The sequence below is a fragment of the Bradyrhizobium sp. 186 genome, assembly GCF_023101685.1.
Taxonomy (GTDB): Bacteria; Pseudomonadota; Alphaproteobacteria; order Rhizobiales; family Xanthobacteraceae; genus Bradyrhizobium.
In genome coordinates this window covers 5,749,510-5,975,263 of the sequence record NZ_CP082164.1, presented here as the reverse complement: position 1 = coordinate 5,975,263, position 225,754 = coordinate 5,749,510, and the positions used below count along the sequence as shown (strand labels likewise).

Sequence of the window (225,754 nt, the reverse complement as noted above, 5' to 3'; positions counted from 1 at the left end):
CGCGCGGCTGCTGCTCGAAGGCATCGACGAAGACGGCGTCGAATTCCGCCCCAATTACGACGGTCAGTCGAAAGAGCCCATCGTTCTGCCTGGCGGCTTCCCGAACCTGCTTGCCAACGGCGCGCAAGGCATTGCGGTCGGTATGGCGACTTCGATTCCGCCGCACAATGCGGCCGAGCTCTGCGACGCCGCGCTGCACCTGATCGAGAAGCCCGACGCCAAATCGAAATCGCTGCTGAAATGGGTCAAGGGGCCGGATTTCCCGACCGGCGGCATCATCGTCGATTCCAAGCAGGCGATCGCGGAGGCCTACACCACCGGCCGCGGATCCTTCCGCGTGCGCGCCAGGTGGGAGCAGGAGGAGGGCGCCCGCAACACCTGGGTGGTCGTGATCACCGAGATTCCATTTCTGGTGCAGAAGTCGCGTCTGGTCGAAAAGATCGCCGAGCTCCTGGATCAGAAGAAGCTGCCGCTGGTCGGCGATGTCAGGGATGAGTCCGCCGAAGACGTTCGTCTCGTGATCGAGCCGAAGTCGAAGAATGTCGATCCCGCCTTGATGATGGAATCGCTGTTCCGGCTGACCGAGCTGGAAAACAAGATCCCGCTGAACCTCAACGTGCTGATGAAAGGCCGCATCCCCAGGGTGGTCGGTCTTGCCGAAGCCCTGCGCGAATGGCTCGACCATCTGCGCGACGTGCTGATCCGCCGGACCAACTATCGCAAGGTCCAGATCGAGAACCGGCTGGAAGTTCTCGGCGGCCTTCTGATCGCCTATCTGAACCTCGACGAGGTGATCAGGATCATCCGCACCGCGGACGAGCCGAAGCCGGCGCTGATCAAGGCGTTCAAGCTGACCGAGGTGCAGGCCGAAGCCATCCTCAACATGCGGCTGCGCTCGTTGCGCAAGCTCGAGGAAATGGAGATCCGCACCGAGGACAAGAATCTCCGCAACGAGCTCAAGGGCGTCAACGCGCTCCTCGCTTCGGAGCCCGAGCAGTGGAAGAAGGTCGGCGAGCAGGTCGGCAAGGTCCGCGACATGTTCGGGCCGAAGACGCCGCTCGGCAAGCGCCGCACCACCTTTGCCGATGCGCCCGAGCACGATCTCGCGGCGATCGAGGAAGCCTTTGTCGAACGCGAGCCGGTCACCGTCGTCGTCTCCGACAAGGGCTGGATCCGCACCATGAAGGGACATGTCGAGGACCTCTCAGGCCTTACCTTCAAGCAGGACGACAAGCTCGGCCTCGCCTTCTTCGCCGAGACGACGTCGAAGCTGCTGCTGTTCGCCACCAACGGCAAGTTTTATTCGCTCGACGTCGCCAAGCTTCCGGGAGGGCGCGGTCACGGCGAGCCGATCCGCCTGTTCATCGACATGGAGCAGGAGGCAGCGCCGGTTGCGCTGTTCGTCAACAAGGGTGGACGAAAATTCCTGGTCGCGAGTCACGAGGGCCAGGGCTTCGTCGTCAACGAGGACGATTGCGTCGGCACCACCAAGAAGGGTAAGCAGGTTCTCAACGTCGACATGCCGAACGAGGCGCACGCGATCACGGAAGTGCTCGGCGACACGGTCGCGGTGATCGGCGAGAACCGCAAGATGCTGGTTTTCCCGCTCGACCAGGTGCCGGAGATGGCGCGCGGCCGCGGCGTGCGCCTGCAGAAATACAAGGAAGGCGGCCTGTCCGACATCGCGGTGTTCGACGCCAAGCCTGGCCTCACCTGGAAGGACTCTGCCGGCCGCGAATTCTCAGCGACCATGAAGGAGCTAGCCGAGTGGCAAGGCACTCGCGCCGACGCCGGCCGCCTGCCGCCCAAGGGATTTCCGAAGTCGAACAAGTTCGGGCGGGTGATCGGGTAGCTCAACTTTCAAACGGGAGGTGCGTCTTGCTGATTCGCAAATCGCGCACCTCCTAGCGTTTGATTACCTTTGTGCCGTTAATTGTAGCATTTCCCGCGGTCTGCTGTTGCCGTTTGAACACGCCGCAAGGCTTTCGCGATGGTTCGCTCAACGAGAGATAGCGAATCACGAATCACCGTGATTCCATTTGTGCTAGGATATTTTGGGAATTTCGTTGGGGACTGGGAATGGGGCTGGGATCGAACACGGTGTTGCGTACGCCGCGCTGCCTGCTTCTTTGTAGCGTCTCAATCATCGCATTGTCCGGTTCGGCGCTCGCGGCGGACTTGCCCGTGGTCAAGGCGCCGCCGGCGCTCTCCGCGTCCTGGGCGGGCTTCTATCTCGGTGTCCACGGCGGCTATGGCTGGGAGCGCGACGAGTTCTCACAATCGGAAGCGTTCGCGCTGGCGACGCCGCAATCGATCAACGGCATCCGCGGGAAAGGCGCCGTCTACGGCGCACAGGCCGGCTACAATTGGCAGTTCGGTCGCGCCGTCACCGGGCTCGAGTTCGATTTCTCGGCGACCGACATCAAGGGCAGCAACGCGGTCAGCCAACTCCTCGGCGGGACCGACGCGACGACCATCACCCTCAGCGAGAAGGTGCAATATCTCGGCAGCGTTCGCGGTCGCCTCGGCTGGCTGCCGGCCGATAACGTGCTGTTGTACGGGACCGCGGGCCTCGCCTGGGAGCGGCTCGACTCCACATCGCAGACACTGCAGACCTCGACGGCGCCGGTCAGTGCGACGCTGTCGTCCAGCCGCACGCCGACCGACAAGTTCGGCTGGGTCGCCGGCGCCGGCGTCGAGGCGATGCTGGGCAGCCCGAACTGGATCGGCCGCATCGAATATCTGCATTACGATTTCGGCCAGACCGCCGACTCCTCCGCGATCACCGCTGCGATCGGCCAGGTGAACTCGACGTCGGGGGCGCAGACCATCGACGTGGTTCGCGCCGGCGTGTCTTACAAGTTTGGCGAGCGGGCGCGTCTCGCGCCGGTGCCTTACGCCAAGGCGCCGGTGATGGCATCGGCGCGCAACGGCTGGGCCGGCTTCTACGCCGGTGCCCATGGCGGCTATGGCTGGGGCGATGATCCCGCGACCTTGCCGCTGCCGCTGCTCGACTTTGCACCGGACGGCGCGTTGACCGGCGCAAAGTCGCAAGGCTGGGTCGCGGGCGGCCAGTTCGGCCACAACTGGCAATATGATCGTGTGGTCGCCGGCCTCGAGGCCGACCTCAGCGCAGCCGACATCAAGGGCAGCACCTCGACGGCATCGATCGCGTTTCCTGGCTTCGCCTCGACGCTGAAGTTCGACGAGAAGGTGAAATATCTCGGTACCGTGCGCGGCCGTCTCGGCTGGACGCCGGTCGACACCATACTGCTGTATGGTACTGCCGGCCTCGCCTGGGAACGGCTGGAGATCACCCAGGTGCGGCAGGACACCACCGCGACGGGCATCACTACCACGCGGACGGACACACCGAGCGACCGCTTCGGCTGGGTTGCAGGTGCGGGGGGTGAGATGATGCTCGGCAGCAGCAACTGGATCGGGCGGCTGGAATATCTGCACTACGATTTCGGCCGCGTCCGTTCCGATTCAAGCCTGGTCGCCGTCTCGCCGCCGTTCACGAATTTTGCCGCGGCGACCTCGATCGGCCACCAGACCGTCGACCTCGTGCGCGCCGGCGTGTCCTACAAGTTCGGGCCGGACGCCGCCTTGCCCGTGTCTGCGCTAGCCTATGCCAAGGCCGGCCCCGCGCCATCACTGCAAAACTGGTCCGGTTTCTATCTTGGTGCCCATGGCGGCTATGGCTGGAAGCAGAACGATTTTTCGAACGGCTCGCTGCTTGGCGGGGTCACCATCGGCGATATCAGGTCGAAAGGCTGGCTCAGCGGCGGCCAGGCCGGCTACAACTGGCAGTATGCGAGCGTCGTTGCGGGTGTCGAGATCGACGGCAGCGCGACCGGCATCAAGGGCTCGACGCCAACCGTGCTCGCGGGCACCGTCAGCGACACGCTGTCGGACAACGTCAAATACATGGGCACGGTCCGCGGGCGTCTCGGCTGGACGCCATCAAGCGGCTGGCTGCTCTATGCGACCGGCGGTCTCGCGTTCGAGCGCGCGCACCGCATCGATGCCTCGGCCAACTCGGCCCCCAGCCCGGTCACGGCTGCCGTGATCGAGACGGCGCGCAATCATTTCGGGGTGGCCGCCGGCGCCGGTGTCGAGGCCTTCCTCGGCAATTCGAACTGGATCGGCCGCATCGAGTATCTGCACTACGATTTCGGCACGGTGGAAGCGACCACCAACATCGCCACCACCGAGCCCGGCGGCACGCCCGCTACCGATCGCGGCGGTCGGCAGACGATCGATACCGTTCGCGCCGGCCTGTCCTACAAATTCACGCCATAGAGCTCCGCTCAGATCACCAGTCGCAAGGTCACTGCCGCGACCGCAAATTGTCGTCACTGGCGATTTCTGTCTTGTGTTGCCATCTGACGCTGCGCCGTCGGGTCAAACCGGATCATAGCTCCGCCCGCATCGCGGAAACGCGCGGCAGGTAGTCGCCACGGCATGAGCGATTCCGTCGCGTGCGGCACGAACGTTGCTTTTAAGAATCGCCCGAGAAAACCCGTGTTTTCCGTGCACCGTTCTGATTTTTCCAAATCGCAAACGAACTCCCCAAATCGCAAAAAGGCACCAATGTCCAAACTGAAGGCATTCATTCCGGCGCTGTTCGGGCTCGCGCTGGTTGCCGCTCCGGCGCTCACGCCGGCGCATGCGGCAGGCAACCTCGTCGCGGTGCTTGAGGCGGAAATCGTCACGCTCGATCCGCATTTTTCCACGGCCTATATTTCGCGCACGTTTGGCTACATGGTGTTCGACACCCTGTTCGCGAAGGATGCCAAGGGCGACGTCAAGCCGCAGATGGTGCAGGACTGGAAAGTGTCGCCGGACGGGCTGACCTACAGTTTCACGCTGCGTGACGGCTTGAAGTGGCATGACGGCCAGCCGGTCACGGCAGCCGATTGCGTGGCGTCGCTGAGGCGCTGGGGCACCCGCAGCGCGCTCGGCCGTCGCATCTTCGCCGTTACGGCATCGCTCGAGCCGACCGACGCCAAGACTTTCGTGCTGACGCTGAAGGAGCCGTCCGGCCTCGTCATCGACGCCCTCGGAAATCCCGTCAGCCCGGTCGCCTTCATGATGCCCGAGCGCATTGCCAGGACGCCCGGCGACCAGCGCATCACCGAGATCGTCGGCTCCGGCCCGTTCGTCTACAACAAGGCCGATCACCGCACCGGCGACCGCATGATCCTAAAGAAATTCGCCGACTATTTGCCTCGCCCCGAACCCGCTGACTTCCTCGCCGGCGGCAAACGCGTCAACATCGACACGCTCGAAATCCGCGTCATCCCCGATGGCTCTACCGCCGCCTCGGCCCTGCAGAGCGGCGAAGTCGACTTCATGCAGTACGCACCGTTCGATCTCTTGCCGATGCTCGAGAAGAACCCTCGCGTGAAACTGGTCAATTTCACCGGCGGCAACATGTTCGCCGGCGCCTATCGCCTCAACGCCGCGTCGAAGCCGTTCGACGATCCGGCGATCCGGCGCGTGCTGTGGAAGCTGGTCGATCAGCACGAAGTGTTGGATGCGCTCGGCCTCGGCGCCAAATACGCAACGCCGTGTGCGACATACTTCACATGCGGCACCACCTATGACAGCAAGGCCGGCACCGAAGCTGCGGCGAGCCCGTCGGTCGAAGCGGCGCGTGCCGCCCTGAAGGCGACGAAATATGCGGGCGAACCGGTCGTCGTCATGCAGGCCAACGATCTCGAAGCCCCGCGCGTCTCGGCGCAGGTATTGGCCGAGCGGATGAAGCTTGTAGGGTTCAACGTCGATCTCCAGGTGATGGACTGGGCCACCGTGCTGGCGCGCCGCGCCAAGAAAGAGGGTTGGAGCGTGTATGGCGTTCACGCCGGCGGCTTCGATCTGGGCTCGCCGCTGACCAACGTCATGGTGGCATTCAATTGCGTCGACTTCACCGGCTGGCAGTGCGACCCGCGCATCACGCCGTTGATGGAAGCCTTCGCCAAAGCGCCTGCCGAAGAGGATCGCAAGAAGATCGCCGCGGAGATCCAGACCGTGATGTACGATCAGGCGCCGGCGATTCCGTGGGGCCAATTCGCCCAGCCGGCTGCCTATCGCGCCAATTGGCGTAATCTGATTCCGTCCGCCATCCCGGTTTTCTGGAACGTTGAGAAGTAACGCGATGTACGATGTCATTGTTGTCGGCGGCGGCTCTGCCGGCGCCGCTGTTGCGGCAAGGCTTTCCGAGGATCCCGCGAGGCGCGTCCTGCTGCTCGAAGCGGGGCTCGACTGGCGCGCCGACGAGGCGCCCTGGGAGGTGACGACGCCGAATCCCATACCGATCATCCACAAGCGCGAGTTCCAGGAAAAATGGCAGTGGCCCGATCTCCTGACGCGCCGCGTGGTGGGGCAGGAGCCGCGGTTCTACTGGCGCGGCAAGGGGCTCGGCGGCAGCTCGATGATGAACGGTCAGATCGCCATCCGCGGCGTGGCCGATGCGTTCGATGAATGGGCGGCCAATGGCTGCACCGGCTGGTCGGCCAAAGACGTGATGCCGTTGTTCTCGGTGATCGAGGATGATCTGGAATTCGGCGAGGTCGAAGGTCATGGACGCGGCGGCCCGTTGCCGGTTTATCGCGCGCCGCCCGAAAAATGGGGCCCGATCGATCGGGCCTTGCGCAATGCGGCGCTGGCCAGCGGCTATCCGTGGTGTGCCGACGTCAACGGTCCGGACGGCGAGGGGGTGGCCTGTTACCCGATCAACAGCCGCGACAGCCATCGCATCACGACCAATGAGGGTTATCTGGAGCCTGCACGCGGTCGCGCCAATCTGGAGATTCGCGGCAAGGTGTTGGTCGATCGCGTGGTGATCAAAGACGGCCGGGCGACCGGCGTCCGCGTTCATGTCGAGGGTCAGGGCACGAGCGAGATCAGCGCGCGCCAGATCGTGCTTTGCGCCGGCGCCATTCACAGCCCGGCGATCCTGCTGCGTTCGGGCATCGGACCGGCCGACGAGTTGAAGGCGATGGGCATTGCGGTCGAACAGGACCTGCCGGTCGGCCGGCACTTCTTCGACCACCCGCTGTTTCGCGCAACGATCGAGCTCCGCAAGGATCTCCGGCCCACCGATCCGGACACCCGCCACACCAATTGCTGCGTGACCTATTCCTCCGGCCTCGCTGGCGGCGGCAAGCGCGACATGATCCTGATCGCCTTCAACCACCGCGGCATCGGTGTACCCGGGGCCATCGGCGCCGGGCTGTTCAACGCCTATTCGCGCGGTTCGCTCAAGCTCGCCTCGATCGATCCCGGGGTCGATCCGATCGTCGAGGAGAACATGCTGGCCGATCCTCGCGACATGCAGCGCATGATCGATGCGGTGAAACGCCTGGCCGTGATCACCTCCCAGCCGGCGCTGGCCGGCATCGCCGACTGGATACGGCTGACCGACACCGATCTGACGCTGCCGCAAGCTGCGGCGCTGCCGGATCATGAGCTCGATGCGTTGCTGCGCCGTGAAACCGGAGATATCCAGCATGCCGCCGGCAGTTGCCGCATGACCGGCTTCAAGAATGCCGATGGCGTGGTCAATCCCGACGGCACGGTGAAGGGCATCGCGGGCTTACGCGTTGCCGACGCCTCGATCATGCCGTCGGACTGCCGGGCCAACACCCACTTCACGACCGTTGTGATCGGCGAGGCGATCGCGCGGATGATGATGCGCTAGCCGTCGCTTCGATTCACATTTCAAACAGCAGGCGAGAGTTCACATTCTCGCGGCGCATCTCGCCCGAGTTTTGCTCCATCGTATCACCCTTGTTGAAACAAGGGCGCAGGGAAGGCCGGGCGCCGGCTGGCACCCGCGATCCGTGCGCCACAGAAATGCACACGGGGTGGACCACAGGTTTCACCGGATCGCCCGGCCCTCCCTGCGCGGTGGTTTTAACGGTGTCCTTCGTGCTCTCCCCGGGGAGCGATGCACTATTGCCCCCGTCGGCTCGCGGATGACTGATGCGCGCGCCCGGTTGGGCCACCCACATCACCGCAAGACTTGACGCACAGGCTCCGGGCGTCAGGACCACACGACTTCTTCGTCCGCGTACGTCTTCGCAGGGACTTCGGGAGCTGGCGTGTGCTCGCGCCCGAAGCCATGCGAAGACGCTGTCAGCGCCGTGTCGTCGGCGCGAAGGCAATTGCTCACGGCCAAAGCCGCCCTGCAATGCCATGCGCGCCCGACGCCGTCGCGTCCATCGCACCCCAGCCCGCGGTTCGTGACGATCGCGATCCGCCCCTTGTCTCGGGCCAGGGTGCTCCGCTTGTACGATAAATCCGAATTTCGGTAAAGTGGAATATTTTTAGGAGTGGAGCTTGACAAGCGATGTGGCCGGGGCGGTCGCGGCTGTTTTGCCCGACGGGCAGTGGTCGACGGGGCGCTAGGCAACAACGCTCCCCCGAGCACACAGCCAGATGGATACAGACATCGGGCGAGCACTGAGCGAGTTGCTGTGCGCGAGTAAGGGCTGTTAGTATCGCGCCCATGCCGTTCGCTATTACACTTCGCTTAGACCCCATCAGCGCTGTTCCTATCGAGGCGATCTGGCGCAAGCTTGCGGTCGACGGAATCGATACCGATCGCTACCAACTTGGGTACGCCCCGCATATTACCCTTGCGATCTATCCGGACGAAACACCATTCAATAGGCTGCGCACCGCGCTTGAAGACACATCCCGAAATTGGCAAGCCCTCCCGATTGGCTTGAGCGGATTAGGTGCCTTTCCGGGTGACGGCACCGTTCTATGGGCCGTGCCGGTCGTGACGTTCGAGTTGCTTGCCCGGCATCAGGCCATACAAACTGCACTGCCCGATCTTAAGGTCGATGCGCATTATCGACCGGGAGCTTGGGTGCCCCACGTGACATTGTCGGGAGCTTTGCCTGATCCGGGGCCCGCTCTCATGGCTCTCCTATCAAGCTGGGAGCCAATCACAGGCTTTCTCGACCGGGTGGAATTGGTGCGTTTCCGTCCCGTCGAAGTGCTGTACAGCTCGGCGTGCGGTCTAAGCGTTTCATAACTCAAGATCTGGCTTCTTGGCCAAGGCTGCCACGCCAGCTTCAACGTCGCCTTCCGGTAGCAAGCCGGATGCGACGAACCTATGAGTAAGAGTCCTAAATCACCCCCGCCATCCGCAGCGCCACGCCGGCGGCGCAGCTGCCGGCGAGCACCGTGAGCATGCCGAGCTTGAAGCGGAAGATCGCGGTTGCGGCTGCGATCGACAGCAGCAGCGCCGGGACGTCGACGCTTGTCAGCACCGGCCTGTCAAAGGCGAGCAGGAAGCTGTGCACCGGCGCCGTCTCGCGGAACAGCGTGTGCAGCGCGAACCAGATCGAGAGGTTGAGGATCACGCCGACGACGGCGGCCGTGATCGCGCTGAGCGCGCCGCCAAGGCCGGTGTTGCCGCGCAGGCGTTCGATATAGGGCGCACCGACGAAGATCCAAAGGAAGCATGGCGTAAAGGTGACCCAGGTCGCCAGCAATCCGCCGAGCGTTGCCGCGAGCATCGGCGACAGCCCGCTTGGATCGCGGAAAGCCGCCATGAAGCCAACGAACTGGAGCACCATGATCAGCGGACCCGGCGTCGTCTCGGCCATGCCGAGGCCGTCGAGCATCTCGTGCGGCTTGAGCCAGTGATAGTGCTCGACCGCCTGCTGGGCGACGTAAGCCAGCACCGCATAGGCGCCGCCGAAGGTGACCAGCGCCATTTTTGAGAAGAACAGCGCGATCTGGCTGAACACGTTGGCCTCACCGAACGCAGCAAGAAGCGCGATCACCGGCACCAGCCAGAGCGCAAGCCATAGCGCGCCGACACGGATCGCACGCGCGGTGTCGGGACGGACGTGGTCGGGCACGGCTTCGCCGAGCATGCTGTCGACCACGGCGCTACTGCCGCCATTGCCGTGACCGGCGGGGGCAAATTCCGGACGACCGCTCCTTGCGCCGACATAGCCGATGATGCCGGCGGCGATGATGATGATCGGGAAGGGGACGGCGAAGAAGAAGATCGCGGCGAAGGCGATCGCGGCGATCGCGATCATGATGCGATTCTTCAGCGCGCGCTTGCCGACGCGCACCACGGCCTCGACGACGATGGCGAGCACGGCGGCCTTCAGCCCGAAGAACAGCGCCTCGACGAAGCTGACATTGCCGAAGGCGGCGTAGATGTAGCTCAGGCCCATGATGGCGATGATGCCGGGCAGGATGAAGAGCCCGCCGGCCATCAGCCCGCCGGCGGTACGGTGCATCAGCCAGCCGACATAGGTGGCGAGCTGCTGCGCCTCCGGGCCCGGCAATAGCATGCAGTAGTTCAGCGCATGCAGGAAACGGCCTTCGGAGATCCAGTTCTTCTCCTCGACCAGGATGCGGTGCATGACCGCGATCTGGCCGGCGGGCCCGCCAAAACTCAGGCAGGCGACGCGGAGCCAGACGCGGAAGGCTTCACTGAGGCTGATGCCGTGACCGGCATCAGCTCCTGCTGCGGTAGTACGGGTATCCATCACGCCTTCACCTTGTTGGTCGGCCAGTTGTGGGTCTCGGTGGTGGCGTCGCGGCACCAGCGGTAGAAGGCGTCGTAGAGATGCATGCCGGCCTCGAGCTGTTCGAGATCGTCGTCATACATGCGCGACAGCCCGAGCGAGGCCGCGAGCAGGCCGGGCGCCTCCGGCGCGAGGTCGGGCCTCGCAGTGTCGGCGCCGCGCACCAGCGTTGCGAGCCGAAGCAGGGACGGCGTGGCAATCCCGAGCTCCTCAACCATCACGTCGAAGGTGCAGAGCTCGCCGCGGTGGCTCCAGAACACATTTTCGATGTCGAAAGGCGCTGCGTTGAAGCGTTCGCCGACGGCGACCACTTCGGACGGCGCGACGAACAGGAACACCGCATTGGGATCGACGAAACGGCGGATCAGCCAGGGGCAGGCGATGCGGTCGACCTTGGGCCGCGCCCGCGTCACCCAGACGGTACGGCCCTTGGCGTCGCGCGGCGGCAGCTTGCGGGTGTCGAGCAGCGGCAGCTTTGCCGCTTTCCAGCCCTCGAAACCGCCCTCCAGGGTCTCGGCCTGCACGCCGAGCTGGCGGAGCCAGGCCGCGGTGCCCTGCGCGAGCTTTTCGCCGCGCAGGCAGGAAACGATCGCGGAACGGCCGGCGAATTCGCCGCCCCAGTCCGGAACGTTGCTGTGGCTGAGCTTGATCGAGCCGGGGATCAGTCGCGGGTCGGCGGCAAAATCCTCGTCCGTACGCACGTCGATCAGGGCAGGGGCGTTCGCCGTGCCGATCAGCCGTGCCAGTTTGTCAGATGATATCGTCGTGTAGGAAGACATGATGCGCCCTCGTAATAACAAACGGGACGCGATACTTGGGCATGTCGCCTCGTGGGGAGATCGCTCAAATCCCCATGAACGTCATTACAGCGAAACCGCGCCGACCTGTCAATCGGTTCATTCCCTCGATTTTGCCCGGACGTCCCGCAGGTCTATATTGCGGGTCAACGGACCAGACCTTCCGGAGAATTTCTGATGCATTCCCATTCCGTCGAACAATGGACCCATGACCACGCCTTCCTGGGCGAAAAGCACGACGAGAACGAGCGGCGCACCTGGCTGGTCGTCGTCCTGACCCTGGTCATGATGGTCGGTGAGATCGTCGCAGGCTCGCTGTTCGGCTCGATGGCGCTGCTCGCCGACGGCTGGCACATGGGGACGCATGCGGCAGCACTCGGCATCGCTGTGTTCGCCTACCGTTTCGCGCGCCGGCACCTGGGGAACGCGCATTTCACCTTCGGCACCGGCAAGTTCGGCGATCTCGCCGCCTTCTCCAGCGCGATAATTTTGGGATTGATCGCAGTCGGGATCGCCTATGAGAGCGTGCTGCGGCTGATCACGCCAGTGCCGATCGTCTATGGCGAGGCGATCGCGGTGGCGGCTCTCGGCCTATGCGTCAATCTCGCCAGCGCGTGGCTGTTGCGCGACAACCATGATCATCATCACGGCCATGATCACGGGCACAGCCATGCGCATCATGACCACGACGATCATGCCCATGATCACCACCATCACGACAACAATCTCCGCGCGGCCTACGTCCACGTCATGGCAGATGCCGCGACCTCGGTGCTGGCGATCGCGGCGCTCGCCGTCGCGATGTATTCGGGGTGGGCCTGGGCCGATCCCGCCGTCGGGCTGATCGGCAGCGCGGTGATCGCGAGCTGGGCATTCGGCCTGATCAGGAGCTCGGGCGCCGTGCTGCTCGACGTGCGTGCCGACGAGAAGCTGGAGCGGGTGATCCGCGCCCGCATCGAGGTGGGCGACGACCGCGTCACCGATCTGCATCTCTGGCAGGTCGGCCCCGGCCATTGCGCCGTGCTGGTCTCGGTGGTGTCGGACCAGCCGCAGCAGCCGGCGATCTACAAGCGGCGGCTGGCCGGCTTGGAGGGCTTAAGCCACGTCACGGTCGAGGTCGAAACGTGTCCGCATTGACGTAATCCGAGAGAGCGGAATTCTGTAGCGCGGCCGGGGTTGATCCTCGGTCGCAGCTTGCCCAAACGCTGCAAGGAGGGACCAAGAATGATGTCCAGGACCAAGCTCGCTCTCGCCGTCGTCACGCTCGCTCTGTCCAGCCATGCGGCGGTGGCGCAAGCGGACAAGACCGGCGTTGAAAAGCTCTACGTCCTGAATTGCGGGGAGGGCACCGCCGGCGACATCTCGCGCTGGACGCCCGGCCTGAACGAGGGCAAGACGATGGACTTCGTCGACACCTGCTACCTCATCAAGCACGCCAAGGGCTGGTTCCTGTGGGACACCGGGATCGCCGATGCGGTTGCCGCGATGCCGAACGGGCTTGCGCCCCCTGATCCCAAGGCCGTGACCTGGCGCCGGCCGAAGACGCTGCAGGCCCAGCTCGAGCAGCTCGGCGTCAAGCCGGATGACGTCAAGGCGATGGGGGTCTCGCACACGCACCCGGACCACACCGGCAATGTCGAATTATTCCCACAGGCCGTCCTCTATGTGCAGAAGGCCGAGTATGACTGGCCCGGCGCCAACAACGAGCCGCGCTTCAAGCCCTCGCATCCCGTCGAGCTGCTGTCGGGCGACAAGGACGTGTTCGGCGACGGCAGCATGATCCTCCTGTCGACGCCGGGTCACACGCCGGGACATCAATCGCTGCTGGTGAAACTGCCGAAGACCGGCGCGGTGGTGCTGTCCGGCGATGCCGTCCACTTCAGGGATAATTGGGACAACCGCCGTGTGCCCAGCATGAACACAAACAAAGAGCAAAGCGCGGCCTCGATGCAGAAGATCGCCGACACGCTCGGCAAGGAGAAGGCGCAGCTCTGGATCAACCACGACAAAGCCCAGCGCGACAGCCAGAAGATGTCGCCGGAGTTTTACGACTGACCAGTCGCGACGATCCTGCTGCCGCAACGCTGACAGCAGGGGCCCTGTGCGATTCTGCTCGGTGCGCGCTGGCCGCAGCGTTCCGACTGGCCGGCCGTGGCGCTGCTCGGAATCTGCCTTTTCGGCCTGTTCTTCATCGGAGAGCCGATCACGCCAAATCTCCTGATCGGGCTGGTTGCGGTGTTCGCAGGAATCTGGATTGCGACCGGCGAAACGAAGACGACGTCAGACTAGCTGCGCGGCGCCGTGATCGGCGGCGGTCCGCCCTCCGGGGTCTTCTTCGGCTTCAGCGTGCCGGCATAGAACGAGAGCAGCCAGACAAGGATGATGGCGAGAAGATAGACGCCCCAGGCCTGCGGCGGCGTGGTCGCCCAGCGCAGGAGGCCTTTCAATGTGCGGGGCGGGCCGGTGTCGTCACTCATGGTCCGCTTGTGCGCGAAAGCGATGGCGCGGTCAATCCGGCCGCCGCTCCGCGCGGATCAGGAACAGCGCCGCCAACGCCGAGAGGCTGAGTGCGGATGAGACGATCAACACCTTGGCTCCCATCACGTCGATGAGCAGGCCGAAGGCCAGCGGCGCCACCGCCTGCGCCATCCGCGCCGGCGCGCCGATGACGCCGAGGCGGTAGCCGAAATCCTTCGGGCCGAAGATCGACAGCGGCAGCGTGCCGCGCGCAATGGTCAGGATGCCGTTGCCCGAGCCGTGGAACAGCGCAAACGCGCTGGCCGCGGCGCCGCCGAAGATCGCTACGACCACTGCGCCGATCGGGTGGGTGAGGCAGGCAAGCCGGGTCGACCACAGCGGATGAAAACGGCTGAGGAAGCCCGCTTCGAGAATCCGCGCGGCGACCTGCGCCGGGCCGATCAGCGCGCCGGCCGCGATCGCCTCGACCGGCGTCGCGCCCGTTGTCTCCAGGATGCGCGGGAAATGCGCGGCCATCGCTCCGGTGACGGTCCAGACCGCGGCGAAGACGAAGGCGAGCAGGATCATGGTGCGGTCGAGCGGCACGTACGGCTTCTCGGCGGTGGCCGCGGCCTGCCTGGCGCCCTTGATCGCCGGAAGCATGAAGAAGTTGAGGGGCAGGCCGATCAGGATGTTGGCAGCAGCCCACGCGAAGCAGGTGTCCCGCCAGCCGATATGCGACAGGCCCCAGGCGGTGAGCGGCCAGCCGACGGTCGAGGCAAAGCCCGCCATCAGCGTGATGCCCGTGATCGAGCCGCGCGCCTCGGTGCCGTAGATGCGGCCGAGTGCGGCGAAGGCGGCATCGTAGAGTCCCATCGCCATGCCGATGCCAAGCACGAGCCAGGCCACCGCCATGACCATCACCGACTGTGAGAGGCCGAGCAGCACGAGGCCGGCGGCGATCGTCAGGTTGGAAGCTGACAGCACCTGGCGTCCACCGACGAGATCGATCTGCCGCCCGATGCGCGGGCCGAGCATCGCCGAGATCACGAGCGAGGCGGAGAACGCGCCAAAGATCCAGTTGGAGGAGACGCCTAGGTCCCGCGCCATGGGATCGGCGAGCAGCGCCGGCAAATAGTAGCTGGAGGCCCAGGCGAGCGTCTGCGTGGTGCCGAGTGCCAGGACGGTCGGAAGCTGTCGTCGGCTCATCTTGGCGCGATTCTGGTCTCGGTCGGCGGGGGTGTCATCAGCCGCATTTGCAGTCCGCAGCGGAAGCGCGTCAACAGCGTCCGCGACATATTTGACCTGTTGCGGGCGGGAGCCTTGATGGCGCACGGCCCGCGCCCCGCCTTTCGCTCGTCACGAATGCACGCCATAATGGCGTATGCAATTGACCTCGCGCCTCGCGCTGATGAACTGGCTGACCGGCCAGGGGCTGACGGGCCTTCCCGAAAACGAACTGCTGCGAGGGTTCTGCGAGCGCTGCCGGGCCGAGGGACTGGAACTCTCGCGCGGGCTCGTTGTCATCGACACGCTGCATCCGATCTATGAGGGGCGCGGCTTCCGCTGGAGCGATCGGCAGAGCAACGAGAGCGACGTGTTCGAGTACGGTTCGACCGCCGAGGGCGATGCGGCGAAAAGCTGGCGCCGCTCGGTGTTCTTCCACATGCTCGAGCACGGCGACGACGAGATGGTGATCGATCTTGCCGATGCGCCGTCACTGGATTTCTCGCAGATCGGCGAACTCGCCGAGAAGGGCCACCGCCACTACCTCGCTTTCGTGCATCGCTTCGGCGAGAACGGCGCGCTCGGCTTGATGGACTGCCTCTATTCCTGCTGGACCACGCGCCGCCCCGAAGGTTTTGGCGAAGCCGAGCTCGCCGCGATGCGCGACCTCGTGCCGGTGCTGGGGCTCGCGATCAAGTCGGCGCAGCAAGTCGACATCGCCCGCACGCTCGGCCGCGTCTATCTCGGCCGCGATGCCTCCGAGCAGGTGCTGCGCGGACGCATCTCGCGCGGTGTCACCGAGCGCATCAACACCGTGCTGTGGTATTCGGATCTGCGCGGCTCGACCGGGATCAGCGAGAGCATCGGCCCCGACGAGATTATCCCGTTCCTGAACGATTATGCACAAGCCGTGATCGATGCGATCCACGACGCCGGCGGCGACGTGTTGAAGCTGATCGGCGACGGTGTGCTCGCGATGTTCTGGGGCGAGGATATGGCGGATGCGCGGCGCGCCGCGCTTCGCGCTGAGCATCTTTCTCGCAAGAACGTCGCGGCGTTGAATGCGCGCCGGGAGGCCGATGGACGTCCAACCACATCGGCCTATATCGGCCTGCATGTCGGCGAGGTCTTTTACGGCAATATCGGCAGCGCGGACCGGCTGGACTTCACCGTGGTCGGCCCGACCGTGAACGAGGTTAGCCGTATTGCCTCGATGAGCCGCTCGGTCGATCGCGAGCTGCTGGCATCAGCCGAGTTCTACAAAGGGCTCGATGCCGCCGGCCGCCGCTACCTCGTCTCGACCGGCCGCTACGCGCTGCGCGGCATCGGCCGCGCGCAGGATCTCTACACGCTCGATCCGGAAGTCGACAGCAACGAACCGGTGATGGGAAGCTACGAGCGGTATTTGGCGGGGTAGCCTCGCTGCTCCCCCAATGTCGTCCTGGCGAAAACCAGGACGACAGTCTTCGGTCCTCGCAGTGACGGCGCTCTAGCACCGCACCGCCGCACCATCGTCCACCATCTCCGGCTGCCGATGCAGTGCCACCGCGGGCGAGAGCAGGATCACCAGCGCCTGCACGGCGAAGACCGCTGCCGCGAGATAGAGGCACGCTTCCGCGCTGTAAAATCCTCCGACGATCGCCCCCAGCGCTGAGCCGAGCGGGCGGGCGCCGTAGCTCATGATGTTGATGGCGGAGACGCGGCCGAGCAGGCGCGGCGGCGTCACCGATTGGCGCAAGGTCGTGGTCGAGATCACCCAGAGGATTGGTCCGACACCGAGCAGGAAGAAGCTGAGGCCCGCGAGCCAGGGCGAGGGCACCAGGACGGTCAGCGCCATCACGACCGAGGCCACGAAGCCCGTGACCGGACCAAGCCCCACAACGGTGCCGAAGGCGATGCGGCGCATCACGCGCGTGGCGAACAATGCGCCGATCACCATGCCGACGCCGTACATCGTAAGCACGGTGCCTACCCCAGCGGCCGTCAGGCCGAGATGGCGCACGGCATAGGGTACGAACACCGCAATCTGGAGGAACCAGCCAGTGTTGAAGATGAACTGGGTGATGAACACCGGCCGCAGCAGCGGGTGATGGAACACGAAGGCCGCGCCCTCGCGGATGTCCTGGAACGGATGGCGCCGCGGCGAAGGCGTGCGCGCGGGCTCGTAGATGCCTGAGAGCAGCACCACGGCAATCGCGGAGAGGGCCGCGGCAAAGCCGAAGGCGAGGCTCGCGCCCCACCAGCCGACCAGCGCGCCGCCGAGCGCAGGGCCGCTGGCGAAGGCGATGGTGCGCGCGAGCTCGATCCGGGTATTGGCGGCCGGCAACAGGTCCGAACTCACCAGCGAGGGCACCAGCGCCGGCGCGGCCACGCTGTAGACCACGGTGCCGCACACCGCGGCAAAGCCGAGCAGTGCCAGCAGTGGCAGGTTGAGCGCGCCGAGCGCGAGAAGCAGTACGATGGCCACCAGCGCCGCGGCCCGCAGCGCTTCGGCGCCCGCCATCAGTGAGCGCCGCGAGATGCGGTCGGCGAGCAGGCCGGCCGGGATGGCGAACAGCACGAACGGCAGGGTGAGCGCGGTCTGCAACAGGCCGGTCTGGCCTTCCGCGACCCCCAGCGTCAGCACGGCGACGATGGGGGCTGCGGCCAGTGCGATCTGCTCGGCCGATTGCGCCGCGAGGTTGGACCAGGCGAGGCGGTTGAACGTGTCGGGAAGGCGGGGCGTCGTTGACATGGCTCATATCCTGCAAAGTCGAATTCGCGCCAGTATCCGCCCTCCAGCCCGGCCAAACCCACCCGCTTCCCGACAGCATTGGGCGTAATGGGAACCGATCCGGCTAGATGCAGTTGCAAATGAGTTGCAATAAGGTCCGACTTCGGTATTCTGGTCTCATGGATGCCCGATCACCCGACTTGACCCGTGACGCCGCCGGTTGGCGCGCCGATGCGCCCACCACCAAGAGCCTCGCCGAGGTGAATGGCACGGTGGCCGTTCCTGCCGCCGGCCAATGGTGGCGGCGCCTGCTCGCCTTTGTCGGTCCGGGCTACCTCGTCTCGGTCGGCTACATGGACCCCGGCAACTGGGCGACCGACCTCGCCGGCGGATCGAAGTTCGGCTACACGCTCCTCTCGGTCATCCTGCTCTCGAACCTGATGGCGATCCTGCTGCAATCGCTGGCAGCACGGCTCGGCATCGTCACCGACCGCGACCTCGCGCAGGCCTGCCGCGCGACCTATTCGCCGGCCGTGAACTTCATGCTGTGGCTCGCCTGCGAGGCGGCGATCATCGCCTGCGATCTCGCCGAGGTCATCGGTACCGCGATTGCACTCAAACTCCTGTTCGGTATTCCCCTGATTGGCGGCGCACTGATTGCCGCGCTGGATGCCTTCCTGCTTCTCGTCCTGATGAACCGCGGTTTCCGTTTCCTGGAAGCTTTCGTCATCGCGCTGCTGGTCGTGATTGCGGCTTGCTTCACAATCCAGATTGCCGCGGCAGCGCCGCCGGTTGCCGCGATGTTGAGGGGCTTCGTGCCGTCGACCGAGATCTTCACCAACCCCGAGATGCTCTACATCGCGATCGGCATCATCGGCGCGACCGTGATGCCGCATAATCTCTATCTGCACTCGTCGATCGTGCAGACGCGCGCCTATGAGCGCAGCGACACGGGCCGGCGCGATGCGATCAAATGGGCGACGACGGACTCGACCATCGCGCTGATGCTGGCGCTGTTCATCAACGCCGCGATCCTCGTGGTGGCGGCCGCAACCTTCCACAAGAGCGGCCATTCCGATGTCGCCGAGATCGGCCAGGCGTTCGAATTGCTCTCGCCGCTGCTCGGCCTCAGCATCGCCTCGACCCTGTTCGCGGTGGCGCTGCTCGCCTCGGGACTCAATTCGACCGTGACGGCGACGCTCGCCGGCCAGATCGTGATGGAGGGCTTTCTCGATCTGCGCCTGCCGAGCTGGGCGCGCCGCCTGCTCACGCGCGGCATCGCCATCATTCCGGTGATCATCGTCACTGCGATCTACGGGGAACGCGGCACTGCCGATCTGCTGGTGTTCAGCCAGGTCGTGCTGTCGATGCAATTGCCCTTCGCGGTCATCCCGCTGGTCCGCTTCGTCTCCGACCGCCGCAAGATGGGCCAGTTCGCGATCCCCGCGTGGGTCGCCGCGATCGCGTGGATCGTCGCAGGCGTCATCGTGATTTTGAACGTGAAGCTGCTGGTGGATACGCTGTTCGGGTGAATGGCGAATGGAGTGTGTTCTATTCGCTACTCGCAACTCGCCATTCGCAACGTCAATCCTGCGGCTCTGACGCCGCATCCCCGTGCGCGTCGATGCGCAGCCAGCCTGAGGGCGCCAGCCGCTGCTGCGGCAGGAAGCGGGCCTTGTAGTCCATCTTCTTCGAGCCTTCGATCCAGTAGCCGAGATAGACGTAAGGCAGGCCCTGGCGACGGGCGCGGGCGATGTGGTCGAGGATCATGAAGGTGCCCATCGAGCGGCTGACCTGGCCCGGCTCGAAGAAGGAATAGACCATTGACAGGCCGTCGCTGAGCACGTCGGTGAGCGCGACCGCGATCAGCTCCTCGCCGCGGCCGGTGATGCCGCTGTCGGGGCCGCGTTTGCGGTACTCGATGATGCGGGTCTCGACATGGCTGTCTTCGACCATCATGGCGTAGTCGAGCACGGTCATGTCGGCCATGCCGCCATGGCGGTGGCGGGAATCGAGATAGGCGCGGAACACCGAATATTGCTCGGAGGTCGGCACCGCGCTGCGCTGCTCACCGATGATGTCGGCGTTGCGGGCGATCACCTTGCGGAAGTTGCGGGAGGGGCGGAACTCGTTGGCGATCACCCGGACCGAGACGCAGGCGCGGCACTGGTCGCAGGCCGGCCGGTAGGCGATCGACTGGCTGCGGCGGAAACCGCCATGGGTCAGGAGGTCGTTGAGGTCGCCTGCACGCTCACCCACAAGGTGCGTAAACACCTTGCGCTCATGCCGGCCCGGCAGATAGGGGCACGGCGACGGCGCCGTGAGGTAAAACTGTGGGGTGTCGCGCGAGTGCTGGGTCAAGGGACGACGTGGGCCTCCGAAGTGGGTCTCAGCATCGCGCTACGAAAGCCCCCGGTCAATCGGTCTGCTCGGCGAGTCGGATCGGTGTCAATCAGATCAGTCAGCTTAGTCGGTCCTGGTTGATAGGTTCTTGATCAGTAGTTCCTGGCGGCCTGAGGCACGGGAGCGCGAACGGAATTGTTGATGACGACCGTTCCAAGCACAAAATCATGCAACAGGCGCCGCCGGCCGTTGAACAGGCCGACCAGCACCACGAACGGCGACAGGAACGAGAACGTCACCCAGAACAGCACGGCATGCATGGCGCCGAGCACGAAATAGCCGGGTGCGCCGTACCAGGTCCGCAATTCCAGGTCCATCACCCGCATCCCCAGCGTCGCCGAGTGGGGCCCACCGATGCAGGCGCCGTAATAGACGATGGCCCAGACCACGGACGCGGGCCAGGCCAGCCAGAAGAGCGCCCAGCCGATGCCGAGCGTGACCACACCGAACACGGCGATGAAGAGGTAGCCGAGGATCACCGGCACCGAGATCACGACCATGTCGATCAGGAAGGCGAACACGCGCCGCGTCGCGACGCCGCGGAACAGTTCCGGGTGCAGATAGGGATCGTAGGCGTTCGGCGGCACCCCGCCGTCATTGCGCCAGGAGCCAGCTTGGGGACCTGAATTGCCCGAGTCCGAATACGACATGGTCCGTTCTCCCAGCGGAAGCTCCGTGGCAGGACATGGGAACAGGCCGTCCGCGTGCCAAGGGCGCCGGGATCAACAAGCCGAAATATTCCGGCGATTCCGCGGCGGTGGCTGGGGAGTGGGTGCCATACCCCTCGGGGTCGTCCCGGCCTTCACCGTGACGACCCGGGGAGGCCAGTGCGTGCCTTACCCCTGCGTCCTGATCTTCTCCGCCGCCTTCGGCGCGAAGTAGCTGAGCACACCGTCGGCGCCGGCGCGCTTGAAGGCCAAAAGGCTCTCCATCATCGCGCGGTCGCCGTCGAGCCAGCCATTGCCCGCGGCTGCCGCGATCATCGCGTATTCGCCGGAGACCTGGTAGGCGAAGGTCGGCATCGCAAAGGTGTCCTTCACCCGCCGCACCACGTCGAGATAGGGCATGCCCGGCTTGACCATCACCATGTCGGCGCCCTCGGCGATGTCGAGCTCGACCTCGCGCAATGCCTCGTCGGTGTTGGCGCTATCCATCTGGTAGGTGCGCTTGTCGCCGGTCAGTGTCTTGGCCGAGCCGATGGCATCGCGGAACGGGCCATAGAAGGCGGAAGCGTATTTCGCCGCATAGGCCATGATCTGCACGTCGAGCAGCCCTGCGCGATCCAGCCCCTCGCGGATCGCGGCGACGCGGCCGTCCATCATGTCGGATGGCGCGATGATGTCGCAGCCGGCTTCGGCCTGCACCAGCGCCTGGCGCACCAGCACGGCGACCGTCTCGTCGTTCAGGATCTTGCCGTCGGTGATCAGCCCGTCATGGCCGTGGCTGGTGAAGGGGTCGAGCGCGACGTCGCAGAGGATGCCGAGATCCGGAAACTCCTTCTTGATCGCGCGCACCGCCTGGCAGACCAGATTGTTCGGGTTTGTCGCTTCCGAGCCCTCCTCGTCGCGCAAGGACGGATCGGTGTAGGGAAACAGCGCGATGCAGGGAATGGTGAGCTTCATCGCGCGCTCGGCCTCGCGCACGGCCTGGTCGACGCTGAGGCGGTCGACGCCCGGCATCGAGGCAATCTGTTCGCGCTTGCTGTTGCCGTCGATCAGGAATAGCGGCCAGATCAGATCGTCGGTGGTGAGCACGTTCTCGCGCACCATGCGCCGGGCCCATTCGGCCTTGCGGTTGCGGCGCGGCCGGACGGTCAGATCGAGGGCAGGGGAGCCTGCCGCGCCGGGGCGAGCCACCTCGCGCAGTTCGATCGGACGTCCGTATTTGATCGCCATTACACTTCCTCCGGCTGGAATTATTCTTATACCAGCTCGCATTGTTCCCGTCACCGCGGCTTGACCTGTCGCAAGGGATGGCAGGCGATTGATTTTGCGGGGCGAAGCAGCCAGAAGGGGGGATGTCCGAGATCTCCACCCGCGATGCGGCCCGCGACAGCGCCAATGCCAGGGACGCCGCCAGAGACAATGCCAGAGACAACGCAATGTCGGTGGCGGCGATCTCGTCGGAGCGCCCGGAGTCCGACGACAACGTCTGGACGCGCCGTCTCGTGCTGTTTTTGCGCTTGATGGCGCTGCTCTCGATCCTGAAGGGCCTTTATCACTGGGCGCAGGTCACGGGCTTCGTCGGCGGCGAGGACGAGGCGTTCGAGAACCAGTCGATGGCTTGGCAGGCCTCGACTATCTACTTCGCCGTGATCGAGCTTGTCGCCGCCGTCGGCCTGTGGCTCGCAACGCCTTGGGGCGCGGTGGTGTGGCTGACCACCGTGGTGTCGATGGCCGTGATCGAATTGATGTTCCCGGGAATCTACGGCGGCAGCCTGGTCGTCGTCGGCGTGGAAGCCTTCATGCTCGCGGCCTATCTCGCGCTCGCCTGGATGGCCGCCCGCGAGCGACCGCCGTAGGCGACGCTTTCGACACACAAATCCTCTCGTGCCCCGGACGCAGCGCAGCGCGCCGCACTTGCGGCGTGATGCGTTGCAGAACCGGGACGCGGGACGTTTCACCTGCGCTTGGTTGACCGCTGGTTGCCTAAAATTTGCGGTAACTTTTCATTGACTCCGTGCATTCCGCCACAGCTGTTACGCGCGCGTTTCGAAACGGGGCGGCCCTGTGCTGGAATGCGACAGAGGCGGCGGACGGAGGGTGAACAGGACCTTGCAACGGTCAACAGACGGTTGCGAAAAGCCCTTGCAGCACAGGTTTAATCAGCAATTCACTGTCTTAAATTCATGATCTCTTTATTCTCTTATTTAAGCTGATCTTCAAACGGTTCCCCTTAAGTTGCACCTATCAGACGGGACACAAGTTTCGTCGAATGAGTGTCGATAAAAACGACAACAGGGGAAGTGTCATGATGAAAGCCGTCGCAACTGCGGCAGATACCGCAGAGCGCGTCTCCGGCCAGCAGGGTTCGGTGCAGACGCTCTATCTGGAAGCTTTGACTCTGGTGGAGCGGCTGCATCGCCGTCTCCTCGACGTCATCAAAGACGAGTTCGATCGTCGTGGCCGTGCCGACATCAACTCGGTGCAGGCGCTCTTGCTCTACAACATCGGCGACAAGGAGCTGACCGCGGGCGAGCTGCGCACGCGCGGCTACTATCTCGGCTCCAACGTCTCCTACAATCTGAAGAAGCTCGTCGAGCTCGGCTTTCTTGATCATCAGCGCTCGCGCGTGGATCGCCGCTCGGTGCGCATTCGCCTGACGCCGCAAGGCCAGGAGGTTCGCCGCATCGTCGACTCTCTCTACCAGAAGCACGTCAAGACGGTGGAGCAGGTCGGCGGCATCTCGGGCGAGGAGTTCTCCACGCTCAACAAGTCGCTGCACCGCCTCGAGCGGTTCTGGACCGACCAGATCCTGTATCGTCTCTGAGTTCTTTTTCGACGGGACAAGGCCAAGCCGGCCCACAACAAGACCGGCAAGCCTCTCCGAACGTGCCTAACTTCCCCAAGCGCGCCGGCCCGGCTCTGCCCGGACCGGTGCGTTTGTCGTTTCGCGGCTGCGAAAAAATCGCCAACCGTACGGAACGAGTTCCCGGCTCGGCGCTTATCCCTTCCGGATCGGAGGCTGACGATGCTGGTCGAGCGTGGCTTGGGGGCGATGAACGTGGAACTCGTGAGCGAGGCCTATGCCATCGCCGCGAACTACCTTCGCCGCTCCGGCGCGATCCCCGACACTCTCGTCACCGACGAGCGCCTGCTCGAGATCGTGATTAAATTGCTCCAGCACGGCGAGTTCAACAAGATCAGGCTGGCCAACAAGGCCATCGTCAGGTTCGAGGCACAGTCCGAGGCTAAAGCGGTTGCCTGATCACGACTCCCAAAATCGGCAAGAACCAGAGGGTGACATGGAAGCTGCCATCGACCGCATCATGCAGACCTATGACCTGCTCGCCAACCGCAGCTCCGCGGCGAGCGCGGAGGCACGGGCCAAGGTGACCAACTACCTCAATACGTTGATGGAAGCCGGGGAGAAGGACACCCACAGGTTGACGGTCTGCGGCCTGACCTATTTACGCCAGCTCGACGGCAGCGTGGACCCGGTGAAGGCGGGGTATACCGGGCTGTAAGGAGTCCATCGTCACAGTTAGCCGCCCATGGATTTAAGGTCCAAAGCGGACCTTTCTTGGACAATGGCTACCGGCGGATCGACAGGATCGCCGGTCGTCCGAATCCTCCAGCCCACCACATCTTGCATAAATATCAGGCCCGACCCGCAAATGCTTGGCCGGGGGCGGGCGATGTGGTAGATCGCGCTCGCCGCTTCCGATCGCCACACTAGTCCGCCCGTAGCCGCCAAAAGGCTGCGGCGGTGGAGATATTCGCAAGATGACGTCCGCCAAAACCGCCTCCGCGCCCGATTCGTTTTTCACCGCCGCGCTCGACCAGGCCGACCCGGAAATCGCAGCCGCGATCAAGGGCGAACTCGGCCGGCAGCGCCATGAGGTCGAGCTGATCGCCTCCGAGAACATCGTCAGCCGTGCCGTGCTGGAAGCGCAGGGTTCGGTGATGACCAATAAATATGCGGAAGGCTATCCGGGCGCGCGCTACTACGGCGGTTGCGAGTGGGTCGACGTTGCCGAGAACCTCGCGATCGATCGCGCCAAGAAGCTGTTCGGCGCGCAGTTTGCCAACGTGCAGCCGAACTCGGGCAGCCAGATGAACCAGGCGGTATTCCTGGCGCTGCTCCAGCCCGGCGACACCTTCATGGGCCTCGACCTTTCGGCCGGCGGCCATCTCACCCACGGCTCCCCCGTCAACATGAGCGGCAAGTGGTTCAAGGCTGCGCACTACACCGTGCGCCGTGAGGACCAGATCATCGACATGGACGCGGTGGCCAAGCAGGCCGAGCAGGTCAAGCCGAAGCTGATCATCGCCGGCGGCTCGGCCTATTCGCGGGCCTGGGACTTCAAGCGTTTCCGCGAGATCGCGGATAGCGTCGGTGCTTATCTGTTGGTGGACATGGCGCATTTCGCGGGCCTCGTCGCCGGCGGCGTGCATGCCTCGCCCGTGCCGTATGCGCACGTCACGACCACGACGACCCACAAGTCGCTGCGCGGTCCGCGCGGCGGCCTGATGCTGTGGAATGACGAGACGCTGACAAAGAAGCTCAACTCGGCGATCTTCCCCGGTCTCCAGGGCGGGCCGCTGATGCATGTGATCGCGGCCAAGGCAGTCGCCTTCGGCGAGGCGCTGCGTCCGGATTTCAAGATCTACGCCAAGAATGTCGTTGAGAACGCCAAGGCGCTGGCCGAGACGCTGAAGAGCCACGGGTTCGATATCGTCTCCGGCGGCACCGACAACCATTTGATGCTGGTCGATCTCCGGCCGAAGGGCCTGAAGGGCAACGTGTCGGAGAAGGCGCTGGTCCGCGCGGCCATCACCTGTAACAAGAACGGCATTCCCTTCGACCCCGAAACCCCCTTCGTTACCTCGGGCCTGCGGCTGGGCACGCCGGCAGCGACCACGCGCGGCTTCGGCGTCGCTGAATTCCAGCAAGTCGGCGGCATGATCGCCGAGGTTTTGAACGCGATCGCACAATCCTCCGACGGCAAGGCGCCGCTGGTCGAGGCCGCGATCAAGGAACGGGTCAAGGCGCTCACCGATCGGTTTCCGATCTACCAGTAAGGTCAAGGCAAACGGATGCGCTGCCCGAACTGCAACAGTCTCGATACGCAGGTAAAGGACTCGCGTCCGACCGAGGACTCTTCCGTGATCCGCAGGCGGCGCGTGTGCGTCGCCTGCAATTTCCGCTTTACGACCTTTGAGCGCGTGCAGTTGCGCGAGCTCACCGTGATCAAGCGCAACGGCCGGCGCGTGCCGTTCGACCGCGACAAGCTGATGCGCTCGGTGCAGGTCTCGCTGCGCAAACGGCAGGTCGAGCCGGAGCGGGTCGAGAAGATGGTCTCCACCATCGTGCGCGAGCTGGAGACCGGCGGCGAGGCCGAAATCTCCTCCGAGGTGATCGGCGAGACCGTGATGGAGCATCTGCGCACGCTCGACGACGTTGCCTATGTGCGCTTCGCCTCGGTCTACCGAAATTTCCGCGAGGCCAAGGATTTCGCCGACGTGCTCGGCGAGCTCTCGGGTGAGGAGGAAGCGCGGCTCGCGGCGATCCGCAAATGATCTTCCGCATCCTGGAAGATCAGTTTGCGCAGAAGGCCCGCGAGTCCAAGGACGCCGATCGCCGTTTCATGCAGCTTGCGCTGGCACTCGGCCGCCGCGGGCAGGGGCGCACCTGGCCCAATCCGGCCGTCGGTGCCGTCATCGTCAAGGACGGGGTGATCGTCGGCCGCGGCTGGACGCAAGCAGGTGGTCGCCCGCATGCAGAGCCTGAGGCGCTGCGGCGGGCCGGCGAGGCGGCGCGCGGCGCCACGCTCTACGTCACGCTGGAGCCGTGCTCGCATTTCGGCAAGTCGCCGCCTTGCGCGAATGCGGTGATCGCAGCCGGCATCACGCGGGTAGTGACGGCGATCGAGGATCCCAATCCGGAAGTCGCGGGCCAGGGCCATGCGAGGTTGCGCGCCGCCGGCATCACGGTGGATGTGGGCCTGTGCGCGTCGGACGCCGCTTTTGACCACGCCGGGCATTTCCGCCGTGTCCGCGACAAGCGCCCGCACGTGATCCTGAAGCTCGCGGTCTCGCCCGACGGCAAGATCGGCGCCGCCGCCGGCAAGCCGGTTGCGATTACCGGTGAAGCCGCGCGCGATCGCGTGCATCTGTTGCGCGCGCAGAGCGATGCCATCCTGGTCGGCATCGGCACGGTGCTGGCGGACGATCCGCAGCTCACCTGCCGCCTGCCGGGTATGGCGGCGCGCTCGCCGGTGCGTGTGGTGCTCGACCGGAGCCTTCGCATTCCGGCATCGAGCCAGCTCGTGCATTTTGCGCGCGAGACGCCGCTCTGGGTGGTGGGTTCTGAGCTCGCCGAAGCCGCGGCCGCAACGCGGCTTGGCGCTGCCGGCGCGCAGGTCATCCGCGTACCGCAGGGGAGCGCATCCAGACTCGATCTTCCGGCCGTGCTGCATGCGCTGGGCGAGAAGGGTATCACCCGGCTGATGGTCGAGGGTGGCAGCCGCGTTGCGGCATCATTCGTGGCCGCCGACTTGGTTGACGAGATATGGCTGTTCCGTGGAGCGAAAGAGGTGGGCAGTGACGGCGTGGATGCGCTCGATGCATTGCCCCTGTCGAAAATCACGCAGTCGCAGGCCTTCCGCGTTCATGCTAGCGAGACATTCAACCACGATACTCTCACCATCTACGAGCGCGCCTAACATGTTCACCGGCATTGTCACCGATATTGGCGAGATCGTCAGCCTGACGCCGACGGCGCAGGGGCAGCTGCATCGTCTGCGCATTGCCTGCCGCTACGATCGCGCGACCATCGCCGATGGCGCTTCCATTGCCTGCAACGGCGTCTGCCTGACCGTCGTGGCCTCCGGTGTCGAAGCCGGTAAATCCTGGTTCGACGTCGATGCTGCGGCCGAGACGCTGGCGCTGACCACCGCAAGACATTGGAAGGTCGACACCAGGCTCAACCTCGAGCGCGCGCTGAAGATCGGCGACGAACTCGGCGGCCATATCGTCGCCGGCCATGCCGACGGGATCGCGACCATCGTCAGCCGCGAGGATCTGCCGGACATGGCGCGGTTCGAGTTCAGCACGACGCAGGAGCTGGCGCGGTTCATCGCCACCAAGGGCTCGATCACGCTCGACGGTGTGTCGCTGACCGTCAATACGGTTGCGGACGCGACCTTTTCGGTGCTGATCATCCCGCATACTCTGAACGTGACCATGCTGAGCGGCTGGAAGGTTGGCGGCGAGGTCAATATCGAGGTCGATCTGATGGCCCGCTACGCGGCGCGGCTGACGGAAATGAAGTGACGGCGCAGCCGTCATTCCGGGGCGTACCCGGAATCTCGAGATTCCGGGTCTGGCGCTTGCGCGCCATCCCGGAATGACAATCTCTTTGAACTTGGCTTACCGGCTCGCGGCGACTACATACCGCGCCTACCCTGTGAAACGGATTGAACGATGGCAGACGCGCGGCGCGCACCCCTGAAGGACCAGACCGACATTGCCGGCGCGCGCGCGCTGATTGTCGAGGCGCGGTTCTATGACGACCTCCAGGACGCGCTGCTGGATGGGGCGGTGGCCGAGCTGAAGGCGGCCGGCCTGACGCACGACGTCATCACGGTTCCCGGCGCGCTTGAGATTCCGGCGGCGGTGGCTATCGCGGTCGATGCCGCGGCGGCCAACGGCAAGCCCTATGACGCCGCGATTGCGCTCGGCTGCGTGATCCGCGGCGACACCATCCATTTCGAGATCGTCTCGCAGGAATCCTCCCGCGCGCTGATGGACCTTGCGGTATCGCGCAAGCTGCCGCTCGGCAACGGCATCCTCACCGTCAACACCGAGGCGCAGGCCTGGGCGCGGGCTCGTGCCAGCGAACTCAACAAGGGCGGCGATGCCGCGCGCGCCGCGATTGCGATGCTGCGCATCAAGCACCGACTGGCGCGGGCTTGATCATGGTCGATCACAGCAAAAAGCCGCCCGCTGGCACAGAGAAGAAAGCGAACCGGCGCGGTGCCGCGCGGCTCGCCGCCGTGCAGGCGCTCTACCAGATGGACATCGCCGGTGCCGGCATCAACGACATTTTTGCAGAGTTTGAGAGCCATTGGCTCGGCAATGAGGTCGAGGGCGACACGTATCTGCCGGCGGAAGCCGCGTTCTTCCGCGACGTCGTTTCGGGCGTCGTGCGCGACCAGAAGAAGCTCGATCCCCTGATCGACGAGGCGCTGTCGAAGGGCTGGCCGTTGAAACGCATCGAAGCGATTTTGCGCGCGGTGCTGCGGGCCGGAGCCTACGAGCTGGAGCACCGCAAGGACGTGCCGGGCCGCGTCGTCGTGTCCGAATACGTCGACGTCGCCAACGCCTTCGTCGACCGTGAGGAGACCGGCATGGTGAATGCGGTGCTCGACCAGATCGGCCGCCAGTTTCGCGGTGACGAGTTCGGGCGGGGGTAGGTTCCGCGAGGGCGGTGAAGTGATGCGATGCGGCTGCCCCATATTCGCCTGTCATGCCCCGCCACCGGGTCTCGCCTTCGGCGAGCCCGATGACAGGCTCCGGCGGGGCATCCAGTACGCCGCAGCCTATCGATCTGACTCGACCGTCTCTGGAATACTGGATCGCCCGGTCAAGCCGGACGATGACAGCGGAGTTTGGGGTTAAGCGATGTCAAACCCTCACAATCCCTCCGGCGAAGATTCCCTCATCGCGCGCTATTTCATGCCGCTGGCGACCGATCCCGGCGCGTTGGGGCTGGTCGACGACGCCGCCATCCTGCAATCGCTCGGCGAGGACATCGTCGTCACCACCGACGCCGTGGTCGAGGGCGTGCATTATCTTGCCGGTGATCCGCCCGACACCATTGCGCGCAAGGCGCTGCGGGTGAACCTGTCCGATCTCGCCGCCAAGGGCGCTGTGCCTGCCGGCTTCGTGCTGACGCTGGCGCTGCGCAGCAGGGAGGATGCCTGGCTCAGGCCGTTCGCGGATGCGCTGGGCGAGGACGCGAAAACCTTCGCCTGTCCGCTGCTCGGTGGCGACACGGTATCGACGCCGGGGCCGCAGATGGTCTCGATCACCGCCTTCGGTCGCGTACCGCAAGGGCGGATGGTCGGCCGCACCGGCGCGAAGCCGGGCGATCGTATCCTGGTGACGGGGACGATCGGTGACGCGGCCCTCGGTCTCGACGTGCTCACGGGCGGCGCGGTAGCGGCCGCGCTCGCACAGGATCGCGCTGCGCAGGACTACCTGATCGATCGCTATCGCGTGCCGCGGCCGCGCAATGCGTTGGCGCAGGCCGTGCGTGACTATGCAACGGCTGCGATGGATGTTTCCGACGGGCTCGCCGGGGATCTGACAAAGCTCTGTGCGGCATCAGGCGTCTCAGCCGCCATCGACGTGGCGAGCGTGCCGCTCTCGGCGGCCGCCGCCGGCCTCGTTGTGCGCGACGCCGTTTGCGTTGAGACATTGCTGGCCGGGGGCGACGACTATGAGGTGCTTTGCACCGTGCCGGCGGCGCAAAGCGATGCGCTGATTGCCGCGGGGCGGGCGGCGGGTATCGGCGTTACGGCGATCGGCATGATCGTCGAGGGCCGTGAGCGGCCGCGCTTCCTGGATGGGCAGGGCAGGGAACTGGCCTTGAAGCGGCTCTCGTACAGCCACTTCTAAAAATTCTTCAAAACCGGCGCTCGCGTCCTAAATACCTGCCGAGATCGGCTTTTTCGGCTGCTTACGGCGTTGCACCCGCATTCTGATTTTGGCAAGCTTGTGACCGAACAGGGCCGCCCCTTCGGGCAAGGGGCGGCCCTGTTCAACATAAAGGCGCCGCACCGCACGACGGAAAACAAAGGCGCCGGGGGTACGTTCATCAAGGATCTGAGGCAAAAAATCACATGACAGCATTATGGTTGATAGTGCTCTGCGGAGTGCTTTCCGTCGTCTACGCGATCTGGGCAACGTCTTCGGTTTTGAGTGCGGACGCGGGGTCGCCGCGCATGCAGGAGATCGCGGAGGCAGTGCGCGAGGGCGCACAGGCCTACCTGCGGCGTCAGTACACCACGATCGGCCTGGTCGGCATCGTCATCTTCGTGCTGCTTGCCTATTTGCTCGGTCTCTACGTCGCGATCGGTTTCGCCATCGGCGCCATCCTGTCGGGGGCGGCTGGCTTCATCGGCATGAACGTCTCGGTCCGCGCCAATGTGCGCACCGCCCAGGCCGCGACGACGTCGCTCGCCGGCGGCCTCGAGCTCGCCTTCAAGGCGGGCGCGATCACCGGCATGCTGGTGGCGGGTCTCGCGCTGCTCGGCGTGACCCTCTACTTCGGCTTCCTGGTCTATTCGCTGAAGCTCGCGCCTGACAGCCGCACCGTCGTCGACGCCATGGTGGCGCTCGGCTTCGGTGCCTCGCTGATCTCGATCTTCGCGCGTCTCGGCGGCGGCATCTTCACCAAAGGTGCGGACGTCGGCGGCGACCTCGTCGGCAAGGTCGAGGCCGGTATTCCCGAGGACGATCCGCGCAATCCGGCGACCATCGCCGACAACGTCGGTGACAACGTCGGCGACTGCGCCGGCATGGCGGCTGACTTGTTCGAGACCTATGCGGTGACTGCGGTCGCCACCATGGTGCTCGCCGCGATCTTCTTCGCCAAGACACCGATCCTCATGAACATGATGACGCTGCCGCTCGCGATTGGCGGTATCTGCATCATCACCTCGATCATCGGCACCTTCTTCGTCAAGCTCGGGCCGAGCCAGTCGATCATGGGCGCGCTCTACAAGGGTCTGATCGCGACCGGCGTTCTGTCGCTCGTCGGCATCGCCGGCGTGATCTACTCCCTGATCGGCTTCGGCAAGCTCGACGGCGTCGACTTTACCGGCATGGCGCTGTTCGAGTGCGGAATCGTCGGCCTCGCCGTCACCGCGCTGATCATCTGGATCACCGAATACTACACCGGCACTGACTATCGTCCGGTGAAGTCGATCGCCCAGGCCTCGGTGACCGGTCACGGCACCAACGTGATCCAGGGCCTCGCCGTCTCGATGGAGGCGACCGCGCTGCCCGCGCTCGTCATCATCGCCGGCATCCTGGTCACCTACAGCCTCGCCGGTCTGTTCGGGATCGCGATCGCAACCGCGACAATGCTGGCTCTGGCCGGCATGGTCGTCGCGCTCGACGCGTTCGGCCCGGTGACCGACAACGCCGGCGGCATCGCCGAGATGGCGGGCCTGCCGAAGGAGGTGCGCAAGTCGACCGACGCGCTCGACGCGGTCGGCAACACCACCAAGGCGGTCACCAAGGGCTACGCGATCGGCTCCGCCGGTCTCGGTGCACTGGTGCTGTTTGCTGCCTACAATCAGGACCTCAAGTTCTTCGTTGCGGACTCCGCGAACCATCCCTATTTCGCCGGCGTCAATCCGGACTTCTCGCTCAATAATCCCTACGTCGTCGTGGGCTTGCTGTTCGGTGGTCTGCTGCCGTATCTGTTCGGCGCGATGGGTATGACGGCTGTGGGCCGTGCAGCGAGTGCGATCGTCGAGGAGGTGCGGCGTCAGTTCCGCGAGAAGCCTGGCATCATGCAGGGCACCGACAAGCCCGACTACGGCAAGGCGGTCGACCTGCTGACCAAGGCGGCGATCAAGGAGATGATCATCCCCTCGCTGCTGCCGGTGCTATCACCGATCGTCGTCTACTTCCTGATCTACGCCATCGCGGGCGGCGGCGTGGCCGGCAAGTCGGCGGCGTTCTCCGCCGTGGGCGCGATGCTGCTCGGCGTGATCGTGACGGGCCTGTTCGTCGCGATCTCCATGACCTCGGGCGGCGGAGCCTGGGACAACGCCAAGAAGTACATCGAGGACGGCCATTTCGGCGGCAAGGGCTCTGACGCCCACAAGGCCGCGGTGACCGGCGACACCGTCGGCGATCCCTACAAGGACACGGCCGGTCCCGCGGTGAACCCGATGATCAAGATCACCAACATCGTGGCCTTGCTGCTGCTGGCGATCCTGGCGCACTGAAGCACGACATCGCGTGGAACGAAGACCCCCGCGGCGCAGGCCGCGGGGGTCTTGCTTTGAGAGCAACCAGGCGCTGTGTTGACGCGTCGTCCGGATCCGGAACGAGCCAGGTTAGCAAGAGCCGCCTGTCGAGGCCGCGAGGGCAAGCCTCGCGCGGAGCGGTGCACATTGCCTGGCATCAACAATTCCGCAAGAAAAGAAGAAAAAGCGTCCGAAATGCCGGGAAAGGCGCAGGTTTGGGTTGCGGAGACGCACAGACCCTCCGTTCAGGAGCGAAGACTCGGAGCTTTGCGGATACTGAATGCGCTATATTTAAGGTTGCTTAACCGGCTGCATTCTAGAATTTCGCGAGGTTTTTGGCTGCATTTTCGCGAATTTCCGTAGCACACGCGTCTGGGTTCCTCCTCATCTCGTGTGCGGCGCGAAGCGCTCTCAACATGTTCAGGGTGCGCGTTGCCTGCCGACTGAAAAAGGAGGTTCCGTTGCGTGCGCTCCCCATGAACGAGATTGAGCGCGCACTGATGGCGCATCCGGACGTGGCGGATGCTGTCCTCAGTGCCGAGCAGAGTCACGACGGCCGCCAGTTCAGGATCGCTTTCGCCGCAATTGACCCCAATCGTCTCAGCGCCGGCAAGTCGAGGTGCCATCAGGCCGAGACAGATCGGAGGGTTACGCAATGGCGGCGGGCGTTCGATCAAGTGTATCGCGATGCCGCTGACAGCTTTGTGCCATCGTTCGTCGGTTGGACCAGCAACTTCACGAACAAACCCATTCCGGAACCCGAAATGGTCGAGTGGCTGGATTGTACGATTCAGCGTATTCGTGCACTCGGTGCAAGGCGGATATTGGAAGTCGGGTGTGGCGTCGGACTGCTCGTCGAACAGCTCGCACCGGCGTGTGAAGTGTATTGTGGGACGGACCTCTCGCCGGTGGCCGTTCGCCGGTTGCGCGCGTTTGCGCAGTCGAAGCCTGAGCTACGGCATGTCGAATTTCTCGAGCGGGAAGCTACGGATTTCAGAGGCTTGTCACCACAATCGTTCGACGCAGTGGTTCTCAACTCGGTCGTGCAATATTTCCCCGGGATCGAATATTTGCACATGGTCTTGGAACAAGCCGCCAATCTGGTGGCTCCTGGAGGCCACATCTTCATCGGTGACGTTCGTAACCTCGAGCTCTTGCGGGTTTTCCACCGTGAAGTTCAATCCGCAAGAGTGCCATCGGGAGTCACGGAGGCGTGGCTCGAGCGAAAGATTTCCTTGTCGATCGCCCAAGAGCGCGAGCTAGTCATCGATCCCTGCTATTTTCAGAGCGTCTCCGAATCCATCGCACGGATATCTGGCGCGGAAATCCTGCTCAAGCGCGGATCGAGCTACGAACTGACCCGGTATCGGTATGACGTTGTGCTGCGTGTCGACCGTGAAGCTGCTTCAGCTTGCAGGGACAGCAGCAGCCTCGCGCTGCGAACGGAAAACCGGACAAATGAGGGCAGGCCGTTGGCGACGGACCCGATGGCCGCCGCGTTCCTTCAGCATCTCAGCATGGAGCTCGGGAACGTGTTGCGGGCTCGGTTTTCAGAGGCGCAATTGCCCGAGGTCGTGATTGCGCTCAACCAGCGAGATTTTGCCGAAATTGTGCAGGCGTCGCCGATCGCGCCGGGCGATCCCGGCAACGCTGAAGCAATCGAGGCACAGGTATGACTGCCTATAATCTGGGGCTGCATTTCGAAGAGGTCGTGGCGTCCTCGCCGGGCGCTGTCGCGCTGTTCTGCGAAGGCGATAGCTGCACTTTTTCGGACCTCAACAGGTCAGCAAACCGGTTGGCTCGATGGTTGATGTCGCAGGGTGTGAACAAAGGCGCTGTGGTGTGCCTTGAACTGCCGAAGATTGCCGAAGCCTACGCTCTCGCCATGGCCTGCATCAAAATCGGAGCGCCTTATGCATTCCTCGATCCCGCGGCCCCGGCGGAACGTGCACGGCTGATGTTGGAGCGATGCCGGCCCGCGCTGATCGTGAGCGTGCGCGAGGGATCTGGCACGCGGACATTGATCAGCGATGCAGGCGCCCGAGCGGCCTTGCATCATGCCGTTTCGAACCTTGACGACGACAATCTGCCGCAAACATCCCTGATTACCGGGGCCGATCCCGCCTATGTCATGTTCACATCCGGGTCGACGGGCGAGCCGAAGGGCGTGGTCATACCCCATCAAGGGGTGATTCACTTGATCGAGTGGGCGAAGAGCGATCTTGGAATTGGGCCCGGAGACCGGTTGACGAATGTCAATCCGATCTATTTCGATAATTCGGTCTTTGACATTTATGCCGGATTGCTGAACGGAGCGGCGATTGTCGCGCTGGACGCGCTGAAGGGGCGGCCACCTGCGGAACTGGTATCGGAGATCGCGAGGCATCAGTGCACGTTCTTCTTCGCCGTGCCGACGCTCTTCATGTTCCTCGACTCCATCCATCTTCTGAGCCCCGAGTGGCTGCCGACCGTCAGCAGGTTCATGTTCGGCGGTGAGGGATTTCCGCTGGCCCGGCTTCGTAGGTTCTATGACGCGTTTGCTGGCAAGGCGAAGCTGATCAATTGCTACGGCCCGACCGAGACAAGCTGCATTTGCAGCGGTTTCGAGATCGTCGAATCCGTTTTTGACACCACCGACGGGTTGGCTCCCTTGGGGCGGCTTAATCCCAATTTTAGCTACCGGATTCTGGACAAAGACCTGAATCCGGTCGCCGCGGGCACTGCCGGTGAATTGTGGCTGGGAGGCCCGGGAGTGGGGCTTGGTTACATAAATAATCCGCAAGAGACGACCCGCCGTTTCTGTCAGGACCCGCTGATCGACGGCTATCGATCGATACTCTATCGGAGCGGTGATCTCGTGGAAGCCGAACCTGAAACGGGCGTGCTCCGTTTTCGCGGCCGCGCGGACAATCAGGTCAAACTTCGGGGTTATCGGGTCGAGCTGGAGGAGATCGACCACGCCCTGGCGGCGTGCAAGGGAATCACGCGTGCCCTCGCTGTGGTGCTTCACGATGCCAATGGCGCAAGTCGGCTCCTCGCTGCGTATTCGGGTGCAAGAACGGCGGAAAACGATTTGCGCCAGCACTGCGCTGCGCGCCTTCCCGCTTACATGGTGCCCAGCCGATACGTTTGGCTGGAGGACATTCCCGTCAACGCCAATGGCAAGGCGGACCGGCGCTCGGTCGCGTCACTGCTTGGTGAAGCTTTCGCAAGGGCCTCGTAGATGCCAGAGCCAGCAGCGTTCGCGCGCATTTTCCGATGAGCGTTGAAAGCCAGCCCTATGGCTACGCGGCCGCGGGTTTTCTCGTGAAGCCGTCGTGGCGGCTGATCCCTCAGATCGATCGGGACCCGAGACTTGTGGCGGGCGCCCAGGGAATCCGCGGCCGGCTGCTGCTTTGCTGCACGGTCGGGCTGCTCGCCGTGCTGCTCTGGCAGATAGGAATCGACTTTTCGGCGGCGGGTCTCGCGATGGCGTGCGCCTACGCTGGGCGGCACCGGCGCGTCCTAATCTTGCTGGCAACCTTGCTGTTGCTTTGCCGCAGCGGCTTCCTGATCGACAGCGCGTTTCTCGACCGATTGGCCGTTCACGAAGGCGTCGCGGACCGTATCCATCAACCGCTGCTGGCGGCGGGCATGTTGGTGGTGGTGTTTGCGCTGTTCTCGGGCCTGCTGGCGATGCAAGGTTCAGCGTGCATCGTGCTCCGCCGCCCAACGCTCAGCGTGTTGCTCGTATTCCTCGCGCTTGTTTTGATGACGCAAGCAACGCTCATGGCCGGCGTGCCACGCGTTCTGCTTTGGTCGTTCCTGATGACATCCCAGCCCTACCTATGGTTCCTTGCTTACGGTCTTGCCGATGCCGGCAAGGAGCAATCTCCGGTGTGGCAGCGTCTGAGCGTTTTTCATCCCTTCTGGGGATCGTCGCTGACGCCGTTCGGGAAGGGGCTGTCTTATCTCCGCCGCTTCGAGGCCAAGACACTCGAGGAGCTCGCGGTCACGCAACTCAAGGGCGTCAAGCTTGCGGCTTGGACGTTAGTGCTGGCTATCGTCAAGATTTGTCTCGGCGAACTCGTCCACGGTCAGTTGCGGCTGCCAATGTTCGACGACAACTTGCTGCAGTATCTCGCAGGTCATCCCTTGCCGCGTTTCGTCGGGTGGGCCAGCCTCGTCAGCTTCTTTGTGCAAGACCTGCTCAGCATGACGGTGTTCGGCGGCATCATCGTAGCAACGGCGCGGCTCGCCGGTTTTCGCCTGCTGCGCAACACCTACCGGCCTCTGGAGTCAACGACACTCGCCGAATTCTGGAATCGCTATTACTTCTATTACAAGGAACTGCTCGTCGACCATTTCTTTTACCCGACCTTTGTTCGCTGTTTCCGCGGCCATCGCCGGTTTCGAATGTTCTTCGCGACCTTTGCAGCAGCCTGTGCCGGCAACCTGCTATTTCATTTCATTCGCGACATTCATTTCGTCGGCGAAATGGGCCTTTGGAGGGCCGTGATCGGTCAACAATCGCATGCGTTTTATACACTGGTGCTGGCCATCAGCGTGGGGCTCTCGCAGATGCGTCGCGCACGACGGCCGGCGTCGCGAGGACGGCTGCGTAGCCGCTTGCTGCCCTGCCTGTGGGTTTCGAGCTTCTTTTGTCTGATTCACGTCTTCGACGCGCCGTTGGACCGCGAGCATTCGCTCTGGCAACGCGCCGAATTCCTGTTTTATCTCCTGGGAGTAACGACATGACCACGAAAGCTTGCTCTGAAACTAGATCGCAAATGCGGCGCTACATTGTGCAACGGCTCCTCATGAAGGGCGATAGCGCGCCGCTTACCGACGACGATCTGCTGTTTACCAGTGGACGTCTCGATTCACTCGACGCAGTAGAGCTCATAATGAGCATCGAGACCGACCATGGGATCAATTTTTCCGAGATCGGTTTCGACTTGACGCGCCTGGACTCGATTTCGGCCATCGCCGGTTTGGTGGAGCAGCCGTCGACCGAGCCTGCGTAGAAACCGACGTGAGGCGATTCCGCTAGTGGCGCCAATTCCGTTCGCAACGATGTTGGCACTCGTGCACCCCGCAAGCGCGGCGCAGCCTTGCACGCTGCACCGCGTCCGGGACACGAGAGCTACTGCACATCCATCTGAAGACCTTCCTTCTGGATGATGCCGGCGAACTTCTTCGTCTCGGCGTCCACGAAGTCGGAGAACTGCTGCGGCGTGCCGTAGTCGGCGCGGGCGCCCATGGCGACGATGTTCTTCTTGATGTCGTCGCGTTCGAGCATCGCCTTCACTTGGAGATTGAGCGCCTCGATCACGGGGGCGGGCGCGCCTTTGGGCAGGAATACCGCGAACCACGACGAGACGTCGAAATTGGCAAGCTCCGGCGCGCTCTCGCGCATGGTCGGCAGGTTCGGCGCGAGATCGCTACGCTCCGGCGTGGTGACGCAGAGGCCGGTGAGGGTGCCGTTCTGCACCTGCGGCAGGCTCGGATAGAGGTTGTCGAACAGGATCTGGATGTCGCCGGCGAGTGCGGCCTGGAGCGCGGGGCCTGCGCCGCGGAACGGAATGTGCGTCATCTTCAGCCCGGTGAGCTGGAGAAACCAGGCGCCGGTGAGGTGAGGGCTCTGGCCGACGCCGGAGGAGGCGTAGCTGAGCTTGTCCGGATTGGCCTTGAGGAAGGCGATCAGCTCGGGAATCGACTTGATGCCGGTCTTCGGATGCGCCGAGACGATGTTCGGGATCCGGATCATGTTGGAGACCGGCTGGAGCTGGTCCGGCTTGTAGGTGAGGTTCTTGAAGATGCTGTAGGCGATCGCGTTCGGACCGGGATTGCCGACCAGGATGGTGTGGCCGTCCGGCTTCGAGCGCACCACCTCCGCCGTTCCGATCGTGCCGCCGCCGCCGGAGCGGTTTTCCACGACAGCCGACTGGCCCCAGGCGGTTTGCAGATGCGCGGCCAGCAGCCGGCCCATCACGTCGGTCGAGCCGCCGGCCGCGGCCGGCACGACGAGGCGCACGTTTTCAGTGGGCTTCCAGTCAGCAAGGCTTGTGCGCGGCAGAATGGCCGCCGCCGAAAGGCCGGCAGCGCCGGTGAGCACGCGACGGCGGGACAACAAAGTTCTGGGCACGAATCCACTCCCTGCTTCTTGCTTTGCCGGGAGCGTAGGGAAGGCGGCATGCAACGGCAAGTCGCACGAGGCGGCACGACGCCGCAGGCTAAATCCTCAGTTAAAGCTGATCAGCTTGAAGATCGGCGCGAGGTAGCTCATCTCCTGGCCCGACGTCGGCGTGGTGCGGCTGATGAAGTCGAAAATCTTGCCGTCCTGGAGCCCGTAATTCGCAAGCCGGCGCACGCGCCGGTTCTTGTCGAAATAGACCGCGATCACGCGCTGGTCGACCAGTTTCTGATTCATGAAGGCGACCATGCGCTCCGAGCGCTGGGAGATGTAGTAGAACACTTCGCCGTCGAGGGTCGCGACCGTGGAGGGCGTGCCCATCACGATCAGCACCTGGTCCTGGCTCGCGCCAATCGGAATCTGCTCGAGCGCGCCGGGCGGCAGGATGTAGCCCTTTTGGAATTGCTCGCCGGTGCAGCCCACAAGCGCCACGCCGACCAGGGCCGCGGCCGCAGCGATGCGCAACGCGCGCCAGCGTGAATGAAGGCCGCGCCGCTTGTCCGCGCGCAGGCTGGTCTGGTTCGTTATCGTCATCGCGGAACTGATTCCGTCCCCTTGCGTCGGGCGAGGCGCTGAAGTACCGGGCGGAGGATCTGAATGCAGCTCACGCGCGCCCGCTTGCGGAAACCACAATGCTTTGGCCGTTCAATCACTTCAGGAAACCCCGGCTAGCCCCGAGCGGCACCATTCAGGCCATCTATGGCATGATCGTGACGCAGGCGCGAGAACCCATATTTTACCGGGACTTGGGCGTGCCTGATACGGTTAACGGGCGTTTCGACCTGTTGCTGTTGCACCTGTGGCTGTTGCTGCGGCGCCTGCGGACCGTGCAGGGCGGCGGCGTGGAGCTGTCCCAGGCGCTGTTCGACCGCTTCTGCGAGGACATGGACGACAATCTGCGCGAGATGGGCATCGGCGACCAGACCGTGCCGAAGCGGATGCGGGCCTTCGGCGAGGCCTTTTATGGCCGGGCGAAGGCCTATGACGAGGCGATGGCGGGTGGCGGCGAGGCGCTGGCATCGGCCATTTACAAGAATATCTTGAATGGAGCCGGAATGGATCATGCGCGGCGGCTCGCGGCTTACGCCGAGGCCACGGAAGCCGATCTCGGCCGGACCGACGAGGCGGCTCTGCTGGGCGCGTCCTTCAAGTTTCCCTCAGCGCTCAAGGAGGATGTCACGCCATGAGCCGACCGAATGCCGAATCCAAGCCCGATCCATGGCGCGTCCCCGTCACCGTCGCGCACATCCCCGACACCGGCCTGCACCGCGAGCTCGAGGCTTCCGCCGCCGAGCGGCAGGCGATGGCCGAACTCGCTGGCGTGCGCGAAATCCTGTCCGCCCAGGCCGCCGTCGATGTCACGCCGACGAGCGGGGGCCGCATCCACGTCACGGGCCACGCCCGCGCCCGGATCGGCCAGACCTGCGTGGTGACGCTCGATCCGATCGAGAACGAAATCGAGGAGGAGATCGACCTGATGTTCGCGCCAGAGGCCGAGGCGCGGCGGCTGGCCGACCTGATCGAGGAAGGGCGGGACGACAAGGACGTCGTCGATCCGCCGGAGGCGATCGTTGCCGGCATCATTGACCTCGGCCGGCTCGCCACCGATGCGCTGTTCCTGGCGATCGATCCCTATCCGCGCAAGTCCGGCGTCGTGTTCGAGGCGGAGGTCAGCGTTGCCGATCCCGAGGATCATCCGTTCGCGGCGCTGAAAGCGCTCCAGGACAAGAAGAAAGGCAAATAGCCGGCTGTTCCGGGCGGGTCGTTCTCCGGCCGGACGTGAGGCGTTTGCCTGGATGGTTTGAAACACTGTCTTATCTCTATGATTTATATGTCTTTCATGCCAATTCCGGCATCTCGGGCCGGATCGTCCTGAATGCAAAAGGCTGGGGGCAAGAGGTTGTTTCGGGATGACAAAACGCTATTGTCGCGCCCCGGTTCGGGTGCGGCGTCGCGCTTGGCCGGTCGCCATGTCCATGGCGAACCCATTTCGCGGCCCCGCTAGTTGACGACCGCGCCACACCAGGTTTCCAGGACTTTTATGCCAAGCAAGGTTCGCATTGCGCTTGACGCCATGGGAGGCGATGTCGGCGCCGCCGTGGTCATTCCAGGCGCCGCCATCTCGCTCAGCAGGCATCGCGAGACCGAGTTCCTGCTGGTCGGGGACCGCGCCAGGATCGAGCCCGAGCTCGACCGGCACCCCGAGCTCAAGGCCGCCTCCCGGATCATCCACACCGACGTCGCGGTCAGCATGGAGGATAAGCCGAGCCAGGCGCTGCGGCGCGGCCGCAAGACCTCCTCGATGTGGCTGGCCATCGACGCCGTCAAGAAGGGCGAGGCGGATGTCGCGATCTCCGCCGGCAACACTGGCGCGCTGATGGCGATGGCGCGCTTCAATTTGCGCATGCTGCCGGGCATCGATCGTCCGGCGCTCGCGGCGATCTGGCCGACCATGCGCGGCGATTCCGTCGTGCTCGACCTCGGCGCCACCATCGGCGGCGATGCCCGCCATCTGGTGGCGCTTGCAGTAATGGGTAGCGCGATGGCGAGCGTGCTGTTCAGCAAGAAGCGGCCCACGGTCGGCCTGCTCAATATCGGGGTCGAGGAGATCAAGGGCCACGAGGAGATCCGCGAGGCCGGGGAAATCCTGCGCGCGATGAACCTGCCGCAGCTTGACTATATCGGCTTCGTCGAGGGCGACGGCATCAGCAAGGGGCTGGCCGATGTGATCGTCACCGAAGGTTTCAGCGGCAACATCGCGCTCAAGGCGACCGAGGGAGCCGCGCGGCAGATCGCGGGATTGCTCCGCGACGAGATGCGGCGGAGCTGGATGACCAAGCTCGGCTATCTCTTCGCGCGCAGTGCCTTCCAGACGCTGCGCGACAAGATGGACCCCAACAAGGCCAATGGCGGCGTGTTCCTTGGGTTGAACGGGGTCGTGGTCAAGAGCCATGGCGGAACCAACGCCGAAGGCTTTGCCTATGCGATCGATGTTGGCTATGAGATGGCCAAGTTCGATCTTCTGAACAAGATCAATCAGATGCTCAACCGCGATGGGGGTGCGCTCAATTCAGTGCCGACCGCGCCGGAGGATGTTTCGTGACTCAAATTCGTTCGGTCGTGCTGGGCTGCGGCGCCTATCTGCCGGAGCAGGTGGTGACCAATGCCCAATTGGCGGCGCGTATCGACACGTCCGACGAGTGGATCGTGCAACGCACCGGCATTCGCGAGCGGCATGTCGCGGCCGAGGGCGAATTCACCTCGCACCTGGCGCTCAAGGCGGCGCAGGCTGCGCTCGCTGACGCCGGCGTGGACGCGCAGTCGATCGAGCTGATCGTGCTCGCGACCTCGACGCCGGACAACACGTTTCCGGCGAGCGCGGTTGCCGTGCAGCATGCGCTCGGCATCCACCACGGCGCGGCGTTCGATCTCCAGGCGGTGTGCTCGGGCTTCGTGTTCGCGCTCGCCACCGCCGACAATTTCCTGCGCACCGGCACCTACAAGCGCGCGCTGGTGATCGGCGCGGAGACCTTCTCGCGCATCCTCGACTGGAACGATCGCGGCACCTGCGTGCTGTTCGGCGACGGCGCCGGCGCGGTCGTGCTGGAGGCGCAGGAGCAGCCGGGCAACGCCGCGACCGATCGCGGCGTGGTGACCACGCATCTGCGCTCGGACGGCCGGCACAAGGCAAAACTGTTCGTCGACGGTGGACCGTCCTCGACCCAGACGGTTGGTCATCTGCGCATGGAGGGCCGCGAGGTCTTCAAGCACGCGGTCGGCATGATCACCGACGTGATCGTGGACGCCTTCGAGGCGACCGGGCTCAATGCCGAAAATATCGACTGGTTCGTGCCACACCAGGCCAATAAGCGAATCATCGATGCCTCCGCGCACAAGCTCCATATCGCACCGCAGAAGGTGGTGCTGACGGTCGATCGCCACGGCAACACCTCGGCCGCCTCGATCCCGCTGGCGCTGTCGGTGGCGCGCAAGGACGGCCGCATCAAGCGCGGCGACCTGGTTCTGCTGGAAGCGATGGGCGGCGGCTTCACCTGGGGCTCCGCGCTGGTGCGCTGGTAAGCCACACTCGATAAAATTTTGCCCGAATCAGCGTGGATTATCGATGCGTCTGCATTGATGAGCGCTGTTGACCGTCGTATCGTAACCTCATAATTTCAGACAACAATTGTTCGCCGTGATGTGGGGCAGGGCGATGACCGATACAAGTAAAACCGTAACGCGTGTTGATCTCTGCGAGGCCGTCTACCAGAAGGTGGGCTTGTCGCGCACGGAATCGTCGGCATTCGTGGAACTCGTGCTGAAGGAGATCACCGATTGCCTCGAACGGGGCGAGACGGTGAAACTCTCCTCGTTCGGCTCCTTTATGGTCCGCAAGAAGGGTCAGCGCATCGGCCGCAATCCGAAGACCGGCACCGAGGTGCCGATCTCGCCGCGCCGGGTGATGGTGTTCAAGCCGTCGGCCATCCTGAAGCAGCGGATCAACGCCCAGCACCGCACCAATGGCGACGGCAGCAAGGTTCAACCGGAGGCGTAACCGCTCTCCAAAAGGATCAGGCATTTGGACAAGGCGCCGGATGCGTTCCGCACCATCAGCGAAGTAGCGCAGGAACTCGACATTCCGCAACACGTGCTGCGGTTCTGGGAGACCCGATTCTCCCAGATCAAGCCGATGAAGCGCAGCGGCGGCCGCCGCTACTACCGCCCCGACGACGTCGATCTGCTCAAGGGCATCCGCCGTCTCCTCTACGGGGAGGGCTACACCATCCGCGGCGTGCAGCGGATCCTGAAAGAACACGGCATCAAGTCGGTCCAGGGCCTCGCCGACGGCTCGGCCGCGGTCTCGTTCGGGGCGATCGAGGACGCCATCGGCCAGAGCCTGATGGAGCCCGGGGGCGAGGCGCCCACCCGCGGCGTGGTCGACACCGACGATGACGACTACCAGGGCGAGGAGGCGGAAGGCATCGACTTCCGCTTCGCCGAGACCGACGACGAGGAAATCCTCACCACCTTCCGCAAGGGCGGCACGGCGCCGCCGGCCGGCCCCAGCGCCCTCGACCGGGAACGGCTGGGACGGGCGCTTGGCGACCTCGTCGCCTGCCGGGAAATGCTGGACCTGGCGCTGAAGGACGGCTGAGGGCGAGTTTTATCGCGTTGCGGTCAGTTCCGGAGTGCCTTGAGGGCAAACACCAAAATCGTGCGGCTCGCCTTGCGCAACGCGGCGATCCTAGCTAATGGAACGACGTTCGGAGCGTGGCGCAGCCCGGTTAGCGCACTAGTCTGGGAGACTAGGGGTCGGAGGTTCAAATCCTCTCGCTCCGACCAAAAATCCTAAATAAATCAGTTGCTTACGACAGCCTCAATAATAGCCTTGCCCGGGAAAATCTCCCGGGGCAAGGCTGGGGCAAGGAATAGATTTCGCAAGACGGAGGAATATGAGTCGCAAGGGGCACTACAACGGTGGGGGAACACTCGTTGGGCGACAGAATACTTCGTGGTTTGGCTCAACAAGCAGCAAGCCGGTCAAACCGCGGATACGGCGGCCAGGACTTGCAGCGGTGCAGTTCGCGGAATTTGAAAAACAGGGCATCGCCCCGAGCGAATGGGCGAAAGAACAAGCAAGTCAAATCGTGAAAAAGCGGCGTCGCAAAAAAACGAAATAAAAGGCGATTTTCGGACCTTCCTCTACCCCTACGGGAGAAAAGGTTAGACTGATCCGGTCGATCTGTGCGACCCGTCATTCGGTGAGCTGGCCGCTATTCAGCAGTCGAAGCTGAAGCGGGAAAGCAGTCCGAAACTTGAAATGCATCTTGGGGCAGGAACGATATGAATCCGGTCGAAATCGAAGAAGCGATTTCGGCTCTCGCTGAGCAGCCATTCGTCCCCACCGAGTTTCCTTTCGCTTTCCTTCAAGCTTTTGGGAATAAGGATACAACGATCAAGCGGCTGCGCTCGGGCGCTTCTAATCCGAACTTCCCCTTGAGTAGCGACGTAAGCATTTGAGCTGGCGTGTAATTCCAGCGGGCGTGACGGCGCGTCTGCCTACATTATGGGGCGATAGGAATGCCGAGCCGATTGAAGACGTCTTGTTGTAGTGGGGTTGGACTTGTGAGCATAGCGGCCGGGGCGTCCTGACCGATGCGAACGATGTTGCGTGTGAGCGTGGCGAGATCCTGCAACAGCGTTCGAAAGCTGTGCACGGGCCGGCCATCGTGGGTGTGCTTGCGATTAGCCTTGGTTCTGGCCGCGGCCGAGACTCTGGCCTTGGCGACGGGCGAGACGCGCGCGGCGTCGGCGGCCTCGCGGTCGTGATCGTCGAACAGGATCGGGGCCAGCGCGCGGCGCATGTGCCAGACGATGTAATAAGCGAGCATGCAGAGGAAGACGTGGGCGCGCACGCGGCCAGCGAGGCGATGGTGGATCGGGCGCACCTCCAGTTCGACGGTCTTGATGGTGCGGAAGGCGCGTTCGACCTGGGCCAGGCTCTTGTAGGCACGCACCGTGGCGGCGGTGTCGAGGTTCTCGGCCGGCACGTTGGTCCGTAGCACATAGAAGCCGTCGAGCGACGCTTCGTTGGCGATGGCATCCTCGATCCGACTGAAGTCGAACGAAGTGTCGGTGATGGCGAGGTGGAAGTGCTTGGCCATCTTACGCTTGCCCAGCACGGCGCCGACCTTCAGACCGATCTCATCCTCGCCGCGCAAGGGGTTGCGCTGACGCTGCACGGCGGCCTTGACGCGGGCGAGATCCTTCTCGGTCGCCGCCAGCAACTCGCCGCGCTTGCGCCGACGCTCGTCGGCCAGATCCGGGTTGCGGCACACGATCAGGCGCTCGCCGGGGAAGTCGGGGGACGTGATCTCGGCCATATCGCGATCGTCGAACAGCGACAATTGCAGCGGGCCGCCGTCCTCGGCGAGCTTGCGGATCGCCGGCGCCCGCAGAGCGGTGATCCAATCGAGCCCGGCCGGCATCAGATCGGCTTCGATACGGGCGCTGGTGATCATGCCGCGATCGCCGACCAGTACCACACGCGACAGCTTGAAGCGGGCCTTCAGTTTGTCGACTTGCGCGGCCAGCGTGCTCGGGTCGGCGGTGTTACCTTCGAACACCTCCACCGCCACCGGGCAGCCGTCGGCGGCGCACAGCAAGCCGAACACGATCTGCAGCTTGTCGGAACGACCGTCGCGGCTGTAACCATGCCGCGCCAATTCGCAATGTCGCCCCTCCAGATAGCTGGAGGTGAGATCGTAGAGCACCAGCGAGCCGTCATGCAGATGGCGCTTGGCGAGCGTCGCCTCGATCCCCGGTTGGGCCGTGCCGAGCAGGTCGAGCGCTTCGTAAAGCTCGTCCTCGTCGACGGCGCTGAGATCGAGCAGTTCGCCCAGCGAATGCGCCGCCGTCGCCTCGCTGAGCTGGCGCGCCGTGGCCAGCTTGGCGGCCGGTTCGATCACCCGTGCCACGATCAAGGCCAAAGCCAGCCTGGCCAACCGTCTGGGCTTGTCCGGGACAAGGCGATGCAGTCCGAGCTGGCGCGCCATGCCGAGCACCGCGGCCACGTGGCCGTGCGGCAGCGAGCGCTCGATCCGCAGTTGCTCGGCCGGCGAGACCAGCTCCTCGCCTTTCAGGACGCGGCGCAGCGCATCGATCTTCTCATCCGGCCAATGCGACAGGTTGGCCAGCGTGCGCGACTTGATCTTGTCGCCCTCGCGATAGCTCTCGCGCAACAGGATCGCGGGCGGTGAGTTGCGGTTGGGAATGCGGGCGACGAACATGCCGGAATCGAATCACGGAAACCTGCCATTCGCAAGCCAAAAATCATCATTTACATGCCTACAAAATCAGCCCGATCCAAACTTCTCAAATCCTCTCAACGCTCTAACAAAAATCCCGAGGGGAAGTTCGGTCTAATAAGTCCGATTTGGGCGGCGTGCTGCAAACGAACAATATCCACATCGCCGTGTGTCCGCCGGGCGAGGTTACCAAGATTCTTGCCGCGCTGAAGGCCAGCCCGGCGACGGCCAGGGCGAAGGCGCGATACATCCTCGCGACCGATGGGGCGGACTTCGAGGCAGAGGACCTGGAATCGGACGATTCGCCAATTGCTTGTGCCTATCGGGACTTCCCTGATCACTTTGGTTTCTTCCTGCCGCTCGCCGGAATCACCACCGTCCAACAGGTCCGCGACAGCTCCTTCGACATCCGGGCCACCAGCCGCTTGAACCGCCTCTATGTCGAACTTCTGAAGGACAATCCCGAATGGGGCACGGCCGAGCGCCGCCCTGACATGAATCATTTTATGGCGCGGTTGATCTTCTGCTTCTTCGCCGAGGACACCGACATCTTCAACGGCAACGGCCTCTTCACGGCAACGATCGAGCAAATGAGCGCACGGGACTCGTCCAACACCCATGAGGTGATCGGCGCGCTGTTCCGGGCCATGAACACCAAGATCGGGGATCGCGCCGCCGCGAACCTGCCTCGTTGGGCCAATGTTTTTCCTTACGTGAACGGCGGGCTCTTTTCCGGCAGCCTGGACGTGCCGCGGTTCAGCCGGATCGCGCGCTCCTATCTCCTTCATATCGGTAATCTCGACTGGACGAAGATCAATCCGGACATCTTCGGCTCGATGATTCAGGCTGTCGCCGAGGATGAGGAGCGTGGCGCGCTTGGGATGCATTACACTAGTACGCCGAACATCTTGAAAGTTCTAAACCCGCTATTCCTCAACGAGCTGCGGGCGCGGCTTGAGGAAGCGGGCGACAACGCCCGCATGTTGCTTAACCTGCGCAAACGCTTGGCGAAGATACGAGTCTTCGACCCAGCCTGCGGCTCCGGGAACTTCCTTGTCATCGCTTATAAGGAAATGAGAGCCATCGAGGCGGAGATTAACAAGCGGCGCGGCGAAGCCGACCGCCGCACTGAAATCCCGCTCACGAATTTCCGGGGCATCGAGTTGCGCGACTTCCCGGCTGAGATCGCGCGCCTGGCCCTCATCATCGCGGAATTTCAGTGCGACGTGCTCTATCGCGGTCAGAAGGAAGCGTTGGCCGAGTTTCTGCCGCTCGACGCTCAGAACTGGATTACCTGTGGCAATGCGCTGCGGTTGGATTGGCTGAGCATCTGCCCGCCAACCGGGACGGGTGTCAGGCACCACGCGGAAGATCTACTTCACACGCCGCTCGATCAGGCGCAGATCGACTTCGACAACGAAGGAGGTGAGACGTACATCTGCGGGAATCCACCCTACAAGGGTGGAACCGAACAGAACATTCTCCAAAAAGGCGATATGCAATCTGTTTTCGCCGCGACTTTTCCAGCCTGGAAGTCCTTTGATTATATTCTTGGATTCTTCCAAAAGGCTCGGTGGTTTTTGAATTTCTGTGAAGCTTCGGCTGCTTTCGTTACAACGAACTCTATTTGCCAAGGAGAACAGGTCTACCGTTTTTGGCCACAGTGCATATCCGAAGGCGTCCGCATTTCTTTCGCAGTCACTTCGTTTAAGTGGTCGAATCTGGCAAGCAAGAATGCTGGAGTGTCGGTCTGTATTGTGGGCTTGGCAAGAAACCCTAAGAGTCTGTCCGGGATCATGCTGTTTTTTGGCAGAGCTTTCGCAGCATGAGGCGGATTGAGGCGAGGCGCAAGAACGCCAATGCCTTTCGGTTGAGGCACTCCCAATCCTTGGCCAAACGGCGGCAGCGGTTGAGCCAGGCGATGGTGCGTTCGACGATCCATCGCTTGGGCAAGATCGCAAAACTCTTTGCTGTATCGGAGCGCTTGACGATCTCGACGTCGATTTGCCGGAGGATTTTGCGAACGGCGGACTGAAAGATCGGCCCCTGATAGCCGCCGTCAGCATAGAGCTTCAGCAGGAATGGATGCAGGCCAAACAGCGTGGCCATCACCAGCACCCCACCGTCACGATCCTGGATGTCCGCCGAATGCACGAGGGCGTGGAGCAGCAAGCCTTGAGTATCGACTAGGATGTGGCGCTTCTTGCCCTTGATCTTCTTGCCCGCATCGTAGCCATGCGGGTCGATCCACGCCCCCCTTTTTCCGCGCTCTTGACGCTTTGACTGTCGATGATGGCGGCGCTCGGGCTGGGTTCTCGGTTAGCCAATTCTCGACATTGTACATAGAGCGCGTGATGGATGCGATCGAGCGTGCCGTTCCAAGCCCACAAGTCAAAATAGTCGTGCACCGTGCTGCGTGGCGGCAGGTCCTTCGGGATCGCTCGCCATTGGCAACCGGTGCTCAGCACATACATCAGGCCATTGATCACCTCGCGCACATCGACCGTGCGCTTGTTGCCGCCTCGCTTGGCTGGCGCAATCAGCGGCTCCACCAACGCCCATTCCTCATCAGTCAAATCGCTTGGATAGCGTAGCCGGCTTCGGTCGTAACGACCGCGGTTCTCCTTCGTCCACATGGGCGCCCCTTCGAATCGGACCGCCACCCTTGAATCACAAATGATTCCGATGATTCAAGATGTTCCCGGACAGACACTAACATTACAGTTGCCGTTTTGCTTTGAGATGCGCGCGCTGAGCGGCAGCCTGGTGAGCTCTGCGCCAGAATGACCATGCGATGACATGCGCGGGTTGGATCCGCTTTCGAGCAAGCCTGATGGCGATGCGGCGGATTTCCTGGATTGACCAACGGATCAGCGGCGGCGTGGGTGTGCTTTGGCTTTTGCCGGGGGGCGGCGTTTGGTTTTTTTGGGCGGTGGCGGATTGGCGCGATGGCGGATCGCCGCCATCATGGCGAAGGCGAGCATCACCAGGGACACGTGGCGATGCCAGCCATGCCAGGACCTGCTCTCGTTGTGATCGAGCCCGAACTCGTTTTTCGCGGTTTCAAAGCTGTCCTCGATCGCCCATCGATGGCCTTCGACCGCGACCAGCGTTTCAATTGATGTTCCCGCTGGGCACCAGGTGGTGAAGAAGGCGAGATCGCCATCGGCGATATGGCGACGGATCAGCAGACCGCGCGTCCATAAACCATCATTTGCGCTGTTGAACTGCTCGACCTCGAGATCGGCCAGTTCGAGATAACACCAGTCATGCAGCCTCGGTCCTTTGGTTCCGGCTCCCGCCGACAAGCGCTTCCAGTCGGACGGGCGCCGCGTCCGGGCGATGTCTTCGGCCTTGCCGGCGACCGGCTGTCGCTTGCCCCAGGATCGGAAGACATGAGAGCTGCTGACCCCGAGCACATAGCCTTTGCCTGCCCGCCGTAGCTGCTGTTCGATATCGCCAACACCGTAGACCGTGTCACCGGCAACCCACTTGAATGGTACAGACGCGGCTATCGCACGTGCGATCATTCTCGTCGCAAGCTTTGGTTTGGTCGCAAAGCCGACATCGGCAGGCACATATGCGGCTTCCAGACGATCTGGATCGTCAGTCCATTCCTTCGGAAGATACAACGCGCGATCGATGAACGCATGACCATGACGCGAAACGTAGGTAGCGAAGACGCCGATCTGGCAGTTCGTAATCTTCCCTGCCGAACCAGTGTATTGCCGTGCCACTCCGCATGAGGCCTTACCCTGCTTGAGAAAGCCGGTCTCGTCGATCACCAGCACCGCATCGTCATCCGCCAAATGCTCGATGACATAGTCGCGGACGATATCGCGCAGGGCATCAGCGTCCCAATCTCCACGACCCAGAATTGCCTGCTGACGCCATGGGCCAGGATCGCCAGCCGCCTCCGCGCGCATCCAGCCGGTCTTGCGCTGCTCATCTCCGAGCAGACCTTCCAGGAACAAGCCTGCATTCGTCGCCACACGCTCTTGCGTGAACAACGGACGTATCCGTTGCTTGATCTCTCGAAGCGACGCCGCCCACAACGCAAGCGTCTCCTCAACCGACGCGGCCCGCGTCCACGACATTCGAATCATGGTTGCCCATGGATTCAGAAGCCCGCAAACAAAGCAACTGTAATGCTAAGACGCTCCGGTACTTTGACGGTGTAGGAGGACTGGTTAGAGAAGTTGAAAATATTAATGCGTATCTGGTTCCTTAACAAAGATATTTACGTAAAGAATGAGACGGCTCCTCAAAATGGCATGGCTCCCGTCGTAAACGGTAGCAAACCGGCTGATGGTGGCGGCTTAATATTCGACGCGGAAGTCGCTGCTGCTCTCAAGGCGGTAGCACCAAACTATATGCACATAGTTCGCCCATTCTTTGGAGCGCATGATGCCACTCACGGAAGCGGGCGCTATTGCATCTGGGCCTCTAAGGAAGATTATGTTGCGCTGACGGATATAAAAGAGTTTCGAAACCGCTTTTCTATGGTCGCCGAGATGAGGGGGAAAAGCGACAAGCCTCTCACCAAAGCGGGGATGAATAAACCATACGAATTTCAGCAAATTCGACAGACGGGGCTCGAGACTGTTTTTCAGATCCCTCGACATTCCTCTGAGAGCAGAGACTACTACCCCGTAATAGCGCTGCCGAGAGGTGCTATCGTTGGCGATGGAGCGTTTTCGTTCTACGATCCGCCAATCTGGAACATAGCTGTCTTTGCATCGCGCCTTTCGCTCGTGTGGATCGGCGCAGTTTGTGGAAAAATCAAAACAGATTTCCGCTTCTCCAACACCCTCGGGTGGAACACTTTCCCCGTTCCGACGCTCACCGAGAAGAACAAGGCTGACCTGACACGCTGCGCCGAGGGCATTCTCTTGACACGCGAGGCGCATTTCCCGGCGACGATTGCCGATCTCTACGATCCTGAAAAAATGCCTGCCGATTTGCGCGAGGCGCATGCGCGGAACGACGAGGTGCTTGAGCGCATCTATATCGGCCGCCGGTTCCGCAATGACACTGAGCGGCTGGAAAAGCTATTCGAACTTTACACTAAGATGACCGCGTCGCCGGCAGCGGCGAAGAAGCGAAAGGCCGGGGCAAGCGCGTGACCGAACATACAAAATCAATTCCCGCCATCTCGGTTTCCTACGCCCGCAACGGCGCTTCAACCAAAGCCAATGCGCTTGGCATGCGGCCAATGCAGGAGCGCGCCTTTGAGCGGCGAGGCGAGCAATATCTTCTCATCAAGTCGCCACCGGCTTCGGGCAAGAGCCGAGCGCTGATGTTCATTGCCCTCGACAAGCTCCATAATCAAGGACTCAAGCAGGCGATCATCGTCGTGCCTGAGAAAGCCATCGGCGCGAGCTTCCACGACGAGCCACTGACCGAATTCGGTTTTTGGGCCGACTGGACCGTTCAGCCCAAGTGGAATCTCTGCGACGCGCCCGGAAACGACAATGGCGGCAAGGTCAATACCGTCGGCGCTTTCCTCGAAAGCAGCGACAAGGTGCTGGTCTGCACCCACGCGACCTTCCGCTTCGCCGTGGACAAGTTCGGCGTCGAGGCGTTCGACGATCGGCTGATCGCCGTGGACGAGTTCCATCACGTCTCCGCCAACCCCGACAATAAGCTCGGCCTACATCTTGGGCAGTTCATTGCCCGCAACCGCGTTCATATTGTAGCGATGACGGGCTCCTATTTCCGGGGCGACGCTGAGGCGGTACTGGCTCCGCAGGACGAAACGAAATTCGATACCGTCACCTACACCTATTATGAACAGCTGAACGGTTATGAATATCTGAAGCAGCTCGACATCGGCTATTTTTTCTACTCCGGCCCTTATACCGACGACATCCTGAAGGTGCTCGAACCCACCGAGAAAACAATCATCCACATCCCTAGCGTCAACTCGCGCGAGAGCACCAAGCAAAAGATCAAGGAAGTCGAGCATATCATCGAGGAGCTGGGCGAATGGCTGGGGACCGACCCCGTGACCGGTTTTCAGCTGGTCAAGATACCCAACGGCAGCGTGCTCAAAATCGCCGACCTGGTCGATGACGACCCCGCGAAGCGTGACCGCGTTTCCGCGGCGCTGAAAGACCCGGCGCAGAAGAACAACCGCGAGCATGTGGATATCATCATAGCGCTAGGCATGGCGAAGGAAGGCTTCGACTGGATTTGGTGCGAGCACGCGCTGACTGTCGGATACCGGTCGAGCCTCACCGAGATCGTGCAGATCATCGGCCGCGCGACGCGCGACGCTCCGGGCAAGACTCGCGCGCGCTTCTCCAACCTGATTGCCCAACCGGACGCCGCCGACGAGGCCATCAGCGAGGCGGTGAACGATACCTTGAAGGCGATAGCGGCGAGCCTGCTCATGGAGCAGGTACTTGCGCCGCGCTTCGAGTTCAAGCCGAAGAACCCCACGAGCGGCCCAGTGGAAGGGTTCGACTATGGGGACGGGGGCTACGACCCCAACAAATGTAATGTCGGCTTCAACGGGGACACGGGGCAATTCCAGATCGAGATCAAAGGTCTGACCGAACCAAAGAGCAAGGAGGCGGCGCGCATCTGCCGGGAAGATCTGAATGAGGTCATCGCCGCCTTCGTTCAGGACAAGACCACCATCGAGCGGGGCCTATTCGACGAGGAGCTGGTGCCGGAGGACCTGACCGTTGTTCGCATGGGCAAGATCATCAAGGACAAATATCCAGAACTCGATGAGGAGGATCAGGAGGCGGTGCGCCAGCACGCCGTCGCCGCCCTCAACCTGACGCAACAGGCCAAGCAGATTGCGCTAGAGGGCGGGGCAGGCGGCGACCCCGAACAAAGCGCCAACACGGCCCTGATTGACGGCGTGCGCAGGTTTGCGATGGACGTCCGCGAACTCGACATCGATCTTATCGACCGGATCAATCCGTTCGGCGAGGCTTACGCTATCCTCGCCAAGACTATGAGCGAGGACAGCTTGAAACAGGTGCAGGCGGCGATTTCCGCCAAGCGCACGAGCCTGACGCCCGACGAAGCGAAGGAACTAGCTCTACGAGCCTTTAAATTCAAAAAGGAGCGTGGGCGGCTCCCCTCGATCAGTTCGACAGATGCTTGGGAAAAGCGGATGGCCGAGGGCGCTGCTGCCTTTGTTCGTTTCAAGGACGAGGGCCGCTATGACTGACCTCGACCTCGACGAACTGCGCGCTGAACTGGACGACTTCGCTCAGCCCGTAAAGAAGGGCGAACGCTCCGCACGCGAAGAACGCATGATTGCCGGATTCGAGGAAATACAGCGCTTTTTCGAGGAGCACGGCCGTGCCCCGCAGCATGGCGAGGATAATGACATCTTCGAGCGACTCTATGCCGTGCGCCTCGACCGCCTGCGCACGCTTGAGGAATGTCGTTCGCTTCTTGCGCCGCTCGACCATCAGGGGCTGCTGGCCGGAGCGGAAACCGTCGCCGCCGCCCCGGTGGATGAGATTGATGAGGACGAGCTGCTCGCCGAGCTGAAAGATGCGGCGGGGGCAACGGATATCACCGAGCTTCGACATGTCCGCGCCAGTGCCGAAAAGCGTGCCGCCGAGGAAATCGCCAATCGCGAAGAATGTATAGATTTTGAGAAGTTCAAGCCGCTATTCACGCAGCTCCAGAACGACCTGAATTCGGGCGTTCGGACAACCCGGCCCTTCGTGAAGGATGCCGGGTTCCTGAAAGCGGATATCACCGAGGGGCAGTTTTTCATTCTTGGCGGTCAGATTGCCTACGTCGCCGACGTTGGAGAAACTTTCAAAGCCCCAAATGGTGAGTTTGATGCACGTCTGCGTGTGATCTACTCCAACGGGACCGAGAGCAATCTGCTACGCCGGTCGCTCCAGCGGGCATTGTATAAGGATGAGGCCGGAAGGCGGATCACCGAACCCACTGCTGGTCCTCTGTTCGCCGATGAAAACGATCACGGAGACCTGGCGAGCGGGACGATCTACGTATTGCGCAGCAAGTCAAACCATCCGGTGATCGCAGCCCATCGCGATGTTCTGCACAAGATCGGCGTGACCGGCGGGGATGTGGAACGGCGTATCGCGAACGCAAAACTCGACCCGACATTTATGATGGCTGATGTGGAAGTCGTCGCGACTTACGAACTCTACAACGTCAATCGCACCAAGCTCGAAAACCTCATCCACCGCATCTTTGGCCCGGCTCAGCTCGATGTCGAGATCAAGGATCGCTTTGGGAATCCAGTGATCCCGCGCGAATGGTTTCTCGTACCGCTGTTCGTGGTCAACGAAGCAGTTGATCGGATCAAGGACGGAACGATTACAGACTACACATACGATCCGAAAGCGGCAGGATTGGTGCGTGTAGCCTGACTTTGATTGATGCCCCGATAGCTCCATCGGTTCCCGATAGGTGGCCACGGCTGGCGAGCATATTCATGACCGTGTCCTGCACCATATAGAGTGCCGCAGATCGTTCGGAGGTCGTTACGAAACGATCCATTTCTTGAACACAAACGCCCTACTCTCAGGTAGCAGGGGCCCGGCCGCGGATGCGAGCGCGCGGATAGCTCCTGGGATGGAGCGCTTATTCAGAAGATGTACGTTAGACGGGAGCGGCGCTCACGCTTGAACCACATCAGGCTGCTCACGTTTTGACGCTATGCAGTTTCATCGCCTCGCGAAGGCCAATCAACCGGAATCAGCGCGCTACCGGACGCGCGGGTCCAGCGCTCTCGCGTGGCAGCGACATAGCGTGTGTCGTCAGCGAAATAGGCGTGCTCAATCAAAAGGACTTGCAGTCCCGTGCGCCGGGCGGTTTCCGCGAAGAGGAAGTCGATATGTCGCCGCATCGCCTGCACATCCTCGTCCTCGTCGCCGCCGGCGATCTCGGCCTCATCCTCTTCTTGCTCGCCGCTGGTTGGAAAATAAGGACGACTAATCTGGTCCAGCACAAGAAGCCCCGGAACCGGAGCCTCTACTGACTCGAAGTACCGTTGCAGAGCAAACGACAGTGCAATGTGAATGGCGAGATAATTTTGGTCCGATCCAATGTCCGACATGCGAAGGACGGCTCCGCTGTCCGCCTCGATCACCGCCACCCTCGGCTCACGGGATGAAAACTCAAGTTCCGATCCAACACACGGGGCAACCGTCGGGAGCATCGCAAACGCCTCTGACGCGAATTGCGATATTTTGCGCTCGGCCCGCTGCAGCCTAATCTTCTTTGCTTCGCGATCGACACGCGCCTCCAGCTCAGCGATTTCCGCGCGTAGGACGTCCAGGTCACGGGTGGTCTGGCGCGGTTCATCAACATTCGTCTCAAGAAAGAACGATATACGCCCCAGCAGATGCGCTCTAAGCTGGGCGAGATCGGCCAGATGGCGCGTCTCGTCTGTCTGCCGAAGCCATGTCTGGATTTGGTCATCAACCCGTCGAAGCTGCGTACTAAGCCCGCGGATCTGTTCTTCCAAAGTCCGGTCATGCTCGACAAGCCTTGGTTTAACCCGCTCCACTGCGGCGCTCTCGTCGCGCACCTTCGCTAGGATCGCCTGCAGGGCGTTCGCTGTAGTACGACCTCGCTCCGAAGGAGCTTCGCACACCGGACAGACCGCAGCGATCTCGTCAACTTGTAAATGCTCTGCCAGCTTGAGTTTTTCGCGCTGACGAGCGACCGCTCCCTGGAAGCCGGTGGCTTCACGAATCGCAGTCTGCGTTGCGCGCAGCTGCCTCCGCGTACCGTCCAGCTGGGATAAAATCTCGTGACGACGGCTGTGAAGCGCGCCTAGCTCACCTTCGGAAGGATAGCCATTCGCCTCAAGCTTGGTGTTGGCGACCGTCGTCAATTCCGACTATTCCTATGCGATGCGCCTCTGACAGAAGACTGATTGCCCGCTGCTTCAGCGCAGTCTCCGACGCGGCGCGTGATCGGGCCTTTATCTCCTCCCGATCCAGGGCGCGCTGCAACTGGCGCAGCCGCTGTTCATCCATCGCGGTCGTCTCGTCCGTGGCGCGCAGGAAATAGGGCATAGTGGCGACGATGTCGCGCGCCTTCTCAGCCTTGTCTAGCCCGTGTAGCAGGACCGTCTCGCTGTCGATTACCTCTTTAGTGACGAACAAATACGGTGTGACGTAGCGAACCGTGGCTCGGCCGCGACGAGTGGCACCAGGCTCGGCATCTTCAGGCACATCGCCGATGCCAAACACGCGCTCCATGAACGCTTTGGCTGCCTCGAGCGTAGTCGTCCCGTCAAACTCTTCCACGGCCGCCGGTAAAGGCAGATCGCGCCCCGAAGCGGCAAACATTCGGGTACTGGTTGCCTGTCCCACAGGGGGGACAACCCGGCCGATGATCATTTCGGCGTCGCCCGAAACCCACTTCACCCCAACGGCGACGCTGCGCCGACGGACATGGGCTGGCAGCTCGCAGTTGCTGGAGCCGAGACAATAATCGATAGCCTTGATCAGGGTGGACTTCCCCGTACCAGACGCGCCAGTAATGATATTGACAGCTCCAGGGGCCAGCGAAACCTCGCGGCGTTGGCCGGAAACGCCCAAAAAGAAAATGCTCGCTATGTTCCAGCGACTCATACCGCAAGCCCCATGATATTGAAAACCGCTCTCGTCGACCCAGCCACTGCGAACCAATGGCCGAGCCGTTCGGCATGCTTGATAGCTTGCGCTGGTTCGCCACTGAGCGATTTCGTCGCGCTCTTTTTCAGCTTACTTTGTCCTAGCTGTAGTCGTCCCCCTTCACTGAGTTTCAAGACCCGAGTAAAGCAGCCGAAGCGGATCGCCTCGGTGACAATATTCATTGAACCGTTGATGCGCGTTGACAGCCCTACCTCCACGCGCGGGTTCCGCTCCAACCACTGCAACAAGCCCGTGTTCTTATTGGTGTGGTTGAACGTACTTTCGAAATCGCCAGATAAGGCAAGCGGCAGCGCTAGATATGCGATCGGTAGCTCTGGTCCGTCCTCCTTGATCGAAACGTACGAGGTCACAAAGCCCGCGGCAACATAGGTGCAGAACGCCGGGTTCGTTTCGGCGAATACGTCGTGAGCGACCGTCATGCCTCGCCCTTCAACATTTCAGCGTAGTCAGGGTGCCAGCCCACGGTTAGATTGATGGCGAGCACTTGATAGCTGCCTCGTACGTAATAGGGGGCGGTCCAACCTTCAGCGATCGGCCGGACCGACAAGGGTGCGTCCTCATGCGTCCAGCGAAGGAGTTTTAAACCCTCTTCGCATTTCGTCTTACCTTCGCGCTCGGCGCACTCCTCGCACACCTGCATGTGACGATCAGACCAGTGTTCTTTAAGAACCAGATCGTATTCGTTGATCGTGGTCGCCATCGCCGAGTTCGCACTTATCCAACGCGCGCGCTGTTCTCGGGCCTTCCATTCCTCGCGAATCCCCTTCAGCAAGTCGGAACGCTTACCCTCCACAAGTTGGATTTGGCGAGCGAGCATGCCGTCTGGTTGATAGTCCTCTGGGTGAGTCGCCGTTTCAAACTCGGGGAGGAGCTTGCCTTGTTCTAGGTCACCAGCGATAGACATGATTTCAGCTTGCAGCTCTGTCCTGGCTATCGCCCGCTCACGTTTGCCGCAGAGCGAGTAGATTATCTGTCGATCCCACCACTCGATCAGGCGCTTGGCGACAAGTGGCCGCTGATCAACAGGGAGCAACTTTAGATGATCCGCGACTCGGCTCTCGATCTCATCGATGGTCGGACTTTTTTGCTGCACCTGCACTCGGCGCATAAGATTAAGACGCCCCGTATTCGAAAGACCCAAGAATGCTTCGCATCCGTCTGTTCGGATACTGTACGGTAGTGGCTTCGTTGCTTTCGCGGCCTGGGCCCTAGCGTCGATGACACGTTGCGCTTCATCGACCATCGCTGCCACAAGCTCGGATCGGTCAGCGTCGAGACTGGTCAGGGCTAGAAGTGGGCTATTTTGGGGAATCTCGCCAACGGCGACTAGATGCAACGTCGTGTCTGCAAGAGTGATCGTCGGCAGTAGATCGACCCAAACCTTGATAGTCCGCCAAAGCGCCCGCGCCTTCACCGTGATCGGCGGGGGGGTCTCGCTAATTGAGTGCTTCAGCTGATACAGCAGCGTGCGGCCGTCAGCATTCAGCTCAACATCATCGAGCCGCTCAACAGCCACAGCAGCGTCATCCGCGCTCTGGGCGACTAACGTTTCGAGCGCGAAGAACGTTTGATAGTAGAAGCCAAGTGCCGCAGCCTCAGCCGTATGCAGCTCGTTTTTCCTGCTCATGCTGATCGCGAATCACCGTTGATTTAACAAGGCTTGACTGCCGGTAATCCGAGAACAAGCCCTTTATCAAACCGCGTCAACTTGTGCACACCGATCCCCGAGGTCTGGGGATGGTTGCACTTTTACTTGCTCCGATGCAATGCAGCTGATGGATGAACCGTCGACGAAGGTTGCACTGCAGCGCTGATGCTGATGGACGGTAGCACGAGCTGGCTAAGTGCCGGCGAGGCGGCGGGCTTACGCCACCTTCCGATCAAGGGTTAACTGCCAAGCGATCACGTCGTCCTCATACCAGGCGATCCGTCGCGGCGCGATCTCACGGGCCTTCGGAAAGCGACCTTCTTCCATTTCCCGATAGATCGTCGAGCGGCTGAATGGCACGATTGCGAGCACCTGCTTCAGGTTTAGCATTTTGCGGGGCGTCTGGTTGTTGTCGTTCATGAGTTTCCTTTGAGCGATATAAAGGCTGAACAGCCTGTGAATAGGAGACCTGAGAGACGGCTGCGGCCCTTGTGATCGCCGTTATTCCGCGAATTGCGATCCCAGTACCTTCACTTCCCGGAGGTACCGCAGGGACCCTGGATGAATGATGACCTCGGATTCTTCGCGATCCTGAATGAGCGTGATGACGTCCCGTTTCCAGACCTTGGCTGTCATGACGACAGGGTCAGGCAATCGGATGCCACGATGGCCGCTCGCAAACGATTTTGCGATTTCAAGGTCGGTGGTCCAGGAAGTGGCATGCGCGCGGGACCGGTCACAGCCCCGATAGACGGTGATCCGGTCAGGAAGTTTTGAAAAGAATTCCTTCGCCTCCGGACTCATGAAGTCATGCGGCGATGAGTCCCCATAGTAAAAATGCCAAAAGGTGTTGAGCAAATCCTCTTGGAGGTCCCAAGTGTCGTCACAGTCGGACCAGCATTGATTGAAGACTCGCCAGAATGTTTCCGGGCCTGAAAAGGCCGTTAAGTTTATCATCGCTGACAGGCGGTTCGTGGAATTAACTCCAATCCCCCATAGGGTTTTTACGATCCGATCCGGATCATCGCCGATCTCACCCAAACTGCTAAAATAGTTGCGGATAGCTTCCATCCTGATTCCTTTCGTTGATGATTATTGTGATGCGTCGAATCGCGAGCAGTCCACGCGAACGAAGTGAAAACGCCTCCGGCTGGGTTGAGGGCGTTGCAAAATAGTCGGGTGGTCGGAGCAACTGAGGCCTCAGCAGGCGCCGCGCGCATATGCTTCATCGAGGTCGATGATATCGGTGGGGCTGGCCAGCCATTCCCTCAGCCAACGGGGCCCGGTTATCTCAGCAACAGAGACAGCCGGGATTTGCTCCAACGCGGCATGGAGTGCATCGATGGCCCCGTAAAGGCGCGGAGGATGCATTGATCTCATCTCAAATTGGTCTCCATCCATGGGCCGGGCAACCTGTTTTCCGTTGCGAACTTCGGTGATGTAGTCTCGATATGTCGTGTTCATCTGATCATCCTCTCGCGTGTTGATCGGAGACACTCTGGTGAAGGTGGCATTTGCTTACAAGGCGGTTGCATTCGCACGAATGCAAAGGAGAGCCATCAGAGCGAGGGTACGTCCGCCTCACAATGATGACTCGTCCTCCCGGTTCTATAGGATCGGGTTAGTCGTTAGGTGTATTCTGACTCACTGTCATGGGCGCGCCAGTTCATCGACTCGTCAACGCGGCGCTGGACCAGAGTTGCGAGCGCTTCCGGATCATGGCTATTGCCGTTGATGTGGATCGCGACAGAGCCGCCGACGCCACCACCAAAGCCCCCCTCATCGGGACGCCAGACTGCGGAGCGGCGGGAACATTCTTTACCGCGTCAACCGCTGACGGGACTTGGCCGATGGGATTGCCGCGACGAACCATCAGGTTCTTGTCCGCGTCGATCCAGTGTTCCCGAACCGCGTCACCATCGTTGCCGGCCAGCATCTTGATTTGCAGCCGGCCGTTGTGCATTCGGGTCTCGCCCGTCGCGAGGCCAACGTGACCACCGGGCTTATTGTAGCCGTAGCCGTTCGTCTGAAGCAGAACGTCGTTGCGCTTGACGTCGGGCGGGCTGACCGCGGAGCCCCACTTCTGGAAGCTGTTCGCCACCGCGCTGCCCGTCCCATTGCCTCCGGCCGCTTCCAATGCCTTATTAACGAAGCGAGCACACCAAGCATTCGACTTGCCGCGTACGTCACCGCCAAGGACTGCCGCCAACACCCGGTTGTCGGTGTACTCGTTTAAGCCCTTGTACTTTTCGGCCCATGCAACGGCATCGCCGCTGCCGGCCGAGCCACCGCCGGACAGCGCATTCATCTGCTTGCGCACGCCCGCGGGCCAGCCGCCGTTCAGTCGACGTGGATCATTCGCCGCGCCGACCGGTGCATAGCGCTCTCCCATCTTGTCGAGGTTGCCACCGGCCAGACGGTAGTTCTTTGCGACCACCTGGCCGGCCCTGCTGATGCCGGCATCGAGACTGGCGAATTGCATCTTTTTCGCCATGCCGGTTGCCGGGTCCATCAGACCCGCGACGTTGTTTCCAGACAGCACATGGCCGTTGCCGGTTTCGTGCGCGATCACACCGGCCAGCAGCGCAGGCGAGATGCCGTTGGCTCTGGCGGTCGCAACGACCTGATCGTACTTGCCAGCGAGTGCAGTACCGGCGAACTTCTTATCGAAGGCCGCCCGGCTCATGTCGTCAACGCTGCCGCCTCCACCGTTGAATGAGGGGATGTTGCTGCGCTTGATGATGCCAGATGACCCTATGCCGAAGTTCGGAAGGATGCCGCCCGGCGTTACGTTCTTCCACAGAGCATCGGGAGTGCCGACGCCGCTGACGAGACGGTTCATGTTGGTTGCTACGGCGGTGCCACCGCTCAGCCCACCGCGACTACGGGCGCTGAAGTCGGTGCTCGTGAGCGACGCGCGTTCGATCTTGCCGCCCAGCTTGTCGAAGCTGTCCGTGAGGTAGCTCGACCTGTGGACGTTGGCGGGATCGAAGCCTTCGCCTGACTGCTTCTGATACAGGTCTTTCTTGTGCTGACGCTGACGTTCGCGCCATTGGCTGGTCGTCTCTCCCGGCCGCTTCTTTGCGGAGTCGGGAATGCCGGCGTCGTTGTTCTCTGCCAGAAGCCAAGCGAGCAGGGCGGTGGTTCCAACTGGGTTGGCGCTGGCGGCACCCAGCAACGCCCGACCAGTGAGCAGACCGGCGATGCGGCTGATGATGGTCGCAAAGCCGGAGAGTACGGCGATGACCGGGGCAAGCAATCCGAGGGCGACGGACAAGCCAACAATCTGCCCGGCCAACTTACCCAGTACTTCGGCGCTGTTGCCGTCCTTGCCCATGGCAGTGGCGACGCCTTTGAGCATGGTGAGGACGGTATCGGAAATCGACTTGAGTCCACCAACGAAGCCCGACGCAAAGCCAATGATCCTGTCCACGTCGATCGACGATATTTTCGCGGCGATCTTGTCGAGTGCCTCGCCGATGTTGGCGACGCCGAAGGCCTTCTTCAGCCTCTCCACAAACTCTCTCGACTTCTCCCCGATCTTGCCGGAGGTGACGATGCTGGTATGCCTATCGAACCAATCCGACACCTCAATGAAGCTTTGCTCGAACCCGCTTCCGAATTTCTCCCATGCGAGGCCGAACATCGCCTTGATGCGGTCCCAGCGCTTCTGAAGTGAGTTAAGCTTCGTGCGGGAAAACGCAGACACCGCGTCGCTCTTTTGGTCGATTTCCTTCAAGGTCTCCCGTATTTGATCGGAGGCCTTGGCCATCTGCACCAGCTCATCGCGCCATTCCCGCATGCCGGCGAGGTTGGCGAATTTCGCCCGGGTCTGCTCGCTCATGTTCCGCATCTTCGAAAACATATCCAGCATGAACTCAGTCGGTGCAGCGGCCATCCTCTGAGCCATCTGCGCCCGGCCGCCATATCCGATCATCCGGGCAGCTTGATCCAGATCCTTCGCGCGCTGGCCGCGAGCGTTGCCGGCGTTTGCAAATTCGGAGGTCAAATAGCCGAGGAACGTACCGGCCTTGTTCGGCTGGAGGCCTGCCGAGATGCCGACCGACGTGAACGCGGAAAGATCGGTCTCCTTCATTTTTGTGGTGCTCAAAGCGGACAGGGCGCGCTTGTTCGCCTCTACCACTTCGTTCGGGTCTGCGGCGGTCGCAGCGGCGGCGACGGCAACAGAGGTCATCATCCGAGCCACGCGGGCGGGATCGGCGTTGCGGACATTGCCGTACAGCCCGGTCGCGGTCTTACCTGCCAGCTTCATCAGCTCGCCGATGTTCATTTCGAGCGCAGATGACGCTTCCAGGGCGTTCTCGGTGATCTTCTTCGCGGCAGAACCGTCAAAGCCTTGCTTCAACGCCTCGGTGTAGCCATCCAGCACAGCCGCTGCGGACTCTCCGAACCTAATGGCGACCTGATCCGACCAGTCACCGCGAAGTTTCTTCACCTCATCCGGTGACAGCCCACCGAAAATTTGCGCCTTGGTCTCAGCGACGTTGGCCTCCATCCGTTTCTTGAACGCGGATGCGACGCCGGAGATGGTGATGCCGCCGGCAATCAGCGCGGTGGTCGACGAGATGCCACGGGGAGACTTGCCGCGGCTGGCGGACCTCGCACCACGATCTACGCCGCGTTGCTCAGCCTGCTGGCGATTGAAGGTCTGGCGGTCGAGGCGGTCAAGCTCACGATGGAATGTCCGTGCATCACGCAGGCGAGCATCATAGGCGGTCTTCCATTCGGATCGATAAGACGCGGCGGCTTTGCGAGCATCATCAGTGGCCTTCTGCAACCCGGCAGAGAGGCTGTCGGGGAACAGTTTCGATTCTGAGACGCCGTTGATGGACTTGATGGCTGCCTCAAGCTTGCGGACGTTTTTGAGGAGCCCCGCGATGACCGGGCTGGCGGTGTCGCTCGCGGTCAATGAGGCATGGACACTGATGATCTCTGACATGTTTCTCTTACTTGTTGGCGCGCTGAGCGCGCGGATGGTGACCACCCGAAAGGGGTGGGGTCTTTTTCTTGGTGGGTGCCCTCTCGGAAAAGGGCCTTTTGGCGCTCGCTAGTAGGAAGGGGTCGGCCAACCGAGGGGTATGCCGCACAAAAAATCTCTCCTTCACCCCTCCCGCGCTTGCGAGCGCTGGGAAGCCTCACTGGTCTTGCATTGGCGAGGATGATGGTGGCCATGGTGCTCCGGCAGACGGTGAAGCGAGGCACGCCCTGGCCGCGGGCCGGTTGCCTGCCACCGTGACGAATAGTCAGCGTCGGATGCGGCCTATCGAGTCCATGGCGGCCACCGACCTGCATCTTCTCAGGGCAGGTTGCGTCACCTCCCCTTGGGGCTGGCTGACGGCGCCACGCGAGCGGGGGCGCGCTGATGGATGGCCTTCGATCCACCGAGCACCACCGGGGCCGTGCATCTCGGAGCCCTCGCCATGGCGCGCGGCCAGCCAGGAGGCGGGGCGGGCCACCGCGCGGCGCTTGCGTCAAAGGCCAAGAGCCTAGTTCACTTTGGGTATGTCCCAGCGGCACCACCTTGAAGGTTCTCGAAAGTAGTTCTTGAACTAGTCAAACAAGACTCTTATAAGAGAACTAGTCAAACGGAACTATCAGGGAGTCTCCAATGTTCGTGCGTGCATACTTGCGGGCCAGCACCAAGGATCAGGATGCCAACCGCGCGGAGGGGCAGCTGAAAGCATTCGCTGCGGAGCGCGGGCTGAAGATCGCGTCATGGTATCGCGAGAACGAGTCCGGCACGAAGTTGGATCGACCGGAATTGTTCAAGCTGCTTTCCGATGCTCAAGAGGGAGACGTTCTCTTAATCGAGCAAGTTGACCGGTTGAGCCGCCTCAACGAGTCCGATTGGAAGAAACTCAGGGCGGCGATCGATGCTAAGGGCGTCCGCATCGTCGCTCTTGACCTGCCAACGTCGTACCAACTCTTGAGGTCTACCGCGGATGGCTTCACTGGCCGCGTCTTGGAGGCTGTGAACGGCCTTTTGCTAGACCTGCTGGCCGCGACCGCACGGAAAGATTACGAAGACCGACGCCGCCGGGTAGCGCAAGGGGTTGCCAAGGCGCGGGTGGAAGGGAAGTTCAAAGGCCGTCCCGAAAACGTAGATCGAAATGCCGGTATCGAAGGCATGCTGGCCTCCGGCATGTCTTGGAGCGATATCCAGGCGGCGACTGGATGTGGCCGGGCCACGATCGCGAAGATTGTAAAGCGCCAGAAGGACCAGAAGGCTGCCTGATCATCGAAAACTGACGCAGGCATCGCCGCTCCGGAACGTCCGGGGCGGACATGCCGTTCCCGGGATATGCGGGTGGGCACGCGGCGTGTCTCGGTGCAGCGCCTCACACTTGTCACCGAGACCAACATATCCGACCGGACACGCGCCCGTGCGCTGGATGCGTTCCCGGCCATCACGGGTCGATGTTGGGTAGGTGCTTTCTGCTTTGGCTGGCAGCGGAAGGAACGGAGGCGCGGCAGCGAGAGCCAACGCGATGGTTGCGAGCAGCAGTCTCGCGAGTCTCAATATCACGACCGCGCCTCCGAAAGGACGACCGCTCCGGATTGGAGACGGGCAGCTGTCCTATCTTAACTGCTTAGCCAGTTGCAAGTTCAGCGAACTGCTCATCACGGGCGGGCGCCGTCAATGCGGCGATCTGCTCGGCAATCATCGCCCGCTCGGCCAGCGCGTCGGCAAGTTCGGCCTCCAACGCGCTAACGTCAATGCGTTGCAGCCGGTCGCGGACTGCCGCTACTCGCTGATCTGCATCGGCCTGACGCTTCCGAAGGTCGAAAAGTTGAAGACCGATGCCGCGTGCGGCCCGAACCTCGTCGCCGACCGTGAATTTTTCCGATCGCAACTGAGCGGCGGTCTGGCGGGCTAAAATTCCTGGTCTCATCAGTTATCGTCCTTACTTTGCTTTGGCGGCGCGCAGCCGCTCGATTTCGTGCATATGGGCGGCGGTGGTAGTGTCGGCGCCGTATCGTTGGCGAACGCTGTTCCAGTCGTCCGGCATCCGGGTTTGCTTCCGGCCGGCTTCAATCAGCCGCCTCATGTGAGCCGTCAGCGTCTCGCCTGATCGGCGCTCATCCGAGGTCGTCGCCGGCTTGTCGTCGGTCACTGGCGAGAACGCGGCCGGCATGGTGTTTCGGAGCGAGCGGACGAAATCGGCCGGCGAGATTGAGCCTCGACCGGGCATGTGGATCAGCCCTTGGCTGGTCATGGCTGCACCGGCGAGGTCGATGCCTGCCTGCCGTATGGCGTCCTGGTTGGGCTGGTGGCCCTGCCGGTTCGCTTCCTTCACGATCAGGCCTTCGAGGTCGTCGGTCATCACGCGGCCTCGTGTTCGCGGCGAAGGGTGGCGATCAGCGCGCGCCGCATCCAAGCGGATTTTCCGATCATCTCGGATGATGCCTGTTTTTCGATGGCGTCAGCGATGGAGACGGGCAAAACGACGCCAATGGTGCGGGTTGGCTCATAGCGAGCGCTGTTTAGATCGATCATGTTTCGATTCCTTGTCGCAAACGGATATCGGCCCGGCGCACCGCGTGAGCGGTCCAGGCGACTGTTGCGATCGTTTGGGGTAAGAATCACGAAGGCCGTCTCGGGGAGGATCACCACCGGACGGCCTTAGCGCATAGTAGGTACTTCCATACACTCATATGGCCCTTCTGTCAAATTCTGATTATCCGCAATTGCGGTATGAGCCAATGTCAGGGAATTACAGGGACTTTCAGATGCGCGATCAGCCCTACAAAACAAGGGGTGAAATGAGATTCCGCGTGCTTAATGTAAATGCCCTAAGGAGTCGGGATGTAAGCGCGAGCGATCGGAGGAGTAACGGGTGATTCCACGGACCTTTCCACAAGCCAATGGGCTGATCACGCTGGACGACGTACAGCGCCTGTAGAGTGCCCTTCATCTCGAAAGCTAGGTTGGTAACCCCATCTTGAAAGAACGCATGAGCACTCGATACCCGCAGCTTTTAGCGCCGGTCTTGCGGGGGTGGTCGCCACTTGCAGAAGCGCGGTTCGCTCGTTTGATCCTCACGAACGTCGAGCTTTGCGAGCGAACCGATCTTGCCGAACGCGGCGACGGTGTCAGGCCGGGTGGCGTGAACCATCTCGACAACGGCGGAAGGGTTCGCACCTTCCCCGAGCAAATAGCGAGCTGCGGCGAGCATCGGAGCGCGGGAAGCCGGCAGGGTTGACCCATCTGCCAGTGAGATTTCGAATCGGCCATGTCTGTCGTTAGCTTCGCGGACGATGATGCGGTGTCGGCTGGCGGCTGAAGCGCTGCCAACCGATCGTTCGATGGTCTTAGTCGTCATGTGTAATACCTTGGGGACGTGATGCGCTCTGGCGCACCGAAATTTGGCCGGTGATGATCTAGTGGCCAGTTACAGCCACACCGGTCACAGCTTCTGGAACTGCTGCCGACAATCCCTGGACCAAAGGCGTACAGCCGACCCTTCAGGCGTCTATGAGAGCGTCTCGAAGAGGGTCGGAAGAAGGTAATAAGAGAGTCGGCTGAACGGCGTTCAGCGTTTAGGTGCACGCCGCTCAGTGTTTCTTTGCACGCCGTTCACTGTTTAAGTGCACGGCGTTCGGTGTTTCCAGAGTCGGCATTTTGCTTCAAACCCTGAACGGGGCACAGGATTTAGAACGTCCCGTTCAGGGTTTTCACGGTCAGGAGTCTAGAACGGTTCGTCAGACTCATTCGGTAGCTTCTGATTCAGGCAGTCAGAGAGCGAGAGACTCTCTCCTTCAGTGAGATTTGCAACCGCGACCGCAAAACTGATCCCGTTCTTAGCGAATGCGTTCCACGCCGAATTCAGCATGGTCTGATCAACACGACGACCGCCCATTTCATGATACAAATTCGCGAGAGCGACAAACTGTTGCCTGCGCGACATTCCGTCAGCCGTTGCGATTGAGTCTCCGTCAGCTTCGTCGAGGAATGAGAAGGCCCCATACTCACCGGATATGTGCTGTGGCTTCCCAGATAAGAGTATCTGTTTTGCGTCGCCTCCGGATTTGTCGACGGCACCAAATTCGCGCCAAGCATTCAGGAAGTACCAGTTCGCCTTACTGCGACCGCCACCACTGTTGCGGGCCTTTCCATGGCGGTTCACGCGCAAGCGCCAGCGCTCAGGGATGGTCACCCCATTTTTCGTCACGCCGTCCTCAAGCGCAGTCAGATTGTCCCAGACCGCACGCTCTGTGCAGCCGCAATGCTCGGCGATGGTTTTGGGCAACGGATATGCCCAACCGAACTTTTGCGGTTCGTCGCCGTAACCTTCGTTCGTCTTATCGATCAGGCAATAGATGATGGACTTCATCATTTCGGCCAGTCCAGTATCGGCATTGACTGTGTTCCGGAACTTCATCTTGTTGCTGTTGGAAATCTGGATTCGGATTCCATCCGGCGACAAGATGATCGGCGCGTTGCTTTTTTTGTACTGCTGTGTCATTGTTTCGTTTCTGAATGCTAATCGAGACCTTTGAAGCCCTTGGCGCTGCAAACGCTGGGGCTTTTCTCTTTGCTGACGATGTCTTCGTTGCCGGCCTAGGCAGCTGTGCGGACGGCTTGCTCAAGTACTTCGCGCGCAAAATCGCTGCGAGATCGTCCCTGACTCTTCGAGACGCGGTCGATCTCAAGCTTAAGAGCCGCCGGCATCACAAAGCTGGTCGTGACGCCGTTCTCAAGTACGGGAGGGCGACCGCTTTTGGTTCTTTCCACTCGTTTTCTCCATGATTCAGACGCAAAAAAACCGCCGGGCGGATTGCCGGGCGGTTTGTACACGTCTGTTATGCTGCGTTTTTCAATAGCTGCATATGGCCAGAACGTCAATAGGTGCCCGGGCGACGCAAGACAAACGCGCCCGGTACTCCTATTCGCTAAGCGGCGGCCTGGATATCGTTCGTTTGTGCCGGTCGGTCACCAACGATGCGACGCAGTTCGGACAGATTCACAAGCTGCCGCTTTTCTTTCAGCATGTCGTACTTGTCGGTGAGGTCGCCGTTGACGTGATCCGAATATGCCTCGACGCCCGGACCCGCAACACCAGCACGACGTGCGACCGTAGCAGCCGTTAGCCGCAGATCATGCGCGGTGAGATGCGTCAAGCCGAGCAGCTCATCGCGCGATTGATTGGATAGCTCGTCGTAAAAAATGGGGCGTGGTTGGAGGCTGCCGCCGGTTTCTCCCGAGCGGCAACGTGAATTCCGTGACCTTGCGTGCTGTCGTCTGGCCCCCGGATCTTTGCCACAAACTACCTGGTGTCCCAGTCGACGGCGCGCTGGCTGATACGGCAGGAACAATGCCCCGCGGGCAGACTTGGACTCCATGGAGAAGATATGGCTGCCAATCATGTGTGCGCTACCTAGGTGTTGCTGGTGGCAGCAACGACAATCCTCATCGTCCATTCCGAGCTATGGCAAATAGCACGATGAGATGGCGGGCGCGGAGGGCGCTTTTCAGCTGAGTGGTGGTCTCTGTCAGGATTCCGAAGAGGGGTGCTGTACAACATGCGCCTGCTTCGCGGTCTCATTACCGAGTGACAGCTCCGCTTGCTCAAGCTGATCGGCCTCGGCGTGGTACTGCTCGGCCTCAGTGTACGCGATGCCGGCATGTCGCTGATGGAGTTGGAAAGGCGCTCCGCCTGGAGGGCCTGCTTCCTCAAACGGTCCGACTGTTTGCTCACAAATGAATTCCTACCCAATGACGTCAAAACGTCACCGGGCCGAATTTGTTCCGCCGGTAATAAAATCTTGGCACAAGATGTGCTTAAATTGGGCTACCGGGATTTTGCGCGTCACCCTCTCGGGGCTGGAAAGCCGCCGCCTGCGGTCATTTAAGCAGGCGGCGTTTTTGCTTCTGAATTGGAAAGCCCCAGCTCTGTGCAGTATCCAGAAGCGTTCGGCCAGATGGACCGGCCTAACCTGATTAAAATACCGCCGCCGCCTCTAATTTTCCGTTGAGGCTGCCGGCCTCGATTGACCCTCAGTTCTTGCTTTGTTCTATTGGGCAAGATCCCAGGGTTGGTCATGAACACACTCGAATATCTCCGCTCGGAAATCGAGCGTATGCGCTCGCAGATCAGCCGCCAGCGCAAGGAAATCCTTCAACTCCACCGGGCTGGGATAGGGACTGCTTCGGCGGAAGCTCTCCTGGCGCGGATGCAGGCGAAGGTCGATGAGCTCTCTATGCAGCGGGACGAGATGAAGAAGGCCGTGCCGCATGAGACCCGTGCGCGCGTTCTAGGAGGCAGGAAGTGGTAGCCGAGCGACCCAAATACTTTTCCGACATGCAGGACGCCCCTGACTTTTACTTTTCCGACATGCAGGACGCCCCTGACTTTCTGAAGTCGCTCGAACAGACGCGGCGTCTCTCGACCCGTGAAGGTTGGTGCAGGGCGCACATCGAGGCCATCCAGGTCGCGATTGACCAATACGCGGAGGCCGCATTCGGCAACCGGGAGTTCTTCCTCAACAAGCCGCACAGCATTGGGCCGAGCCGAAGCAGGAGCGAGATTCCCTAAACAGTCCGAGCGCCGTTCTCTTTTATCACATCCCGTCCGTGCGCTGTTCGAGAAGTGTTCTCAAAAATACAACCTGCAAAGGCGTTTGCAGTTGTAGGAGATGTTGGGGTGTATTCACGGATGGAACACGTCTCCCGCTTCTGAAGTTAAAGACTCGTTGAGTAACGTAGGTAGACTGCCCGCCGTTAGTCCCCCTGACGGCGGGCTTTTGTGAGTTATGTAAGTGGCGAAGCGTACCAGACCGGCGATGCCGGGCTTCATTAAGCCCCAGCTCGCCACCCTCAAGACGAAAGCTCCAGCGGGCGAGGACTGGATTCACGAAATCAAATACGACGGCTACCGCGTCCAATTCCATATCGACGGTGACACCCGCAAGGCATTCACCCGCAACGGTCACGATTGGATTAAGCGCTTCTCCGTCATTGCTGGCGCCTTCGACCTTCCATACCAGGCCATCATCGACGGAGAGGTCGTCGTGGTCCATGAGGGGCGCACTAACTTCTCCGAACTCCAGGCCGAACTTGCAGGACGCCGTCAGGATCGTTTCCAGTATTACGCCTTCGATCTCCTATGGCTGGATGGTCAGGACCTTCGGAAGACCTCGCAGCTTGCGCGGAAAGAGCTGCTGAAGGAGTTATTCGAGACCCGCGGCATAGAACCGCCGGCTCTCTACAGCGAGCACGCCGAAGGTGATGGGCAGGAGCTATTCGAGGCCGCAGCACAGTTGAACTTCGAAGGCATCATCTCCAAGCGCGTTGACGCCCCGTACCGATCGGAGCGGACTGAAGCCTGGTGGAAGGTGAAGACCGTCCAGCGCGAGAAATTTCCCGTGGTTGGCTTCATCAAAGATCCCACTGGAGTCGCCGCCCTCTACCTCGGCAAGAAGGAAGGCAAGAAGCTGGTCTACATGGGCAAGGTCGGGACCGGCTGGAGCCGAACGACCTCAGCCCAAATTCGCAAGACACTGGATACGGTCGTCAGGCCAAAGCAGAAGCTCACCAAACCGATTAAGAAGCCCAAGGCCACCTGGGTCGAACCGAAGTTCTTTGCTGAGGTCGAATATCGCGACATAACCTCCGAGGGGCTGCTACGAGCCAGCTCCTTCAAAGGTCTGAGCAAAGGAACGCGCGGTTCCTGACGGCGTTTTAAGTTAATCGGCCGTACGTTGAGTATGCGGCTCGGCCGGAAGCGCGCGGTATGCTTGCGTTCTCAGGAGCAAGGTCCGCGCGCTTTTATCAATGGAGGGCTGGCGTGGATAACGACGAGCGTGCGTCGCTGCACTTCCTGATTGATCTGGGGGTAGCGCTCTCGATTGCCGGGCTTAGTCGTGTGGGACTTATGCAGACGAAGTCCCGCGCGGCAAGCTCGAGTTCGAGATCGGTTACAGTCGGGGCCCTCGGGCGCTACCTTGGCGACGGCCAGCAGGCAGAGTTTGAGCGCAGTACATATGGCGTGAAGTCGGCGTCCTCATAAGAAAGGGCCGCCTTGCGACGGCCCCATCCGAAGTCTGAGCATTCCAGTCAAAAAATACGTGTGACAAAGCCAGCCCCGGGAATGAAAACAGCTAAGGATACAAACCCCACGCCCGGTTGGGTCGGAATGAAAGCAGCGGTTTGTTTCAGGAGTATTTCGTCGCCAAGCAAATCGTCATTCCGCAAGGGGAACTGGTCATGCGGCGCCGCGCAGCGGCAGTGAGAGCTGAACGTTGAACGCCTTCGTCGAGTTCTCTGCAATGAAGGCCTGCAAGGCTGCAGAGACTTCGTCGCTTGTATCGATGGCGCGTTGAGCGACGGCGTCGGCGACATCCGAGGTCGCGTCTCTGGACCACCCCTCGATCGCGTTGAAGGCCACGATGCGGACGGGATAGGTGTACTCGCCGGAGAGAATGAGGCGGATCACTGTCTCGAGGTCTGTCTCAGCCTCGTCGGTCTCGCGCCAGGCGCAGCCGGCCCGCGCTCCGAAATCTTCAAGAACCAGATAGACGTCGCGGTCGAGGCGATCGGTCGGTACGATCGAGGGCGAGGAACGCATACGCAAACTCCACAGACAGCGCAGTTCAATCGCGGTAGTAAGCCGATCGTTCCTCCCTGGACGGCCTGTGGATGTCGCGAGCCGTCCTTGTCGATCTCGACCTTAAAGCCATCGGGCATGCGGGGCATTTCGCCCTCAGTTGGGGATTTCAAGCCGGGCAGGGCGCACCGGCGCTGCCATAGGGGCGAGCGCGCGGGCCGTCCCAAGGGCAATCCGTGTTCGCAAGCCCGGCCGGTGTCGTCGCAGGTGACACCTGTCATGAGAGTAGCTTCGCCGGAGAGACGGCCCCGGTTGGGGGCTGGGGGACAGGTAGCCAGGGGGCGCTCCGCCGGCATCGGCGGCGATAGCGGCAGACCTTAACCTACGACGAAATTCCACGTTCCACTGCGGGGCGCAGCGTTGCATAGTTTTCCCATTGCTTGCCTACGTTTTCCAATGGGGTTTTTACCATGTCGAACAGTACCGAAGATCTGCAGATGCTGCGCTTGATCAGGGCATTTCAAAAGCTGGCCGACCAGGACACACGGCGCATGGTCCTTTTGTACGTCGAGGAGCAGGTGCAGAAGCAGCAAGCCGAGCCAACGGGCGAGCGCCTAACCAAGTCATCGCCTGGCGCCGGCAACAGCACAACCGTAGATTCGTAGTCATCGGCCGGCAGACATGCAAAGCTAAGGCATATTGCGTCTCGGAGGGAAAACCCGATGCGCCTTGCATTGCCTTATCTAGGAATTGGTCTCTGCGCGTCGCTGGCGGCGTGGATGTCGGTGATGTTGTTCTATTGAAGTCGGTCTGCCCAAGTTCGGAGATGCGGGCCCCCCTTAACGGTCTAGCCGGGAGGATCGTTTCCCTTCGGCTCTTGCAAGAATTTTGGCATTTGCCCCCGCGCTTCGCGATCACGCGGGGCGGGGCGCTCGGACGGATCGCGGCCAAGCTTGGACTGTAGCTCGACGAGGTCGGTGAAGACGTCGGCCTGGCGGCGCAGCTCGTCGGCGATCATCGGAGGCTGGCTCGCGATCGTGGAGATCACGGTGACCCGCACGCCGCGGCGCTGGACGGCCTCGACCAGCGAGCGGAAGTCGCCGTCACCCGAGAACAGCACCATCTGCTCGATGTGCTCGGCCAGCTCCATGGCATCGACCGCGAGCTCGATGTCCATGTTGCCCTTGACCTTGCGGCGGCCGGAGGCGTCGATGAATTCCTTGGTCGCCTTGGTGACGACGGTGTAGCCGTTGTAATCCAGCCAGTCGATCAGCGGGCGGATCGAGGAGTATTCCTGATCCTCGATGATGGCGGTGTAGTAGAACGCCCGCAACAACGTTCCGCGGCTCTGAAATTCCCTCAGCAGGCGCTTGTAATCGATGTCGAAGCCGAGAGTTTTCGCCGTCGCGTAAAGATTGGCCCCATCGATGAAGAGCGCGATCTTGTCGGTAGAGGAAGGTGACATTCGGTTTACGCTTTCGGTGGAGCAAGTTCGGCTCAAGCCGGAAGCATCGCGGATTAGCAGCGGATATGTCGGTCGCGTTCTAGTAGGGCCAAATGCTTTAAGCTTCAACTAGTTTCGAGAGGTGTCCGACCTTGAAACTCTGACATGGCGGAAAGTTGTCTGTCAAATTTGTAACGTATCCTGCCAATTTCCGGGGACCGTTGACGATTTTGCTCTCTTTGATCTTTCGATTTATAGGCGCGGCCGCGGCTGGCGATAGTCCGCAATAGACCGGTCAGGAAATCCTCTTCTCACTGGGAACGGGCGCGGCAGTACTGCTGCAAAATACATAGAAGGGCGGTGTTTCAATTGATGTTGACTGCTCCGTATCGAAATCGAATTTCCGAGGCAATGAGCATCGATTTAATTTCGAGGTTGCTTCATTAGCGTCGATGCTAACGAGACGCCATCGTAACAACGGAGGCAGTAGGTGGCGAAGAGAGCGAAGAGCTCAAATCTCGGAAGGCTTCTTCGGCAGCGGATATCAAATTGATCAAAGCCCATCCTAAATCCCGTACACCGGTTTCAAAATCTTCGAAGATGATGAAGCGCAGCGAAGGGTCATTGAGGCAAAACGCATTTCGCTCGGCATCGGGCTTGGGGCATCTGCTAACTGTTCACAAGGCCGCAGGAACCAATTAGGTTTGCTCTAGTTGGCGGATTCTTATCCAAAGGAGGTATCGATGGATTGGAATCGTGTGGAAGGCAATTGGAAGGAAATGAAGGGCAAGGTCAAAGAGCAATGGGGCAAGCTTACTGACGATGATCTCGACGTCATTGCAGGAAAGCAAGATCAGCTCGAAGGCCGCCTACAACAGCGCTACGGTTACGCAAGGGACCAGGCGCAGAAGGAAGTAAACAGTTGGTACGGTCGCCAGAAGTGGTGACCAGCACAATGGGCTCTGCTTAGGCAGGGCCCTTTTGTTTAAGTGCGATCAAGTCTCGAGGAGTGGTCATGTCTGGTCCAACCGAGGAAGAGATCCGTACCAAGGCTTATCAGCTATGGAAGGATACTGGCGAACCGGCGTGCAAAATGGATAGGTTCTGGTACCAAGCTGAGACGATCTACTCAAAGAGCGTACGGAGCTGGGTGATCCGCCGCCAGGAAGGACCGACAACTTGCCGATCTAAGGCGCGTACTCGCAATGTGAGATGTCCGCTTCTAGAGAGTAAAGCTGACTTGAGTAGGCGACACCGGCCATTTTGTCTTTTGACCAGTAGCCGACCTGTCGGGCGCCTTCTTCCTAGGAGCCGGGGCAGCGTCACTGACCAAGCGTAACAGGCACTTCTGCTGTTGGCCCGAAGGGGAAGACCGCCATTGTGTCCGGCACGTCGGCAGTCTGGGCCAGACCGGACATCAGGAAGGCGGGGGCAAATTGACACGAATGACCCAAAACTGAAGTCGGCTGGCCAGGTTTTCTCAAGCGCGCGCCCGCCACAGCGTAACTGCAAGCAATATATAGGCAGCACAAGTCCACAGCGACTGCCAATTGTCCGGCCCTTCGCTAAGCACCGCATAGATGGCTGCCACCGAGAATACGCCGGCAAATGTCGCTTCCGCCATGGGGCGGATTCCTTTCTTGGAGCGATTGAGCTGCGTCATAGCCGCAAATGGGACCGCCGCCATAGTGAGGGCCGCAAAAGGAAAATCCTTTTCGCGCGGGTCAAACATAAAGCCCAGCGCGGTCTCCGTGCCGATCACGATGGTTACGATCAAGATCCATCCGTGCATGATCGCCAGCCCCGATGGGATCCGGAAGTCCTTCGGACCCAGCAATTCCAGAAATGTGGGCGGTGCGCGCCCTGACATCAGGGCGTTGGCGCCGAACAGCGGCGAGGCAGTTGCCGCCACCAGAAGTGTGCCCCACAGAAGCCAGCTGCCCGCGTCGTAGCTTTCATAGAGCATCTTTTGAGCGGCCACCCCAAACAGGACTCCGGCGGTGGTTGCCGATATTCCGACCGCAAACCATGAGACGAGCCGGGGCTGCGAGAGCTTCCGGCGCGAGGTCAGCCATGCAGCGCCGAACACCAGGATCGCCAGCGCCATTCCGCTGCTCATTTGCAGTTTCCAGAGCGGATAATTGCTGACGGGGATGCCGGGCGGATATTTCAGCGTGCGCTGCGCGGAATCGAATAAGCCCCACGATCCGCCGACGGTGCCCTCGAACTCATGCTTCCACAATTCATCATACGCCTCGAACAGGTTGACGCGGAAATTCTCGCGCCGGGCAACATCGAGGATCTCCGAGATCACCCGCGCCTGATTGGTGCGCGACGGTAGCGCCGAACCGCGCATCCGCCCTTCGCTCGGCCAACCTGTTTCTCCGATCAGGATTTCCTTGCCCGGAAACGCCGACGCCACCTGCTTTCGGACGGCGTCGACGTGAGCAGCGGCAGATTTCGCCGGGACCGGGACGTTTTCCCAATATGGCAGGATATGAACAGCGACGAAGTCGACGGCGTCATCGAGTTCCCGATAGCGCAGCCAGTACTCCCAGACGTCGGAATAGGTGACGGGGACCGGCACTTGTGCCTTGACCGAGCGGATTAAGGCAGCAAGGTCAGAAGGCGTCATCTTCCGATGCAACAGAACCTCGTTGCCCACAACGAGTGCGGTGATGGTTCCTGGATATTGCTGGGCGAGGCGTATGCCCGTCGATATCTGTGCCGCGTTCTTCTGTCGGTCCCGATCGAGCCAGATTCCCTGAATGACTTTCAGCCCCACCTTGGACGCAAGTTCGGGGATCTGATCCAGACCAAGATCAGTCGCATAGGTACGGATACAGTCGGTTATTTTGGCAAGCTGGGCGAGATCTTCCGCGATCTGGTCCCGCGGCACTGGTGTAGGCGACTCTGACGTTTGGTTGTTGCGGAAGGGCGCGTAGGATATGCATTGCAGTTTGGCATTCGGATCGATCGGTGCGCGCGCCAAGTTGATCGGTATGGCCAGCCACCACCACGCCACGGCGATCGCACCTAGGGATATGATGAGAAGCGCCAGAGGCGTGCGAAGCGAAATAGTTCGACCCTCCAACCTGGAGATCGTCGGTGAACCGGCATACTGTCGTGACCCGACAGCAACAGAAATCATCGTCCGCCGGTACCTACTTGACTGTGAAAGCTGCCGCCAGATTGTCCGTGTCGCAAGTGGCGAGTCAACATCCAACGATGGCCTTAAGGCCACCGCAGGGCGGTTAAAAATAATCTTCGCCATCTCCCGAGATGGCCTTCGGGGACCGGCAGCAGAGTGGCCTTTCCCTGACGGTCGCCGTGCCGGCTAACGAACGTCGCCTGTTGGCCCGTTTCGCGTCGGTTGAGACAATGCAACGAAATGTTCGCAGCCCGGCGCAAACCGGAAGTCACCGGCCGAGTGGCAAACCGACGCGATTGACCCATTGCGGAAGTGGTCAGCTTCAAGGGGAGCGCCCTAAACCTTCGTATCGTTCCGTCACCCCTCTAGATGCCGGACGATTACCTACGTTCAATTGAGTTGCTGATCGTGATCGTCTTAGGCTGCATGCTTGAAAAGCGCACAGGCTCATCGAGTGCGACAGTGAAAAAGGATGATCGACGAATAACTGCGATAAAGCCAAAAGGAGACTACAATGCTCAACTGCTCCGAAAGCATCAAATCTGATAGTGCCTCGCGATGCGCGGTTTGTGAAGGCAAGTTTGGTCTCGTCCGGCACTACTCGTGGCGAACGCCTCTTTGTTCCAAGAAGTGCGTCGATCGCTTTAGAGCTCGCAGGGAAAGTGACCGCAATTGGGTGGGCTGGCTCCAGATCACCTTCAACCAGCTGCCAGAGCACCGCGCGAGGGCTTTGTGATGGTCCAGATCTCACAACGAGGCAAGGCATATTTAGAGACAGCACGAACTTTGCTCCGCGCAGCCCAAACCATGACCGACTCAGCGATTGCGGGTCAGCTTAAGGCCCTTGCCCACGATGACGAGCGGCAAGCTGAGAAAGCTTCGCATGTTGACGCGGCAAAAGTATTCGCCCCATCGGCCGCTAGCGCTGAACGCGAATGGCATGGATGACCGGGTGGGCAGCTTCAAACATGCTCCTCGAATTCTGTACCATTGAAGCGCTGAACCTGCGCCCCGGCTCCAAGGAGCTAGAGGCATTCAACGTCGAGCGAGTGCGCGGCTACCTCGAGTGCAATCTCGGCTGCAAGAAGAAGGAAGTGATCCACGCGCTAGGCCTGCATCCGCGCACGGTGGCCAAGGCCATCAAGATCATCCGGGCAAATGCCCATCGCAGCGATGGGGCTCTCCAGTCATGATCAAGATCATCGCCGTGCTCTGCAATCTCTCCTCTCCGGCAAATTGCCACGAGCAGACCGTCACCACCTCGGACTTCGCCGACGTCTCGATGCAGTCCTGCCTGATGGGCGCGCCGCAGCTCGCCGAGTGGATGAAGCTGCATCCGGCAGAACGCCTGGCGGGCTGGCGTTGCGTGATCGGCAAACAGGATGGCAGGGGAGCTTAGGGTGGAAAGCCACCTTCGGATGCGTTGAACCGCTTAATCCCAAAGGCTGCGATTACTGACTGGGACCGCTCGATAATCACCAAGGCCTGCCGATCGAGTAAGTCCTTGTTTGCGGTGCATGAGTCCGGAAGTGACCCATTAGCGGAAGTCGTCGGCTTCGGCGAGCGACATAAACCTTTGTATTGTTCCGTGAATCCTTTGGATGCCAGACGATTACCCACGTTCAATTGGTCGGCTGATCGCGATCGTCATAGGGTGCATGTGGCCCTTGGCCGATGATTACCAGAGGCGAGCCGAGAAAGCTTCGCATGTTGATGCGGCTGAATGACCTTCGCGACTGCAGAGAGAGTCCGGGTGTGAGATGAATAATCACTTTTGGCATGCAACGCTTGTCGTCTTCACTGTCATGCTGCCGATTTCTACAATCGGTCACGCTCGCGCCCACGATTATCAGCACCCTGAGTTAAACGGTTGGTATGAGAGCTTGCACAGTGGAAAAGGGTCCTGCTGCGATGGCAGTGATGCGAAGCGCGTTGATGACGCCGATTGGGAAACCAAGGATGGTCACTATCGCGTACGCATTGATAGCGAGTGGGTTGATGTTCCGAACGACGCTGTCGTAGATGGACCGAACCGCGCTGGCCGTACGGTGGTCTGGCCTTACTACCTAAATGGTCACCCGAAGGCGCGCTGCTTCATGCCGGGGAGCATGGGCTGATCGCGAGCGCAGGCGATCAGCAGTTCCCGCCTACTAGCTCCAACTCGTCCGATGCCGTGTATTGCTTCGCATAAGGAGCGCCAAATGACAACTGGAAGTTGGAATAGCCGCAACAGGATTACCAAAGAAATTCGCGAGCAGATTCTTGACGCTTATCTAGGCGATCCCATCAAAGGAACCGAACTTGCGATGAGCAACGGACTAACGGCAGCATATGCTTACAAGCTTGCTTATGAGCGCGGGTTATTGCCGACTCGCGATGAGAAGCTGCTTGGGCGAACTCATTTAGCGAGATTGTCATCGACATGATTGTCCTCACTCCAAAAACAAAGGCAATGCCTTGAGGCCGTCAAAGCCGAGTGCGGTGAAGGCGATTACCACAGTTCAGCGCAGCCTACAAAAAGCTTGAGGCAGCGCGGAGCCATCCGCCGCGTGCCAGGAATGAGCAGCGGCATTGAAGTGACCTCCACCGCAACGGATTTTCGCGTATACATGCCTTAGTGGAGTCGTTCACGGCTCGCACAATTCCGTTTCGCGACCTATGCCACTTCCGCATATGGCCCATCGCTTCCGTTGATGCGTTGTAGCCAAATGTCGGTTTATAGGGGCATACCGGAAGTTTGCAACCGAGCGCCAAACCGACGCGATTGACCCGGATGTATGGTCCGGCCGTGCGTTGCAAGAGGTTCGTCGATCTGGTGGTAAGCGGTCTTGCATCGCTGCAGAACGTCGATCGCGTCGCGCGCAGGGGCGGTCAAGGCCGGCCGTCGCGCTTGGCTTGCGGCGGGCTCCGGCGTTGCCAGGCCGCGCCTTGACCGCGCCGAGCACGGCGCGAGGATCAAGCAGGTCGGACGCCTGCATCGTCGGTCCTCGTCAGCTCGAAGGCGCGTCCTTTAGCCAGCACCGCCCAGGCGATGCGGGCAAGCTTGTTGGCGAGCGCGATCGCCAGCACGTTGTGGTGCAACCGCCTTTTGGCGGCTTCGATCCAGGATTTGAGCCCGTAACGTTCCCAGTTCTTGATCCTGACCAGCACAACCCATGCCGCCTGCACGAACAGAACGCGCAGGTAGCGATTGCCGCGCCTCGAGATTTTGCCGAGGATCGTGCGGTCTCCCGTCGAGATCTGCTTGGGCACCAGTCCGAGCCAGGCGCCGAAGTCACGGCCTTTGGAGAATGTGTCTCCCGTGCCGATCGCGGCCACCATGGCGCTCGAAATGATCGGCCCGATGCCAGGCACCGTCATCAGGCGCGAACATGCCTGATCTTGACGGGCCAGTGCTTCGATCTCGCCGGATAGGCCGTCGATGCGCTGATCCAGCCGGCGCCAGTCGCCTGCCAACTCCTCGATGACACGCAACATGCGTGGCGACAGGGCATCGGTGCGCGTCGCAAGGATGGTGGGCAGTTCCGTGCGCAGGAAGCCGATACCCTGGCGCACGGCGATCCCGCGTTCCAGCATGAAGGCGCGAATCTGGTTGATGATGCCGGTGCGTTGCGACACCAGCCGCTCGCGCACCGATGCAGCGCCTGCAGATCCAGTTGCTCCACGGTCTTGGTCGCCACGAACTTCATCGTCGGGCGCTGCACGGCTTCGGCAATCGCTTCGGCATCATTGAAGTCGTTCTTCTGTCCCTTGCTATAGGGGCGGACATATTTGGCCGGCATCAATCTGGCATCGTGACCAAGCGATGCGAGTTTGCGGCTCAGGTGATGTGCGCCGACGCAGGCTTCCATGCCGATCAGGCAAGGCGGTATATTGGCGAGCCGCGCTTCCACTTGGCCACGCGACCACTTTTGCCGCAGCACGATGGCGCCGCGCGCATCGTGGCCCACGACGTGGAACGAGTTCTTGCCGATATCGATGCCGATCACGGCCATCGTGGTATTGGGTGTCTGAGACATGGCGTGCTCCTTGTCTGTGGCGCCCCTTGCCAGCTTCGCTTGCTGGCGGGGCAGGAGCACGGCCGGACCATCCCATTAGCAGACGTTGGACCTTTGGCCGCATCTTCGGTTTGGACGGCCGTAAGAGCTATCGCAAACTGCGGTTGGAGCCGTTATGCTGCCCTCACGGTCTGAGCCGAGGAACTGCTCTGCATGAAGGAGAGGATGATCCAGGGAGAAGGGACCGCTTCGGAGCCGCAAGATCGCAGCTCGAGCGTGGCACATTCGATCAAAGTGCCCTCTGAGATCATCCGAAAATGGCAGGAGATCGTGGAATTACTTGCCGAGATCATGCACGTCCCTTCCGCCGTGGTCATGCGAGCAGAAGGGTCCAACAGCGTCTTCGTATCCAGCCACAGCAAACCTTCCGAAGCCGGATCGCTCTATTGCGAGACCGTGATGAAGACCTGTCAACCGCTGCTTGTCCCTGACGCTCGCCGGGATGAACGCTGGAAATCGAGTCCTGACATCAAACGGGGAATGGTCTCTTAGTGTCTGTCCGGGAACATCTTGAATCATCGGAATCATTTGTGATTCAAGGGTGGCGGTCCGATTCGAAGGGGCGCCCATGTGGACGAAGGAGAACCGCGGTCGTTACGACCGAAGCCGGCTACGCTATCCAAGCGATTTGACTGATGAGGAATGGGCGTTGGTGGAGCCGCTGATTGCGCCAGCCAAGCGAGGCGGCAACAAGCGCACGGTCGATGTGCGCGAGGTGATCAATGGCCTGATGTATGTGCTGAGCACCGGTTGCCAATGGCGAGCGATCCCGAAGGACCTGCCGCCACGCAGCACGGTGCACGACTATTTTGACTTGTGGGCTTGGAACGGCACGCTCGATCGCATCCATCACGCGCTCTATGTACAATGTCGAGAATTGGCTAACCGAGAACCCAGCCCGAGCGCCGCCATCATCGACAGTCAAAGCGTCAAGAGCGCGGAAAAAGGGGGGCGTGGATCGACCCGCATGGCTACGATGCGGGCAAGAAGATCAAGGGCAAGAAGCGCCACATCCTAGTCGATACTCAAGGCTTGCTGCTCCACGCCCTCGTGCATTCGGCGGACATCCAGGATCGTGACGGTGGGGTGCTGGTGATGGCCACGCTGTTTGGCCTGCATCCATTCCTGCTGAAGCTCTATGCTGACGGCGGCTATCAGGGGCCGATCTTTCAGTCCGCCGTTCGCAAAATCCTCCGGCAAATCGACGTCGAGATCGTCAAGCGCTCCGATACAGCAAAGAGTTTTGCGATCTTGCCCAAGCGATGGATCGTCGAACGCACCATCGCCTGGCTCAACCGCTGCCGCCGTTTGGCCAAGGATTGGGAGTGCCTCAACCGAAAGGCATTGGCGTTCTTGCGCCTCGCCTCAATCCGCCTCATGCTGCGAAAGCTCTGCCAAAAAACAGCATGATCCCGGACAGACTCTTACCTAGGTGTCCCGATCAGTTGGCCCAATGGCGAGATATTCGGGACTATTTGCGTTTACGACAACAAAAGCAACGAATATAGCCAGCTTTACCTCAGGCAGCTGCTGCTGTGTCGCGATGTGTTGCAGGTCGACTTGGGAACGCTAGCAACATTGCACAGCCAGCTCGAACAGCACGAAGCCAAGATCCGGCGCCTGGTCGACGCCAACATCATTGGGATCATCATCTGGGATCTCGAAGGTCGCATTCTTGAGGCAAATGACGCGTTTCTCCGCATGGGGGGATACGATCGAGAGGATCTTATCTCGGGTCGCCTGAACCGAACGGACCTGACGCCGCCGGAATGGCGCGATCGCGATGCGCGGACTGATGCAGAGCTGAAGAGGATCGGGGCAGTCCAACCATTCGAGAAGGAGTACTTTCGGAAAGATGGGGGCCGCGTGCCCGTGTTGATCGGGTTGGCTGCGTTCGGCGAAGAACGAGACCAGGGTGTCGCTTTCGTGCTTGACCTGACCGAGCGCAAGCGCGCCGAACAAGCCCTGATGCGGAGTGAGGCCTATTTGGCCGAAGCGCAGAAGCTGACCCACACCGGCAGCTGGGTTTGGGATCCCCGCACCGAAAAGGTGCTGTACTGCTCCGAGGAAATGTTCAGAATCTTCGGATTGGATCCGCGGGAGAGCTTACCTTCTCGAGACAATTTTCGCCAGCAAATCCACCCCGAGGATCGCGATTGGGTAAAGAAGAGATTTGAGGAATTGCTTCGCGAAAGAGTTGATACGTTTGCCGAGTACAGGGTTCTTCTGCCAGACGGAACGGTTAGGCACATCAATGCCTCGGGTCATCCGATTCTCAATGAAGACGGCGAGTTCATCGAGTTTGTTGGTACTGCTGTAGATGTGACAGAGCGCAAACGGGCTGAGGTGGTCGGACAACGGCTGGCAGCCATCGTAAATTCCTCTGAGGATGCCATCGTCAGCAAGGACCTCAACGGCACCATCGAGACTTGGAACGGCGGGGCCGAACGGCTCTTTGGCCATCAGGCGAGCGAAGTCATCGGCAAATCCATCCTGATCATCATTCCGCCGGACCGCCACGACGAAGAGCTGCGAATTTTGGAGCGCATCAGGCGCGGCGAACTCATCAGGTCCTACGAGACGGTGCGGATGCGCGAGGACGGCAGCCTGATTGACATCTCACTGTCCGTGTCGCCGCTCAGGGACACGGCCGGCCGGATCATCGGCGCGTCCAAGATCGCCCGCGACATCACCGAGCGCAAGCGGGCGGAAGCGGCGCTGCGGGACATGCAGATGCAGCTGGCGCACGCCAATCGCATTGCCACCATGGGTCAGCTCTCGGCCTCGATCACCCATGAAGTGAACCAGCCGATCACAGCGGCAGTCACATATGCGTTAGCCGCTCGGCGTTTCCTAAGCGCTGAGCCACCGAATGTTCGCGAGGTGGATGACGCGCTGTCCCTTATTGTCAAGGAGGGGAATCGCGCAGGCGAGATCGTCGAGCGAATCCGCGCGCTCATCAAGAAGGCGCCCGCCCGAAAGGACGCCGTCACGATCGATGATGCCATCCTCGAAGTTATTGCTCTCACCCGTACGGAGGCCGCAAACAACAGCGTGTCGGTGCGGACGCAATTTGCGGAGGGCTTGCCGTGTGTCCAAGGCGATCGGGTCCAACTGCAACAAGTGATGCTGAACTTGATCGTCAACGCCATTCAGGCCATGAGTGGTATTGGGGAGGGCGCGCGCGAATTGCAGATCAGCATCGATGCTGTCCCCTCCGAAGGTCGCGTGCGCGTCGGAGTGCGGGACATCGGCCCGGGGCTGAGCCCGGAGAGCCTCTCGCGTCTGTTCGAGCCATTCTACACGACCAAGCCCGACGGCATGGGCATGGGCCTATGCATCTGCCGCTCCATCATCGAAGCCCACGGCGGACGGCTGTGGGCGATCCCGTGCGAACCGCGGGGTGCTCTCTTTCAATTTACGATCCCTGGCACCCGAGCGGACGGATCGTGATCGAATCGATGTCGCTCTTTGGCCCGAAGCTGACCTGTCAAACGCCTTCCGACATAGACCGCTTTTGACCCAGGCTGTGTGAAAACCCCGTCGATGCTATGATTCTCTTGCTGAATCGGCGGGGGAAGTGATGCAGGGTTTCGTTCAAGGGGCGGATCGCCAGCAGGCGACGTTGCTGCCGGAATGCCTCGATGATTGGGTCGGCGAGAGCAATCCTGTTCGCGCGGTCGATGTGTTCGTTGAGGCGTTGGAACTCCGCGACCTCGGGTTCGATGGCGTTGATCCTGCAGCGACCGGCCGGCCAGCGTACCATCCTTCGCCGATGCTCAAGCTCTACATTTACGGCTATCTCAACCGGGTGCAATCGAGCCGGCGGCTGGAGCGCCAGGCTGGCCGCAATCTTGAGGTGATGTGGCTGACCGGACGGCTCGCGCCGGATCACAAAACCATCGCCGACTTCCGCAAGGACACCGGCATCGCGGTGCCCATAAGCACAAGCGACGTCCAGTCGATCGCTGTGGCAAAAAATGTTTCGGGGATATGTTGCTTCATGTTGTTGGTGCTCCTCGAAAAGCACGCGCAGTCGAATATTCCCGACGGACGACATGTGGATGTCCAGGGCGCGATTCGCTCCATGCGACAGCGAACAGGTCGACTGCACCAGCAAGGGACCGCACCCCACACAACTGGCGGCTTACGAATACTTTATGTCCGAGGACGCATCACGTTCTATGTTCACCAAAACTTCGCCGGTAGTGATTTCGGGATCTCCAAGATCGAGGTCATGCAGACTTGCTTGAACAAACTCCAGTATCTTGACGTTCGCTGCATTGGCGCTTTCGCGGTCCTCGAATATCATCACAGCGACACCAACGCCGTTGCCCCCATCCAGCACATAGTAAGATCTGAATCCGCGCGATTGACTTAGGATCTGACCGATGCCGCTCTTGGCGCGGCGGGCAGCGTCCGCAACCGAACGAACCTTGGTGTACTTGCGAATGACCATGTACATGAGGCCACCACGCGTCACAGTTCCCGCCCCCACGCATCAAAGCATATCGGGTCCCAGTTGGACTAGGGCCTACTTTCGAGATGGGTCAAAAACGCCGGTTGGCGGGCCGCGCGACACGCCTTGCTCCAATGAGCCATCCTCGCCCCGCAAGCGGGGCGAGGTGCTGAGGCTCAGGAGCCCTCGAACTTGAACGATACGTTGAGCTTGACGCGATAGGCCTCTACTTTTCCCTTGGCATCCAGTTGCATATCGAGTTTGACGACCTCCGCAATACGAAGATCCCGGAGAGATTTTGCAGCTTGCTCGACCGCATTGGCGGCCGCCTTTTCCCATGAGTCGTTGCTGGTACCGATCAGTTCAATGACCTTGTAGACGCTATCAGGCATGTCGTCCTCCTGTTCGGTATGAAGCAGGAAGCAGGTGCTCCCTGCCGTCGTGAAATCTAGCATCAGGATATCGGCGCTGACACGACGCGATTGTCTCGGGGACATCGCCCGGAGCCGAAAAGGGGCAAACTGCACCTGGCGGGGAGGGCGGCTCTTGGCGCGAACCGGACCAGCGGGCCAGTCTAATGTGTCCGTTCATCGGGGTAGACCGGAAGTGACTGGGCAGAGGGCCAAATCGGCGCGAATGACCCGAATGTATGGTCCGGCCGCGCGTTGCAAGAGGTTTCGTCAACCTGGCAGATGCGGTCTTGCATCAATGTATCCGGCCTCTGATTGGAGCGTGTTGTGCTCCGGGCCATCATGGATATCAGCGCGCATTCGAGCTAATTAGCGGACAGGCCTCGAAGGGGCCATTCGGGTCACCAGTGTTCGCATGCGCCGGGAAGACCGATCCTCCATCGTCGTCTCATCCTCTCGCAGACCTCGGCGAGTAAGGGATGTTGGTTACGTCATCGATAGCTCCTCACTTCGCACTGTTCCTTTGTTCGTGCCTGGCGGTCGTTCCTTCGTCCCGGCCTGCGCGCGCTGACGCGCCGCGCGCAAGGGCCGTCAAGGCCGGCCGTCGTGCTGTCCTGACGGCTTGCTCGACCGCTGCCAGGCTGCGCCTTGACGGCCCCGAGCACGGCGCGAGGATCAGGCAACTCGGGACGCCACCTCATCTGTCTTGACGCACTCGAAGGCGCGTCCCTTGTTGAGAACCGCCCAGGCGATCCGGGCGAGCTTGTTGGCGAGCGCAATCGCCAGCACGTTGTGGTGCAATCGTTTTTTGGCGGCTTCGATCCAAGATTTGAGGCCATAGCGCTCCCAACACTTGACCTTGACCAGCACAACCCACGCGGCTTGCACGAACAGAACGCGCAGGTAGCGATTGCCGCGCCTTGATATCTTGCCGAGGATCGTGCGGTCGCCTGTCGATATCTGCTTCGGCACCAGTCCAAGCCAGGCGCCGAAGTCGCGGCCTTTCGAGAACACGTCTCCAGTGCCGATCGCGGCTACCATCGCGCTCGAGATGATCGGGCCGATGCCCGGGACCGTCATCAGTCGCTCGCAGCCTTTGTCTTGACGAGCCAATGCTTCGATCTCGCTGGAGAGGTCCTCAATGCGCGCGTCCAGTCGGCGCCAGTCTCCTGCCAGGTCCTCGATAATGCGCAACATGCGAGGCGCGAGGACATCGGTGCGCGTCGCAAGGATACCCGGCAACTCGGACCGCAGCGAACGCAGGCCTTGCCGCACGGCGATGCCCCGCTCCAGCAGGAACGCACGGATCTGATTGATGACGCCGGTACGCTGACCGACCAATCGCTCGCGCACGCGGTGCAGCCCCTGCAGGTCGAGCTGGTCGGCGGTCTTGGTCGCGACGAACTTCATGGTCGGGCGTTGGACAGCCTCGGCGATGGCTTCCGCATCACGGAAGTCATTCTTCTGTCCCTTCGAATAGGGGCGCACGTATTTCGCGGTGACTGGCGCAGCGTCGACACAGTCGAAGAGGTTCCACGACTCATCCGGAAAGAGCATCGGCAGTTCGTCGACCGACAGCCAAGGCACGACGACGCTCTACCACGCGGCAACGTCCTTGCAAGAGAATCCAAAAGCGGCAACATCACGAGCGTCTATGACGCGGGCGGGCGGTTTATGGGCAGACGACAATGACGACGCACACGCAAGCAAAGAAACGAGACCCAAATGCCTGCTAATGCAGATGACCAATGCTGCGTCTACTACATCAATGACGCAAGCTGCACCGATCCGTACCGTCACGGCTACATCGGCATCACCTCCAATGAGGCGCGAATAAGAACGCATGGCTGAGCTGCGGGGCGGGCAAACAAAAAAGCCCCCGACAGGAAACCCAGAATGGGAATTCTTTGGGGGCTATTTTTTGGCGAAGCTCGTATTCAAAAATGCGAGGTTTCTATTTGCACACCCGCCCCGGTTAGTCTTGCCCGGCTGCTCCTGTTGTTATCCCGTTCTCAGTCGCCACAGCACCAGCTTAGTCAATTGCCGTGAAAATCACAGGACACGCACATATGACCAGCGTTGAAATCGTTCTTCTTATTATACCCGGAGTCGTGTAGATTTCGGATATAGAGGGCGCGGTCGCTGCTGCTCACACCGCCCGGCGAGATGACCGGAGACGCACCCATACCGGCAAATGCGTTCATCGGTTGGCGATGATGCGTCCGCTGCGCGGCCAAAGCGGCAGAAGTGGCGAGAGTGAGGATAGCAAAACTAACAAGAATGCTTTTGGCCATAGTCAGCTCCTCTGACATAGCTGCCCCAACAGTATTCAATTCTAGCCTAACCGGCGGCACTCCTCCACAATTTTACAGCGATAGCGCTCTACACCTCGGTTTTCATGGAGCTTCTGATAGCGCTGAATGGCCGCTTTTGGCCCTTTTGCGAAGTAGCGTCTGGCCTCGCGGATGTCCGCTCACTGAGGCTGGCGGACTAATTTGCTCAGGTTGAGTTTTTCGCGTTTGACATATCTTGCCGAGGATCGTGCGGTCGCCTGTCGATATCTGCTTCGGCACCAGTCCAAGCCAGGCGCCGAAGTCGCGGCCTTTCGAGAACACGTCTCCAGTGCCGATCGCGGCTACCATCGCGCTCGAGATGATCGGGCCGATGCCCGGGACCGTCATCAGTCGCTCGCAGCCTTTGTCTTGACGAGCCAATGCTTCGATCTCGCTGGAGAGGTCCTCAATGCGCGCGTCCAGTCGGCGCCAGTCTCCTGCCAGGTCCTCGATAATGCGCAACATGCGAGGCGCGAGGACATCGGTGCGCGTCGCAAGGATACCCGGCAACTCGGACCGCAGCGAACGCAGGCCTTGCCGCACGGCGATGCCCCGCTCCAGCAGGAACGCACGGATCTGATTGATGACGCCGGTACGCTGACCGACCAATCGCTCGCGCACGCGGTGCAGCCCCTGCAGGTCGAGCTGGTCGGCGGTCTTGGTCGCGACGAACTTCATGGTCGGGCGTTGGACAGCCTCGGCGATGGCTTCCGCATCACGGAAGTCATTCTTCTGTCCCTTCGAATAGGGGCGCACGTATTTCGCGGGCATCAGTCGGGCGTCGTGGCCGAGCATTTGGAGCTTGCGACTGAGATGATGCGCGCCGACGCAGGCCTCCATACCGATTAAGCACGGTGGCAGGTTGGCGAGCCGTGCTTCTACCTGGCCGCGTGACCACTTCTGCCGCAGCACGATTGCGCCGCGCTGATCGTGGCCCACGATGTGGAACGAGTTCTTGCCGATATCGATGCCTATCACGGCGATCGCTGAGCTGAGTTTCTGAGACATGGCGTGCTCCTGTCTTGGGCGCCCCTTACCAGCTTGTCGTGCTGGCAGGTCCGGAGCACGGCCGGACCATTCCATTAGCGGTCATGGTCCGCGGCGGGCGGCCCACACAAGAGGCCGCCCGGTCGGCGGCCTCTTTCATTTTCAAGCAGGCGGACCATGTCGCCCTGTTCCAGACTGTTTCCGATGCTGCAGGTTCCGGTTGCAACCCGCTGCGCTCACTCGGCCGGGGCGATGGAGATCTTGCTGGCCGTCATCGTCTGAAGTTTGGCGTAAGGGCGCGCCTCAAGGACGGCCCGGGCGCTGTCAGCCATGATCAGGAGACCGCCGACCAGCATGATTACGTCCTTCAGGGCGCGAATTTGAGCGTGCCGATCCACAGGAATACGATCGCGATGGCGACGCGCATCAGCGGGATGCCGACCCGATCGGAATGAGCGATCCAGGAAAGCGGTAGACGAAGATAGCCGATCATGAGTTCTCTCCTCAGGCGTTGGGATTGATTTCGGCGGCGGCATCGAATGCGTCGAGCGCGCGGGTGGAATAGACGACGGCCGCGCCTGCGTTGACGGAGACCGCCACGCCCAGCACTTCGGCGATCTCTTCCTTTGTCGCGCCCCGTTCCCGGGCCGCCGCGGTATGTACCGTGATGCAGCCGTCGCAGCGTAGGGTGATGGCGACCGCAAGCGCTACGAGTTCGCGGGTCTTTTCATCGAGGTGACCGGCCTTCTGGCCGGCCCGGCTCAGGGTGGTGTAGCCCTTGACGATATCGGGGTTTAGCTTGCCGAAGCCGCCGACCGCGGCGACGAGCTGCTGCCGATAGGAATTCCAATCCAGCATGTGCATGACGCTTTCCTTTTCGATGCGATGTAAAACACGGGACGAATGGTGGATTGCCTGGGTTCAGCGCGCCGTGTTGCGCGCGGACCGTGCGCCGACTTGAGAATCCTGACCCGACTGCGCGGCCGATGACGTCACTTCGGAAAGCGGCTGGCCGAGCGCCGCCCTCATCGCGCCGATCTGCTGCCGCTGCCCGGCGATGATGTTCCTCGCGATCCGGCGCAATTTCCCGTTATGGCCGTAGTGCAGCTCGGCCTCCGCCATATCGACTGCGCCCTGATGGTGAGGGATCATCATGGCCGTGAAGTCGGCGTCGACATTGCCCGATGGCCTCACTGCCATGTCCATCATCATCTTTCTCATGGCGGCCTGGTTCTCGGCCATGAAGGACGCTTCCGCAGTCTGCTTATGTTCGGCTTTGGCGGGCGAGGCCACCGCTGATACCTGTTGCGCCGAGGCGTGACCGGGATAAGCCACGACCAGCAACGCAAGGGCGCCGCCGATGAATGTTTTCTTCATCGCGTATTCGTGATCGTTGCGCGTCTGAACGCCGCGCTTGGGTTGGCGCATCCGCATTACATTCTCCTCATTCATTCGATGCTTTGAGAAATCGGGGCGAATGGGGAATTGGCGATGCTCTCGCGGCGCAAAACCTATGCCGGCCGGATCAAACATCCCGACGACGCGACAGAGCCGGCTACTCTCGACCCGCTCAGTTCGATTGCTCCCCTGTTCCGGGTGCGCCCGGAAATACAGGAGGTGTGCCGATTTGCCTTGCAATGGGAGGTCGTGCACGAAGCGGAGCCGACGGGCTTCGCTCAATTTCACATCGTGACCAATGGAAATTGCCTGCTGGAGCGATATTCCGGCGAAACGTTCAAGCTGGAAGCCGGCAGCATTCTCCTGCTCCCGCAGGGCGACTCCCACGTCGTGCGATCGGCGAGCCGTGGCGGAAGCTCCGGAGCGCCGATCAGAACCGAATACAACAACGCGATCAGGATCAAGACCAACACCCGCGGCGCGACCGAGACCGAGATGATCTGCGGCCGGTTGCGGTTGGATGGGGCCATGTACAGCCTCGTCACTGCCGCATTGCCAAAGGCGATCGTGCTCAGCATCGGCAAAGGGGATCTGTTCGACCGGATGCGGATGCTGGTGCAGGCGATCGATGAGGAACTGCAGGCCGCGCGTCCGGGCGCAGCGACGATCGCCACTGAGCTTGCCACCGCTCTCTTCGTGATGATGCTTCGCCTGCATTTCGAACAGTCCGCGGCATCGAGCGGCATATTGCGGCTGCTCGCATCGCCGTCCTCGGCCAGAGCCGTCGCCGCCATGTTGAGAGCTCCCACGCATCCGTGGACGCTGGATGCGCTTGCGGCGGAAGCGCATGTTTCGCGCGCGACTCTGGTTCGGATCTTCCGGAGGGAGGGGGATATTGCGCCGCTTGGCTTCCTGAGCGAGTTGCGGCTTGGTCTGGCACGCCATCGCCTCGGCTCGACGACTGGAACTTTGGCGCAGGTGGCGGCAGCGGTCGGCTACGACTCCGAGAGCGCATTCGTGCGCGCGTTTCGGAAACGTTACGGGATTTCGCCCGGTAGACTCCGCGCCGTCATAACAGGCGATCTCAAGGAGAAAGCTCACCCGATTCCATGATGGCCGAACGCAGCCTGAGACTGACAGCACGACGGTAATAAAAGGAGGAAAGGCCGCCCCGGTTGGCGGCCTCTCTTTCATTTTCGAGCAGGCGGACCACGTCGCATATTGGCCCTTTTGAGACTCGCTGACGCGGTTTGAGAATGTCTGCAATCTAAGCAGGAACGGAAGAATTTCGTTAATGTGTCCGACCCGCAACGTATTCGCATTCGCGCACCTGAATACCTCGGAAGAGCACTCCTTGACGCGAAATCTCAGGCTCTCCGACGAGAGCCCGCGCTTTTCCGGAGTCAAAACCCGACGCGGCTAAGCAGCGCGCGAACTGCTGCTCCTATCGTGAATTTCGGTCGCCATCTTTGCGACTGGCCGATCGCCAACGATGCGGCGCAGTTCGCTCGCCAACAGTTCTACGACCTGTCGCTTTTCCTTCAGCATGTCGTACTTGTCGTAGACCTCAGTGACATCGCCGTTGACGTGATCAAGTAACGCCTTCACGTCGGGCCGTGGAGCACCTGCTCGGCGGGCGATGGTCGCGGCCGTGCGCCGTAAGTCATGGGCGGTGAAATGCTCCAAGCCGAGAAACGCCCGGATGCCCGTGCGGTCCTCCGCCTTGTCTCCGACCTTCTTGCCGTTCTTCTTACCGGCTAAGGCCTGTGAGAGCGACGCCCGCGCGATCGGAACATCGCCATCGCTGAATTTCGACGGGAAGACCACGGTCTGGTCATCGTCGCTGAGGGCTTCCTTGATCACCTTGACGGCCAAGGCGGACAGCGGAACGATCACCTCGCGGCGTTTCTTCACCCGGTGACGCGGCATGCTGTATTGTGCGTCATGGCCATCGATCCCGATCAGCTCGGCGCGCTCCATCAGCGTCGCTTGATACGGGCGAACCATCGTCGTCAGGATCGTCTTCAAAGCCAACGCGACCTCGCGGTCTGCCGGCAGGTCTGGATCATCGAGCCCCCACCACAACGTTCTGACCTCATCATCAGTCAACACGCGATCACGCGACTGTTCCTTACCGCCGCGGCGATCGAGATCAGCGAGGGGGTTGGTCTGCACGAGCTTTCGGCCGGGCTGCTTCGCCCAGCTGAACATCTTGTGCAGTACCGATTGCGTTCGGTTCGCACTCACGGGTGCGGTCTCTGCGATCTCATCCAACAACTCGGCTGCCATGTCATCGGTCACCGTGGCCGCCGGCAAACGCCCCCAGTCGGCCCGGGCGCGCTTCAGATAGTGCTGGTCGTTCTTCCACGAGTCCTTGTTGGGCTTCGCGTACTGCTCAATGTACTGATCGGCGAGCTGATTAAATGATAGCTCCTCTGCATTGGCTGCCTTCCTTCGTTCCGCACGCTTCCTCGCGCGGGGGTCTTCGTCGCGGGCGATTTCCTTGCGATGATCCCCCACCTTGCGCTTTGCGTCGGTCAGGGTGATGTCAACGTACTGACCGAGGGCCAGAGTCACCGTCTTGGTCAGGATCGGTGACCAGTACTTGAAGGCGAAGGTCTTCGCGCCATTTTTGGTAACCCTCAAGTAGAGGCCCGGGCATGAACTGTCGGCCAGTTCGATGCGGTCTTTCCCAGGCGGGCACTTCGCTGCTTTGATCGCGCTGTCTGTGAGTTTGGGCATCTGTGAACGTTGCTTAAATTGCCGCCCTAGTCTCGCGCAGAATTCCTTGCCCTGGGGCAAGGAATTGTCGGGATAGGGTGGTGCGTCATGAGACGTTGAGGGATGGTAAGTGGTTGGATTTACTCTAGAAGAGGATCCTACCACGTCTCTCGTTGTTCTGCAAACGTTCTCAATATTTCGCCTGGGAGACTAGGGGTCGGAGGTTCAAATCCTCTCGCTCCGACCATTTTTCAACTCATCTGTCGGGCGGACCGATCGTCGGTGCGGGAGCTCCTTGGGCGTGCCCGTTGATCCCGTCATGGCTGGGGACGCATTGCCCGTACGGCTCGACTGTATCCGAGCGACGCCCAGATGGCCGGCCGATATACCAGAGCATAATGAGACGAGGTTCGGCCTGAGGCTTCCGGGACCGGACAACAAAAATATCGAAAACAACCCCATGCACAGTAGCCGACGACGGGCGGGGCGATGTTTGCGTATTTTCCGAAACCGTTTGACGCGTCGGGCAAATCAGCGGCACGATGTCATCATCGCAGGACGTGGGGATCCCCGTGACGTTGGCGGCGTCATCGCCCCTGCGGCATCAATTGGCCGAGTCGGGCCTTCCGCGTATTGTCTGCTGATTCATAATCGCTTTTTTGGGTTGAGAAATATGCGCCGTCTTTTGTCGCTGGGGCTCATCGCCCTGGTCCTGTCCGTGCTTTCGTGCCTCCCTCTCACGGCCGCCGAAAACGATATGCAGCGACTGCTGCGCCTCTATCAAGAGGCGATGGCCGCGGGGAAGTACACTGAGGCCATTGAACTGGCGAGGAAGTGGCAAGCTGTGGGATTGCCCCGCGCGAACAAGAAATTCCCCGCGACCGGCATTCGCGCTGTGGCTGAGGACAACATGGCTCGGGCGTACTTCAGGATTGGCGACTATGCAAAATCCGAAGAGTTGTCACGCAGCGCGGTCAGGAACGCGGAACAGGCATTCGGCCGGGACAATCCGACGATTGCCGAAGTTCTGATGAATCTCGGCAATACTCTAAATGTGACAGGCTCTTACGAGGAGGCACTCAAATTTCATCTCCGATCCTTCGACCTGTTTGGTCGAACGACCGATGGGGAGGATTTCAAGAATTGGGCGTTGGCGCAAGCGTACTCCAACCTCGGCAACGTATATAAGAATCTTGCACGCTGGAAAGAGGCGGAGGACGCGTACAACTCGGGATTGTCAATCCTCAACTCAGTGTCGAAGATCCGGCCGAACAGCTACAATCCGCAAACCAGTCTGGCTGCCAACGAAACCGTCCGCGGTCGAAATGATCGTCTGGTCTCGTCGCTCATGAACAACCTTGGCGTGCTGTTCATGGCAGAGGAGCGATACGAGGAGGCCAGGACGCTGCTCGAGCGCGCCCTTGCCATCGACGAGGCGGTCAAGGGGCCCAATCATCCCGAGCTGGCCCATCCTCTGCAAAATCTTGCCGTTGTCTACGTCGAGCAACGGCAATTCGAAAAGGCTGTTCCTCTTTTCCGCCGCGCCGCTCAGCTCACGGGTGATCCCGCCGGTAAGGCGCGAGCTTCATTTGGCATGGGAAATCTTGAGAAGTCGCGAGGCGACGTGAATGCGGCGCAGAAGGAGTATCTGCGGGCGCTGGACCTCTTCGAGCAGGCCTTTGGAACTTCCTCTATCGTTCGCTGTGATCCGCTCCTGGCGCTCGCGAAAATCGCGCTTGCCGCAGGGAAATATTCGCAGGCCGAGAAATACGGCGGACAGTGCCTGGAAACCATCAAGTCGCCGGGCACAGATCGCGAGTTGTTAGTCGCCGAGAGCTACGCAGTCATGGCTGGCGCGTCGCTGAAGCGGGGCGACCTCGCCGATGCGGTCGAGCGCTCGAGACGATCGCTGGAAATCCGCCGTCGACTGCTCGAGTATGTCTCCGAGAGCGCGCTTTCCGAAGAGGTTGGGCAACACCTTGCGTTGCTTGAGCAGGGGCTTGGTGGAAGCGTTGGCAGCGACACCGTGCAGTTGTCCGCTGAAGCCTTTGAGACGGCGCAGCTACCGCTTCGTTCCACGACCGCTGCCGCGCTGCAACTCCTGGGGCAGAGAGCGGCCGCCAGTTCACCGGAGCTTGCCGGCCTTGTTCGCAGTGAGCAGGACCTCCGGCGTGAGGTGGAGGCGCTCAACAAGCAGCTTTCGGACGCCCTGGCCAGACCCGAGGCGGAACGCAATGCCTCGCTCATTACACAACAGAAACAAGCGCTGGCGGCGAAGACGGCAGAGTTCAACAAGGTCAAGGGCGGGATTGCGGACAAGTCGCCGTCCTACACCGAGCTAACCTCGACCGTCGTAGTCAAGGCCGAAGAGACCCAACGTCTCCTCTCCAATGACGAAGCCATGGTCTTTTGGTTCCTCGGTGATGACAAGGGCTATGTCTTCGCCGCGACCAGGAACAAGATCGTTTGGAAAAGCATCCCATTCAACCTGGCTGCCGCCACACGAAGCGTGGCCAGATTCCGCAAGGGACTGGAAATCGACAGTCCCGACGTGTTCGACCTGACGCTGGCATACAAGCTGTTTAGCGATCTCTTCGGCGCGATCGACGAGACCATCAAGGACAAGCCGCATTGGATCCTGGTCCAGAGCGGCGTGCTCAGCGCGCTTCCCATGCACCTGCTGCTCACCGAGGCGCCCTCCGCGCTTCCGTCGTCGCGGCAGGATTTGGCGGCCTACAAGAACGCACCGTGGCTCATGAAGAGGAACGCGACGAGCGTTCTTCCATCGGTGTCCGGCCTCAAGGCACTCCGGTCCGCCGGCCTCCGCTCTCCAGCCGCCAAGACGATGGTCGGGTTCGGAGACCCGGTTTTCGGTCCCGAACAGCCATCGTCGCCATCGCGCATGGCTTCGCGGTCGGTGGCGCTCCCCTACACGTCGTTCTGGAGCGGGGCGGGCGTTGACAAGGCCAAGCTGGCGGCTGCCTTGCCGCGTCTCGAAGATACCGCGGACGAGCTCAACGCCATCGCCGACACGCTCAATGTGTCGAGGACCGATGTCCACCTGCGTAACGAGGCCAGCGAAAAGCTGGTCAAGACAATGAATCTGTCAGAGTTCAGGATCGTGTATTTTGCCACGCACGGCCTGGTCGCGGGGGATGTGAAAGGTCTGGCCGAACCCTCACTCGCGCTTACCATTCCCAAGCTGCCGTCTGAACTGGACGATGGACTTCTCACCTCAAGCGAGGTGGCCCAGCTCAAGCTAAATGCCGATTGGGTGGTGCTGTCGGCCTGCAACACGATCGCGGGTGACAAACCGGGGGCGGAGGCATTGTCGGGGCTAGCCCGGTCGTTTCTGTATGCGGGCGCGCGGGCATTGCTGGTGTCGCACTGGCCGGTCGAGTCCGCCGCCACGACCCGTCTTACGACAACGGCCTTCAATCTGCTGAGGGAGCACCCTGAATTGGGCCGCGCGGGAGCCATGCGCGCGGCGATGCTAAGCTTCCTCGACAATCCGACAGCGGCGGAAGCCGTCTACCCCGGCTACTGGGGTCCATTCGTGGTGGTCGGCGAGGGTGGAGTGCAATAGTCAAGCACTGAACGGGGGCGGGACAAGGTTCGATCTCAGCTCGGTTTACACGGCGCTACCGCAAATACCCGACCACAAGCCGCGTCGTCTCATCAATGAGCGCTCTGATCATCTTGTCCGACATCATGTCGGCGTGATTCAGAACCGCATTATGCGCCACCGCCTCGATCGAGCTGACGCACACAAAGGCCGCAAGCCCTAAATCGATCTTGCGAATTTCATCGCGGCGGCTTTCGAGATAGGCGCGCACGAGGGTGTGGACCTCGCGGTTGAAGGCTTCGACGTCGGCGAGCTGTCCCGTGCGCGGGATCTGCTCGGCGAGCACGCGGTGCAGTTTCGGGTCGATGCGGTGGGCCTCGATTGCGACGGTCACGAGGCGGCGCACCGCTTTGTCGATCGGCATGTCGGTGACTTCAGCGAGCGCGGCGCGGACGATCTGCATGATCTCCTGGTTGTGGCGGTCGATCACGGCGGCGACGAGCGCCTCCTTGCTTGGAAAATACTGGTAGAGCGAGCCGACGCTGACGCCGGCGACCTCGGCGATGCGGTTGGTGCTGGCCTTCTCAAAGCCTTCCCGGACCAGAATGCGAGCGGTTGCCTCGACCAGCGCATCGACGGTCGCGCGCGACCGCTCCTGCGAGGCATTTTTCCGGGGTTTTGTCGGCGGCTTGCGTGCCATGCCCTGGCGCTTTCGAATGCGAGTAGAAAAAGCGAGCGATCGCTCGCATTATATCCGCAAGTGGCGGCGGATGGGCAAGCGTCTTGTCGCCACGCGGATCAAAGCCAGATGGGGATGTGACCATGAGCGTTGCAAAGATCGTGTCGGCCTTGCAGTTCTGCCCGGGCGGCCGCGTGCTGGATGCGCCGCCGCCGCGCGATCCGGCGCCGAGCTTGCAGAGCCATTGCTTCAACGCGCTGCTGAGCCTGCTTCCGTTCAAGCAGCAGCTGGCATCGGCCGAGGCCGTGCAGGCGCATGTGCGCAAGCTCGCATTGCGGCCGGCCTCGCATGAGCCGACGGGTCTGGGGCGCGGCGTCGAGGTAACGTTGACGAAGATGGGAGGATGGCCGGTCTACTATACGGCGCCGTCTTCGGGCCACGAGGGCCGCAACTACGTGATGTTCCTGCATGGCGGCGGCTTTATCAACGAGATCGTGCCTGCGCATTGGCGCCTCGTTGGCCGGATGACGCGCGAGGCGCGTGTTGTGTGCGTCGTGCCGATCTATCCGCTCGCGCCCGCGGCCACCGCGAAAGACGTCGTGCCGGCGACGGCCGAGCTGTTGCGGATGCTGCTGGAGGACGCAGGATCGGCACAGGTCACGGTGGTCGGCAATTCGGCCGGCGCTGGACTGGCGCTTGCCGCATGCCAGTGGCTGCGCGATCGCGGACACCGGCAGCCAGGCCGGCTGGTGTTGATCTCGCCGGCGGCGGACGCGTCGATCAGCCACCCGGAGCAGGTGGCGATCGCGGCGCGCGATCCCATCCAGGACATTCCGGGGATCATCGAAGCAGGGCGGCTCTATGCCGGCGAGCTCGATGTCGGCCATCCCTTCGTCAGCCCGTTGAATGGTGCCTTCCGTTCGCTGCCGCCGATGCTCATCTTCGCAGGGACGCGCGATCTGCTCTATCCCGACAGCGTCGATCTCGCCGCGCGGGCGAGGGGCGCGGGCGTGCCGGTCGAGCTGCATCTCTTGCGTGACCAGCCGCACAATTATGCGCTGATGCCGACGCCGGAAGGGCGACAGGCGCGTGCGATCATCCTGCGGGCGGTGGCTTAAGGGGAGGGTGTGATCGTGGTCACAAAGCGCGCCGCCTCATGGGGATCTGGCGCTGTGCAGCCCGCGCGGAGGGAAAGGGCGGCCCCCGGGGCGTTTCCTCGATAGCGTCGTTTTGCTGGGCCTTAGGCGTGGCCCTTGATCTCGTAGTGACCCGGCACGCATTTGTAGCGATCGAGGCGCCAATTGGCGTGATAGATCGGATGCTCGCCCATCCATTTCGCAAGTGGAGCCTGTGCGCCGACCGCGCACTGCATCATCGAAATCTCGGGCGTCATGTTGCTGTCGGTCACGATTTCCTCGATGCAACTGCCTGAGCTAGCTGCGCTAAGCCGGCAGAGCACGGCAACGACGGTCACGAACATTCCTGTCACCTCATCGGTAGTTTCTGACCACGAAGAGGATGCAAGCGGAGTGCCAGAGCCTGTGACGGAAACAACACGCTGGCCTGGCCGACTCGACCCAGCGTCCGGATCCCATTCGACGATTCGGATTGTAAAAAATTCCCCTTAACCCGAAGCCGGGCAAATACGGGGAACCGGCGGGAATGACCGATTGTGAGGGCAGCGCCGCGCCAGCGGCCCTTCACAAGCCCCTCGCAGCCGGTAGGCTCACAGGCTGTGGATACCCGCCAAAAGAGCGGAGCCGCCACAAGGGATATGGAAACGCGAGGGCAGAACATGAAGGTGCGACCGACCGGCGTGATCCCGCCGATGACGACGCCGTTCCGGAAAGACGGCGAGATCGACTACAAGCTCGTGGCGCCCCAGGTCGACTGGATGATCGGCGCCGGCGCTCACGGCGTTGCGGCCGGCGGCTCGACCGGTGAGGGGCATACGCTCGACCACGAGGAATATCGCGACCTGATGGCGGCGACGGTGGAGGCGGTGAAAGGTCGCATCCCCGTGATCGCGCCGGTATCATCGTGGACTCCACGCGCGATGCGATCCGCCGCGGCAGGCTGGTGCGCGACATGAATGTCGCAGCGCTCCAGGTCACGCCGGTGCATTATCTGTTCAAGCCGGACGACGAGGCGATGGTGGCGCATTTCCGCGCCATGGCCGACGAGACCGGCATGCCCATCATCATCTACAACGTCGTGCCGTGGTCTTATCTGTCGCCGGCGCTGTTGACGCGGATCATGACCGAGGTGCCGCTGGTCGTCGGCGTCAAGCAGAGTGCGGGCGACCTCAAGCTGTTCGCCGACCTCATGATGATGGCGCCCGACAAGCTGATCTACAGCGCAGTCGATGCCCTGATGTATCCGTCCTACACGCTCGGTGCCCACGGCTCGATCGCCGCGATCCTGACCGCGGCGCCGCATGCCTCGGTCGCGCTGTGGGACGCGGTGAAGGCGGGCGATCATCCGCGCGCGCTCGATCTGCACAAGAAGCTGTTGACGCTGTGGAACGCGATCATCGCCGACAATCTGCCGGCCTGCACGCGCTATGCGCAGACGCTCCAGGGTCTGCCGAAAACCTGGCCGCGCGCACCGATGCCGGAGGCCTCGCCCGCGCAGCAGGCCGCAGTCCGCAAGGCGCTTGAGGTGCTCGGCGCCCTGGACGGGCAGCACGTCGAAGCGGCGGAATAGTCCGTCAGCCGAAATAATCGATGTCGAGGATAGCAGCGCCGATCCGCTTTTACCTGCGGATGCGGCGCTGCTACATTTTGCGCGCGGCCGGCACGCGGTGCGCACCGACGAAGAAACATACCGGCAAGGGGAGGGGGCTGAAGTCCCATGAAGGATTTTGCAGGAAAGATCGCCGTCATCACCGGCGGCGGCACGGGGATGGGGCGCGAGCTCGCGCGGCAACTCGTTGCCGAGGGCTGCAATGTCGCGATGTGCGACGTCTCGGAGGCCGCGATGGCGGAGACCAAGCGGCTCTGCGAGGTCGAGAAGCTGCCGCAGGGCCTGCGCGTCACGACCCATGTCGCGGACGTCTCGATCGAGGATCATCTCAAGCGCTTTCGCGACGAGCTCGCCGAGCAGCAGAAGACGGACAGGATCCATCTTTTGTTCAACAACGCCGGCATCGGTGGCGGCGGCAGCCTGTTCACCAACACGCGCGAGCAGTGGGAGCGCACCTTCAACATCTGCTGGGGCGGGGTCTATCTCGGCGTGCGCACCTTCCTGCCGATGCTGGTTGCGGCGGACGAGGCCCATATCGTCAACACCGCGAGCGTCAACGGGTTCTGGGCTTCGATCGGCATGAACCAGTCGCACACTGCCTACAGCTCGGCGAAGTTCGCGGTGAAAGGATTTACCGAAGCGCTGATCAATGATCTCCGCCTGCATGCGCCGCACGTCAAATGCTCGGTGGTCATGCCCGGCCACATCGGCACCTCGATCGTCTCCAATTCGCGCAAGGTGCAGAGCAGTGACGGCTCCGATCGGCTCAACGCCGACGAGGTCACGCTGACCCGGAAGCGCATGGTCGCGGCCGGCGTGCCAGATGCTGACAAAATGTCGGACGACGATATCCAGGCGGTCTTCGCCGAGCGCGCCCGCAGCTTTCTCGAAGACGCGCCGACGACGGCTGCGCAGGCCGCGAAGATCATTCTCGACGGCGTGAAGGCCGAGCAATGGCGCATTCTGGTTGGCGAGGACGCCAGGCGACTCGACGAGCGCGTCCGTGCGACACCCGAACAGGCCTATGACCGCGCCTTCTACGAAAGTTTTACGCAGGAGGTCGGCTGGCGACTCGGATGAGACTGTCAACGAACGCGCGCGGATATAAGTATGACATCCATCATGGCAAGAGGCGCGTCTTTAATTATACGGCATCTCTCGCGCGCGTTCGTCCCCTCATGACAAAATGGAATGTCACGCATGCGACATGATCCATACGTTCAAGCGATGGTGATCCCGAACGGGTCTCATTCGACGCACGCCAGCTTGGTTGGCGAACTAAAATAGTTTAGTGAATCAGGGGTAAGGCGAAGATAGAGCGTAGCTCCCGATGATACCCGCATGCCTCTCCGACGATTGGATCCTCTGCCCGGAGAGAGAGGACATCTCCGCTGAATTCACGCGGCTGCTCACCGCGGCCCAGGAGGGGGGCGCCACCATCGCGGAATGCCTCATGATCGCGCGGCAACTGAAGCGCGGCGACGAGCTGTCCTGGCATCGCGAGTGGAAGAAGCTGGCGCAGGCCAACAGGCACCGCGCCGAGGCTGCTTTCGCGGAAGGCCACATGGCGACGGCGCAACGCAACTGGCTGCGTGCGACGAACTACTATGGCGCAGCCGCGATGCCGCTCGATCAGGCCGACGAGCGCCGCTGGGTTGCGGTGCTCGCGATGCAGGATTGCGCCCGCCGCTTCCTCGGCGCACGCGGCCCGGCCGGCCAAGTCGTGACGATACCGTGGGCCGACGGCCATTCGTTGCAGGGTTACTTCCTGCCCGCGCCGTCGGCGAACGGGCGGGCGCCGACCGTGATCTGCATCGGCGAGCCCGGGCACCGCAAGGAGGAATTCCTGTTCAAGCTTGCGCCGCATGCGCGCGAACGGGGATTCTCGATGCTGGCGCTGGACCTGTTCGGCGACCAGCGCGACGACTATCTCGACGTGCTGCTCCAGCGCCGGGATCTCGAGAGCTCGATCGCCAGCGTCATGGATTATCTGGAAGCGCGCAGCGATGTCGATTTCGAGCGCGTCGCGGTTCTCGCCGATGGCTGGGGCTCCTCGTTCGTGGCGCGTGCCGTGTTGCAGGAACCGCGGCTCGCCGCGGCCGTCTGCGACGGCGGCCTGTGGGACCTGCACGAGCGCGCCTTCTTTGCCAGCCGCTTTGCGATGAGCGATGTCAGCATCGTTCCGGTGCCGCATTCGCCGCTGATGGCCTCCAGCATCGACTGTCCGGTGCTCATTACGCTCGGCGAGGACGGCTGGCTCAAGGCCGACCGCGCGCGTCAGATCGTGCAAAAATCCCGCTTCGGCAGCTCCGAGATCATGCTGAAAGTGTTCACGGCGGCAGAAACCGGCGCGGCGCAGTCCCACGCGGACAATCCGAGCCTTGCCAACGAATTCATCTTCGACTGGCTCGAATCGCGGCTCGGCGCCGCAGGCCGCATCTGAGGGGCGCGCGCGTCAGAAGTCGAGGGTCAGGCGAACGCAGGCCTTCTCGAGGCGGGTCTTCAACGTCGCGAGCTTGGTGGTGAATTCCGTCAGCTCGCGCTCGTCGAACTCCTGGAAGACGAATTCCTTGATCGTCTTGTACTGCTCGTTGAGGCTCGCCAGGTGCTTCTGCGTCTTCTCGGTCAGGGACAGCCGGACCACCCTGGCGTCGGTCAGCGAGGGCCGCCGCCGCAACAGGCCCTTCTTCTCCAGCAGCTTGGACTGGGTGGTGACGAACGAGGGGTCGACGTGGAGGAGTTTGGAGACGACGTTGACCGGAATGCCATCGTCCTTGTCGAGGTCGGAGATGGCCATCAGGATCAGCCATTGCGGGCCGCTGATGCCGAGCGTCCTGGCCCAGAACTGACGCAGCTCCTCCAGATACATGTTGATCGACGATATCTCCCAGGTGAAGCGCCTGATGATATCCAGATTGCCGATGGAGCGGAGGCGCGCTCCTTCTTTCCTCGTCGCGGACACAGCGTCACTCCCGTGAACTGATTCATCTGGTCGGTGTCGTGCAAGGCCATAGTCCACGCAAGCCTGCTCTGACGCAAGTGCAGAGCAGAGTTATTTTGTCACGGAAATTACAAATATGATCAGCTCAGGCGACTGGCTCAGCATGCTCAGCATGAATTGTTGCGCCCGAGGCACAGGTTTAGTGAAACCACAAAGCTTACTCAATAAACTATTTTGATTAACAGAACGACACATGCATATTGATCGGGACGGTGGGGGGTACTCGATCGTCCCGTTGCAGGTGGTGGTTCGCTCACGTCCCTCTCGTTCAAGCGGGTGTGTCCGAAAGCGCGAAGCGGCCGAGCGGGTTTTAAGAGACGGGGATCTGGGGGGCCTGACGGTCCAGTCTCCGTAAAATGAACAAGTTGGAGGTTTTAAATGAAAGTGGTGAAGAGCCTTTTGCTCGGCACTGCGGCGGTTCTGATCGCCGTCGGTGGAGCACAGGCGGCTGATCTTCCGGTCAAGGCCAAGGCGGTCGAGTACGTGAAGATCTGCACGCTCTACGGCGCGGGATTCTACTACATCCCCGGCAGCGACACCTGCATCAAGCTGGGCGGCTATCTGCGTGCCGAAGTGGCGCTCAACGCCGGCGGCAACTACAGCGCTCAGTACAACGGCGTCTTTGCGGCGAACAACCGCCTGACCAACTACTACTCGATGCGCGCTCGTGAAGATCTCAACATCGACACGCGCACCGCGACCGAATACGGCGTGGTCCGCACCTATTTCGATGCGGTCTTCACCTGGACGACCGGCAACTATGTCGGCGCCGGCAGCGGCACGGGTGCTACCCAGTACAGCAGTACGCTCGGCCTCAACGCGGCCGGCACCGGCCTGATCGGTTCGAGCGGTGGCGCGGTCAACGGCACCGACGGCGCGATCTCGGGCGGTTCGCTCGGCGTCTACTACGCCTTCATCCAGTTCGCCGGCTTCACGATGGGTAAGGCCGTGTCGCAGTTCGACGCGCCCTGGATCAACTATCCCGGCAACAACTTCGACCAGCTGGTCGGCGGCAGCGGCACCACCAACGGCGTCGCCCAGTTCACGTACACGGCCGATTTCGGCCAGGGCGTGACGGCTGCGTTCTCGGCGCAGGATCAGACTCAGGTCTTCCAGACCAACATCTGGAACACTGCCGGCATGACCACCGCGGGCGTCCTCGGCGGCGCTTACGGCTCGAACGACATCGGCGGCAGCCGGTCTCCCGACCTCGTCGGCATGGTCCGCGTCGACCAGGCCTGGGGCCTGTTCCAGGCGTCGGTTGCCGCGCACGACAACCAGGTCGGCTACTACGGCGCGAGCGAAGCTGCCGGTCACCCGGAAGACAAGTGGGGCTGGGCCGTTCAGCTGGCATTGTCCATCAAGAACATTCCGACCGGCGCCGGCGACGTGATCAACATCTCGGGCGTCTACACCGACGGTGCGAGCCGCTACAACTTCCAGGAGCTGGCAGCGACCAGCTACTCGATGTTCGGCAGCTCGAGCGGCGCGTATCAGGGCATCGGCTTCGCCGGCGTGTCTGATGCGGTGTTCGCTCCCGGCGGCGGGCTCGAGCTGACCAAGACCTACGGCTTCCGTGGTGCCTACACCCACAACTGGAGCCCGTACTGGAACTCGGCGCTCTATGGTGCGTGGGCTGCCGTCAATTACAGCGGCACGGCCAAGGGCCTGATCTGCGGCAGCGCCGCGTTCGCGACCCTGACCGGCACCTGCAACCCGGACTTCAACATCGGGCAGATCGGTGTCATCACCCGCTGGACGCCGGTCAAGAACCTGACCTTCTCGGCTGACTTCACCTACAGCCACCTCGACCAGAAGTACTCGGGCGTGATCACGACGCCGGCGCTCACCAGCGTTGCCAAGCCTGCGGCAACGTATGAGCTGAAGGACCAGGACACCTACAGCCTGCTGCTGCGCGCTCAGCGCAACTGGTAAGCTCGGGTCGTTTCGATCTGACGAAGCCCCGGCGGGACACCGCCGGGGCTTTTTCCGAAAGGCTTTCGGAAAATCGGGCAGCCTCCCACGCAAGCGACGAAGACGAGCTATGCGATTCGAACGTCGCGAAACTTATTTACTTACCTGAGTTACTAAGCTATATAGCTCTCAGCCGATTACGAAAGTTGCGGCTCTTAGCTTGATGCTAGACCTCCAGAAATCTCCGGCAGTGCCCTGCCGGAGGTTTTTCTCTTTTCGGGATGCGGTGACGCGGGTCAGGCTCGCATGACACGGGCGCGCGAATTTGGCCGGTAGGCGAGGCGGCTGTGGCCAGCGCAATAAGACTGGCCGTCGGGCGCGGTGTTGCCGCAGAAGCAGAAATCCTCCGCACCCGGCGTCGAGATCGGCCAACGGCATCGATTCTCGGCGAGCTCGAGCAGTGAGCAGCGATTGGCCTCGTCGATCGGCCCCACCACCGCAGGCGCGCTGCTCTCGCCATAGAGTGTAGCCAGCATTTCATATTGCAGCCGCGGCACCGCCTTGGGCGCGCGGGCGTGCGCGAAGCTCCTGTCGAGCTTGCGCTCGTCGGTCGACCGACCGCGCGTCAGATTGAGCCGGGACAGCTTGCCGATCACGGCGTTGCGGCTGACACCGATGTCGGCGGCGATCTCGCGGCAGGACAGGCCGGCCTCGAAGTGCTGCTTCAGAAGTTCGATTCGTTCGTCGGTCCAGGTTGGTGAGAGAACAGGCATTTGTAACGGTCCCAGGTTGCAGATGTCGGCCATCCGCCTGCGAGATCCGTCCGCCTCACGTTCGGCGCGCGCTCACGTCCTGCCATTGTCGCGAATCGACAGAAGCCCGTCCTTGATGGCGAGACGGATGCCTTCCTCGATCAATGTCCGCGCAACGCCGGGAACGCTGGTGCCGTGGGTGCCCTGTCTCACCAGTTTTTCGAGATAGGTGATGGTCGAGAGCGCCAAGGTTACGGGAATGCGGTCAGTCTCGGCTTTTTCGGTGGCCATGGCCCGAACGCTAACCTCTTACTCGGGTACATAAAAGTAACGATTAAGACTCTATTTAGGTTCGGGGCTGGAAGTCAAATCCGGGCTGGAGCGGTGGTTCAGTTCGTTGGAATCGCTGAAGAAATTTTGGACGGCATGGCGCACCCGCGCGCGAGATCGTGCGGCGGCGGAGCGGAGACAGCCAGGGAAGGCGGGTTGGATCAGCCGTGCACGATCGCCTTTTCGATCATGCAATGGATGCCCTTGGAGCCGTTGACGGTCTGCGTCACCCGCAAATCGGCGGCCAGGCTGCACAGCGTGTAGGCGTCCTCGCGCGACAGGTTTCGTTTCTCGCCGAGCAGCGCGATCATGTCGCGCAGCGCCCGCACCACGCACTGGTCGAGGTCCGGGTCCATCGCCATGGTCATGTAGTGCGACGGCGTTTCGGCGCGGGGATAATCGAGCCGCAAATCCTTGCGCAGGGTGAGGCGGAAGCGGCCTTGCAGCGCGGTCTCGATCGCGGTGACGCAGACCTCGCCGTCGCCCTGCACGCCGTGGCCGTCGCCGCAGGAGAACAGCGCGTCGGGCACGAACACCGGCAAATACAACGTCGCGCCGGTGCCGAGCTCCTTGTTGTCGAGATTCCCGCCCATGGCGCGCGGAATCAGCGAGGTGATGCGGCCCCAGGCCGGCGGCGGCGCAACGCCCATCACGCCGAAGAACGGTTTTAAGGGCAGGTCGAGCCCCCAGGGCATGCGGCCGACCATCCGGGTCCGGTCCAAGGGAATGTTCAGGACTCGGCTCTCGTGGAAATCGTCGGGCAGGGTGCCGGACAGCGGCTTGATCAGATTCCAGCCCCAATCCTGCCGGAGCTTGACGTCGAGGATATCGACCTCGAGCACGTCGCCGGGCTCGGCGCCGCTGACGGCGATCGGGCCGGTGAGGATGTGGCCGGGCAGCATGCGCTCGTTCTGCGCATGAACCTCGAACATCTCCGGCGGAATATGAAAATCGTTGCGGTCGGGCAGGACGTCCGGCCCGCCGCTGATGGTGTCGACTGTCACCTCATCGCCGCTCGCGATGGTGAGGACAGGCTTGAGGGCGGCTTCAAAGAAGCCCCAGTGGCAGGTCTCGGGGCTCGAATGCAGGTGGTGATGGGTCATTGGACGCCTCTGGTCGGTTTCAGCTGAATGCGCCATGAGAACCTGCAATGCCCGGGCTTGACCAGGCAATCGATCCTCTTCCAAGAAGATTGAAGATGGACGCGCGGGTCAAGTCCGCGCGCAACAAGCACGATCATTCCAGCGAGGCTCCCCTGCTTTTTGTCCTTTCCAAGACCTTCGGCGCCGCGCTGCTGCCGATCAATCTCCTGGTCGAACTCGGCATCCTGTCGCTCGTGCTGATGGTGACGCGCTTTGCCGCGGTCGGTCGCAAGCTCGCCGTGACCACATTGGTCTTGCTGGCATTGGCGGCATTTTCTCCGCTCGGCAATCTCTTGCTCTATCCCTTGGAGTCGCGCTTTCCGCCGTGGGATCCGTCGCGCGGTGCGCCGGACGGCATCATCGTGCTCGGCGGCTCCGTCGACACCGACCTGTCGGCGGCGCATCACACGCCCGTCGTCTCGCACGCGGCCGATCGCTTGTTTGCGCCGGCTGAGCTCGCGCGCCGTTATCCGAATGCGCGCGTTGTCTTCACCGGAGGAACCGCGAACCTAGTCTCGACCGATGCCAGGGAAGCCGACTACTCTGCGCCGATCCTGGAAAATCTGGGTGTACCGAAGGAGCGCCTGATCCTGGAGCGGAATTCCCGCAACACCTACGAGAATGCAATCTTCACGAAACAGCTGTTGACCCCGAAGCCGGGCGAGCGCTGGCTTCTGGTCACGTCGGCCTTCCACATGCCGCGCTCGATGGGGATTTTTCGCAAGGCCGGATTCGATGTCGAAGCTTATCCCGTGGACTGGCGGATGGGCGGGCGTGACGACCTTTTCTCCTTCACCAACAACAGTGCCGATGGGCTCGGCAGAACCGACCTGGCCGTGCGCGAATGGATCGGCCTCGTGGCCTACCGCCTCATGGGCAGGACCGGCGAGTTGCTTCCGGGCCCGGCCAAGCACTAGAAACGACGACAAGATAAAGATGACCGGCGTGATCGCCGACCCGGAGGACGCCATGCCGCAGCAGAGCGCAGACACGATCGATCTTGCCGGCCTCGTTGCCGATCTCAACAGCCTGTTGCGGCTGAGGACCACGGTGATCGGCATGAAGCTGTTCGCACGTGCTGCGGAGATGGAGGCGATCCCGAAGATCCGGCGGCCGAACGCGGTCCACACCACCGACCAGATCGTCAGCATGGCCGCGCGTTTGGGCTGGACCGTCGGCATCACCGCCGACGATCTCGTCGGCGCGCAGTGCCGCGCGGTGATCGGCCTTGCGCCGCAGGACGAAAAATGGCTCGCGGGCGAAAATTATGTCGGCGTCTGGCACGGCACCGCCGAGGATGCACGCAAGCGGCAGGAGGCGCTGGACGTGGTGCCGTTCGGCCAGTACCAGGCGCTCGCGGTGAGCCCTCTTTCGAGCGGCCGGCTCGATCCGCCCGACATCTGCCTCGTCTATGCAACGCCGGGGCAGATGATCATCCTGATCAACGGCCTGCAATATACCGGCTACAGGAAGTTCGAATGGGGCGTGGTCGGCGAGACCGCCTGCGCGGATTCCTGGGGGCGGGCGCTCAAGACCGGCGAGCCCAGCCTGTCCTTGCCATGCTATGCCGAACGGCGCTATGGCGGCGTGCCGGACGAGGAGATGCTGATGGCGCTGAAGCCCCAGCATCTCGCCAAGGCGATCGAGGGCATGAAGGCGCTGGCTAAAAACGGCCTGCGTTATCCGATCCCGCCCTATGGTATTCAAAGTGACGTCCGTGCCGGCATGGGCGTGAGCTACGCGAAGAAGTAAAGGTCGACCATGAGCTCTACGAAATTCGACATCGTCGTCTATGGCGCGACCGGCTTCACCGGCCAGCTCGTCGCCGAATATCTGACCGCGCACTACAAGGACGACAAGGCGCTCAAATGGGCGATGGCGGGTCGTAGCCTCGGCAAGCTGAAATCGGTCCGCGATGCGATCGGCGCGCCCGGGAACACGCCGCTGCTCGTGGCGGATGCGTCCGACGCGGCCTCGCTGAAGGCGATCGCGGAGCAGACGATGTCGGTGATCACGACCGTCGGCCCGTATCAGCTTTATGGCGAGGAACTGCTCGCGGCCTGCGTGGCAACGGGCACCGATTACTTCGACCTCTGCGGCGAGCCGATCTGGATGCGGCAGATGATCGACAAGTACGGGGCTGAAGCCAAGGCGAGCGGCGCGCGCATCGTGTTTTCATGCGGCTTCGATTCCGTGCCGTTCGAGCTCGGTGCGTTCTTCGTGCAGGAAGAAGCCAAGCGCGTGTTCGGTGCGCCGGCCCCGCGCGTGAAGGGGCGTGTGCGCGACATGCGCGGCACGCTGTCAGGCGGCACCGCCGCGAGCGCGAAGGCGACTTTCGATGCGGTCTCCAAGGATCTCAGCCTCGTCGCCATTCTCAACGATCACTTTGCGCTGACGCCCGGGTTCACCGGTCCGAAGCAACCGAAGGGCAACAGAGCGGCCTTTGAGGAAGATCTGCAATCGTGGGCCGCGCCGTTCATGATGGCGCTGATCAACACGCGCAACGTTCACCGCTCCAACATGCTGATGGGATTCCCTTACGGCCAGGAGTTCGTCTACGACGAGATGGTCTTGACCGGTCCCGGCGAGAAGGGCGAGGCGAACGCGAAGCGCGTGATGGCCGCGAATGCCGAGAAGACCGGTCCGAACGCACCGAAGCCGGGCGAGGGGCCGTCGAAAGAAGAGCGCGAGAGCGGCCGCTTCGATCTGCTCTATGTCGCGATCGCACCCGACGGCCGTCAGGTCCGCGCCGGCGTCACCGGCGACCGCGATCCCGGTTACGGTTCGACCTCGAAGATGATCTCCGAATGCGCGATCTGCATGTTGCGCGATGCTACGGATGTCCCGGCCGGCTTCTGGACGCCGGGCGCAGCGATGCAGCACAAGCTGATCAAGCGGCTGCAGGCGCACGCGGGGCTGACGTTCGGGGTGGAAACCTAAGTTCGCGCGGTGCTCGGGGCCTGATCTTTGTCATCGTCAAAATTCGATATTGTCCTCTACGGCGCAACCGGGTTCACCGGCCGGCTCGTTGCTGAATATCTCGCCGCGCAATACGGGGACGATAAGAAGCTGACATGGGCGATGGCGGGGCGAAGCAGAGACAAGCTCGCGTCGGTGCGCGATGCGATAGGCGCGGCGGCTGACACACCGCTCATCATTGCCGATGCTTCCGATCCCGTGTCGTTACAGGCGATGGTCGATCAAGCGAAGGTGGTGATCACCACTGTCGGTCCGTACCAGCTCTATGGATCCGACCTGCTCGCCGCCTGTGTCGCCTCCGGCACCGACTACATGGACCTCTGTGGCGAGCCGATCTGGATGAAGCAGATGATCGATAAGCAAGAGGCCGCAGCGAAGGCGAGCGGCGCCCGCATCATGTTCTCCTGCGGCTTCGACTCCGTGCCGTTCGAACTCGGTGCGTTCTTCGTGCAGGAGGAGGCCAAGCGTGCGTTCGGTGCGGCGGCGCCGCGCGTCAAGGGCCGCGTCCGCGACATCAGCTGGAAGTTCTCCGGCGGCACCTCGGCAAGCGCAAGGGTCACCTTCGAGGCAGTGGCGCAGGATCTCAGCCTGGTGTCGATCCTCAAAGACCCATTTGCATTCACGCCCGGCTTCGAAGGTCCGAAACAGCCGCGCGCCAACAAGCCCGTCTTCGAGGAGGACCTGCAATCCTGGGCCGCTCCGTTCGCGATGGCGACGCTCAACACGCGCAACGTCCACCGATCCAACATGATGATGGGATTCCCGTATGGCAGGGACTTCGTCTACGACGAGATGGTGCTCACGGGGGCGGGAGAGGAAGGGCAGGTCAACGCGAAGCGCGTCATGGCAGCAAACAGCGAAAAGACGGGCCCCGATGCGCTCAAGCCCGGTGATGGACCGTCCAAGGAGGAGCGCGACAATGGCTACTACGATCTGCTCTACGTTGCGATCGCCCCTGATGGTCGTCAGGTTCGCGCCGCGGTCAAGGGCGATCTCGATCCAGGCTACGCATCGACGGCGAAGATCATCTCCGAATGCGCGATCTGCCTGTTGCGTGATGCGACGGATGTCCCGGCCGGCTTCTGGACACCGGGCGCGGCGATGCAGCACAAGCTGATCAAGCGGCTACAGGAGTATGCGGGGCTGACGTTCGGGGTGGAGACGTAGACTCGGTCGCGCGGCACAACCGCGGTGTCATCGCCCGGCTTGACCGGGCGATCCAGTATTCCAGAGACAGTCGTGATCGAATCGAGAGGCCGCGGCGTACTGGATGCCCCGCCTTCGCGGGGCATGACTGTGTCCTTGCTACGCCGCCCTCGCGTCATACGCGTACATGAACTCCATGCTCTTGGAGCCGAGCGGCAACAGCCATTTCATCATCTGATTTCTGACCCAGGCGCCGGTGGCGCTGAACTCGCGCTTGCTGTTGCCGTTGCGGCGGGCCATTGCCACGATCTTCTCGGTGCGCGGACGCCGCTCGGCCTCGAAAGCCTGGAAGGTGGCGCTGAGCTCCTGGCCGTCCTGCATCAGGCGCGCCAGCCGCATCGCATCCTCGAGCGCCAGCGAGGCGCCCTGGCCGGCATGGGGGCTGGTTGCATGCGCGGCATCACCAATCAGCAGCGAGCGCTTGCGCGACCAGGTCAGCAACGTCGCCACATCGAGCGTATCGGTGACGACGATGTTCTCGGCGGCCTCGATGATATCAGGGATGGGGTCGTGCCAGCCGCGGTGGAAGCCGCGCAAATGCTGCTTCAGCGTCCTCTCGTCGAGCGCGCGAAACATCGCGGCATCCATGCCGTCCGCGGGCTGGGTGCTCCACCACATCACGCCGTCGGTCGGATCGGGGCTGCAATAGCCATAGCCGAAGAAGCCGCTCTGCCCGAACGTGGTCTCGACGTGCCCGCCGATCGGCCTGCCGTCGAGGACTGCGTGCGGCACGAAGCCGCCGAAGCCGATCAGGCCGGTGTTGAACGGGACGGGCCCGTCCGGGATCACTTGGCGCCGAACCACCGAGTGCACGCCGTCCGCACCGATCAGGAAGTCGCCCTCGGCGGTGGTACCGTCGGCGAAATAGGCGGTGATCGGCTGGTCGCCGCGGTCCTCAATCTTGATCAGGCGCTTGTCGAAATAGAGCGAGACGCAGGAGCACCAGGCCTTGTCGATGAGGATTTCGTTCAGCGTGGCGCGACAGACGTTGACCGCGGGCTGGCCGAAGCGCCGCTCCATGTCGCGGTTGATCGAGCCGAGCCTCTCTCCGCGCTGCGAATAGAAGTCGAAGGAGTTCGCGATCGAGCCGCGGCTGATCAGCTCGCCGGCGAGGCCGATCTCGTCCAAGACGTGCATCCCGTTCGGCGCGATCTGGAGGCCGCCGCCGATGCCCTTGGAATAGGGCCAGGCCTCGTAGATCGCGGATTCGATGCCGGCGCGGCGCAGCAGGATCGCGGTGACGGGCCCGGCGATGCCGACGCCGATGATCAGGGCCTTGCGGGGACGGTTATGCATAGCTTGCTCCCGACGTTTCCGTGGTGCTAGGAGAATTTAAGGTCGCTAAATCTCTTAGTGGCTAAGATATATATTGGCTAAGATATGAGGTCGGCCTTGTCAAGGGCAAAGGCGCGCACGGCGTTATTGCAGCAACTCGAGGAAGCGATGCGGCGGTCGTCCGCGCAGGGCGTGCTCTATGGCCAGACCGTTGCGAACGTTGCGGGAATTGCCAATTCCGACCTCGAATGCATGGACATCCTCTATCTCGAAGGCCGCGTCACCGCGGGCCGGCTCGCCGAGGTGACAGGCCTCACGACCGGTGCCATCACCGGTGTGGTCGATCGGCTCGAGAAGGCGGGCCTCGTGCGCCGCGAGCGGGATGAAACGGATCGCCGCAAGGTGTTCATCGCCGTCGTGCCCGAGGCGGCCATGAAGATCGGCCAGTTCTACGTGCCGATGCAGCAGGCGATGGAGAAGGTCTTCGGCGCCTATTCCGACGAGGAGCTGCGCCTGCTGCTGCGCTTCGCCAATGAGGGCTACAAGGGCGTGCTCGCGGCCACCGCAGCGCTGAAGGGCCTGATCGATACGCCGCCGGAGAAGCGCCCCGATCTCAAGCTGCGGAAGCTTCCTCGCCGGCCTTGATCTTGTAGGCCTGCGCGGCTGCGATCATGCCCCACATCGCGCCCAGCATCATCCAGAAGTGCCGCCAGTGGTCGGTGTCGATCACAAAGCTTTCGCCGACGGTGCCGACGAAGGCGGAGAAGACGACGAGATAAGCGCGCTGCCAGGGCACGCGGACGAAGATGTGCCGAAATCCCATGATCACCGTGGTGAAGACCAGCGCGGGATAGCAGACGCCGGAGAGCCAGCCGCCGGACATGAAGGCGTTCAGGTAGGAGTTGTGGGTGTCCTCGGGGAAGAAGCGGTGGAATTGCAGCGGCCCGATGCCGAACGGCAGGTCGAGCGCCATCTCCGCGCCGAGGACATGCCGGCCGAACCGGCCGAAGCGGCCTTCGTCATAGCTCTGGTCGAAACTCGCGCGCTGCTTGAACATCTCGGCGATCGAGTCGAACGACAGGAGGACCGCGATCAGCGCCAGGCCCAGCACCGCGGCGACGATCGCCATGATGATGATGCGCGAGCGCTGCGCGTTGGTCCGGCTGGTCAGGACCATCAGTGCCAGCATGAAGGCGGAGGTCAGGACCAGGCCGCCCCAGGCGGCGCGGGAGAACGCGAGCAGGATCGCGAGCGCCATGATGCCGAAGGCGATGACGTTGCGGAACGCCTTGCCGAACCGGTCGGAGACCACGCTCTGGAGGCAAAACAGCGCCGGCAGGATCAGGAAGGCGCCGAGCACGTTCGGGTCCTTGAAGGTGCCGCGCGCGCGCTCGTACAGCGTCAGCAGGTCGCGCCCGCCGGGAACGAGATTGAAATAGCCCGCGATCGCCGAGAGCGAAGCGATCATCGCGCCGACCACGAGGCCGCGGCGCAGCATGTCGAGCCGGGCCGCCGTGTCCTCGGAGGTCACCATGGCGAAGAACATCACGGTCACCGCCATGTACCAGGAGGTCGCGATCCAGCTTGCGACTTCGGACTGGTCGAGCAGCGGGATCGCGCTGATGGTGTAGCCGACATTAAGCAGGACCAGCATCAGCACCAGCGGCATCAGCACGAGGCTCAAGCGCAGGCCAGTGGCAAAGAAGGTGACGGTGGCAAGCAGCGTCACGATTTCGTAGGGGCTCGGCTCGATGAAGACGATCGCCCCGGAGGCGCCGACCAACCACACCAGCGCGCGCTGCAGGGCCAGCACGCCGAGTGCAGCCGGCGCGGCTGCATTCATTTCCCCGGCTGTCGCCGCATACGCCATCGCACGCTCACATGCTTACGCTACTGGTACAAACAACTTCCGCAGTCATGCCCCGCCTTGTGCGCACTTGCGCACTGGAGTGGGGCATCCAGTACTTCGAGGCGCTCGTGGCAGTTTCCGCTGCCGGTGATTACTGGATCGCCCCGTCAAGTCGGGCGATGACAGTGTGGCTCGGGCACGACGATCTCAATACGCGCTCTCGTTCTTGGTCAGCAGCGAGACCGGCGTCTTCAGGAGAATGTAGAGGTCGAACAGCACCGCCCAGTTCTCGATGTAGTAGAGGTCGAACTCGACGCGCTTCTGGATCTTCTCTTCATTGTCGATCTCGCCGCGCCAGCCGTTGACCTGGGCCCAGCCGGTGATGCCGGGCTTGACGCGGTGGCGGGCGAAATAGCCGTCGACGGCTTCGTCGAACAGTTGGCTCTGGAGCTTGCCCTGCACCGCATGCGGACGCGGGCCGACCAGGGAGAGATTGCCGGAGAAGAGCACGTTGAAGAGCTGCGGCAGCTCGTCGAGGCTGGTCTTGCGGATGAACCGGCCGACGCGGGTGACGCGCGGATCGTTCTTGGTCACGACCTTCGAGGCGGTCGGGTCGGCCTGGTGATGATACATCGAGCGGAACTTGTAGACATCGATGCGCTCATTGTTGAAGCCGAAACGCTTCTGACGGAACAGCACGGGGCCAGGGCTGTCGAGCTTCACCGCCAACGCCACCAATCCCATCAACGGCAAGGCTGCGAGCAGCGCGAGGCCGCCGACGATGCGGTCGAACAGCCATTTCATCACGAGATCCCAGTCGGTGATCGGCGCCTCGAACACGTCGAGCGTCGGCACCTCGCCGAGATAGGAATAGGAGCGGGGACGGAAGCGCAGCTTGTTGGTGTGCGCGGACAGGCGGATGTCGACCGGCAGCACCCACAGCTTCTTCAGCATCTCCAGGATGCGCGTCTCTGCCGAGATCGGCAGCGCGAACAGCACGAGATCGACGCGGGTGCGGCGGGCGAACTCGACGATGTCGTCGACCTTGCCGAGCTTGCGCGCACCGGCGCAGGTGTCGAGCGCACGGCTGTCGTTACGGTCGTCGAACACGCCGAGCACATGGATGTCGGAATCCTCCTGCGCCTTCAGCGCCTCCACCAACTCCTCGCCGTTGCGGTCGGAGCCGACGATGATGGTGCGGCGGTCGAGCCGGCCCTGCCGCGCCCAGTTGCGCACCAGCGAGCGCAGCACGATTCGCTCCGAGATGAGCGCGGCGAGCCCCAGGAAGTAGAAAGCGGCGAGCCACAGCCGCGACATTTCGCTGCCGACCTTGGCGAAGAACGAGGCGCCGATGAACAGCAGGAAGACGAACGACCAGGACGAGATCATTCGCGTCATCTGCCGGAGCTGCCCGCGGAACAATTGCACCTGATAGATGTCGGCGGCCTGGAAGCAGACCACGGCGGCGACTGCGACAGCGACAATCTCCGCGAGATAATCCCAGCGGAAGCCGGTGAGCGGCATGACGTAGCCAAAGTAAAGCGTGATGCCGACCAAGCTTAGCACGACGAAATCGACCGCACGCACGGCGCCGGTGATCACGATCGGCGAATAGGCGCGGGCGACCTTCTGGTTGACGACCTCAAGCGCGGCCGGGGTCAGGCGGCGGCGGCGTTCGACAAAGGGCTGGTCAGCCGGCTTGGCCGCGGCGCTGGTCGCGGCATCGAGCATCGAGCGTGCGTTGAGCGGGTCCACGGGCGTCCACGTCCATTCCAAAAACCCGCGGGCCGCGGCTTTGCGCCCCGGGCGAGCATCCCCTGGCACTTGGATTAGCGGACAATTCGGAAGATTCTCTAAAGCGGTCTTAAGGATGGTTAATGATTGGCAAATGCGTCGCGATAACCCGCGAGCACGCCGTCAACCATCGCCTGCTGTGAGAAATGCGCCGAGATGCGCTCGCGCAAGGATGTTGCGCGCTGTGCGGTCGCCTGCGGATCGTCGAGCGCGGCCGCAATTGCCTCGGCCATCGCTTCCGCGTTGCTCGCCGTGAACAAGGCCGGGCTCTCAGCACTGAAGATCTCAGGGATGCCGCCGACGCGGGCCGCAATCATGGGAATGCCGGCAGCTCCCGCCTCGATGACCACATAGGGCATGGAATCGCCGCGCGAGGGCACGACCAAAAGCCGCCCCTTGGAAAAGCCGTAGCGCGCCTTGGCGTGGCCGATGAAGCGGATGGCGCTGCCAAGACCAAGCTTCTCGACCTGCGCCTTCAAAGCGGCCGTCTCCTCGCCGTCGCCGCCGAGGGTCAGCGTGACCTTCCTGCCGTTCGCATGCAGGCGCGCGACCGCATCGACCAAGAGGTCGGCGCCCTTGATGTGCCTGAACTCGCCGACATAGGCGAGGTCGGTGGCGTCCTCAGTGGTGACGACCGGCTCGAACTCCTCCGGCGTCACGCCGTTGAAGACGCAATGCACCACGCCCTTGGGCGTGCCCACGATGCGTTGATAGGTGTCGCGGGCAAAGGCGCTCTCGAACAGGAACAGGTCGGTCGCGTCCATCAGCGTCCGTTCGAGCCGGGCGTAAAACTCGCCCTTGAACGTGTTGAGGGGATAATGCAGCGAGCCGCCATGCGGGGTGTAGATGCGGATGGTGTCGTCGGCGCGTCGCCGCATGCGGACGAAAGCGCCGGCCTTGGCGCCGTGGCCATGCAGAACGTCGGGTTTGAGCGTGGCGACCAGGCGCCGCATGCGAAGCCACACCAGGAAATCGTCCGGCGACGGTTCGCGGCGGATCGCGATGCGGTGCACGCCGAGCTTCAGCCGCGGCGCAAGTTCTTCAAGCGCCTTTTCGGCGCGCTCGCCGCCGGTGAGGCTGTCGGCGAGGATGCCGACATGATGGCCGCGATCGATCTGGCCGTTGGCGAGGTCGAGAATGTGACGGAAGATGCCACCCACGGGCGCGCGCACGGCGTGCAGAATGCGAAGCGGCTGGTCCGGAGAGGGGGGCATGATTAAAACCAGCGCTCGACGGCGAATGCCGAACAAAGTTCTCGAAATATCGAGACGGATTAAGAGCCCTCGTGGTTAACAAACGGTGACGACAAGGTGCGCGCCAGTCGCGAGAAGCCGCAATTAACCCAGCGGCAACCTTAATGGAGTGTAATCGCCCCGGTTGAGGCAGATTAGTGGCGTTGCCCCTGCGGGAGTGTTCGATGCGTTTAGCGTTCTGGCGTGCCGGCAAGGACAAGGCGGTGGTCGAGCGGGCTGTGTCGAAGCCCAAAGCCGAACCAAAGCCTGAAGCCAAAGCCAAGGTTGAAGCCAAGCCCGCGCCCGTCGCGGTGAAGCAGGCGCCAGTCGAATCCGGTGACATCGATCTGCACGCACTCGGGGGTGCGCTTGCCCGCAAGCGTGGCTGGATTATCGTGCCCACGGTGCTGGCGCTCGTGGCCTCGGTCGCCGTCGTCAATCTCGTCACGCCGCGCTACAAATCCGAGTCGCGCATCCTAATCGACGGACGCGAGAACGTGTTCCTGCGGCCGAGCAGCGACCGCAGCACCGAGGAGCGGCAGGCACTCGACCCCGAGGCCGTCACCAGCCAAGTGCAGCTCGTGCTGTCGCGCGACCTCGCGCGCGAAATCATCAAGAAGAACAAGCTCGCGGAGCGGCCCGAATTCGATCCGGTGCTCCAGGGGATTTCGCCGCTGAAGTCGCTTGCGGCCCTCGTCGGCATCGGCCGCGATCCGTTCTCGATGACGCCGGAAGAGCGCGTGCTTGACGCCTACTACGACCGCCTCCAGGCCTACGCCGTCGACAAGTCGCGCGTGATCGTGGTCGAATTCCAGTCGGCCGATCCCGAGCTTGCCGTGCGCGTCGCCAATTCGATCGCCGACGGCTATCTCGTGCTGCAGCAGAATGCGCGCCAGGACCAGGCGCGCAATGCGAGCCAGTGGCTTTCGGGCGAGATCGAGAATCTGCGCAAGAAGGTCTCCGATGCCGAGACGAAGGCCGAGGATTTCCGCTCCAAGTCGAGCCTGTTCGTCGGCACCAACAACACGACGCTGTCGAACCAGCAGATGGGCGAGGTCAACACCCAGCTCAACAATGCGCGCGCGATGAAGGCGGACGCGGAATCCAGGGCGCGGCTGATCCGCGAGATGCTCCAGAGCGGCAAGCCGATCGAGGCGTCCGAGGTGGTGAACTCCGAATTGATGCGGCGGCTGTCGGAGCAGCGGGTGACGCTACGTGCGCAACTCGCCGAACAGTCATCCACGCTGCTCGGCAATCACCCGCGGATCAAGGAGCTGAAGGCTCAGCTTGGCGATCTCGACAATCAAATTCGCGACGAGGCGGCCAAGATTTCCCGCTCGCTCGAAAACGACGCGCGGATCGCCAGCGGCCGGGTCGACGGCCTGACGGCGAGCCTCGATCAGCTCAAGAAGCAGGCGACGTCGACCAACGGTCAGGACGTCCAGCTTCGCGCGCTCGATCGCGAGGCCAAGGCGCAGCGCGACCTGCTCGAGACCTATCTCGCCAAATACCGCGAAGCCAACACCCGCGAGACCATCGATACCGCGCCGACGGAAGGCCGCGTCATCTCGCGCGCCATCGTCTCAAACACGCCGGCCTATCCGAAGAAGCTGCCGATCGTGCTGATCGCGACGCTGGCGACGCTGCTGCTCGCTTCCGGTGTCGTCGTCACCGGGGAGCTGCTGCGCCAGACCGCGCCGCGCGCCGTCGCCGCGTTCATCCCGGCGCCGGCAGCGTCGGTTCGCCAGGAGCCGGTTGTCGATCCGGTGGTGGCGGAGCCCGCACCGCTTCAGCCGAAGATGACGACAGATGTGGATGTCAGCGAAGTCGCCGAGATCGGGCAACTGGCCGACAGCCTGCGCGCCGCAGGCGTGGCGGCGAAGAAGGTTACGGTGCTCGGCACGGCGTCGGGCGATGCCATCACGCTGTCGACGCTGACGCTCGCCCGCCATCTGGCGCGCGACGCCCGTGTCGTCGTGGTCGATCTCGCCGCATCCTCGCCGACGATCGCCGCAGTGTCCGTCGATGCCTCGGCGCCCGGTCTTGCCGAACTGATGCAGGGCGAGGCGTCGTTCGCGCAAGTCATCACCAGGGACAAGCTCTCGCGGCTGCATCTGGTCATGGCCGGCCGGCCGGGTTTCGATCGCAGCCTGCTGCAGTCGCCGCGGGTGACGCTCGCGATCGATGCTTTGCTGCGAGCCTATGATCACGTGCTGATCGACGCCGGCAGCGCCTCCGACCTGCCCGCCGAGCTCCTGACGGCGAATGCCCGCGCCGTCGTGGTGCCCGATGCGTCCATGACCTCGGATGCGCGCGCGCTGATGTGCGAGCAGCTGAGGGCGGTCGGCTTCAACGAGGTGACGATGCTGAGCAAGCCGGTGCAGCCGTCGGATGCGGGCGAGACCGGCCCGCGCGTGGTGGCGGCGTAGCTGTTTTTCTCTCTCGCACAAGGGCAGAAGGCGAGAGAGCTTGCGGGGGCATAGATCGTCGTTGAGCTTGCGACGTCTACCCGAACGCCCGTCGCAGCCTCTGTGCCAGATCGAACAGCATCTGGTTCTGCTTCACCAGGCGCTTGCCGTGGTTGAGCGAGGACATCGCCATGGCCGCGAGCTTGCCGCGCGAGGTCAGGGGCACGAAGCTGTCAAAGATGTCTTCATCGGCTTTGCAGAACATCCGCTTGTAATCGTCCGAGCCGATGCCGAGGTCGAGCGAGCGGTAGCCGCGCTCGGCGTAGCGATCGATGATGTAGCGCATCAGGATCAGGCCGGGGCTGTAGCGCGCGTGTTCCGACATCGTGTAGGTGTTGAACATCGTCGAGAAGCGCTGGCCGTCGGCGACGCCGGCGAAGATCGCGATCATCTCGTCGTCGCATTCGAGCGCATGGATGTCGATGACGCGGCCTTCGCCGCGCGGCGTGAGGCAGGCGCCGCGAATGAACTGCTCGACACCCGGCTCGGCGAACACGTTCGGCAATTTCTGTTCCGCCATCCGCGCCGGCTTGACGCGAAAGAACCAGTCGAGCAGGCGGGTGACGTCCGCATCGGTGACGGCGAGGTGATAGCGATAACCGGCGAGCGGCTGGAGCTTCTTCTCCTTGCTCTTCAGCCGGCGGCGGAAGGAATTGCCAATCCGCGATGCGGGAGGGCCGCCGGGCTCCATCGCCAGCAGCGGGCAGCCATTGATCGAGCTCTGCCGCGGGAGAGCTGCAAACGGGTTCTGCTGGTCGTGCCAGCGCAGCGGTTGCTGCGCCAGCGCCAGCACGTCGACATGCTCGCGCAGCGGCGCGAAGAGCGCGTCGAGATCGGCGGCCTCGGCTTGCGCCGCGAACTCGGCGTTCCACAGCCCCATGTTGAAGGTCGTATGCTTGCCGCCCATGAAGCAGGCCGTGCGCACGCCGTGGCTTTGGCGCAGCGAGAGCGGCAGCAGCAGGAGCGGCCGGCGTTCGGCGTCGTAGGCAATGACGATGAAGGGACGGGCGCCTTCGTGGCTGCCGACCAGCCGCTGCCACGGGCTCAGGAGATCGAAACGCTGATAGGGCGTGGAAAGGTGGCCAGGTTCCTCGAGCGCACGCCAGACCGGCTCGGCCTCGCCGGGATCGCCGACGATGTCGACATGCGCGATGCGGCTCGCTTTCGACCGCGCTGGCGCTTCTGCCGTCCGGCTTTGCATCGCCGCAGCCATGGTCATTCGCGAAACCTGTCGGGAAAACGAAAATTTAGGGTATTTCGGCCTGTGGCCGACCTTTGCAAAGAAATGTCAACAAAGGGTAATGACAGTAAGAGAGGGAACGGGCAGCCGGCGAACGCGAAGGTGGGATATTGGCCTCCGACGACAGATGGCTGGAGCGGCTGCGGCTTGAACTGGCCTGGTTCACCGGCCAGCCGCTGTTGCGCAGCCGCGGCGCTGGCGCGATCCTGCGCTTCGAGCGCGTGCGGCCGCGGCGGAGCGGCGCGTTCCAGGCGCTGCGCGAGAACGAGATCACGCCGCAGTTCCTCGACCGCGCTATTCGCGCGCTGAAGCGATGGAGGTATGACTTTCTCGGCATGGACGAGGTCTGCCGGCGCGCCGTGACGCTGCCGGAGAAGCGGCGCTTCGTGGCGCTCACCTTCGATGGCGCCGGCAAGGACCTGATCAGCTTTGCCTATCCGGTGCTGGCGCGCCACGGCGTGCCCTTTACAGTCTACGTTCCGACCGCCTTTCCAGATGGCGTGGGCCAGGCGTGGTGGCTCGGGCTCGAGCAGGTGATCGCGCGGGAGAGCCGCATCAGCCTGATGATGGGCGACAGGGAGCAGCGCTTCACCGTCACCAGCAATGCCGAGAAGCAGGCGCTGTTTTCGTTCGTCGAGAGCTGGTTGCGCTCGCTGCCGCCGGCGGATTTGTCGGCCGCGATCAACGATCTCTGCACGCGTTACCGCATCGATCTTGCGTCCGTCTCGCGCGAGGCGTCGATGAATTGGGAGGATCTGACCAAGCTCGCGGCCGATCCTTTGGTCACGATCGGCAGCGCGACCGTGAACTATCCCGTTCTCGCCAACATGAAGGACGCGGCCGCGCTGCGCGAGATGACGATGGGCAAGGCGGTGGCCGAAGCGGCCTTCCACCGCGAGATCCGGCATCTGGCGTATCCGTTCGGCGATCGCTTATCGTTTCGCCGCGGTCATGTCGTGATGGCAGAGGAGGCGGGCTTTGCCAGCGCGGTGTCGACGATACCAGGCATCGTGGATGCGGAGGGGCGGACCAATTTGCGCGCGCTGCCAAGAATTTCCTGGGATGGCCGGGTGCGGTCGCTGCGCATGATGCGCGTGCTGGTGTCGGGCGTTGCGTTTGCGCAGGTCAAGCCGACGGGCGGCGCTACGAATTAGATTTGGCGCGATCGGGCCGCTGCATCCAGCTCACGATCGGCATTGCCGGCAGCACCCAGCCCATGCCCGCGACGACGTAGTAGATCGCCTGCAGCCAGCCGGACTCGGCGATCCACGGCATCTGCGCCAGCGCCATGCCGAGCAGCGCCCAGACGGCGGCCAGCACCAGGAGCGCGATGGTGCCGAGGAACTTGCGGGCGCGAATCTTCATGGCGGACGTTGCGGCTTTCGCTTAACTTGCGCTGCGGGAGCGGGGGACTATAAGGGGCACGCAGTCCGGTTCAAGCCTCATTGGTTTAAAGCCCTGGTTTAGCCCCTGAAATGACGACGATTTCCAACCCGTCCGAGCCGCATCGCGCCCTGCGCTGGTGGCTGATTTCCGTGGCCGCGCTGATCGCGCTGATGGTGCTGGTCGGCGGCGCAACACGGCTGACGGAATCCGGGCTCTCGATCGTCGAATGGAAGCCGGTCACGGGCAGCGTGCCGCCGCTCTCGGAGACGCAATGGACCGAGGCGTTCGAGGCCTACAAGAAGATTCCGCAATATCGCGAGCTCAATGCGAGCATGAGCCTGTCCGAGTTCAAGGAGATTTTCTGGTGGGAATGGAGCCACCGGCTGCTCGGCCGTTTCATCGGCGGCGCCTATCTGCTGCCGTTCCTGTTCTTCCTGTGGCGCGGCGGCCTGTCCGGTGAGTTGAAACGACGGCTGTGGCTGCTGTTTGCGCTCGGCGGGCTCCAGGGCGCAGTCGGTTGGTGGATGGTGGCTTCCGGTCTGGCGGAGCGGGTCGAGGTGTCGCAATATCGTCTCGCGACGCATCTGGTGCTGGCGCTGCTCATCTTCGCCGGCATCGTCTGGACGGTACGGCGTCTGGCCGAGCGACCGCAGATTGCAGCGCCCGCGCGGCTGCGGTTCACGAGCGCGCTGCTTCTCGCGGTGACCTTCGTGCAGATCTATTTCGGCGCGCTGGTTGCGGGCCTGCGCGCCGGGCGTGCCTACAACACCTGGCCCGCCATCGACGGCGCCTTCATTCCACCCGCGGATCGGCTGTGGTTCGAGACGCCGTGGTGGCGCAATCTGTTCGACAACGTGCTGACGGTGCAGTTCGAGCACCGCATGGCGGCCTATGCGCTGTTTGTGCTGGCCGCGCTGCACGCGCTCGACGCCGTGCGGTCGCGCGCAGGTTCAGCGGCGAGCGGCGCGCTGTGGCTGTTTGCGGCGGTGAGCCTGCAGGCGGTGCTCGGTATCCTCACGCTGCTCAACCAGGTGCCGATTGGATTGGCGCTCGCGCACCAGGCTGTTGCGATCCTCGTGTTGACGCTCGCGGTGATGCAGGCGGAGCGACTGGCCTCACGGCAATCTGCGCAAGCGCAGCCTCGGGCAGTTCCGGCCGGTCAGGTCGGCTGATCATCATCAGCCCGGCTGATCAGCAATAGCCGTAGATGCCGCACGAGTAGGGCAGCCGCCAGAAGTAGTCGACCTGCTTCCCGCCGTAATACGAGCCCTGATAGTCGTAGTCCCAGGGGCGGCCGTAATAGCCCGGCAGCGTGTGGGAGCCGGGCAGGAGCGGCGTGCCCGGCAGATTGCGGATGTAGCTGCCGATGCCATAGGCCGGCGAGATCAGCGCATCCGGATCGGTCTCGACATAGACCTTCCGCTCCGGCGGCGGTGCGGCGGCGCGTCGCTTGGCCGTCGCCGGGAGATCGGCGGCGAGGGCGCCTGACACCGTCAGCATCGCCGCAAGGGCAGGCACCATCCAGCGCAGCATCGTCGGCTCCGAATCAAGAGGAGTGATCCAAAGGCGATGTATGCGGCAGATATGGTTAGATATGGTTAATGACTGTTAACCGAAGCCCGTCATTCCGGGTTCGGTCCTGCGGACCATCCCGGAACGACGGCGATGACGGCGACTACGCCCCCAGCGCCTGCTCCAGATCCGCGATCAGATCTTCCTTGTCCTCGATGCCGATCGAGAGCCGCACCACGTCGGGGCCGGCGCCGGACTTGACCTTGGCGGCGTCGTCGAGCTGGCTGTGCGTGGTCGAGGCCGGGTGGATGACGAGCGAGCGGGTGTCGCCGACATTGGCAAGGTGCGAGAACAGCTTCAGGTTCGACACCAGGCTGACGCCGGCATCGTAGCCGCCCTTCAGGCTGAAGGTGAACACGGCGCCAGCGCCCTTCGGCGCGTATTTGCGCGCGAGCTGGTTGTACTTGTCGCTGGCAAGGCCCGCATAGCTCACCGAAGTCACGGCCGGATGACCGGCGAGGAATTCGGCGATCGCCTTGGCATTGTCGCAGTGCTTCTGCATGCGCAGCGGCAGCGTCTCGATGCCGGTCAGGATCATGAAAGCATTGAACGGCGACAGCGCCGGCCCGAGGTCGCGCAGGCCGAGCACGCGGCAGGCGATCGCGAAGGCGAAATTGCCAAACGTCTCCTGGAGCTTGATGCCGTGATATTCGGGCCGCGGCTCGGACAGCATCGGATATTTGCCCCCCGTCGACCAGTCGAAGGTGCCGGCATCGACGATGATGCCGCCGAGCGAATTGCCATGGCCGCCCAGAAATTTCGTCAGCGAGTGCACGACGATGTCGGCGCCGTGATCGATCGGGCGGATCAGATAGGGCGAGGCCAGCGTGTTGTCGACGATCAGGGGTACGCCCGCCTTGCGGGCCACCGTCGAGATCGCCTCGATGTCGGTGATGCTGCCGCCGGGATTGGCGATGGACTCGATGAAGATGGCTTTCGTGCGCGGCGTCACCGCGCGCTCGAAGCTTGCGATGTCATCCGGATCGGCCCACACCACGTTCCAGCCGAAGCTCTTGAACGCGTGCGTGAACTGGTTGATCGAGCCGCCATAGAGTTTTCGCGCGGCGATGAATTCGTCGCCGGGCTGGAGCAATTGCTGCAGCACCACGACCTGGGCCGCATGTCCCGAGGCGACCGCGAGCGCAGCCGTGCCGCCCTCGAGCGCCGCGACGCGCTCTTCCAGCACCGCGTTGGTGGGATTTCCAATGCGGGTATAGATGTTGCCGAATGCCTGCAGGCCGAACAGCGAGGCGGCGTGGTCGGCGTCATTGAAGACGAAAGACGTCGTTTGATAAATCGGAGTCGCGCGCGCACCGGTGGTGGGATCGGGCTGTGCACCGGCATGCACGGCGAGGGTCGAAAATCCCGGAAGGCGATCGCTCATTGAGGGCGTCCTGTTCTTGTGTTCTGAAATCGCGCGGCATGCTGGTCGGCGCCGCGGCTGCCGTCAAGGCGCGGCTTCACAGGGAATGATCGCGCTACGCATCGTCGCGTTCGCGAAGTGGATCCTTCGCAATTGCGTCAGCTTTGCTCGGTCTTGTTTTTGGCGGCGCGATCTGACGCCGCGGTTTCGCCACCGCCGACACTCATCCGATTGAGGGATAGCCGCATGCCCTGCGTCGGTGCCGGCGGGCGCTTGGAACTCAGCGTGCGCGAATTGACGCCCATCCAGGAGATTTCCGAGGACAGCCGGCCATATTCGATCTTGGGGCAGCGGTTCATCACCACCTTGATGCCAACAGCTTCGGCCTTTTCCGCCGCCGCATCGTCGCGTGCGCCGAGTTGCATCCAGATCACCTTTGGCAGCGGATCGAGCGTCAGTGCCTCCTCGACCACGGGCATGATGTGACTGGAGTTGCGGAAGATGTCGATCATGTCGACGGGACGGCCGATGTCGGAGAGCGAGGCGACGAAGGGTTTGCCGAGCAGCTCCTTGCCGACATGGCCGGGATTGACCGGGATCATATCGTAGCCGCGCTGCGCCAGATATTTGAACGCAAAATAGCTCGGCCGCACATTGACCGGCGAGGCGCCGACCATCGCGATCGACTTCACGCTGTTGAGGATGCCGCGGATGTAGTCATCATGATAGGCGTCGTGGTTCATGTGATCCTTCATTCGTCATTCCGGGGCGGCTCGAAGAGCCGCCCCGGAATCTCGAGATTCCGGGTTCGATGCTTCGCGTCGCCCCGGAATGACGGTGTGAGAGATGTGGCTACTCATCCCGCCATGTCGGCACGCGCTTCTCGATGAAGGCACCGATGCCTTCCTCGGCATCGCGCGCCATCATGTTCTCGGTCATCACCTCTGCCGCATAGCGATAGGCCTCGGCAAGGCTCATTTCGGCCTGGCGGTAGAACGCCTCCTTGCCGAGCTTGACGGTGTAGGCCGATTTCAGCGCGACCTGTTCGGCCAGCGCAATCGCAGCGTCGCGCTCGGTGCCGGCGGCCACGACGCGATTGACGAGGCCGATCTCGCGGGCACGGGCAGCCGGAATCGGCTCGCCCGTCAGCAGCATCTCCATCGCGTGCTTCCGGGGCACGTTGCGCGACAGCGCCACCATCGGCGTCGAGCAGAACAGGCCGATGTCGACGCCGGGCGTCGCGAAGCTCGCAGCTTCCGAGGCGATCGCGAGATCGCAGCTCGCCACGAGCTGGCAGCCGGCCGCCGTCGCGATGCCCTGGACGGACGCCACTACCGGCTTCGGCAGACGCACGATCGCCTGCATCATCGCGCTACAGGCGTTCATGAGCTCTGCGAAATAGGCCCGGCCGCGGTCGGGATCGGTGCGGCGCGCGGTCAGCTCCTTCATGTCGTGGCCGGCCGAGAAAGCAGGACCATTGGCCGCGATCACCACGCCGCGGACGGCCTTGTCGTCCTTGATGGCGTTGAGCTCGGCATGCAGGCTTGCGATCATCGCTTCCGAAAGGCTATTGCGCGCGGCCGGCCGGTTGAGCGTCAGGACCGCGATGCTGCCGACCGTTTCGCGCAGCAGGATCGGCGGTTGCGGGGAGGGGGCGCGGGCGGCCTGGGCGGACATTGAAGCGTTTCCGGTTGGATTCTTACAATTGGATGACGCAGATAACTTAATGTAACAGGGGACGTGAAGCGAGGGGCGAGGCGTAGCATGGCGTTAGCGAAAATGAGCGTGGCGGAGCTCGAACAGTTTCTCCGCCACGAGTTTCCCCAGGCCTTCAGTGGCGACGACATCATGATCGAGAGCGCGGACGGCCAGACCTGCCTGCTGCGCCAGCGCTACGGCGAAAAGATGCTGCGGCCCGGCGGAACCGTCTCGGGTCCGACGCTGATGGCGCTCGCCGATTTCGCGATGTACGTGGTGCTGCTGTCGGCGATCGGGCCGATCGGGCTCGCGGTCACCACCAATCTCAACATCAACTTCCTGCGCAAGGGCCAGCCCGGGCAGGACGTGCTGGCGGAAGCGCGGCTTTTGAAGCTCGGCAAGCGCTTGGCGGTGGGCGAGGTGAACCTGTTGTCCGGCACGTCGCCCGATCCGATTGCCCATGTCACATCGACCTATTCCATTCCAAATGTTTGAGCTTTTTGCAGGTAGTATAGCACCATATTTTTAAGCTACTGATTTTGCTAAGGTAATTTATGCCGCTGAGCATTGACCGTCGCGCGTCACTTCTCTAGAAAGCCACGCAGTCCGGCGCGGTGTTCGCGCCGATGCCTCCCCGTCCACGGAAACTCTGACATGAAAACCTTTTCGGCAAAGCCGGCTGAGGTGACGAAGAAGTGGGTGCTGATCGACGCCAAGGGTCTGGTCGTCGGCCGTCTCGCCACCATCGTCGCCATGCGCCTGCGCGGCAAGCATCTCCCGACCTACACGCCGCACGTTGATTGCGGCGACAACGTCATCATCATCAATGCCCAGCATGCGGTCCTTACCGGTCGCAAGCGCGAGCAGAAGACCTACTACAAGCACACTGGCTATGTCGGCCACATCAAGGAGCGCACCGCGCGCCAGATCCTCGAGGGCAAGCATCCCGAGCGCGTGCTCGAGAAGGCCGTCGAGCGCATGATCCCGCGTGGTCCGCTCGGTCGCGTCCAGATGGGCAATCTCCGCGTCTATGGCGGGGCCGATCATCCGCACGAGGCGCAGACGCCCGAGAAGATCGACATCGCCAAGTTGAACCGCAAGAACACGAGGGCCGCATAATCATGGCCGAATCCATTCAGTCGCTCGACCAGCTCTCGCAGCTCAAGACGCCGGCGCCCGACGCGCCCAAGCATGAGAAGAAGGTCGACAAGTTCAACCGCGCCTATGCCACCGGCAAGCGCAAGGACGCGGTCGCCCGCGTCTGGATCAAGCCGGGCGCCGGCAAGGTCATGGTCAACGCGCGCGAGGTCGAGGTCTATTTCGCCCGTCCCGTGCTGCGCATGATGATCGAGCAGCCGTTCGTCGTGGCCGCGCGTGCCGGCCAGTACGACGTGATCTGCACCGTCGCCGGCGGCGGCCTGTCGGGCCAGGCCGGTGCCGTGCGTCACGGCATCTCCAAGGCGCTCACCTATTTCGAGCCGGAGCTGCGCACCGTGCTCAAGAAGGGCGGCTTCCTCACCCGCGACTCCCGCGTGGTCGAGCGCAAGAAGTACGGCAAGGCCAAGGCGCGCAGGTCGTTCCAGTTCTCCAAGCGTTAATCGCTTCGGTAACATTCGCCGCAAAAGCGGCTTCAATGAAATGAAAAAGGGCGCTGATTTCAGCGCCCTTTTTGTTTTTCGTTTGTATGCAAATTGATGACGTGTTTCCCGAAAACTTGGCCTTGCATGAAAACCTGAATGGAACTCGCGAGACATAGCGTCGCATTTGGAAGGGCGCGCAAATCGGCTGGGCCGATCGCGTAACTGCTATGTTTAAGAGGGGGCCGACATGATGTCGCTCGATAGCATCACGCTCTATTTGGTGGCCACCATGATCGCCGCATTGCTCGGCGCCATGATGGTGTTTTTCGGCAGGCAGGAGAACAGTCCCGCGCTGAAATGGTGGGGCACCGCCTATCTTCTCGGTGCGGCCTCCGTCGCGCTATGGACCGCGGCCGGCGACAATCTGGGGCCGCATCTTTATCTCGCGCTGAACGCGGTCGGCTTCGTCGCCTGCGGCATGGTGTGGAATGCGGCGCGCGTCTTCCACGGCCGCAAGCCGAACTGGCCCGGCCTCGTGCTCGGCGCGCTTGGCTGGGTCGCGGCCGTGACGCTGCTCGATCCCGCGGCGTCCATGCTGCGCATGGTCATCGGCGCCGGCATCGTCTCCGTTTACGCGGCGTTGACCGCGAGCGAGCTCTGGGTCGAACGGCGCAAGAGCCTGCAACGGCGCTGGCCGGCCTTCGTCGTGCCGGTGATGCACGGCTGCGTGTTGATGCTGCCGATCCTGCTCGGCAGCTTCTTGCGCCCGAACGATGCCGGCTTCTCCGGCAGCATCTGGGTCACCGTGTTCGCGGTCGAGCTCGTGCTCTATGCCGTCGGCACCGTGTTCGTGATCTTCATGCTGGTATCGGAGCGCACCGTCACCGCGCACCGGACTGCCGCGTCCACGGACCCCCTGACCGGCATGCTCAACCGCCGCGGCTTCTCGGAGGCCTGCGCGCGGGTGATCGAGCGCGAGGCCAAGGCCGGGCGGCCGGTGACCGTGATGATTTTCGACATCGATCACTTCAAGTCGATCAACGACCGCTTCGGTCATCCCGCCGGCGACGAGATGCTGAAACTGTTCTCGACCGTTGTCGTCAGCAATCTGCGCCTCACCGACATGTCGGGCCGCATCGGCGGCGAGGAGTTCGCAGCCCTCTTGCCCTGTTCACTCGAGGAGGGCGTGCTGGTTGCCGAGCGCGTGCGCGAGGCGTTCGAGACCTCCGGCGTCGTGGTCGATGAAGGCCCGGTCGACACCACCGTTAGCATCGGCGTGGCCGGCGGTCCGGCCGGCACCGAGCTCGAGGTGCTGCTGGCCTCGGCCGATACCGCGCTCTACCAAGCCAAGCGCGGCGGTCGCAACCGCGTCGAGGCGGCGGAGGAGCTGCCGCTGTCGCTGGAGAACTGGCGTCGCCAGAGCGCGGCGCGGCTTGGTGTGCCGCAGGTGCGTCCGGCCACGGCTTGAGGGCGAAGAAGCCTGCGGTAAGCCCCTGTTTACCATTCGATCCCTACCATTGCGGTCATGGAATCGATCCGTCGACAGACCCCGCAGGCTGCCCTGACCTCGCTCGAAGCCGCTGCGGCCTCGGCACGCGGCGGCTTCGCCTGTCTGTTCTCGACCGCGGATGAATACGAGACTGCGCTGATCAGCGAGCGCCGCGCGCAGGGACGCTACACGCAGAGTCGCAGTTACTGGCCGCTCGCATGGTTCGTCGGTTGTGCGCTCATCGTCGCGGGCACGGTTCTGTTGCTCGCCTGAGAGCGCCGCATTTTCAGCTGATCAGGGCGCCGTACCGGCGCCTTTTTCTTTGTCCCCGGCTGCGGTAGACACGCCCATTGAACAAAAAGGGTGGAAACCGATGATCACCGAAATCGCGCAAATCGACGTCAAGCCGGGCAGCGAGAAGGACTTCGAGGCGGCCGTCGCCGCGGCCAAGGCGGCCTTCGGCCGCTCCAAGGGCTTTCACGGTTTCGAGCTGCACAAATCGATCGAGAAGCCACAACGCTACCGGCTGATGGTGAAGTGGGCGACGCTGGAAAACCATACCGTCGATTTCCGCGGCTCGGAGAATTTTGCCGAATGGCGCGGTCTCGTCGGCCAGTATTTTGCCGCGCCCCCCGAGGTCGAGCACACCGAGACCGTGCTGACGAGCTGAGCTGTCAGGCGGCTTCGGCCCGGAACGTCGTCTCATACGTCTTGAAGTGGTCGATCATGACCTTGGCGATGGCGACCAACGGCAGCGCCAGCGCCAGGCCCCAGATTCCAAACACAACGCCGAGCAGGATCTGGAACGCGAACAGCGTGGCCGGCGGAATGTCCAGCGCCTGGCGCTGGAGCAGCGGCGTCAGCACATAGCTCTCCATCGCGTGAACGCCGAGGAACAGGACCAAGGCGGATAACGCCGCGACCCAGCCCGACGCGAGGCTCGCCAGCACCACGACAACCCCGGCGATGATGGCGCCGACGGTCGGGATGAAGGCGAGGAGCCCGGCCTGGATCCCGAGGATGAACGAGCCGGGGATGCCGATGATGGCGAGCCCGATCCAGGTCACCGCGCCGACCGCGAGCATGACGATGATTTGCGCGATCAGCCAGCGCTCCAGCGTCTCGCCGATGCGGTCGATGATGAGCGTGACCCGCGTGCGATGCCTGGCCGGCGCGAGGAACAGCAGGCCGTCGTGATAGATGCTGGGCTGGGCGGCAAAGGCGAGACCCAGGAACAACACGATGAAGACGTTGCCGACGGCGCTGATGGTGCCGAGCAGCAGCTTGAAGGTCTGGCTCACGATCGCCCCGCCGCTGGAGGCGAGCGCGCCGGCGCCCGGCAATTGGCCGTGCGAGGCCGGGCTTGGCGAGGGCGTCGATCCCGCGTCGGTGGAGGCGGCCGGCGCGGCATTGCCGAGATCGAAGAAGCTGGTGTCGATGCCGTGGTTATCGAGGAAGGACTTCAGGTTGGTGATCTGTGACTTGATGGTCTTGCTGAGCAGCGAGGCCTGCTCGGCGATGGTGGCGCCGCCGAGATAGCCGACGCCCGCCAGCATCAGCGCCAGCGCGACGCAGACGATGGCGAGCCGTAGGGAATGCGGCAGGTGAACGCGGTGGCCGAGCGCATTGGTCAGCGCGTTGAGGGCGACGCCGAACAGCATGCCGGCGAAGAGCAGGAGCAGGGTGGCGGCAAAATACCAGGTGAAGACAAGCAGGGCGGCGAACATCACCACGCCGATGCCGCCGACCGAAATCGCCCAGGCCAGATCGGTGCGGGTCCGGGATCGTTCATCTGCGGGAGGCATCACGTCGTTTCCTTTTCGCGGGCCCGGGCGGGCAGGGCACTCTTTCGCGAAATTTCACCTGGGATCAAGCCGGGGCGCGCGCCGGTTTGAGGCGTCCGCGGCCTCGGCCGGGGCTTGCGCGCGCGACCCTCGTCCAAGCCGCTGGGCCAACGCCGCTGGCGCCCGGGGTGCCACACCGGCCCTTGGGGCAGGAATTTGCGCGAAATAGCATTGCCGTCCCGCAATCCCTTCGGTTGAATTTGTTCCATCGGAAGGGCATGTTTGTAGAATCTTCTTCGGCGGGAGGTCGGAACGGGAGATGAGAAAGCCGGTCGTCGGCGTGATCGGGAATGCCCATCGCGTTGAGAATCGATTTCAGGTCCAGATGGTCGGCGAGCGGAACCTGCGCGCCGTGGCCGAGGTCTCCGGCGGCTTGCCGGTGATGTTCGCGGGCTCGCCTGACATCACCGATATCGCGGCGCTGCTCGATGCCGTTGACGGCATCGTCCTTACCGGCGCCCGCGCCAACGTGCACCCGACCCGCTTCAACGTCGACCCCTGCGAGAAGCACGAACCCTACGACATTCACCGCGACGAGGTCGCGCTGGCGCTCTCGGTCGCCTGCGTCGCCCGCGGCATCCCGCTGTTCGGCATCTGCCGGGGCCTCCAGGAGATGAACGTCGCCTTCGGCGGCTCGCTGCACCCCGAAATCCGCGAAATACCGGGCCGCATGAACCATCGGATGCCGCGGCTGGAGAACGGCGAGATCCACCCCGACCCGACCGTGATTTTCGCTGACCGCCACGAGGTCGATCTCACGCCGGGCGGGGCTTTTGCAAAGCTGCTCGGCTGCGAGAGGATCCGGGTCAATTCGCTGCACGGCCAGGGCATCCTCGATCCCGGCAAGCGCGTGCTGATCGAAGGCATCGCCGAGGACGGCACCATCGAGGCGATCCGCATCGCGGAGGCTCCGACCTTCGCGCTCGGCGTGCAATGGCACGCCGAGTACGACCCACAGCGCAATCCGATCAATCGCAAGATTTTTCAGGCCTTCGGCGAGGCGCTCTTGGCACGGCAGCGGGCGACGGCGTAGCGCGCATCGTGCGGCGGGGAAGGCGTGCCCCGTTTGATGAGCAGGCGGGATCGTGAGCGATCGTTCGAACCGCTCTTGAGGCTGCGATCCCTGGCGGTTGACTGCGCGTCAGCCGTGCGTGAAGTCGCCGGGTCTTAGTCCGAGCGCTTTAACGGCGACTTCCGGAAGCGGTCCATATGCTTCGACCCGCTCATTCGGGGCCATCATGGCTGCGATGATCGCGGTGGCCCTTGCCGGATCTTCTTCGGCCACAAAGAAAACCGAGCGGACGGGCGCGCCGCCCCCCAAAGGTTCAGTTGTCACCAGCACAACCTGACCACTTGCCATGGTCTCCTATACCTCCATTACGACCTCGTTTCCATGATCGTATGGATCGATCGCCACCAAAGTGGCGGTGCAGCGCGATCAGGCGCGCTGGAGCTAATCCTCCGGTGGTATTGCATCGCGTCGGCACAATCACCACCTGACTGACTTGTAGAAGGCACAATCGCTCCGGGAGTGAGAGCGTGGCCAGCCGAAGGGTAAATCAGGACCTTCCCGTCATCGCGCGCTTCGAGGTACGTCGTCGCAATTACCTCGCGCCGGACGGCTCGATCCAGCGGCCGCTGCCTGCCTTCGCCTCCGACGCCAAGCTTCTGGTCACGCTTTACCGGTCGATGGTGTTGTTGCGCCTGTTCGATCGAAAGGCTGTTGCGTTGCAGCGCACTGGCCGGCTTGGGACTTATGCCGTTTCGCTCGGCCAGGAGGCGGTATCGGTCGGGATAGCCAGTGCGATGCGGGAGGAGGACGTGTTGTTGCCGTCCTATCGCGACAATGGTGCGCTGCTCTGGCGTGGCGTCAAACTGGAGGAGATTCTCCTGTTCTGGGGCGGCGACGAGCGCGGCAATCAGTTTTCAGGACCGGTTCACGATTTCCCATTTTGCGTTCCGGTCGGCTCCCAGGCGCCGCATGCTGCCGGTGTCGCCTACGCCCTCAAGCTGCGCAAGCAATCGCGCGTCGCCGTCTGCTTGTTCGGCGATGGCGCCACTTCGAAAGGCGACGTCTACGAAGCGATGAACTTTGCCGGCGTGCACAAATTGCCGGTCGTTTTTGTGGTGACCAACAATCAATGGGCCATCTCGGTGCCGCTACGTCTGCAGACGGCTTGCGAAACGCTGGCACAAAAGGCGATCGCCGCAGGCTTCACCGGTGAGCAGGTCGACGGGAATGACGTTGTGGCGGTGCGCGCCGCGGCTGAAGAGGCCATTGCCGCCGCCCGTGACGCCAACAGCCCCCGCTTCATCGAGGCGGTTACCTACCGGCTCGGCGACCATACGACCTCCGACGACGCGGCACGCTACCGTTCGGCCGAGGAAGTCCAGGCGCGTTGGAAAGAGGAGCCGATCGCGCGGCTGCGGGCCTATCTCGTCGCCCAGAAAATATGGAGCAAAGGGGATGAGGAGCAGCTCGCGGCCGAATGCCATGAGCGTGTCGAGGCGGCCGCCGGACGCTATCTGGCAACAGCACCGCGCCGGCCGGAGACCATGTTCGATCACCTCTATGCAGATCTGCCCAAGGTCTATGCCGCGCAACGCCGCGAACTCGCGGGAGACCACGATGGCTGAGGCAACGTTGGTGGAAGCCATCAATCTGGCGCTCGCTCGCGCGATGCAGGATGATCCTGACGTTGTCGTGCTTGGCGAAGATGTCGGCGTCAATGGCGGCGTCTTCCGCGCGACCGCAGGCCTGCAGAAGCGTTTTGGCGCAGAGCGCGTCCTTGACACGCCGCTGGCCGAGCTGCTGATCAGCGGGCTCTGCGTCGGCATGGCTGCGCAGGGGCTGAAGCCCGTGGGCGAGATCCAGTTCATGGGGTTCATTTACCCCTGCCTCGACCAGTTGGTGAACCATGCGTCGCGATTGCGCAACCGGACCCAGGGACGGCTCACCTGTCCAATGGTACTGCGCACGCCGCACGGGGCCGGCATCCGCGCGCCCGAGCATCATTCCGAAAGCACCGAGGCGATGCTCGCCCATATTCCCGGCTTGCGCGTCGTCATGCCGTCGTCGCCGGAACGCGCCTATGGACTTCTGCTTGCCGCCATCCGCGACCCCGATCCCGTGGTGTTTCTGGAGCCGACGCGCCTCTACCGCGCGGCCAAGGGCGAGGTCGAGGATAATGGCGAAGCCTTGCCGCTGGATGTCGCCTTTGTCCTGAGGGAGGGGCGCGACCTCACGCTGATCAGCTGGGGCGCCATGCTCAAGGAGACCATGGCTGCGGCCGACGCACTGTCGACTGAGGGGATCGCCGCCGAGGTCATCGATCTCGCGACGTTAAAACCCTATGATGAAGACACCGTGCTCGGTTCGGTCGCAAAGACCGGCCGCTGCGTGATCGTGCACGAGGCGGCGCGCACCGGCGGATTTGGCGCCGAGATCGCCGCGACGATCGCCGAACGCCGCTTGTCGTCGCTGCTTGCGCCTGTCACCCGCGTCACCGGCTACGACACGATCGTCCCCATGGCACGCCTCGAGCAATATTATATGCCTTCGGTCGAACGCATCGTGACCGCCGCCCGCAAGGTCTGCCAGTTCAGCTAGATTGCAATGGAATCTTTGGCCCATGCACCAGTTCACGCTCCCGGATCTTGGAGAGGGGCTTGAGGAGGCGGAGATCGTTAGCTGGTATGTCGGCGAAGGCGATCACGTCGTCACCGATCAGCCGCTCCTTTCCGTCGAGACCGACAAAGCGGTCGTCGAGATCCCGTCGCCGTCGAGCGGGCGCATCGCGCGCGTGTTTGGCACCAAGGGCGATATCGTGAAGGTCGGCATGCCGCTCGTCGAATTTGCCGAGGGCGCCGAACAGGACACGGGCACCATCGTTGGCGAGCTCGGCGGCGACGAGGCCGCGCGGGCGGCAACGATCGCTACTGCACAACCGGCCGGACCGCAGGTGTTCCCCGCGGTACGCGCGCTGGCGCAAAAGCTCGGCGTCGCGCTCGAGCTCGTCGAGGGCACTGGTCCCGGCGGTACCATTACGCGGGCCGATGTCGAGCGGGCTGCGAAGGGCACGTCCGACACGGGACCTGCCGAGCCGCTGCGCGGGATGCGGCGCGCGATGGCGCAACGCATGGCGGCATCCCATGCCGAGATCGTCCCCGCCACTGTCACCGACGAAGCCGACATCGACGATTGGCGGCAGGGCGAGGACGTGACGATCCGCCTCGCGCGGGCGATCGCTGCCGCCTGCAAATCCGCCCCCGCGCTCAATGCCTGGTACAATTCAGGTACGGGAGAACGGCGGCTGATCGACCGCGTCGATCTCGGCATCGCCGTCGATACCGAGGGTGGCCTGATTGTTCCCGTGCTGCGCAATGTTGCCGCGCGCGAGGTATCCGACTTGCGGGCCGGCCTCGATCGTCTGCGGGCGGACGCCATCGCGCGCGCAATACCTTCGGAAGAACTGCGCGGCGCCACGATCACGCTGTCGAATTTCGGAATGATCGGAGGCCGGTTTGCCAATCTGATCATCGTGCCGCCGCAGGCGGCAATCGTAGGTGCAGGCCGAATCTCGGAACGAGCGGTCGCGCATCGGGGCCAGCTCGCGGTCAGGCACCTTTTGCCGTTGTCGCTCACCTTCGACCATCGTGTTGTGACGGGCGGCGAAGCCGCGCGCTTCCTGGTTGCACTCAAGTCGGATCTCGAGCGGGCTTCATGAACCGCGCGACTGCACCGCAGGCAGCAAAAGCCTTTCGACCGACCTGCACCATCGCACTGCCATTGCGCTGCACAACGACGCGCGTGATCCCTCATCCCGATCCGGGGCATTGAGGTTCCGAAACGGAACACCATATCTTCGGCAAGGGAGCCCTTGCCGTGCAGACCATGAAGGCGGCCCTCGTTGCGGCGATCGGCATCGTCGCTTTTCTTTCCTGTCTCCGTCCCGGCTCAGCGGAGGAGAATCGCCGTCTTGCACTCACCGTTACGATCGATGGGGCCATTGGCCCGGCGTCGGCGAGCTACGTGAAGGAGGCGTTGGTCAAGGCAGGCGAACGACACGCCGAGATCGTGATTCTGAGAATGAATACGCCCGGCGGTCTCAACTCCAGCATGCGCGAGATCATCGCGGATGTGCTCGGCTCGCCCGTTCCCGTCGTCGGCTACGTCGCGCCGGCAGGGGCTCATGCGGCGAGCGCCGGGACGTATATCCTCTATGCGACCCATATCGCGGCGATGGCGCCAGGCACAAATATCGGCGCCGCGACGCCGGTGCAGATTGGCGGTCCGCTTCCGGGCCTGCCGAGCGGCACACCCGATAAGGACAGCAAAGACAAGAAGGATGAGCCGAAGGACGCGATGACGGCAAAGGCGACGAACGATGCCATCGCCTTTATCCGCAGCCTCGCCGAACTGCGCGGCCGCAATGCCGATTGGGCCGAGAAGGCGGTCCGTGAAGCCGCCACCCTGTCCGCCAACGGCGCGTTGCAGGCGCACGCCATCGACCTCGTTGCGCGCGATGCGGCCGAATTGCTCAACCAAATCGATGGTCGCGTCGTCGAGGTCGGGGGCGGCAAGACGCAACGCCTGGCAACGCAGAACGCGGTCATCGAAACCGTCGATCCCGGGTGGACCTCCCGATTCCTGGCGGTCATCACCGATCCCAACGTCTCGTTCATCCTCCTGATGGTCGGTATCTACGGCCTGATCTTCGAGTTCATGTCCCCCGGTGCAGTCGCACCGGGAGTGGTCGGGACGATCTGCCTGCTGCTCGGCCTCTACGCCCTCAACCTGCTGCCGATCAATTATGCCGGACTTGGCTTGATGCTGGTCGGGATCGCGCTCCTCGCCATCGAGGCGTTCAATCCGACCGTCGTGATCGGCCTTGGAGGTGTCGTCGCCTTTGTGCTGGGCGCCATCATGCTGGTCAGGGTCGAAGCGCCGGGCTACCGGCTGTCGTGGTCGGTCATCGCAATCGTCGCGGCGATGTTCACCGGTTTCGTCCTGGTCGTGCTCGGCGCGCTTCGGCGCGCCCGCCGCGGTCCGCCACGGGTCGGCGCGCAAGCCATGCGAGGCTTGGCCGCCGAGGTCCTCGACTGGAACGAGAACGAGGGGCACGTCTTTACGCATGGTGAACGCTGGCAAGCGCGCGGCGCCGACACCTTCAAGCCCGGCGAGAGGGTCGAGGTCGCCAATATCGTCGACTTGACGCTGGTGGTTCGGCGTCCGACCGCTGTGAGCGGCGAGGGAGGTCCACTCTGATGATTGAATATTCGATTTACGCAGTGCTTGCGCTGATCGTCGTCCTGTTTCTCACCCAGGCCGTTCGCATCCTCAGGGAATACGAGCGAGGCGTCATCTTCACGCTCGGCCGCTTCACCGGGGTGAAGGGGCCGGGCCTCATCATCCTCATTCCGGTCGTGCAGCAGCTCGTCAAGGTCGATCTCAGGGTGATGGTGCAGGTCGTGCCGCCCCAGGATGTGATTTCGCGCGACAACGTCTCGGTCAAGGTCAATGCCGTTCTCTACTTCCGCATCGTCGATCCCGAGCGCGCCATCATCAAGGTCGGCGACTACATGGCCGCGACCAGTCAGCTCGCCCAGACCACGCTGCGCTCGGTGCTTGGCAAGCATGAACTCGACGAGATGCTCGCCGAACGCGACCGCTTGAACGCCGATATCCAGGAGATCCTCGACAAGCAGACCGACGTCTGGGGCATCAAGGTCACCGGAATCGAGATCAAGGACGTCGATCTCAACGAAACCATGGTGCGCGCGATCGCCAAGCAGGCCGAGGCGGAACGGTTGCGGCGCGCGAAGGTGATCAACGCGATGGGCGAACAGCAGGCCGCCGAAAAGCTGGTCGAGGCCGGCCGGATTCTCGCGCAGGAGCCGCAGGCGATGCAGCTACGTTACTTCGCGGCTCTGCACGACATCGCGGGCGAGCGGTCGTCGACCGTCGTGTTTCCGCTGCCAACCGGCCTGTTCGATCACTTGATGCCGCGGCGTGAGACAACGTGATTTCTCTCGCACCATGGGTTGAGTTCTTGGGGTTGAGTTCTTGCGAAACCCGTCGTCATTGTGATCAACGACTAGGCCCGCCGTCTCAGCTAAGCGGCTCGCATCGTATTCTTGGCGCGATAGGCCTGCGGTGACATTAATGTCAGTTTGCGGAATGCCTTGCGAAAGCTGCTTTCGTCCTCGTAGCCGGTCGTGCGTGCGATCGTCTTGATCGGCTGCATCGTCGTCTCAAGCAGCGTGCGCGCGTGCTCGACGCGGCGACGCATGATGAAGGCCCGCGGCGGCTCGTGCGTGAGCTCCTGAAATTTCCGGTTCAAGGTGCGCTCGCTCAATCCCAGCGCACCCGCAAGGCGCTTCACCGTCATCGGGCTCTTGCCGGTGCGGCGGACGAGCAGGTCTGCCTTGGTCAGCATCGGGTCCTGTGAGAGCAGGTAGCCGACGGGCATGAAGATCGATTGGCTACGCTGCGCGGTGTCGATGACGACATAGTCCGCGCACAGTTTTGCAACCTCCTTGCCCTCGACCAGTTCGATCAGCCTGAGCAGGAGGTCGATCCATGACATCGGTCCGGCCGCGCAAACGATGCGGTCGACCGTGGTGATGACTGCGTCTGCGGCGAGATCGACCGTGGGATGTCGTTGCCGAAGCTCGCTTTGCAGCCACCAGGTGATGGTGGCGCGGCGATTGTCCAGCAGGCCGGCGCCGGCAAGCAGGAAGACGCCGCTGCAAAACGCGCCGATAAGCCGGCCGTTCGCATGCTGTTGCCGGAGCCAGACGCCGGCGCGGGCATATTGCGGCTGCAGGCGGTCGGCCGTGACGTGATCGACGAGGCTGCCGGGGACGATAATCGCATCGCAGCCACCGCGCTTGCCGATCGCCCCGTCGACGGCAAGCAGCTGTCCGCCGCCCGCGCGCACGGCCCTTCCGTCCAGCGAAAGCGTCTGCCAGGTGAAGTGGGACTTTGTACCGCTTTGCTGCATGACGTGGTTGGCGAGCGACAGGACGTCCGCGATCCCGACGACGGCGGAATGCATGCAGCCTTCGAGCGCCAAAATTGCGAGTTTCATGACATCTCCGGGCAGGTGCGGCGATCATACCCCGATGGACGCGGGCGGGTATGGCGGAAATTGCCCGATCTCTGTCTTATCCGCCACTGCCTTCTCGAACATGTCCGGTGCAATCTCCAGCCGTCGCCACCCGACATGATTGGAGAGAAACATGCCTTACGTCACCATTTCCACCGTCCGCGGCATCCTGGATGCCGCCCAGAAGAAGACGCTGCTCGAGCGCGTCACCGACCTGATGGTCGAGGTCGAGGGGCAGGGCAATCCGGATTTCCGCCGCAACGTCTGGGTCAGGATCGAGGAGCAGGAGCCGGCGCACTGGTCGCTCGGCGGCATGCTGCCGACGCCGGAGATCATCGCCGGCACGTTTGGTACGATCGGGGAAGGTGGCATGCGAATAGCGAGGCCGAAGCCGTAGCGGTAGGATGGGCGGAGCGAAACCCATCGTCCTTGCAAGGGGCGAGATGATGGGCTTCGCAAAAGCCCTGCCCATCCTGCGTGCCCATCTTCGGCCCGATTGGCCGTATCGAATATTGACGCCTACGCAAGCGGGAGGAAAATTCGATGACCAAGGACGCCGTCAAATCAGCAGGCCGCCGGCAAAGCCGGATACCGATACTCGCCGTTCCACTGCTTTCCGTCGCGCTTTGGTCTGGGGGCATCAGCCCGGCGGCGCAGGCCGCAGAGCCCGGCAAGGATGCGACGACTGCCAGTCTGCCGCGCATTCTCGTGCTTGCGACGGGAGGGACCATCGCCGGTCAGGCCGACCCACGTGCGACGGGTGCGTACAAATCCGGCCAGATCACGGGCGAACAACTGGTGCAGTCGGTGCCGGGCCTGGACAAGCTGGCGAAGTTGAACGCCGAGCAGATTTCGTCGATCGGATCCCAGGACATGAACGACAAGGTCTGGTTTGGACTGGCCCGTCGTATTCAGGACGCCTTCGACAAGAATGAAGCCGACGGAGTCGTCGTGACCCACGGCACGGATACGCTCGAGGAGACCGCGTTCTTTCTGGACAACGTGCTCCGAGGCGACAAGCCGGTGGTCGTCGTCGGCTCGATGCGTCCAGCTTCGGCCGCCAGCGCAGATGGTCCGGGCAATCTGTACGAAGCGGTCCAGGTGGCTTCCGATCCCCGGTCCCGCGGGCGTGGCGTCATGGCCGTGTTGAACGACAAGATTGAGGGGGCTCGCTCGGTCACCAAGACCAACACCACGAGCATCGAGACGTTTGCTTCTGCCAACGGTGGCCCGGTCGGCTACGTCGACACCGCCGGTGGCATTCGTTTCATGGCTCCGGCTGCCGGTCTCAAGCGCACGACGTATCAACTCCCGGCAGGCGAGCAATTGCCCCGCGTCGAGATCGTATATTCGCACGCCAACATGGATGCCGTCCCGATCGAGGACGCCATTTCACACGGCGCCAAAGGCATCGTGCTGGCCGGTGTCGGCGATGGGAATACGTCGAAGCCGGCGCTCGATGCGCTCGAAGCGGCGGCCAAGAAGGGCATCATGGTCGTGCGCTCCACGCGGGTTCGATCCGGTTTCGTGACCCGAAACGTCGAAGTCGACGACGACAAGAACGGGTTCGTCGTGTCCGAGGACCTCAATCCCCAGAAGGCACGCGTTCTGGCTCAACTGCTGATCGCGAGCGGCATGACGGCTCCAGCCGAGCTCCAGCGGGCCTTTACCGCAACATGGTAATCGGCCGAAGCGGCCCTACTCGTATCCTGCGGACCCACTGATTCCCGCAACGTGCGATCACAAACGAAAAGGCGCCCCTCGCGGAGCGCCTTTTGCTTGTCGCGTACAGTCGGGCCTAATCAGCCCGAATAGTACATGTCGAACTCGATCGGGTGCGGGGTCATGTCGAAGCGGGCGACTTCGGTCATCTTCAGCTCGATGTAGCTGTCGATGAAGTCGTCGTCGAATACGCCGCCGGCTTTAAGGAAGGCGCGGTCCTTGTCGAGATTTTCGAGCGCCTCGCGAAGCGAGCCGCACACCGTCGGGATCTGCTTCAGCTCTTCCTTCGGCAGGTCGTAGAGGTCCTTGTCCATCGCCGGACCCGGATCGATCTTGTTCTTGATGCCGTCGAGGCCGGCCATCAGCATCGCGGCGAAGCCGAGATAGGGATTGGCGAGCGGATCGGGGAAGCGCACCTCGACACGCTTGGCCTTCGGCGAAGCGGTGTAGGGGATGCGGCAGGAGGCCGAGCGGTTGCGCGCGGAGTAGGCGAGCAGCACGGGGGCCTCATAGCCCGGGACCAGGCGCTTGTAGGAGTTGGTCGACGGGTTGGTGAAGGCGTTGATCGCCTTGGCATGCTGGATGATGCCGCCGATGTAGTGGAGGCAGGTTTCCGACAGGTCGGCATACTTGTTGCCGGCGAACACCGGCTTGCCGTCCTTCCAGATCGACTGGTGAACGTGCATGCCCGAGCCATTGTCGCCATAGACCGGCTTCGGCATGAAGGTGGCGGTCTTGCCGTAGATGTGCGCGACCTGGTGGATGCAGTATTTGTAGATCTGCAAATGGTCGGCCATCAGCGTCAGCGTGTCGAACTTCATGCCGAGCTCGTGCTGGGCGGAGGCGACCTCGTGATGATGCTTCTCGACCTTGACGCCCATCTTGGCCATGGCGCCGAGCATCTCCGAGCGCATGTCCTGCACGGAGTCCTGCGGCGGGACGGGAAAGTAGCCGCTCTTGGTGCGGATGCGGTGGCCGAGGTTGCCGCCCTCATATTCCGTGTCGGTGTTGGTCGGCAGTTCCGAGGAGTCGAGCCTGAAGCCGGTGTTGTAGGGGCTGGAGGAGAAGCGCACGTCGTCGAACACGAAGAACTCGGCTTCGGGGCCGACAAACACGGTGTCGCCCACGCCCATCGACTTCACCATGGCCTCGGCCTTCTTGGCGATGCCGCGGGGGTCGCGGTTGTAGGGCTCGCCGGTGGTCGGCTCGAGCACGTCGCAGGTGATGACCATGGTGGTCTCGGCGAAGAACGGGTCGATCGTCGCGGTCACCGGATCGGGCATCAGGCACATGTCGGACTCGTTGATCGCCTTCCAGCCGGCGATCGAGGAGCCGTCGAACATCGTCCCTTCGGCGAAAATGTCGTCATCGATCATGCTGACGTCGAACGTCACATGCTGCCACTTGCCGCGCGGATCGGTGAAGCGCAGGTCGACGTATTTGACGTCGTTGTCCTTGATCGATTTCAGGACGTCTTTGGCGGTCTTCATGCATACCCCTTTTGGCTCTGCGGGTCGGTTTCCAGATGAGCAAAATTATTCTCGCTTTCGGCGAGTTTTGCGCGACCGCATAAACGAAATCAGGCCGCCGAAGCAGCCTTATTTCTTGTCAGAGTGTCGCAAAATGCGGGATAGCACTGGGCTCAGATAGCGTCCAGCCCGGATTCGCCGGTCCGGATGCGGATCGCCTCTTCGATGTTGGAGACGAAAATCTTGCCGTCGCCGATGCGCCCGGTCTGCGCGGCGCGGCGGATTGCGTCGATGGCGCGCTCGACCAGATCGTCGCCGATCACGATCTCGATCTTCACCTTCGGCAGGAAGTCGACGATGTATTCTGCGCCGCGGTAGAGCTCGGCATGACCCTTCTGGCGGCCGAAACCCTTGGCCTCTGTCACGGTGATGCCTTGAAGGCCGACTTCCTGAAGCGCTTCCTTCACCTCGTCGAGCTTGAATGGCTTGATGATGGCTTCGATTTTCTTCACTGCGCGCCTCCCGGCCTTTCGATCAAATAGCAACGTCTTCGTCAGGATGCGCTTTTCTCACGCACGAACTTGTCTTCGCGGCGACGGGATGCCTGACCAACCCGGCGGCGGCCGGCCACACCCTCATAAAATGCCAGTGAGCACGACGAACCGAAGCGACTTCCTCGAAAGCAGGGTCTATGCCAAGTTGCAAATCCCCTGGTTACTGGAGCGTTATCAGCCTTTTAACGAGCATCTCTGATAGGTAGAGCCGACCGGCCCAAAATACCGAAGACTACGAAATAGGCAAACGGTCAATGTGTGTGCAGGCACCTGTTGCGTGCATGGGATCGGCACGGAAGATGCCTGTTGTAGAGGCGTTTGTACCAGGGAAGTGGCATGGAAGTTCTGACCAACGCTGAAATGCAGCGGGCCGACCAGCTTAGCATCGCGGCCGGCACGCCCGGCTTCAAGCTGATGCTGAGCGCCGGCCAGGCGGTCGCCGAAGCCGCCAATGCGATGGTGGAGGAGGGGCCGATCCTGATCGTGGCCGGTTCCGGCAACAATGGCGGCGACGGCTTTGTCGCAGCCGCGGAGCTCGCCGCCCAGGGGCGCGAGGTCTCGGTGATTCTGATGTGCGAGCGCGACCAGCTCCAGGGTGATGCGGCCTCGGCCGCGCGCGGCTGGAAGCATCCGGTGCTCCCGTTCAATCCGCAGGCGATCGGAAAGCCCGCCCTGATCATCGATGCCCTGTTCGGCGCCGGCTTGAGCCGCCCCGTCCACGGCGAGGCGCGCGAGATGATCGCGGCGATCAACGCCAACGGTGCGCCGGTGCTCGCCGTCGACCTGCCGAGCGGCATCAACGGCACCAGCGCGGCCGTGATGGGCGTGGCGGTGAACGCCAGCGAGACCGTCACCTTCTTCCGCAAGAAGCCGGCGCACCTGCTGTTGCCGGGGCGGGTGCATTGCGGCGACGTCCGTGTCGCCGATATCGGCATCGACGCGCAGGTGCTGGACGAGATCGAGCCGCAGGTCTTCGAGAATGATCCGGATTTCTGGGCCGCGGCTTTTCCGGTGCCTCGTATCGACGGCCACAAATTTGCCCGTGGCCACGTGCTGGCGGTCTCGGGCGATGCGGCCGCGACCGGCGCGGCGAGGCTCGCCGCCCGCGGAGCGCTGCGCGCCGGCGCGGGCCTGGTGACACTGGCCTCGCCACGCGACGCGCTCGCGATCAATGCGGCCGCGCTCACCGCGGTGATGGTCCGTCCCGTCGATACCGCGATCGAGTTTGGCGAGCTGCTCGGCGACAGGCGTTACAACACCTGTATGATCGGCCCCGGTGCGGGCGTCGGCGATCGCACCTGCGATTTCGTCCACACCGCGCTCACGGCACAGCGGCACCTGGTGCTCGATGCGGATGCGCTGACGAGCTTTGCTGCAAATCCCGAGCGGCTGTTTGAATCGATTAAGTCCTCGCAAGATGCCGCGGTGGTGCTGACGCCGCATGAGGGCGAGTTCCCGCGACTGTTCTCCGACCTCAGCAACAAATATCCGGGACGCTCGAAGCTCGAGCGCGTACGCGCCGCTGCCGAGCGCTCCGGCGCGGTGGTGCTGCTGAAGGGCCCGGATACCACGATCGCCGCGCCCGACGGCCGCGCCACCATTGCCGCCAACGCGCCGCCCTGGCTCGCCACCGCCGGCGCCGGCGACGTGCTTGCCGGCATCATCGCCGGGCTCCTGGCGCAAGGCGTGCCGGCGTTCGAGGCGGCCAGTATCGGCGTCTGGATGCACGGCGAGGCGGCGAGCGAGGCAGGCCCGGGGCTGATCGCGGAAGACCTGACGGAAACGCTGCCGGCCGTGCACCGGCGGATTTATGGCGCGCTGGGGGTGGAGTACTAGTGCTCAGGCAGCTCGCGCTCACCGACATGAGCGCGGCCGCGCAGGTCCATCGGATTGCGTTTGACCAGGCTATGCCGTGGCTGGTTGGGCTGCACGCGCCGGACCAGGACCGCTGGTTCTATTGCGAGCATGTCTTCCCGACGTGCCGCTTATGGGGACACTTCGAAGACGAGGTCCTGAGCGGGATCATTGCTTTCCGTGAAGCCTGGATCGAGCAGCTCTACGTGCTTCCCGCTGCCCAAGGCCGCGGTGTTGGCACCGAACTCCTCGAGATCGCCAAACGCGCCTGCGAACGGCTGGAACTCTGGACCGTCCAGCGCAACGAACAGGCGCGACGCTTCTACGAAGCCCGCGGATTCGAGCTGGTCGAGCAGACCGACGGGGCGAGGAACGAGGAGAAAGAGCCCGACGCCTGCCATCTCTGGACGCGTGCAGGCCGATAGCTCACTCCACCGCGTACCAGCGCACCAGCCGCGGTGCGGCCCAGTCGGTCACAACGGATTCGATGAGCCATCGTCCGGGTGAGGTTGCGGCGAACGCGATGCGTTGGGTCTGGCCGGGCTCGATCGCGAGCGTGTCGAGCCAGTAGGGCTTCCAGCCATCGTCAAGGCGGTCCAGCAGCCGGAAGTGGTGGCCGTGCAGGTGGAATACGGTGGTGACCGGCGCGGGGTTCTTGAGTGCCAGCACGACGGTGCGGCCGGCCTTGGCGCGGAAGGCTGGGGCGGACGAGGTGGAGAAGCTTGCAGGCCGTATCCAACCGGCGTCGGGTGCGCTGAGCGCGACATCGAACCGCAGGGCGCCTTTCAGATCGAGCTGGTCGGGGAGGCCGTTCGACGGAAGTGGCTGTGGATCAAACAGCGGGACGCGCCGCTCCAGTCTGCCAGAGATCGTGAGGCTCCCGACCTGGTGCGCCTCCTTGCCGTCGTGCAGCAGGAACGGGGCCGACGTGGCCGTATCCACAAATACGTCGACACGCGCGCCGGGGGCCAGCACCACAGCGCCGCTGCGAGCCGGGAACGGCTCGGCCGGCTGTCCGTCCATGGCCATCACGCGGACGTCGTGGTTCTCCAATTTGATCGCCAGGACAGTGCGTTGGGAGCCGTTGATAAAGCGCAGCCGGAGCCGCTCGTTGGCTGCGGCTGAGAGTTCGAATGAAGTCCGCCCGTTGAGGGTATAGAATGGCTGCGTGTCCTTCGGGTCGCGGCCCGGGGGAAGTGCGGTCCCATCCGGCCGCAGGCGCCATTCCTCGATCAACAGCACCTCGTCACGGTCAACGGCCGCGCGGCTCGTCTCCTCGGCGATGATCGGAAGCGGGCGGCCGGGCGCTTTCAGGCCATCCTCGAACAGACGAAAGTCAGCCAGCAAGGTTCCTGCGTTTGGTATTGAAATAATTGATGTTTCGGTCGCATCCGGCGCGGTGGGCGCGCGCCCCCGCAGCGGGTCGGCCGCAGTCGCGCCATTAAGGCCGTACCAGACTGGCGCAAGCGGTACAGGCAGGTCGTTCCGAAATACCACCTCGCAGCGGTCGCCACGCTTGAGACGGACGTTCCCGATATGGCTTACGGCGGCCAGCTCCCAGATTGGTGTAGCCGGCTGAGCCGGCCTCAGAGCCAGGCTCGCGAGGCGGGCTTGGAGGGCGACCTGGGCGGTCACGGGCGGGACTGCGCCGCCGCCAAGCACGCCCACGACCGAGGCTCCCAGGCCGGCCAGAACCTCACGTCGGGTGGAGGCAAAAATCCGCGTTTCCATGGCGCGATGCGGACCACGCCGCGCTGGATAAGTCCAGCCGGCATGCCTACTTGAAGCATGCGTCTACACGGCCATTTTTTTGCTGCGAACAGGCAGGCACATGCTATAAGCCCGCCGCCCGCGGCATCGCGGCCGGTCTTGATGCAAATTTACGCGGGCGTGGCGGAACTGGTAGACGCGCTGGATTTAGGTTCCAGTGACGAAAGTTGTGGGGGTTCGAGTCCCTCCGCCCGCACCAAGCGCTTTCAGCGTTTGCACGGATTACTGAAGGGCCTGCTCCTTGCGGATGTTTTTCCGTCTGGAGCCGGGTCCGATGAACCCACCGGCGCAGGGGCATTGGCCTCGCGCGCTGGACCGATTGATGACAGCGTCCCGACGCGCAACGCGCTGGGACCGAACGAGAAGAAGATTGGACGCCATGCAGGTCACAGAAACCCTCTCGGAAGGTTTGAAGCACGAGTTCAAGATCAGCGTTCCCGCGTCTGATCTCGACGCCAAGGCTGGCGCCAAGCTCGTCGACCTCAAGGACAAGGTCCGCATCAACGGCTTCCGTCCCGGCAAGGTGCCGGTCGGTCACCTGAAGAAGGTGTATGGCCGCTCGGTGATGGCCGAGACCATCGACCAGACCATCCGCGACACCAACACGCAGCTCTTCTCCGAGCGCGGCTTCCGTCTCGCGACCGAGCCGAAGATCACCATGCCGACCGAGCAGGGCGAGGTCGAGGAACTGCTCTCCGGCAAGACCGATCTGACCTATACGGTTGCGATCGAAGTGGTGCCGGCGATTGCGCTCGCCGACTTCAAGGCCTTCCAGGTGGAGAAGCCGGTTGCTGACGTCTCCGACACCGATGTCGACGAGGCGATCAAGCGCATCGCCGATTCGAACCGCGGCTACGCGGCGAAGGCCGAGGGCGCCAAGGCCGAATCCGGCGATCGCGTCACCATCAGCTTCAAGGGCTCCATCAACGGCGAAGCCTTCGAGGGCGGCACCGGCGAGGGCATCCAGGTCGTGATCGGCTCCAACACCTTCATCCCGGGTTTCGAGGAGCAGCTCACCGGTATCGGCGCCAATGAGACGCGTACGCTGAAGGTGTCGTTCCCCAAGAACTACATGAACGACAAGCTTGCCGGCCAGCCGGCCGAGTTCGAGACCACCGCGACGCTGATCGAGGCACCGCAGGATGTCGCGATCGATGACGAGTTCGCCAAGACGCTCGGCCTGGAATCGCTCGACAAGCTCAAGGAAGCTGCGCGCGAGCGGCTGGTCGCCGAGTTCGCGGGCGCGACGCGCCAGCGCGTCAAGCGCGCGCTGCTCGACCAGCTCGACGAGGCGCATCGCTTCGAGGCGCCGCCGTCGCTGATCGACGAAGAGTTCAATCTGATGTGGAACTCGGTCAAGGCCGAGATGGATTCCGCCGGCAAGACCTTCGCCGACGAGGACACCACTGAAGATGCCGCCAAGGAGGAATACCGCAAGATCGCCGACCGACGCGTGCGGCTCGGTCTCGTGCTCTCTGAGATCGGCGAGAAGAACAAGATCACCGTGACCGACGACGAGGTCGGCCGCGCCGTGATTGAGCGGGCCCGCCAGATGCCCGGCCGCGAGAAGGAAGTCTGGGACTTTTATCGCAACAACGCCAACGCGCTGGCCCAGCTTCGTGCACCGATCTATGAGGACAAGGTGGTCGACTTCATCCTGGAGCTCGCCAACGTGACCGAGAAGAAGGTCTCGCGTGAGGATCTCTACAAGGACGACGAAGCGGAAAAGACCGCAGCCTGAAGGCGTTGAGAAAGCCTTCTATTAAGGATGATCGGCGTAACAGGTCGAGCTAGCCAGGTGGCGGGCTGGGCCTCTTTGCGCGAATCAGCTTCAACTGCCGCGTGGATTAAGCCTTAATTCGCTCCGCACTTGTCTGGCGCGAATTGGGCTATATCTGTCGGTGCACGCTGTATCCAAGTCTTCTATCGAAAAGCCTTCTACCAAAGTTCCTGCATCACGGGACGTCCATCGGCCTTCCGGCAAATCCGGCCAAAACTGGCGATGTTCGCGTCCGAAAAACTAGGTGACTCATGCGCGATCCGGTTGAAACCTACATGAACCTCGTGCCCATGGTGGTCGAGCAGACCAACCGTGGCGAGCGCGCCTACGACATCTTCTCGCGCCTCTTGAAGGAGCGCATCATTTTCCTGACCGGGCCGGTCGAGGACGGCATGTCGACGCTGGTGGTCGCGCAGCTCCTGTTCCTTGAGGCGGAAAATCCGAAGAAGGAAATCTCGATGTACATCAACTCGCCGGGCGGCGTGGTGACGTCGGGCCTTGCGATCTACGACACCATGCAGTTCATCCGCCCGCCGGTCTCGACGCTGTGCACGGGTCAGGCCGCCTCGATGGGCTCGCTGCTGCTCGCCGCCGGCGAAAAGGACATGCGCTTCTCGCTGCCGAACTCCCGCATCATGGTGCATCAGCCGTCCGGCGGTTTCCAGGGCCAGGCCACCGACATTATGCTGCACGCGCAGGAAATCCTGAACCTGAAGAAGCGGCTCAACGAGATCTACGTGAAGCACACCGGCCAGACCTACAAGGCGATCGAGGACGCGCTGGAACGCGACAAGTTCCTGACCGCTTCCGACGCCAAGGAGTTCGGCCTGGTCGACAGGGTCATCGACAAGCGCGCCGAGGAACCGGCGGGCGCGAAGGCCCCGTAACACTACCGGGGCTGCAATATCGATCCTTGGAATACCTGTTGGAATTTTCCGGGATCATCAGGGCGACGTTGACGTTAACGGCGCACCTCGCACGGGCGCAAAAAGCAATCTGCGTCTTGCGACGGGCAGAAAGTTCCGCTTTCGTGCTTGTTTTTCGTGGCAATCCAGCAACGCCGGGGTGATTTCGATCACTTCGCCCGTGCCAAGACGTGAAATCACGGTATTGTCACGGGTAGCTGGCGGCTCCCCGATTAGCGAATTCTTGATAGTCGGGTGACAGCATGGTTGGCTACGATTGATCGGCTATGATCGCGGAGAATCGAGTGACCGTGATTCGCACGGGATGTAACGCGTAGGGTCTTTTTTGGTACGGAATTTGCTCTATTTGAAGGTCTGGGCCGGTTGTCGTGCCGGAATAGAGCGATCGAGCGGACGGGATCGAACCGCGGACGGAGACATGAATGAGTAAGGTCGGCACGAGCGACTCCAAGAACACGCTGTATTGCTCGTTCTGCGGCAAGAGCCAGCACGAAGTCCGTAAACTGATCGCGGGTCCCACGGTCTTCATTTGCGACGAGTGCGTCGAGCTCTGCATGGACATCATCCGCGAGGAAAACAAATCCTCGCTGGTCAAGTCGCGCGACGGGATTCCGACGCCGAAGGAAATCTGCAAGGTGCTGGACGATTACGTGATCGGTCAGAGCCATGCGAAGAAGGTCCTGTCGGTCGCGGTGCACAATCACTACAAGCGCCTCAACCACCAGACCAAGCACAACGACGTCGAGCTGGCGAAGTCGAACATCCTGCTGATCGGTCCGACCGGTTCGGGCAAGACGCTGCTCGCGCAGACGCTCGCCCGCATCCTGGACGTGCCGTTCACGATGGCCGATGCGACGACGCTGACCGAAGCCGGCTATGTCGGCGAGGACGTCGAGAACATCATCCTGAAGCTGTTGCAGTCGGCCGACTACAATGTCGAGCGCGCGCAGCGCGGCATCGTCTATATCGACGAAATCGACAAGATCAGCCGCAAGTCGGACAATCCGTCGATCACGCGCGACGTGTCGGGTGAGGGCGTGCAGCAGGCGCTGTTGAAGATCATGGAAGGCACGGTGGCCTCGGTCCCGCCGCAGGGCGGCCGAAAGCATCCGCAGCAGGAGTTCCTGCAGGTGGATACCACCAACATCCTGTTCATCTGCGGCGGTGCGTTCTCGGGCCTCGAAAAGATCATCTCGGCGCGCGGACGTTCGACCTCGATCGGTTTCGCCGCTCAGGTGCTGGCGCCGGAAGACCGCCGCACCGGCGAGATCTTCCGTCACGTCGAGCCCGAAGATCTCCTGAAGTACGGCCTGATCCCGGAGTTCGTCGGCCGTCTGCCCGTCGTGGCGACACTGGAGGATCTGGACGAGACGTCGCTCAAGAAGATCCTCGTCGAGCCGAAGAACGCGTTGGTGAAGCAGTACCAGCGCCTGTTCGAGATGGAGAACATCGAGCTGACCTTCGCCGACGAGGCGCTTGGCGCGGTCGCCCGCAGGGCGATCGAGCGCAAGACCGGCGCGCGCGGGCTGCGTTCGATCCTCGAGGCGATCCTGCTCGAGACCATGTTCGACCTGCCGGGCCTGGAAGGTGTGGAAGAAGTCGTGATTTCCCGCGAAGTTGTGGAAGGCACGGCCCGTCCGCTCTACATCTACGCCGATCGGTCGGATCGCGCCGTCGAGAACGCCAGCGCCTGATTGCGGCGCTGGAACGCTCCAATCGTCTAGACAAGTCACGGCTGCGGAATGTATCTCCGCAGCCGGTGTTGCGTCGCTTATCCGCGTGCGTAAGCGCCTGATGGCGCGCGTTTTTCAATGACTTGACACCCCCCGGGTCGATAGCCACCTAATGTCGGCGGCGAGCGAAAATTCTCTTCAAGATTCGCCTCAGTTCCGATCCGGCAAGCCCGGTCCAACCTGCGACGGACCGACCGGTTTTGCGGATCACCTCGGCACCTTGTGGCGGTTGCGCATGAGCATGGCGGGCTGCGTGCAAGGGGGCAAAGCAAAAGGAAAAGGCCATGACTAATCCCAAACCCCGGCCAACCATCGTCCATGGCGAAACGCACGCTTATCCCGTGCTTCCCCTGCGCGACATCGTCGTTTTCCCGCACATGATCGTGCCGCTCTTCGTCGGCCGCGAGAAGTCGATCCGCGCGCTCGAAGAGGTGATGAAGAACGACGCCCTGATCATGCTCGCGACGCAGAAGAATGCGTCCGATGATGATCCGGCGCCCGATGCCATCTACGAGACCGGTACGCTTGCCAGCGTGCTGCAGCTCTTGAAGCTTCCCGACGGTACCGTAAAGGTGCTGGTCGAAGGGCTCGAGCGTGCGCGCGTGGAGAAGTATACCGATCGCGCCGAGTATTACGAAGCGACGGCAGTTGCGCTCCCTGACACCGATGCGAAGTCGGTCGAGGCGGAAGCGCTGTCGCGCTCGGTCGTGTCCGACTTCGAGAGCTATGTGAAGCTCAACAAGAAGATCTCTGCCGAGGTCGTCGGCGTCGTGCAGGCGATCACCGATTTCGCCAAGCTCGCCGACACGGTCGCCTCGCATCTCGCCGTCAAGATCGCGGATCGCCAGCAAATCCTGGAGACGCTGTCGGTCACGCAGCGCCTGGAGAAGGTGCTCGGCCTGATGGAGAGCGAGATCTCGGTGCTCCAGGTCGAGAAGCGCATCCGCTCGCGCGTCAAGCGCCAGATGGAGAAGACCCAGCGCGAGTACTATCTCAACGAGCAGATGAAGGCGATCCAGAAGGAGCTCGGCGACGACGACGGTCGCGATGAGCTCGCCGATCTCGAAGAGAAGATCTCCAAGACCAAGCTCTCCAAGGAAGCGCGCGAGAAGGCGCAGCACGAGCTGAAGAAGCTGCGCCAGATGTCGCCGATGTCCGCGGAAGCGACCGTCGTGCGCAACTATCTGGATTGGCTGCTGTCGATCCCGTGGAACAAGAAGTCCAAGGTGAAGAAGGATCTGGAAGCCGCGCAGGCGGTTCTGGATGCCGATCACTACGGGCTGGAGAAGGTCAAGGACCGTATCGTCGAGTATCTCGCGGTGCAGTCGCGCGCCAACAAGCTGACCGGACCGATCCTGTGCCTCGTCGGGCCTCCCGGCGTCGGCAAGACCTCGCTCGGCAAGTCGATCGCGAAGGCGACGGGGCGCGAGTTCGTGCGCGTCTCGCTCGGCGGCGTGCGCGACGAGGCCGAGATCCGCGGTCACCGCCGCACCTATATCGGCTCGATGCCCGGCAAGATCATCCAGTCGATGCGGAAGGCGAAGTCGTCCAATCCGCTGTTCCTGTTGGACGAGATCGACAAGATGGGCGCCGATTTCCGCGGCGATCCGTCTTCGGCGCTGCTCGAGGTCCTGGACCCCGAGCAGAACGCGACCTTCAACGACCACTATCTCGAGGTCGACTACGATCTCTCCAACGTGATGTTCATCACGACCGCGAATACGCTCAATATTCCCGGCCCGCTGATGGACCGCATGGAGATCATCCGGATCGCGGGCTACACCGAGAACGAGAAGGTCGAGATCGCGCGCAAGCATCTGATCCCGACCGCGGTGTCCAAGCACGGCCTGGACTCCAAAGAGTTCTCGATCGACGACGACGCGCTGCTGCTTCTGATCCGCCGCTACACCCGCGAAGCGGGCGTGCGCAATCTGGAGCGTGAGCTTTCGACACTCGCCCGCAAGGCGGTGAAGGAGCTGATGATCTCCAAGAAGAAGTCGGTCAAGGTCACCGAGAAGACTCTCGAAGAGCTTCTGGGTGTGCCGAAGTACCGCTTCGGCGAGATCGAGAGCGAGCCGCAGGTAGGCATCGTCACCGGCCTTGCCTGGACCGATGTCGGCGGCGAGCTGCTGACCATCGAAGGCGTCATGATGCCCGGCAAGGGCAAGATGACGGTCACGGGCAATCTGCGTGACGTGATGAAGGAATCGATCTCGGCGGCGGCGTCCTACGTCCGCTCGCGGGCGATCGTCTACGGCATCGAGCCGCCGCTGTTCGACCGGCGCGACATCCACGTGCACGTGCCGGAAGGCGCGACACCGAAGGACGGTCCGTCCGCGGGCGTGGCAATGGCCACCGCGATCATCTCGGTCATGACCGGCATTCCGGTCCGCCATGATGTTGCGATGACCGGCGAGATCACGCTGCGCGGTCGCGTGCTGCCGATCGGCGGTCTGAAAGAGAAACTGCTTGCCGCTGCTCGCGGCGGCATCAAGACGGTGCTGATCCCCGAGGACAACGCCAAGGATCTCACGGAGATTTCCGATGCGATCAAGGGCGGCATGGAGATCATTCCGGTCTCGCGGCTGGATGACGTCGTCGCGAAGGCGTTGGTCAGGAAGCCGGTGCCGATCGTCTGGGAAGAGGACACCAAAGTGACGGTGAAGCCGGACGGCGACGAAGCTGCCGGCGGCCTGACCGCTCACTGAGATCGAACGAAAGATGATAAAACGGCGCCTTCGGGCGCCGTTTTTGTTTTTGGGAGCAATTCTTCTCGGGAGGGCGAAGTCATGCAGATCGACGGGCAATGCCATTGCGGGCAGATCACCTACGAGGCCGAGATCGATCCGGAGGCCGTCTCTGTCTGCCATTGCCGGGACTGCCAGACGCTGACGGGATCGCCGTTCCGGGTGACGGCGGTCTGTTCGGCGACCGATGTCAGGCTCACCGGCGGCACGCCAAAGGTCTACGGCAAACGCGGCGACAACGGCCGCATGCGTTTCCAGCACTTTTGCAGCGACTGCGGTTCCCCGCTGTTCACAAGCGGCGAGGGCGACCAGGTCGACGATTGGGGCATCCGCTGGGGCAGCATCCGCCAGCGCGACGCGTTGCGGCCGAGCCGTCAGATCTGGTGCCAGTCGGCGGCGGTGTGGATCGACGCGGTGCCGGGGCTGCCGGGGCGCCCCAAGGACTGACGTCCAGGGATTGATGTTCCACACTTGCCCCGTTGGGGCGCCTGGGGCTAAAGAGGCGGCGAGGGGCGGTTAGCTCAGCTGGTTAGAGCATCTCGTTTACACCGAGAGGGTCCGCGGTTCGAATCCGTGACCGCCCACCAGCCTTCGCTCGCTTCGCGAGTTCCGGACGTGCAGCCGTTGTTCATCGTCAGTCCTCGAACAATCGGCCACCTTGCATCCACAGAGCTTTCTTGCTTGTTCGTCAGGAGGCATCTCGGCCGCGCCAGTATTGCCCTGATGGCCCTTCGCCATGGCTGCGCTTGGCTCCTTAACTCGGCCCGCAGTTCGTCAATTACAGACTTCTCGCAGGCCGCTCACGGTATTGTCCATGACCTTCTCCAGATGGCACCCCTTGCGAACAGGCCGGCACCCCGCATTGTTGCATGTCATTTGTCCTGTTGCCTGCGGCGGCGTCGGCGCGGTGTCGACTCGCTTTCGCTGCTCATCCCGCTTCCTGGCGTCCTCGCGCGTCGCAACCGGCTTCTTCTCCTGCACCTTCTCGCATTCATTGTCGTCATTGACGCGGTAACCCGCACGGCAGGTGATCTTCACGCATGCATCGCCGTCAGCCTTGGAGCCGTGATCGCAAACCATGGGGCAGACGCGGCCCGGCTTGGCCTTGATCGCATCGAGTGCATCGAAGCTCGCGAGCCTGGTGTCGAACTTGGTTCCGGCGTACTTGTTGAACAGCGTCAGCGAGCGTTGTGACGACGTGTTCCAGTCGCCGTCCGCCGAAGCTGTTAGGCAGCCGACGCGGCGGAGTTCCGACTGCACCAGCTTGGTCGTTTCCTGCGGCGACATCGTCGGCGGACTCGAAGAGGGCGCCACCGCCGCGACCTTTTGCTCCGCAGTGGCGGCGGCCTGCTTCTCGGCGGCCTGCTTCGCGGCCGCCTCGGCCGCGGCCTTGTCGCTGGCGAACTTCTCGGTCAGCGCCTTCTCCGCGGCGAGCTTGTTGGCGAGTGCCTTTGCCGCTGCGGCCTCGGCCTCCTTCCTTCGCTGCTCGGCTGCGGCCGCCCTGGCTTCCTCGATCTGCTTGGCCTTCTCGGCAGCAAGACGCTTCTCCTCCGCCGCCTTGGCTGTGGCCGCCGCCTTCTCCTGCTCGACCTTGTCGGCGCGCTCGGCTGCGAGCCGGGCCTTTGCTTCTTCAGCCTGGCGTTCTTGGCTGCTGCGGCGCGCGCCTCTTCGGCGGCAACGTTCTTCAGCTGCGCACGGGCGAGGCCGGCATAGAACCCGTCGGGATAGGCCTGGAGGAAGGCTTCCCACGCGTCCCGATTTCCCGCCTGCAGCGCCAGCTCATAATCCCGGCGGATCGCGTCCTGAGGACTGGCCTGCGGCCCGGCGGCGACGGGCTTGGCCGGCACGAGCGACACGTCATCGCCGCCGAGGGAGCCGTAGACATAGGGCTCCTGCTTGTAGCCGGTGTTCTTGAGGACATCGTCGCGCACGAAGCCGAAGGCCTTGCGCAGATCGAGCCCCGGCGTCGGCAGCCGCTCGACAAGAGCCGCGGCAAACGGGCTGTTCTTGGAGTCGCCGTCCGAGGCCGTCGAGCCGGCCTTCGCGGCGAAAGCGATCATGGTGTTCGGGCTCGTGGGCTCGACCTTGGCAAGCCCCCGGCCAACGCCCCGCGCGGCGATCGTCCGCTTCATGGTCTTGGCGAAGGGATTGTCGCGACAGGCATCGAGAATGACGAGCCGGAGCTGCTTGGCCGGCTCGACGGCGAACAAGGCACGATCGAGCGGCAGCGTTTCGTCGAGGACATCGCTGTCCGTCTCGAGCGTGGCGTCCGTGGGGATCAGGTAGTTCGTTCCATCCAGTTCGATGCCGTGACCGGCGTAGTAGACCACGGCAACCTCGGCCTCGCGAGCCTTGCCGCCGAAATCGCGCAGCGCCCTGCGCATTTCGGCGGCATTGAGATCGAGCTTGATGTCGACCATGTCGAACCCGGCCTTCTTGAACATGCCGCCGACCAGGGTGGCATCGTTCACAGGGTTGGTCAGCCTGGGTGCGCTCTTGTAGGCGGAATTGCCGATCACCAGGGCGACGCGCTTTTCCGCGCGCGCCGACCCGCAGCCAATACCGATTGCAACAAACAAGAATAGAAAAAGCCGGAATGCGCCCATTGCAGCCCCAAATCGCAACTCGAGCAGACTATTCGCAGCATGGCATTAACGCAAAGCCCCCTTTGTGATTGACGTCACACACTTCAGAGCGCTGGGCGGGCCAATATAATTCGGTAATGGCGCAAGGAAGCTTGCAAGGGAGGGGTGGCCTATGTGGGCGCTGTTAAACTTTATTTATCGGCAATTCTGCCGATCTTGCTTGCTCGAAGCGCGACGGGCCGACCGTAACCGCCTCGGACGCGGCTGGTTAGTAAATACTGTTTCATAGTTCCAGATCGCGGCGAGGGCGCCGGGGTCAACGCGGGCCAAGAAACTCGGTGGCTAGCCAAACACGCCGCAGTTTGTCGCTCGATTTGTGATCGAAATTGCAGAGGACGATTGCGTCCGACGCGGGCGTCGACCTGCAAATTTCGGCCGGGCACGCCAGCACGATCATCGTGAGACCGCCAACTGATCCCACAACGGCGCTCCGTCAGATGCCAGACTGTCTTGGATGTCGTCAGGCAGTCTTGGTGAACATCGTCAGCACACCGTCTGCGATGTTGATGGCAACGACCTGCGACGAGGTCAGGCCCTTCGCCTTGAGCGCGGATGCCACCTGGGGACTCGCGTCAATCGTTTTCCGAAGCGATTGAATATCGTCATCGCTTGTCTGTGCGATGATTTCATCCACCTTCGAGCGAACTGCTGGTTGCAGGTCCTTGACGTCGACAACCTGGATCTGGCGGATGACCGCGCTGGATTGAGCGGGCGACGTTTCTGCCCCGGGTTGCGACGATGTTCCTTGCGCCTGCACGAACGTCGGCGTCCCGAAGGAGAGGGCTGCGATAATGGCGGATGCCGTGAAGCTGCGCATGGTCATGCCTTTCCAAGGTAAGAAACCCGAAAAGCCTATCCACGAAATCTGGTTGACGTCTGATTCTTATGGGGCCATTCGGTGAAACCAATGCGGCCGCAATGCGAGCGCGTCCCGCCGGAAGCACGGCCAAGTTTACGAACTCGAACGAGGGGCCTGATGGAACAGCCAAGCGGACATGAAGAGAATGCCGACCAGATCGCCTATTGGAACGGCCCCAGCGGGCAGCGCTGGGCCGATCGCCATAAGGTGCAGGAGACGCTGCTCGGGCCGATCGCGGACGTCCTGATCGAACACGCCAAGCCGGAGCCGGGTGAGCGTGTCATCGACGTCGGCTGTGGCTCCGGCGCGACCACGGTCGCGTTCGCGAAGGCGGTGGCGCCGAGCGGATTTGCGCTCGGGCTCGACGTCTCCGATCCCATGTTGTCGCAGGCGCGTGCGCTGGCGCCGAAAGGCCTGCCGCTCGAGTTCGCGCTGGCGGATGCGACGGTCCATCCGTTCGAACCGGCGAGTTTTGATCTGCTGGCCTCGCGCTTCGGCGTCATGTTCTTTGCTGATCCGATCGCGTCCTTCACCAACCTTCGTCGCGCGCTGAAGCCGTCGGGACGGCTGGCGTTTGCTTGCTGGCGCGAGCCAAAGGAAAACCCCTGGATGATGGTGCCGCTGATGGCGGTCTACAAACACGTCCCGAAAATGCCGCCGGTCGGACCGGAGGAGCCGGGCCCGTTTGCCTTCGCCTCGGAAGAGCGCGTGACGCGCATCCTGAAAGGTTCAGGCTTCGTCGACGTGGCGATGGAGCCGCACAATCTCGCGATGGACATCGCGATCGGCGGCGGTCTCGATGCTGCGGTCGACGGCTCGCTCCAGATCGGCCCCGCCAGCCGCGCGCTACAGGGCCATCCGCCGGAGACCTATGAGGCCGCAAAAGCCTCGATCCGCGAGATGCTCGCGCCGTACCTGAAAGGGCAGTCGGTGGCGTTGCAGGGCGCGATCTGGATCGTGACGGCGAACGCGGCGTAGGCGTCCCTCACACCACATCATCCGGCGCCAGCGCGCAGCCGGTGTCGGGATGCGTCTCCACCTGAAGCGTGGTGTGGCCGATCCGGAACGACGCCTTCAGCATCTGCGCCGTCTCCATCAGGAACGCGTCGCCGGCGGTGCCCGCGGGCATGACCAGATGACAGGTCAGCGCTGTCTCGGTGGTCGAGATCGGCCAGACGTGGAGATCGTGGATCGCGGAGACGCCGGGACGCGCGAGCAAAAACGCCCTGATCGCGGCAAGGTCAGTGCCCTTTGGCGCCGCCGCCATCGACATGTCGATAGAGCCGCGGAGCAGGCTAGTCGTGCTCCAGAGGATGGTGACGCAGATGATGAGGCTGGTGACGGGATCGAGCCAGAGCCAGCCGGTCCAGATGATCAGCGCCGCCGAGACCACGACACCGAGCGAGACCGCAGCATCCGCCGCCATGTGCAGATAGGCGCCTTCGATGTTGATATCGTCCTTGCGTCCGCGCGCGAAGAGCAGGGCGGTGAAGCCGTTGACGAGGATGCCGATGCCGGCGACCACCATCACGGTGACGCCCGCGACCGGCTCCGGTTCGCGCAGCCGCAAGATCGCCTCCCAGCCGATCGCGCCCGTTGCGACCAGCAGGAACACTGCGTTCGCCAGTGCCGCCAGGATGGTGGAGGCGCGCAGGCCGTAGGTGAAGCGGCCGCTCGGCGCCCGCCTTGCCGCGATCGATGCACCCCAGGCCACGACCAGGCCGAGCACGTCGCTGAGGTTATGGCCAGCGTCCGCGAGCAGCGCGGTGGAGTTGCCGATATAGCCGTAGATCGCTTCCGCCACGACCAGCGCGGTGTTGAGCGAAATGCCGATCGCGAACGCCTTGCCGAAATTGGCGGGCGCATGGACATGCCCATGGCTGTGGTCGTGACCATGACCATGCGCGTCGCCGCCATGGTCATGATGACCCCGATGGTCGTGCCCGCCCAAATCTATCGCTCCCGGGAAGCTGCCAAATCAGGGCGCATTGTAGGCGTTTCGCTCGCTCCGTCACGACGGAACAGCATATACAGCGCCGGCAATACCAGCAGCGTCAGCACGGTCGAGGAGATGATCCCCCCGATGACGACGGTCGCAAGCGGCCGCTGCACCTCCGCGCCGGCCCCGGTGGCAAGCGCCATCGGCACGAAGCCGAGGGAGGCGACCAGCGCGGTCATCATGACGGGGCGCAGGCGGGTCAGCGCGCCCTCGCGCACCGCATCCGCAATGGGGCGTCCTTCGCTGCGCAGCCGTTCGATGAAGGCGATGATGACGAGGCCGTTGAGGACGGCCACGCCCGACAGCGCGATGAAGCCGACACCGGCGCTGATCGACAGCGGGATGCCGCGCAGCAACAGCGCCGCGACGCCGCCTGTCAGTGCCAGCGGCACGCCGCTGAAGACGAGCAGCGCGTCCGCCACCGATCCCATGCTCATGAACAGCAGCAGGAACACCAGCAGCAGCGCCACCGGCACCACGATCGTGAGCCGCTTGGTCGCGGAGACCAGTTGCTCGAACTGTCCACCCCAGCCGATCCAATAGCCCGGCGGTAGCTTGACCTTGTGCGCCACCGCTTCCTGGGCCTCGGTGACGAAGGAACGCAGGTCGCGTCCGCGGACGTTGGCCATCACCACCACCCGGCGCTTGCCGTTCTCGCGGCTGATCTGGTTGGGGCCGGGCGCGATCTCGATCGCCGCGACGGAGGACAAGGGGACGTAGCGCAGCGTTGTACTCGCGGTCCCCGGCCATGCGGTCTTGGTGACGGCCGCCGTGTCCTCGCCCGGCGGCAGCGGGATCGGCAGCGACTTGATCGCATCCGGGTTGGCGCGAAGGTTTTCTGGCAGGCGCACCACGATGTCGAAGCGGCGATCGCCCTCGAATAGTTTTCCGACCGGTTTTCCCCCGATCGCGATCTCGACGAGGTTTTGCACCTCGCCGATGCTTAGGCCGTAACGCGACAGCGCCTGGCGGTCGAGCTTCACCGTGAGGATCGGCAGGCCGGCGATCTGCTCCGTCTTGACATCAGCGGCGCCTTCGATGCCGCGAACGACGCCGTGGATCTGCTGGGCGATGCCCGCGAGCACGTCGAGATCGTCGCCGAAGATCTTGACGCCGACGTCACTGCGGATGCCCGCGATGAGCTCGTTGAACCGCATCTGGATCGGCTGGGTCATGCCATAGGCGGCGCCGGGCAGGGTGTTGGCCGCACGTTCGAGTTCGGCGACCACTTCATCCTTTGGCTTCGCAGGATCGGGCCATTCCTCGCGCGGCTTCAGCGTGACATAGGTGTCTGCCACGTTCGGCGGCATCGGGTCGTTGGCGATCTCGGCGGTGCCGACCTTGGAGAAGATGGTCGCCACCTCCAGAACCTGCTTGATCGCCTTCTCCAGCCGAAGCTGCATGTCGACGCTCTGGGTGAGGCTGGTGCCGGGAATCCGGATGGTCTCGATGGTGATGTCGCCTTCGTCGAGGCTCGGGATGAACTCGCCGCCCGTGCGCGTTGCGGCGAAGAGGCTTCCGGCGACGATCAGCACGGCGCCGAGCGCGACGCTGCCGCGGTAGCGGATGGCACGGTCGAGCAAGGGAACGTAGAGCCGCTTGGCGGCGCGCATGAAGATGTTCTCCGTCTCCGAGACCTTGCCGGTGACGAGGATCGCGATGGCGGCTGGAACGAACGTGATCGATAGCAGCGCTGCGCCCGCAAGCGCCATCAGCACGGTGAGCGCCATCGGCGTGAACATCTTGCCCTCGGTCCCCGTCAGCGTCAGGACCGGCAGGTAGACCACGGCAATGATGAGCGTGCCGAACAAGCTCGGCTTGATGACCTCGCTGGCGCCCTCGCGAATGGTCTGCATCCGCTCCTCCAGCGAGAGCAGGCGCCCGCGTCGGTGCTGTTCGGCGGCGAGCAGCCGCAGGCAGTTCTCGATGATGATCACCGCCCCGTCGACGATGATGCCGAAATCGATCGCCCCCAGGCTCATCAGATTGGCGCTGACCTTGGTCCCGACCATGCCGCTGATCGTGAACAGCATGGAGAGTGGAATGACACAGGCGGTGATCAGCGCGGCGCGGAAGTTGCCGAGGATCAGGAACAGCACCGCGATCACCAGCGCCGCGCCCTCGACCAGATTCTTCTCGACTGTCTGGATGGTCGCTTCCACCAGATGCGTGCGGTCGTAGACCGCGTGCGCAATCACGCCCTCGGGGAGCGATTTCGCGATATCCTTGAGCCTTGCGGCCACGCGCTGGGCCACGGTGCGGCTGTTCTCGCCGATCAGCAGCATGGCGGTGCCGAGCACGGTCTCCTTGCCGTTCGCCGACGCCGCGCCGGTGCGGAGGTCCTGGCCCTCCTGCACGTCGGCGACGTCGCGGACGCGCACCGGCACGCCGCCGCGCGTGCCGATCACGATGTCCTCGATTTCCTGGATATTGGCGACCTGGCCAGGGGCGCGGACGAGATATTGCTCGCCGTTGCGCTCGATATAGCCGGCTCCGACATTGGCGTTGTTGGCGGCAAGCGCCGTCATGATGTCGCGGAAGCCGAGCCGGTAGGCCATCAGCCGGTCGGGGATCGGCAGTACATGGAATTGCCGCTCGTAGCCGCCGATCGAGTTGACCTCGATCACGCCGGGAATGGTGCGGAGCTGCGGCTTGATGATCCAGTCCTGGATGGTCCGCAGTTCGGTCGGGGTGAAATCGGCGCCGGTCGCCGATTTCGCGCCGGGCTTGGCTTCGACGGAATAGACGTAGATCTCGCCGAGGCCGGTCGAGATCGGCCCCATCGCGACCTCGGTGCCGGCCGGCAACTGGTCGCGGGCTTGCTGGATGCGTTCGTTCACGAGCTGGCGCGCGAAATAGATGTCTGTGCCGTCCTGGAAGACGACGGTGACCTGGCTCAGGCCGTAGCGCGAGATCGAGCGCGTGTAGTCGAGCTTCGGCAAGCCTCCCATCGCAGTCTCGATCGGGAAGGTGATGCGCTGCTCGGCTTCGAGCGGCGACAGGCCGGGTGCGCGGGTGTTGATCTGGACCTGGACGTTGGTGACGTCGGGTACGGCGTCGATCGGCAGGCGTGCGAAATTCCAGGTACCGAAGGCGCCGGCTGCGAGCGCGAAGAGGACTACGAGCCATCGTTGACGAATGGACGCGGCGATGATGCGCTCAATCATGATCGGCGTCTCCCTTGCCCATCTCCGCCTTGACCACAAAACTGTTCTCGGCGACGTAGCGCTCGCCGGCCGAGAGTCCCGCGCGGACCTCCACGAATTTCGAGTCGGAGTCGCCGAGTTCGACCGGGCGCGCCTCGATTTTGTCGCCGTCCTCGCGGACGAACACGATCGTCCTGTTCTCCAGCGTCTGGATCGCGCTCTTGCGCACGGCAACGGCAACGTCGCGGGCGGCCAGGATCAGCCGCGCCGTGACGAACAGGCCGGGACGGAGCCGGCCATCCGGGTTGGGCAGCACCACGCGGGCGAGCGCGGTCTGGGTCTCGCTCGCGCCGATCGGGGCCATGTAGGAGATCGCGCCCTTGATCTCGCCGCGGCCGTCGTCCGGGTCGATCAGCACCTCGTCACTGATGCGGACCCGCCTGAGATCCTGGCGATAGATCGAGAGGTCGACCCAGATGCTCGAGAGATCGGCGACGACGAAGGCCGGCTTCTGTTCGGAGGCATATTCGCCGAGCGAAATCTGCCGCTCGATGATGGTGCCGCCGATCGGCGCCTTGAGCTCGTAGACGGTGAGGCTCTGGTTGCTTTCGATCGAGGCGAGCAGATCGTCCTTGCCCACCTTGTCGCCGATACGCTTCAGGATCGATTTGGCGACGCCCGGAAAGCGCGGTGTCACCTGCACCACGGCTTCCTGGTTGGCGCGCAAGATGCCGTTGAAGGCGAGCGTGTCGGTCAGCGTGGCGCTCGCGGCCTCCGCCAGCGTCACGCCCGCGGCGGCAAGCTTGACGTCGGAGATGCGGATGCGATCGGCGCCGTGCTCGTCCTGCTCGACGTGATCGTTCGGCTTCTCCGGCTTCTTGTCCGCGGCATGTTCGGATGGCGCAACGCGGGCCGGCGCCAACATCGCGTAGCCGTAGGCGCCGAGCGCGGCCGCGACGATCGCCACGAGGATGGTGGAGGAGGTCTTCATCTTGCGCCCTCCCGGGCGAGCGAGAACGGATTGCCGACGAGGCCTTCGATGGTTGCGACGCCCGCGTGGAAATTCTGCAGCGCCTCCTGCTCGCGCAGGCGGGCTTGCGCGACGCTTGCCTGGGCATCGAGCACTTCGAGCAGCGTGAAGCGGCCCTGGCCGTAGCCCTGCGAGATCGCCGCGGCCGCCTCCTGTGCCTTCGGGATCGCGGTCTCGCGCAGCACGGCGAGCTCGCGCAGCGAGCCCTGGAGCGAGTCGTAGGCGCGGCCGGCGACCACGACCAGCGTGTTGCGGTTGGCCTCGCGCTCGGCCGTCGTCTTGGCGAGGCTCTCCTGCGCCGAGAGGATGTTGCCCTGGTTCTGGTCGAACACGGGAATCGGGACCGAGACGGTAAGGCGCACCGCGTCGTCATTGGTCTCGTTGAAATGGCGCCAGCCGGCCGCGATCCGCACGTCCGGATAGGGCCTGAGCCGCGCCAGCAACAGCTCGGCGTTGCGCTGGGCATAAACGGCGGTCCAGCGCACAAGTTGCGGATTGGCGTCGATGGCGGCGACCACTGACTGGAATGAGGGCGGCCGGCCGGTGTCGAGCCGGCCGGAGACGTCGGAGAATTTTGGCGCGGGATCCCCCATCAGCACCGCAAGCTCGCGCCGCGCGCTGGCGAGCGTGGCCTTGAAGCGCTCGCGATCCGCTTTCACCAGGGCGGATGCGACCTCGGCGCGGCCGGTTTCGGCCGGCGAGGACGCGCCGGCCTCGACGCGGCGGCGCAGCAGCGGCGTCAGCCGGTCGATCGCGGTAATCTGCTCGTCGAGGATCTGGATGCGCCGCTGCGCGCCGAGCACGCTGAGGAAGGCGATCGCGGTCTCCGACAGCACCTCGAGCCCGATCGCCTTGCGCTGAATCGCCGCGACCGCGACTCCGGCGACGCCGGCGGCGATCCGCGCGTCGCGCTTGCCGAACAGCTCAAAAGCCTGGCTGATCTGGAGCGTGGTTTCGGCCGATTTGGTGCCGCGATAGATGCCGGACCCCAACGAGTTGTCCTGTTCATAGGACAGCTCCGGATTGAGGAGCGCGCCTGCCTGGATGCGCTGGCCGGTGGCGATGCCGAGATCGCGCTCGGCCGCCGTCAGACGCGGGCTCGTGGCCAGCGCCCGCGACAGCGCACTCCGCATCGTCAAAGTCTGGGCGTGCGACGGTGCAAGCGCCGGCCCGGCGATCAGATACGCCGCCGTGCACGCCAGGCGCGCGGCCATTCCCCTGCAAAACATGAAATCGACCTGTGAAGGATGAACCTAATGGGCGCGAGCGCCCGACCAATCCGTTCAGGCAATATGTTTGGGAGGCGGGGAGTCGGTATCGGGGACGATGCCCGCGAGGGACGTTTCGGGCTGCGGGATTGAAGCAGACACAAGCTCGATTGATGCAGCCGATGGGGTCGGCTGCGCCACCGTCACCGAGAAGCAGCCATGGCAATGATGACCGCCCAGCGCCTTGTGGTCGGTGTGGCCGGAGCTATCGAGCACCGCGGCGATCTCCGATCCGCCGGCGGGCGAGGTGACGTCGATGTCGTGCAGGCCATGCAGCGCGCCTGCAAGCAGATAGACCGCCGCGATCAGCACAGCCAGCAGCCCGCGCCAATTGCGCGGGCGACAAAATCCTAAAGGCTGGCGGGTTGCGAGCACGATGTTATTCTCGTTGCGGTCTTCGTCCGGCCTAGCATGCCACCGGGAACGGTGTCGACCCGCAACAGTATTACGTGTGAGGAACTCGGTGTCGCGGGGCAGACCGGACACCGTGATTGTCCGGGACGCTCGATCGCCTTATCTTGTCGGGCATGGCCGATGCATGCTGCTCACCCCCGCCGCTCAATCTCGATCGCCACCGCGACAACAAGGCATATCGCCGCGTGTTGTGGGCGGTGCTTGCCATCAACGCCGTCATGTTCCTGGCCGAAATCGGAGCCGGCCTTGCCGCCGGATCGGCGTCGCTCCAGGCGGACGCGCTCGATTTCCTGGGAGATGCGGCGAACTACGCCATCAGCCTTCTGGTGGTTGGTATGGCGCTGCGCTATCGCGCGGCCGCGGCGCTCGCCAAGGGGCTGACGATGGGCGCCTTCGGCCTCTGGGTAGTCGGCATGGTGGTCTGGCACGCCGCCCATGGCACGCTGCCGAGCGCGTTCACCATGGGTGCGGTTGGTGTCGCGGCGCTTGCCGCGAACGCAGCCTCATTCGGGTTGTTGTGGGCCTATCGCAAGGGCGACGCCAACATGCGCTCCGCCTGGATCTGCACTCGCAATGATGTGCTCGGCAACATCGCCGTGTTGCTGGCCGCCCTCGGCGTATTTGGGACCGGTACGGGTTGGCCCGACGTGATTGTCGCCGCCATCATGGCAGGGCTGGCGCTCCAGGGCGCGGTTGTGGTGGTGCAGCACTCCCGGATGGAGCTGAAGCTTCGCCCGGCCTGACGCAAGAGCGCGAGCTCACCGAGCCGGCAGGCCTCATGCCGCGGGCTTCGCAATGCGCTTGGCCTCAATGATGCGGTCATCCCGCGCCGGCGACGTTTGTTCATTGTCGCGGCCCGATGGCAGGCTGACGCCCTTCACCAGTCCGAAGATCGCAGGGATCACGATCAGCGTCAGCAACGTCGAGGAGATCATGCCGCCGATCATGGGCACCGCGATCCGTTGCATGATCTCCGAGCCCGTGCCGGTGCTCCACATGATCGGCAATAGGCCGGCCATGATCGCGACCACCGTCATCATCTTCGGACGAACCCGCTCGACGGCGCCTTCCATGATCGCCGCGTAGAGATCCTTGCGGGTCAGGACGCGGTCGGCGAGGGCGCAGCTCGCCTTGGTCTCTGCGAGCGCGTAGTTGAGATAAATCAGCATTACCACGCCGGTTTCGGCGGCGACACCCGCAAGCGCGATGAAGCCGACAGCGACCGCGACCGACAGGTTGAAGCCGAGCCACCACATCAGCCAGAGGCCGCCGACGAGGGCGAAGGGCAGCGAGAGCATGACGATCATGGTCTCGGTGACCGAGCGGAAGTTGAGGTAGAGCAGGAGAAAGATGATCAGCAACGTCACCGGCACGACAATCTTGAGCCGTGCGGTGGCACGTTCGAGATATTCGTATTGTCCGCTCCAGATCACATAATAGCCCGACGGGAACTGAATGCGCGCCTGCACCGCGCGCTGAGCATCGGCGACATAGCCGCCGAGATCGCGTTCGCGGATGTCGACATAGATGTAGGCCGCAAGCTGCCCGTTCTCGGTCCGGATCGATGTTGGCCCGCGCGCCGGCGTGACGCTTGCGACTTCGCCGAGGGGAACCGCGCCGCCGGCCGGCATCGGTACCAGGAGATCGCTGGCGATCGCCTTCGGATTGTCGCGCAAGTCGCGCGGATAGCGCATGTTGACCGTGAAGCGCTGGCGGCCTTCCACCGTCGTGGTCACGGTCTGGCCGCCGAGTGCGGTCGCGATCGTGTCCTGAACGTCTTGCACCATGATGCCATAGCGCGACAGCGCCTCGCGGTTCGGCGTGATTTCGAGGTAATAGCCGCCGAGGCCGCGTTCGGCATAGGCCGAGGAGGTGCCGGGGACTGCCTTCAGAACCTGCTCGATCTGCCTGGCAAGCTTGTCGATCCCGGCGAGGTCGGTACCGATGACCTTGACGCCAACAGGCGTGCGGATGCCGGTCGAGAGCATGTCGATGCGTGCCTTGATCGGCATGGTCCAGGCGTTGGAGACGCCGGGAAACTGGAGCGCCTTGTCGAGCTCGGCGATCAGGTTGTCGACGGTCACGCCTGAGCGCCACTGCTCCTTCGGTTTCAGATTGACGATGGTCTCGAACATCTCCGACGGCGCGGGATCGGTTGCGGTTGCCGCGCGGCCGGCCTTGCCATAGACCGAGGCGACCTCGGGGAAGGAGCGGATGATGCGGTCCTGGGTCTGCATCAACTCGGCCGCCTTGGTCACGGAAATGCCGGGTAGCGTGGTCGGCATGTAGAGCAGGGTGCCTTCGTCGAGGTTCGGCATGAACTCGGTGCCGAGCCGGCCGGCCGGCCAGACCGAAACGGCGAGCACGCAGAGCGCGAGCAGGACCACCAGGATTTTGGCGCGCAGCACGCCAGCGATCACCGGGCGATAAATCCAGATCAGGAGGCGGTTGATCGGATTCCTGTGCTCCGGAACGATCCTGCCGCGGACGAAGATGACCATCAGGGCCGGCACCAGCGTGACCGACAACAGCGCAGCCGCCGCCATCGCAAAGGTCTTGGTGAAGGCGAGCGGGCTGAACAGCCGGCCCTCCTGCGATTCCAGCGTGAAGATCGGCATGAACGACACGGTGATGATCAGAAGGCTGAAGAATAGCGCAGGGCCGACCTCGGTAGCAGCGTTGACCAGGATTGCTACCCGCGAACGGCCGGGCTCGGCACGTTCGAGATGCTTGTGCGCGTTCTCGATCATGACGATCGCGGCGTCGATCATGGCGCCGATCGCGATCGCGATACCGCCGAGGCTCATGATGTTGGAGCCGATCCCGAGCAGCTTCATCGCGCCGAACGCCATCAGCACGCCGACGGGAAGCATCAGGATCGCGACGAGCGCGCTGCGCACGTGCAGCAGGAACACGATGCAGACGAGTGCGACGACGATGCTCTCCTCGACCAGCGTGTGCCTCAGCGTTTCGATGGCCGCGTAGATGAGGTTCGAGCGGTCGTAAACCGGAACGATCTCAACCGATTTCGGCAGGCTGGTCGCGATCTCCCTGAAGCGCTTCTTGACGTTCTCGATCACGTCAAGCGCGTTCATGCCGAAACGCTGAAGCACGATGCCGCTTGCGACCTCGCCCTCGCCATTGAACTCGGCGATGCCGCGCCGCTCGTCGGGACCTAGCTCAACGCGGGCGACGTCGCTCAGCTTGACCGGGGTTCCATTGTCGGTCTTCAGCACGATGTTGCCGAGATCGTCGATGCTTCTGAGATAGCCCTTGCCGCGGATGACATACTCGAATTCGGAGAGCTCGACAGTGCGGCCGCCGACGTCGGCATTGCTGGCGCGGATCGCTTCGCGCATCTTCTGCATGGTGATGCCGAGATCGCGCATGCGCTGCGGGTCGAGGATGACGTTGTACTGCTTGACGAAGCCGCCGACGCTTGCGACCTCCGCCACGCCTTCCGCTCTGGCGAGTGCGAATTTCAGGTTCCAGTCTTGGATTGTCCTGGTTTCCGCGAGGTTCAACTCCTTGGACATCACGGCGTATTGGTAGACCCAGCCGACGCCGGTGGCGTCGGGGCCGATCGTCGGCGCGACGCCGGCGGGCAGCCTCGACGAAGCTCCGTTGAGGAATTCGAGCACGCGCGAGCGCGCCCAGTAGATGTCCGTGCCGTCCTCGAAGATGACATAGACGAAGGACACGCCGAAGAAGGAGAAGCCGCGCACCACCTTCGACTTCGGCACCGTCAGCATCGCGGTGGTGAGGGGGTAGGTGACCTGGTCCTCGATCACCTGGGGCGCCTGGCCGGGATACTCGGTGTAGACGATGACCTGAGTGTCGGAGAGATCGGGAATGGCATCCAGCGGCAAGTGGAGCAATGCATAGAAGCCGGCAGCGGCGGCGAAGCCGGTGCCGAACAGCACCAGCAGCAGGTTGCGCGCCGACCATGCGATGACGCGCGCGATCATGGCTTCGCTCCCATCGTCTTGTCGCCGGAGCCGGCGTCTTGCGTGTTGCCGGCTTCGGCAAACCCCTTGAGTGCCGCCTTCAAGTTGCTCTCGGCGTCGATCAGGAAGTTGGCTGACGTGACGACCGCATCGCTCTCGGCAAGGCCGTCGCGGATCTCGACATAGCCGTCGCCGCGTCGCCCGAGCTTGACCTCGCGCGGCTCGAAGCGACCCTGTCCCTTGTCGACCAGCACAGCCTGCCGGCTGCCGGTATCGAGCACCGCGCTCTCGGCCACCGAGAGCACCGGCGTTGGAGTGCCTGTGTCGATTTCGGCGTCGACATACATGTCCGGGAGCAAAGCGAGATCGGGATTCGCCAGCTCGATCCGCACCCGCGCGGTGCGCGTCTCCTTGTTCAGCTGCGGATAGATCACGCTGATCAGGCCATTGAACTTGCGCCCGGGATAGCTGCGCGCCCGCACGGAAACGGGCAGGCCGACGGCGATGCTGCCGAGATCGCGTTCGGCGACGTCGACCATCGCCCAGACCAGCGAGATGTCGGCGATACGAAACAGCACGTCGCCTGGCTGGGCACGCATTCCTTCGATCGCGTTGCGCTGGAGCACGATGCCGTCGCGCGGCGCGGACCATTGAATCGTTACCGGAACAGACCGACTCTTGTCCATTTCGGCGATGACCGGCTCGGGCACGTCCAGGTTTACCAGCCGTTGCCGCGAGCCCCGTCCGTAAGGCCCGGCGCCGCCGGTTACGGGCGAACTGATCGTCGCAATATATTCAGCCGCGGCCGAGGACACAGCCGGGCTGTAGATCTCCATCAGGGATTGCCCCTTGGCGACGCGCGATCCCGTTGTGACGTCGGCCACCTTTTGCAGATAGCTCTCGGCACGCATGGCGATCACCGAGATGCGGCGCTCGTCCAGCTGGATCGTGCCTGGTGTGCGCACCGTCGTCCTGATCCTGCGCAGGGCGGCTGGCTCGGATTTGACGCCCGTTCGCTGAATCCTGCCCGGCGATAGCTTCACGCTACCGTCGTCGCTGTCATCGCCGTCGTAGACGGGAATGTAGTCCATCCCCATCGAGTCCTTCTTCGGCACCGGCGAGGTGTCCGGCAAGCCCATCGGGTTACGGTAATATTTGATCTTGCGATCGGCCCTGGTCTCGGTCGCATTCATCCCTGGCGGCGAGCCCGGCTCATCGAAACTGATATCGGCGCCCGCGGGCACGGCGCGATAGTCTCGGCCGTCCGGCGTTTTCTTCGGCGTCGACGAATAGAGCGGCTTGCCGTCCGGGTCCTGATAGTAGATCGGGGCATTTGTATCCGCTGCGTTCGCGGCTGATACAAATTGGCCGACGTCGGGCTGTTGCCGCACGACGCCGGCGGCGAATAGCGCGACACCTGCCGCTGCGATTATCGCAGCGGCAGTGCCTATGAGGTTGGCGCGAGTCATTTCTCGGCCGTGACGACGAGCTTGTTCTCGACCGTGCCGGTCTCGCCCTGCACCTTAGCGCCGAGCGAGAGTTGCCAGCGTCCAGCCATGCCGAAGCTCGCCTTGAACCGATAGGTTCCAGGCTCCGTGCCCGGCATCGCGGTAACCTTGGTAACCATCTCCTGCATGCCGTCCGGGGCCATGTCGAGCCGGGAGGCGAATATGACGGCGTCCGGTACTGCCTTGCCGGTCTTCTTGTTGATCAGCCGCACCGTCACGACCTTGTCGGCCCCGGCCTGCACGGTCGGTTCGACGAGCTGAAATTCGTAGTCCTTGATGCCAGCGAAGGCGAGTTTTGGCGCTGCCGTAATCGAAATGCCAATCAGCGCGGCGGCGAGCGCGCGCGCAGCAGGGGAAGTCTTCATGATGTCTGTTCCTCGAAATGTCTGTAGGGCCGCCGAAGCGGCATGCGGCGACGCGCGACAGACGCGCGTCAACGTTCCGGCGCCACAGCGCCGGTCAGACGATCAATCGAGGGGGGTGATCCGGAGGGGGCCGGGCGAAGCCGTCGGCAATGATGTCATCGAGCGGTTGAAGCAGTTCGATGACTGGCTGCCCGACAATTATCGGCGAGATCGATGGTCCGGCTTGTAACACCTTCAACATGCAAATTGCGACGAGAGGACAGTCCTGGCATTGCTTGCTGTTCTGCTCGTCCGGGCAGCACGACATGTCGTCCGGCATGTCTTGCGCGTCGGCCATCTGCATGTTGCCCGTCGTCCAATGGCCCGCCGCCGCGGGTGTAACCAGCGGCGCGACCGTCAGTCCCGCGGTCACAAGGACCGCAAGGACGAACTTAACGAAGCAGCGAGCGTTCATGGTGCGACACTCTCACGCGGGGGAGACGCTGGAAAGTCCTCCGGTTCACAAATGCGCGAGCTAGGCGCCCTGTGGTTAACTTGTCTCAAACGGGTCAACCAATGGCTTCCTTGCCAACAAAACGCATGAACGGCGTCCGACCGGCCGGTCCAAACAGCACGACGGTATATGGCTGGGGGTCCCCACCTTCCATTCCCGGCGACCCTATGGGCATGCCGGGCACAGCGAGCCCCGTAGCCTTCGGGCGTTCGGCCAGCAGCCGCTGCACCGCTGCTGCCGGGACGTGTCCCTCAAGGATGTAGCCGCTCACCTCTGCCGTATGGCACGCCGCCAGATCGGGTGGGACGCCCAGGCGCCTGCGCACGCTCGGGAGGTCAGAAGCATCCTCCGCTTCGACGGTGAGCCCCGCGTTTCGCAAGTGTTGTACCCAACCGGAGCAACAGCCGCAGTTCGGATCCTTGTGGACCTTGATCACCCGTTCAGCAGCAAGAGCGGCGCGTGTCACCACTCCGAGTGTTGCAACAGCGACCAATCCCAGAACGGATCGTCGCGCAAAGCGGTGTGCGTCCTTCTCGGCGCTTCCTGCATGGTCGCCTGGAATCATCCGACGTTTCTCCTGTTGCGGTGAACTTGAGCACGAGGGATCGCGGAGCCCTATGCTATTCCGCAATCCCTCGCCGTGGGACAAAGCGAATATCAGAACTAGCGCATGATCCGGAAAAGTGCGAAGCGGTTTTCCCTCGGGACAAACGCGGAACGCGTTTGCGCGGAGATCATGCTCAAACGATAACCTAAAACGCGATGATGATTCATCCTCATCTCATCGCGCTTTAGTGGGACTTGGGCCCTCCCTGATAGCGCGAGCCGGATGCGCCGACGGTCGGTGCTGTCGCGGGCTGCACACCGGATCCGCGATCATAGGCGAACGCGGAGTTCAAGTCGCGTGGCGAGATGGCTGCTCCGGATTGTGTGGCTTGCCTGGCCTCGTTCGGCCAGTAGCTCTTGTCGGAAATGGTCGAGCCCGCCTGGGCGCTGGCGGATAGCATCGCCAGAAGCGTGATTGCGAGAAGGCTTTTGGTCAACATGGTCCCGGCTCCATCATTTTGAGGAAACGCATTCAATGCGCTTCTCATGAGGAGTTCGGAGCCAGCCGTCCGGCGGTTACAGGCTCACGCCGACGTGAGATACATCATCTTTTCACTTACCAACGTAGCAGCCGCGGTCCCAACATCGCACCTGCGAGCGTGCACAGCACAATAGTGCCGCCGTACCAGAGCGCGATGAAAGGCAGCGAATCGTCGGTGCAATGAAGTGCATAGGCGACCGCGCTCACACCGCCTGCGACAAGCCCGCTGAACGCGCCTGTCCGAACCAGATTGGTCGGAGCTGCCTTTCGCACGGCCCAAATAACGGCGGCAAAGGGGACGATCGCAATGATCGGAATGGAAATGAGGCATTCGATCCATTCACCGCCCATCACCATCTTGTCCCAGTGCGACCTGGGCGCCTGTCCAAGGCTGCCGCCAGCAAGCAGCAGGATCGCCACAAACGGCAGCGCGGCCAGTCCCGAGGAAACCCTTCGCTCCCCTCCAGGACGTGCCAGCCGTGCCAAATACACAGATGCCGCGCCTAGGGTACCGGCCGCGAACGCGAACTTCAGGAACAGGAAAATCACGGCGCGAGGCGTGGCCAGGTCCGCGCGGACGCCAAGCGCAACGAACGTCACCCCGATCGCAACAGCCGTTCCAATCGCGAGCGCAATGCCTACGCTGCGGTCGACCAGCCGCCGGTTAACCGGTTCGACGCCCATGCTAAGTGCAGTGATCAGCTCGTCCGTCTTCATGTTTGCGTCCTCTGTGCGATCAATGCCGCCAACGCCTTCAATCCGCGATGAATATTGACCTTCACGCCAGACTCCGAAATACGGCAACGCCGTGCTGCTTCAGCTACGCTCAATCCGTCCAGTTTCACGGCCTCGATAGCGCATTGCATCTTTTCCGGAAGGTGCTTTAGCAGGCGCCTGAGATCAAAGCTGCTCTCAGCGCCGAGGTGATCGTCGTTCGCCGTGACGTCGTTGGCTTCATCGATCGGCACGTCGGCAAGGGATGTCCGGTTTCGGCGGAGGAAATCGATCAGCTTGTAGCGCGCGATCGCGTACACCCAGGGGGTCAATGGCTCCTCCGGATCGTAGGTGTGACGCTGGATGTGGATAGCCAACACGGCCTCCTGAACCAAATCCTCGGCTTCCGTTGCACCTCGGCCTATTTTCGCGAGCTTGCCCTTGTAATAGGCGCGCAAGTGGCGGCTCAACCGCTCCAACAGCACCCGATGCGCAGCCGCATCGCCGTCCTGGCTGGCAAGCATCAGTGCCTTTAGCTCTGTTTCCGGAGACGTCATACCCACTTGGCTTTAGTTCGGTCGTATTGCCGACTCGGTTACAGTCAGTTCGAAAGATTCTCATTTTCCTCCTCCGAGGGAAACGGTGCGAGAGGCCGATCGGAGTGGTCACGCAACGCGAGTTGGGATGGCTTCGTTCGAAGCGACCAGAGGCCGGGGCAATTGGGAACCACGCCTAGAAGCGCATTCGCTCCACGATTTAGCCATGCAGGCGCGGGGCGCGGATTGCCGGCTCCGGAGAGCGACAGCCATCCTCGGACTCGACCGTGATGGCGGCGCGACGGCCCGCTTCCATCGCCCGCTCCAGCCATTTGATGGCTTCATCGACCCATTGGTCTTGATGCTCGGGATCGGCGATCGCCTTTTCCCGGAATGCATTCGCCTGATGCAGGCACGCCGATCTGCGATCCACGCGGCACTCCCCATCCGGAGGTTCCGCCCCGATCGCATCCTTGATGATCGTGGAGCCGGCGTCGTTAACATAGGACAGGGAGAACACCGCAAATGGTCGGCTTTGGCGTCCATCGGCCTCGGTGCGCAGCTCGGCCGGGAATGCGAAAGCTCTACGCCTTTTCCTCCCAGATCATGGCGAGATGCACGATCGTCTGCACCGCCTTCTCCATGTCCTGCCGGCTGACCCATTCGAGGCGTGAGTGGAAGGCGTGTTCGCCGGCAAAGATGTTGGGGCAGGGCAGGCCCATGAAGGACAACCGCGAGCCGTCGGTACCGCCGCGGATCGCGGTGCGCATCGGGCGCAGGCCGGCGCGGCGGATCGCTTCGATGGCGTATTCGAGAATGTGCGGGTGACGGTCGATCACCTGCTTCATGTTGCGGTACTGCTCCTTCACCTCGAAGCGGTAGGTCGAACGCGGAAAATCCTTCATCACGTCCTTGACGATGCCCTCGAGCAGGGCCTCCTTCTCCGTCAGCCCTTCCTCGGTGAAGTCGCGCACGATGAAGGAGAGCGTCGCCTGCTCCAGCGCACCGTCAATCCCGATCGGGTGCAGAAAGCCCTGCTTGCCTGAGGTCGTCTCGGGCGAGCAGCCTTCTTTGGGCAGGCGCTCGACGATCGCGGCTGCGATCTTGATCGCATGCTCCATCTTGCCCTTGGCATAGCCGGGATGGGCACTGACGCCGTTGATGGTGATGGTGGCGCCGTCCGCCGAGAAGGTCTCGTCCTCGACGCTGCCGGCGCTCTCGCCGTCCATGGTGTAGCCGAAATCGGCGCCGAGCTTCTTCAGGTCGACATTGTCGACGCCGCGGCCGATCTCCTCGTCGGGCGTGAACAGGATCTTGATGGTGCCGTGCTTCACGTCGGGGTTGTTGATGAAGAAATGCGCGGCATCCATGATCTCGGCGACGCCGGCCTTGTTGTCGGCGCCCAGCAACGTGGTGCCGTCGGTGGTGATGATATCGTTGCCGATTTGGTTCTTCAGCGCGGGATGCTCGGCGAAGCGGATCACCTGGCTGGAATCGCCTGGCAGCGTGATATCGCCGCCGCGATAGTTCTTCACGACCTGCGGCTTGACGTCCTTGCCCGAGCAGTCGGGCGAGGTGTCCATATGCGAGCAGAAGCAGATCACCGGCACCCTCTTGTCGGTGTTGGCCGGGATCGTTCCATAGACGTAGCCGTAGTCGTCGAGATGGGCGTCCGCGACGCCGATGGCCTTCAGCTCGGCGGCGAGCACGCGGCCGAGGTCTTTCTGCTTCTCGGTTGAGGGCGAGGCCGGGGATTCCGGATCGGACTGGGTATCGATGGTGACGTAGCGCAGGAAGCGCTCGGTCACGGTATGCGAAAAGGTGAGGGAGGACATTTCTGGTCAAACCGCCGGGTCAGGGGAAGCTGGGGATATACCAGAAAAGTGGGCCGCGTTGCGGCCGGAACGACGCCGGATCAGGCTTAACGAAACGTAGCCTCAGATCGCTTCCTTGAGCTCCTTGACCGGCCGGAACGCGACCTTCTTGCTGGCCTCGATATGGATCGGCTCGCCGGTGGCGGGATTGCGGCCGGTGCGGGCGGCGCGCTTGCGGACCTGGAGGATGCCCAGACCCACGATGCGGACCCGGTCGCCCTTCTTCAGGTGTTTTGTGATCAGGTCGACCATGTCGGTGAGGACGGCCTCGGCGTGCTTCTTCGAGAGGTCCTGGCTTTCCGCGATGTCGGCGGCGAGGTGCTTGAGGGTGATGGTGACGGGAGTGGCTGCCTTCTTCGCCATGTTGTCTGGCCTTCCTCGATTGTCCAATGACAGGGAATCCCTGGAAAAGTCGAGAAGCGTGGGATTCTCTAAGTTCTCGCAGGCCTAGACGATTCGGGAGCGGGCTGACTATGCCGCGGTTCCGGCTGGGCGAACGCAATCAATCGCCGGCGCAAAGGGCGTTGAAGAGTTCGGGCTTAAGGCTATGAAGGGATTGCCAAAATGGCGCGAGAGACGGGGCTCGAACCCGCGACCTCCGGCGTGACAGGCCGGCGCTCTAACCAACTGAGCTACTCCCGCGTGGTTCGCTAATCGCGCGCGGAACGAGGGGGGACTTAAAGGGGGGACATGGTGAAGTCAAGGATGTTGCGCTTTGCCAGGACGCCTCGGCTAAGTATTGCTCTGGAAAACGAAAAGGCCGCCCGGAGGCCGCCACTGGTCTCTCCAGAATAGTGCCCGTCAGCGGATCTCCGACGTGCCCGCGCTCGTCACCACGACCGCCTTGCCGGCCTTGATCACGTGGGTGGACTGAGCCGTCTGGCTGTAATCGGCGTTGGTACGGGCAGCGATCCCGAAGGCGGCCACTGCAATGCCGGCCACCAGCGCCACCACCACGATCTTCATGTGGGTACCACGATCAGCAGAGTGAATTGAGTGGTTCATCTGAGCCTCCCGACGGGCTTTGCCGCCGTCTGTTGGCTCTTGTTCTAGGGACCGTCTGTTTCCGGATGGTTTCGCGGGTTCCGCAAAATGGTTTCATTTGGCCGCCCGGCTGGTTTCGCCGCACGATGGGACCACGGACCCGGCCCTCAGGCCGCGGCCCGGCCGATATCGGTCCGGATCGACCGGGCGGCCCAGACGAACAGGAGGGCGCCCAGCGTGGTCGTGACCGCCGCCGAAAGCAGGGAATAACGCACGGCGTCGGCGCCAAAGCTGCCCTTCAGCGCGTCGTTGACCATGCCCACGGCGAGCGGGCCGACGCCCTGGCCGAAGCAGGTGGCGGTGAGCGCGATGAGCGCGGAGGCCAGCGCCCGCATGCTCGGTTTTGCCACGGTCTGCGCGATCGCGAAGATTGGTCCGAGATGGAAGCCGACCAGGAACGAGGTCAGCGCCAGCATCGCCACCATCATCGCGAAATCCTGTGTCAGCATGGCACAGCGCGAACACCGGGCCGGCAAGGCCGGAGGTGATCGCGGGCGCCCACAGCTTCCAGCGGTCGTCGCGCCGGCTGATCTGGGCCACCACGAAGCCGCCGAGCAGGGTGCCGGCCATGCCGGCCAGCCCCTTGAAGGTGCCGGCATAGGTGCCGATCTCGGCGCTCGACAGATGGTGCACGCGCGCGAGGAACGGCGGGATCCAGGCCGCGGTCGCGTAATTGGTGTAGGTGGTGAGGCAGAAGCCGATCAGCACGATGATGAAGCTCTGCTGGGATGCGAGGAAGCGCAGCGTCGGCCCCAGCGGCTCCGGCACGAAACTCTCCTGCATCGCGCCGCGCTTCGGCTCGGAGATCGTCAGCCACAAAATTACGGCGAGCAGAATGCCGGGCAGGCCCGCGACATAGAACGCCATCCGCCAGCCATAGTGCTGGTTGACGTAGCCGCCGACGAAATAGCCGAGGAAGACGCCGAGATAGGTGCCGACGGCGTAGATACCGAGCGCGCGCGGACGTTCGTTCTTGGCAAAGAGGTCGGCGACGATCGATTGCGAGGCCGGCGAGCCCGCGGATTCGCCGATGCCGACACCAATCCTGGCAAACGCGAGCGAGGTCACGCTCGAGGCCATTCCGCACAACGCCGTCATCGCGCTCCAGAACGCAAAGGCCACGGCCACGATGTTGCGCCGGTTGAGCCGGTCGGCCACGCGCGCAATGGGGATGCCGAGCAGGGAATAGAACAGCGCGAAGCCGAAGCCCGCGAGCAGGCCCATCATGGTGTCGCTGAGCGCGAACTCCTTCTTGATCGGCTCGATCAGGACATTGAAGATCGTGCGGTCGAGGAAATTCAGCGCGTAGATGATGGTGAGCAGCCCGAGCACGTAATAGCGCCGCGCCGACGGCGTTGCCGCGGCGGCTGTTGGCACCGACATTTGTGACGTCACATCGACCATCGCTTCCCCCAATTAGTCTTTGTTATCGTTGTCGGTCCAGCTCTGTTTGGAGCTGGCTGCTTCACGCGTCGCGGATGTAATTCCCCGCTTCGAATTCGACCGGCGGTGCGCTTGCGTCGAACGACACACCGATCGGATCGCGGTCTGCGGCCATCGCATCGAGCTGGTCGCTCAGCATGCGCCGGATCAACAGGATGCCGCGGTCGCTCTGGCCGAAATGCTCCTCGGAGTGGACGGTCTGCGGGCCCTGGCCGACCTGGGCTTCGTAGTCGCCGGGGAATTGCTGGTGCTCGGCCTCGCTCATGTCCCACCAGAATTTTCCGTTGAACTTCGAGCGCATGCGGCCGATGTCTCCGGAATTCTTGACGCGGCCGGCGACGTAGATGCGGAACGAGGTGTCGTCGATCGGCAGAGTCCATCCGATCGATTCGACGCGGGCGAATTGCGCCACGCGCGGGTTCGGCACGACGCGCAAGGTGGGCAGCGCGGCCTCGGTGACGCGGTAAAACACCCTGCCGTCATCCTGCTTGCGGATCGAGCGCACGGCGATGCCGCGTGGCGTCTTGTCGAACGTCACCTCCGGCATCGAGGCCATCATGTTGGTGAATTGCGGGCCGCTGAACGAGCCGTGCAGCACCGGCACGTGGTAGGGATCGACCACGTTCTCGAAGTGCTGGAGCCAGTTGCAGGGAATGACCGCCGGCCCGCCGCCGCCGATCGAGGAATCGTCGGCCTCGACGAACTCGCCGTCGTCCATGGTCTCCAGGCATTCGTAGCGCGGCAGCACCGGGCGTTTCTCGGCCGGGCCCATATAGGCGAAGATCAGCCCGTAACGCTCCTCGACCGGATACCAGGGCTGGCGCACCTTGTCCTTGAACGGGCCGCCGTCGGGCTCGCAGGGCTGCTCCAGGCAGTGGCCTTCGGTGTCGAACTTCCAGCCGTGATAGCAGCAGCGGATGCCGTCCTCCTCGACCTTGCCGTAATAGAGCGTGGTGCCGCGATGGCAGCAGCGGGCGTGCAGCAGGCCGACGCGGCCGTGCTTGTCGCGGAACAGGATCAGGTCCTCGCCGAGCGCGCGCACTTTCTTCGGCGTGTCGGTGGCGTCACCGGCGAGGCCGACCGGATGCCAATAGCGACGGAGCAGCTCGCCCATCGGCGTGCCGCGCACGACTGCTGTGAGCTCGGTGCGTGTATGTGCCGGCTTCATCGCATAGGCGGTGCCGAGATCGCGATCCCGCTGGGTGATGGTCATGCTGTTCCTCCCGCCGCAGGCCTTGGGTGGCCGGATCGTTCTTGATGGTTGGATCCAGTCAAAAGCCAATCGATGACAATGTCAACGATTTTTCAAGATGCCTCCTAGTCGCATTTGACCACGGGACGGACCCGGCGGCGCCCGGGCTTGGCAGGTGATGGCTTTCTTGGCAGAGGTGGACCATGAGCCAGATATCGAGCAGGGGCGGGTCGTCGCCCGAGACGGACGAGAACGATCCGCCGGCGCCGATCACCGTGATGCTGTCGTCGCGGCTGATGGTGCTCGCCAATTTACTCAAGCGCGGCGCCATCCTGCGCTACAAGCGCCTCGCCGGATTGTCTTCCGTCGAGTTCGGGCTGGTCGCCTCGCTCGGCCGGCGGCCGCCGATGAGCGTGGCGCGGCTCGCCGAAGCCGTTGGCCAGGACAAGGGCCAGATCAGCCGCGCGCTCGCGGAGCTCGTGTCGCGCAAGCTGATCGCGAAATCGGCGAACCCAAAAGACAGCCGCGAGGTGCTGGTCTCGCTGACCCCAGCGGGCCTCGCCGCCCATGATGCGATCGTCGCCGGCGCGCAGGAGCGCAATCGGCAATTGCTGGAACATCTGAGCCGAGACGAATTCGAGACACTGCTGGCGCAGATCGATCTGCTCACCGCGACCGCCGAGAAGATGCTCGAAGCCGAGAAAGTTCTGCGCTGATCTCTCAGCAATCTCTGGAAATGTTGGATCGCTTCTAAGAGTCTTTCTAAGAAGCTTTCAATTAGGGATTTCGCACCCCCTCACTTAAGCGTCACCGCAAGCGCATGCTGTCCTGGGACTGGCGGCATGACGCATCAAACATGCAGCTTTTGGGGTGGCGCATTGAACAGTCTTCGTATGTTGCGGTCGGCCGTATTGGCGACCGCGTCCGCTTGGGTCTTGCTGCCGCAGGCATCGCTCGCACAATCGTCGGCGCAGAGCGGCGCGACGAACTTGCCGCCGGTGACCGTTGCCGCGCCGGAGCAACGCCGCCGCGCAGCCACGACCGCGCCGCGCCGCGCGCAGCGGTCGGCGCAGAGCGCCAATAGTCAGAAACTGCAGCCGCAACGCAACGTCGGCTTTGTCGAGACACCGCGCGGCCCGGTCCATGGCTACGTCGCTAATCGCAGTTCGTCCGGTACCAAGACCAACACGCCGATCATGGAGACGCCGCAATCGGTGTCGGTCATCGGCGCCGAGCAGATCCGCGACCAGAAGCCGAACAAGCTCGACGAAGTCCTGCGCTACACCGCCGGCGTGCGCGCCGGAACGTTCGGCGCGGACACCCGCAACGACTGGTGGCTGATCCGCGGCTTCAAGTCCGACGACATCGGACTGTTCCTCGACGGCATGCAGCTGTTCTACACGTCCTATGCGAGCTGGAAGCTTCAGCCGTCGAACATGGAGCGGGTCGAAGTGCTGCGCGGCCCGTCGGCGGTGCTTTACGGCGGATCGAGCCCGAGCGGCATCGTCAACGTCATCAGCAAGCTGCCGCCAACCGAGCCGATCCGCTACATCGAGACCGGCGTCAACAATTTCGGCAACGCCTATGTCGGCTTCGATGTCGGCGGTCCGGTCGCGACGCAGCCCCAGGACGGCAAGCTGTTCTACCGCGTCGTCGGCCAGGTGCAGAATGGCGGCACCCAGGTCGATTTCATCTCCGACAACAACTACTTCATCGCGCCGTCGTTCACGTGGAAGCCGGACGCCGACACGACCTTTACCGTGCTGGCGTCGGCCTCGAAGCAGGACACACGCGGCATCAACTTCCTGCCTTACCAGGGCACGGTGACCAACGCGCCGTTCGGCAAGATCCCGACCAGCTTCTTCGCCGGCGATCCCAGCGTCGACAAGTTCACGCGCGAGCAGGAGATGCTCGGCTATCAGTTCGAGCGCAATCTCACCGACGATTTGACATTCCGCCAGAACGCCCGCTTCGCGCATATCGACCTGACCTATCGCGGTTATGTCGGCAGCGGCTGGTCCGACATCAACACGGCCACGCTTGGCCGCTACAATTGGTATGCGAAGGACACCGCCAACCAGGCCAATCTCGACAACCAGCTGGAGTATCGCTTCGACACCGGTCCGGTCAGGCACACCATGCTGTTCGGCGTCGACCTGAAGGGGTATCAGATCGACGACTATCAGATCTTCAACTTCGGCACCGTTCCTTCGATCAACGTCTTCAATCCTGTTTACGGCACCAATGTTCCGCTCACGGGCGCGCCGTTCCGGAACTTCCTGATCACGCAGAAGCAGGCCGGCACCTACCTTCAGGATCAGATGAAGCTAGGCAACTTCACGCTGGTGCTGAGCGGCCGCAATGACTGGGTCGAGACGACGCAAGCCGCCCGTGACACCGGCGCCACGGTGGGTCAGCGCGACGACAGCAAGTTCAGCGGGCGTGCCGGACTGATCTACAATTTCGACAACGGAATTGCGCCCTACATCTCCTATGCGACGAGCTACAATCCGATCATCGGTCTCAATGCGACGAACCAGCTGTTCCTGCCCGAGACGGGCCAGCAGGCCGAAATCGGCGTGAAGGTCGCGCCCAAGGGATTTGACGGCTACTTCACCGCCTCGTTCTTCGATCTGAAACGCCAGAACGCGCCGTCCGCTGCGCCGGGCGCCATCGTCACATTGCAGAACCAGACCGGCGAGGTCACCTCGCGCGGCGTCGAGCTCGAAGCGGTGGCCAACGCCACGAAGGAGCTGAAGCTGATCGGCGCCTTCACGGCCTACCATCTCTTCAACAGCAAGGATATCGATCCGTCGGTGATCGGCAAGGCGCCGACGAACACGCCGGAGATGCTGGTGTCGGGCTGGGCCGATTACACCTTCAAGGACGGCCCTCTTGCGGGATTTGGCTTCGGCGGCGGCGTGCGTTATGTCGGCTCGTCCTGGGCCGACGCCGCCAATACCCTTGAGGTTCCCGCGGTCGTACTCGGCGATCTCGCGCTCCATTACGAATGGCAGAATTGGCGCACGGCAATCAACGTGATCAACCTGACCGACAAAATATATGTCGCGAGTTGCGCGTCGGATACGTCCTGCTTCTACGGCGACCGCCGGCGCGTCACCGGCAGCGTATCCTACAAGTGGTGAGGACAGGCGAGGGAAGGGTATCGTGAAGGCGCGCACGGTCAGGCTCTGGTCCGTGGTCCACACCTGGACCAGCCTGATCTCGACCGTCTTCCTGCTCTTGCTCTGCCTGACCGGCCTGCCGCTGATCTTCCATCACGAGATCGATGAGCTCCTGGGCTATGCCCCCCAGCCCGAAGCTCATGCGGGCGCGGCGCGTGCGACGATCCAGCAAGTCGCCGACGCCGCGCTTGCAGCCGATCCCGGCCGGGTGCTGCAATATATCTCCTGGGACAAGGACGAGCCCGGGATCGTGACGGCATTCACCAACAGTGCGGTCGACGGACTGCCGGACAACACGACCGTGCGCGCCTTCGATGCGGTCTCGACCAAGCTGCTCGGACCGGTCGGTGTCGGGCCGATGCTGATCGTGCTCAAGCTACACACCGACATGTTTGTCGGCCAGGGCGGAAAGCTGTTTCTCGGCGCAATGGGGCTGCTGTTCGCCGTCGCCATCGTCTCCGGTGTGGTGTTGTACTGGCCGTTCACCCGCCGCCAGCGGTTTGCCACCATCCGCGATCACGCCTCGCGCCGCGTGGTCTGGCTCGACTGGCATAATCTGATCGGCGTGGTGACGGTGGCCTGGGCGCTGGCGGTCGGGCTGACGGGCGTCGTCAACACCTGGGCCGAGCTGATGCTGAACCAGTGGAAGGCGACCGAGCTCGCCAGCATGGTTGCGCCCTATGCCGGCAAGCCGCCGCCTTCGCATCTCGCCTCGCTCGACGGTGTCGTCGCGCGCGCCAAACAGGCGGCGCCCGGCATGGAGATCGCCTTCGTCGCGTTCCCGGGCACGCCCTTCACCTCATCGTACCACTTCGCCGCCTTCATGCGGGGCGACACGGCGCTGACGTCACGGCTCCTGAAGCCGGTCCTGCTCGACGGCGAAACAGGGGAGGTCGCCGATAGCCGGGCGCTGCCGGTCTATCTCCAGACGCTGCTGATCTCGCAGCCGCTGCATTTCGGCGACTACGGCGGCATGCCGCTCAAGGTGATCTGGGCCGCGCTCGACGTGCTCACGATCGTTGTAATCGGCAGCGGCCTCAATCTGTGGCTGGCGCGGCGGCGGAAGCGAGCACCAGCCCGGGCGGACGCATTCGCCAAACGAGCCCCGGTCCCGTCGTGACGCATGGCTCGTCCGGCCCTTCGCGCCTGTGGATACGTGTCTTTGCTGCGCCTATACTGCTCGCGGCTGCGACCCTCACCGGCCTGCTGGCTGCACTGCTCTGGGGTGCGGTTGGCAAGTATGTCGCCTGGGTGACGGTGGGGGCTCCCGTGCTGGTCATTGCCTTGGTTTGGGTGCGCTGCCGCACCAGAAGACCCGAGCAATTTGGGCAAGCGCTCCACGGCAAGTAGTTGCCGGGACCTGTGCGCCCCAATCTCAGGACTGCTGCCCTGCAAAACTGTGGCCACCCTTGCCGGGTTTTCTGATCTGCTCCATACCAGCGCGGGGTGATTCCGGGATTTCCATCGTTCTGGGAGCGGCAAAGGGCCTAAAAAGAGCGTGTCTTGCGCCCATTGGTGCACTGCGCTAAGGCTCAGAATAATTCCAAACTGGACGAATCCGTGGCTGTCCCGAGGCTACGGGAAAGAGGGCTCGTCAATGAGCGGCATTCTACAGAACTATCTTCCACTCGTCGTCTTTATAGGGGTCGCGGGCCTCATTGGCCTCGTGCTGCTGATCGCGCCCTTCATCGTGGCGTTCCAGCAGCCGGACCCGGAAAAACTGTCGGCGTATGAGTGCGGTTTCAACGCCTTCGACGACGCCCGAATGAAGTTCGACGTCCGCTTTTACCTGGTCGCCATCCTCTTCATCATCTTCGATCTCGAGGTGGCGTTCCTGTTTCCCTGGGCGGTGGCGTTCGGCAAGCTTGGCGCGACCGGTTTCTGGTCCATGGTGGTGTTCCTCGCCGTGCTGACGGTCGGGTTCGCCTATGAATGGAAGAAAGGGGCACTCGAATGGGATTGAACCATGCACCGCCCGTTGGTCCGGTCATCACGCCGGCCCCCAAGGGCATCCTGGATCCGTCGACCGGCAAGCCGGTCGGGGCCAATGATCCGTTCTTCCTCGAGGTCAATCACGAACTGTCCGACAAGGGCTTCTTCGTCGCTGCGACCGACGACCTCATCACCTGGGCGCGCACCGGCTCCTTGATGTGGATGACCTTCGGTCTCGCCTGCTGCGCGGTCGAGATGATGCAGGTGTCGATGCCGCGCTACGACATCGAGCGCTTCGGCTTCGCGCCGCGTGCCTCGCCGCGGCAGTCTGACGTCATGATCGTCGCCGGCACGCTCACCAACAAGATGGCCCCGGCGCTGCGCAAGGTCTACGACCAGATGCCCGAGCCGCGCTACGTCATCTCGATGGGCTCCTGCGCCAATGGCGGCGGCTACTACCACTATTCCTACTCGGTCGTGCGCGGCTGCGACCGTATCGTTCCAATCGACATCTACGTGCCGGGCTGCCCGCCCACGGCGGAAGCGCTGCTTTACGGCGTGCTGCTGCTTCAGAAGAAGATTCGGCGCACCGGCACCATCGAACGCTAAGGTTTTACGTCATGGACGACGGCAAGCTCGACGCCCTTGGGCAAACGATCGTTAGCGCGCTTCCGGGCGCCGCCACCGGTCACTCGGTGGCCTTCAACCAACTCACGGTTGATGTCGAGGCCGCCAAGATCGTCGAGGTGGTCAAGTACCTCCGCGACGATCCGAATTGCCGTTTCATCAACTTCACCGACATCACAGCGGTGGACTATCCCGACCGCGAGAAGCGGTTTGACGTGATCTACCACTTCCTGTCACCGGTGCTGAACACGCGGGTCCGGCTCAGGGCCCAGGCCGACGAAACCACGCAGGTGCCATCGTTGATCGATGTGTTCCCCGGCGCGGACTGGTTCGAGCGCGAGACTTATGATCTCTACGGCGTGATCTTCGTCGGCCATCCCGACATGCGCCGCCTCCTGACCGATTACGGCTTCGAAGGCCATCCGCTGCGCAAGGATTTCCCGACCACCGGATTCGTCGAGGTTCGCTACGACGACCAGGAGAAGCGGGTGGTGTACGAGCCGGTGCGGCTCAACCAGGAATTCCGCAAGTTCGACTTTTTGTCTCCGTGGGAGGGAGCCGACTATCCGGTCCTTCCGGGTGATGAAAAGGCGAAGCAGTGAGTGGCGAATGGCGAGTGGCGAATAGGGATGTTAGTTGAGCGACCAGTCGATCAAATTCGTATCGGGACCTGAGGATATGGCAGGACGCCATGGCCTTGGCGGAATCCTGCTACCGATTGGTAGCTCAATTTCCGCGCGACGAACTATTCGGTCTAACGTCCCAGATTCGGCGAGCCGCAGCATTGATTCCTGCCAACATCGCGGAAAGGCATGGGCGGGAAAGCACCGGCAGTTTCGTGCAATCGCTGCGGGTGTCTCAAGGTTCGCTAAAGGAATTGGAGACCCATCTGCTCCTGGCCGAGCGCGTCGGCATCCTGGCTGCGTCGGACTTGGGGCCAGTGCTTGGTCGATGCGAGAGCTTGGGCAAAATGGTTCGCGCGTTGATACGTTCTCTGCAGGACAAGTCCACGAAATGAACATCGCCATTCGCCATTCGCCATTCGCTATTCGCCTCGCAGCAGGAGCTGCGTCATGAACGAGCAACCCGAAAACCTTCGCAACTTCACCATCAATTTTGGACCGCAGCATCCGGCGGCGCACGGCGTGCTGCGTTTGGTGCTTGAACTGGACGGCGAGATCGTCGCGCGCGTCGATCCGCATATCGGCCTGCTTCACCGCGGCACCGAGAAGCTGATCGAGCAGAAGACCTATCTCCAGGCGATCCCGTATTTCGACCGGCTCGACTACGTCGCGCCGATGAACCAGGAGCACGCCTTCTGCCTCGCGGCCGAAAAGCTGCTCGGCATCGAAGTGCCGCGCCGCGGCCAGTTGATCCGCGTGCTCTATTGCGAGATCGGCCGCATCCTGTCGCATCTGCTCAACGTCACCACGCAGGCGATGGACGTCGGCGCGCTCACCCCGCCGCTGTGGGGTTTTGAAGAGCGCGAGAAGCTGATGGTGTTCTACGAGCGCGCCTCGGGCAGCCGCATGCATGCGGCCTACTTCCGCGTCGGCGGCGTGCATCAGGATTTGCCGCCGAAGCTGGTCGACGACATCGAAGCCTGGTGCGACCCGTTCCTGAAAGTCGTGGACGACCTCGATCGCCTGCTCACCGCCAACCGCATCTTCAAGCAGCGCAACGTCGACATCGGCGTGGTGTCGCTGAAGGAAGCCTGGGAGTGGGGCTTTTCGGGTGTGATGGTGCGCGGCTCCGGTGCGGCCTGGGACCTGCGCAAGTCGCAGCCCTATGAGTGCTACGCCGAAATGGATTTCGACATTCCGATCGGCAAGAACGGCGACTGCTACGACCGCTATTTGATCCGCATGGAAGAAATGCGCCAGTCCGTGCGCATCATGAAGCAGTGCTTCCAGAAGCTGAAAGCGCCGGACGGGCAGGGCCCCGTCGTCGTCGAGGACAACAAGGTCACGCCGCCGCGTCGTGGCGAGATGAAGCGCTCGATGGAAGCGCTGATCCATCACTTCAAGCTCTATACCGAAGGCGTTCACGTGCCGGCCGGCGAGGTCTATGCCGCGGTCGAGGCGCCCAAGGGCGAGTTCGGCGTCTATCTCGTCGCCGACGGCACCAACAAGCCCTACAAGTGCAAGATTCGCGCGCCGGGCTTTGCTCATCTTCAGGCCATGGATCACATCTGCCGCGGCCATCTGCTCGCCGACGTCTCGGCGATCCTTGGCTCGCTCGACATCGTGTTCGGAGAGGTCGATCGGTGATGGCGCAGGCGCCAATCCAGTTTGACCGCGCCTCGGGGGCCCTTGAAGGGGCCAACCTGTGGGAGCGGACGGCTGCGCTGGCGCTGGTGACGGGATCGAAGATCTCGTCGCACTTCTCGCATATGGGCTACATCGCCTGCGCGAACCTGCTGCGGAAAACGCTGCCTGAGCGCAACATCGCGATCAAGCTCAACCCCGACGCCGTGTTCGAATTTCCCTATGGCGACGGTTATTGGAGCAAGCTGCTCAACCGCTCCTACAATTACGAAGACGAGCTGGAGCTACTGTTCGCCGACTCCATCGACGTCGACTACACGCTGCTCGATTGCGGCGCCAATTACGGCTACTGGTCGGTGCTGGTCTCGAGCAAGCCGTTCGGCGCCCACAAGGCGATCGCGATCGAGCCGTCGGGGCAAAATTACCCGAAGCTCGCCAACAACGCGCGCGTCAACGGCAACCGCTTCGAGACCATGAAATGCGCGATCGGCGCGGCCCGCGGCACCGCGCGGCTGTCCGGCACCAAGCACGAGGCCTTCAGCATCGCCGGCGATATTTCGACCGGCGGTGAAGAGGTTCCGGTCATTGCGCTCGACAACCTCATCGACGACGGCAAGGTGTCAGCCAGCGGCAAATATCTGATCAAGCTCGACGTCGAAGGCGTCGAGATCGAGGCGATCAAGGGCGGCGCCCGGCTGCTCGAGGCCGACAGCGTCATCATGTGCGAGGAGCACGGCAGCGACCGCAGCCACGCTGTGTCGCGCTACATCCTCGAACACACCCCGCTGAAGCTGATCGTGTTCGATCCGCGCAGCAACCGGATGGAGACCGTGACCGAGCTGTCGATCCTCGATCGCATCAAGGTCTCGACCCACGTCGGCTACAACGTTTTCGGCACCGCAAGCGCATTCTGGCAGGACAGGATCAATGTCCTGAATGCCAAGAACCTGAATGCCAAGAACCTGAATGCCAAGACCGCGCGCCGCATGCAGTGAGAGATTGAAGAGATGTCCGTTCGCCGATTAGCACCGAAGGAAGTCCAGCCCGCGAGCTTTGCGTTCACGGACGAGAACCTTGCGTTCGCGAAGCAGCAGATCGCGAAATACCCGGCCGGACGTCAGGCCTCTGCGGTCATCGCGATCCTGTGGCGGGCGCAGGAACAGCACGACGGCTGGGTGTCGGAAGCCGCGATCCGCGCCATCGCCGACATGCTCGACATGCCCTATATCCGCGTGCTGGAAGTTGCGACCTTCTACACGATGTTCCAGCTCGCCCCCGTCGGCAAGAAGGCCCACGTCCAGGTCTGCGGCACCACGCCGTGCCGCCTGCGCGGAGCCGAAGACCTGATCCATGTCTGCGAGCACCGGATCCATCACGAGCCCTTCCACCTCTCCAAGGACGGCAATTTCAGCTGGGAAGAGGTGGAGTGCCTGGGCGCCTGCGTGAACGCGCCGATGGTGCTGATCGGCAAGGACACCTATGAGGACCTGACCAAGGAAAGCTTTGGCAAGGTGCTCGATGGCTTCGCCTCCGGCAATCCGCCAAAACCCGGTCCGCAGAACGGCCGCCAGTTCTCGGCGCCGATCAACGGACCGACCACGCTGAAGGAGACCACCTGATGCGCGGTCTCCCGTATCAGGCAATTGGAGGGAACGTGGCCGTGAAGAAATGGGGCTTCGTCGCCATGCATGCCGCGGCCGCGGCCACCTTCATCTTCCTGCTGCAGCGCTTCATCCTGAACGCGTCGCTGGAATCCAGTCTGCTCTGGGCGCTGACCTTCGCCGTCTGCGCCGCCGGGCTTGCCTACAAGCAAGCCAACCGTTGATCGGAAAGCACTGAAATGCTCGAGGACAAGGACCGCATCTTCAAGAACCTCTACGGCCTCCACGATTGGGGGCTCGAGGGCGCGCGGCGCCGCGGCGCCTGGGATGGCACCAAGGCTATCATCGACAAGGGCCGCGACTGGATCATTAACGAGATGAAGGCCTCCGGCCTGCGCGGCCGCGGCGGCGCCGGCTTCCCGACCGGTCTGAAATGGTCGTTCATGCCGAAGGAATCGACCGACGGCCGGCCGAGTTATCTCGTCGTCAACGCCGACGAGTCCGAGCCCGGCACCTGCAAGGATCGCGAGATCATGCGGCACGATCCGCATCTCCTGATCGAGGGCTGCCTGATCGCGAGCTGCGCGATGAACGCGCATGCCTGCTACATCTATGTCCGCGGCGAGTTCATCCGCGAGCGCGAGCACCTTCAGGCTGCGATCGACCAGGCCTATGAAGCCAAGCTGGTCGGCAAGGACAACGTCAACGGCTGGCCGTTCGACATCTACGTCGCGCACGGCGCCGGCGCCTATATCTGTGGCGAGGAGACCGCGCTGCTCGAAAGCCTCGAAGGCAAGAAGGGCCAGCCGCGCCTGAAGCCGCCGTTCCCGGCCAATGTCGGCCTGTTCGGCTGCCCGACCACCGTCAACAACGTCGAGTCGATCGCAGTTGCGCCGGACATCCTGCGCCGCGGTGCGGCTTGGTTTGCCGGCATCGGCCGCCCGAACAATGTCGGCACCAAGCTGTTCTGCATCTCCGGCCATGTCGAGCGGCCCTGCAACGTCGAAGAGGCCATGGGCATTCCGTTCCGTGAGCTGATCGAGAAGCATTGCGGCGGCGTCCGCGGCGGCTGGGATAACCTCAAGGCCGTGATCCCCGGCGGCTCCTCGGTGCGGATGGTACCGGCCGAGCAGATCATCGACACGCCGATGGATTTCGACAGCTTGAGCAAGCTGCGCTCGGGCCTCGGCACCGCGGCCGTGATCGTGATGGACAAGTCGACCGATTTGATCCGCGCGATCGCCCGCATCTCATATTTCTACAAGCACGAGAGCTGCGGCCAGTGCACGCCGTGCCGCGAGGGCACCGGCTGGATGTGGCGCGTGCTCACCCGCATGGCCGAGGGCCGCGCCCACAAGCGCGAGATCGACATGCTGCTCGAAGTCACCAAGCAGGTCGAAGGCCACACCATCTGCGCGCTCGGCGACGCGGCCGCCTGGCCGATCCAGGGCCTGATCGCGCATTTCCGTCATGAGATCGAAGCGCGCATCGACCAGTATTCGCACCAGTCCGACATCGACGATATCGGCGTCCGCGATCCCGTGAACATGGTCGCGGCGGAGTAGGAAGAATGACCAAGCTCATCATCGACGGCAAAGAGATCGATGTCCCACCGGAGTACACGCTGCTCCAGGCGTGCGAAACCGCGGGCGCAGAGATTCCGCGCTTCTGCTACCACGAGCGGCTGTCGATCGCCGGCAATTGCCGGATGTGCCTGGTCGAAGTGAAGGGCGGCCCGAAGCCGGTCGCGAGCTGCGCCTGGGCCGTGCGCGATTGCCGTCCGGGTCCCAAGGGCGAGCCGCCGGAAATCTCCACCCGTTCGCCGATGGTGAAGAAGGCGCGCGAAGGCGTGATGGAATTCCTTCTGATCAACCATCCGCTGGATTGCCCGATCTGCGACCAGGGCGGCGAGTGCGACCTCCAGGACCAGGCGATGGGCTATGGTGTCGACACCAGCCGCTTCGCCGAGAACAAGCGCGCGGTCGAGGACAAATATCTCGGCGCGCTGGTCAAAACCTCGATGAACCGCTGCATCCAGTGCACGCGCTGCGTCCGCTTCTCGGCGGAAGTTGCGGGCGCCCCCGAGATGGGTGCGACCGGCCGCGGCGAGGACATGGAGATCACGACCTATCTCGAGCATGCGCTGAGCTCGGAGTTGCAGGGCAACCTCGTCGACATCTGCCCGGTCGGCGCGCTGACCTCGAAGCCTTATGCCTTTGCCGCGCGCCCGTGGGAGCTCGGCAAGACCCAGTCGATCGACGTGATGGACGGCATCGGTTCGGCGATCCGGGTCGACACCCGCGGCCGCGAGGTGATGCGCGTGCTGCCGCGCATCAACGAGACCGTGAACGAGGAGTGGATTTCGGACAAGACCCGCCACGTCGTCGACGGCCTGCGCACCCAGCGGCTCGACCGGCCCTATATCCGTGAAGCCGGCAAGCTGCGCGCCGCGAGCTGGCCTGAGGCCTTTGCCGCGATCGCCGCCAAGGCGGCCCGCACCGACGGCAAGCGGATCGGCGCGATCGCGGGCGATCTCGCCGGCGTCGAAGAGATGTTCGCGCTAAAGGACCTGCTCGCCAAATACGGCTCGGGCAATCTCGCGGTGCAGGGCGGCGACGCCTTCGATCCCACGCTCGGACGCGGCGTCTACATCTTCAATCCGACGCTGGTGGGCGTGGAGCAGGCCGACGCGCTGCTTATCGTCGGTGCCAATCCGCGCAAGGAAGCGGCCGTGTTCAACGCCCGCATCCGCAAGCGCTGGCGTGCCGGCGGCTTCAAGGTTGGCGTGATCGGCGCCAAGGCCGACCTGACCTACGACTACGACCATCTCGGCGCGGGCACCGACACGCTCGGCGATCTCGCCGCCGGCAAGCACTCCTTCATGGACGTGCTGAAGAACGCCAAGAACCCGCTCATCCTGGTCGGCGCGGGCGCGACCTCGCGTCACGACGGCGCCGCCATTTTGGCGGCCGCCGCCAAGCTGGCGCTCGATGTCGGCGCGGTGAAAGACGGCTGGAACGGCTTCGGTGTGCTGCACGAGACCGCCTCGCGTGTCGGCGCGCTCGATATCGGCTTTGTCGCAGGCAGCGGCGGGCTGAACGCGTCGCAGATGACGACGTTCGGGACGCTCGACCTGCTGTTCCTGCTCGGCGCCGACGAGGTCACGGCGCCGGACGGCACCTTCGTCGTCTATATCGGCACCCATGGCGACCGCGGTGCGCATCGCGCCGACGTCATCCTGCCGGCGGCCGCCTATACCGAGAAGTCCGCGATCTACGTCAACACCGAAGGCCGCGTGCAGATGACCGGCCGTGCCGCGTTCCCGCCGGGCCAGGCCCGCGAGGATTGGGCGATCGTCCGCGCGCTGTCGGAAGCGCTGGGCAAGAAGCTTGGTTACGACTCGCTTGCGGCCCTGCGCCAGGCGATCTTCAAGGCGGTTCCGCATTTGATCCGTCTCGACCAGATCGAGGCCGGCTCCGCCGACCAGATCAAGAAGCTGGCGGGCAAGGGCGGCACGACCGAGAAGGCACCGTTCAAGCCGCTGGTCGAGGACTTCTACCTGACCAACCCAATCGCGCGAGCGTCCGCCGTGATGGCGGAATGCTCGCGGCTTGCCTCCGGGCAGATGCTGACCGCAGCGGAGTGAGCTGATGGAATTTTTCGAAAGCGCATTCTGGACCGGGTTCCTCTGGCCGCTGATCATCATGATCGCGGAGAGCGTCCTGGTGCTCGTCGTGCTGCTGGTCGCGATCGCCTACATCCTGCTGGCGGACCGCAAGATCTGGGCGGCGGTGCAGATCCGCCGCGGCCCGAACGTGGTCGGTCCCTGGGGCCTGTTCCAGTCCTTCGCCGACCTCCTGAAGTTCGTGCTGAAGGAGCCGATCATCCCGGCCGGCGCCAACAAGGGCGTCTTCCTGCTGGCGCCACTGGTGTCGTGCGTGCTCGCGCTCGCGGCCTGGGCGGTGATCCCGACCAATCTCGGCTGGGTGATCTCCGACATCAATGTCGGCGTTCTCTTCATCTTCGCGATCTCGTCGCTGTCGATCTACGGCATCATCATGGCCGGCTGGTCGTCGAACTCGAAATACCCGTTCCTGGCCGCCTTGCGCTCGGCGGCGCAGATGGTGTCCTACGAAGTCTCGATCGGCTTCGTCATCATCACCGTGCTGCTCTGCGCCGGCACGCTGAACCTCTCGGCCGTCGTCGAAGCGCAGCATGCGCGCGGCCTTGCAAGCCTGATCGGGCTGCCGCAGCTCACCGTCCTGAACTGGTATGTGTGGCCGCTGTTCCCGATGTTCGTGGTGTTCTACGTCTCGGCGCTGGCGGAAACCAACCGTCCGCCGTTCGACCTCGTCGAAGCCGAATCCGAGCTCGTGGCCGGCTTCATGGTCGAATACGGCTCGACACCGTATCTCTTGTTCATGCTCGGCGAGTATGTCGCGATCGTCACGATGTGCGCGTTGGCGACGATCCTGTTCCTCGGAGGTTGGCTGCCGCCGGTGGACCTGCCGCCCTTCAACTGGGTGCCGGGGATCATCTGGTTCTCGCTGAAAGTATTCTTCATGTTCTTCCTGTTCGCGATGGCAAAGGCGATCGTGCCGCGCTACCGCTACGACCAATTGATGCGCCTCGGCTGGAAGGTGTTCCTGCCTCTGTCGCTGGCGATGGTGGTCGTGGTGGCCGGCGTGCTGCATTTCGCCGGCATCGCGCCGAAGTGAGGGCCGTCATGGGTATCAACATCAACGCCACTGCACGCTCGCTTCTGCTGTCGGAATTCGTCTCGGCGTTCTTCCTCGCCATGCGCTATTTCTTCCAGCCGAAGCCGACGCTGAACTATCCCTTCGAAAAGGGCCCGATCTCGCCGCGCTTCCGCGGCGAGCATGCGCTGCGCCGCTATCCGAACGGCGAAGAGCGCTGCATCGCCTGCAAGCTGTGCGAAGCGATCTGCCCGGCGCAGGCCATCACCATCGAGGCCGGCCCGCGCCGCAACGACGGCACCCGCCGCACCGTGCGCTACGACATCGACATGGTGAAGTGCATCTATTGCGGCCTCTGCCAGGAGGCTTGCCCGGTCGACGCCATCGTCGAAGGTCCGAACTTCGAATTCGCGACCGAGACCCGCGAGGAACTGTTCTATGACAAGGACAAGCTGCTCGCCAATGGCGACCGCTGGGAACGCGAGATCGCGAAAGCGATCGAACTCGACGCGCCGTACCGGTGAGATGAGAGCATGATCCTTCCGGACCTCACCACGTCATTCCGGGGCGCGCGAAGCGCGAACCCGGAATCTCGCGCCACAACCTCCAGATTCCGGGTTCGCGGGCTTCGCCCGCGCCCCGGAATGACGGGGAATGCCCGATGATCCTTCCCGCGCTGTTCTTCTATCTCTTCGCAGGCGTCTGCGTCGCCTCGGCGGTGATGGTGATTGTCTCGCGCAATCCCGTGCACTCCGTGCTGTACCTGATCCTGGCCTTCGTCAACGCCTCCGGCCTGTTCGTGCTGATGGGCGCCGAATTCCTGGCGATGATCCTGATCGTCGTCTATGTCGGCGCCGTCGCGGTGCTGTTCCTGTTCGTGATCATGATGCTCGACGTCGACTTCCTCGAGTTGCGCGAGGGCTTCATCGAGTACCTGCCGGTCGGTCTCGTGATCGGCGGCATCTTCATGTTCGAGCTGCTGCTCACCGTCGGCTTTTGGGTCATCAACCCCGGCGTCGCCAAGTCGATCACGGCGGCGATCCCGACCAATGTCAGCAACACCGAAGCGCTCGGGCTCGTGCTCTATACGAAGTATATCTACTACTTCCAGCTCTCCGGCATGGTGCTGCTGGTCGCAATGATCGGCGCTATCGTGCTGACGCTGCGGCACAAGGTGAACATCAAGCGACAGGACATCAACGTTCAGAACGCGCGCACGCCGGAGATGGCGATGGCGATGCGCAAGGTGGCGCCGGGGCAGGGGCTCTCGGACGCCGACGCGGCGGAGTGGGTGAAATGACGATCGGGCTCGGACACTATCTGGCGGTCGGCGCTATCCTGTTCACGCTCGGGATCCTCGGCATCTTCCTGAACCGCAAGAACATCATCGTCATCCTGATGTCGATCGAGCTGATCCTGCTCGCGGTCAACATCAACCTGGTGGCGTTCTCGACCTTCCTCGGCGACATCGTCGGCCAGGTCTTCGCGCTGCTGGTGCTGACGGTCGCGGCTGCCGAAGCCGCAATCGGTCTCGCCATCCTGGTGGTCTATTTCCGCAACCGCGGCTCGATCGCGGTTGAGGACGTCAATCTGATGAAGGGTTAACGCGCATGATCCGGAAAAGTGGATGCCGGTTTTCCGGTCAAATCATGCGTAAAGAGAAATAAGTCATGGTCCAGGCAATCGTCTTTCTGCCTCTGCTGGGCGCAATTCTGGCTGGCCTGATCGCGCTTTTCGGCGCGCATGCCCGCAACCCCTCGGGCGACACGGTCAAGCATCACGACGACCACGGTCACGGCGTGCACGCCCATGCGTCTGATACGATCAACGAGGACGCGTCGGTCATCCACGAGACCCATCACGAGCCCGGCGACGGGCACGACGACCACGGTCATGGCCCGGCTGAGCCGCCCGCGGCGGGCTCGCGCGTGGCCGAGCTGATCACGACGGCGCTGCTGTTCGTGTCTGCGGCGCTGTCGTGGATGATGCTGGTCGATGTCGGCTTCATGCATCACGACGTGCGGATTCCGTTGTTGCCGTGGATCCTCTCCGGCGACCTCCAGGTCTACTGGACGCTGCGGGTCGACACGCTCACCGCCGTGATGCTGGTGGTGGTCACGACCGTGTCCTCGCTCGTGCACCTCTATTCCATCGGCTACATGGACGAGGATCCGTACCGTCCGCGCTTCTTCGGCTATCTCTCGCTGTTCACCTTCGCCATGCTGATGCTGGTGACGGCGGACAATCTCGTGCAGCTGTTCTTCGGCTGGGAGGGTGTGGGTCTGGCGAGCTATTTGCTGATCGGCTTCTGGTACCAGAGGCCCTCGGCGAACGCGGCGGCGATCAAGGCCTTCGTGGTCAACCGCGTCGGCGATTTCGGTTTCGCGCTCGGCATCTTCGCGATCTTCATGCTGGTCGGCTCGACCGATTTCGAGACGATCTTCCATGCCGCCCCGGGGCTGACCGGCAAGACCATCGACTTCCTCGGCTGGCACGCGGACGCGCTGACGCTGACTTGCCTGCTGCTGTTCATGGGCGCGATGGGCAAGTCGGCGCAGTTCCTGCTGCACACCTGGTTGCCGGACGCGATGGAAGGCCCGACCCCGGTGTCGGCGCTAATCCACGCCGCGACCATGGTGACTGCCGGCGTCTTCATGGTGGCGCGCCTGTCGCCGCTGTTCGAGCTGGCGCCGAACGCGCAGGCCGTCGTGATGTTCTTCGGCGCGACCACGGCGTTCTTCGCCGCGACCATCGGCCTGGTGCAGAACGACATCAAGCGCATCGTCGCCTATTCGACCTGTTCGCAGCTCGGCTACATGTTCGTGGCGATGGGGGCGGGGGCCTATTCGGTCGGCATGTTCCATTTGTTCACCCACGCCTTCTTCAAGGCGCTCTTGTTCTTGGGCTCCGGCTCGGTGATCTACGCGATGCACCACGAGCAGGACATCCGCAACATGGGCGGCCTGTGGCGCAAGATCCCCTACACCTACGCGGTGATGGTGGTCGGCACGCTGGCGCTGACCGGATTCCCGCTCACCGCCGGCTATTTCTCAAAGGACGCGATCATCGAGTCCGCCTATGCCGCGCACAATCCGTTCGCGATCTACGGCTTCCTGATGACGGTCGTCGCGGCCGGCCTGACCTCGTTCTATTCCTGGCGCCTGATCTTCAAGACCTTCCATGGCGAGCCGCATGACGAGCAACATTATGAGGCCGCGCATGAGGCCCCGATCTGGATGCTGATCCCGATCGGCGTGCTCGCGGTCGGCTCCATCATGGCCGGCTTCCCGTTCAAGGAACTGTTCGCCGGTCACGGCATCGAGGAGTTCTTCCGCGAGTCCGTGAAGATGAATCCGCATATCATCGAGGAGATGCACCATATCCCCGAGACCATCGCCTTCCTGCCGACGCTGATGATGGTGCTGGGCTTCCTCGTCTCGTACCTGTTCTACATCCGCCGGCCGTATCTGCCGGTCGAACTCGCGAAAACCCAGCCGATGCTGTACCAGTTCCTGCTCAACAAATGGTACTTCGACGAGCTCTACGACATCATCTTCGTCCGTCCGGCGAAGTGGATCGGCTACCAGCTCTGGAAGAAGGGCGATGGCTTCATCATCGACGGCCTGGGCCCCGACGGCATCTCGGCCCGCGTGCTCGACGTCACCCGCAACGTCGTGAAGATCCAGACCGGCTATCTCTATCACTACGCGTTCGCCATGCTGATCGGCGCCGCCGGCCTGATCACCTGGTTCATGTTCGGCTTTGGAGGCCAGTAAATGACGACCTGGCCCATCCTATCGGTCGCGACGTTCCTGCCGCTTGTCGGTGCGCTGATCGTCTATCTCAGCCGCGGCGATGACGAGGCTGCGCGGCGCAACTCGCGCTGGATCGCGCTCTGGACCACGCTGATCACCTTCGCGGTGTCGGTGCTGCTGGTCATGCGCTTCGACCCGTCGAACGCCGACTTCCAGTTCGTCGAGAAGGCGAACTGGCTTGCCACCGGCATCACCTACCACATGGGCGTGGACGGGATTTCGCTGCCGCTGGTGATCCTGACCACCGCCATCATGCCGTTCTGCATCATCGCGAGCTGGACGGCGATCACGAACCGGGTCCGTGAATACATGATGGCGTTCCTGATCCTGGAAACGCTGATGATCGGCACCTTCTCGGCGCTCGATCTCGTGCTGTTCTATTTGTTCTTCGAGGGCGGCCTGATCCCGATGTTCCTGATCATCGGCGTCTGGGGTGGCCCGCGCCGGGTCTACGCGTCGTTCAAGTTCTTCCTCTACACGCTGCTCGGCTCGGTCCTGATGCTGCTCGCCATCATGGCGCTGTACTGGAACGGCGGTACCACCGACATTCCAACCCTGATGCACACCGCCGTACCGCGGTCGTTGCAGACCTGGGCCTGGCTCGCCTTCTTCGCCTCGTTTGCGGTAAAGATGCCGATGTGGCCGGTGCACACTTGGCTCCCCGACGCGCACGTCGAGGCGCCGACTGCGGGCTCGGTGGTCCTGGCCGCGATTCTCTTGAAGATGGGCGGCTACGGCTTCCTGCGCTTCTCGCTGCCGATGTTCCCGCTGGCGTCGCATGACTTCGCGCCGCTGATCTTCACGCTCTCGGCCATCGCCATCGTCTACACCTCGCTGGTGGCGTTGATGCAGGAGGACATGAAGAAGCTGATCGCGTACTCGTCCGTGGCGCATATGGGCTTCGTCACCATGGGCATCTTCGCCGGCACCATGCAGGGCGTCGCCGGCGGCGTGTTCCAGATGGTCTCGCACGGCATCGTCTCCGGCGCGCTGTTCCTCTGCGTCGGCATCGTCTACGACCGCATGCACACCCGCGAGATCGCGGCCTATGGCGGCCTCGTCAACCGAATGCCGCTCTACGCGCTGACCTTCATGGTCTTCACCATGGCCAATGTCGGTCTGCCCGGCACCTCCGGCTTCGTCGGCGAGTTCATGACGCTGCTCGGCACCTTCAAGGTCTCGATCCCGACCGCGTTCTTCGCCACCTTCGGCGTGATCCTGTCGGCCTGCTACGCGCTCTGGCTCTACCGCAAGGTCGTGTTCGGGGCGCTGGTGAAGCCGTCGCTGGCGAGCATGAAGGATCTCACCTTCCGGGAGTGCCTGACGCTGTTCCCGCTGATCGCCTTGACGATCCTGTTCGGCATCTATCCGAAGCCGGTGCTCGACATGTCGGCGGCCTCGGTCCAGCAACTCGTCAACAACTACAACACCGCTGTGACGGCCGTGAAGGCCGCCGCACTGCTCCAGTGAGCGGGCAGGTCAGGATATCGCCATGAGCTTTGAGACTGCAGGTTATCAACTGGCGCCGGTGCTGCCCGAGCTCGTGCTCGCGATCGGTGCTATGGCACTGCTGATGCTGGGGGCCTATCGCGGGCAGGAGACGACCAAGACGGTCACAACGCTGGCGGTCCTGCTCTTGGTCGTGGTCGGCGTGCTGGTCTACCTTCAGCCCGCGGGCAAGCAGGTGACCTTCGGCGGCAGCTTCATCGTCGACGATTTCGCGCGCTTCATGAAGATCCTGACCCTGATCGGCTCGGCGGTGACGCTGGTCCTGTCGACCGAGTTCCTGTCGGACCCGTCGCGCCGCATCTTCGAATACGCGATCCTGGTGCTGCTCTCGACGCTCGGCATGATGGTGCTGATCTCAGCCGGTGACCTGATCTCGCTCTATCTCGGCCTCGAGCTGATGTCGCTCGCGCTCTATGTCGTGGCGACCTCGAACCGCGACAACGCCAAGTCGACCGAAGCCGGCCTGAAGTATTTTGTGCTGGGCGCGCTGTCCTCGGGCATGCTGCTCTACGGCTCCTCGCTGATCTACGGCTTCACCGGCACGGTCAGCTTTACCGGCATCGCGGCAGCCACGACGGTCGCGAATGTCGGCCTGGTGTTCGGCCTGGTCTTCCTGCTCGCCGGCCTCTGCTTCAAGGTCTCGGCGGTGCCGTTCCACATGTGGACGCCCGACGTCTATGAGGGCGCGCCGACACCGGTGACGGCCTTCTTCGCTTCGGCGCCGAAGGTCGCCGCGCTCGCCGTCTTCACCCGCGTAACGCTGACCGCATTCCCCGGGATCGTGTCGCAGTGGCAGCAGATCCTGGTGTTCGTCGCGATCGCCTCGATGGTGCTCGGCTCCTTCGCGGCGATCGGACAGAGCAACATCAAGCGCCTGATGGCCTATTCCTCGATCGGCCATATGGGCTTTGCCCTGGTTGGCCTTGCCGCAGGCACGGTGGAAGGTGCGCAGGGCGTGCTGATGTACATCGTGATCTATGTCGCGATGACGCTCGGCTCGTTCTCGATCATCCTCGCCATGCGACGCAACGGTCAGGCGGTCGAGCAGATCAGCGATTTCGCCGGCCTGTCGCGGACCAATCCGCTGCTCGCCTTCATGTTCGCGATGCTGCTGTTCTCGCTCGCCGGCATCCCGCCGCTCGCCGGCTTCTTCGCCAAATGGTACGTGTTCGTCGCCGCCATCAAGGCCAATTTGTTCACGCTGGCGGTGGTCGGCGTGCTCTCCAGCGTCGTAGGCGCCTACTACTATCTCACCATCATCAAGACGATGTATTTCGACGAGCCGGCCGGTCAGGTCGATCCGGTGCGGGTCGAGGTGCGGACGGTGCTGGCGGTCGCGGGCCTGTTCAACATCCTGTTTGCGCTGTTTGCGGGCCCGGTGGTGAGCGTCGCCTCCGCCGCCGCAAAGTCGTTGTTCTAGGATGGGGTTCGCGCTCGGTCCTCGCGCCTCGTCGGCGGGCTACAAGCTCGCAGCCTTCGAGCGGACCGGCTCGACCAATACCGAGGCGATCGAAAGCGCTCGCGCCGGCGAGCGCGGCCCGATCTGGTTCGTGACATCCGAGCAGACCGCCGGCCGCGGCCGGCGCCAGCGCGCCTGGATCGCGCCGCGCGGCAATCTGGCGGCCAGCGTCCTCGAGATCGTGGACGTGGCACCTGCGGTTGCCGCCACGATCGGTTTTGCGGCGGGGCTGGCAGAGGAAGCAGCCCTTGAGAAGGTCAGCCTCGAGGCCGCGCTGCGGCTCGGCCCTGACAGGCCCAGATACGCCCTGAAATGGCCGAACGACGTCCTCGCGGACGGCAAGAAGCTCGTCGGCATCGGCCTGGAAGCCGAAGCCATCGGCGATCGCCTCGCCGTGGTCGTCGGCATCGGCACCAACGTGGTCGCGGCACCTGAGGGCATGCCGACGCCTGCGGTGTCGCTGGCGGCGCTCGGCGTCCAGATCAGCGCGGAAGAGCTGTTCTCAGCGCTGTCGGACGCCTGGGTGGAATTCCGCGGCATCTGGGATGATGGTCGCGGCTTTGCGCAGATCCGCAAGCTGTGGCTCGAGCGCGCCGCCGGCCTTGGCGAGAAGGTCGCGATCAATATGGGAACAAAGACGCTCGAAGGCATCTTTGACACGATCGACGACACCGGCTGCCTGATCGTCCGCACAGCTGACGGCCGACGCCTGCCGGTGGCGGCCGGCGAGGTGTTCTTCGGCTCGGCCGCCTCCGTGGGAGCTGCGTGATGGCACGGCCTGACGAACTGGTATTTGCGCCGCTCGGCGGCGTCGGCGAGATCGGCATGAACCTGTCGATCTACGGCCTCGGCAACCGCCAGCAGCGGGCCTGGCTGGCGATCGATCTCGGCGTTTCCTTCGGCGACGAGGAGCACCTGCCGGGCATCGACCTGATCATGCCCGACATCAGCTTCCTGGAGAAGGAGCGCAAGAACCTGATGGGTCTGGTGCTGACGCACGCCCATGAGGACCATTTTGGCGCCATCATCGACCTCTGGCCGAAGCTGAAATGCCCGATCTATGCGACGCAGTTCAGCGCGGCGCTGTTCGAGGCCAAATGCGCGGCCGAGCGCAACGCGCCGAAGATCCCGGTGACGGTGGTGCCGTCAGGCGGGCGCGTCGATATCGGCCCGTTCAACGTCGAGTTCATCCCGGTCGCGCACTCGATTCCGGAGTCCCACGCGCTGGCGATCCACACCGAGGTCGGCACGGTGCTGCACACCGGCGACTGGAAGATCGACCCGACCCCGATCATCGGCCGCCCGACCGACGAAAAGCGGCTGCGCGAGCTGGGCGATCAGGGTGTGCTCGCCCTGATCGGCGATTCCACCAACGCGGTCCGCGACGGCCGCTCGCCGTCGGAAGCCGAGGTCGCCAAGACCATCATCGAGCTGGTCAAGGCCGCCAAGGGCCGCGTTGCGGTCACGACTTTCGCCTCCAACGTCGCGCGCATCAAGGCCGTTGCCGATGCTGCCAAAGCCGCGGACCGCGAAGTAGTTGTGGTCGGCCGCGCCATGGAGCGCGTGTCGCAGGTCGCGCGCGAGACCGGCTATCTCGACGGCGTGCAGAATTTCCGTTCGCCGGACGTCTACGGCCATCTGCCGCAGGACAAGGTGCTGGCGCTCTGCACCGGCAGCCAGGGCGAGGCCCGCGCGGCATTGGCGCGCATCGCCAATGACGACCATCCGGAGATCACGCTCAACCGCGGTGACAGCGTGATCTTCTCCTCGCGCACCATTCCCGGCAACGAGAAGGCGGTCGGCTCGATCATCAACAATCTGATCCTCCAGGGCGTCGAGGTCATCACCGACCGCACCCATCTCGTCCACGTCTCCGGCCATCCGCGCCGCGACGAATTGCGCGACATGATCGCCTGGGTGCGCCCGCAGCTCCTGATCCCCGTCCACGGTGAGGCCCTGCATCTGCACGAGCATGCAAAGCTCGCGCGGGCCGCCGGCGTGCCGCGCGTCCTGGTCGTCCGCAATGGCGATCTGATCAAGCTCGGACCGGGCGATCCCGGCATCATTGGCGAAGTGCCCTCGGGCCGCCTCTACAAGGACGGCACGATCTTGGAGGATTCCAAGTCGCGCGCGGTGATCGAGCGGCGCCGGATGGGGTTTTCGGGCTGCGCCTTCGTGGCCATCGCCATGACCGAGCAGGGCGAGCTTGCCGACGATCCCGAGGTCGATCTCGTCGGCATCCCCGAAAAGAACAGGGCGGGTGAGCCCTTCGACGACCTCGTCTTCGATGCCGTGATGTCCACCATCGAGGGATTGCCAAAAGCCCGCCGCCGCGATGCGGATGCGCTGGCGGAGTCGGTCCGCCGCGCGGTGCGGGCCGTGATCAACGAACATTGGGGCAAAAAGCCCCCCTGTCTGGTACATGTGCTGACAGTCTGATTTAGGCATGATCTTTTCGGAAAACCGCTTCACACTTTTCCGGATCATGCTCTGAGGGAGAGAACCATGCTGGGCCGGCTCAACCATGTCGCGATCGCGACCAAGGACGCCGTCAAGGCTGCAAAAATCTACGGCGCGGCGTTCGGGGCGCAGATCTCCGAGGCCGTCGCGCTGCCCGAGCATGGCGTCACCACCGTGTTCGCGACGCTGCCCAACACCAAGATCGAGTTCATCGAGCCGCTCGGCGAGGGCTCGCCGATCGGCAAATTCCTCGAACGCAATGCCGATGGCGGCATCCACCATGTCTGCTACGAGGTCGTCGACATCATCGCCTCGCGCGACACGCTGGTGAAGGAGGGCGCGCGGGTGCTCGGCGACGGCGTGCCGAAGATCGGCGCGCACGGCAAGCCGGTGCTATTCCTGCACCCGAAGGACTTTTCCGGCGCGCTCGTCGAAATCGAGCAGGCATAAGGCCGGCCATGGCCATCCAGATATCAACCGCGCTCGCGATCTACTTCGTCATCTGGTGGATCGCGCTGTTCTTGACGCTGCCGTTCGGCGTACGAAGCCAGCATGAGGATGGCGTAGGAGCACCCGGCACCGATCCTGGCGCGCCGATCATGACCCGGATGGGACGCAAGCTGATCTGGACCACGATCATCTCGGCGATCATCTATGGCCTCGGCATGGTGGCCTACCAGGCCGGATATCTGTCGGTTGAACGCTTGTCGAAATTGATGGGAATGCCGTTCTAGACTTTTCGGGTTGCATCGTTGTTGGGGGGACGAATGACTTTTCAGAGGATCGTCATTGCGCTTCTGGTGCTGATCGTCGCCGGCCTTGGTGCGATCGGCTATGTCGAGTGGCGGATGGCCGTGCAGGCGCGGACGCTGAAGGCGTTCGTCGAGGGCTACGTCTTCAACGAGGCGGTGATGGCCTGCGAGCGGGCGCAGAGCTCGACGCCGTTCAAATGGAACGGCGGCAAGAGCACCTCGGTCATCGGGCTGAACTCGGTCAAAACGGACAAATACGCCGTCAGCGCCAGCTACACGCTGGTGGCGGACAGCGTCTATTGCGATTACGATCCGATCAAAAGAAAGGCCGAGATCGGCTCGAGCTTCCTGGAGCGGGAGTAACGATCCGGCCATGCCAAGCATGGGATGGGATCGTCATGAGCGAGGAGCGGGGAGACTACCGGATTCTGCATGAGGCGGCCCTGCGGGATTATCTCGCGGGCGTTCCGGAACTGGCGGCAACGCTCGGCGGCCAGCCGGCGTCCTGGGCGATCACCGAGGTCGGCGACGGCAATCTCAATCTCGTCTTCATCGTCAAGGGCACAAGCGGCGGCGTCGCCGTGAAGCAGGCGCTGCCCTATGTCCGTCTGGTCGGTGAAAGCTGGCCGCTGCCGCTCTCGCGCGCCCATTACGAATTTTTGGCCTTGTCCCAGCAGGCCCAGCTCGCGCCCGGCCTCGTACCGGCGCTGCTGCATCACAACGATGCGCTGGCGTTGACGGTGATGGAGCTGCTCGAGCCCCACATCATCATGCGCAAGGGGATGGTCGCCGGGGCGCAATATCCGCGTTTCGTTGACGACATCACCACCTTCATGGCGCGGACGCTGTTCCACACCTCCGATCTTGCCCTCTCCGCCGCCGAGAAGAAGGACGGCATTGCCGCCTTCGCCGGCAACCACGCACTCTGCAAGATCACCGAGGACCTCATTTTCACCGATCCCTATCGCGTGGCCGAGCAGAACCGCTGGACCGCGCCTTACCTCGACGCTCTCGCTGCGAGCCTGCGCGAGGACATGGAGCTGCATGTCGCCGTCTCCCGGCTGAAGCTGAAGTTCATGGCCAGCCCGGAGGCGCTGATCCACGGCGACCTCCACACCGGATCGATCATGGTGACGGAGAGCGAGACGCGGGTGATTGATCCCGAATTCGCGTTCTATGGCCCGATGGGCTTTGATGTTGGCGCGGTGCTGGCCAATCTCCTGATGGCCTATTTCGCATCAAGCGGCCACGAGCGCTCGCCGGGCGAACGGCGCGCATTCGAGGGCTGGGTGCTGGGGACGGTCGAGAGGGTCTGGAATGAGTTCGCACGAAAACTCCTCGGCCTGTGGCGGAGCAATGCCAGGGGCGATGCGTACCCGGCCTCGCTCTTCGCCGGCGAGAAGGGTGCCGCGCCGCTGGAGGCGGAGCGGCAGGCCTACATGCAGCGGCTGTTCGCCGACACGGTCGGCTTCGCCGCGGCAAAGACCATCCGCCGCATCTTCGGCCTCGCCCACAACATCGATTTCGAGCTGATCGAGGATCCGCGGAGGCGGGCGGTCAGCGAGGCGCGTGCGGTGCGGCTGGCAAGGGCGATGATGGTGGAGACGGGGTCGTTTCCGGGTATCGCTGATGTCACCGGCGCCGCACGAAAACTGCGCGACTGGCAACCGGATTTCGTAACCGGCTAGGGCATGCGCTCATAAATCGGGGGCTCCCGAGCGCTACGGCCGCATACGCCACCCCCCTTCAAGGAGCTTGCGCTCGACGTGCTGCGAATGATCAACTCGCTGATCGGAATACGCCTGCATTGTTGGAGGGAACATGATGTTCAGGATGATGGCGATTGTGGCTGGTTTGGGGCTGGCACTCGTCGCCACGGCGGAGGCCCAGACACCGCGCAAGGGCGGAACCATCCGCATGACCGCGCCCTATGGCTCGAGTTTCACCAGCCTGGACATTCATACGACACAGCGCGCCCAGGACGAGATATACGCCAAGGGTTTGCACCGTTCGCTCTACATTTGGGACTCCGCTGAGGGCAAGCCGGTTCTGGAGCTTGCCAAGGAGGACGTGGTCTCGGGCGGAGGTCTCGTTCACACCTTCAAGCTGCGCGACGACGCCTATTTCCACCATGGCCGCAAGATGACGGCCGACGACATCATCTGGTCCTACAACCGCATCATGGACGGCACCAGGGCCTATCCCGGCGCGCGTTTTGTCCGCGTGATCGAGGGCGCGGCCGCGGTCGAGAAGGGGCAGGCCAAGGAAATCTCCGGCCTGAAGAAGATTGACGACTTCACGCTCGAAATGAAGCTCACGGAGAAGGTCGATCCGGGCTTCTACTTCTTCAACGCGCTAACCTCGATCTATCCCGCAGATGAGGGCGCAAAGGAGGGCTTCATCCAGAAGCCGATCGGCCTCGGGCCCTTCAAATTCGTCGAGCACGTGCCGGGATCGCGCATCGTGCTGGAGCGGTGGGACAGGTTCTACAAGCCCGGCAAGCCGTACGCCGACAAGCTCATCGTGTCGGTCATGGGCGAGGCCGCCGCGCGCGATGTCGCGTTCCGCAACAAGGAAATCGACACCTCGGTGCTCGGGCCCGCACAATATGTCGCCTATCAGGCCGACCCCGACCTCAAGGGCACCATTGTCGAAGTCGCCGAGGTCTTCACGCGTTACATGGGGATGAATCCCGCATTCAAGCCGTTCGCGGACAAGCGCGTCCGGCAGGCGATCAACTATGCGATCGATACCGACCTGATCATCAACAAGCTGGTCAAAGGCAAGGCCTATCGCGCCACCAGCTGGCTGCCGCTGACTTCTCCTCTCTATGACAAGACCATGAAGCCTTACGCCTTCGATCCCGCGAAGGCGAAGCAGCTGCTCGCGGACGCGGGCTATCCCACAGGCTTCGAATTCGAATGGACCACCAGCCAGAATGAAAGCTGGGGCTTGCCGATCGTCACGGCCGTCATCCCGATGCTGGACAGAGTGGGCATCAAGGCGAAAGTCAAGCAGGTCGAGACCGCGGTGCTGGCGGAGGTGGTTCGCAGCGGCGACTACCAGGCCTTCGTCTATTCCCAGGCGACCGGCCCGGATCCCCAGGCCGCCCTCAAATGCTTCCACTCGTCGACACCGCAATCAGCCTGCAACTACTTGAACTTCAAGAATACCGATTTCGACAAGATGGTCGATGAGGCCGGGCAGACCGACGACGTCGCCAAGCGCGGCCAGCTGCTGCAAAAGGCCAACGCCCTGCTCTATGAAGAGGCACCGGTCTGGTTCTTCAACTACAACAAGGCGGTCATGGCCGTGCAGCCGTGGCTCAAGGGGATTCAGTTGAACGCGACGGAGCTGACCCATCAGAACGTCGAAGACCTCTGGGTCGACGAGACCTCGTCCGCGAAGTGACACGCGCTCTCGCGCTCCCTCCATCGCAACAAACGATGGAGGGAGAGAGGACAAATTCCGATGCTCTCCTTCCTGATCCGTCGAATACTGCAAACCATTCCGACCGTGCTCGCCGTCGTGCTGCTGGTCTTCGTGTTGTTCAGCGTCGTTCCCGGCAGCATCGTCTCGACCATGAGCGACGACAGCGATCCGCAGGTCGAGGCGCGCATGAAGAAGCAGCTCGGCCTCGACGAGCCCGTCTACATGCGCTTCGGCGCCTACATCGCCAAGCTCGCGACCGGTGATTTCGGGACGTCGTTCCGGACGCGCGAGCCGGTCACCACCATGATCGCCAAACGGACATGGCCGACGCTGCAGCTGATATTCGCGGCCATGACATTTGCGGTCGTGGTCGGCGTGCCGCTCGGCTTCGTCGCTGCATTGCGGCCGGGCAGTATCATCGACACGGCCTCGATGGTCGTGGCGGTGTCGGGTCTATCAATGGCCAAATTCTGGCTCGGACTGCTGTTGATGTACCTGTTCGCGCTGAAACTCGGCTGGCTGCCGAGTTTCGGCTATGGCGATGGCGGCCTCAAATATCTGATCCTGCCGGCTGTGACACTCGGCGTCTCGCCGATGGCGCTGCTGGCCCGGACGACGCGCGCCGCAGTCCTCGAGATCATGACCGCTGATTTTGTCCGCACTGCACGCTCCAAGGGCATGAGCGAGACCCGGGTCGTGAAGTGGCACGTGATGCGCAACGCGCTCGTCCTGATTCTCACCACAATGGGCCTGCAATTCGGCGCGTTGATGGGGCAGGCGGTCGTCGTCGAGAAATTGTTCTCCTGGCCGGGCGTCGGCTCGCTGCTCGTCGACAGCGTCTTGCAGCGCGACATTCCGGCCGTCCAGGGCTCCATTCTCGTGGTGGTGCTGTTCTTTCTCGCGATCAACTTGCTGATTGATCTGCTCTACGGCGTGATCGATCCTAGGATCAGATACGCATGACGCTCCGTGCCAATCTCATCATCGGCGGTGCCTTGTTCGCGCTTGCGATCTTCGTCGGCCTGCTCGCGCCCTGGCTGGCGCACACGGATCCCGTCCTGGACGCCAATTTGCTGAATGCAGAAGAGCCCCCAAGCTGGACGTGGTGGTTCGGTACCGACGGGCAGGGCCGCGACATCTATTCCCGCGTCGTGTACGGCGCGCGCGTCTCGCTGACGGTCGGCATCGTCTCGCAGCTCATCAACAGCGTCATCGGCGTGGCACTGGGCCTGAGCGCCGGCTATTGGGGCGGCTGGTGGGACGATGTCGTCAACGGGCTGACCAATCTCATGCTCGCGATCCCCTCCCTGATCTTCGCCCTTGCCATCATGGCGGTGCTTGGGTCCGGGCTGGCGAGCCTGCTCATCGCGCTCGGGTTGACCAACTGGTCCTTCACGTGCCGGATCGCACGGGCGTCGGCGCTGTCGCTCAAGAGCCAGGGCTATGTGCAGGCTGCAACCGTGCTCGGCTACGGTGATTTGCGGATCATGATCACGCAGCTGCTGCCGAATATGCTCGGACCCATCATCGTCATCGGCACGCTTGGCATGGGCAGCGCGGTATTGTCCGAAGCCGCATTGTCGTTCCTCGGCCTCGGCGTCCGCCCACCTTTTCCAAGCTGGGGAAGCATGCTGTCGGAGGCCCGCGACCAGATCACGACGGCGCCGTGGCTCTCGGTTTTTCCCGGCCTCGCCATCTTCCTGACGGTACTCGGCCTCAACTTGCTCGGCGATGGCTTGCGCGACATTCTCGATCCACAATCGCGGAGCCGGCGGACATGACGGGCTCGCCGCTGATCGAAGTCGAGGACCTACGCATCGATCTCAGCCACGGATCCAGCCGGGTTGCCGCTGTCGAGGGTGTTTCGTTCCGCATCGATCGTGGCGAGACGTTCGGCCTTGTCGGCGAATCCGGCTGCGGCAAGAGCATTACGGCTCTCGCCCTGATAGGCCTGTTGCGGCAGCCGCTGTCGATCGGCGCCGGTGCCATACGATTTGACGGCCAGGAGATCCAGCGACTTCCAGCCGCCAAGCAGCGAGCTCTGCGCGGTAATCGCATCGCCATGATCTTCCAGGAGCCGATGACGGCGCTGAACCCGGTCTCGCCCGTAGGCCGGCAGATCGCCGAGATGTTCGTGCTGCACAAGGGAAAAAGCAGGCGGGAAGCCAACCAACTGGCGGTGGAGGCGCTGGCAAGCGTCCGCGTCCCCGCACCCGAGCGGCGCGTGAAGGATTACCCGCACCAGCTTTCGGGCGGCATGCGTCAACGCGTGATGATCGCCATCGCCCTCGCATGCGGCCCGGACCTTCTGATCGCCGACGAGCCGACGACCGCGCTCGACGTGACCGTGCAAGCGGAAATCATCGAGCTGATGCGGAATCTATGCGCCGAGAGAGGTACGGCGATTTTGATGATCAGCCACGATCTCGGCCTGGTCGCCAACGTCTGCCGCCGCGTCGCCGTCATGTATGCCGGCCGCATTGTCGAGGAGCGCGGCTCGGCCGACATTTTCCGGGCGCCCTCGCACCCCTATACGCGAGGCCTGGTCGATTCGCTGCCGCGGTTGGGCAGTCGTGCTGCGCTTGGCCGTACCAGGCTCAAGGAGATCGCGGGCGTCGTCCCGGCGATCACGAACTTCCCGGATGGCTGCCGGTTTAATCCGCGTTGCGCGCAGGCGACCGATATTTGCCGGACCACCGTGCCGGAGACGGATTTGCTGGAGGCTGGTGGTCTGGTCAGGTGCCATCACCATGCATGAGCCGCAGGGGAGGCCGGACGACGATGTCATTCTCAGCGTCGAGGATCTCGCGGTCCATTTTCCGCTGGGGGGCGGCCTGCTGGGCCGCGGCCGGCGGCTGTTGCGCGCCGTCGACGGTGTCGATCTCAAGCTGAAGCGCGGCGAATGCCTCGGCCTGGTCGGCGAGTCCGGCTCTGGCAAGTCGACGGTCGCACTTTCGATACTTGGTCTCTTGACGCCGACGCGCGGCCGCATCGTGCTGGACGGGCAGGTCGTGACGAACCGGCAATCCGGCGATCGAAAGACGCTGGCCCGTATCGTGCAAATGGTGTTTCAGGATCCCTACGCTTCGCTCAATCCACGCCAGACCGTTCGTCGCACGCTTGAAGATCCCCTGCGTGTGCATGGCGTGACCGCCGCAAGCGAGATCGAGGGACGCGTTGAGACGATGCTGCGGCATGTGGGCCTGCGGCCCGAACAGGCGGACCGCTACCCGCATGAATTCTCGGGTGGCCAGCGCCAGCGTATCGGCATTGCGCGTGCGCTGATTCTTAATCCCAAAATTGTCATCTGCGACGAACCGGTCTCGGCGCTCGATGTCTCGATCCGTGCCCAGATCATCAATCTGCTGTTGGAACTGAAGGAAACTCTCGGCCTCTCCTACATCATGATCAGCCACGACCTCGGCGTCGTCGAACACATGAGCGACAGGGTCGCCGTCATGTATCTCGGCCGGATCGTGGAGAACGGTCACTGGCGCGAGATCTTCGAACGGCCGGCACACCCGTATACGCAAGCCCTGATCTCCGCCATCCCCGATCCGCTGCGCCATGCACCGCTCGCGACGACAGGAGGCGACCTTCCCAATCCGCTCGATCCGCCGGACGGATGTGCGTTCAGCCCGCGCTGTCGTTACGCCGAGGCCGTGTGTCATCGCGAGCCGGGGCCATCGCTCGAAATGCGTCCCGACGGACACGCGGTCCGGTGCTGGCGGGCCGACGAGATTGCGGGGCGGGCGGCATTGGTGTCGGCCGAGGGTGGACGTCCCTAGGATGGAGGGCGCGTCCGTTGTGGGTCGAAAGCGTCGTTCTAGTCGTCCGCTAGTCACTTCCGGTCTGTCCCGATAGGCGGACGATTTTGGAGCCCGCCGATGGGCAATCGCGTGGGGTTGATCCTTGGGGCGGTCCAATCGCGTATCGCCCTATTTTCATGTATGCTACCTAGTTGGATAGCAAAATGGTAGCAGGAAAGGGCAGATCATGACTGACGATCAGCTCAATCTCGTCGTTCAGCACCTTTGCGAGCAGTTGCACTTGGCGCTTCGATTGAAGGGCAGCGAGGCACATCCACCAAACGCCAAGGATATTGGATTCGATCCGGCCTCTGTAAGAACAGTATTGCTGACGGGCTTGCGTTCGGCGGGGGTCACGACCCACCACGAGGCGGTCGGGGCGAGCGAAGAGCCGCCGCGGTCATAAACGCAAAGCGCGGGACAGAAGCCCCGCGCCAATGGTCTCAGTTGGGTCGATGTCGTTGAGCTTCCAAAATCCGGCGTCGGCAACCGGGATGTCCGCTTTGGGGCATGAACAACAAAGCTCGAACTAGGCTCAATAGGTCTGCGTTCGGCCAAATTGCCGCCAGTCCGCCCTGCGGCAGGCTGGGGTGAGCTTGACCGCCCGGCGTGATTCAAGCTCCTGATGGAGGGGGGCGAGTGCGGCTCGAACGACCGAGCTGGGCGTCTCCAGCTCAAGCTTAGTGCTCCCCGACACGCGATCGACGCAATGATGGAATTGTGCCGGTGTTTTGCCCGACGTGTCAAACGTCGTCGCGGCGAGGTTATGGATTGCCGGTCGAGCCTATCGTCTGATGCCGACCAGACGAGGGCGTCGGTGGTTTGCGATCCGGTTCTCGGCCGGCAGGGCGCGCAGCCATTTGCGGAAGCTGACGACCTCGGGACAATCCGCGGTGCCTTCAGGCGCAATCAGCCAATCACCCAAACCGGATCCCTCATTGATCCGGTCGCAGCGATAGCCCGGATGGTGGCCAAGACCGCGGGCTATCAGCAGATCGACCTTGCCCTCGACCAATTCGTGCAAGCCGGCGGGCTGCAGCACCCGCAAACCGATTTCCGCATGCGCTCCGCGAAACTCCGTCAACGCGATGCGGCGCAGGTCGAAGCTGCCATGGACCCCCAACTGCAGCAGCACCGCACCTGCCGGTTTCAATTGCGAGGTCGAGTCCGCAATGCGACGAAAACCATCGGATACCCCGGGCAGATAGGCCTGACCGGCCGCGGTCAGGATGAGCTGCTTATGCAGCCGATCGAACAGGCGTACGCCAAGGCGCGCTTCGAGCGCTTTCACCTGCTGTCCCACGGCGGCCGGCGTCACGTGCAGCTCATGCGCAGCAAGCTTGAAGCTGAGATGTCGCGCAGCTGCTTCGAACGCGCGCAGCGCATTGAGCGGAGGAAGGATGTAGGTCATCGCTGCCCAGTTTGTCACTGAAAGGCTGCGCGCTTGCAATAGATTTTCTTGCGCTGAACCGCAGCAACATTGCTTTGCACCGGCGCGATGCAGCCGGTTAAGGTCGATCGACTGCAAACTGGAGAGTCCATGCCCCGCCGCCTCGATCATCTCGTCATTTCCGCGATCTGGCGCGTTGGATTGGCAAAAGCTTGGCTTCACCCTCACGCCGACCGGCATGCATCCGTTCGGAACCAGTAACCGTCTGGCGGTCTCCGATGTCGATGCGACGCGGCGGGCATTGAGCGCCAACGGCGTCGATTTCCAAATATCCGGCCCCGTGTTGCTGGTTCCACCGGCAGCGTCGCATGGCCTGGCGCTGGAATTTGTCGAACAGGAGACAATCTGACATGGCCCAAATCGTCAGTCACAATCCTCCATCGGTGCACGCTCCCGCCGGTGGTTACAGCATGGGACTCGAACTGAGTCAGCAGCGCCGCCTGCTGTTCATTAGCGGCCAGGTGCCCGAGAAATCTGACGGCAGCGTGCCCGAGGGTTTCGAAGCGCAATGCGAGCAAGCCTGGCGCAATGTCATCGAGGTGCTCACCGCCGCCGGCCTCGGCGTCGCGCATCTGGTCAAGGTCACCACGTTCCTGACCGACCTCAGTCAGGTCGTGGCCAATCGTGCCGTCCGCCGCAAGATGCTCGGGGGACACGAACCCGCGCTGACGGTCATGATCGCTGAAACCGTCGACAGCAAATGGCTGCTGGAGATCGAGGCGATCGCCGCGGAATGAAGCAGATCCAAGCCGGACATCGCTAAAGCATGATCCGGAAAAGTGCGAAGCGGTTTTCCGAAAAGATCATGCTCAAACAACAACCTAAAGCGCGATGATGATTCATCCTCATCTTATCGCGCTTTAGCGCCCAAAGGCGTCAGAAGCGGACCTGTAGCGGTGGATTGTCGAGTATCTTTGCAATAGGCCAGTTTGGTTGAGATGTGTCCAATGGCTGAGACCATCCATCCCTTTTACGAGTCGCATCGCGGTGCAATGGAGGCCGGCATGCGCCATCGCCTCGACCTTGCCGAAGCGATGTTGTGCGAGCGTGCGCATCTATCCGATGTTGATCGAATTAGACAGGAGGTGATGGACGAATTCGAAAACGTGCTCACCCAAATGCCCTATGTCGGAGGCGCGGCAAGTCGCATGAGCGATTTCTTCATGCGTCTCATGGGCTTTATGGCCATCAGCCGAGTGCTCCTGCGACATGGCGTGTCGCTCGCCGTGATCGGCGAAATCGAACGGGAAACCTACAAGGCGCAATTGCTCACCGTGCCCGAAGCTGAACGTCTTGCCTCGGGGCGTCAATTCATGTCGTCGGAGAATCAGGCTTTGCTGCGCGAGCAGGCGACGAAAAGCGCTACAAAAGGCCATCAGAAAGAGTTTCCGGAAGATTTCGTCTACGATTTTGTCGAGTCCGGCCCGGATGACAACTTTGAATTCGGCATCAACTACAAAGCCTGCGGCTTTTGCAAATTCGCGGCTCGCCATGGAGATAAAGAAATTTTGCCGAACATCTGTGGGCTTGATTTCGACGCCTATGCAACGCGAGGCATCCGCCTGGAAAGGACACAAACGTTGGCTGGCGCCGCAAACCACTGTGATTTCCGATTCTCGCGGCTCCCGCCGGACGAGATATGTTTTCCAATCCGCCAAGAGAATTCTAAGCTTTAGTGGGATTCGGACGTGGTTCTGGATTGCTCCCCTGTCTCCACATCGTCATTGCGAGCGTAGCGAAGATTCCATGGGGAGTGGATAGCGACCAGGTCTGAGGCCAGACTGAGGTTGCTGACCCCCTCAACCTGGAGACGACGATGTTGCTCGATCATCCTTCCGACGGACCGACCGCTATCCGCACGCAGTTTGGCGCAATTTTTGTGTCTTTGGAACTGAGCCGTTCGACGTGGGTGATTACGTCACTTTCGCCTGGTACGGGCGAGAAGATGTCCAGGCACAGCGTCACGGCCGGCGATACGGCTGAGCTGATGAAGCTGTTTGCGGAACTCAGGCGCAAGGCGGAGGCCAGGACCCGCGAGAGCTATCCGATCATCACGATCCAGGAAGCTGGGCTGGACGGGTTCTGGCTGCACCGTGTTCTGCAACAGAACGGCATTGAGAGCCACGTGGTCGATCCCGCCTCGATTGCGACGTCGCGACGGCGGCGGCGGGCCAAGACTGACAGGCTCGATGGCGAGGCGCTGTTGCGGGCGCTTCTGGCCTACAAGCGCGGCGAGCCGCGGGTCTGTGCGATGGTGGTTGCGCCCTCGCCTGAAGAGGAGGACCGGCGCAGGCTGTGTCGCGAACGAGCGACGCTGATCGCCGAGCGCATCACGCATGTGAACCGGATCAAGGGTCTTCTGTTCGCGCAGGGGATATCCGACTACGTGCCGCTGCGGCGCAATCGGCGGGCGCGGCTTGAGGCCTTGCGCACGGGCGACGGGCGGGAGCTGCCTTCGCATTTGAAGGCGCAGATCGGCCGCGAGCTCGATCGGGTCGAACTGCTTCTGGAACAGATCAAGGCGGTCGAGGCCGCGCGAGATGCTCTGCTGGCCGCAGCCCGGAAGCCTGCAGACAAGAACGCTGCAGACAAGGTCGCGCCGGATCCGGTGGCGATGCTGCTGGCCTTGAAAGGGCTCGGCGCCAACTTTGCGGCCGTGCTCTGGTCGGAGGCGTTCTACCGGCAGTTCTCCAACCGCCGCCAGGTCGCCGCCTATGCGGGGCTTGCGGCGACGCCGTGGCAAAGCGGAGGCATCCGGCACGAGCAGGGCGTGTCGAAGGCCGGCAATCCCAGGCTGCGGACCACAATGATCCAGCTCGCCTGGCTGTGGATACGTCACCAGCCGCAGTCGGCCCTGACGCGCTGGTTCAAGGAGCGAAGCCCGCAAGGCCGCAAGCGCGCGATCGTGGCGCTGGCGCGCAAGCTTCTCGTGACCTTGTGGAAGTATGTCACCGCGGGCGAGACCATCGAGGGGGCCGTGATGAAGCCCGCCGCCTGATCCGGACCGCACCAAGCGGCGTGCTTCGCCGCCCGCGCGCAACGAAAGAACCATAACCCATCTGCCGAGGCCCGATCAGTCTCGGAAGATCCGGGTGGACGAACCGATGGATTGCATGGCTTCAAACGCCGCAACGAAGAATGGCCTCGTCCTCTCGAGCCTGCCCGCCGCAAGCGGAATCGTGGTGCAGTCGCCTTGTGCGACGACCGAATGTGAGTTTGATCTGGCAAGCAACCCAGATCGTCGAACCGGCTCGACCCTTGGATCGCAAATGCGAGGATGGCAGATGCCCTGACAGAACCGCCAACGCGAGGAGCTCCTATCGGCCCAACGCACCAAGCATGATGGCGTGCTCGCTCAACTCAAGGCCAAGCCGCTTCGCGGCGGCCCTAACAGGCCGGCCTTGACTTGATCTGCGCGCGCCATCCTGCAGAACCCGCGGTCGGGACGAAGAGGTGGCTGCAGTCGAACAAAAAGGTGACTGCTCATCCTTGACATACACATTCCCCATGTGAGCAATCCAGAAATGTATCCGCGGATAGAGTCCTGGATTGCTTCGCTGCGCTCGCAATGACGAGATAGCGCCGTGAGCGTGGGTCCGTCGCCCTTGAGGTGCCGGAGCGTAGCGGAGGCCTCGAAGGGCGACGCCCGGTTGCATCTCGGCCGTTCATCCTTCGAGGCTTCGCATGCGATGCGTTCGCATCGCATGCCTCGCACCTCAGGATGACGGAACGCGAAGGGCTGCACCGACACCCACGCCATGATGACATCGTGCTCCTGTTTTGCCCGACGCGTCAAACGTGCCGCGCGGCAGAGCTCAAGCCACTCCGAGCCGAATTCCTCAATGATTTGTACTTTGCATGGGGTTGTTTTTGCATTTTTTGTGGAGCGGCTTTCTCTCGTAGGCCCGCAACTTGAATTCGCAGAAGGTCGTCATGCCCGGGCTTGTCCCGGGCATCCACGTTCTTCCGTACCGCGGGGCAAGGCGTGGATGGCCGGGACAAGCCCGGCCATGACGGTGTGGAAGCTCCGGCGCGCCAAACGATATCAGGTGCCGGGAGAGCGAGACGGCACCCCCTCTGCCTACTCCACCGCCTTCTCCCGCAGCCGCTGCGCGTAGACGTTGATGACCAGCGCTGCCAGCAGGATCAGGCCGCGGATGAGAATCTTCAGGAAGCTGTCGATGTTGACGTGGTCGAGGCCGTTGTTGAGCACGCCGAGCACGAACAGGCCGACGATGGTGTTACCGATGCCGCCGCGGCCGCCGAACAGGCTGGTGCCGCCGACCACGACGGCCGCAATGGAATCGAGCAGGTAGGTGTCGAACTCGTTCTGCTGCGCGCTGCCGAAATGGGCGACACCGAGCATGCCGCCGATGCCGGAGCACACCGCCGAGATCACCATGACCGCGCCGAGGATGAGCTTGACGTTGAGGCCGGAATATTCGGCCGCCTCACGATTGCCCCCGACCATGTAGACGTAGCGGCCGAAGCGCGTGTAGGTCAGCACCAGATGGCCGCCGAGCAGCATGATCGCCGCTACGATGACGATCCAGGGAATGCCGCCGATCGAGCCGGAGCCGAGCGTGGTGATCACGCCGGGCACCTTGTAGGCGATCTGGCCGCGCACCAGCAGCGCCGAGATGCCGGCCGCGATCTGCATCATTGCAAGCGTCATGATGAAGGAGGGGATGCCGATCACGGTGAGTCCGAGCGCATTGACGAGCCCGAGCAGCGCGCAGAGCAAAATGGCCAGCAGGATCGCCGCGGCGCCGGGCAGGGGAATGTTGGGAATGTTGACGTAGGATTCCTGGAGCGTGAAATAGGCGACCGCGATGCCGGTGACGTTGGCGATGCTGGCAATCGAGAGATCGATCTCCGCGCACAGGATCACGAAGGTGAGGCCGACGGCGATGATGCCGGTCACCGATACTTGCGTGAGGATGTTGCCGAAATTGTCGAGCGTGGCGAAGGACGGGCTGGCAAGGGCGAAGAAGCCGGACAGGAAGATCAGCGTCAGGAACGGCGCGATGTTGCGCATCTGCGAGCGCAGGAAGGGCGCGAGACCCCGCGCGCGCCGAGCTGCTGCTGGAACCGTCTCACTGCTCGCCATTGTGCTTCTCCGTCACGCCGCTTCCAGCAGGCGGTCCTTGCTGACCGGCTCGTTCTTGAATTCGCGCACCACCGTGCCGCGCTTGAGCACGAGGATGCGGTCGGCCAGCGACAGCACCGTCTCCGGCTCGGTCGACAGCACGATAATCGCAAGCCCCTTGGCGCGGAGGTCGCGGACGATGTTAATGACGTCGTTCTTGGCACCGACATCCATGCCGCGGGTCGGCTCGCACAGCACCAGCAGCTTCGGCGGATAGGTCAGCCACTTTGCAAGTGCGACCTTCTGCTGGTTGCCGCCGGAGAGCATGCCGAGATCGAGGCCGACCACCGGCGGCCTGATCTGCAACTGCTCGACCTGCCGCTTGGCGATGTCGCGTTCCTGCGCGGGCTTGAGCAGTAGCGCCGAGATGCGGTCCAAGATGCTGATCGAGATGTTCTTGTAGACGGGCTCCTGGTGGAACAGCATGGCGCGCCGGCTCTCCGGCACCAGCGCCACGCCCGCGCGCCGGGCCGCCGCCGTGCTGGCAAAGGTTTTTGCCCTGCCGTCGACGGCGAGCGTCCCGCCATCCGGCTTCAGCTTGCCGAACAGGATCCGCGACAATTCCTGCTGGCCGCAGCCCATAAAACCGTAGATGCCGAGCACCTCGCCGGCGCGCGCCTCGAAGGAGACGTCCCGGAGGCTGCGGGCGAGCGAAAGCTGGTCGACCTTCAGGACCACCGAGCTATCGCTCGGCTGCGGCAGCATCAGATCGTCGCTGTAGCTGTGCTCGAGCGCTTCGCCGCCACGACCGATCATGGCCTCGATCAGCGCGCCCTTGCTGGTCGCCGAAGCCGCGGTTTCCGCGACCTTCCGCCCGTTGCGGAACACGGTCACCGTATCGGACACGCGCAAGATATCCTCGATGAAATGCGAGATGAAGACGATGCCGGTGCCTTCCTCGCGCAGCCGCCGCAGCGTCGCGAACAGCCGCTCGACCTCGGGCGGGGAGAGCGCGGAGGTCGGCTCGTCCAGGATGACGATGCGGGCGCCTGAGAACAGCACGCGGGCGATCTCGATCAGCTGCTGGAGCCCGATCGGGAGGTCGCCGAGCCGCGACATCGGATCGACGTCGATGCCGAAGCGGGCGAGCTGCTCGCCGGCCTCGCGCGCCATGCGCCGCCATTGCACGAGGCCGAGCCGGTTGATCGGTTGATTGCCCAAAAACACGTTTTCCGCGACCGTCAGGTCGGGCGCGACGCTGAGCTCCTGATGCACCATGGCGATGCCGGCCGCGTGCGCATCGCGGGCCGAGCGGAAATGCGTCTCCTGTCCGTCGATCAGGAAACGGCCGGAGAATTCGCTGTGCACCCCGGCGATGATCTTCATCAGCGTGCTTTTTCCAGCGCCGTTCTCGCCGACGAGACCGTGGATCTCGCCGGGTGAGAGCGCAAAGTCGACACCACGAAGCGCTTCGACGCCGCCGAAGCTCTTCGTGATGCCCTGGAGCTCCAGGATAGGCCGTTGTCCCGCAGACATGGAGGCTCAGATCAGGAAGTGATCCTGCATCCACTGCATCCCGGCGGCGTTGGCCTTGGTCACGACCGGGCCGTCGGTGACGACATTCTTGGGGATGCCCTGTCCGCTCTTCTCGCCGCCGACGACCGCGGAAACGCCCGCGATGATGGCGCCGCCATGGATGCGGCAGGACGGATTGCGCACGGTTGCGAACATCCGGCCCTCGCTCACCGCCTGGATTGCCGGCGGCATGGCGTCGACGCCGCCGATCAAGATGTTGGTCCGGTTGCGCGCCTTCATGATGTTGGCGGCGGCGAGCGCCATGTCGTCATTGTGGAAGAACGCCGCGTCGATCTGCGGATACTTCGTCAGATAGGTTTCCCAGAGCCGCGCGGTCTTGGAGACGTCCCAGTCGGCCGGCTGGGTGTCGAGCACCTCGATACCAGGGAATTGCTTGACGACCGTGTTGAAGCCCTTGGCGCGGCCCTGCGCGCCGGTGTGGCCGAGCGCGCCCTGCGTCATGATGATCTTGCCCTTGCCGCCCATCGCGTTGCACAGCGCCTGCGTCACCGAGGCGCCCATGAACTCGTTGTCAGGCGCGAGGAAGGAGTGGACGTTGATCTGGTCGAGAGGGGCAATCAGCGTGTCCATGTCGATCACCGGCGTGCCGGCGTCAATCATCTTCTGCACGGGCTGGGTGAGGGTGCCGATGCCGAAGGCCTGGATCGCGACGAAATCCCATTTCTGCGAGGCCATGTTGTCGATCGCCGCGCGCTGCTTCACCGCATCGAGCTGGCCGTCGAACCAGGTCACCTCGACATTGAACAGCTTGCCCCAGAATTCCGCGGCCTGCTTGCCCTGCGCGCACCAGGTCGCCTGGAGGCCCGCGTTGGAGAACGCCGCCTTCAGCGGCTTCTCCGATCGTCCGACCTCGGCTGCAAGGGCGGGATTTATGCCCATGCTGCCGAGGATGGCAGTTGCGGCGCCGGCGGTCGCTGCCGCCTGAAGAAGATCGCGCCTGGTCGTCGAGAAATCTTTCGTCCCGGACATCGCTCGCTCCCATATATTTTATCGTCGGCGCGTCATTGATTGCGCGACCGATGCAGAAAGTGTCTCACAATCGAGTAGTTCACGCCACCCAATCTGCAATCGCCCGGGAAATCGCCGCGGCGCCTTGGTGTCCGCTGCGCTCGCCCGCGAAGTCGAGGATCGCTTCGATCGTCAGCGCGAGCATCGCCCCCTTCACGAGCTCGCTGCCTTGCGAGCGGAACATCGCCTGCGTCTCGGGATGTTGTTCGAACAGTCGTTGGTAAACGAGCGGCGTGAGATCCGCGCAGCGCGCCGCCGCCAGTTCAAAGCTCTGTCCGATCGGACGAGGGGAAGCTTTCATCGGCACTACAGCCGCGCGGACAAAAAAAGAGCGGGGCCCTAGCCCCGCTCGAAAATTGTGTCGACCCTATTATCCCCGATTCTAAGATTTGCTCTTGATTGACGGGGCGACGCTGCGTTTTGCGCGCCAGGGGCTCCTCCCGAGACTTGGACCACCAGACTTCACCCTCACGGTCAAGCCTGAGCAAGAGGGATGCTAGATCAACTTTTCTCACTTGTCATCATTTTCGGCAACGATTGTTCAAAATTCGAGCAATTGACGAAATGTTCGGGTTATTTACCCTGTAAGCGTATGACAAACATAAGAAATCTGTGGAAGGGTGGGGCGGTTCGACTGCCTCAAATGCCGGACGTCCTTCCCGGTGGGGCGCCCCGACCACACATTTCCGGGAATTTGCGCCAGGTCGGGGGGCCGGCGGAACTGACCTCGACTCGGCCTCGGCGCGGTGTTTAGTTAGCAGACGAACGAATGGCTCGGCGGATGCGCGCACGGCTGCAAAAATTCCTACCCATTGTCCTGCTCGCGCTGGTGATGCAGGTGCTGGCGCCGATTGCCGCCTGCCTGGCGGCAGGGCAGGCCGTTGCCGATCCGCTCCAGACCGCCGTCATCTGCCACAGCGTCAGCGAGCAGGGCGGGGCAGACCAGTCCGGTACGCCGAAAGCACACGGCGGCGGTTGTTCGATCTGTTGCCTGGTACAGGCCAGTGCGTCGCTTGATTCGCCGCCACAGGCGATTCTCGCAGCGCCATTCCGTGCCGCTGAGCGGGTGGTGTGGCGCCCCGCAGCCGATCGTCTCGCCGTGTCCCGCGGCGGCTCCAACGCGCAGGCGCGCGCGCCACCGCGGGCGACGTGAGCTTCGCGGCCAGACCGGCCGCTGAACTGGCACGTCAATCTGCGGAGACCTTTCATGTCGATATCTCACATGCGTGCGGGCCTTTGGGGCGCCGCAATTGCGCTTATTCCTCTTTCCGGCAGCGTAGCCCACGAAATCGTCGGCAGCCGCTTCTTCCCGGCAACGCTCGGCATCGATGATCCCGGCGTCAACGACGAGCTGTCGCTTCCCACGGTCGATAGTTTCAAGACGGGCGACGTTCCTCCGGTCCGTCAACGCGACGTATCGGGTGAGTTCTCCAAGCGCATCACCGAGGATTTCGCGGTGTCGTTTGGCACGACTTACACCTTCCTCGGTCCGATCGATCGGACGGCTCCCGGAGCCAATGGATTCCAGAATCTGGAGACGACGTTCAAATATCGCGTGTTCAGGGACCCCGTGCATGAGTTCGTGATGTCGGTGGGCTTGAGCGTGGAATGGGGCGGTACGGGCGCGCAAAGCGTCGGTGCGGACCCGTTCAATACCTACACGCCGACGATCTATTTCGGCAAAGGCCTTGGTGATCTTCCGGATACGTTCTCGTGGTTGCGGCCGGTGGCGATCACGGGCCAGGTCGGCTACGCGATCCCGGGTAGGAATTTTACGACCAGTTTCGGGATCGATCCGGATACGGGCGAACTGACCGCTGACACCGAATTCCATCCGCGCGTGCTGAACTGGGGTGGCACCATTCAATACAGCATGCCCTATTTGAAATCCTCGGTCGTTGATCTCGGGCTCCCGGAGTTCATCAATCATTTGATCCCGCTCGTCGAAGTCAACCTGCAAACGCCGGTGGCAAACACGCTGACCTCCGGCACGGCGACGACGGGGACGATCAATCCCGGCGTCATCTGGGTTGGCAACACGTTTCAGGTTGGTGTTGAGGCGCTGATTCCGATCAACCGGCAAAGCGGCACCAATGTCGGCTTTATCGCTCAATTGCATTTGTATCTGGACGACATCGACCCGCGCGGGATCGGCAAGCCGATCTTCGGGGGAGCTGTCCAGCCCGCAAGCCCCTTTGCAAGGAATTGATCCATGCCGCGCTTAATTCCGGGTCTGATGCTGCTGCTCCTGGCTTCCCTGTCGGCCGGCGATGCATGCGCTCACGCTTTTCTCGACCATGCCGAACCGCGTGTCGGTAACAAGGTCGGAAATCCTCCGCGTGAGGTGACACTCTGGTTCACGCAGAAACTGGAGGCAGCGTTCAGTTCGATCACAGTGACGGGCCCGTCGGGGCAACGCGTCGATGCCGGCAAGGCGCGCGTCAGCGGTGACCAGATGTCGGTCTCGCTGAAAGGCGGCGGCGCCGGCACCTACCACGTGAACTGGCGCGTATTGTCGGTGGATACGCATACCACCGATGGGAGCTTCACGTTCCAGGTCGGTCCTTAGGCGTTGCCACCGATGGATTGGTCCGCAGTTGGGGTGCCCTTGGTTGCGACGCGTGCTGTGCATTTCGCGGCAACAGCGATCACGGCCGGAAACATGCTTTTTCGTACTGTAGTCGCCGAGCCCGTTTTGCACCCCGAAGCGACCTTGGCAGCCGTGTTTCGCACCCAAGCGCAACGGGTCTCGTACTTCGGTCTCGCCATTGCCGCGATTTCCGGCGCGGTCTGGCTGTTGCTTCAGTCCGCTTCAATGAGTGGATTGCCACTCCACGACGCACTGACTGCGGATGTGCTGTCGACAGTCGTCAACGAAACTCAGTTCGGCGAAGTGATGATCGTCCGGGCAGGCTTAGCAATCTGCGTCGCTGCTTGTTTGGCCTTTGACCGCGCAGCGATCGCACAATGGCTTGGATTGATGGCATCGTTCGCGTTTTCCGCAAGCCTTGCCTGGACTGGGCATGCCGGCGCGACGGTCGGCGCAACGGGCTATTTGCACCTCGTGGCGGATGCGCTCCATCTGATCGCCGCCTCGGCATGGCTCGGCGGTCTGGTGCCGCTGATTTTGCTGTTGGTCGCGGCCCGCCGGAACCACGCTATATTGCTCGCCGCCGATACGGTACGGCGGTTCTCGACGCTGGGCATCATCAGCGTGACGGCACTTATGCTCTCGGGTTTGATCAATGCCGCCATCCTGGTCGGCTCCTTTCGCGCGCTGATCATCACCAGCTATGGACATCTGCTGCTGCTCAAGCTCGCTCTGTTTGCGGTCATGCTGGCGCTCGCAACGATCAACCGGCTGTTGTTGGTGCCCCGGCTCGCACGGCCCGGCGCGGGCGGGTTGCGATGGCTCGCGCGCAACAGCTCCATCGAGCTGGTCCTTGGTCTTGCCATCTTCGCCATTGTCGGTCTGCTGGGAACGCTGCACCCCGCCATCCACCTCGTGATGTGAAGCAATGGCAAAGAAGAGCGTGCCAATGCAGAACGCGGGGACGGCGCCGGACCGACCATGGGCGGCTCGGCTCGCAAGCCTGGAGAATAGCCTCTTCCGAGCAAGTTGTTCTAATGCAAATCAGGACGAAGATGCGATATCGACTCTGCTCCCACTTGGTGTTTAGTTAGCAGACGAACGAATGGCTCGGCGAATGCGCGCACGGCTGCAAAAATTCCTACCCATCGTCCTGCTCGCGCTGGCGATGCAGGTGCTGGCGCCGATTGCCGCCTGCCTGGCGGCAGGGCAGGCCGTTGCCGATCCGCTCCAGACCGCCGTCATCTGCCACAGCGCCAGCGAGCAGGGCGGTCCGAACGATCCGACAGGCTCGCCGACCGCGCATGCCGGTGCGTGCGCCCTGTGTTGCCTGGCACAGGCCAACGCGTCTTTCGATTCGCCGCCGCAGGCCGCGCTCTCCGTTCCCTTTCGCCACGCCGAACGCGTGGTGTGGCACGACGCGGATGTATCTGTAGCCGCCGTCC

General features: G+C 62.8%; 213 protein-coding genes, 4 tRNA genes and 11 pseudogenes (2 of these 228 running past the window's edge). 137 read left to right on the top strand and 91 right to left on the bottom strand.

The window, feature by feature from the left end:
• Positions 1 to 1,852, top strand: the 3' portion of a protein-coding gene (gene parC, locus IVB18_RS28755) for a DNA topoisomerase IV subunit A (protein ID WP_247983768.1). The gene continues 407 nt to the left of window position 1, outside the view; only the last 1,852 of its 2,259 coding nucleotides appear in the window; the start codon falls outside the window, past its left edge; the stop codon is at positions 1,850 to 1,852.
• A gap of 227 nt (positions 1,853 to 2,079) precedes the next feature.
• Positions 2,080 to 4,305, top strand: coding sequence for a hypothetical protein (locus tag IVB18_RS28750; RefSeq protein WP_247983767.1), 2,226 nt, complete (start codon positions 2,080 to 2,082; stop codon positions 4,303 to 4,305).
• A 53-nt stretch (positions 4,306 to 4,358) separates the two neighbouring features.
• Here the strand turns inward: IVB18_RS28750 and IVB18_RS28745 are convergent, their stop codons facing one another.
• Positions 4,359 to 4,619: a hypothetical protein gene (locus tag IVB18_RS28745; RefSeq protein ID WP_247983766.1), complete on the bottom strand. Its 261-nt coding sequence runs from the start codon at positions 4,617 to 4,619 to the stop codon at positions 4,359 to 4,361.
• Between IVB18_RS28745 and IVB18_RS28740 the strand changes: the two genes are divergently transcribed.
• The 3 genes from IVB18_RS28740 to IVB18_RS28730 all read left to right on the top strand — a co-directional run bounded on the left by IVB18_RS28740 (position 4,597) and on the right by IVB18_RS28730 (position 9,052).
• Positions 4,597 to 6,159: an ABC transporter substrate-binding protein gene (locus IVB18_RS28740; protein ID WP_247983765.1), complete on the top strand. Its 1,563-nt coding sequence runs from the start codon at positions 4,597 to 4,599 to the stop codon at positions 6,157 to 6,159. The two genes, IVB18_RS28745 and IVB18_RS28740, sit on opposite strands and share 23 nt — an antisense overlap.
• A gap of 4 nt (positions 6,160 to 6,163) precedes the next feature.
• On the top strand, positions 6,164 to 7,708 hold the full coding sequence (locus IVB18_RS28735; protein WP_247983764.1) for a GMC family oxidoreductase N-terminal domain-containing protein: 1,545 nt from the start codon (positions 6,164 to 6,166) through the stop codon (positions 7,706 to 7,708).
• Positions 7,709 to 8,518: 810 nt separating this feature from the next.
• A complete protein-coding gene (locus IVB18_RS28730) occupies positions 8,519 to 9,052 on the top strand; it encodes a 2'-5' RNA ligase family protein (RefSeq protein ID WP_247983763.1) in 534 nt (177 codons plus the stop codon).
• A gap of 94 nt (positions 9,053 to 9,146) precedes the next feature.
• Here IVB18_RS28730 and chrA read toward each other — a convergent pair whose 3' ends face one another.
• Positions 9,147 to 10,532: a chromate efflux transporter gene (chrA, locus tag IVB18_RS28725; protein WP_247983762.1), complete on the bottom strand. Its 1,386-nt coding sequence runs from the start codon at positions 10,530 to 10,532 to the stop codon at positions 9,147 to 9,149.
• A complete protein-coding gene (locus IVB18_RS28720) occupies positions 10,532 to 11,350 on the bottom strand; it encodes a chromate resistance protein ChrB domain-containing protein (RefSeq protein WP_247983761.1) in 819 nt (272 codons plus the stop codon). The genes chrA and IVB18_RS28720 overlap by 1 nt, the downstream gene beginning before the upstream one ends.
• A 195-nt stretch (positions 11,351 to 11,545) precedes the next feature.
• Here IVB18_RS28720 and dmeF point away from each other — a divergent pair, with 195 nt between their 5' ends.
• The 3 genes from dmeF to IVB18_RS28705 all read left to right on the top strand — a co-directional run bounded on the left by dmeF (position 11,546) and on the right by IVB18_RS28705 (position 13,657).
• On the top strand, positions 11,546 to 12,505 hold the full coding sequence (gene dmeF / locus IVB18_RS28715; RefSeq protein ID WP_247983760.1) for a CDF family Co(II)/Ni(II) efflux transporter DmeF: 960 nt from the start codon (positions 11,546 to 11,548) through the stop codon (positions 12,503 to 12,505).
• 87 nt (positions 12,506 to 12,592) lie between these two features.
• A complete protein-coding gene (locus IVB18_RS28710) occupies positions 12,593 to 13,423 on the top strand; it encodes an N-acyl homoserine lactonase family protein (protein ID WP_247983759.1) in 831 nt (276 codons plus the stop codon).
• 96 nt (positions 13,424 to 13,519) lie between these two features.
• The gene (locus IVB18_RS28705) at positions 13,520 to 13,657 is read left to right on the top strand and encodes a hypothetical protein (RefSeq protein ID WP_247983758.1); all 138 of its coding nucleotides are present in this window, start codon (positions 13,520 to 13,522) and stop codon (positions 13,655 to 13,657) included.
• On the opposite strand, the gene IVB18_RS28700 is transcribed toward IVB18_RS28705, so the two are convergent.
• Both IVB18_RS28700 and IVB18_RS28695 read right to left on the bottom strand, forming a co-directional pair.
• The gene (locus tag IVB18_RS28700) at positions 13,654 to 13,845 is read right to left on the bottom strand and encodes a hypothetical protein (RefSeq protein WP_247983757.1); all 192 of its coding nucleotides are present in this window, start codon (positions 13,843 to 13,845) and stop codon (positions 13,654 to 13,656) included. The two genes, IVB18_RS28705 and IVB18_RS28700, sit on opposite strands and share 4 nt — an antisense overlap.
• A gap of 31 nt (positions 13,846 to 13,876) precedes the next feature.
• Complete coding sequence (locus tag IVB18_RS28695) at positions 13,877 to 15,034, bottom strand: MFS transporter (RefSeq protein WP_247983756.1); 1,158 nt, start codon at positions 15,032 to 15,034, stop codon at positions 13,877 to 13,879.
• Between the two features lie 175 nt (positions 15,035 to 15,209).
• On the opposite strand from IVB18_RS28695, the gene IVB18_RS28690 reads away from it, so the two are divergent.
• Entirely contained in the window at positions 15,210 to 16,469 is a 1,260-nt protein-coding gene (locus IVB18_RS28690; protein ID WP_247983755.1) for an adenylate/guanylate cyclase domain-containing protein, read from the top strand.
• Positions 16,470 to 16,541: 72 nt separating this feature from the next.
• On the opposite strand, the gene IVB18_RS28685 is transcribed toward IVB18_RS28690, so the two are convergent.
• Positions 16,542 to 17,786 (bottom strand): MFS transporter, encoded by a 1,245-nt coding sequence (locus IVB18_RS28685; RefSeq protein WP_247983754.1) that lies wholly within the window; start codon positions 17,784 to 17,786, stop codon positions 16,542 to 16,544.
• 158 nt (positions 17,787 to 17,944) lie between these two features.
• On the opposite strand from IVB18_RS28685, the gene IVB18_RS28680 reads away from it, so the two are divergent.
• On the top strand, positions 17,945 to 19,297 hold the full coding sequence (locus IVB18_RS28680) for an Nramp family divalent metal transporter (RefSeq protein WP_247983753.1): 1,353 nt from the start codon (positions 17,945 to 17,947) through the stop codon (positions 19,295 to 19,297).
• A gap of 52 nt (positions 19,298 to 19,349) precedes the next feature.
• Here IVB18_RS28680 and IVB18_RS28675 read toward each other — a convergent pair whose 3' ends face one another.
• From IVB18_RS28675 to hemB, 3 genes are all read right to left on the bottom strand, one after another.
• Positions 19,350 to 20,126, bottom strand: a complete 777-nt coding sequence (locus tag IVB18_RS28675; RefSeq protein ID WP_247983752.1) for an arginyltransferase — start codon at positions 20,124 to 20,126, stop codon at positions 19,350 to 19,352.
• A 134-nt stretch (positions 20,127 to 20,260) separates the two neighbouring features.
• A complete protein-coding gene (locus tag IVB18_RS28670) occupies positions 20,261 to 20,818 on the bottom strand; it encodes an RDD family protein (protein ID WP_247983751.1) in 558 nt (185 codons plus the stop codon).
• A 186-nt stretch (positions 20,819 to 21,004) separates the two neighbouring features.
• A complete protein-coding gene (hemB, locus tag IVB18_RS28665) occupies positions 21,005 to 22,063 on the bottom strand; it encodes a porphobilinogen synthase (RefSeq protein WP_247983750.1) in 1,059 nt (352 codons plus the stop codon).
• Positions 22,064 to 22,185: 122 nt separating this feature from the next.
• On the opposite strand from hemB, the gene IVB18_RS28660 reads away from it, so the two are divergent.
• From IVB18_RS28660 to thiL, 11 genes are all read left to right on the top strand, one after another.
• Complete coding sequence (locus tag IVB18_RS28660) at positions 22,186 to 22,689, top strand: DUF6163 family protein (protein WP_247983749.1); 504 nt, start codon at positions 22,186 to 22,188, stop codon at positions 22,687 to 22,689.
• Between the two features lie 449 nt (positions 22,690 to 23,138).
• A complete protein-coding gene (locus tag IVB18_RS28655; protein ID WP_007603420.1) occupies positions 23,139 to 23,657 on the top strand; it encodes a MarR family winged helix-turn-helix transcriptional regulator in 519 nt (172 codons plus the stop codon).
• Between the two features lie 201 nt (positions 23,658 to 23,858).
• Positions 23,859 to 24,095, top strand: a complete 237-nt coding sequence (locus IVB18_RS28650) for a hypothetical protein (RefSeq protein WP_247983748.1) — start codon at positions 23,859 to 23,861, stop codon at positions 24,093 to 24,095.
• Between the two features lie 37 nt (positions 24,096 to 24,132).
• Positions 24,133 to 24,354, top strand: coding sequence for a hypothetical protein (locus tag IVB18_RS28645; RefSeq protein WP_247349426.1), 222 nt, complete (start codon positions 24,133 to 24,135; stop codon positions 24,352 to 24,354).
• A 259-nt stretch (positions 24,355 to 24,613) separates the two neighbouring features.
• Positions 24,614 to 25,912 (top strand): serine hydroxymethyltransferase, encoded by a 1,299-nt coding sequence (glyA, locus tag IVB18_RS28640; protein ID WP_247983747.1) that lies wholly within the window; start codon positions 24,614 to 24,616, stop codon positions 25,910 to 25,912.
• 15 nt (positions 25,913 to 25,927) lie between these two features.
• The gene (gene nrdR, locus IVB18_RS28635; protein WP_247983746.1) at positions 25,928 to 26,410 is read left to right on the top strand and encodes a transcriptional regulator NrdR; all 483 of its coding nucleotides are present in this window, start codon (positions 25,928 to 25,930) and stop codon (positions 26,408 to 26,410) included.
• On the top strand, positions 26,407 to 27,555 hold the full coding sequence (gene ribD, locus IVB18_RS28630) for a bifunctional diaminohydroxyphosphoribosylaminopyrimidine deaminase/5-amino-6-(5-phosphoribosylamino)uracil reductase RibD (protein WP_247983745.1): 1,149 nt from the start codon (positions 26,407 to 26,409) through the stop codon (positions 27,553 to 27,555). Before nrdR ends, ribD begins: the two co-directional genes overlap by 4 nt.
• A 1-nt stretch (position 27,556) precedes the next feature.
• Complete coding sequence (locus IVB18_RS28625; protein ID WP_247983744.1) at positions 27,557 to 28,165, top strand: riboflavin synthase; 609 nt, start codon at positions 27,557 to 27,559, stop codon at positions 28,163 to 28,165.
• A 150-nt stretch (positions 28,166 to 28,315) separates the two neighbouring features.
• On the top strand, positions 28,316 to 28,807 hold the full coding sequence (ribH, locus tag IVB18_RS28620; RefSeq protein ID WP_247983743.1) for a 6,7-dimethyl-8-ribityllumazine synthase: 492 nt from the start codon (positions 28,316 to 28,318) through the stop codon (positions 28,805 to 28,807).
• A gap of 2 nt (positions 28,808 to 28,809) precedes the next feature.
• Complete coding sequence (gene nusB / locus IVB18_RS28615; protein ID WP_247983742.1) at positions 28,810 to 29,307, top strand: transcription antitermination factor NusB; 498 nt, start codon at positions 28,810 to 28,812, stop codon at positions 29,305 to 29,307.
• Positions 29,308 to 29,515: 208 nt separating this feature from the next.
• Entirely contained in the window at positions 29,516 to 30,514 is a 999-nt protein-coding gene (gene thiL, locus IVB18_RS28610) for a thiamine-phosphate kinase (RefSeq protein WP_247983741.1), read from the top strand.
• A 27-nt stretch (positions 30,515 to 30,541) separates the two neighbouring features.
• Here thiL and IVB18_RS28605 read toward each other — a convergent pair whose 3' ends face one another.
• Complete coding sequence (locus IVB18_RS28605) at positions 30,542 to 30,730, bottom strand: hypothetical protein (protein WP_247983740.1); 189 nt, start codon at positions 30,728 to 30,730, stop codon at positions 30,542 to 30,544.
• A gap of 8 nt (positions 30,731 to 30,738) precedes the next feature.
• Here IVB18_RS28605 and IVB18_RS28600 point away from each other — a divergent pair, with 8 nt between their 5' ends.
• The 5 genes from IVB18_RS28600 to IVB18_RS28580 all read left to right on the top strand — a co-directional run bounded on the left by IVB18_RS28600 (position 30,739) and on the right by IVB18_RS28580 (position 37,886).
• Positions 30,739 to 32,859 (top strand): sodium-translocating pyrophosphatase, encoded by a 2,121-nt coding sequence (locus IVB18_RS28600; protein WP_247983739.1) that lies wholly within the window; start codon positions 30,739 to 30,741, stop codon positions 32,857 to 32,859.
• Between the two features lie 497 nt (positions 32,860 to 33,356).
• Positions 33,357 to 34,556 (top strand): class I SAM-dependent methyltransferase, encoded by a 1,200-nt coding sequence (locus IVB18_RS28595; RefSeq protein ID WP_247983738.1) that lies wholly within the window; start codon positions 33,357 to 33,359, stop codon positions 34,554 to 34,556.
• Positions 34,553 to 36,103, top strand: a complete 1,551-nt coding sequence (locus IVB18_RS28590; protein WP_247983737.1) for an amino acid adenylation domain-containing protein — start codon at positions 34,553 to 34,555, stop codon at positions 36,101 to 36,103. The genes IVB18_RS28595 and IVB18_RS28590 overlap by 4 nt, the downstream gene beginning before the upstream one ends.
• Positions 36,104 to 36,237: 134 nt before the next feature.
• On the top strand, positions 36,238 to 37,617 hold the full coding sequence (locus IVB18_RS28585) for a hypothetical protein (protein WP_247983736.1): 1,380 nt from the start codon (positions 36,238 to 36,240) through the stop codon (positions 37,615 to 37,617).
• A complete protein-coding gene (locus tag IVB18_RS28580; protein WP_247983735.1) occupies positions 37,614 to 37,886 on the top strand; it encodes an acyl carrier protein in 273 nt (90 codons plus the stop codon). Before IVB18_RS28585 ends, IVB18_RS28580 begins: the two co-directional genes overlap by 4 nt.
• Before the next feature lie 119 nt (positions 37,887 to 38,005).
• Here IVB18_RS28580 and IVB18_RS28575 read toward each other — a convergent pair whose 3' ends face one another.
• Complete coding sequence (locus IVB18_RS28575) at positions 38,006 to 39,007, bottom strand: tripartite tricarboxylate transporter substrate binding protein (protein WP_247983734.1); 1,002 nt, start codon at positions 39,005 to 39,007, stop codon at positions 38,006 to 38,008.
• 96 nt (positions 39,008 to 39,103) lie between these two features.
• Entirely contained in the window at positions 39,104 to 39,589 is a 486-nt protein-coding gene (gene bamE / locus IVB18_RS28570; RefSeq protein WP_247983733.1) for an outer membrane protein assembly factor BamE, read from the bottom strand.
• A gap of 98 nt (positions 39,590 to 39,687) precedes the next feature.
• On the opposite strand from bamE, the gene IVB18_RS28565 reads away from it, so the two are divergent.
• The 9 genes from IVB18_RS28565 to IVB18_RS28525 all read left to right on the top strand — a co-directional run bounded on the left by IVB18_RS28565 (position 39,688) and on the right by IVB18_RS28525 (position 45,076).
• Positions 39,688 to 40,242, top strand: coding sequence for a ubiquinol-cytochrome C chaperone family protein (locus tag IVB18_RS28565; RefSeq protein WP_247983732.1), 555 nt, complete (start codon positions 39,688 to 39,690; stop codon positions 40,240 to 40,242).
• The gene (locus IVB18_RS28560; RefSeq protein ID WP_247983731.1) at positions 40,239 to 40,799 is read left to right on the top strand and encodes a YceD family protein; all 561 of its coding nucleotides are present in this window, start codon (positions 40,239 to 40,241) and stop codon (positions 40,797 to 40,799) included. Before IVB18_RS28565 ends, IVB18_RS28560 begins: the two co-directional genes overlap by 4 nt.
• Positions 40,800 to 41,096: 297 nt before the next feature.
• Positions 41,097 to 42,158, top strand: coding sequence for a phosphate acyltransferase PlsX (gene plsX, locus IVB18_RS28555; protein WP_247983730.1), 1,062 nt, complete (start codon positions 41,097 to 41,099; stop codon positions 42,156 to 42,158).
• Positions 42,155 to 43,135: a beta-ketoacyl-ACP synthase III gene (locus tag IVB18_RS28550; protein ID WP_247983729.1), complete on the top strand. Its 981-nt coding sequence runs from the start codon at positions 42,155 to 42,157 to the stop codon at positions 43,133 to 43,135. The genes plsX and IVB18_RS28550 overlap by 4 nt, the downstream gene beginning before the upstream one ends.
• A 133-nt stretch (positions 43,136 to 43,268) precedes the next feature.
• Positions 43,269 to 43,610 carry an integration host factor subunit alpha gene (locus IVB18_RS28545; protein ID WP_247983728.1) on the top strand — a complete coding sequence of 114 codons (342 nt, stop codon included), beginning with the start codon at positions 43,269 to 43,271 and terminating at the stop codon, positions 43,608 to 43,610.
• 24 nt (positions 43,611 to 43,634) lie between these two features.
• Complete coding sequence (locus IVB18_RS28540) at positions 43,635 to 44,210, top strand: MerR family transcriptional regulator (protein ID WP_247983727.1); 576 nt, start codon at positions 43,635 to 43,637, stop codon at positions 44,208 to 44,210.
• A 110-nt stretch (positions 44,211 to 44,320) separates the two neighbouring features.
• Positions 44,321 to 44,398 (top strand) — tRNA-Pro (locus IVB18_RS28535).
• Between the two features lie 110 nt (positions 44,399 to 44,508).
• Positions 44,509 to 44,736 carry a hypothetical protein gene (locus tag IVB18_RS28530; RefSeq protein ID WP_247983726.1) on the top strand — a complete coding sequence of 76 codons (228 nt, stop codon included), beginning with the start codon at positions 44,509 to 44,511 and terminating at the stop codon, positions 44,734 to 44,736.
• A gap of 163 nt (positions 44,737 to 44,899) precedes the next feature.
• Positions 44,900 to 45,076 (top strand): type IIL restriction-modification enzyme MmeI, encoded by a 177-nt coding sequence (locus IVB18_RS28525; RefSeq protein ID WP_247983725.1) that lies wholly within the window; start codon positions 44,900 to 44,902, stop codon positions 45,074 to 45,076.
• Between the two features lie 44 nt (positions 45,077 to 45,120).
• Here the strand turns inward: IVB18_RS28525 and IVB18_RS28520 are convergent, their stop codons facing one another.
• Entirely contained in the window at positions 45,121 to 46,845 is a 1,725-nt protein-coding gene (locus IVB18_RS28520) for an IS1634 family transposase (RefSeq protein ID WP_247983724.1), read from the bottom strand.
• A 131-nt stretch (positions 46,846 to 46,976) separates the two neighbouring features.
• Here IVB18_RS28520 and IVB18_RS28515 point away from each other — a divergent pair.
• A pseudogene (locus IVB18_RS28515) lies at positions 46,977 to 48,632 on the top strand (DNA methyltransferase); the annotation flags it as partial.
• Positions 48,633 to 48,657: 25 nt separating this feature from the next.
• Here IVB18_RS28515 and IVB18_RS28510 read toward each other — a convergent pair.
• Together IVB18_RS28510 and IVB18_RS28505 are read right to left on the bottom strand one after the other, a co-directional pair.
• Positions 48,658 to 49,499 (bottom strand): annotated as a pseudogene (locus IVB18_RS28510) (IS5 family transposase).
• 234 nt (positions 49,500 to 49,733) lie between these two features.
• On the bottom strand, positions 49,734 to 50,969 hold the full coding sequence (locus IVB18_RS28505; protein WP_247983558.1) for an IS701 family transposase: 1,236 nt from the start codon (positions 50,967 to 50,969) through the stop codon (positions 49,734 to 49,736).
• Positions 50,970 to 51,074: 105 nt separating this feature from the next.
• On the opposite strand from IVB18_RS28505, the gene IVB18_RS28500 reads away from it, so the two are divergent.
• Genes IVB18_RS28500 through IVB18_RS28490 form a run of 3 tightly spaced genes read left to right on the top strand, consistent with a single transcriptional unit; the run spans position 51,075 to position 55,241 of the window.
• The gene (locus IVB18_RS28500; RefSeq protein WP_247983723.1) at positions 51,075 to 51,989 is read left to right on the top strand and encodes a type IIL restriction-modification enzyme MmeI; all 915 of its coding nucleotides are present in this window, start codon (positions 51,075 to 51,077) and stop codon (positions 51,987 to 51,989) included.
• Positions 51,986 to 54,052 (top strand): DEAD/DEAH box helicase, encoded by a 2,067-nt coding sequence (locus IVB18_RS28495; protein ID WP_247983722.1) that lies wholly within the window; start codon positions 51,986 to 51,988, stop codon positions 54,050 to 54,052. Before IVB18_RS28500 ends, IVB18_RS28495 begins: the two co-directional genes overlap by 4 nt.
• Entirely contained in the window at positions 54,045 to 55,241 is a 1,197-nt protein-coding gene (locus tag IVB18_RS28490; protein WP_247983721.1) for a GIY-YIG nuclease family protein, read from the top strand. Before IVB18_RS28495 ends, IVB18_RS28490 begins: the two co-directional genes overlap by 8 nt.
• Before the next feature lie 287 nt (positions 55,242 to 55,528).
• Here the strand turns inward: IVB18_RS28490 and IVB18_RS28485 are convergent, their stop codons facing one another.
• The 8 genes from IVB18_RS28485 to IVB18_RS28450 all read right to left on the bottom strand — a co-directional run bounded on the left by IVB18_RS28485 (position 55,529) and on the right by IVB18_RS28450 (position 64,129).
• Positions 55,529 to 56,713 carry a DUF3732 domain-containing protein gene (locus tag IVB18_RS28485; RefSeq protein ID WP_247983720.1) on the bottom strand — a complete coding sequence of 395 codons (1,185 nt, stop codon included), beginning with the start codon at positions 56,711 to 56,713 and terminating at the stop codon, positions 55,529 to 55,531.
• The gene (locus tag IVB18_RS28480) at positions 56,685 to 57,458 is read right to left on the bottom strand and encodes an AAA family ATPase (protein ID WP_247983719.1); all 774 of its coding nucleotides are present in this window, start codon (positions 57,456 to 57,458) and stop codon (positions 56,685 to 56,687) included. Before IVB18_RS28480 ends, IVB18_RS28485 begins: the two co-directional genes overlap by 29 nt.
• A complete protein-coding gene (locus tag IVB18_RS28475) occupies positions 57,455 to 57,940 on the bottom strand; it encodes a three component ABC system middle component (protein WP_247983718.1) in 486 nt (161 codons plus the stop codon). The genes IVB18_RS28480 and IVB18_RS28475 overlap by 4 nt, the downstream gene beginning before the upstream one ends.
• Entirely contained in the window at positions 57,937 to 59,148 is a 1,212-nt protein-coding gene (locus tag IVB18_RS28470; RefSeq protein WP_247983717.1) for an ABC-three component system protein, read from the bottom strand. Before IVB18_RS28470 ends, IVB18_RS28475 begins: the two co-directional genes overlap by 4 nt.
• Positions 59,149 to 59,385: 237 nt before the next feature.
• Positions 59,386 to 59,589 carry an AlpA family phage regulatory protein gene (locus IVB18_RS28465; protein ID WP_247983716.1) on the bottom strand — a complete coding sequence of 68 codons (204 nt, stop codon included), beginning with the start codon at positions 59,587 to 59,589 and terminating at the stop codon, positions 59,386 to 59,388.
• A gap of 81 nt (positions 59,590 to 59,670) precedes the next feature.
• Entirely contained in the window at positions 59,671 to 60,240 is a 570-nt protein-coding gene (locus IVB18_RS28460) for a hypothetical protein (RefSeq protein WP_247983715.1), read from the bottom strand.
• A gap of 129 nt (positions 60,241 to 60,369) precedes the next feature.
• Positions 60,370 to 60,633 (bottom strand): hypothetical protein, encoded by a 264-nt coding sequence (locus tag IVB18_RS28455; RefSeq protein WP_247983714.1) that lies wholly within the window; start codon positions 60,631 to 60,633, stop codon positions 60,370 to 60,372.
• A 202-nt stretch (positions 60,634 to 60,835) separates the two neighbouring features.
• Positions 60,836 to 64,129 carry a phage tail tape measure protein gene (locus IVB18_RS28450; protein WP_247983713.1) on the bottom strand — a complete coding sequence of 1,098 codons (3,294 nt, stop codon included), beginning with the start codon at positions 64,127 to 64,129 and terminating at the stop codon, positions 60,836 to 60,838.
• Positions 64,130 to 64,798: 669 nt separating this feature from the next.
• Between IVB18_RS28450 and IVB18_RS28445 the strand changes: the two genes are divergently transcribed.
• The gene (locus tag IVB18_RS28445) at positions 64,799 to 65,425 is read left to right on the top strand and encodes a recombinase family protein (protein WP_247983712.1); all 627 of its coding nucleotides are present in this window, start codon (positions 64,799 to 64,801) and stop codon (positions 65,423 to 65,425) included.
• A gap of 355 nt (positions 65,426 to 65,780) precedes the next feature.
• On the opposite strand, the gene IVB18_RS28440 is transcribed toward IVB18_RS28445, so the two are convergent.
• From IVB18_RS28440 to IVB18_RS28415, 6 genes are all read right to left on the bottom strand, one after another.
• Entirely contained in the window at positions 65,781 to 66,083 is a 303-nt protein-coding gene (locus tag IVB18_RS28440) for a hypothetical protein (protein ID WP_247983711.1), read from the bottom strand.
• A 12-nt stretch (positions 66,084 to 66,095) separates the two neighbouring features.
• Positions 66,096 to 66,515, bottom strand: a complete 420-nt coding sequence (locus tag IVB18_RS28435; RefSeq protein ID WP_247983710.1) for a hypothetical protein — start codon at positions 66,513 to 66,515, stop codon at positions 66,096 to 66,098.
• On the bottom strand, positions 66,515 to 66,688 hold the full coding sequence (locus IVB18_RS28430) for a hypothetical protein (protein WP_247983709.1): 174 nt from the start codon (positions 66,686 to 66,688) through the stop codon (positions 66,515 to 66,517). The genes IVB18_RS28435 and IVB18_RS28430 overlap by 1 nt, the downstream gene beginning before the upstream one ends.
• Positions 66,689 to 67,169: 481 nt before the next feature.
• Positions 67,170 to 67,514: a hypothetical protein gene (locus IVB18_RS28425; RefSeq protein ID WP_247983708.1), complete on the bottom strand. Its 345-nt coding sequence runs from the start codon at positions 67,512 to 67,514 to the stop codon at positions 67,170 to 67,172.
• Between the two features lie 366 nt (positions 67,515 to 67,880).
• Positions 67,881 to 68,657, bottom strand: coding sequence for a hypothetical protein (locus IVB18_RS28420; protein WP_247983707.1), 777 nt, complete (start codon positions 68,655 to 68,657; stop codon positions 67,881 to 67,883).
• 427 nt (positions 68,658 to 69,084) lie between these two features.
• The gene (locus tag IVB18_RS28415) at positions 69,085 to 69,558 is read right to left on the bottom strand and encodes a hypothetical protein (RefSeq protein WP_247983706.1); all 474 of its coding nucleotides are present in this window, start codon (positions 69,556 to 69,558) and stop codon (positions 69,085 to 69,087) included.
• Between the two features lie 198 nt (positions 69,559 to 69,756).
• On the opposite strand from IVB18_RS28415, the gene IVB18_RS28410 reads away from it, so the two are divergent.
• From IVB18_RS28410 to ligD, 4 genes are all read left to right on the top strand, one after another.
• A complete protein-coding gene (locus IVB18_RS28410) occupies positions 69,757 to 70,044 on the top strand; it encodes a hypothetical protein (RefSeq protein ID WP_247983705.1) in 288 nt (95 codons plus the stop codon).
• Positions 70,045 to 70,233: 189 nt separating this feature from the next.
• Positions 70,234 to 70,467, top strand: a complete 234-nt coding sequence (locus IVB18_RS28405) for a hypothetical protein (RefSeq protein ID WP_247983704.1) — start codon at positions 70,234 to 70,236, stop codon at positions 70,465 to 70,467.
• Between the two features lie 26 nt (positions 70,468 to 70,493).
• Positions 70,494 to 70,727, top strand: a complete 234-nt coding sequence (locus IVB18_RS28400) for a hypothetical protein (protein WP_247991758.1) — start codon at positions 70,494 to 70,496, stop codon at positions 70,725 to 70,727.
• 223 nt (positions 70,728 to 70,950) lie between these two features.
• Positions 70,951 to 71,865: a non-homologous end-joining DNA ligase gene (ligD, locus tag IVB18_RS28395; RefSeq protein WP_247983703.1), complete on the top strand. Its 915-nt coding sequence runs from the start codon at positions 70,951 to 70,953 to the stop codon at positions 71,863 to 71,865.
• Positions 71,866 to 72,395: 530 nt separating this feature from the next.
• Here the strand turns inward: ligD and IVB18_RS28390 are convergent.
• Positions 72,396 to 72,758: a hypothetical protein gene (locus IVB18_RS28390; RefSeq protein ID WP_247983702.1), complete on the bottom strand. Its 363-nt coding sequence runs from the start codon at positions 72,756 to 72,758 to the stop codon at positions 72,396 to 72,398.
• A gap of 449 nt (positions 72,759 to 73,207) precedes the next feature.
• Here IVB18_RS28390 and IVB18_RS28385 point away from each other — a divergent pair, with 449 nt between their 5' ends.
• The gene (locus IVB18_RS28385) at positions 73,208 to 73,402 is read left to right on the top strand and encodes a hypothetical protein (RefSeq protein WP_247983701.1); all 195 of its coding nucleotides are present in this window, start codon (positions 73,208 to 73,210) and stop codon (positions 73,400 to 73,402) included.
• Between the two features lie 182 nt (positions 73,403 to 73,584).
• Here the strand turns inward: IVB18_RS28385 and IVB18_RS28380 are convergent, their stop codons facing one another.
• The gene (locus IVB18_RS28380) at positions 73,585 to 74,202 is read right to left on the bottom strand and encodes an NYN domain-containing protein (RefSeq protein WP_247983700.1); all 618 of its coding nucleotides are present in this window, start codon (positions 74,200 to 74,202) and stop codon (positions 73,585 to 73,587) included.
• A 722-nt stretch (positions 74,203 to 74,924) separates the two neighbouring features.
• On the opposite strand from IVB18_RS28380, the gene IVB18_RS28375 reads away from it, so the two are divergent.
• Entirely contained in the window at positions 74,925 to 75,128 is a 204-nt protein-coding gene (locus IVB18_RS28375) for a CsbD family protein (RefSeq protein ID WP_247983699.1), read from the top strand.
• A 533-nt stretch (positions 75,129 to 75,661) separates the two neighbouring features.
• Here the strand turns inward: IVB18_RS28375 and IVB18_RS28365 are convergent.
• Positions 75,662 to 77,206: a glycosyl hydrolase family 17 protein gene (locus IVB18_RS28365; RefSeq protein ID WP_247983697.1), complete on the bottom strand. Its 1,545-nt coding sequence runs from the start codon at positions 77,204 to 77,206 to the stop codon at positions 75,662 to 75,664.
• Positions 77,207 to 78,300: 1,094 nt separating this feature from the next.
• On the opposite strand from IVB18_RS28365, the gene IVB18_RS28360 reads away from it, so the two are divergent.
• From IVB18_RS28360 to IVB18_RS28345, 4 genes are all read left to right on the top strand, one after another.
• Positions 78,301 to 78,525: a hypothetical protein gene (locus tag IVB18_RS28360; protein WP_247983696.1), complete on the top strand. Its 225-nt coding sequence runs from the start codon at positions 78,301 to 78,303 to the stop codon at positions 78,523 to 78,525.
• Positions 78,522 to 78,731: a hypothetical protein gene (locus IVB18_RS28355; protein ID WP_247983695.1), complete on the top strand. Its 210-nt coding sequence runs from the start codon at positions 78,522 to 78,524 to the stop codon at positions 78,729 to 78,731. Before IVB18_RS28360 ends, IVB18_RS28355 begins: the two co-directional genes overlap by 4 nt.
• A gap of 361 nt (positions 78,732 to 79,092) precedes the next feature.
• Entirely contained in the window at positions 79,093 to 79,449 is a 357-nt protein-coding gene (locus tag IVB18_RS28350; RefSeq protein WP_247983694.1) for a hypothetical protein, read from the top strand.
• A gap of 84 nt (positions 79,450 to 79,533) precedes the next feature.
• The gene (locus IVB18_RS28345; protein ID WP_247983693.1) at positions 79,534 to 79,758 is read left to right on the top strand and encodes a hypothetical protein; all 225 of its coding nucleotides are present in this window, start codon (positions 79,534 to 79,536) and stop codon (positions 79,756 to 79,758) included.
• Positions 79,759 to 80,287: 529 nt separating this feature from the next.
• Here the strand turns inward: IVB18_RS28345 and IVB18_RS28340 are convergent.
• Positions 80,288 to 81,351 (bottom strand): annotated as a pseudogene (locus IVB18_RS28340) (IS110 family transposase).
• Positions 81,352 to 81,543: 192 nt separating this feature from the next.
• On the opposite strand from IVB18_RS28340, the gene IVB18_RS28335 reads away from it, so the two are divergent.
• The 4 genes and pseudogenes from IVB18_RS28335 to IVB18_RS28320 form a co-directional block, all read left to right on the top strand.
• Positions 81,544 to 81,882, top strand: a complete 339-nt coding sequence (locus IVB18_RS28335) for a GAF domain-containing protein (protein WP_247983692.1) — start codon at positions 81,544 to 81,546, stop codon at positions 81,880 to 81,882.
• A gap of 76 nt (positions 81,883 to 81,958) precedes the next feature.
• Positions 81,959 to 82,800, top strand: a protein-coding gene (locus tag IVB18_RS28330; protein WP_247801096.1) for an IS5 family transposase whose coding sequence is annotated in 2 segments (ribosomal slippage) — positions 81,959 to 82,331 and positions 82,331 to 82,800 — 843 coding nt in all. Because the reading frame shifts where the segments join, the coding sequence is not laid out codon by codon here.
• A gap of 135 nt (positions 82,801 to 82,935) precedes the next feature.
• Positions 82,936 to 84,843 (top strand): PAS domain S-box protein, encoded by a 1,908-nt coding sequence (locus IVB18_RS28325; protein ID WP_247983691.1) that lies wholly within the window; start codon positions 82,936 to 82,938, stop codon positions 84,841 to 84,843.
• 130 nt (positions 84,844 to 84,973) lie between these two features.
• A pseudogene (locus tag IVB18_RS28320) lies at positions 84,974 to 85,312 on the top strand (transposase); the annotation flags it as partial.
• Between the two features lie 225 nt (positions 85,313 to 85,537).
• Here the strand turns inward: IVB18_RS28320 and IVB18_RS28315 are convergent.
• The 3 genes and pseudogenes from IVB18_RS28315 to IVB18_RS28305 all read right to left on the bottom strand — a co-directional run.
• The gene (locus IVB18_RS28315) at positions 85,538 to 85,855 is read right to left on the bottom strand and encodes a hypothetical protein (protein WP_247983690.1); all 318 of its coding nucleotides are present in this window, start codon (positions 85,853 to 85,855) and stop codon (positions 85,538 to 85,540) included.
• Positions 85,856 to 86,025: 170 nt separating this feature from the next.
• A complete protein-coding gene (locus IVB18_RS28310) occupies positions 86,026 to 86,241 on the bottom strand; it encodes a dodecin family protein (RefSeq protein WP_247983689.1) in 216 nt (71 codons plus the stop codon).
• A 693-nt stretch (positions 86,242 to 86,934) separates the two neighbouring features.
• Positions 86,935 to 87,756, bottom strand: a pseudogene (locus tag IVB18_RS28305) (IS110 family transposase); the annotation flags it as partial.
• 228 nt (positions 87,757 to 87,984) lie between these two features.
• Here IVB18_RS28305 and IVB18_RS51695 point away from each other — a divergent pair.
• Positions 87,985 to 88,110, top strand: coding sequence for a hypothetical protein (locus tag IVB18_RS51695; RefSeq protein WP_256476395.1), 126 nt, complete (start codon positions 87,985 to 87,987; stop codon positions 88,108 to 88,110).
• Positions 88,111 to 88,295: 185 nt separating this feature from the next.
• Here the strand turns inward: IVB18_RS51695 and IVB18_RS28300 are convergent, their stop codons facing one another.
• The 5 genes and pseudogenes from IVB18_RS28300 to IVB18_RS51995 form a co-directional block, all read right to left on the bottom strand.
• Entirely contained in the window at positions 88,296 to 88,553 is a 258-nt protein-coding gene (locus IVB18_RS28300; protein WP_247983688.1) for a hypothetical protein, read from the bottom strand.
• A 231-nt stretch (positions 88,554 to 88,784) separates the two neighbouring features.
• Positions 88,785 to 89,600: pseudogene (locus tag IVB18_RS28295) on the bottom strand (IS110 family transposase); the annotation flags it as partial.
• A gap of 346 nt (positions 89,601 to 89,946) precedes the next feature.
• Positions 89,947 to 90,072, bottom strand: a complete 126-nt coding sequence (locus IVB18_RS28290; protein WP_247983687.1) for a DUF417 family protein — start codon at positions 90,070 to 90,072, stop codon at positions 89,947 to 89,949.
• A gap of 11 nt (positions 90,073 to 90,083) precedes the next feature.
• Positions 90,084 to 90,443 (bottom strand): carboxymuconolactone decarboxylase family protein, encoded by a 360-nt coding sequence (locus tag IVB18_RS28285; RefSeq protein WP_346732558.1) that lies wholly within the window; start codon positions 90,441 to 90,443, stop codon positions 90,084 to 90,086.
• Between the two features lie 57 nt (positions 90,444 to 90,500).
• A complete protein-coding gene (locus IVB18_RS51995; RefSeq protein ID WP_346732557.1) occupies positions 90,501 to 91,112 on the bottom strand; it encodes a DUF305 domain-containing protein in 612 nt (203 codons plus the stop codon).
• On the opposite strand from IVB18_RS51995, the gene IVB18_RS28275 reads away from it, so the two are divergent.
• Entirely contained in the window at positions 91,071 to 92,090 is a 1,020-nt protein-coding gene (locus tag IVB18_RS28275; protein WP_247983686.1) for an AraC family transcriptional regulator, read from the top strand. The two genes, IVB18_RS51995 and IVB18_RS28275, sit on opposite strands and share 42 nt — an antisense overlap.
• A 306-nt stretch (positions 92,091 to 92,396) precedes the next feature.
• Here the strand turns inward: IVB18_RS28275 and IVB18_RS28270 are convergent, their stop codons facing one another.
• Positions 92,397 to 93,719, bottom strand: coding sequence for an integrase arm-type DNA-binding domain-containing protein (locus IVB18_RS28270; protein WP_247983685.1), 1,323 nt, complete (start codon positions 93,717 to 93,719; stop codon positions 92,397 to 92,399).
• Positions 93,720 to 94,371: 652 nt separating this feature from the next.
• Here IVB18_RS28270 and IVB18_RS28265 point away from each other — a divergent pair.
• Positions 94,372 to 97,284 carry a CHAT domain-containing tetratricopeptide repeat protein gene (locus IVB18_RS28265; protein WP_247983684.1) on the top strand — a complete coding sequence of 971 codons (2,913 nt, stop codon included), beginning with the start codon at positions 94,372 to 94,374 and terminating at the stop codon, positions 97,282 to 97,284.
• Between the two features lie 55 nt (positions 97,285 to 97,339).
• Here the strand turns inward: IVB18_RS28265 and IVB18_RS28260 are convergent, their stop codons facing one another.
• On the bottom strand, positions 97,340 to 97,963 hold the full coding sequence (locus IVB18_RS28260) for a TetR/AcrR family transcriptional regulator (protein ID WP_247983683.1): 624 nt from the start codon (positions 97,961 to 97,963) through the stop codon (positions 97,340 to 97,342).
• 122 nt (positions 97,964 to 98,085) lie between these two features.
• On the opposite strand from IVB18_RS28260, the gene IVB18_RS28255 reads away from it, so the two are divergent.
• Entirely contained in the window at positions 98,086 to 99,060 is a 975-nt protein-coding gene (locus tag IVB18_RS28255) for an alpha/beta hydrolase fold domain-containing protein (RefSeq protein ID WP_247983682.1), read from the top strand.
• A gap of 122 nt (positions 99,061 to 99,182) precedes the next feature.
• Here IVB18_RS28255 and IVB18_RS28250 read toward each other — a convergent pair whose 3' ends face one another.
• Entirely contained in the window at positions 99,183 to 99,422 is a 240-nt protein-coding gene (locus IVB18_RS28250) for a hypothetical protein (RefSeq protein WP_247983681.1), read from the bottom strand.
• A gap of 315 nt (positions 99,423 to 99,737) precedes the next feature.
• On the opposite strand from IVB18_RS28250, the pseudogene IVB18_RS28245 reads away from it, so the two are divergent.
• The 3 genes and pseudogenes from IVB18_RS28245 to IVB18_RS28235 all read left to right on the top strand — a co-directional run bounded on the left by IVB18_RS28245 (position 99,738) and on the right by IVB18_RS28235 (position 103,130).
• A pseudogene (locus IVB18_RS28245) lies at positions 99,738 to 100,648 on the top strand (dihydrodipicolinate synthase family protein).
• 147 nt (positions 100,649 to 100,795) lie between these two features.
• On the top strand, positions 100,796 to 101,767 hold the full coding sequence (locus IVB18_RS28240; RefSeq protein WP_247983680.1) for an SDR family NAD(P)-dependent oxidoreductase: 972 nt from the start codon (positions 100,796 to 100,798) through the stop codon (positions 101,765 to 101,767).
• Positions 101,768 to 102,017: 250 nt separating this feature from the next.
• Positions 102,018 to 103,130 carry an alpha/beta hydrolase gene (locus IVB18_RS28235; protein ID WP_247983679.1) on the top strand — a complete coding sequence of 371 codons (1,113 nt, stop codon included), beginning with the start codon at positions 102,018 to 102,020 and terminating at the stop codon, positions 103,128 to 103,130.
• A gap of 12 nt (positions 103,131 to 103,142) precedes the next feature.
• On the opposite strand, the gene IVB18_RS28230 is transcribed toward IVB18_RS28235, so the two are convergent.
• Entirely contained in the window at positions 103,143 to 103,649 is a 507-nt protein-coding gene (locus tag IVB18_RS28230; protein ID WP_247983678.1) for a MarR family transcriptional regulator, read from the bottom strand.
• Between the two features lie 417 nt (positions 103,650 to 104,066).
• Here IVB18_RS28230 and IVB18_RS28225 point away from each other — a divergent pair, with 417 nt between their 5' ends.
• On the top strand, positions 104,067 to 105,623 hold the full coding sequence (locus tag IVB18_RS28225) for a porin (protein ID WP_247983677.1): 1,557 nt from the start codon (positions 104,067 to 104,069) through the stop codon (positions 105,621 to 105,623).
• Between the two features lie 275 nt (positions 105,624 to 105,898).
• On the opposite strand, the gene IVB18_RS28220 is transcribed toward IVB18_RS28225, so the two are convergent.
• The 3 genes from IVB18_RS28220 to IVB18_RS28210 form a co-directional block, all read right to left on the bottom strand.
• Positions 105,899 to 106,375, bottom strand: a complete 477-nt coding sequence (locus IVB18_RS28220; protein WP_247983676.1) for a GcrA family cell cycle regulator — start codon at positions 106,373 to 106,375, stop codon at positions 105,899 to 105,901.
• 72 nt (positions 106,376 to 106,447) lie between these two features.
• Positions 106,448 to 106,645 (bottom strand): hypothetical protein, encoded by a 198-nt coding sequence (locus IVB18_RS28215; protein ID WP_007603456.1) that lies wholly within the window; start codon positions 106,643 to 106,645, stop codon positions 106,448 to 106,450.
• Positions 106,646 to 106,845: 200 nt separating this feature from the next.
• Positions 106,846 to 107,787, bottom strand: coding sequence for an acetamidase/formamidase family protein (locus IVB18_RS28210; RefSeq protein ID WP_247983675.1), 942 nt, complete (start codon positions 107,785 to 107,787; stop codon positions 106,846 to 106,848).
• A 188-nt stretch (positions 107,788 to 107,975) separates the two neighbouring features.
• On the opposite strand from IVB18_RS28210, the gene IVB18_RS28205 reads away from it, so the two are divergent.
• Genes IVB18_RS28205 through IVB18_RS28190 form a run of 4 tightly spaced genes read left to right on the top strand, consistent with a single transcriptional unit; the run spans position 107,976 to position 111,972 of the window.
• Complete coding sequence (locus IVB18_RS28205) at positions 107,976 to 108,743, top strand: YdcF family protein (RefSeq protein ID WP_247991755.1); 768 nt, start codon at positions 107,976 to 107,978, stop codon at positions 108,741 to 108,743.
• Between the two features lie 52 nt (positions 108,744 to 108,795).
• Positions 108,796 to 109,578 carry a DUF169 domain-containing protein gene (locus IVB18_RS28200; RefSeq protein WP_247991754.1) on the top strand — a complete coding sequence of 261 codons (783 nt, stop codon included), beginning with the start codon at positions 108,796 to 108,798 and terminating at the stop codon, positions 109,576 to 109,578.
• Between the two features lie 9 nt (positions 109,579 to 109,587).
• Positions 109,588 to 110,766 carry a saccharopine dehydrogenase NADP-binding domain-containing protein gene (locus IVB18_RS28195; protein WP_247983674.1) on the top strand — a complete coding sequence of 393 codons (1,179 nt, stop codon included), beginning with the start codon at positions 109,588 to 109,590 and terminating at the stop codon, positions 110,764 to 110,766.
• A gap of 27 nt (positions 110,767 to 110,793) precedes the next feature.
• Positions 110,794 to 111,972: a saccharopine dehydrogenase NADP-binding domain-containing protein gene (locus tag IVB18_RS28190; protein WP_247983673.1), complete on the top strand. Its 1,179-nt coding sequence runs from the start codon at positions 110,794 to 110,796 to the stop codon at positions 111,970 to 111,972.
• Positions 111,973 to 112,110: 138 nt separating this feature from the next.
• On the opposite strand, the gene IVB18_RS28185 is transcribed toward IVB18_RS28190, so the two are convergent.
• Positions 112,111 to 113,307, bottom strand: coding sequence for an FAD-dependent monooxygenase (locus IVB18_RS28185; protein WP_247983672.1), 1,197 nt, complete (start codon positions 113,305 to 113,307; stop codon positions 112,111 to 112,113).
• Positions 113,308 to 113,454: 147 nt separating this feature from the next.
• On the opposite strand from IVB18_RS28185, the gene IVB18_RS28180 reads away from it, so the two are divergent.
• Positions 113,455 to 113,931, top strand: a complete 477-nt coding sequence (locus IVB18_RS28180) for a MarR family transcriptional regulator (protein ID WP_247991753.1) — start codon at positions 113,455 to 113,457, stop codon at positions 113,929 to 113,931.
• Here IVB18_RS28180 and IVB18_RS28175 read toward each other — a convergent pair.
• From IVB18_RS28175 to IVB18_RS28165, 3 genes are all read right to left on the bottom strand, one after another.
• Positions 113,900 to 115,156 carry an O-antigen ligase family protein gene (locus IVB18_RS28175; RefSeq protein WP_247983671.1) on the bottom strand — a complete coding sequence of 419 codons (1,257 nt, stop codon included), beginning with the start codon at positions 115,154 to 115,156 and terminating at the stop codon, positions 113,900 to 113,902. The two genes, IVB18_RS28180 and IVB18_RS28175, sit on opposite strands and share 32 nt — an antisense overlap.
• Positions 115,157 to 115,342: 186 nt before the next feature.
• The gene (locus tag IVB18_RS28170; protein WP_247983670.1) at positions 115,343 to 116,890 is read right to left on the bottom strand and encodes an undecaprenyl-phosphate glucose phosphotransferase; all 1,548 of its coding nucleotides are present in this window, start codon (positions 116,888 to 116,890) and stop codon (positions 115,343 to 115,345) included.
• 119 nt (positions 116,891 to 117,009) lie between these two features.
• Positions 117,010 to 118,143, bottom strand: a complete 1,134-nt coding sequence (locus tag IVB18_RS28165; RefSeq protein ID WP_247983669.1) for a glycosyltransferase family 4 protein — start codon at positions 118,141 to 118,143, stop codon at positions 117,010 to 117,012.
• Between the two features lie 203 nt (positions 118,144 to 118,346).
• Here IVB18_RS28165 and IVB18_RS28160 point away from each other — a divergent pair, with 203 nt between their 5' ends.
• The gene (locus IVB18_RS28160; RefSeq protein ID WP_247983668.1) at positions 118,347 to 120,590 is read left to right on the top strand and encodes an exopolysaccharide transport family protein; all 2,244 of its coding nucleotides are present in this window, start codon (positions 118,347 to 118,349) and stop codon (positions 120,588 to 120,590) included.
• A 76-nt stretch (positions 120,591 to 120,666) separates the two neighbouring features.
• On the opposite strand, the gene IVB18_RS28155 is transcribed toward IVB18_RS28160, so the two are convergent.
• Positions 120,667 to 121,848, bottom strand: a complete 1,182-nt coding sequence (locus tag IVB18_RS28155) for a GNAT family N-acetyltransferase (protein ID WP_247983667.1) — start codon at positions 121,846 to 121,848, stop codon at positions 120,667 to 120,669.
• 131 nt (positions 121,849 to 121,979) lie between these two features.
• Here IVB18_RS28155 and IVB18_RS28150 point away from each other — a divergent pair, with 131 nt between their 5' ends.
• A complete protein-coding gene (locus tag IVB18_RS28150) occupies positions 121,980 to 123,023 on the top strand; it encodes a polysaccharide deacetylase family protein (protein ID WP_247983666.1) in 1,044 nt (347 codons plus the stop codon).
• Here IVB18_RS28150 and IVB18_RS28145 read toward each other — a convergent pair.
• Positions 123,013 to 123,234: a DUF2842 domain-containing protein gene (locus IVB18_RS28145; protein ID WP_247983665.1), complete on the bottom strand. Its 222-nt coding sequence runs from the start codon at positions 123,232 to 123,234 to the stop codon at positions 123,013 to 123,015. The genes IVB18_RS28150 and IVB18_RS28145 overlap by 11 nt on opposite strands.
• 110 nt (positions 123,235 to 123,344) lie before the next feature.
• Here IVB18_RS28145 and IVB18_RS28140 point away from each other — a divergent pair, with 110 nt between their 5' ends.
• A complete protein-coding gene (locus tag IVB18_RS28140; RefSeq protein ID WP_247983664.1) occupies positions 123,345 to 124,427 on the top strand; it encodes a COX15/CtaA family protein in 1,083 nt (360 codons plus the stop codon).
• 19 nt (positions 124,428 to 124,446) lie between these two features.
• Here the strand turns inward: IVB18_RS28140 and IVB18_RS28135 are convergent, their stop codons facing one another.
• The 4 genes from IVB18_RS28135 to IVB18_RS28120 all read right to left on the bottom strand — a co-directional run bounded on the left by IVB18_RS28135 (position 124,447) and on the right by IVB18_RS28120 (position 127,867).
• Positions 124,447 to 124,788, bottom strand: a complete 342-nt coding sequence (locus IVB18_RS28135; RefSeq protein WP_247983663.1) for a hypothetical protein — start codon at positions 124,786 to 124,788, stop codon at positions 124,447 to 124,449.
• Positions 124,789 to 124,930: 142 nt separating this feature from the next.
• Complete coding sequence (locus tag IVB18_RS28130; RefSeq protein WP_247983662.1) at positions 124,931 to 126,211, bottom strand: O-acetylhomoserine aminocarboxypropyltransferase; 1,281 nt, start codon at positions 126,209 to 126,211, stop codon at positions 124,931 to 124,933.
• Between the two features lie 137 nt (positions 126,212 to 126,348).
• Positions 126,349 to 126,933, bottom strand: coding sequence for a CoA-binding protein (locus IVB18_RS28125; protein ID WP_247991752.1), 585 nt, complete (start codon positions 126,931 to 126,933; stop codon positions 126,349 to 126,351).
• A gap of 109 nt (positions 126,934 to 127,042) precedes the next feature.
• Entirely contained in the window at positions 127,043 to 127,867 is an 825-nt protein-coding gene (locus IVB18_RS28120) for an enoyl-CoA hydratase (RefSeq protein ID WP_247983661.1), read from the bottom strand.
• 87 nt (positions 127,868 to 127,954) lie between these two features.
• Between IVB18_RS28120 and IVB18_RS28115 the strand changes: the two genes are divergently transcribed.
• The 6 genes from IVB18_RS28115 to IVB18_RS28090 all read left to right on the top strand — a co-directional run bounded on the left by IVB18_RS28115 (position 127,955) and on the right by IVB18_RS28090 (position 131,627).
• Positions 127,955 to 128,383, top strand: coding sequence for a PaaI family thioesterase (locus tag IVB18_RS28115; protein WP_247983660.1), 429 nt, complete (start codon positions 127,955 to 127,957; stop codon positions 128,381 to 128,383).
• A 159-nt stretch (positions 128,384 to 128,542) separates the two neighbouring features.
• Positions 128,543 to 129,007, top strand: a complete 465-nt coding sequence (gene rplM, locus IVB18_RS28110; protein ID WP_091965253.1) for a 50S ribosomal protein L13 — start codon at positions 128,543 to 128,545, stop codon at positions 129,005 to 129,007.
• A gap of 2 nt (positions 129,008 to 129,009) precedes the next feature.
• Positions 129,010 to 129,486 carry a 30S ribosomal protein S9 gene (gene rpsI, locus IVB18_RS28105; RefSeq protein WP_247983659.1) on the top strand — a complete coding sequence of 159 codons (477 nt, stop codon included), beginning with the start codon at positions 129,010 to 129,012 and terminating at the stop codon, positions 129,484 to 129,486.
• 229 nt (positions 129,487 to 129,715) lie between these two features.
• Positions 129,716 to 130,936 (top strand): GGDEF domain-containing protein, encoded by a 1,221-nt coding sequence (locus IVB18_RS28100; protein ID WP_247983658.1) that lies wholly within the window; start codon positions 129,716 to 129,718, stop codon positions 130,934 to 130,936.
• 57 nt (positions 130,937 to 130,993) lie between these two features.
• Entirely contained in the window at positions 130,994 to 131,230 is a 237-nt protein-coding gene (locus IVB18_RS28095) for a hypothetical protein (protein ID WP_247983657.1), read from the top strand.
• Positions 131,231 to 131,330: 100 nt separating this feature from the next.
• Positions 131,331 to 131,627 carry an antibiotic biosynthesis monooxygenase family protein gene (locus IVB18_RS28090; RefSeq protein WP_247983656.1) on the top strand — a complete coding sequence of 99 codons (297 nt, stop codon included), beginning with the start codon at positions 131,331 to 131,333 and terminating at the stop codon, positions 131,625 to 131,627.
• 4 nt (positions 131,628 to 131,631) lie between these two features.
• Here IVB18_RS28090 and IVB18_RS28085 read toward each other — a convergent pair whose 3' ends face one another.
• Positions 131,632 to 132,762 (bottom strand): AI-2E family transporter, encoded by a 1,131-nt coding sequence (locus tag IVB18_RS28085; RefSeq protein WP_247983655.1) that lies wholly within the window; start codon positions 132,760 to 132,762, stop codon positions 131,632 to 131,634.
• Positions 132,763 to 133,060: 298 nt separating this feature from the next.
• Here IVB18_RS28085 and IVB18_RS28080 point away from each other — a divergent pair, with 298 nt between their 5' ends.
• Positions 133,061 to 133,834, top strand: a complete 774-nt coding sequence (locus IVB18_RS28080) for a gamma-glutamyl-gamma-aminobutyrate hydrolase family protein (RefSeq protein ID WP_247983654.1) — start codon at positions 133,061 to 133,063, stop codon at positions 133,832 to 133,834.
• Between the two features lie 108 nt (positions 133,835 to 133,942).
• Here IVB18_RS28080 and IVB18_RS28075 read toward each other — a convergent pair whose 3' ends face one another.
• Positions 133,943 to 134,161 (bottom strand): hypothetical protein, encoded by a 219-nt coding sequence (locus tag IVB18_RS28075; protein WP_247983653.1) that lies wholly within the window; start codon positions 134,159 to 134,161, stop codon positions 133,943 to 133,945.
• Positions 134,162 to 134,340: 179 nt separating this feature from the next.
• Between IVB18_RS28075 and pdhA the strand changes: the two genes are divergently transcribed.
• The 5 genes from pdhA (at position 134,341) to IVB18_RS28050 (ending at position 139,827) form a co-directional block, all read left to right on the top strand.
• The gene (pdhA, locus tag IVB18_RS28070; protein ID WP_247983652.1) at positions 134,341 to 135,438 is read left to right on the top strand and encodes a pyruvate dehydrogenase (acetyl-transferring) E1 component subunit alpha; all 1,098 of its coding nucleotides are present in this window, start codon (positions 134,341 to 134,343) and stop codon (positions 135,436 to 135,438) included.
• Entirely contained in the window at positions 135,431 to 136,411 is a 981-nt protein-coding gene (locus IVB18_RS28065) for an alpha-ketoacid dehydrogenase subunit beta (protein WP_247983651.1), read from the top strand. Before pdhA ends, IVB18_RS28065 begins: the two co-directional genes overlap by 8 nt.
• A 22-nt stretch (positions 136,412 to 136,433) precedes the next feature.
• A complete protein-coding gene (locus tag IVB18_RS28060; protein ID WP_247983650.1) occupies positions 136,434 to 137,528 on the top strand; it encodes a dihydrolipoamide acetyltransferase family protein in 1,095 nt (364 codons plus the stop codon).
• A gap of 158 nt (positions 137,529 to 137,686) precedes the next feature.
• The gene (locus tag IVB18_RS28055) at positions 137,687 to 139,069 is read left to right on the top strand and encodes a nodulation protein NfeD (protein WP_247983649.1); all 1,383 of its coding nucleotides are present in this window, start codon (positions 137,687 to 137,689) and stop codon (positions 139,067 to 139,069) included.
• Positions 139,066 to 139,827 (top strand): slipin family protein, encoded by a 762-nt coding sequence (locus tag IVB18_RS28050; RefSeq protein WP_247991751.1) that lies wholly within the window; start codon positions 139,066 to 139,068, stop codon positions 139,825 to 139,827. The genes IVB18_RS28055 and IVB18_RS28050 overlap by 4 nt, the downstream gene beginning before the upstream one ends.
• Positions 139,828 to 139,916: 89 nt before the next feature.
• On the opposite strand, the gene IVB18_RS28045 is transcribed toward IVB18_RS28050, so the two are convergent.
• On the bottom strand, positions 139,917 to 140,894 hold the full coding sequence (locus IVB18_RS28045) for a helix-turn-helix domain-containing protein (protein WP_247983648.1): 978 nt from the start codon (positions 140,892 to 140,894) through the stop codon (positions 139,917 to 139,919).
• Positions 140,895 to 141,045: 151 nt separating this feature from the next.
• Here IVB18_RS28045 and IVB18_RS28040 point away from each other — a divergent pair, with 151 nt between their 5' ends.
• Entirely contained in the window at positions 141,046 to 141,309 is a 264-nt protein-coding gene (locus tag IVB18_RS28040) for a tautomerase family protein (protein WP_247983647.1), read from the top strand.
• A 146-nt stretch (positions 141,310 to 141,455) separates the two neighbouring features.
• The gene (locus tag IVB18_RS28035) at positions 141,456 to 142,595 is read left to right on the top strand and encodes an asparaginase (RefSeq protein WP_247983646.1); all 1,140 of its coding nucleotides are present in this window, start codon (positions 141,456 to 141,458) and stop codon (positions 142,593 to 142,595) included.
• A gap of 119 nt (positions 142,596 to 142,714) precedes the next feature.
• Here the strand turns inward: IVB18_RS28035 and glnA are convergent, their stop codons facing one another.
• Both glnA and IVB18_RS28025 read right to left on the bottom strand, forming a co-directional pair.
• Positions 142,715 to 144,124, bottom strand: a complete 1,410-nt coding sequence (glnA, locus tag IVB18_RS28030; RefSeq protein ID WP_247983645.1) for a type I glutamate--ammonia ligase — start codon at positions 144,122 to 144,124, stop codon at positions 142,715 to 142,717.
• Positions 144,125 to 144,276: 152 nt separating this feature from the next.
• Entirely contained in the window at positions 144,277 to 144,615 is a 339-nt protein-coding gene (locus IVB18_RS28025) for a P-II family nitrogen regulator (protein ID WP_007603495.1), read from the bottom strand.
• Between the two features lie 378 nt (positions 144,616 to 144,993).
• On the opposite strand from IVB18_RS28025, the gene IVB18_RS28020 reads away from it, so the two are divergent.
• Together IVB18_RS28020 and IVB18_RS28015 are read left to right on the top strand one after the other, a co-directional pair.
• The gene (locus IVB18_RS28020) at positions 144,994 to 146,493 is read left to right on the top strand and encodes an NAD(P)H-hydrate dehydratase (RefSeq protein ID WP_247983644.1); all 1,500 of its coding nucleotides are present in this window, start codon (positions 144,994 to 144,996) and stop codon (positions 146,491 to 146,493) included.
• A complete protein-coding gene (locus IVB18_RS28015; RefSeq protein WP_247983643.1) occupies positions 146,493 to 146,936 on the top strand; it encodes a GNAT family N-acetyltransferase in 444 nt (147 codons plus the stop codon). Before IVB18_RS28020 ends, IVB18_RS28015 begins: the two co-directional genes overlap by 1 nt.
• 1 nt (position 146,937) lies before the next feature.
• Here the strand turns inward: IVB18_RS28015 and IVB18_RS28010 are convergent, their stop codons facing one another.
• Positions 146,938 to 148,242, bottom strand: a complete 1,305-nt coding sequence (locus tag IVB18_RS28010; RefSeq protein WP_247983642.1) for a multicopper oxidase domain-containing protein — start codon at positions 148,240 to 148,242, stop codon at positions 146,938 to 146,940.
• Between the two features lie 153 nt (positions 148,243 to 148,395).
• Here IVB18_RS28010 and IVB18_RS28005 point away from each other — a divergent pair.
• The 7 genes from IVB18_RS28005 to IVB18_RS27975 all read left to right on the top strand — a co-directional run bounded on the left by IVB18_RS28005 (position 148,396) and on the right by IVB18_RS27975 (position 156,054).
• A tRNA-Leu gene (locus tag IVB18_RS28005) sits at positions 148,396 to 148,480 on the top strand.
• Between the two features lie 180 nt (positions 148,481 to 148,660).
• Positions 148,661 to 150,022: a trigger factor gene (tig, locus tag IVB18_RS28000; protein ID WP_247983641.1), complete on the top strand. Its 1,362-nt coding sequence runs from the start codon at positions 148,661 to 148,663 to the stop codon at positions 150,020 to 150,022.
• Positions 150,023 to 150,312: 290 nt separating this feature from the next.
• Positions 150,313 to 150,948 (top strand): ATP-dependent Clp protease proteolytic subunit, encoded by a 636-nt coding sequence (locus tag IVB18_RS27995; RefSeq protein ID WP_247983640.1) that lies wholly within the window; start codon positions 150,313 to 150,315, stop codon positions 150,946 to 150,948.
• 461 nt (positions 150,949 to 151,409) lie between these two features.
• Positions 151,410 to 152,681, top strand: coding sequence for an ATP-dependent Clp protease ATP-binding subunit ClpX (clpX, locus tag IVB18_RS27990; RefSeq protein ID WP_247983639.1), 1,272 nt, complete (start codon positions 151,410 to 151,412; stop codon positions 152,679 to 152,681).
• A 323-nt stretch (positions 152,682 to 153,004) separates the two neighbouring features.
• Positions 153,005 to 155,428, top strand: a complete 2,424-nt coding sequence (gene lon / locus IVB18_RS27985; protein ID WP_247983638.1) for an endopeptidase La — start codon at positions 153,005 to 153,007, stop codon at positions 155,426 to 155,428.
• Positions 155,429 to 155,509: 81 nt separating this feature from the next.
• The gene (locus IVB18_RS27980; RefSeq protein WP_247983637.1) at positions 155,510 to 155,914 is read left to right on the top strand and encodes a GFA family protein; all 405 of its coding nucleotides are present in this window, start codon (positions 155,510 to 155,512) and stop codon (positions 155,912 to 155,914) included.
• Positions 155,915 to 155,977: 63 nt separating this feature from the next.
• A tRNA-Val gene (locus IVB18_RS27975) sits at positions 155,978 to 156,054 on the top strand.
• Between the two features lie 187 nt (positions 156,055 to 156,241).
• Here IVB18_RS27975 and IVB18_RS27970 read toward each other — a convergent pair.
• Both IVB18_RS27970 and IVB18_RS27965 read right to left on the bottom strand, forming a co-directional pair.
• A pseudogene (locus IVB18_RS27970) lies at positions 156,242 to 158,073 on the bottom strand (caspase family protein).
• A gap of 499 nt (positions 158,074 to 158,572) precedes the next feature.
• A complete protein-coding gene (locus IVB18_RS27965; RefSeq protein WP_247983636.1) occupies positions 158,573 to 158,935 on the bottom strand; it encodes a hypothetical protein in 363 nt (120 codons plus the stop codon).
• 153 nt (positions 158,936 to 159,088) lie between these two features.
• On the opposite strand from IVB18_RS27965, the gene IVB18_RS27960 reads away from it, so the two are divergent.
• On the top strand, positions 159,089 to 159,949 hold the full coding sequence (locus IVB18_RS27960; RefSeq protein WP_247983635.1) for a methyltransferase domain-containing protein: 861 nt from the start codon (positions 159,089 to 159,091) through the stop codon (positions 159,947 to 159,949).
• Between the two features lie 7 nt (positions 159,950 to 159,956).
• Here the strand turns inward: IVB18_RS27960 and IVB18_RS27955 are convergent, their stop codons facing one another.
• The 5 genes from IVB18_RS27955 to IVB18_RS27935 are packed head-to-tail and all read right to left on the bottom strand — an operon-like array spanning position 159,957 to position 166,789.
• Positions 159,957 to 160,922: a cation diffusion facilitator family transporter gene (locus tag IVB18_RS27955; RefSeq protein WP_247983634.1), complete on the bottom strand. Its 966-nt coding sequence runs from the start codon at positions 160,920 to 160,922 to the stop codon at positions 159,957 to 159,959.
• Positions 160,923 to 160,924: 2 nt separating this feature from the next.
• Entirely contained in the window at positions 160,925 to 164,137 is a 3,213-nt protein-coding gene (locus tag IVB18_RS27950; protein WP_247983633.1) for a CusA/CzcA family heavy metal efflux RND transporter, read from the bottom strand.
• Positions 164,130 to 165,107, bottom strand: coding sequence for a divalent metal ion exporter adaptor subunit IhpB (gene ihpB, locus IVB18_RS27945; protein WP_247983632.1), 978 nt, complete (start codon positions 165,105 to 165,107; stop codon positions 164,130 to 164,132). Before ihpB ends, IVB18_RS27950 begins: the two co-directional genes overlap by 8 nt.
• Entirely contained in the window at positions 165,104 to 166,375 is a 1,272-nt protein-coding gene (gene ihpA, locus IVB18_RS27940; protein ID WP_247983631.1) for a divalent metal ion exporter subunit IhpA, read from the bottom strand. Before ihpA ends, ihpB begins: the two co-directional genes overlap by 4 nt.
• A gap of 54 nt (positions 166,376 to 166,429) precedes the next feature.
• On the bottom strand, positions 166,430 to 166,789 hold the full coding sequence (locus tag IVB18_RS27935) for a hypothetical protein (RefSeq protein WP_247983630.1): 360 nt from the start codon (positions 166,787 to 166,789) through the stop codon (positions 166,430 to 166,432).
• A gap of 152 nt (positions 166,790 to 166,941) precedes the next feature.
• On the opposite strand from IVB18_RS27935, the gene IVB18_RS27930 reads away from it, so the two are divergent.
• Positions 166,942 to 167,571 (top strand): cation transporter, encoded by a 630-nt coding sequence (locus tag IVB18_RS27930; RefSeq protein ID WP_247991750.1) that lies wholly within the window; start codon positions 166,942 to 166,944, stop codon positions 167,569 to 167,571.
• Positions 167,572 to 167,604: 33 nt separating this feature from the next.
• Here the strand turns inward: IVB18_RS27930 and IVB18_RS27925 are convergent, their stop codons facing one another.
• The 15 genes and pseudogenes from IVB18_RS27925 to IVB18_RS27855 all read right to left on the bottom strand — a co-directional run bounded on the left by IVB18_RS27925 (position 167,605) and on the right by IVB18_RS27855 (position 181,052).
• The gene (locus IVB18_RS27925; RefSeq protein ID WP_247983629.1) at positions 167,605 to 170,796 is read right to left on the bottom strand and encodes a CusA/CzcA family heavy metal efflux RND transporter; all 3,192 of its coding nucleotides are present in this window, start codon (positions 170,794 to 170,796) and stop codon (positions 167,605 to 167,607) included.
• Positions 170,793 to 172,244 carry an efflux RND transporter periplasmic adaptor subunit gene (locus IVB18_RS27920; protein WP_247983628.1) on the bottom strand — a complete coding sequence of 484 codons (1,452 nt, stop codon included), beginning with the start codon at positions 172,242 to 172,244 and terminating at the stop codon, positions 170,793 to 170,795. Before IVB18_RS27920 ends, IVB18_RS27925 begins: the two co-directional genes overlap by 4 nt.
• A complete protein-coding gene (locus tag IVB18_RS27915) occupies positions 172,241 to 172,648 on the bottom strand; it encodes a FixH family protein (RefSeq protein ID WP_247983627.1) in 408 nt (135 codons plus the stop codon). The genes IVB18_RS27920 and IVB18_RS27915 overlap by 4 nt, the downstream gene beginning before the upstream one ends.
• Positions 172,649 to 172,742: 94 nt before the next feature.
• Positions 172,743 to 173,102 (bottom strand): hypothetical protein, encoded by a 360-nt coding sequence (locus IVB18_RS27910; RefSeq protein ID WP_247983626.1) that lies wholly within the window; start codon positions 173,100 to 173,102, stop codon positions 172,743 to 172,745.
• A gap of 94 nt (positions 173,103 to 173,196) precedes the next feature.
• The gene (locus IVB18_RS27905) at positions 173,197 to 173,706 is read right to left on the bottom strand and encodes a DUF411 domain-containing protein (RefSeq protein ID WP_247983625.1); all 510 of its coding nucleotides are present in this window, start codon (positions 173,704 to 173,706) and stop codon (positions 173,197 to 173,199) included.
• 226 nt (positions 173,707 to 173,932) lie between these two features.
• The gene (locus tag IVB18_RS27900; RefSeq protein ID WP_247983624.1) at positions 173,933 to 174,187 is read right to left on the bottom strand and encodes a hypothetical protein; all 255 of its coding nucleotides are present in this window, start codon (positions 174,185 to 174,187) and stop codon (positions 173,933 to 173,935) included.
• Between the two features lie 116 nt (positions 174,188 to 174,303).
• Positions 174,304 to 174,945: a DUF1109 domain-containing protein gene (locus IVB18_RS27895; protein ID WP_247983623.1), complete on the bottom strand. Its 642-nt coding sequence runs from the start codon at positions 174,943 to 174,945 to the stop codon at positions 174,304 to 174,306.
• On the bottom strand, positions 174,942 to 175,499 hold the full coding sequence (locus IVB18_RS27890; protein ID WP_247983622.1) for a sigma-70 family RNA polymerase sigma factor: 558 nt from the start codon (positions 175,497 to 175,499) through the stop codon (positions 174,942 to 174,944). Before IVB18_RS27890 ends, IVB18_RS27895 begins: the two co-directional genes overlap by 4 nt.
• A gap of 199 nt (positions 175,500 to 175,698) precedes the next feature.
• Positions 175,699 to 175,911, bottom strand: a complete 213-nt coding sequence (locus IVB18_RS27885; protein ID WP_247983621.1) for a hypothetical protein — start codon at positions 175,909 to 175,911, stop codon at positions 175,699 to 175,701.
• A gap of 151 nt (positions 175,912 to 176,062) precedes the next feature.
• Positions 176,063 to 177,313, bottom strand: coding sequence for a peptidase T (gene pepT / locus IVB18_RS27880; protein WP_247983620.1), 1,251 nt, complete (start codon positions 177,311 to 177,313; stop codon positions 176,063 to 176,065).
• Positions 177,314 to 177,415: 102 nt separating this feature from the next.
• The gene (locus IVB18_RS27875; protein ID WP_256476381.1) at positions 177,416 to 177,742 is read right to left on the bottom strand and encodes an HU family DNA-binding protein; all 327 of its coding nucleotides are present in this window, start codon (positions 177,740 to 177,742) and stop codon (positions 177,416 to 177,418) included.
• 175 nt (positions 177,743 to 177,917) lie between these two features.
• Positions 177,918 to 177,994: transfer RNA gene (locus IVB18_RS27870), tRNA-Asp, on the bottom strand.
• A gap of 159 nt (positions 177,995 to 178,153) precedes the next feature.
• Positions 178,154 to 178,357 carry a hypothetical protein gene (locus IVB18_RS27865; protein ID WP_247983618.1) on the bottom strand — a complete coding sequence of 68 codons (204 nt, stop codon included), beginning with the start codon at positions 178,355 to 178,357 and terminating at the stop codon, positions 178,154 to 178,156.
• Positions 178,358 to 178,503: 146 nt separating this feature from the next.
• Positions 178,504 to 179,800 (bottom strand): annotated as a pseudogene (locus tag IVB18_RS27860) (MFS transporter).
• 61 nt (positions 179,801 to 179,861) lie between these two features.
• A complete protein-coding gene (locus IVB18_RS27855) occupies positions 179,862 to 181,052 on the bottom strand; it encodes an aromatic ring-hydroxylating dioxygenase subunit alpha (protein ID WP_247983616.1) in 1,191 nt (396 codons plus the stop codon).
• Between the two features lie 182 nt (positions 181,053 to 181,234).
• Between IVB18_RS27855 and IVB18_RS27850 the strand changes: the two genes are divergently transcribed.
• From IVB18_RS27850 to IVB18_RS27690, 33 genes and pseudogenes are all read left to right on the top strand, one after another.
• Positions 181,235 to 181,747 carry a MarR family transcriptional regulator gene (locus IVB18_RS27850; protein ID WP_247983615.1) on the top strand — a complete coding sequence of 171 codons (513 nt, stop codon included), beginning with the start codon at positions 181,235 to 181,237 and terminating at the stop codon, positions 181,745 to 181,747.
• Between the two features lie 177 nt (positions 181,748 to 181,924).
• A complete protein-coding gene (locus IVB18_RS27845; RefSeq protein ID WP_247991749.1) occupies positions 181,925 to 184,177 on the top strand; it encodes a TonB-dependent siderophore receptor in 2,253 nt (750 codons plus the stop codon).
• Positions 184,178 to 184,199: 22 nt separating this feature from the next.
• Positions 184,200 to 185,336, top strand: a complete 1,137-nt coding sequence (locus tag IVB18_RS27840) for a PepSY-associated TM helix domain-containing protein (protein ID WP_247983614.1) — start codon at positions 184,200 to 184,202, stop codon at positions 185,334 to 185,336.
• Positions 185,333 to 185,566 (top strand): hypothetical protein, encoded by a 234-nt coding sequence (locus IVB18_RS27835; RefSeq protein WP_247983613.1) that lies wholly within the window; start codon positions 185,333 to 185,335, stop codon positions 185,564 to 185,566. Before IVB18_RS27840 ends, IVB18_RS27835 begins: the two co-directional genes overlap by 4 nt.
• Positions 185,567 to 185,813: 247 nt before the next feature.
• The gene (locus IVB18_RS27830) at positions 185,814 to 186,179 is read left to right on the top strand and encodes an NADH-quinone oxidoreductase subunit A (protein ID WP_008136158.1); all 366 of its coding nucleotides are present in this window, start codon (positions 185,814 to 185,816) and stop codon (positions 186,177 to 186,179) included.
• Positions 186,170 to 186,757: an NADH-quinone oxidoreductase subunit B gene (locus IVB18_RS27825; RefSeq protein ID WP_247983612.1), complete on the top strand. Its 588-nt coding sequence runs from the start codon at positions 186,170 to 186,172 to the stop codon at positions 186,755 to 186,757. The genes IVB18_RS27830 and IVB18_RS27825 overlap by 10 nt, the downstream gene beginning before the upstream one ends.
• 11 nt (positions 186,758 to 186,768) lie before the next feature.
• Positions 186,769 to 187,377, top strand: coding sequence for an NADH-quinone oxidoreductase subunit C (locus IVB18_RS27820; protein WP_247983611.1), 609 nt, complete (start codon positions 186,769 to 186,771; stop codon positions 187,375 to 187,377).
• Positions 187,378 to 187,430: 53 nt separating this feature from the next.
• A pseudogene (locus IVB18_RS27815) lies at positions 187,431 to 187,793 on the top strand (four helix bundle protein); the annotation flags it as partial.
• 55 nt (positions 187,794 to 187,848) lie between these two features.
• Positions 187,849 to 189,045 carry an NADH-quinone oxidoreductase subunit D gene (locus IVB18_RS27810; protein WP_247983609.1) on the top strand — a complete coding sequence of 399 codons (1,197 nt, stop codon included), beginning with the start codon at positions 187,849 to 187,851 and terminating at the stop codon, positions 189,043 to 189,045.
• Positions 189,045 to 190,037: an FkbM family methyltransferase gene (locus tag IVB18_RS27805; protein WP_247983608.1), complete on the top strand. Its 993-nt coding sequence runs from the start codon at positions 189,045 to 189,047 to the stop codon at positions 190,035 to 190,037. The genes IVB18_RS27810 and IVB18_RS27805 overlap by 1 nt, the downstream gene beginning before the upstream one ends.
• 12 nt (positions 190,038 to 190,049) lie before the next feature.
• Positions 190,050 to 190,661, top strand: a complete 612-nt coding sequence (nuoE, locus tag IVB18_RS27800) for an NADH-quinone oxidoreductase subunit NuoE (RefSeq protein ID WP_247983607.1) — start codon at positions 190,050 to 190,052, stop codon at positions 190,659 to 190,661.
• Complete coding sequence (locus tag IVB18_RS27795) at positions 190,661 to 190,867, top strand: hypothetical protein (protein ID WP_247983606.1); 207 nt, start codon at positions 190,661 to 190,663, stop codon at positions 190,865 to 190,867. Before nuoE ends, IVB18_RS27795 begins: the two co-directional genes overlap by 1 nt.
• Before the next feature lie 15 nt (positions 190,868 to 190,882).
• Positions 190,883 to 192,208 (top strand): NADH-quinone oxidoreductase subunit NuoF, encoded by a 1,326-nt coding sequence (nuoF, locus tag IVB18_RS27790; protein ID WP_247983605.1) that lies wholly within the window; start codon positions 190,883 to 190,885, stop codon positions 192,206 to 192,208.
• A 5-nt stretch (positions 192,209 to 192,213) separates the two neighbouring features.
• A complete protein-coding gene (nuoG, locus tag IVB18_RS27785; protein ID WP_247983604.1) occupies positions 192,214 to 194,289 on the top strand; it encodes an NADH-quinone oxidoreductase subunit NuoG in 2,076 nt (691 codons plus the stop codon).
• A gap of 4 nt (positions 194,290 to 194,293) precedes the next feature.
• On the top strand, positions 194,294 to 195,361 hold the full coding sequence (gene nuoH / locus IVB18_RS27780; protein WP_247983603.1) for an NADH-quinone oxidoreductase subunit NuoH: 1,068 nt from the start codon (positions 194,294 to 194,296) through the stop codon (positions 195,359 to 195,361).
• A gap of 14 nt (positions 195,362 to 195,375) precedes the next feature.
• Complete coding sequence (gene nuoI / locus IVB18_RS27775) at positions 195,376 to 195,864, top strand: NADH-quinone oxidoreductase subunit NuoI (protein ID WP_247991748.1); 489 nt, start codon at positions 195,376 to 195,378, stop codon at positions 195,862 to 195,864.
• A 137-nt stretch (positions 195,865 to 196,001) separates the two neighbouring features.
• On the top strand, positions 196,002 to 196,640 hold the full coding sequence (locus IVB18_RS27770) for an NADH-quinone oxidoreductase subunit J (RefSeq protein ID WP_247983602.1): 639 nt from the start codon (positions 196,002 to 196,004) through the stop codon (positions 196,638 to 196,640).
• Complete coding sequence (gene nuoK, locus IVB18_RS27765; protein WP_015685769.1) at positions 196,637 to 196,945, top strand: NADH-quinone oxidoreductase subunit NuoK; 309 nt, start codon at positions 196,637 to 196,639, stop codon at positions 196,943 to 196,945. Before IVB18_RS27770 ends, nuoK begins: the two co-directional genes overlap by 4 nt.
• A 65-nt stretch (positions 196,946 to 197,010) precedes the next feature.
• Positions 197,011 to 199,116 carry an NADH-quinone oxidoreductase subunit L gene (gene nuoL, locus IVB18_RS27760; RefSeq protein WP_247983601.1) on the top strand — a complete coding sequence of 702 codons (2,106 nt, stop codon included), beginning with the start codon at positions 197,011 to 197,013 and terminating at the stop codon, positions 199,114 to 199,116.
• A complete protein-coding gene (locus IVB18_RS27755) occupies positions 199,117 to 200,625 on the top strand; it encodes an NADH-quinone oxidoreductase subunit M (RefSeq protein ID WP_247983600.1) in 1,509 nt (502 codons plus the stop codon).
• 22 nt (positions 200,626 to 200,647) lie between these two features.
• Positions 200,648 to 202,084: an NADH-quinone oxidoreductase subunit NuoN gene (gene nuoN, locus IVB18_RS27750; RefSeq protein ID WP_247983599.1), complete on the top strand. Its 1,437-nt coding sequence runs from the start codon at positions 200,648 to 200,650 to the stop codon at positions 202,082 to 202,084.
• Between the two features lies 1 nt (position 202,085).
• Positions 202,086 to 202,892 (top strand): biotin--[acetyl-CoA-carboxylase] ligase, encoded by an 807-nt coding sequence (locus IVB18_RS27745; protein WP_247983598.1) that lies wholly within the window; start codon positions 202,086 to 202,088, stop codon positions 202,890 to 202,892.
• Positions 202,892 to 204,562, top strand: a complete 1,671-nt coding sequence (locus IVB18_RS27740; RefSeq protein ID WP_247983597.1) for a ribonuclease J — start codon at positions 202,892 to 202,894, stop codon at positions 204,560 to 204,562. Before IVB18_RS27745 ends, IVB18_RS27740 begins: the two co-directional genes overlap by 1 nt.
• Positions 204,563 to 204,628: 66 nt before the next feature.
• A complete protein-coding gene (gene mce / locus IVB18_RS27735) occupies positions 204,629 to 205,033 on the top strand; it encodes a methylmalonyl-CoA epimerase (protein ID WP_247983596.1) in 405 nt (134 codons plus the stop codon).
• A gap of 8 nt (positions 205,034 to 205,041) precedes the next feature.
• On the top strand, positions 205,042 to 205,317 hold the full coding sequence (locus IVB18_RS27730; RefSeq protein ID WP_247983595.1) for a DUF1467 family protein: 276 nt from the start codon (positions 205,042 to 205,044) through the stop codon (positions 205,315 to 205,317).
• 33 nt (positions 205,318 to 205,350) lie between these two features.
• A complete protein-coding gene (locus tag IVB18_RS27725) occupies positions 205,351 to 205,698 on the top strand; it encodes a hypothetical protein (RefSeq protein ID WP_247983594.1) in 348 nt (115 codons plus the stop codon).
• 35 nt (positions 205,699 to 205,733) lie between these two features.
• Positions 205,734 to 207,023: an S-methyl-5-thioribose kinase gene (gene mtnK, locus IVB18_RS27720; RefSeq protein WP_247983593.1), complete on the top strand. Its 1,290-nt coding sequence runs from the start codon at positions 205,734 to 205,736 to the stop codon at positions 207,021 to 207,023.
• Between the two features lie 136 nt (positions 207,024 to 207,159).
• Entirely contained in the window at positions 207,160 to 208,746 is a 1,587-nt protein-coding gene (locus IVB18_RS27715) for an ABC transporter substrate-binding protein (RefSeq protein ID WP_247991747.1), read from the top strand.
• 60 nt (positions 208,747 to 208,806) lie between these two features.
• Positions 208,807 to 209,730, top strand: coding sequence for an ABC transporter permease (locus IVB18_RS27710; protein WP_247983592.1), 924 nt, complete (start codon positions 208,807 to 208,809; stop codon positions 209,728 to 209,730).
• Positions 209,727 to 210,548, top strand: a complete 822-nt coding sequence (locus IVB18_RS27705) for an ABC transporter permease (RefSeq protein ID WP_247983591.1) — start codon at positions 209,727 to 209,729, stop codon at positions 210,546 to 210,548. The genes IVB18_RS27710 and IVB18_RS27705 overlap by 4 nt, the downstream gene beginning before the upstream one ends.
• Complete coding sequence (locus tag IVB18_RS27700; protein WP_247983590.1) at positions 210,545 to 211,525, top strand: ABC transporter ATP-binding protein; 981 nt, start codon at positions 210,545 to 210,547, stop codon at positions 211,523 to 211,525. Before IVB18_RS27705 ends, IVB18_RS27700 begins: the two co-directional genes overlap by 4 nt.
• On the top strand, positions 211,518 to 212,555 hold the full coding sequence (locus IVB18_RS27695) for an oligopeptide/dipeptide ABC transporter ATP-binding protein (RefSeq protein ID WP_247983589.1): 1,038 nt from the start codon (positions 211,518 to 211,520) through the stop codon (positions 212,553 to 212,555). Before IVB18_RS27700 ends, IVB18_RS27695 begins: the two co-directional genes overlap by 8 nt.
• A 208-nt stretch (positions 212,556 to 212,763) precedes the next feature.
• Positions 212,764 to 212,982 carry a hypothetical protein gene (locus IVB18_RS27690; RefSeq protein ID WP_247983588.1) on the top strand — a complete coding sequence of 73 codons (219 nt, stop codon included), beginning with the start codon at positions 212,764 to 212,766 and terminating at the stop codon, positions 212,980 to 212,982.
• Between the two features lie 378 nt (positions 212,983 to 213,360).
• Here IVB18_RS27690 and IVB18_RS27685 read toward each other — a convergent pair whose 3' ends face one another.
• The gene (locus IVB18_RS27685) at positions 213,361 to 213,987 is read right to left on the bottom strand and encodes a LysR family transcriptional regulator (protein WP_247991746.1); all 627 of its coding nucleotides are present in this window, start codon (positions 213,985 to 213,987) and stop codon (positions 213,361 to 213,363) included.
• A gap of 175 nt (positions 213,988 to 214,162) precedes the next feature.
• Between IVB18_RS27685 and IVB18_RS27680 the strand changes: the two genes are divergently transcribed.
• From IVB18_RS27680 to IVB18_RS27665, 4 genes are all read left to right on the top strand, one after another.
• Positions 214,163 to 214,375, top strand: coding sequence for a hypothetical protein (locus tag IVB18_RS27680; RefSeq protein ID WP_247983587.1), 213 nt, complete (start codon positions 214,163 to 214,165; stop codon positions 214,373 to 214,375).
• A 1-nt stretch (position 214,376) separates the two neighbouring features.
• Positions 214,377 to 214,763: a RidA family protein gene (locus IVB18_RS27675; RefSeq protein ID WP_247983586.1), complete on the top strand. Its 387-nt coding sequence runs from the start codon at positions 214,377 to 214,379 to the stop codon at positions 214,761 to 214,763.
• A gap of 210 nt (positions 214,764 to 214,973) precedes the next feature.
• Positions 214,974 to 215,702: an L-2-amino-thiazoline-4-carboxylic acid hydrolase gene (locus tag IVB18_RS27670; RefSeq protein WP_247983585.1), complete on the top strand. Its 729-nt coding sequence runs from the start codon at positions 214,974 to 214,976 to the stop codon at positions 215,700 to 215,702.
• 140 nt (positions 215,703 to 215,842) lie between these two features.
• Positions 215,843 to 217,024 carry an IS110 family transposase gene (locus tag IVB18_RS27665; protein ID WP_247983422.1) on the top strand — a complete coding sequence of 394 codons (1,182 nt, stop codon included), beginning with the start codon at positions 215,843 to 215,845 and terminating at the stop codon, positions 217,022 to 217,024.
• A gap of 1,083 nt (positions 217,025 to 218,107) precedes the next feature.
• Here IVB18_RS27665 and IVB18_RS27660 read toward each other — a convergent pair.
• The 4 genes and pseudogenes from IVB18_RS27660 to IVB18_RS27645 all read right to left on the bottom strand — a co-directional run.
• Entirely contained in the window at positions 218,108 to 219,136 is a 1,029-nt protein-coding gene (locus tag IVB18_RS27660) for an ABC transporter permease (RefSeq protein ID WP_247983584.1), read from the bottom strand.
• Positions 219,137 to 219,148: 12 nt separating this feature from the next.
• Entirely contained in the window at positions 219,149 to 220,651 is a 1,503-nt protein-coding gene (locus IVB18_RS27655; protein ID WP_247983583.1) for a sugar ABC transporter ATP-binding protein, read from the bottom strand.
• 6 nt (positions 220,652 to 220,657) lie between these two features.
• Complete coding sequence (locus tag IVB18_RS27650) at positions 220,658 to 221,680, bottom strand: sugar ABC transporter substrate-binding protein (RefSeq protein ID WP_247983582.1); 1,023 nt, start codon at positions 221,678 to 221,680, stop codon at positions 220,658 to 220,660.
• Positions 221,681 to 221,816: 136 nt separating this feature from the next.
• Positions 221,817 to 222,020 (bottom strand): annotated as a pseudogene (locus tag IVB18_RS27645) (globin); the annotation flags it as partial.
• A 468-nt stretch (positions 222,021 to 222,488) separates the two neighbouring features.
• On the opposite strand from IVB18_RS27645, the gene IVB18_RS27640 reads away from it, so the two are divergent.
• The 5 genes from IVB18_RS27640 to IVB18_RS27620 form a co-directional block, all read left to right on the top strand.
• Positions 222,489 to 222,872 (top strand): DUF2946 domain-containing protein, encoded by a 384-nt coding sequence (locus IVB18_RS27640; RefSeq protein WP_247983581.1) that lies wholly within the window; start codon positions 222,489 to 222,491, stop codon positions 222,870 to 222,872.
• Between the two features lie 54 nt (positions 222,873 to 222,926).
• The gene (locus IVB18_RS27635) at positions 222,927 to 223,928 is read left to right on the top strand and encodes a hypothetical protein (RefSeq protein ID WP_247983580.1); all 1,002 of its coding nucleotides are present in this window, start codon (positions 222,927 to 222,929) and stop codon (positions 223,926 to 223,928) included.
• Positions 223,929 to 223,931: 3 nt separating this feature from the next.
• Entirely contained in the window at positions 223,932 to 224,288 is a 357-nt protein-coding gene (locus IVB18_RS27630) for a copper resistance CopC family protein (RefSeq protein WP_247983579.1), read from the top strand.
• Between the two features lie 12 nt (positions 224,289 to 224,300).
• Positions 224,301 to 225,233, top strand: coding sequence for a copper homeostasis membrane protein CopD (gene copD, locus IVB18_RS27625; RefSeq protein WP_247983578.1), 933 nt, complete (start codon positions 224,301 to 224,303; stop codon positions 225,231 to 225,233).
• 181 nt (positions 225,234 to 225,414) lie between these two features.
• Positions 225,415 to 225,754 carry the 5' portion of a DUF2946 domain-containing protein gene (locus IVB18_RS27620; RefSeq protein WP_247983577.1) on the top strand. Its footprint extends 47 nt past the window's final position, so 340 of the gene's 387 nt are visible here — the first part of the coding sequence; it begins with the start codon at positions 225,415 to 225,417; its stop codon lies off the right edge, out of view.

Excerpts from the sequence above, each read along its gene's own strand:
- IVB18_RS28750 (WP_247983767.1), top strand. The coding sequence starts at position 2,080 with ATGGGGCTGGGATCGAACACGGTGTTGCGTACGCCGCGCTGCCTGCTT.
- IVB18_RS28740 (WP_247983765.1), top strand. The coding sequence starts at position 4,597 with ATGTCCAAACTGAAGGCATTCATTCCGGCGCTGTTCGGGCTCGCGCTG.
- IVB18_RS28745 (WP_247983766.1), bottom strand. The coding sequence starts at position 4,619 with ATGAATGCCTTCAGTTTGGACATTGGTGCCTTTTTGCGATTTGGGGAG.
- IVB18_RS28735 (WP_247983764.1), top strand. The coding sequence starts at position 6,164 with ATGTACGATGTCATTGTTGTCGGCGGCGGCTCTGCCGGCGCCGCTGTT.
- IVB18_RS28730 (WP_247983763.1), top strand. The coding sequence starts at position 8,519 with ATGCCGTTCGCTATTACACTTCGCTTAGACCCCATCAGCGCTGTTCCT.
- chrA (WP_247983762.1), bottom strand. The coding sequence starts at position 10,532 with ATGGATACCCGTACTACCGCAGCAGGAGCTGATGCCGGTCACGGCATC.
- IVB18_RS28720 (WP_247983761.1), bottom strand. The coding sequence starts at position 11,350 with ATGTCTTCCTACACGACGATATCATCTGACAAACTGGCACGGCTGATC.
- dmeF (WP_247983760.1), top strand. The coding sequence starts at position 11,546 with ATGCATTCCCATTCCGTCGAACAATGGACCCATGACCACGCCTTCCTG.
- IVB18_RS28710 (WP_247983759.1), top strand. The coding sequence starts at position 12,593 with ATGATGTCCAGGACCAAGCTCGCTCTCGCCGTCGTCACGCTCGCTCTG.
- IVB18_RS28700 (WP_247983757.1), bottom strand. The coding sequence starts at position 13,845 with ATGAGTGACGACACCGGCCCGCCCCGCACATTGAAAGGCCTCCTGCGC.
- IVB18_RS28695 (WP_247983756.1), bottom strand. The coding sequence starts at position 15,034 with ATGAGCCGACGACAGCTTCCGACCGTCCTGGCACTCGGCACCACGCAG.
- IVB18_RS28690 (WP_247983755.1), top strand. The coding sequence starts at position 15,210 with ATGCAATTGACCTCGCGCCTCGCGCTGATGAACTGGCTGACCGGCCAG.
- IVB18_RS28685 (WP_247983754.1), bottom strand. The coding sequence starts at position 17,786 with ATGTCAACGACGCCCCGCCTTCCCGACACGTTCAACCGCCTCGCCTGG.
- IVB18_RS28680 (WP_247983753.1), top strand. The coding sequence starts at position 17,945 with ATGGATGCCCGATCACCCGACTTGACCCGTGACGCCGCCGGTTGGCGC.
- IVB18_RS28670 (WP_247983751.1), bottom strand. The coding sequence starts at position 20,818 with ATGTCGTATTCGGACTCGGGCAATTCAGGTCCCCAAGCTGGCTCCTGG.
- hemB (WP_247983750.1), bottom strand. The coding sequence starts at position 22,063 with ATGGCGATCAAATACGGACGTCCGATCGAACTGCGCGAGGTGGCTCGC.
- IVB18_RS28660 (WP_247983749.1), top strand. The coding sequence starts at position 22,186 with ATGTCCGAGATCTCCACCCGCGATGCGGCCCGCGACAGCGCCAATGCC.
- IVB18_RS28655 (WP_007603420.1), top strand. The coding sequence starts at position 23,139 with ATGATGAAAGCCGTCGCAACTGCGGCAGATACCGCAGAGCGCGTCTCC.
- IVB18_RS28650 (WP_247983748.1), top strand. The coding sequence starts at position 23,859 with ATGCTGGTCGAGCGTGGCTTGGGGGCGATGAACGTGGAACTCGTGAGC.
- IVB18_RS28645 (WP_247349426.1), top strand. The coding sequence starts at position 24,133 with ATGGAAGCTGCCATCGACCGCATCATGCAGACCTATGACCTGCTCGCC.
- glyA (WP_247983747.1), top strand. The coding sequence starts at position 24,614 with ATGACGTCCGCCAAAACCGCCTCCGCGCCCGATTCGTTTTTCACCGCC.
- nrdR (WP_247983746.1), top strand. The coding sequence starts at position 25,928 with ATGCGCTGCCCGAACTGCAACAGTCTCGATACGCAGGTAAAGGACTCG.
- ribD (WP_247983745.1), top strand. The coding sequence starts at position 26,407 with ATGATCTTCCGCATCCTGGAAGATCAGTTTGCGCAGAAGGCCCGCGAG.
- IVB18_RS28625 (WP_247983744.1), top strand. The coding sequence starts at position 27,557 with ATGTTCACCGGCATTGTCACCGATATTGGCGAGATCGTCAGCCTGACG.
- ribH (WP_247983743.1), top strand. The coding sequence starts at position 28,316 with ATGGCAGACGCGCGGCGCGCACCCCTGAAGGACCAGACCGACATTGCC.
- nusB (WP_247983742.1), top strand. The coding sequence starts at position 28,810 with ATGGTCGATCACAGCAAAAAGCCGCCCGCTGGCACAGAGAAGAAAGCG.
- thiL (WP_247983741.1), top strand. The coding sequence starts at position 29,516 with ATGTCAAACCCTCACAATCCCTCCGGCGAAGATTCCCTCATCGCGCGC.
- IVB18_RS28600 (WP_247983739.1), top strand. The coding sequence starts at position 30,739 with ATGACAGCATTATGGTTGATAGTGCTCTGCGGAGTGCTTTCCGTCGTC.
- IVB18_RS28595 (WP_247983738.1), top strand. The coding sequence starts at position 33,357 with ATGAACGAGATTGAGCGCGCACTGATGGCGCATCCGGACGTGGCGGAT.
- IVB18_RS28590 (WP_247983737.1), top strand. The coding sequence starts at position 34,553 with ATGACTGCCTATAATCTGGGGCTGCATTTCGAAGAGGTCGTGGCGTCC.
- IVB18_RS28580 (WP_247983735.1), top strand. The coding sequence starts at position 37,614 with ATGACCACGAAAGCTTGCTCTGAAACTAGATCGCAAATGCGGCGCTAC.
- bamE (WP_247983733.1), bottom strand. The coding sequence starts at position 39,589 with ATGACGATAACGAACCAGACCAGCCTGCGCGCGGACAAGCGGCGCGGC.
- IVB18_RS28565 (WP_247983732.1), top strand. The coding sequence starts at position 39,688 with ATGCTTTGGCCGTTCAATCACTTCAGGAAACCCCGGCTAGCCCCGAGC.
- IVB18_RS28560 (WP_247983731.1), top strand. The coding sequence starts at position 40,239 with ATGAGCCGACCGAATGCCGAATCCAAGCCCGATCCATGGCGCGTCCCC.
- plsX (WP_247983730.1), top strand. The coding sequence starts at position 41,097 with ATGCCAAGCAAGGTTCGCATTGCGCTTGACGCCATGGGAGGCGATGTC.
- IVB18_RS28545 (WP_247983728.1), top strand. The coding sequence starts at position 43,269 with ATGACCGATACAAGTAAAACCGTAACGCGTGTTGATCTCTGCGAGGCC.
- IVB18_RS28530 (WP_247983726.1), top strand. The coding sequence starts at position 44,509 with ATGAGTCGCAAGGGGCACTACAACGGTGGGGGAACACTCGTTGGGCGA.
- IVB18_RS28525 (WP_247983725.1), top strand. The coding sequence starts at position 44,900 with ATGAATCCGGTCGAAATCGAAGAAGCGATTTCGGCTCTCGCTGAGCAG.
- IVB18_RS28520 (WP_247983724.1), bottom strand. The coding sequence starts at position 46,845 with ATGTTCGTCGCCCGCATTCCCAACCGCAACTCACCGCCCGCGATCCTG.
- IVB18_RS28505 (WP_247983558.1), bottom strand. The coding sequence starts at position 50,969 with ATGATTCGAATGTCGTGGACGCGGGCCGCGTCGGTTGAGGAGACGCTT.
- IVB18_RS28500 (WP_247983723.1), top strand. The coding sequence starts at position 51,075 with ATGCGTATCTGGTTCCTTAACAAAGATATTTACGTAAAGAATGAGACG.
- IVB18_RS28490 (WP_247983721.1), top strand. The coding sequence starts at position 54,045 with ATGACTGACCTCGACCTCGACGAACTGCGCGCTGAACTGGACGACTTC.
- IVB18_RS28480 (WP_247983719.1), bottom strand. The coding sequence starts at position 57,458 with ATGAGTCGCTGGAACATAGCGAGCATTTTCTTTTTGGGCGTTTCCGGC.
- IVB18_RS28475 (WP_247983718.1), bottom strand. The coding sequence starts at position 57,940 with ATGACGGTCGCTCACGACGTATTCGCCGAAACGAACCCGGCGTTCTGC.
- IVB18_RS28470 (WP_247983717.1), bottom strand. The coding sequence starts at position 59,148 with ATGAGCAGGAAAAACGAGCTGCATACGGCTGAGGCTGCGGCACTTGGC.
- IVB18_RS28465 (WP_247983716.1), bottom strand. The coding sequence starts at position 59,589 with ATGAACGACAACAACCAGACGCCCCGCAAAATGCTAAACCTGAAGCAG.
- IVB18_RS28460 (WP_247983715.1), bottom strand. The coding sequence starts at position 60,240 with ATGGAAGCTATCCGCAACTATTTTAGCAGTTTGGGTGAGATCGGCGAT.
- IVB18_RS28455 (WP_247983714.1), bottom strand. The coding sequence starts at position 60,633 with ATGAACACGACATATCGAGACTACATCACCGAAGTTCGCAACGGAAAA.
- IVB18_RS28450 (WP_247983713.1), bottom strand. The coding sequence starts at position 64,129 with ATGTCAGAGATCATCAGTGTCCATGCCTCATTGACCGCGAGCGACACC.
- IVB18_RS28445 (WP_247983712.1), top strand. The coding sequence starts at position 64,799 with ATGTTCGTGCGTGCATACTTGCGGGCCAGCACCAAGGATCAGGATGCC.
- IVB18_RS28440 (WP_247983711.1), bottom strand. The coding sequence starts at position 66,083 with ATGAGACCAGGAATTTTAGCCCGCCAGACCGCCGCTCAGTTGCGATCG.
- IVB18_RS28435 (WP_247983710.1), bottom strand. The coding sequence starts at position 66,515 with ATGACCGACGACCTCGAAGGCCTGATCGTGAAGGAAGCGAACCGGCAG.
- IVB18_RS28430 (WP_247983709.1), bottom strand. The coding sequence starts at position 66,688 with ATGATCGATCTAAACAGCGCTCGCTATGAGCCAACCCGCACCATTGGC.
- IVB18_RS28425 (WP_247983708.1), bottom strand. The coding sequence starts at position 67,514 with ATGACGACTAAGACCATCGAACGATCGGTTGGCAGCGCTTCAGCCGCC.
- IVB18_RS28420 (WP_247983707.1), bottom strand. The coding sequence starts at position 68,657 with ATGACACAGCAGTACAAAAAAAGCAACGCGCCGATCATCTTGTCGCCG.
- IVB18_RS28415 (WP_247983706.1), bottom strand. The coding sequence starts at position 69,558 with ATGATTGGCAGCCATATCTTCTCCATGGAGTCCAAGTCTGCCCGCGGG.
- IVB18_RS28405 (WP_247983704.1), top strand. The coding sequence starts at position 70,234 with ATGAACACACTCGAATATCTCCGCTCGGAAATCGAGCGTATGCGCTCG.
- IVB18_RS28400 (WP_247991758.1), top strand. The coding sequence starts at position 70,494 with ATGCAGGACGCCCCTGACTTTTACTTTTCCGACATGCAGGACGCCCCT.
- IVB18_RS28390 (WP_247983702.1), bottom strand. The coding sequence starts at position 72,758 with ATGCGTTCCTCGCCCTCGATCGTACCGACCGATCGCCTCGACCGCGAC.
- IVB18_RS28385 (WP_247983701.1), top strand. The coding sequence starts at position 73,208 with ATGTCGAACAGTACCGAAGATCTGCAGATGCTGCGCTTGATCAGGGCA.
- IVB18_RS28380 (WP_247983700.1), bottom strand. The coding sequence starts at position 74,202 with ATGTCACCTTCCTCTACCGACAAGATCGCGCTCTTCATCGATGGGGCC.
- IVB18_RS28375 (WP_247983699.1), top strand. The coding sequence starts at position 74,925 with ATGGATTGGAATCGTGTGGAAGGCAATTGGAAGGAAATGAAGGGCAAG.
- IVB18_RS28360 (WP_247983696.1), top strand. The coding sequence starts at position 78,301 with ATGCTCCTCGAATTCTGTACCATTGAAGCGCTGAACCTGCGCCCCGGC.
- IVB18_RS28355 (WP_247983695.1), top strand. The coding sequence starts at position 78,522 with ATGATCAAGATCATCGCCGTGCTCTGCAATCTCTCCTCTCCGGCAAAT.
- IVB18_RS28350 (WP_247983694.1), top strand. The coding sequence starts at position 79,093 with ATGAATAATCACTTTTGGCATGCAACGCTTGTCGTCTTCACTGTCATG.
- IVB18_RS28345 (WP_247983693.1), top strand. The coding sequence starts at position 79,534 with ATGACAACTGGAAGTTGGAATAGCCGCAACAGGATTACCAAAGAAATT.
- IVB18_RS28335 (WP_247983692.1), top strand. The coding sequence starts at position 81,544 with ATGAAGGAGAGGATGATCCAGGGAGAAGGGACCGCTTCGGAGCCGCAA.
- IVB18_RS28315 (WP_247983690.1), bottom strand. The coding sequence starts at position 85,855 with ATGTACATGGTCATTCGCAAGTACACCAAGGTTCGTTCGGTTGCGGAC.
- IVB18_RS28310 (WP_247983689.1), bottom strand. The coding sequence starts at position 86,241 with ATGCCTGATAGCGTCTACAAGGTCATTGAACTGATCGGTACCAGCAAC.
- IVB18_RS51695 (WP_256476395.1), top strand. The coding sequence starts at position 87,985 with ATGCCTGCTAATGCAGATGACCAATGCTGCGTCTACTACATCAATGAC.
- IVB18_RS28300 (WP_247983688.1), bottom strand. The coding sequence starts at position 88,553 with ATGGCCAAAAGCATTCTTGTTAGTTTTGCTATCCTCACTCTCGCCACT.
- IVB18_RS28290 (WP_247983687.1), bottom strand. The coding sequence starts at position 90,072 with ATGATCGGCTATCTTCGTCTACCGCTTTCCTGGATCGCTCATTCCGAT.
- IVB18_RS28285 (WP_346732558.1), bottom strand. The coding sequence starts at position 90,443 with ATGCACATGCTGGATTGGAATTCCTATCGGCAGCAGCTCGTCGCCGCG.
- IVB18_RS28275 (WP_247983686.1), top strand. The coding sequence starts at position 91,071 with ATGCTCTCGCGGCGCAAAACCTATGCCGGCCGGATCAAACATCCCGAC.
- IVB18_RS51995 (WP_346732557.1), bottom strand. The coding sequence starts at position 91,112 with ATGTTTGATCCGGCCGGCATAGGTTTTGCGCCGCGAGAGCATCGCCAA.
- IVB18_RS28270 (WP_247983685.1), bottom strand. The coding sequence starts at position 93,719 with ATGCCCAAACTCACAGACAGCGCGATCAAAGCAGCGAAGTGCCCGCCT.
- IVB18_RS28265 (WP_247983684.1), top strand. The coding sequence starts at position 94,372 with ATGCGCCGTCTTTTGTCGCTGGGGCTCATCGCCCTGGTCCTGTCCGTG.
- IVB18_RS28260 (WP_247983683.1), bottom strand. The coding sequence starts at position 97,963 with ATGGCACGCAAGCCGCCGACAAAACCCCGGAAAAATGCCTCGCAGGAG.
- IVB18_RS28255 (WP_247983682.1), top strand. The coding sequence starts at position 98,086 with ATGAGCGTTGCAAAGATCGTGTCGGCCTTGCAGTTCTGCCCGGGCGGC.
- IVB18_RS28250 (WP_247983681.1), bottom strand. The coding sequence starts at position 99,422 with ATGTTCGTGACCGTCGTTGCCGTGCTCTGCCGGCTTAGCGCAGCTAGC.
- IVB18_RS28240 (WP_247983680.1), top strand. The coding sequence starts at position 100,796 with ATGAAGGATTTTGCAGGAAAGATCGCCGTCATCACCGGCGGCGGCACG.
- IVB18_RS28235 (WP_247983679.1), top strand. The coding sequence starts at position 102,018 with ATGATACCCGCATGCCTCTCCGACGATTGGATCCTCTGCCCGGAGAGA.
- IVB18_RS28225 (WP_247983677.1), top strand. The coding sequence starts at position 104,067 with ATGAAAGTGGTGAAGAGCCTTTTGCTCGGCACTGCGGCGGTTCTGATC.
- IVB18_RS28220 (WP_247983676.1), bottom strand. The coding sequence starts at position 106,375 with ATGCCTGTTCTCTCACCAACCTGGACCGACGAACGAATCGAACTTCTG.
- IVB18_RS28215 (WP_007603456.1), bottom strand. The coding sequence starts at position 106,645 with ATGGCCACCGAAAAAGCCGAGACTGACCGCATTCCCGTAACCTTGGCG.
- IVB18_RS28210 (WP_247983675.1), bottom strand. The coding sequence starts at position 107,787 with ATGACCCATCACCACCTGCATTCGAGCCCCGAGACCTGCCACTGGGGC.
- IVB18_RS28200 (WP_247991754.1), top strand. The coding sequence starts at position 108,796 with ATGCCGCAGCAGAGCGCAGACACGATCGATCTTGCCGGCCTCGTTGCC.
- IVB18_RS28195 (WP_247983674.1), top strand. The coding sequence starts at position 109,588 with ATGAGCTCTACGAAATTCGACATCGTCGTCTATGGCGCGACCGGCTTC.
- IVB18_RS28185 (WP_247983672.1), bottom strand. The coding sequence starts at position 113,307 with ATGCATAACCGTCCCCGCAAGGCCCTGATCATCGGCGTCGGCATCGCC.
- IVB18_RS28180 (WP_247991753.1), top strand. The coding sequence starts at position 113,455 with ATGCGGCGGTCGTCCGCGCAGGGCGTGCTCTATGGCCAGACCGTTGCG.
- IVB18_RS28175 (WP_247983671.1), bottom strand. The coding sequence starts at position 115,156 with ATGGCGTATGCGGCGACAGCCGGGGAAATGAATGCAGCCGCGCCGGCT.
- IVB18_RS28165 (WP_247983669.1), bottom strand. The coding sequence starts at position 118,143 with ATGCCCCCCTCTCCGGACCAGCCGCTTCGCATTCTGCACGCCGTGCGC.
- IVB18_RS28160 (WP_247983668.1), top strand. The coding sequence starts at position 118,347 with ATGCGTTTAGCGTTCTGGCGTGCCGGCAAGGACAAGGCGGTGGTCGAG.
- IVB18_RS28155 (WP_247983667.1), bottom strand. The coding sequence starts at position 121,848 with ATGACCATGGCTGCGGCGATGCAAAGCCGGACGGCAGAAGCGCCAGCG.
- IVB18_RS28145 (WP_247983665.1), bottom strand. The coding sequence starts at position 123,234 with ATGAAGATTCGCGCCCGCAAGTTCCTCGGCACCATCGCGCTCCTGGTG.
- IVB18_RS28140 (WP_247983664.1), top strand. The coding sequence starts at position 123,345 with ATGACGACGATTTCCAACCCGTCCGAGCCGCATCGCGCCCTGCGCTGG.
- IVB18_RS28135 (WP_247983663.1), bottom strand. The coding sequence starts at position 124,788 with ATGCTGCGCTGGATGGTGCCTGCCCTTGCGGCGATGCTGACGGTGTCA.
- IVB18_RS28130 (WP_247983662.1), bottom strand. The coding sequence starts at position 126,211 with ATGAGCGATCGCCTTCCGGGATTTTCGACCCTCGCCGTGCATGCCGGT.
- IVB18_RS28125 (WP_247991752.1), bottom strand. The coding sequence starts at position 126,933 with ATGAACCACGACGCCTATCATGATGACTACATCCGCGGCATCCTCAAC.
- IVB18_RS28120 (WP_247983661.1), bottom strand. The coding sequence starts at position 127,867 with ATGTCCGCCCAGGCCGCCCGCGCCCCCTCCCCGCAACCGCCGATCCTG.
- IVB18_RS28115 (WP_247983660.1), top strand. The coding sequence starts at position 127,955 with ATGGCGTTAGCGAAAATGAGCGTGGCGGAGCTCGAACAGTTTCTCCGC.
- rplM (WP_091965253.1), top strand. The coding sequence starts at position 128,543 with ATGAAAACCTTTTCGGCAAAGCCGGCTGAGGTGACGAAGAAGTGGGTG.
- rpsI (WP_247983659.1), top strand. The coding sequence starts at position 129,010 with ATGGCCGAATCCATTCAGTCGCTCGACCAGCTCTCGCAGCTCAAGACG.
- IVB18_RS28100 (WP_247983658.1), top strand. The coding sequence starts at position 129,716 with ATGATGTCGCTCGATAGCATCACGCTCTATTTGGTGGCCACCATGATC.
- IVB18_RS28095 (WP_247983657.1), top strand. The coding sequence starts at position 130,994 with ATGGAATCGATCCGTCGACAGACCCCGCAGGCTGCCCTGACCTCGCTC.
- IVB18_RS28090 (WP_247983656.1), top strand. The coding sequence starts at position 131,331 with ATGATCACCGAAATCGCGCAAATCGACGTCAAGCCGGGCAGCGAGAAG.
- IVB18_RS28085 (WP_247983655.1), bottom strand. The coding sequence starts at position 132,762 with ATGCCTCCCGCAGATGAACGATCCCGGACCCGCACCGATCTGGCCTGG.
- IVB18_RS28080 (WP_247983654.1), top strand. The coding sequence starts at position 133,061 with ATGAGAAAGCCGGTCGTCGGCGTGATCGGGAATGCCCATCGCGTTGAG.
- IVB18_RS28075 (WP_247983653.1), bottom strand. The coding sequence starts at position 134,161 with ATGGCAAGTGGTCAGGTTGTGCTGGTGACAACTGAACCTTTGGGGGGC.
- IVB18_RS28065 (WP_247983651.1), top strand. The coding sequence starts at position 135,431 with ATGGCTGAGGCAACGTTGGTGGAAGCCATCAATCTGGCGCTCGCTCGC.
- IVB18_RS28060 (WP_247983650.1), top strand. The coding sequence starts at position 136,434 with ATGCACCAGTTCACGCTCCCGGATCTTGGAGAGGGGCTTGAGGAGGCG.
- IVB18_RS28045 (WP_247983648.1), bottom strand. The coding sequence starts at position 140,894 with ATGAAACTCGCAATTTTGGCGCTCGAAGGCTGCATGCATTCCGCCGTC.
- IVB18_RS28040 (WP_247983647.1), top strand. The coding sequence starts at position 141,046 with ATGCCTTACGTCACCATTTCCACCGTCCGCGGCATCCTGGATGCCGCC.
- IVB18_RS28035 (WP_247983646.1), top strand. The coding sequence starts at position 141,456 with ATGACCAAGGACGCCGTCAAATCAGCAGGCCGCCGGCAAAGCCGGATA.
- glnA (WP_247983645.1), bottom strand. The coding sequence starts at position 144,124 with ATGAAGACCGCCAAAGACGTCCTGAAATCGATCAAGGACAACGACGTC.
- IVB18_RS28020 (WP_247983644.1), top strand. The coding sequence starts at position 144,994 with ATGGAAGTTCTGACCAACGCTGAAATGCAGCGGGCCGACCAGCTTAGC.
- IVB18_RS28010 (WP_247983642.1), bottom strand. The coding sequence starts at position 148,242 with ATGGAAACGCGGATTTTTGCCTCCACCCGACGTGAGGTTCTGGCCGGC.
- tig (WP_247983641.1), top strand. The coding sequence starts at position 148,661 with ATGCAGGTCACAGAAACCCTCTCGGAAGGTTTGAAGCACGAGTTCAAG.
- IVB18_RS27995 (WP_247983640.1), top strand. The coding sequence starts at position 150,313 with ATGCGCGATCCGGTTGAAACCTACATGAACCTCGTGCCCATGGTGGTC.
- clpX (WP_247983639.1), top strand. The coding sequence starts at position 151,410 with ATGAGTAAGGTCGGCACGAGCGACTCCAAGAACACGCTGTATTGCTCG.
- lon (WP_247983638.1), top strand. The coding sequence starts at position 153,005 with ATGACTAATCCCAAACCCCGGCCAACCATCGTCCATGGCGAAACGCAC.
- IVB18_RS27980 (WP_247983637.1), top strand. The coding sequence starts at position 155,510 with ATGCAGATCGACGGGCAATGCCATTGCGGGCAGATCACCTACGAGGCC.
- IVB18_RS27965 (WP_247983636.1), bottom strand. The coding sequence starts at position 158,935 with ATGACCATGCGCAGCTTCACGGCATCCGCCATTATCGCAGCCCTCTCC.
- IVB18_RS27960 (WP_247983635.1), top strand. The coding sequence starts at position 159,089 with ATGGAACAGCCAAGCGGACATGAAGAGAATGCCGACCAGATCGCCTAT.
- IVB18_RS27950 (WP_247983633.1), bottom strand. The coding sequence starts at position 164,137 with ATGATTGAGCGCATCATCGCCGCGTCCATTCGTCAACGATGGCTCGTA.
- ihpB (WP_247983632.1), bottom strand. The coding sequence starts at position 165,107 with ATGAAGACCTCCTCCACCATCCTCGTGGCGATCGTCGCGGCCGCGCTC.
- ihpA (WP_247983631.1), bottom strand. The coding sequence starts at position 166,375 with ATGTTTTGCAGGGGAATGGCCGCGCGCCTGGCGTGCACGGCGGCGTAT.
- IVB18_RS27930 (WP_247991750.1), top strand. The coding sequence starts at position 166,942 with ATGGCCGATGCATGCTGCTCACCCCCGCCGCTCAATCTCGATCGCCAC.
- IVB18_RS27925 (WP_247983629.1), bottom strand. The coding sequence starts at position 170,796 with ATGATCGCGCGCGTCATCGCATGGTCGGCGCGCAACCTGCTGCTGGTG.
- IVB18_RS27920 (WP_247983628.1), bottom strand. The coding sequence starts at position 172,244 with ATGACTCGCGCCAACCTCATAGGCACTGCCGCTGCGATAATCGCAGCG.
- IVB18_RS27915 (WP_247983627.1), bottom strand. The coding sequence starts at position 172,648 with ATGAAGACTTCCCCTGCTGCGCGCGCGCTCGCCGCCGCGCTGATTGGC.
- IVB18_RS27910 (WP_247983626.1), bottom strand. The coding sequence starts at position 173,102 with ATGAACGCTCGCTGCTTCGTTAAGTTCGTCCTTGCGGTCCTTGTGACC.
- IVB18_RS27905 (WP_247983625.1), bottom strand. The coding sequence starts at position 173,706 with ATGATTCCAGGCGACCATGCAGGAAGCGCCGAGAAGGACGCACACCGC.
- IVB18_RS27900 (WP_247983624.1), bottom strand. The coding sequence starts at position 174,187 with ATGTTGACCAAAAGCCTTCTCGCAATCACGCTTCTGGCGATGCTATCC.
- IVB18_RS27895 (WP_247983623.1), bottom strand. The coding sequence starts at position 174,945 with ATGAAGACGGACGAGCTGATCACTGCACTTAGCATGGGCGTCGAACCG.
- IVB18_RS27890 (WP_247983622.1), bottom strand. The coding sequence starts at position 175,499 with ATGACGTCTCCGGAAACAGAGCTAAAGGCACTGATGCTTGCCAGCCAG.
- pepT (WP_247983620.1), bottom strand. The coding sequence starts at position 177,313 with ATGTCCTCCCTCACCTTTTCGCATACCGTGACCGAGCGCTTCCTGCGC.
- IVB18_RS27865 (WP_247983618.1), bottom strand. The coding sequence starts at position 178,357 with ATGAACCACTCAATTCACTCTGCTGATCGTGGTACCCACATGAAGATC.
- IVB18_RS27855 (WP_247983616.1), bottom strand. The coding sequence starts at position 181,052 with ATGACCATCACCCAGCGGGATCGCGATCTCGGCACCGCCTATGCGATG.
- IVB18_RS27850 (WP_247983615.1), top strand. The coding sequence starts at position 181,235 with ATGAGCCAGATATCGAGCAGGGGCGGGTCGTCGCCCGAGACGGACGAG.
- IVB18_RS27845 (WP_247991749.1), top strand. The coding sequence starts at position 181,925 with ATGTTGCGGTCGGCCGTATTGGCGACCGCGTCCGCTTGGGTCTTGCTG.
- IVB18_RS27830 (WP_008136158.1), top strand. The coding sequence starts at position 185,814 with ATGAGCGGCATTCTACAGAACTATCTTCCACTCGTCGTCTTTATAGGG.
- IVB18_RS27825 (WP_247983612.1), top strand. The coding sequence starts at position 186,170 with ATGGGATTGAACCATGCACCGCCCGTTGGTCCGGTCATCACGCCGGCC.
- IVB18_RS27820 (WP_247983611.1), top strand. The coding sequence starts at position 186,769 with ATGGACGACGGCAAGCTCGACGCCCTTGGGCAAACGATCGTTAGCGCG.
- IVB18_RS27810 (WP_247983609.1), top strand. The coding sequence starts at position 187,849 with ATGAACGAGCAACCCGAAAACCTTCGCAACTTCACCATCAATTTTGGA.
- IVB18_RS27805 (WP_247983608.1), top strand. The coding sequence starts at position 189,045 with ATGGCGCAGGCGCCAATCCAGTTTGACCGCGCCTCGGGGGCCCTTGAA.
- nuoE (WP_247983607.1), top strand. The coding sequence starts at position 190,050 with ATGTCCGTTCGCCGATTAGCACCGAAGGAAGTCCAGCCCGCGAGCTTT.
- IVB18_RS27795 (WP_247983606.1), top strand. The coding sequence starts at position 190,661 with ATGCGCGGTCTCCCGTATCAGGCAATTGGAGGGAACGTGGCCGTGAAG.
- nuoF (WP_247983605.1), top strand. The coding sequence starts at position 190,883 with ATGCTCGAGGACAAGGACCGCATCTTCAAGAACCTCTACGGCCTCCAC.
- nuoG (WP_247983604.1), top strand. The coding sequence starts at position 192,214 with ATGACCAAGCTCATCATCGACGGCAAAGAGATCGATGTCCCACCGGAG.
- nuoH (WP_247983603.1), top strand. The coding sequence starts at position 194,294 with ATGGAATTTTTCGAAAGCGCATTCTGGACCGGGTTCCTCTGGCCGCTG.
- IVB18_RS27770 (WP_247983602.1), top strand. The coding sequence starts at position 196,002 with ATGATCCTTCCCGCGCTGTTCTTCTATCTCTTCGCAGGCGTCTGCGTC.
- nuoK (WP_015685769.1), top strand. The coding sequence starts at position 196,637 with ATGACGATCGGGCTCGGACACTATCTGGCGGTCGGCGCTATCCTGTTC.
- nuoL (WP_247983601.1), top strand. The coding sequence starts at position 197,011 with ATGGTCCAGGCAATCGTCTTTCTGCCTCTGCTGGGCGCAATTCTGGCT.
- IVB18_RS27755 (WP_247983600.1), top strand. The coding sequence starts at position 199,117 with ATGACGACCTGGCCCATCCTATCGGTCGCGACGTTCCTGCCGCTTGTC.
- nuoN (WP_247983599.1), top strand. The coding sequence starts at position 200,648 with ATGAGCTTTGAGACTGCAGGTTATCAACTGGCGCCGGTGCTGCCCGAG.
- IVB18_RS27745 (WP_247983598.1), top strand. The coding sequence starts at position 202,086 with ATGGGGTTCGCGCTCGGTCCTCGCGCCTCGTCGGCGGGCTACAAGCTC.
- IVB18_RS27740 (WP_247983597.1), top strand. The coding sequence starts at position 202,892 with ATGGCACGGCCTGACGAACTGGTATTTGCGCCGCTCGGCGGCGTCGGC.
- mce (WP_247983596.1), top strand. The coding sequence starts at position 204,629 with ATGCTGGGCCGGCTCAACCATGTCGCGATCGCGACCAAGGACGCCGTC.
- IVB18_RS27730 (WP_247983595.1), top strand. The coding sequence starts at position 205,042 with ATGGCCATCCAGATATCAACCGCGCTCGCGATCTACTTCGTCATCTGG.
- IVB18_RS27725 (WP_247983594.1), top strand. The coding sequence starts at position 205,351 with ATGACTTTTCAGAGGATCGTCATTGCGCTTCTGGTGCTGATCGTCGCC.
- mtnK (WP_247983593.1), top strand. The coding sequence starts at position 205,734 with ATGAGCGAGGAGCGGGGAGACTACCGGATTCTGCATGAGGCGGCCCTG.
- IVB18_RS27715 (WP_247991747.1), top strand. The coding sequence starts at position 207,160 with ATGTTCAGGATGATGGCGATTGTGGCTGGTTTGGGGCTGGCACTCGTC.
- IVB18_RS27710 (WP_247983592.1), top strand. The coding sequence starts at position 208,807 with ATGCTCTCCTTCCTGATCCGTCGAATACTGCAAACCATTCCGACCGTG.
- IVB18_RS27705 (WP_247983591.1), top strand. The coding sequence starts at position 209,727 with ATGACGCTCCGTGCCAATCTCATCATCGGCGGTGCCTTGTTCGCGCTT.
- IVB18_RS27700 (WP_247983590.1), top strand. The coding sequence starts at position 210,545 with ATGACGGGCTCGCCGCTGATCGAAGTCGAGGACCTACGCATCGATCTC.
- IVB18_RS27695 (WP_247983589.1), top strand. The coding sequence starts at position 211,518 with ATGCATGAGCCGCAGGGGAGGCCGGACGACGATGTCATTCTCAGCGTC.
- IVB18_RS27690 (WP_247983588.1), top strand. The coding sequence starts at position 212,764 with ATGACTGACGATCAGCTCAATCTCGTCGTTCAGCACCTTTGCGAGCAG.
- IVB18_RS27685 (WP_247991746.1), bottom strand. The coding sequence starts at position 213,987 with ATGACCTACATCCTTCCTCCGCTCAATGCGCTGCGCGCGTTCGAAGCA.
- IVB18_RS27675 (WP_247983586.1), top strand. The coding sequence starts at position 214,377 with ATGGCCCAAATCGTCAGTCACAATCCTCCATCGGTGCACGCTCCCGCC.
- IVB18_RS27670 (WP_247983585.1), top strand. The coding sequence starts at position 214,974 with ATGGCTGAGACCATCCATCCCTTTTACGAGTCGCATCGCGGTGCAATG.
- IVB18_RS27665 (WP_247983422.1), top strand. The coding sequence starts at position 215,843 with ATGTTGCTCGATCATCCTTCCGACGGACCGACCGCTATCCGCACGCAG.
- IVB18_RS27660 (WP_247983584.1), bottom strand. The coding sequence starts at position 219,136 with ATGGCGAGCAGTGAGACGGTTCCAGCAGCAGCTCGGCGCGCGCGGGGT.
- IVB18_RS27655 (WP_247983583.1), bottom strand. The coding sequence starts at position 220,651 with ATGTCTGCGGGACAACGGCCTATCCTGGAGCTCCAGGGCATCACGAAG.
- IVB18_RS27650 (WP_247983582.1), bottom strand. The coding sequence starts at position 221,680 with ATGTCCGGGACGAAAGATTTCTCGACGACCAGGCGCGATCTTCTTCAG.
- IVB18_RS27640 (WP_247983581.1), top strand. The coding sequence starts at position 222,489 with ATGGCTCGGCGGATGCGCGCACGGCTGCAAAAATTCCTACCCATTGTC.
- IVB18_RS27635 (WP_247983580.1), top strand. The coding sequence starts at position 222,927 with ATGTCGATATCTCACATGCGTGCGGGCCTTTGGGGCGCCGCAATTGCG.
- IVB18_RS27630 (WP_247983579.1), top strand. The coding sequence starts at position 223,932 with ATGCCGCGCTTAATTCCGGGTCTGATGCTGCTGCTCCTGGCTTCCCTG.
- copD (WP_247983578.1), top strand. The coding sequence starts at position 224,301 with ATGGATTGGTCCGCAGTTGGGGTGCCCTTGGTTGCGACGCGTGCTGTG.